The sequence below is a fragment of the Caulobacter sp. GW821-FHT10A06 genome (assembly GCF_059415805.1).
In genome coordinates this window covers 111941-338216 of record NZ_JBWKNY010000006.1, presented here as the reverse complement: position 1 = coordinate 338216, position 226276 = coordinate 111941, and the positions used below count along the sequence as shown (strand labels likewise).

Sequence of the window (226276 nt, the reverse complement as noted above, 5' to 3'; positions counted from 1 at the left end):
GCCGTGGTCCGCGTCACCCTGCGCCGCGACGGCCGCGCCTTCGTCCAGGCCCGCGCGGGCCTGGGCTGCTGCACGCCCGAGATCGGCCGCCGCGTCGACGTCAACGCCGAGCTCGCCGAACCCCAGATCGCGCCGCTGAAGGCTCTGCCCGCCAACCCGGCCTGGGGCCAGCCACGCTCGGTCATCGTCGACTATGGCGGCGGGGCGGTGTCGGCCCTGTGCGTCGACGGCGTCTCGTGGGACGTCACCCTGCTGGTCCCCGGCCAGGCTCGCCACCTGCGCCGCGCCTGCGACGATGCCGAGGTCGGCTCGATCGCCGCGATCCTGTCCGCCGCCCTGGGCGCCGCCGCAGGCCGCGACCCGCGCTTCGACGCCGTGCTGCCCCGAGGCGCGGACTTCTCACGGCAGCAGCGGGCCTATGACGACCTGATCGCAGGCGGCGGCGTGCTCAAGGCCGGGGAGTCGAACCGTGCGCAGCCGCCCGCCGTGCCGATCGCGCCGGACACGGAAGCGGAACAGCCATCGCTAGAATAGCGATGTGACACAACTCACAGCTTTATTTCGATAACTCTGTTATCGCTTCTCCCCACAACGATCCTGGGAGGGACGCCATGACAACTCGCACCGCTTACGTGTTCACGATCGCCTTGATCGCCGCCCTCGGAGCGACCACGGCCGCCCTGGCCCAGGCGACACCACAAATCGCCCTCGTGCCGGCCAATAAGCCGCCGGCCGTGCCGGAGGGTCTGAAGGTCACTTGCGGAAGGGGCGGCGGCCCCGAAACCACGACCTGTCCGGTGATCAAGTACGAAGGCTTCACCACATGGGCCTTCAGCTTCCTGGACAACCGCGAGGCCTATGGCTTCGTCACCTATGACGCTTCCGGCAAGGTGGTGAAGAACGTCACGCGCAACGGTGACCGCTACGTCTACAAGATGGAAGTCGATCGCAACGCCAAGACGGTCGGCGTATGGGGCCAATACGACAGGCGGATCGACATCGCCTGGTCCGACCTGCCGGAAACGCCGCAGCCGTGGATCGAAAGCGTGCCGGTCCACTTCGCGCCAAAGCCGCCGGAAGGCATGAAGGTCACTTGCACCAAAAGCGCTGGCGGTCCCGACAGCACGACCTGCCCGGTCATCAACTATCACGGCTACCAGACTTGGGTGTTCAGCTTCCTGGACAACCGCAACGCCTATGGCGTCGTCACCTATGACGGGAAAGCCCATGTTCTGAAGAGCACCATCCTTTCCGGCGATCGCTACGTCTACAAGATCGACGTCGACACCAAGGCCAGGACGATCGGCGTGTGGGGCCAATACAATAAGAAGCTCAACATGCCCTGGGCGGATCTGCCCTAGGCCTCAGGCCCCGGCCATCTGCTCGGGCTGTTCACGCAGGCGCGCCACGTCTCGCAACGGCGGCGCGCCGAACAGCCGGGCGTATTCGCGGCTGAACTGCGAGGGACTGTCATAGCCAACCGTATGGCCGGCGGTGGCCGCATCCAGGCGCTGGATCAGGATCAGCCGCCGCGCCTCCTGCAGGCGGATCTGCTTCTGATACTGCAGCGGCGACAGCGAGGTCACCGCCTTGAAGTGCTGGTGCAGGGCCGAGGCGCTCATCCGGGCCTCGTCGGCCACGGCGTCGATGCTGAACGGCTGGTCGAAGTTGCGCTTGATCCAGCCGATGGCGCGATTGACCTGACGCAGGCGGCCGTCGCGGCGGGCGATCTGGGCCAGGCGCGGGCCCTGCGGGCCGGTCAGCAGGCGATAGAGGATCTCGCGCTCGATCAGCGGGGCCATGATCGCCACGTCGTCGGGCGTGTCCAGCAGGCGCACCATCCGGCAGACGGCGTCGAACAGCTGCGGCGTCATCGCCCCCGCCGACATGCCGCCGACCAGCGGCGCGGCGGCGTCCAGCCGTGCGGCCAGGCCCGCCTCCATGATCATCTCGCTGATCAGGTTGGCGTCCAGCACGATGCGGAAGCTGAGATAGGGCTGCTCTGGCGAGGCCTCGATCACCCGGCCGGTCACCGGTACGTCGATCGACGACAGGAAGAAGTTCCGCTCGTCATATTCGTGGGCGACATCGCCGACCAACACCTGCTTGCGGCCCTGGGCCAGCACGCAGAAGGACGGGTCATGCAGGGCGTGCGACGGCTCGCTGGGCGCGTGCAGCCGGTACAGGTTGACCCTGGGGCAGCAGGTTTCGACCGGGCCTTCTTCCGGCGCGAATCGTTCAATCAGGGCGGCCAGCGCCTCGCGCGTGCTCATGGCTTTTCTCTTGTTGGAACGAGGCTATTTGTACGCCTTGCACGATCCTCCGTCACGCGACGCCGTTCGCTTCCGGAGAAATGTGCAATCATGCCGGAGCATCGATCTACCGGCTGGACGACCCGGCGCCCCATAGTGGCCTCGTTCCGCTTCCCGATGCGGCCAACCCCAAAATCAGAGCTCTGCGATGAGACGCTACACGCCCCGACGCGGCGTGACGGCTCCGCGCTGGTTCGTCGCCGCCCTACTGGGCGGGACGGCAGCGCTGACGGCCGCCACCGCCGCGCTCCCCACTGCTACGCCCGCCCCTGCCGCCACCGCCTGGAGGATCGCCCCATGACAATGATGTCCGCCATCGTTCCCCACATCCCGGTCGCCGGCGTCTGGACCTCGCCCGACGGCCACATCTCGCTGGAGCTGCGCGCCGACGGCCGCTTCATCGAGACCCGCGACGACTTCGCCGACGTCTTCACCGGGGTCTATGTCCTGGTCGGCGAGACCTTGAAACTGTTCGAGGATCGCGGCGCCGTCATCAGCGGCACGCTGGTGGATGGCCGCCTAAGCCTGGGGACAGCTTAGGCCGCGCCCTTCCCTTGGGGGGACGAACCCCCTATATTGGAACTGTCCGACCTCGGTCGGACTATGGGGATAAACGCGCACGTAATAAGCGGACTGGACCCGGGTGCGATTCCCGGCGGCTCCACCAATCTCTCCCAAGTTATCATGGGACTGCATGGGGCCGATCAGCATCGACAGACGTGTAAAGGTGTATGCTTTCTCTCGGCTTGATCCACCGTTCCGGGTCATTTTTCTAAATGCGAACGATAACTTCGCTGAAGAGTTCGCCGTCGCCGCGTAATGCGGTGCAGGTGAATTCGCCTCTTAAGTCCTAGGGGTTCAGATCCCTAGGCGGGGCCCGGAGGGAGCCTGCCAACAGAATCCCTCCACTTCACTGCATTGCCGAGGCTCCCTCCTCTTTCTTCAAGAGGGGATGCGGGAGCCTGCCAACAGAATCCCTCCACTTTCCTCACATCGCTGTGAATGACATCGATTGCGCTCCGCCGGAATCGATAGCCACCCGCTTTGCGCGAGGCCGCTGACAGGTTACGTTCGGAATCTCGTTTCCAGTTCGAAGTACCCACCCAGCGCATGTCCCAGACCGAACCGCCCGAAGACCTCATGCAGTACGAGGCCATGGCCCAGGACGCCCTGCGCGGCGTGGTCAAGGCGGCCCTGAAGAAGGCCGCCGCGCCCGGTGGCCTGCCCGAGCCGCACCACCTGTACATCACCTTCAAGACCAAGGCGGCCGGCGTCTCGGGTCCTCAGGACCTGCTGGGCAAGTACCCGGACGAGATGACCATCGTCCTGCAGCACCAATATTGGGACCTGGCGCCGGGCGAGACCTTCTTCTCGGTCACGCTGAAGTTCGGCGGCCAGCCCAAGCGCCTGTCGGTGCCTTATGCGGCCCTGACGCGCTTCTATGACCCGTCGGTGCAGTTCGCCCTGCAGTTCACCGCCCCCGACGTCATTGAGGACGAGCCCGAGCCGGAACCCGAGGCCGAAGCGCCCGTCCCGACCGGCGAAGAGGGCCCCAAGATCGTCTCCCTGGACCAGTTCCGGAAGAAGTGAGCGCCCGTAAGCCATGAGCGATGTCGCCTCGGACGCTCCGCAGACCCTGACGGACGAGGCGATCCTCGCGCGCTTCCGCGCATCCAAGAGCCAGCCGACCGGATCCCAGACCCTGGGCTTCGAACTGCTGGCCGTGCGCCAGGCCGATCGTGAGGTCGAGGTCGGTTTCACGGCGCGCGCCGAGCTTCTGTGCAACCCGATGGGGCAGATCCAGGGCGGTTTCGTCTGCGCCATGCTGGACGAGTGCATGTCTGTCGCTGGCATGATCACCTCGGGCATGACCCACGTTGTGCCCACGCTCGAGATGAAGACCAGCTTCCTGCGCCCGGCCATGCCCGGCGCCCTGCGCGGCGTCGGCCGGGTGGTGAAGTGGGGCCGTACGGTCTGCTTCATGGAGGGCGAGCTCTACGACGGCGAAGGCCGGCTGTTGGCCAAGTCGACCGGCACGGCGATCCCGACGCCCTTCGCCAACTTCAAGAAGAAGTAAGGGGGCGGGCTCATGCGGAGAGCGGCGGCGGTCATCGGACTTCTGGCTTTGCTCTTCGCGCCGATGCAGCCCGCCCGCGCCGCCGGCCCGTTCTCGAACTGGACGGCCGTGGTGGTGGCCGGCGATTTCCACGCCCATTCCGGCGGCCCGACCGAGGCGTTCGACAACGCCCGCCGCGATGTCTCCAAGGCGCTGGTCGAGCTGGGTTTCGAGAAGGACGCCGTCCAGCAGTTCTCGGTACGCCCACAACGTTACCCCACCGACTCGCCGGGCAAGTCGGACGCGCGGACGATCTACGACGCCCTGCGGTTCAAGGCCGAGACCGCCAAGGCCGGGTGCCTGTTCTACATCAGCACGCACGGCAGTCCCGAGGGCGTGATTCTGGGCGAGCAGATGCTGCGCCCGCATCTGCTGGCGGCCATGCTGGACGACGCCTGCCCCGGACGCCCCAGCGTGGTGGTGATCTCCGCCTGTTTTTCGGGCGTGTTCATCCCGCCGCTGCAGAAGGGCGATCGGCTGATCCTGACCGCCGCCCGCCCCGACCGGGCCTCGTTCGGCTGCGGCGAGGACGACAAGTACCCGTATTTCGACGACTGCTTCCTCGCCAGCGCCCCCGGCGCCCGCGACTTCGCGGCCCTGGGCGCGGGCGTGCAGGCCTGCGTCGCCCGCCGCGAGAAGGAGACCGGGGCCGAGCCCGCCTCCGAGCCTCAGATGTGGATCGGTCCCGCCCTGCGCCCGATGCTGCCGCTCTACGCCTTCAACCGAAGCAAATCGAAGACACCGTGACCGGTGATCGGGTTTGACCCCAGCGATCAGCGCGTTACACCAAGTCTTGGAAGTTTCTGCTTCGACCTAGGGGACATCGTTGACGTCGCGCGTTTCGCTCGCGGCCGCCTTTTCGGCGGCCTTCATTGCCCTTTGGTCCTTGTCCGGATCGGAGGCGCTGGCGCAGGACGCTTCGCCGCCGCCTGCCGCGCCGTCCGAACCCGTCCTGAATGCTGCGCCGCGCCCCTATAACAGCCTGCGTCCGCGCCGCGTGCGCCCGCGTCCCGTGGCGGCCGCGGCTGCCACCGCCGCTGCTGTCACCGCCGCGCGTCCCGCCGCTGCTCCGGCAGCGCCGGCGGCTACGCCGGCCGCCGTCCCGCCGCCGGTCCAGACCGCTCACGCCCCTCTGCCCGGCCCCGAGTTGGAAGCCTTCGTCGACGGCGTCGTCCGTCGCGCCATGAGTCGCGACCACATCGCTGGCGCGACCATCTCGGTGGTCCAGAACGGCCAGGTGGTGCTGAAGAAGGGCTACGGCTTCGCCAACCTCGGCCAGCGCCGCCCGGTCGATCCGGACAAGACCCTGTTCCGCGTCGCCTCGATCTCGAAGACGTTCACCTGGATCGCCCTGATGAACGAGATCGAGGCCGGCCGCATGCGCCTGGACGGCCCGGTCAATGTCTACCTGCCCCAACCGCTGCAGGTGAAGGACCAGGGCAAGAAGACGCCCGTGCGCCTGAAGGACCTGATGACCCACACGGCGGGCTTCGAGGACCGCTCGCTGGGCCAGCTGTTCGAGCGTGACCCCAACCGCGTGCGCCCGCTGAACGACTATCTGCGTCAGGAGCGCCCGAACCGGGTGCGCGAGCCCGGCCTGCTGCCCAGCTATTCCAACTATGGCGCGGCCCTGGCCGGCGCCGCCCTGGTCAATGTGACGGGCAAGCCCTTCGAGCAGTTGGTCAGTGAAGAGATCATCCTGCCGGCCGGCATGAGCCACACGACCTTCCGCGAGGCCCGCCCGTGGAACGACCGCCTGCCCGCCCCGATGAACGAGGCCCTGGCGGCCGAGCTGTCGGACGGCTTCTCGTGGACCCAGATGGGCTGGAAGACCCAGCCGCGCGAGTTCATGGGCCAGGTCGCCCCGGCCGCCTCGGCGTCCAGCACGGCTGGCGATATGGCGCGCTACATGACCCTGCTGCTGAACGGCGGGACGATCGACGGCAAGACCGTGTTCTCGCCCAAGACCGCCCTGGCCTTCCGCACGCCGATGTACCGCCCCGCCCCGGAAGCAGCCGGCTGGAACGCCGGCTTCCAGGACATGGCTCTGCCAGGCAATCGTCGCGGCTACGGCCACGCTGGCGCGACGCTGTATTTCCACTCGAACCTGGTGATCGTGCCCGACCTGGGCCTGGGCATCTTCGTCTCGGTCAACACCGACAGCGGCGTGAACCTGCCCGCCAGCCTGCCCTCGACGATCATCGAGCACTTCTACGCTCCTGCCCCGGCCGTGCCGGCGGACAGCGCCATCAGCTACGACCAGGCCCGCGCCTATGAGGGTGACTATCTGACCACCCGCCGCGCCTATGGCGGGCTGGAGGGCTTCACCAACCGTATCGTCGGCCGCGCCAGTGTCCGCGCCACGCCCGAAGGCCGCCTGGCCATCACCGACGGCGGCGTCAGCACCCTGTTCAACGGCACCGACAAGCCCGGCGTGTTCAAGGCCGTCGACAGCGCCCTGACCCTGGTGTTCGACGCCAATGGCGACCGTCCCTCGCGCTTCTACGCCGCCCGCGGCTGGTCGACCTATGAGCGGGTCGGCTTCTTTCGCTCGGCCGGCCTGCTGGGCTGGACCGCTGTGATCGCCGGCTTCGCCTCTATCGCAACAATCCTGGGCGTGACGTTCCGCAACCGCCGCGAGGCTCGCCAGACCCCGGTCCAGGCGCGCGCCAGCCAGATGCAGACCATGCAGGCGGTGCTGTGGCTGATCTCGGCCGGCTGCATGGGCGTGTTCTCGGTCAAGGCCGCCGACCAGACCAATGTCTTCTTCGGCTGGCCCTCGGGCTGGCTGCTCAGCGGCTCGGCCTGCGCCCTGGTGGCCTCGGTGCTCAGCCTGCTGACCCTGGGCGTCCTGCCAATGGTCTGGCGCGGCGGCCGTCGCGTCGACAGCTGGAGCAGCGGCCGCAAGGTGGCCTTCACCTTCACCGCCCTGCTGTTCGTGCTGCTGGGCGTGCTGCTGGGCGCCTGGGGCTATCTGGTGCCCTGGGGCCGCTAAGAGACGCGTCCCGTCACGATCCATCGCTAGGCTCCGTTCGCGGCGCCCGCCTTGCAGAACTCTGTTCTGGGAGACGAGCGAGGGAGACGCGACGTGTCAAAACTGGACGGTTTGGCGTTTGGGGGAACGGGACTGGCGGCCTGGTCGGCGGCCACCCTGTTTTACGCCGCTTTCGGAGGGGGCCTCCTGGAGAGCGCCTTCTGGTTTTACGCACTCAACGCGTTCGCGGCCGCTGCAACGGTCACGTTCGCCTTCCAGGCGGTGGCGCGGCTGACGCACACGCCGCGCCGCCGCCGGTTGTTCCCGATGCTGTTGTTCTCGACGCCCGGCCTGGTCGCCGGCGCGCTGCTGATCGCGCGCTACGCCGAGATCATGCCCACCAGCGATCCAGCCAGCATCGGCCGCTACGGCGCGTTCCTGGCGGTGACCTACGTGGCCGTCGCCGCCTCACTCTTCGAGCGTGCGCCGCATAAGGTTTGAGGTCAGCTTCCGCACCTGGATGACGATCCGCTCGCGCTCGCCCGGCCGTCGCTCGACCAGCAGCCGGGCGACCTGGGCGTCGTCGTGGAAGGCATAGCCCTTGATGGCGTCCAGCAGGGCCTTGGCCAGGTTGTCCAGGTCCATCCACGGCGGCTCGCCGACATATTCCATGCCGATCTCGACGCTGAACTCGCCCCAGGCCGGGCGCGAGCCGCGCCAGGATTTGCGGAAGAACTCGTAGATCAGCGGCTTGTAGTACTTGCCCTGGGTGGTCAGGCCGTCGACCACGATGGTCAGCTCGCCCCCGGCCTCGCGGGCGCGGACCTTGCCGTGATGGGTCCAGTCGTCTTCGAGCAAATCAGAGCCTCAGGTGGATCCCGCGCTTGTGCAGGGGGATCAGGATCGCGGTGATGAAGGCAAGAACCAGAACCGCGCAGGCAAGGGAAGCCTGATAAGGGTCGGGCAGCACGCTCAGGGCCAGGGCGTTGCCGAAGCCCTGCGGCGAGGGGTTGGCCCCTGGCACGATCTTCAGGTCGCTGAAGATACCCAGCAGCTGGCACAGGATGAAGGCCAGGATCGCGTTCCCGCCCAGCACCTTCAGCACGTAGTCGAAGCCCAGGCGGCTCCGCGACCGCGCCACCATCTCGAAGCCGGCCAGGATCACGGTTGAGAGGCCGCTGGTGAAGATCGCGAAGCTGGGCGTCCAGATCTTCTTGTTGATCGGCATGACGGGGTTCAGCGCCAGGCCGATGACGACCAGAGCGACGCCCAGGATCAGCACCGGCATGAGGCCGCGCTGGCCCTGCGCCAAGCCGCGCATCATCACCCGCGCCGCCACAGCGCCCATCAGCACGTTGACGACAGCCGGCAGGGTCGAGAGCAGGCCTTCGGGGTCATAGGTGACGCCCAGCCCCTCAGTCGTCGCGCCCCGCCACAGGTGCGGGATCGTGAACACGACCCGATCCAGGAAGGCCGGCAGAGACTTGTAGGAATCCAGGTGTCCGGCGCCGAAGCCAGGAACCGGCACAAACGCCACCAGCAGCCAGTAGATCGCCAGCAGGACCACGGCCGCGCCAAACGTGGCGGCCATGTTGAAGACCAACTTGCCGCCCTCCCCGCGCCTAGCCGCCAGCACGCAAATCGCGGTGCCCAGCGCGTAGCAGACACCGATCCGTTGCAGGATGCCCGGCAGGCGCAGGTTCGGCAGGTCGAAATGGCCGCCCAGCAGGTTGATCACCAGGCCCAGCAGGATCAGCAGCCCGGTCCGCTTGGCGACCTTCAGCCAGAAGGCCGAACCGGCGCGGTCCTCGACCGTCATGCGCGGGACCATCAGCCCCACCGCCATGCCGGCGCAGAACAGGAAGGTCGGGAACACCAGGTCCGCGGCCGTAAAGCCGTGCCAGGCGGCGTGCTCCAGTGGCGGATAGACCTTGGACCACGAGCCGGGGCTGTCGACCAGGATCATGCCGGCGACGGCCAGGCCGCGCAGCAGATCCAGCGACACGATGCGCTGGCCGCCCGTGGACTTAGTGTTCGACATCGTTCCTCCCCCGAGGGTCCTCAGGCTTCCAGCATCTCGGCAAGCTTCAGCACGGTGTTCCAGTTGCGCGTGGTGCCGACCGGATTGCGCTCGGTCTTCTTCCAGTCTCGATCCAACAGCGAGTCGGCCATGCTGATCGGGAAATCCAGATAGAGCTCGCGCTCCGCGACCACGAAGCGCTCCGGCCCGGTGTTGGCCGCCCGCAGGATCTCTTCGTCGCCGTCCGGCAGCGGGGCCTTCAGGAAGTTGACGATCACGTGGCTGGGATGGTCCTGCGCTTCAGCCTTGAACGGATTGCCGTCGACGATCCGCCGCAGGTCCGCTGGCGAACGGACCATGAAGTCGGTGCGCAGGCCCATGCGCTTTTCGAGCGCGTCCTCGAGCTGCGCCTCCAGCGCCTCGCCGCCCTTGTGGTCGCCCCACAGCAGCAGGTTGCCGCTGGCCAGATAGGTCTTGGCGGTCTTGAAACGCAGATCTTCGGCGATGCCCAGCAGGTCCTCTTTCAGCACCTTGCGCTTGCCGGTGTTGATCGAGCGCGGCAGCGCGACGAACGCCGCCACCTACTCCGCCTCGACCCGTACGGCGGTCCCATAGGCCAGCACCTCGGTGATGCCCTCCATGATCTCGTTGGCGTCGTAGCGCATGGCCAGGATGGCGTTGGCGCCGACCTCCTGGGCGTGCTGCACCAAGAGGTCATAGGCCTCCTGCCGGGCCGTCTCGGCCAGCTTGGTGTAGATCGTGATGTTGCCGCCGAAGATCGACTGCACCGCGCCGCCGATATTGCCGATCACGCTGCGCGAGCGGACCGTGACGCCGCGCACCATCCCCAGGTGCTGGACGATGCGATAGCCGGTCAGGTCGTTGGTTGTCGTCACGATCATGGGGCGTCTCCTGAGCGTCTTCGCGCTTGCGAACATTGCCCTTCGCGCCCCCAAGGTCTAGACCGCGCTCGACCGTTTTTCCGGAGACCGCCGCATGACCGCCACGCGTACCGAGACCGATACCTTCGGCCCCATCGAAGTCGCCGCCGACCGCTACTGGGGCGCGCAAGCCCAACGCAGCCTGGGCAACTTCAAGATCGGCTGGGAGAAGCAGCCCCTGCCGGTCGTCCGCGCCCTGGGCATCGTCAAACGCGCCGCCGCCGAGACCAACTTCAAGCTGGGCAAGCTGGACGCGGGCCTGAAGGACGCCATCGTCCAGGCCGCCAATGAAGTCATCGACGGCAAGCTGAATGAGCACTTCCCGCTGGTGGTCTGGCAGACCGGTTCGGGCACCCAGTCGAACATGAACGCCAACGAGGTGATCTCGAACCGCGCGATCGAGATCCTGGGCGGCGAGATGGGCACCAAGAAGCCCGTCCACCCGAACGACCACGTCAACATGTCCCAGTCGTCGAACGACACCTATCCGACGGCCATGCACGTGGCTTGCGCGGAACAGATCGTCCACGACCTGCTACCGGCCCTGAAGCACCTGCACGCCGCCCTGGAAGCCAAGACGGCGGCCTGGGCCGACATCATCAAGATCGGCCGCACGCACACCCAGGACGCCACGCCCCTGACCCTGGGCCAAGAGTTCGGCGGCTACACCCAGCAAGTGGCCAACGGCATCGAGCGCATCGAGAGCACCCTGCCCAAGCTGATGCAGCTGGCCCAGGGCGGCACCGCCGTCGGCACCGGCCTGAACGCCCCGATCGGCTTCGCCGAAGGCGTGGCCGAGGCCATCGCCGCGATCACCGGCCTGGAGTTCACCACGGCTCCGAACAAGTTCGAGGCCCTGGCCGCCCACGACGCCATGGTGTTCTCGCACGGCGCCATCAACACGGTCGCCGCGTCCTTGTTCAAGATCGCCAACGACATCCGCTTCCTGGGCTCGGGCCCGCGCGCCGGCCTGGGCGAACTGGCCCTGCCGGAGAACGAGCCGGGCTCGTCGATCATGCCGGGCAAGGTCAACCCGACCCAGTGCGAGGCCCTGACCCAGGTCTGCGTCCAGGTGTTCGGCAACCACGCCGCCCTGACCTTCGCCGGGTCGCAAGGCCACTTCGAGCTGAACGTCTTCAACCCGGTGATGGCCTATAACTTCCTGCAGTCGGTCCGCCTGCTGGCCGATGCGGCGATCAGCTTCACCGACAACTGCGTGGTCGGCATCGAGCCGCGCATCGACAACATCCGTAAGGGCGTCGAGAACAGCCTGATGCTGGTCACCGCGCTGAACGGCCGCCTGGGCTACGACATCTGCGCCAAGATCGCCAAGACGGCCCACAAGAACGGCACCACGCTGCGCGAGGAAACCGTCGGCGGCGGCTATCTGACCAACGAAGAGTTCGACCAGTACGTCCGCCCGGAAAAGATGGTCTCGCCGGGCTGATGCTCCAACTGGTTCGTCTGTTCGACGAACTGCCGGACGGCTTCGACGACCTGGTCGCCGAGGCCTCCGGCGAAGGCGTGCGCAACATGGCTTTGCTCGCCGAGGGCTGGGCGAAGGGCGCACGCTTCCAGGGCGAGGGCGAGGCGATCCTCGCCGCGTTCCTGGTCGGAGAGTTGGCGGGAGTCGGCGCTATGAGCGCTGAACCCGCCGCGTCCGAGCCCGCGCGCCGCCTGCGCCGCTTCTACATCCGCCACGCCATGCGCCGCCGAGGCGTCGCCACTGCGCTGGCCTCCGCCCTGATCCACGAGGGCTTCGACAGCGTGGGCCTGCTGACGGTCAACGCGCAGGCCTCAGAGGCCGCCGGGCCGTTCTGGGAGGCGCAGGGGTTCGTGGCGGATACCAGCGGTCCGTGGACCCATGTGATGCGCCGGAACGTTGGCTCCGGCGATGCCGAACCCTCGTAGTCTCGCCCGTTTGCTGCTTGCCGCGATTTACGCGCCGTTTGGCGTGGTGCACGTGGCGGCGCCGCACGGCTTCCTGGCGATCATGCCGCCGGGCGTGCCGTTCCCGCGCGAGGTGGTGATCTTCACCGGGCTCTGCGAGATCGCCGGCGCGATCGGATTGCTGATCCCACAAACCCGTCGGCTGGCCGGGATCATGCTGGCGCTCTACGCCGTCTGTGTCTGGCCCGCGAACATCTGGCATGCCTTCAGCGGCGTCGCCGTGCCGCCGCTGCCCAGTTCGTGGTGGTACCACGGCCCACGTCTGCTGCTCCTGCAGCCGCTGTTCATCTGGGCGCCGCTGTGGGCAGCGGGGGTGATCGACTGGCCTTTATCGCGAAGAGCGACCTAGTCGACCCGGCGCACATCCCGGCCGATCGGGGCCAGGGCGATCTGGGCGAGTTGCAGGTCCTTGATCGCGAACGGGATGCCGATGATGCTGATGGCTTCACCGACGGCGACGATCAGGTGGCCAAGGGCCAGCCACCAGCCGGCCAGGATGAACCAGATCACGTTCAGCACCGCGCCCAGCGGGCCCGAGGCCAGGCCGGTCTCGCGGCGGACGATCTCCTTGCCGAACGGCCAGAGCGCGAAGCCGGCGATGCGCCAGGCCGCGCCCGTATAGGGCAGGCCGACGACGGTGATCGCCAGCAGCAGGCCCGCGATGAACCAGCCGATGGCCAGAGGCAGGCCGCCGCAGATGAACCACAGAACGTTCAGGATAAAGCGGATCATATGTTCCCAAGCCCCAAGAGTATCAGGCCCTAGACGTGGCCCCGCCCTCCCCTTCTGTGAAGGACGTTACGTCGAATTCACCGATCTACTTGATCAGCTGCCACCGCTTGGCCCAGCGGCTCTTGCCGATCGGCGCCAGGGCCAGGAGATAGATGCCGGCATAGATCACCGTGCCCACGCCGATCAGGGTCCAGGACCAGGGTCCCGGCATGTGCAGGGCCGGCGCCGTGGTGATCCAGTCGTGGCGCGGCGAGGTGAATTCCAGCCACAGGCCGCCGACCCAGATCAGGGCGAACAGGGCCACCACGGGATACCGCAGGATCGGGCTGCGCTGGACCAGCAGCACGGTCTGGACGAAGGCCGCCGCGCCCGTCGCGGCGAAACCGACCAGCCAGGTCCACCAGGGTCCGGGCACGAAGCGCGCGGCCCGCAGGCCGGCCCACAAGGGCGCCCACAGGATCGGTCCCAGCATGAGGATGACCAGCAGCCCGCCGACCAGGACGCCCACGCCGCCGCCGATCACCTTGCCGGCGGCCTCACCGGCTTCATGCGGGCGGATATTGGGGTCGCCGCCGGGGTTCTCCGGCGAGGTGGCGATGATCGTCTGCAGCCGCGGCAGGCGCTCGCCCGGCGCGACGGGGGGAAGCCCCTTGGGAGAAGACTTCCGCTTGAACATCTAGGCCCTGCGGCTGACGGCGAAGTCGGCCAGGTCTTCCAGCGCCTCGCGCCAGTCGCCCGCCGGGAAGATGCTCAGCGCCGTCTTGGCCTTGTCGGCATAGTCGGCGGCCAGATCGAGCGTGGCGTCCAGGGCGCCCGAGCCGACGATCAGCTCGCGGGCCCGGCGGAAGTCGGCCTCGGTCTGTTCGCGGCGACCGATCGCGCGCTCCCAGAACTCGGCTTCGCGCGGACCCGAACGGGCGATGGCCAGCAGCAGCGGCAAGGTGGCCTTGCCTTCGCGGAAGTCGTCGCCGGCGTTCTTGCCCAGGGCCTCGGTCGTGCCGCCATAGTCCAGGGCGTCGTCGACCAGCTGGAAGGCCAGGCCCAGGTTCAGGCCATAGGCCTTGAGCGCTTCGGTCTTGTCGGCGTCGACGCCGGCCGAGACCGCGCCGGCCTCCGAGGCCGCGGCGAACAGCTCGGCGGTCTTGGCCTGGATGATCTCCAGATAGACGGCCTGCGACAGGTTCAGGTCGTGGCTGCGCATCAGCTGCAGCACCTCGCCCTCGGCGATGACGCGGCTGGCGCGGGCCAGGATCTCCAGCGCCTTCATCGAGTTGGTCTCGACCATCAGCTCGAAGGCGCGGGCGAACAGGAAGTCGCCCACGAGCACGCTTTGCGCGGCGCCCCAGATCAGGTGCGCGGCGACCTTGCCGCGGCGCAGCTGGCTGCCGTCGACCACGTCGTCATGCAGCAGGGTGGCGGTGTGGATGAACTCGACCGCCGAGGCCAGCTTCAGGCAGTGGTCGTTGTCGGAACCGGCCAGGCGGGCGGCGGCCACGGTCAGCAGCGGACGCAGGCGCTTGCCGCCGGCGGCGATCAGGTGCTCGGCCAGGGCCGGGATGATCGGCACGTCGCTTTGCATGCGGTCGGTGATCAGGGCGTTGACGCCCTTCATGTCGGCCTCGGCGAGGCGCACGAGACGATCCACCGAGCCCGACTTCCGGGGGAGGGTCGCTGTCGCTGCGTCCAAAACCTTCTTCTCCTTCGGCCGGCCCCCCACGAACCATTGCGAGGGACAATGGTGGCGGGATAGGTCACGGTCAAGGCGAGCACAAGGCCTAGAAAGCATTGGACGATACGGGCGTTACCGAGGATCGGGTTCTGGGAGGTCGTGTACGGCTGCGCCAGAGGCTGGACGGCTACCGGGCCGGCATGGACGCGGCCCTGCTGGCGGCGGCCTGCGACGCCCTGCCCGGCCAGCGTGTGATCGAGGCCGGCTGCGGCGTCGGCGGCGCCCTGCTAGCCGCCGCGACTCGCCGGCCGGGGGCGATCTTCCAGGGCGTGGAGCGTGATTCCGTTGCCGCGAGCCTGGCCGCCGAGAACGCCACGCTGAACGGGCTCCAGGACCGAGTCGCCATCGTGGAGGGCGATATCGAGGCCGGTTTCCGGGCTTTGGGCCTACCAGTGTTCGACGCGGTAATGAGCAATCCTCCGTTCTTCGACGATCCACAGGCCCTGCGCGCGCCCACCCCGGCCAAGAGCGGCGCCTGGATGGCCGACGGGGGCCTGGCCGCCTGGACCGGCTTCTGCCTGAAGGCCGTGCGCGAGGGCGGGACGATCACCATCATCCACCGCGCCGACCGACTGGCCGACATCCTCGACGCCCTGGGGCCCAAGGCCGGCTCGTTCCGCATCCGCCCCGTGGCGCCATTCGCCGACGCCCCGGCCAAGCGGGTGATTGTGCGGGCCATCAAGACCGGCAAGGCGCCGCTCGTCCTGCTGCCGCCGCTGGTCCTGCACGATCGCGAGGGCGGCAAGCACTCGGCGGAGGCCGAAGCGATTCTGCGCGGGGAAGCGGCGCTGGACTGGTAATGCACGCCGGACATGTGGGCGCTGCTTCATGCGGCGTGGCCGCTGAAGGTGTGAAAGGGACTGCGGAGCGCCGGGCGTCGCCCGGAGTGTGAGTTTGTAAGTACCGTTTCGGCGAGGGCCGTACGCTCCGCGCAGCCGTTATCCGGTGAGCCCGCGAGGCGCGGGGTTTTAACCCGCTCCCACGAGAGGCCCCCGACGGGCGGAGGGATTGGCTCCCCTCCGGAATGCAAAGGCGATTTCAGCCCCTGCCTGTTGCGTTCGCCAAGCCTTCGCCGCCAGGGCTTCGTCCCGATGTTTCAGGGAGCCTGCCGCTGGATCCGCCGCGAAGACGCCTTCCCGAAAGAAGACCGGCAAGCGCTACCCGCTCGACCACACCCGACAGCCGTCACGATCGCCGGCCGGACGTCCCTTCCGCGCTATCGGGTGAGGAAGAGTATGGGGCGGGGCTGAACGCGGATCATTCAGGGGCGCGTAAAATCGACAAGCGATTGATTTTGCTGTCTTCAATCTTACGAACGCCGAGGATAGAGCACGTCGTATCCCCCTTCTCCCCTTGCGGGAGAAGGTGTCGGCGAAGCCGACGGATGAGGGGTTGAAAGGCCTGTCCGGATAGCGGACGCAACCCCTCACCCGACCGCCTTCGGCGGCCACCCTCTCCCGCAAGGGGAGAGGGAAAACCCTACTCCGCGTACAGCGCCAGGGCCTGCAAACACAGCTCCAGCCCGGTCAAATCCCGCAGCGGGTCCTCGGTGACGATCACGAACAGCCGCCGGGCCTCGCCCCACAGCATGACCGTCTCGGGCAGGCCGTAGTCCTCGATCACGCAGCCGTCGCCGTCGCGCCAGATGTGGTTCTCGTCCAGGGTCGCGCCCAGGATGGCGTCGACGCGGGCCACGTACTCGACCTGCAGCTCGCTGGTGATGTTCACATAGGCGAAGGTCGGCTTGCCCAGCCCGGCCAGCACCCCGGCCTCGAACACCGCGCCGGTGTCGGCGCTGGGGCCGCGGAAGGGCGTCAGATTGATCACCGCCGCGTCGGCCTGGCGCAATTGCGCCATGCGGCCGGCGTAGAACTGCCGGGCTTCCAGCTCGTCGCTGCCCTCGCCCGGCGCCATGCGAGTCTGGATCAGGGGCTCGAGGCCGGCGTCCAGGCACAGGGCCCGCTGACGCGCCGCCTGGGCTTCGGAATCGGGGAGCCAGACCTCGGGGCCGGCCAGCCATAGGGAACGGACAGGGCGCATGCGTCTTAGGTCTGGTTCCTGACGGCGACTGTCAATGACTTGTCGGAGAGCGAATGAGGCCTATCGCGCGAAGAACTTTCTGGGCTGGTGGCCTTTTCCTCGCCGCGACGCCGGTTCTGGCCGCCCCGCCGCAGCCCTGGATGGCCTATGAGCGCCGTCTGCGCGGCCTGCTGGACGATCCGCCCAGCGGCGACTTCGATCCCGACTTCGAAGAGACCCTGCTGGACCTCAACAACCTGTTTCGCCGCCGCGAAGGCCCCGCCCCGCTGGCCTTCGACGCCGGCCTGACCCGCGCCGCCCGCGCCCATGCCGCCGACATGGCCGTCACCGGCGTCTTCGACCACGTCACGCGAGAGGGCTATTCCGCCGCCGGCCGCGTCGGCCTGCTGGCCCGCGACCTGGTCGGCGCGCCGGGCGAAAACATCGCCATGCGCCTCAACGCCGCCGGCGCGGTGCGGCCCGACCAGATCATGAACCAGTGGCGCACCAGCCCCGGCCACCGCGCCAACCTGCTGCAGCCGGGCTTCACCCATGTCGGCTACGGCGTGCTGCGCCAGGGGCCGCGCGTCATCGCCGTCGGGGCCTATGCCGAGGTCGCCGCCCGCCTGCCCGGCCCCGCCCCGCTGCGCATCCGATCCGCCGACGAGATCGCCCGCGCCCTGACCAACGCCGCTCCGACCATCCGCCAGTTCTCGGTCTCCGAGCCCGGCGGCGAGGTGCTGACCACGACCTATGTCGAAGGCCGCCCGCCCAGCGTGCTGCCGCCCGGCGCCTGGCAGCTGCGCCCGCACCTGTCGTCAGGGGAGCACCGCTACCAGGTGGCCTGGGGGCCGGTGTTTGTGTTGGGGTGATCCAAAGCTGTCATCCCGGGCGTAGCGCAGCGAAGACCCGGGACCGCAGCAAACTCAGAGCTTCCGGCGGTCCCGGCTCGGCGCGCTTCGCGCTTGGCCGGGATGACAGTTTTTATTGTGCGACCGCCAGGGTCTCGATGCGGATGTTGACCGCGTCGCCGATCACCCCGGCCGCGCCGGCGCTGCCGAAGGCCTTGCGGCTGATCTGGCCAGTGATGGTGAAGCCGGCCTGTTTCTTCTGGTTGTTGGGCGCCGTGCCGATCTTGTTCAGCTTGACGTCCAGCACGGCCGGCTGGGTCACGCCCATGATGGTCAGGTCGCCGGTGACCTTGGCGGTCGTGTCGCCGGTCTTTTCGACCTTGGTCGACTTGAAGGTCATGGTCGGGCTTTTGGCGGCGTTCAGCCAGCGCTCGCCCTTGATGTGCTCGTCGCGGGTCGGGTTGGCGGTCAGCAGGCTGTCGACGGTCACCGTGGCCTCGACGCGCGACTTCTCGGGCGCGGCCTCGTCCAGCCAGATCGTGCCTTCCGACTTGGCGAAGATGCCGATGATCGAGGTGAAGCCGAAGCGGTCGATCGTGAAGGTGGTCTCGGTGTGGGCCGGGTCCAGGCCGTAGGCGACCTCGGCGGCGAAGGCTGGCGCGGCGGCGGTCGAGACGGCGGCGGTGGCGATCAGGGCGGCGAGCAGGCGTTTCATGGAGGTCTCCCCTGTCCCCAAGCGGGACCGGCGCGAACCTTTCCGCGAGCGGCCAGTCCGCGCAAGCCGGAAACGAAGCCCTCGGCAGCGACCGAGGGCTTCGCGTCCCTTAGGCGGCCAGTTCAGGCAGCAGCGCGTCCAGCTGCTCGAACTGTTCGGGCAGGCCGGCGGCCGAGCCGGTGATGGCCTCGTCGCAGGCTTCCCGGGTGGGATAGAGCTCGCTGAAGGTCAGCAGGGTCTGGCCGCCCTGGTCGGCGAAGGTGACCGTGGTCACGGTGATCTCGCCGGCCTCTTCGTTGGTCCAGACGATCTTCGAGGGCGGCGTCACCTCGATATATTTGCCGAAGAAGGCCATGGAATTGGCCGCGTCGTGGCCGAACTCCAGGCGATAGCCGCCGCCGGTGCGGACATCCATCTCGCAGGCCCGCAGCGGCACGCCGATCGATTTCGGCACCCACCAGCGCTGGAACAGCTCCGGCTGGCTCCAGGCCTCGAACACGATGCGCGCCGGGCCGTCGAAGACGCGGGTCACGACCAGCTCCAGGTCGGACTTGCGCTCGACCACCGTCTTATTCTTTGCCGACATTCTGAGCTTCCCTCTGTTTCAATTCCTCGACGATCTCGTCCAGCGCGTCGAAACGCAGGTCCCAGCGGCGGCGGTAGCGTTCGATCCACGCCGCCTCGTCCTCCAGGCCGCCCATGCCGAGCCGGCAGGTGCGCACGCGCCCGACCTTTTCGGTCACCACCAGGCCGGCCTGTTCCAGCACGCTGACGTGCTTCTTCATGCCCGTGAGGGTCATCTGGAACCGCTCGGCCAGGTCGGTGATCGAGGCCTCGCGACGTCCCAGCTGCTCCAGGACGCCACGACGGGTGGCGTCCGACAGGGCGGCGAAGGAGGCGTCGAGGCGGGCGGCCGATTGCTGAACCATGTGGTTCAGTATGCATTCGTACCGAGGCCGCGCAAGGCCCAAAACGAAAAGCCCCCGGCCTTTGGGGGCCGGGGGCTCAGCGGGATTACTCTGGTACTGAAGCTTAGTTCTTGGCTTGGTCGACCAGCTTGTTCTTGGCGATCCAGGGCATCATGTCGCGCAGGCGACCGCCGACTTCCTCGATCTGGTGCTCGGCCGCGCGGCGACGCGTGGCCTTGAACGAGGGCTGGCCCACTTGGTTTTCCAGCATGAAGTCACGGACGAACTTGCCCGACTGGATGTCTTCCAGAACGCGCTTCATCTCGGCCTTGGTTTCCGGCGTGATGATGCGCGGACCGGTGACGTACTCGCCGTACTCGGCCGTGTTGCTGATCGAGTAGTTCATGTTGGCGATGCCGCCTTCGTACATGAGGTCGACGATCAGCTTCAGCTCGTGCAGGCACTCAAAGTAAGCCATTTCCGGCGCGTAGCCGGCTTCCACCAGCACTTCGAAGCCGGCGCGGACCAGCTCGACGGTGCCGCCGCACAGGACGGCCTGTTCGCCGAACAGGTCGGTCTCGCACTCTTCGCGGAAGTTGGTCTCGATGATGCCCGAGCGACCGCCGCCGATGGCGCTGGCGTAGGCCAGGCCGAGGTCGAGGGCGTTGCCGGTGGCGTTGTGGTGCACCGCGATCAGGCAGGGCACGCCGCCGCCCTTCTGGTACTCGCCGCGCACGGTGTGACCCGGGCCCTTCGGCGCGACCATCAGGACGTCGATGGTGTCCTTCGGCTCGATCAGGCCGAAGTGGACGTTCAGGCCGTGGGCGAACAGCAGGGCCGCGCCGTCACGGATGTTGGGGGCGATGTCGTTCTTGTAGATCGCGGCCTGATGCTCGTCCGGCGCCAGGATCATGATCAGGTCGGCCCAGGCGGCGGCTTCGGCCACCGTCATGACCTGCAGGCCTTCGCCTTGCGCCTTCTTGGCGGTCGGCGAACCGGCGCGCAGCGCCACGGCTACGTTCTTGATGCCCGAGTCCCGAAGGTTGAGAGCGTGCGCATGACCTTGCGAACCATAGCCTACGATCGCGATCTTCTTGTCCAAGATGCGGGCGATGTCGGCGTCGCGGTCGTAGTAGACGCGCATGTTTTTTCTCCAGGACTGGTCAATCAGGGCCGCTCGACGCAACGGTAGAGCGACAAAGGCCGGGCGTTTGAGCGTTTTTTTGCCGTTTCGTCAAGGCGAAGCCGAAAGAACGTCGAAATGCCAGGAGCCTTCCGGCCACGTTTTAGGCGCTCGTGCGTTCGTACGCCATGCCGACACCCGAAAAGGACGGCCACGAGCCGCCCAAAGCCGCCATTCGCCCGACCGAACACCGCCCGCTGAGGGTGCTGTTGATCGCCGGTTCGCAGCGCCGCCACAACAGCTGCCCGGGCCTGGATTCCAAGGCCCGCGCCCTGATGCTGCGCATGGCCGCGCGCATGCCGCCGGGCTGGCAGGTCGACACCGAGGACCTGGGCAACCAGCACGGCAAGCCCAAGATCCAGGCCTGCAACGCCTGCGTCAGCTCGTCGATGGCGCTGTGTGTCTATCCCTGCAACTGCTACGGCCCGCGCTCGACCAACCAGCCGGACCTGATGTGGGACCTGGACCTCTATGGACGCCTGGCCCGCGCCGACGCCTGGGCGCTGATCGGGCCCACCAACTGGTACGGGCCGACGACCAACTTCAAGCTGATGTTCGACCGCCTGGTCTGCGCGGCCGGCGGCAATCCCCGCCCCGACCTGATCGACAAGAAGGACACCCTGAAGGCCCAGGCGCTTGAGCGCTCGCCCGAGTGGCAGCAGCTGACCAGGAACCACCTGGAGGGCCGCTCGGCCGGCTTCTTCACCTATTGCGACGGCGGGGCCAACGAACTGGGCAAGGACGGCCGGCCCACCCTGGTGCGGGACAAGGAGTGGTTCGATCCGGCCGAGGAGCCCTATGCGGACGAGCGCCTGGCCTATCAGGGCCTGGTCTGGCAGTGCCGCTACAGCGGGATCGAGGTCCCCGACGAGCTGTGGGTGGCGGGCGTCTTCGGCGAGGGCGTGCCCTATGCCGACGACCAGATCGAGGACGCCATGGCCGACGCCAAGGCGCTGAAACCCTTCGACGCCTGGGCCAGCGCCTTCATCCGGCATGTCGAGAAGAAGGGCGTGGTGGCGACCAAGGACGACGAGCGGGCGGCGCTGTCGACGACGAACGTCTAACCGCGCAGCTCCAACCCGTTGCCGTCGGGGTCCTTCAGATAGATCGACACCGACAGGCCCGAGGCGCCGTGGCGTTCACCCTCGTCGCCCAGTTCGACGCCCTTGGCGACCAGCTCGGCCTTGACCGTCTCCAGGTCGAAGCCTTCGATGGCGATGCAGAAGTGGTCCAGGTTGCGGCCTTCCACGCCCGGCGCGGCCCCGCCTTGCTGGCCCAGGACGCCGTCGATCTCGACCAGGTCGATCAGCGACGACCCGGCCCGCAGCTGCGTCATGCCGATCCTGTCCTGCCGACGCTCCAGCGCGCAGCCGATGACGTCCATATAGAACGTCTCGGCGACGGCGCGGTCGCGCACTCTCAGCACCACGTGGTCGATCCCGGCCGGCTTCATGCGTTGCTCCCTCGTTCGCGTCGATATAGGCGCGGTCAGGCGCGGCGGAAGGGAAACTGAGCCCGCAGGGCCGGGTCGCGCAGCCACAGGCCGCCCCACATGAACAGGCCCAGATAGAGCGAGAACAGCTCGTGGCTGAACAGCGGGTTTTCGACCCGCACCTGGGTGGCCATGGCCCCGCCCAGCAGGCCCGTCATGAGCACCGCGCCCAGCAGTGACGTGCGCGGGAAGAGATAGAGCGCCAGGAAGGCCAGCTCCATCAGGCCGATCATCAGGACGTAGTCGGCCTTCCAGCCCAGGGCGACCATGGTCTGCGCCGCCACGGGCATGCCCAGCAGCTTGGGCGCGATCGACGCGCCCAGCATGAAGAGGGCGAAAAGGCCGGTCAGCACGCGGCCGGTCCACACCATGGGGGAAGCTTTCATCGGATCTCTCTCCATCCGGCGGCACATCCGCCTTTGGACCGAGGACGGCGCAGCTGCGCCGGAGCCGACATCGCGATGAAAGAAAAACGGGCGGGCCTCGAAAGAGACCCGCCCGCCGCGCTTACCAGAAGAGGTCGTAGTAGACGCTCAGGACCTGGCCGCTCCAGACGTCGACCAGGATGGCGTCGTCGCCGACCCGCACCCACTCGCAGCCGATCGGCGGCAGCGGCAGGCCGTACGCGCCCCAGTTCAGATAGTACGAGCTGCCGTACCAGCCGCCCGGCAGATAGTCGCCGAACGACCAGCTGCGCACGTACCAGCCGCGCGGATAACGATAGGCCGGAGCGCGGTAGCGTTGGCTCGAGCGGAAGCTCGGGCGGTAGTGGTTGCGGTCGTACTGCGGACGACCCCGGTCGCGATCGCGGTACTGGCCTTGGCCCGGACGACGGTCGTTCCGGTCCCAACCGCCGCGATTGTCGTTGCGGTCGTTGCGATCCCAGCCACCGGGACGGTTGTCGTTCCGGTCGTTGCGGTCCCAGCCGCCGGGACGGTTGTCGTTGCCGCGATCCGGACGGTTGTCGTTGCCGCGACCGGGACCACGATCGTCGCCACGGTTCCAGCCGCCCGGGCGGTTGTCGTTGCGATTCCAGCCGCTGCCGCCGTTGTTCTGCGGCTGGGTCGGCTGAGTCTGGGGCTGCTGCGGTTGCGGCTGTTGCTGCGGACGCTCGCCGCGGTTCCAGTCCGGACGGCCGCCGCGATCGCCGCGGTTGTCGCCCCGATCACCTCGGTTCTCGCCGCGGTTCCAGCCGCCGCCGTTGTTCTGCTGCTGTTGAGGCTGAGGCTGGGCCTGGACCTGCGGACGTTCGCCGCCGCCCCGGTTCCAACCGCCGCCGCCGCGATCACCGCCACGGTCGCCACCGCCGCGATCACCGCGTTCAACCCGGCCGCCGCCGTCCCCGCGATCGCCGCGCGGGCCGCCGTCGCGCTGTTCGCGCTGCGCCAGCTGTTGTTGAGCGACCACCGCCCCGGCGGCGCCGGCCTCCGCCGCCGCACCGCCCAGCAAGGAAAGCAGCATGGCGGTCGTGATCAGACGTTTCATTTCGTGCTCCGAAGGGCCTTGAAGCAAAGCCCGGGCTTGTCCCTTGATAGCACTCTCGGACTCGCCCGATGAACCGGGCTTGAACAGACAGAACGCGTGAGGGCCTTCGATGAGCGCGCACTACAACGATGTCGTCGCTTTCTGGCGTGGAGCGGGGCCCAAGAAGTGGTTCGCCAAGGACTCCGCCTTCGACCAGGCCATCATCCTGAAGTTCGAACAGACCCACTACCGCGCCACCATGCGCCGCTACGACAGCTGGGCGCAGACGGCGCTGGGCTCGCTGGCCTTGCTGATCCTGCTGGACCAGTTCCCGCGCAACATGTTCCGCAACACCCCGCACGCCTTCGCCAGCGACCCGCTGGCGCGGATGTTCGCCCGCGAGGCCATCGCCGCCGGCCACGACACCGACCCGGCCATCGAGGCGGACCTGCGGCCGTTCTTCTACCTGCCGTTCGAGCACTCGGAGTCGCTGATCGATCAGGAGTTCAGTGTCGAGCTGTTCGCCGCCCTCCAGGCCGACACCGGCGACGAGGAGTCGATGAAGTACGCCATCATCCACCGCGACATCATCGCCCGGTTTGGTCGCTTCCCCCATCGGAATCCGGGTCTTGGTCGCATAACCACCGACGCCGAGCGCGAATTCCTCGACGAAGGCGGCTTCGCTGGATAGCCGCCCTCCCTGCAAAATTCGCAGGGAAAAGATCCATGAAAACGCTCAACCGGGTGCTGGCGACCAGCATCGCGCTCGTCGTCCTGACGCCCCACGCCGCCTTCGCCCAGGCCAAGCCCAGCAAGGCGCAGAAGATGCAGGTCCAGGCCTCGTCGGAAGTGCCGCATTGCACGCGCAAGATGGGCACGCTGTCGATCGTCGACGGCGATGATCCGCGCGGCTGGACCCAGTACAGCCTGGCCTCGCCGCAGAAGGTGCTGCGGGCCATCGTCCAGCGCTCGGGCTGCTTCAACCTGGTCGACCGGGGCGCGGGGCTCGGCGCGGCCGAGAAGGAGCGCGCGATCGGCGGCAACCTTGGCCTGCAACGCGGCTCCAATGTCGGCCAGGGCCAGGTCAAGGCCGCCGACTACGTGCTGGTGGCCGAGGTCCAGGGCGGCGACTCCAACAGCAGCGGCGCGGCGGCCGGCATCGCCGGGGCTCTGATCGGCGGCCGGGCCGGCGCGCTGATCGGCGGCATCAAGACCAAGAAGGTCGAGGCCAACACCCAGCTGTCGCTGACCAATGTCCGCACCACCGAGACCATGTCGGTGCAGGAAGGCTACGCCGTGAAGAACGACGTCAGCTGGGGCGCGGGCGGCGGAAGCCTGGGCTGGGGCGGCGTCGTGGGCGGCGGCTACGAGGACACCGACATCGGCCGCATCGTCACCCTGGCCTTCATCAACGCCTATTCGAAGATGGTCACGGACCTGGGCGTCCTGGGCGACGCGCCGGCGGCCGCCGCTGCGCCGCAGAAGACCTTCACGACCCTGCGCGAAACCAACCTGCGCGCCGCCCCCGCCGCCAACGGCAAGCTGGTCCGCACGCTGGATCCGGGCATGAACGTCTATCCGACCGGGAACAAGCAGGACGCCTGGTGGGAAGTGGCCGACGAGAACGACAATGTCGGCTGGGTGCTGAACACGGCGCTGGCGCCGAGCAAGTGAAATGCCCAGACCCTCCCCCTAGCGGGGGAGGTGTCGGCGCGTAGCGACGACGGAGGGGGAAGAGGCAAGGCGTCAAGCACTTCCCCCTCCGGCCCTTCGGGCCGCCTCCCCCGCTAGGGGGAGGATAAGTGAGCGCCCGCCTGTGGACGCTTCCCCGCGCCGCAGTGTTCAACGCCGCGATTCGCGCCCAAACTGCCCACCATGACCACCGCCGTCCTCGCCCCCGCCAAAGCCGCCGCCGATCATCCCGAGCGGCAGTACCTGGCCCTGCTCGCCGACATCCTCGAGAACGGCGTGCAGCGTGGCGACCGCACGGGCACAGGCACCCTCGGCGTATTCGGCCGGCAGATCCGCTTTGATCTGGCCAAGGGTTTCCCGGTCCTGACGACCAAGAAGCTGCACCTGCGCTCGATCTTCATCGAGCTGCTGTGGTTCCTGAAGGGCGACACCAACATCGCCTATCTCAAGGACAACGGCGTGCGCATCTGGGACGAGTGGGCCGACGAGAACGGCGACCTGGGTCCCGTCTACGGCAAGCAATGGCGCTCGTGGGCCACGCCCGACGGCCGCGTGATCGACCAGATCAGCAATCTCGTCGAGAACCTGAAGACCAATCCCAACAGCCGCCGCCACATCGTCACGGCCTGGAACCCGGCCGATGTCGACGACATGGCCCTGCCGCCCTGCCACTGCCTGTTCCAGTTCTTCGTGGCCGACGGGAAACTGTCCTGCCAGCTCTACCAGCGCAGCGCCGACGTCTTCCTGGGCGTGCCGTTCAACATCGCGTCCTACGCCCTGCTGACCCTGATGGTCGCCAAGGTCGTGGGCCTGGAGCCGGGCGAGTTCGTCCACACCTTCGGCGACGCGCACCTCTATCTGAACCACCTGGACCAGGCCCGCGAGCAGCTGACCCGCGAGCCCTTCGACTTCCCGACGCTGAAGATCGCTGACAAGCGCGACCTGTTCGCCTTCGACTACGAGGACTTCACGCTGGAAGGCTACCAGGCCCACCCGCACATCAAGGCCGAGGTCTCGGTTTGATCGGTCTCTCGATCGTCGTCGCCCGCGCGGCCAACGGCGTGATCGGTCGTGACGGCGACCTGCCGTGGCGGCTGAAGTCGGACCTGGCGCTGTTCAAGGCCAACACCCTGGGCAAGCCCATCATCATGGGCCGCAAGACCTGGGACAGCCTGCCCCGCAAGCCCCTGCCCGGCCGGACCAATATCGTGCTGTCGCGCGACCAGAGCTTCGAGCCCCAGAACGCGGTGGCCTGCGAGACCTGGATGGAAGCCGTCGAGATCGCCAAGGAGCAGGCCTCCGACGACGGGGCCGACGAGGTCTGCGTGATCGGCGGCCGGGCGCTGTTCGAGCTGGCCCTGCCCAAGGCCAAGCGGCTGTACCTGACCGAGGTCGCCGCGCAGGTCGACGGCGACGTCCACTTCCCCGACTTCGACGAGAGCGCCTGGACCGAGGTCCGGCGCGAGGAACACCCGGCCGGCGAAGGCGACGACCACGCCTTCACCTTCCGGGTTCTGGAGCGACGCTGAGGCGTCAGCTCTGCCTGGTTACGACTTCCAGGGCCACTTGATCCCACGCTTGCGTGGGGCCGGGCGCTCCTGAGGCGCCGGAGCGGCTTCGGGCGCCGAGACCTGAGGATTCTTCTCCAGATTGGCCAGCTTGCGGGTCTTCAGGGGCTTGCCCGTGCAGGCCTGGAAGACGACCTCGACCTCACCACCCTTGCCGACCTGCGGCATGGCGTATTTGGCCGGGCCGATCCGCTGGGCGGTGACCGTGGTGTCGCCCTTATCGGTCTTGCCCCAGGCGATCCGCACATGGCTGGCGGTGTCGCCAAAGCGCTTCTGAAGGTCACGGTCGAAGGTCTTGTGGACCGCCGCGTCGACGACCGGCTGCCACTGCTCGGTCTTCATCGCCGGGCAGCTGGGACGCGTCGGCATCGCCGCGGTCTTGGACCACGGCATGGCGGGCACGGCCGCGCAGCCCGTCAGCATCAAACCCGCCGCCGCGACCGCCATCACAGATACCCGCATACTCAAGAATCCCTTGTCCGTATTTCGCCCCACGCTCACCGCGAAATCGTGGCGGGCGCAAGGCCTGACGCGCGCTGACCCGCGCCAATTTGACGCTGCCGCGATTAACCGACGGCAGTCGCCTGCGCGCGCATTCTGGCCTTCCCAGTGTGGGTGGCCCAATACGGGTGAACAGACGTGAAGCGTAGCACCGAGCCTCTTCTACAGGACGGCCAGACCCTGAGGATCGCGGGCCTGCTCGCGGCCTTCGTGGGGTCGATGGCCTACAGCCTGTTCCTGGCCGGCGCGACCAAGAACCTGCCGTCGATCTGGACCGCCAACGCCGTGCTGATCGCCGGCCTGCTGACCCTGACGGGCCGGGCGCGCTGGATCCTGCTGATCCTGGCCGCCTTGGCCGACGTCGCCGTCGAGCTGGTCGCCGGAGTCGACGTATCGTTCATCCTGGTCGTCGCGCCGCAGGATATCCTGCAGGTGGCGATCACGGCCTGGGGCCTGCACCGCCTGCGGCTGACCAACCACATGCGCAGCCCATGGGGCCTGGCGCGGATCACCGGCGTGGCCACGGTGTTCATCGTCGCCCTGTCGATGATCACCACCGCGACCCTGGCCGTCTCGCAAGGCCGCCCGGCCCTGGACGGCTGGGCCGACTGGATCATGCCCAACGTGCTGGGCCTGATCCTGGCCATGCCGACCACGATCATCCTGATGGACCGCCGCCACAAGCCGCTGTTCGCGGCCTCGGCCTGGCAACTGACGGTGCTGACCCTGCTGGTGGCCCTGACCGCCGTGGCGATCTTCACCTGGGAGCCGGCGCTGCAGGCCTTGCTGTTCGCCCCCGCCATGCTGGCCGTGTTCCGGGGCGGACCGCGCGCGGCGGCCATCGTCGTCATCGCCTCGCTGGCCGCCTCGATCCCGGCCGTGCTGCACCGGACGGGCGTGGACCCCGCCGTGGCGCTGTCGCCGCTGCGCCACGTGCTGATCTTCCACGCCATGCTGTTCGCCGTCTGCCTGATGGCCGCGATGATCCTGGAACGGCAGAAGCGCCTGCAGGCCCTGATGGCCCGCGGCCGCGACATCGCCCGCGCCGCCCAGGCCAGCGCCCAGGCCGCCAACAAGGCCAAGTCCGAGTTCCTGGCCACCATCAGCCACGAGATCCGCACCCCGCTGAACAGCATCCTGGGCTTCGCCGACCTGGTCGCCGACGATCCGGGCCTGTCGCCCGACAGCCGTCGCCGCGTCGACCTGATCGGCCGCTCGGGCCGCTCGCTGGTCGAGATCATCAACGACCTGCTGGACTTCTCGAAGCTGGAAGCCGGCCGGATGGAGCTGTCCCCCGAGCCGTTGTCGCCGGCCCTGGTGCTGCGCGACGCCATGGCCATCGCCGCCCCGGCGGCCGAGGCCAAGAGTCTGGACCTGCGGGTCGAGGTGGTGGGCGACGAAAGCGCCCTCTTCAGCCTGGACGAGACCCGCCTGCGCCAGGTGCTGCTGAACCTGGTTTCCAACGCCATCAAGTTCACCCGCGACGGCGCGGTCACCGCTCGCCTGGACCTGGCCGCCACGCCGGGCCGCGCGCGGTTCGAGGTCACCGACACCGGCATCGGCATCGCGCCCGAGGTGCAGGCGCGCCTGTTCCAGCGCTTCACCCAGGCCGACAGCTCGATCAGCCGGGGCTTTGGCGGCACGGGCCTGGGCCTGGCCATCAGCAAGGCGCTGGTCACCCGCATGGGCGGCGAGATCGGCGTCGAGAGCGCGCCGGGCCGCGGCTCATGCTTCTGGGTCGACCTGCCCGTCGAAACCGCGCAAGCCGCGCCCGTCGCCGATATCCCCCTGCCCGAGGCCAGCAACGCACGCGGCGCGCGGGTGCTGCTGGTCGACGACCATCCGGTCAATCGTGAGCTGGGCCATGCCCTGCTGGTCCTGGGCGGCCACGAGGTGGTCACCGCCGAGGGCGGGGCCGAGGCCGTCGCCCTGGCGCGCGACGAGGCCTTCGACCTGATCCTGATGGACGTCCACATGCCCGACATGGACGGCCTGGCCGCCACCCGCGCCATCCGCGCCATGGGCGGTCCCGCCAGCGAGACGTCGATCCTGGCGCTCAGCGCCGACGCCATGCCCGAGCAAGTCGCCCGCTGCCTGGCGGCCGGCATGGACGGCCACGTGGCCAAGCCGATCGTCCGGGACGCCCTGCTGGCGGCGGTGGCTCGCTTCACCGCCCAGCCGGTCGAAACCGTCCGGGCGGCTCAGCCGTCGGTGAAGTAGTCGGCGATCGCCGCGTCGACGGTTTCTAGCTCGAACTTCGGCGAGGCGGCGCGCTCCAGGGCCCGGCGGATCTGCCAGGCGCTGCGGCCCACATGCACGCCCATGCCGCGCAGCTCGGCGACGATGGCTTCGCGGGTAGCCTCGTCGACCGACTTGTTGTTCTCCAGCCGCGCCTGGTCCAGCCGCCAGCCGAAGAAGGCGTCGGGCGTCAGCTCGACCACCGCCCCCGGCGCGGGCAGCCACTCATAGATCGCGCTCTGCTGGTCGACGGCGTGGTCGACATAGTTGGCCAGGCAGTTGCGGTACCGACGGGCGGCGTCACGGATCGCGGCCACCGTCTCCAGCGGCCGCAGCTTCTCCGTGCCCGGATGGGGCGGCGGCGGCAGTTCGCGGCGGAAGTCCTCGGCGACCAGGGCAAACAGCGCCTTGGGCGTGGGCACGTGGCCCCAGGCCGCGATCCGCTGAGCCAGCAGGTCCGGCGTCAGGCGCTTGGTCAGCACCGCGTGGGCTTCGGCCAACAGCGCGGCCTGAGCCGGGGTGACGCGCAGGGCGACGCCACCAATCTCACGCAGGTCCTTGGGCAAGGCCGTCAGCGCGCGGACCAGGTCCGGCGTGATGGCTTCCGCGTGGCGCAGGGTCTTGGCCGGCGCGGGGTCGACCAGCAGATGGACCAGCGCGCGATAGTCCTCGGGCGCCCAGGCGATCTCGCCCAGGTGCTCCAGGGCCCGGCGCAGGCCCTCGGGGGCGACGTCCTCCAGCGCCAGGCGGATGGCCTTGCGCATCGGCAGGTCCATCAGGCGGGTGACGTCGATCGGAGGGCCACCGAGGGGTTCGGCGGCCAGCATCAGGCAGATCAGGTGTCGTCGCGCCGCCGTCGCGGTGACGAACGGCGCGTGGGGCGCAGGCCACAGGGCGGCCAACACCTCGGCATAGGGCGGCGCGATCAGGCGCAGCAGGGGCGAGGCGACCAGGGTCGAACTCGCGAGAGACTGGACGGTCATCTAAGAGCTCCGGCGGCGGCCGGAGCGGCCGCGGCTAGCGGTAGGTGCGCAGGGGGCGGGAAGCGGATCGGCGGCGGCGCGAATTCGACGGCGCGCGCCAACCCGCCTTCGGCGGTGCGTTGGTCTGTGCGGCGGCGAGTTTCATGCGGCGGATCGGCTCCCTGGAGCTGTGATGAGGGCGTGCTGATCCCACGATCGCCGACTCGGGGCAAGTCCCGCGAACACCGTTCTCGCACACGCGGCGCGGCTGTGGCCCGCGCGACACGGTTGGCCGAACGGAACCCTCGCCAGGTTCAAACAGGCGTTTATAGTCGTCTCCAGCGCCCAGCAGAGGCGCCAGGGAGAGACGCGATGGACATCCAGCTGGTCGCCGACGGCCTGCAATTCCCCGAAGGCCCCGTGGCCATGGCCGACGGCTCGGTGATCCTCACCGAGATCCAGGGCCAGCGCCTGACGCGGGTCTGGTCCGACGGCCGCAAGGAGACGGTCGCCGACACCGGCGGCGGCCCCAACGGCGCGGCGATCGGCCCGGACGGCGCGATCTATGTCACCAACAACGGCGGCAGCTTCGCCTTCTTCGAGGCCAATGGCCTGAACATCCCCGGCCCGACTCCGCCGAGCCATGAGGGCGGCTACATCCAGCGGGTGGACCTCAAGTCCGGCGCGATCACGACCCTCTACACCGAGTGCGACGGCAAGAAGCTCGTCGGCCCCAACGATCTCGTCTTCGACAAGCAGGGCGGGTTCTGGTTCACCGACCACGGCTGCTCGACGCCGGACGGCAAGAAGTACGGCGCGCTGTACTACGCCCTGCCCGATGGCTCGAAGATCGTCCGCTGGCGCGACCACTTCGTCTCGCCCAACGGCGTGGGCCTCTCGCCCGACGAAAAGACCGTCTACATGGCCGACACCGTGCTGGGACGGCTGTGGTCGTTCGAGGTCACGGCGCCGGGCGTGCTGGCCGATCCGCATCCGCTCATGCCGGGCAATGTGGTCTGCAACCTGCCGGGCTACCAGCTCCTGGACAGCCTGGCGGTCGAGGCCGGCGGCAAGGTCTGCGTGGCGACCATCATCAATGGCGGCATCACCGCTTTCGACCCGGACGGCACGACCGAGCACTACGCCTTCCCGGACGTGATCGTCACCAACATCTGCTTTGGCGGCGACGACATGCGCGACGCCTGGATCACGGCCTCGGGCACCGGCAAGCTCTACAAGGCCCGCTGGCCGCGTCCGGGCTTGAAGCTGAACTTCAACGCCTGAAATGATGACCTGAATTCACAAGTCCTGGTCCCCGCCACGGCATAGTCTGCCGCCGCGGCGGGCCCATCTGTGGCTGCGTCAAACAACGGAGCCCAGCGATGGACCTGAAACTGAACGACAAGACCGCGCTGGTGACCGGCGCGACCGGCGGCATCGGCCTGGCGATCGCCACGGCCCTGGCCAATGAAGGCGCCACGGTGTTCGTCACCGGCCGCACGCAAGAAAAGCTCGACCAGGCCGTGAAGGCCATCGGCGGCAAGGCTAAGGGCGTGCTGGCCGACGCGGCCACGGCCGACGGCGCCGCCGCGATCCTGAAGGCGGTCCCGGCCGTCGACATCCTGGTCAACAACATCGGCATCTACGAGATGAAGGCCTTCGCCGACATCCCCGACGAGGACTGGCTGAAGCTGTTCGACGTCAACGTCATGAGCGGCGTGCGCCTGTCGCGCGGCTACTTCCCCGGCATGATCGAGCGCAACTGGGGCCGGGTGATCTTCATCTCGTCGGAGTCGGGTCTCGCGACGCCTGGCGAGATGGTCCACTACGGCATGACCAAGAGCGCCCAACTGGCCGTCGCCCGCGGCATGGCCCAGGCCACCAAGGGCACCGGCGTCACGGTCAATTCCGTCCTGCCCGGCCCGACCCGCGCCGAAGCCATCGCCGACTTCCTCAAGAGCGTCTCGACCAATCCGGACGGCACCACCGCCGAGCATGAAGCCGAATTCTTCGAGAAGCACCGCTCGGCGTCGCTGCTGCAGCGGATGATCGAGCCGGAAGAGATCGGCAGCCTGGTGGCCTATGTCGCCAGCCCGCTGTCGTCGGCCACCAACGGCGCGTCGCTGAAGGTCGAAGGCGGCCTGGTCACCACCATCGCCTAACCGTCTTCCCGCAGGAACGTCCCGGCGATCAGCAGGGCCATGGCCAGAAGCGCCAGCAGGCCCGCCACGTACGGCATCCAGGTCATCGTCGCCTCCCTCTGAAGTTCGGGGCGACGATGGTCCGGGGCCGTCGTTTCCGACAGCCCCAGAACCGGGGGTGTCTAGTACAGCGTGCCGAGCGCCGCGCGTTCGAAGTTCTGTAGCTCGTCCTGGCGACCGTCGCGGATCTTCACGACCCACTCCGGATCCTGCAGCAGCGCACGACCCACGCCGACGAGGTCGAACTCGCCGCGCTCCAGGCGCTCCAGCAGGCCGTCGATCGAGGCGGGCTGGCTGCCCTCCCCGCCGAACGCGGCGATGAACTCGCCCGACAGGCCCACCGAGCCCACCGTGATGGTCGGGGCGCCGGTCAGCTTCTTGGCCCAGCCGGCGAAGTTCAGGTCGCTGCCCTCGAACTCCGGCTCCCAGAACCGGCGCTGCGAGCAGTGGAAGATGTCGGCCCCGGCATCGGCCAGCGGCTGCAGCCAGGCTTCCAGCAGTTGCGGCGTTTCAGCGTTCTTGACCGCATAGTCCTGCTGCTTCCACTGCGACAGGCGGATGATCACCGGATAGTCGGGACCCACGGCGGCGCGGACGGCCTTGAGGATCTCGGCGGCGAACTTGCTGCGCTCGGCGATCGACGGGCCGCCGAAGTGGTCGTCGCGCACATTGGTGCCGTTCCAGAAGAACTGGTCGATCAGGTAGCCGTGGGCGCCGTGCAGCTCGATCGCGTCGAAGCCCAGGCGCTTGGCGTCGGCGGCGGCCGTGGCGAAGGCGGCAATCGTGTCGGCGACGTCCTCATCGGTCATCGGCTCGGTGAACTGGCCACCGCCGGCCTTGGAGATGCCCGACGGGCTGTCGACCTTGCCCAGGTTCGCCGTGCCCTTGGCCGAACCCACATGCCACAGCTGCGGCGCGATCAGACCGCCGGCGGCGTGGACTTCCTCGACCACCTTCTTCCAGGCGGCCAGCTCGGCGTCACCGTGGAAGCGCGGCACGTTGGCGTCGTTCAGCGAGGCGGGACGAGCCACGCCCGTGCCCTCGGTGACGATCAGGCCCACCTGCCCTTCGGCCCGACGGCGGTAGTAGGCGGCGACGTCGTCGGTGGCCACGCCGCCCGGCGAGAACGACCGCGTCATCGGCGCCATCACCGTCCGGTTGGGCAGCTTCAGCGACTTGAATTCGAACGGCTTGAACAGGGCGTCGAGCGACATGGGGAATTTCCGAAACAGGATGTGTTGCGCGCGATCCAAACACTTGTTCGGGGGTGTGGCTAGTTAGAAATACTGGGGCGGCTGAGCGCCCCCTCCGTCACGCTGCGTATCCGCAGCGCGCCACCTCCCCCGTTTCACGAGGGAGGAGGAAGCTGAACCTTCCTGCCCCGCTTGCGGGGGAGGTGGATCGGCGCGGATACGCGACGAGACGAAGGGGGCGTTAGGGCCTCAAAGCCCCAGCACCATCTTCGCCATGATGTTCCGCTGGATCTCGTTCGACCCCGCGTAGATCGACGCCTTGCGATAGTTGAAATAGGCCGGCGCCGCCGGGGCCGCGTAGTCCGGTCCCGCCCGCAGTTCGTTGCTCTTGGACCAGGGATCCTCGACGAACGGCGCGGCATAGGTCCCGACCGCCTCAAGCGTCAGTTCGGTGATCGCCTGCTGGTGCTCGGACCCCACGCATTTCAGCATCGACGACGCCGGGCCGATCGCCTTGCCGGCGGTGCGGGACGAGAAGATCCGCAGCTCGGTGGCGTTCAGGGCCGCGACCTGGATCTCAAGATTGGCGATCTTCTCGCGGAAGTCCCGGTCGTCGATCAGCCGCCCGCCGTCATCGGCCAACTCCAGCGCGGCGATGCGCTTGACCTTCTTCAGCGCGTTCATCAGGCCCGGCGCATAGGCGTTGCCGCGTTCGAACTCGAGCAGGTACTTGGCGTAGGTCCAGCCCTTGTTCTCCTCGCCGATGCGATTGGCGACCGGCACCCGGACATTGTCGAAGAAGACCTGGTTGATCTCCTGCTCGCCGTCGGGCGGACCGTCCAGGGTGACCAGCGGCTTGATCTGGATGCCAGGCGTATCCATTCGAAGGAGGAGGAACGAGATCCCCTCCTGCGGCTTGCCCTCGGACGAGGTGCGCACCAGGCAGAACATCCAGTCGGCCCACTGGGCGTGGGTGGTCCAGATCTTCGAGCCGTTCAGGACGTAGTCGTCCCCGTCCCGCTCGGCCTTCATCTGCAACGAAGCGAGATCGGACCCGGAGCCCGGCTCCGAATAACCCTGGCACCACCAGATGTCGGACTTCAGGATCGGCGGCAGGTGCTGGGCTTTCTGGGCGTCCGAGCCGAACGCCATGATCACCGGCGCGACCATCTTCAGCCCCATCGGCGAAGACGTCGGCACCCCGGCCAGGCTCATCTCCATGTTGAAGATGTAGCGCTGCGAGGGGCTGAACCCCGCCCCGCCCAGCTCGACCGGCCAGTCGGGCGCGGCCCAGCCGTGGTCGGCCAGCTTCTTCTGCCAGGCCACCTGGCCGGCCTTGTCCAGATAGCCGTTCTTGGACTGGCTGAGCTGCTTTTTCAGGCCGTCGTCATAGGCGGTCGCGATCCAGTCGCGGACCTCCTGCTGGAACGCCAGGTCCTCGGGCGAGAAGGCCAGGTCCATCGCCGCCTACTCCACGGCGTCCAGATATTCGATCTCGGGACGACCGGCCATGAACGGGCCCATCGCCGCGCCGGCGGCCTTGAAATAGTCGGTGCCGCCGTGGTGCTTCAACGCGTCCTCGGAGGCGTAGAGCTCCAGCACCTTGTAGATGCCCGCCTCGGTCTTGGACTTGGTCAGCTGGTAGACCAAGCAGCCCGGCTCGTTGGCCTTCACCTTGTTCTGCAGGTCCAGGAACACCGCCTCGAAGTCCGCCGACTTGTCCGGCTGGACCTTCAGAACCGCAACGACACCGATCATGCTAACCTCCCAACGTTTGTTTGAAAGCGAGCATGGGACGGTTGGCGGCGCGGGGCAAGCGCGACGTTCGGGAAGGCCGGATCACCAGGCCTGGCAGGCCGCCTCCGACACCGACGGATCGCGCACCCAGGCGTAGCCCTGCACGGTCTTGCCGCCCGGCGCGTCATAGGTGCGGGCCCCTCGCTTCAGGCATGGACCGAAGGCGTTGTCGCTGGCCTGCAAGGTCTCACCGCCCAGGATCACGGCCTTGAATTCCTGCTCGGCCTCGGGGCCGAGCTCCTTGGTCACCAGCGCGATCCAGGCGTCGTGGTCAAAGCGCTCGCCCTTCTGACGGCGGGCGAACAGCGGCAGCAGCACGTCATCCAGCTTGCGCTGGCCGCCCGACTTGGCGCGGATGCGGGCGTCCAGGTCGGCGAAATAGTAGGCCCCGCGCGCATAAGGCATCTCGCGCGCCCGGTTGTCGGTGAAGCCGATCTTGGTGATCGCCTCGGCGCTCATGTTGAGGGCCGGGCTGGCGTAGTAGGCCTTCATCACCGCGTTGACGTCGCGGGCGTACTCGTCGGCGGTGATGTAGCCGGCCCGCAGCGACAGCAGGCGCGTGTAGTAGCTGGTCAGGCCCTCGCTGAACCAGCTGGAGACGCCCTGCGGCGCATCGATGCCGCCGACCCACATGTGGATCATCTCGTGCATGAAGGTGCTGCGCGAGGAGGTCGTCTTGGCGCTGGGCCGGGGCGAGGTCATGAACGAGGCGCCCAGCGCGGTGCCGCCCGCATTCGGCGGCGGTACGGCCCGGATGAAGACCCGATAGCGCGGCGGCGGATTCAGATAGCCGAAGAACTTGCCCAGCCACGTATAGGCCTTGCCCGCCCACGCCATCTCGGCGGCCGCGTCATAGGGCGGCTTTCCCAGCCAGGTCGCGCTAAAGCCGTGGTCGTCGCCGCCGGCGGCAGGATAGCGCCCGGCCGGGCCGGCCAGGTACCAGCCCTGCATCAGCGCTTGCGGCGGCCCTTTCAGTTCGAAAGCCTTGCCGTCGCCGAAGGTGGCGCTGGCGATCGAGGTGACCGGCAGGTCACCGAGGTCCCACGTCACCTTGCTGACGGTGGTCCTCACGCCCTCGGGCAGGACCAGGAAACCCGCGCCGCTGCCGCTGACGCCGCCGGCGCTCTGGCGGATGCTGAACGGCGGTCCGGGCGGGCCGCCGTCGGGCGTGACCTTGGCGCGATAACTGATCGTGGCGGGGAAGCTCACCGCTCGCTGGGCGCGCCAGTGGCGGAAGTACGGAAAGCCGCCGGGATTGGCCGGGTCGTCCTGCACCGTCAGCGGCACTACGCCCTCGCGGTCGCGCAGCACCAGGCCCTCGACCCGATCGGCGATGCCGGGATTGCCGGCGTAGTTCACCGGCGCGGTCAGGCTGAACGCATCGGCGTTCGCGACGCCACGGACCTCGGACTTGACCTCGATGGCCGTCACCAGCGGACCTCCGTCACGCACGGGCTTCAGCTGGACGAGAAATTCAGGCTTGGCGGTCTGACCGATGGCGTCGCCGCAAAGCACGAAGGCCAGCGCCGCCCCGATGATGATGGAACCTCTCGCCCGCATAGGCCGCGCCTCCCCCAGCAATCTGGAGGACTAGGCTAGTCCGCGTACGGTGCGGTTTCTTTGCAAAGTGATCGGCCGATCCGGCCTATGGCGCATACGCCATGCAGGCGCAGATTACGGCCGCTCGTTCCAGCCGTACGCCACCCACGAGTGGCCGCCGACATTGCGGGCTTCGATCAGGCCGTCCTCGGCCTTGGGCTTGGCCTTGCGGCCGCGCAGGGCGAAGGCGGCGATGCCGAACAGCGCGCTGCCGATGAAACCCACGACCACCACGGTCGCCGCGAAGACCACCGCCAGGACCGCTCCGACCACCACCGCGACCGACGTCGCCAGGGCGCCGGCGATCCAGGCCAGGTTCCGCAGGGGCGAAGCATCGACGGTGCTCATCGGGATCCTTTCGTACGCACGCTCATGGTCAACGAAGTTGGTTCACAAGCGCTGAATAGCAACTGAACACCCGCCGGGCTCGGATGAAAAGCCTTTTCCCGTCCTTAGGGTGACGGTCCGGCGAGACAGATTGTCTCGTCAACCCGCCGCGGCCAGCCCCAGTTCCCGGCGCTCGCGCATCACGGTCGTGAAGGCGGCGTTGATGGCGGCGGCCTTGCTCTCGGCCAGCGCGATGAAGTCGGCCGGCAGGCCCCGGGCGCGGGCGCGATCGGGGTGGGCGTTCGAGAGGGCGATCTTCCAGGCCTTGCGCACCGTGGCGTCGTCGGCGTCGGCCGGCACTTCCAGGATGGCGTAGGGATCGTCCTTGCCGACGCCCAGGTGGGTGGCGCGCAGGCGGCGGAACGACAGCGGCGACATGCCGAACAGGTCCGAGACCCGCTCCAGATAGTCCAGCTCGTCCTGGGTCACCACGCCGTCCGACTTGGCGATGTGGAACAGGCCGTCGACCACGTCTTCCAGCAGCTGCGGGCAGCTGGAATAGCGCTTGGCCAGGCGCTTGGCGTAGCTCTCGAAGCCGTGGGTGGTCTGGCGGGCCAGGTCATACAGCCGGTGGATGTTGGGCTCCGACGCCGGGTCGGGCTGGAACACCTCGGTGAAGGCCTGGAACTCGCTGCCGTCGGCGCGGCCGTCGACCTTGGCCAGCTTGGCCCCCAGCGCGGTGACCGCGGTCGAGAACGCCGGGTCCTCGCCCGGCAGACCGCCCGGACATTCGGTGCAGTCGGCCAGGTCCAGGCGACGGGCGGCGATGCTCGCGATATTGCGCCAGAAGCTCATGAAGCGCCTCGAATCCAGCGGCGGATGGAAGAAATACGCGTGAAAGGGCGAACCGGATCACCTCGTCACGATGCTTCTAGCACAATGAGAATGATCGTTCACATGACTTTCCCGCAATGCGGCGAAACGTCTGAGCCCTTAAGGTGACCCTGAAGGCGGAGCCATTGGCGGACTCGCTCGTTATGGCTCCGCTTGGCGGGAAACGGCCACGCTACGGTCCCATTCGGGTCCGAAATGCTCTAGTCACTACGCTTCGTATTTCAAAAAGGACCTCCGCCCGCATGGCGAACGCCCTCTTTCTTGCTCTCGCGCTCCTGGCCCAGGACGGCCAAACGGCCCAGGGCCCCAATGCTCCGCCGACCGACGAATATGGCTATGTGGCCTGGTGCTACGGCGCCCTGGGCGGCTACGCCAATCTCTACGACCGCGTGATGCCGGAGGTGACGCGCATCGAGAAGGCGTTCCCGGGTCCCGACGGCGTGGCCGCCTCGCTGAAGACCTATCCGGAGATGCGCACCCAGGCGCAGAAGGACCTCAAGACCTTCTCGTCGGCGATCACGGCGGCCGAGAAGGCCAGCCCGCGCCCGATCTCGGAATATGGCGGCGCGCAGGTGAAGCGCGGCGCGGCGATCTGGCAGGGCTCCGACACTGTCGACAAGGCCCGCCTGGCCCAGATGTGGATGAGCTGGAGCCCGCCCGGCGACTGCGAAAAGCGCGCCAAGACCCTGGAGATGAAGTCCAGCATCCTGGGCAAGGCCCTGAACTACAACGCCGGCTCGGCTGCGCCCCAGGCGCCGCAGCCCGCGCCGGAAGCCCCTGCGCCGGTCGCCGAAGCGGCTCCGCCCGCGCCCGCGCCTGCGCCCGTCGCGCCGCCCAAGCCGGAACCCGCCAAGGCCGTCGCGCCCGCCAAGCCGGCGGCGGCGAAGCCCGCTCCGGCCAAGACCGTGAAGGCCGAGACCAAGCCCGCCCCCGCGCCGGCCGCCAAGAAGCTGGCCCCGATCGGCGGCAACGAGATCATCGTCGACCCGGTCAATCCCGTCCCTTGCGCCGGCAGCCTGCTCCCCGCCAAACGCGGCGGTCGCGACGTGCTGATCTGCAAGAAGGACTAAGGCTCAGCTGGCCGGCAGCAATCCGCTGGCGGCCAGCTTCGAATACCATTGGCAGGACGCCTTGGGCGTCCTGACCCCGGTCTTGCGGTCCATCGCCACCAGGCCGAACTTCGAGGTGTAGCCCAGGTCCCACTCGAAGTTGTCGATCAGGGTCCATTCGAAATAGCCGCGCACGTCGCAGCCAGCCTCGCGGGCGGCCAGCACCGCTTCCAGGTGGCGGCGCAGATAGGCGATGCGGAAGTCGTCCTTCAGGATCGCCGGCCCGCTCCCGAACGGGTCCGAGCAGCCGTTCTCGGTCACCAGCATCTTGGGCGCGCCATACTCGCGGCGCACGCGGTCCAGCACCTCGAACAGGCCCGACGGGTCGATATGGCGGCCGAAGGCATCCAGCTCCGCGCCCTTGGGCGGGTTGGCCGGCGCGATCTTGCTGGGCGAATTGAGGTCCAGCCGCACATAGGCCGGCGCGTAGTAGTTCACGCCCAGGAAGTCGATCGGCTGCCGGACCGTCTTCAGGTCGCCGTCCCGCACGACGCCCTTCAGGAAGTCGTCCATCTCCTTGGGGTAGGTCCCGCGAAACAGCGGATCCAACCAGGCCTTGTTCCACAGGGCGTCCAGGCCATCCGAGGCCAGGCGGTTCCACACCGCCAGCGGTCCGCCCGCCGGCCGGCAGGGTTGCAGCGCCATGGTCGTGCCGACGTTCAGCCCGCTCGCCCCGGCCCTCAGGGCCTGCATCGCCAGGCCCTGCCCCAGGTTCATGTGGTGAACCACCTTGCCCAGCAGGTTGATGTCCTTGAGCCCCGGCGCGTGCTCGCCCAGCACATGGCCGAAGACGGCGTGCACGGCGGCCTCGTTGAGGATGATGTAGTTCTTCAGCCGATCGCCCAGCTTCTCCACCAGGGCGTGGGCGTAGTCGGCGAAGCGCAGGGCGGTGTCACGATTGGCCCAACCGCCCTTGGCCTGCAGCCCTTGCGGCAAGTCCCAGTGGAACAGCGTCGCATAGGGCGCGACACCCTTCTCCAGCAGGGCGTCGACCAGCTTCGAATAGTGGTCGAGGCCGGCCGGGTTCACCGCCCCCTCCCCGCTGGGCAGGATCCGCGACCAGCTGATCGAGAACCGTGACGCGTTGAGCGACATCGAGGCCATCGTGTCGACGTCCTCCTGGAAGCGGCGATAGCTGTCGGTGGCGACCGTGGCGTCCGAGCCGTCCTTCACATGACCGGGGATCTTCTCGAACACGTCCCAGACGCTGGGTCCGCGCCCGTCGACGGCCTGCGCGCCTTCGGTCTGGAAGGCCGCGGTGGCCACGCCCCAGACGAAGTCCTTGGGGAACTGTCGGCTCTTGGGTTTCAGGTCGGTCTCGTGAGCGCCCTCACACCCCGAAAGCCCCATGGCGGCGCCACCAAGTGCAAGCGCACCCAGAGCCCGTCGGCTGACGCACGACCGTTCCATCGTCCCCTCCCTTATGTCGTTGGGAGGGAGGATGCGTCCGGGTTGCAGCCTTGGCTAGTTCACGTTGCGGAAGTTAGCGCACCGTCTCGCGCACGCCGGCGATCGCGTCGGCCGGCATCGGGCGGCCCAGCAGGAAGCCCTGGAACTCGGTGACGCCGAGCTTGATCAGGGCCTCGAACTGGCCCTCGGTCTCGACGCCCTCGGCGGTGGTCTTCAGGCCCAGCGACTTGGCCAGGCTGACGATTGCGCTGGCGACAGCCATGCTCTCGCTGTTGCCCGGTAGGCTGGAGACGAACGAGCGGTCGATCTTCAGCTTGTCGATCGGATGGCGGCGCAGATAGGCCAGCGAGGCATAGCCGGTGCCGAAATCGTCCAGGGCCAGGCGGAAGCCCAGGCGCTTGAGGCGGCGCAGGGCCTCGTGGACGCCGTCGCTGTCCTTGAGCAGGGCCGTCTCGGTGATTTCCAGCATGAAGACGTCGGCGCGAGCGCCGGTCTCGGCCAGGGTGGCGACCATCTCGTCGACGAAGCCGGGGCTGGACAGCTGCAGGGCCGAGACGTTGACCGACACCTCCAGGCCCGACCAGCGCAGGCTGTCGTAGCAGGCGCGGCGGAACACGGCCGCGCCGATCTGGCCGATCAGGCCGCAGGCCTCGGCCAGGGGGATGAAGATGGCGGGCGAGATGTCGCCGCGCTCGGGATGGTGCCAGCGGGCCAGGGCCTCGACCCCGACCATGCCGCCGCGCGCGTCGGTCAGGGGCTGGTAGGCCACGGTCAGGGCCTCGCTTTCGATGGCCGTGCGCAGGTCGCGCTCCAGGCCCTTTCGCAGCCGCAGGGCCGAGTCCATCTCGGGCTCGAAGAAGCAGAAGCGGCCACGGCCGCCTTCCTTGGCGCGATAGAGGGCCACGTCGGCCTGGCGCAGCAGTTCGGCCTGGCCCTGGTCGCCGTCGGAGACGACCGCCACGCCCACCGAGCACGACAGCTCGGCGCGGCCGATGGTCAGGTCGACCTCGCCCGACAGGCCCTCGACCACGCGCTGGGCCAGGGTGGCCACACCGGCCGGATTGGTGTCGGGCTGGATGATGGCGAACTCGTCGCCGCCCAGGCGGCAGATGGTGTCGGTCTCGCGGCAGATCTGCTTCAGGCGACGAGCGACCTCGCGGATCAGCTGGTCGCCGGCGTCGTGACCGTAGTTGTCGTTGACCTCCTTGAACCGATCGAGGTCGATGCACAGCACGGCCAGGTGGCCGGGCTTGCGGCGCAGCAGGGCGTGGGCGTGGACCAGGCGGTCGGTGAACAGGGTGCGGTTGGCCAGGCCCGTCAGCGGATCGTGCAGCGACAGGTGCTTGGCCTCGGCCTCGCTGAGCAGCAGTTTCTTGGCGGCGCGGCGGGTGATGCGGAACAGCAGCAGCGAGCCGATCACGGCGGCCAGGATGGCGGTGACCAGCATCGGCGTGGCCGACTTCAACAGCTCCTCGCCCGGCTGGCGCGGTGTCCAGCGCAGGGTGATGCGGCGACCGTCGGCGGACTTGCCCAGGATGGCCTGGGCGGCGCTGGTATGGACCTTGTCGGCCGCGACTACCTCGATATGGGCGTCGTGCAGCAGGAAGCGATCCGAGAAGGTCTTGATCACGCTGTTGGCCACCGGGATGCCGGTCACCAGCAGCGGCGCCCGGGCGCCGCGGGTCTTGGCCTTCAGGTCGGGACGGACCAGCGAGACGGTGATCAGCACCGGCTCGTTGCCGATCAGCTCCACGCGGCTTTTGTGCACGGCGCGCAGCTGCGCGACCTTCTTGGGATCGGTCTCGATCTTGCGGATGGCGGCGACCAGCGGTGCGGTCGGCGCCGCATAGCGGGCGTAGGTGTCGGGCGCGACGTCCTTGCCGTTGACGTGGCCGTACAGCGGCCGCCCGTCGGCGTCGAGCACGTAGACGACCTTGTAGCCCAGCGCCCCGCCCAGCGAGGCGCCGATGTTCTGGCTGGCCCAGGCCTGGTCGAACTGGTTGTCCAGCTTGATGATCGCCTCGTCCCAGATGACGTAGGGATTGAGGGCGGTCTGGATCTCCTTGCCGCGCTGGCGCAGGCCATTGCCGACCAGGGTCTGCTCGTACTGGCGCTCGCGGACGTCGGCGTGGCGGGTGGCGACGGTCAGGGCGACACCGGCAAGCAGGATCATGCCCGCCGCCATGCCGGCGATCAGGCCAAAGATCTTCAGCTCGATGTTCCTGCGGTCCATCCCACTCCCCTGGAGGAAGCGGCATCGTCCCTTCGAACGGTTGCGGAAGTCCTTACCCGGACGGGCCTGTGGACAAATTATCGCACGGCGTTACGCGATTTGGGTTTTGGCGCGTCGGCTGCTCGACACACCCGGTCCAGAACGGCCCAATCGCGGTCGGACATGGACGGTTGGCCGGGCCGGATCGCCCGCTTGGCCTTGTCGGCGCGACCGGCCGTGTCGGGGTGGGTCTGGAACCACTCGGCGGCCTGGCGCAGGCGCGGATCGTCGCCGCGATTGGCCAGGCGATCGAAGAAATCGGCCATGCCTCGGGTCGAGATGTGCTCGGCGTGCAGGATCTGGATGGCCCGATCGTCGGCCTCGGCCTCCAGCGTGCGGCTGAAGCGGTGATCGGCGAAACCGCCGGCCAGGACGACCAGTTGCTGCCCTGCTCCGCTGCCGCCGCCGACCACGGCGTCCAGCAACAGGCCCGCGCCCATCGAGCGCCAGGCGGCCTGCATGACGTGGCGGCGCTCGACATGGGCGATCTCGTGGGCCAGCACGGCGGCCAGCTCGTCGGGGCCCCTCGCCTCCTCGATCAGCCGGCCGGTGACCAGGATCGTACCGCCCGGCAGGGCGAAGGCGTTGACGAACGGCGCGCGGATGGCCCGCACGCGGATCGGGAACGGCGCGTCGGCCGCCTTGCCCAGGCGCAGGCCCAGATCGTCGAGCAGCGCCGCGGCTTCCGTGTCGGTCTTGCAGGGCCGGAACGGCACGGTCAGCTGCTTTTCCATGCTGACGCCGAAGCGGGCTTCCAGCTCGGGCGGGGTGTGCCGAGCCAGGGGTCCGGCCGCCATCGGCACGCCGATGAAGACCACCGCCGCCACGGCCAGGCCGGCGCCCACCAGGCCGCCGACCAGGGCCCATTCCCGGCCTCGCCCGCGCCGCTTGATCTCGCCGTGCGAGCGACCGGCCAGGGCGCGCCAGCCTTCCGCCTCGACGATCAGCCGGGCGTCCTCGTCGCCGCGCGACAGGCTGTAGCGGCCGTCGGAACGCAGGGTCTCGCGCACCTGCGCCAACGGCCAGTCGAGGCCTACGGACGGGTCCTCGACCGCTCGCGCGACGACGCGGCCATTCTCGACCCCGATCGTGACCGACCAGGGTCGCGCCGTGCGGCCGTCGAAGAGCTGCCCCTCCACGTCCCGCCTCAGAAGGGCGAGACGTCGAAGGCGTCGGCCAGGCCCTCGCCGGTCTTGGGTCCGCGCGGCGCCTGGCGGGCGTCCGCCAGCGGGGCCAGGCCCGCGCTGGTCAGACGCTGGATCAGGAACTTGGCCGAGCGCGCCATGGCCACGGGCTGCAGGAAGCCCAGGGTGAACACCAGGATCAGCAGGTTGGTCAGGGTCAGACCCAGCAGCGCGCCGGCCTTCACGTCCAGGGCCAGTCGCGCGTCACCGATACGGATCGAGTCCGCGATCTCGCGCAGCACGGCGGCGTGATAGGCGGCCGAGGCGATCACCACGGCCAGCGCGTAGACGAAGGCCATGGCGTAGATCTGCAGGATAAAGGTGATGCTGGACGGCCCTCCGGGCGTCTGCATGCGCGTCGAGACCATCGCGATGATCACGCCGATCATGGCGAAATAGCCGATCATGCCGACGACCCAGGCGATGGCGAACGGGCCGTACAGGTTCTGGCTGTTGGCGCGCTTCCAGGTGATCGGCTGGTCGCCGTAGCTCATGCCGCCCCAGATGCGCTCGGACAGTCGCATGGTCATGGCCGGGGCGAACCACCCGAACGTGACGCCGGTGAGCAGCGCATAACCCAGATAGGTCCAGCCGTAGCTGCCGGCCTTGCCCCTCAGGTGGAAGCGCACGCCGCGCCAGGTCGTGCGGCTGGCCATGTAGCGATAGGTCATGAAGATCGCCATGCCGATCAGCACGAAGGCGGCGATGTAGACCGGGATCAGCAGCAGGGTGAACAGCGGGCTGACGAACTGGATCGCCAGCACCAGCGCCAGGTACGGCACGCCGATGAACAGCGTGGCCAGCAGGAAGCCAAAGAACAGCTCCTTGCCCTTGCCGGTATATTCGAAGGGCTCGCCGTTCAGGCTGACGTGCGACCACACCCGGCGGCGCACCTCGGTCTTGCCCCAGAAGCGGTACAGCGTCAGCGTGACGATGTTGAGCAGGCCGTTCTTCAGCGAAAGACCGATGAAGGCCTTGGGCTCGATCGTCTGGCCGAAGGTCAGCGTCTCGCCGGCAGCCGGCGTCGACACGGGCGTAGCGGTCCCGTCCATGAAACTCCTCGAAGAGCGCCCCGTCCGCGCAGGATGCGAACGGGGCGAGCCTCGTGGGATTTTACGACAGGGTCAACCTTAGATGGCGAGCGTGGTTAAGCCGCCGCGTCGCGCGCCCTCGCCGCCGGGTCGTAGTTGAGGATCGGCGACAGCCACTTCTCGGCATAGGCCATGTCCCAGCCCTTGCGGCGGGCATAGTCCTCGACCTGGTCGGCGTCGACCTTGCCGACCCCGAAATAGTGCGACTGCGGATGGCTGAAATAGAGGCCCGAGACCGCCGCGCCGGGGGTCATGGCGTAGCTCTCGGTCAACTTCAGGCCCGTAGCGGCCTCGGCGTCCAACAGCTGGAACAGCGTGCCCTTCTCGGTGTGGTCGGGCTGGGCGGGATAGCCGGGCGCGGGGCGGATGCCCTGGTACTTCTCAGCGATCATCACGTCGGTGTCGGCCGCCTCTTCGGGGGCATAGCCCCACAGCTCGACACGGGCCTTGTAGTGCAGCCACTCGGCGAAGGCTTCGGCCAGGCGGTCGGCCAGGGCCGAGGCCATGATGGCGCTGTAGTCGTCGCCGGCGTCCTTGAACTTCTTGACGATCTCGTCCTCGCCATGGCCGGCGGTGACGGCGAAGCCGCCGACATAGTCGCCGCCCTGACCGATCGGCGCGACGAAGTCCGACAGCGCGACGTTCTGCTTGCCGGCGCCCTTGTCCATCTGCTGGCGCAGGGTGAACAGGCGCGACAGCTCGGTCGTGCGGGTTTCGTCGGTGTAGAGTACGATGTCGTCGCCGTCGGCCTGGGCCGGCCAGAAGCCGATCACGCCCTTGGCCCCGAACCACTTCTCGGCCAGCACCTTGTCCAGCATCTCGCGGGCTTCGCGATAAAGGTCGGTGGCGGCCTGGCCGACCACGTCGTCCTCCAGGATCTGCGGGAAGCGGCCGATCAGCTCCCAGCTGGCGAAGAACGGCGACCAGTCGATGAACGGCACCAGTTCGTCCAGGCTGGGCTCGAAGGTGCGCGCGCCGATGAAGGCGGGCTTGGGCGGGACATAGCCATCCCAGTCGATGGCGAACTTCTTTTTGCGCGCGTCGACGATGCTGGTGCGCGCCTTGGCCGTCTGGCCGCGGGCGTACTGCTCGCGGATGCGGACATATTCGGTGCGCGTCTCGGCCTGCAGGCGGTCACGCTCGGTCGGCGACAAGAGACCCGAGACCACGCCCACCGCCCGGCTGGCGTCCAGCACATAGGTGGTCGAGCCCTTGTGATAGGCCGGCTCGATCTTGACCGCCGTGTGGGTGCGGCTGGTGGTGGCGCCGCCGATCAGCAGCGGGATGGTGAAGCCCTGGCGCTCCATCTCGGCGGCCACGAACACCATCTCGTCCAGCGACGGCGTGATCAGGCCCGACAGGCCGATCATGTCGACGTTGTGCTTCTTGGCCTCGTCGAGGATGCGGTCGGCCGGGACCATGACGCCCAGGTCGATGACCTCGTAGTTGTTACACTGCAGCACGACGCCGACGATGTTCTTGCCGATGTCGTGGACGTCGCCCTTCACCGTGGCCATCAGGATGCGGCCGGCCTGCTCGCGCGGCTTGCCGGCCTTCTCAGCCTCCATGAACGGCTCCAGCCAGGCCACGGCCTGCTTCATGACGCGGGCCGACTTGACGACCTGCGGCAGGAACATCTTGCCCGAGCCGAACAGGTCGCCGACCACGTTCATGCCATCCATCAGGTGGCCTTCGATGACGTGCAGCGGCCGCTCGACCGACAGGCGCGCCTCTTCGGTGTCCTCGTTGATGAACTCGGTGATGCCGTGGACCAGGGCGTGGGTGATGCGCTCGTTCACCGTGCCTTCGCGCCAGGCCAGGTTGGCGGTCTGGACCTGGCCCTTCTCGCCCTTGTAGCGCGGGGCCATGTCGACCAGGCGCTCGGTGTTGGAGACGTTGGTCCGCTGCGGGCGGTTGAGGATCACGTCCTCGACGGCCTCGCGCAGCTCGGCGTCCAGGGCGTCATAGACCGGCAGGTCGCCGGCGTTGACGATGCCCATGTCCATGCCCGCCTCGATGGCGTGGTACAGGAACACCGAGTGGATCGCCCGGCGCACCGGCTCGTTGCCGCGGAAGCTGAACGACACGTTCGACACCCCGCCCGAGATGCGGGCGTAGGGGCAGCGCTTCTTGATCTCGCGCGTGCCCTCGATGAAGTCGACGGCGTAGTTGTCGTGCTCCTCGATCCCCGTCGCCACGGCGAAGATGTTGGGGTCGAAGATGATGTCTTCCGGCGGGAAGCCCACCTTGTCGACCAGGATGTTGTAGGCCTTCTCGCAAATCTCGATCTTGCGGGCGGCGGTGTCGGCCTGGCCGACCTCGTCGAAGGCCATCACCACCACGGCCGCGCCGTAGCGCAGGCACAGCTTGGCCTGCTCGATGAACTTGTCCTCGCCTTCCTTCATCGAGATCGAATTGACGATCGCCTTGCCCTGGACGCACTTCAGGCCCGCCTCGATCACCTCCCATTTGGAGCTGTCGATCATCACCGGCACGCGGGCGATGTCCGGCTCGGCGGCCATCAGGTTCAGGTAGGTGATCATCGCCTGCTTGGAGTCGAGCAGGCCCTCGTCCATGTTGACGTCGATGACCTGGGCGCCGGCCTCGACCTGCTGGCGCGCGACCGACAGCGCCTCGGGATAGTTCCCCTCGACGATCAGCTTCTTGAACTTGGCCGAGCCGGTGACGTTGGTGCGCTCACCGATGTTGACGAAGACGGGTCTCATGGTCGGTCCAAACAATTCGCCCCTCCCCTCGATGGGGAGGGGTTGGGGTGGGGTGACGCGGCGGTCAGTCCAACCACGGCGTTCTATTCTGAAGCGCTGTCACCCCATCCCCTACCCCTTCCCCATCAAAGGGGAAGGGAGATGGCGGAAGCGCCGATGACTTACGCCAACTCGAACGGCTCGAGCCCCGCCAGGCGCATGGCCTTCGGACGCTCAGGGATCACGCGCGGCTGAACACCCCGAACCTCGTCCGCGACGTGACGGATGTGGTCGGGCGTGGTGCCGCAGCAGCCGCCCAGGATGTTGACGAGGCCGTCCTTGGCCCATTCGTGCAGGGCGTGGCCGGTCTCGTGCGGCTCCTCGTCGTACTGGCCCATGGCGTTGGGCAGGCCGGCATTGGGATAGGCCGCGACCAGGGTGTCGGCGATGCGGGCCATCTCGGCGATGTGCGGGCGCATCAGGTCAGCGCCCAGGGCGCAGTTGAAGCCCACCGCGAACGGCTTGCAGTGCTTGACGCTGTTCCAGAACGCCTCGGCCGTCTGGCCCGACAGGGTGCGGCCCGAGCGGTCGGTGATGGTGCCGCTGATCCAGATCGGCAGTTCTTCATGGCCCTCGTCGCGCAGGTCGAGGATGGCCTTGATGGCGGCCTTGCAGTTCAGGGTGTCGGTGATGGTCTCGATCAGGAAGAGGTCGACGCCGCCCTTGTACAGCGCGTCCACCTGCTGGCGGTACGCTTCGTACACCTGGTCGAAGGTCACCTTGCGCGCGCCCGGATCGTTCACGTCCGACGACATCGACAGCATGACGTTCAGCGGCCCGATCGAGCCGGCGATGAACTTGGGCGACGCGGGGTTCTCGGCGTTCCAGCGGTCGGCGACCGAGCGGCCGATCTTCGCGCCTTCGAAATTGATGTCCCAGACGTCCTGCTCGGCCAGGTGATAGTCGGCCTGGGCGATGGTGGTGCCCGAGAAGGTGTTGGTCTCGGAGATGTCGGCGCCGGCGGCGAAATACGCATCATGAAGCTCGGCCACGAGATCCGGCCGCGTCAGGCACAGGATGTCGTTGTTGCCCTTCATCTGGCCGTTGTAGTCGGCGAAACGATCGGCCCGGTAGTCGACCTCCGACAGGCCCTTCTTCTGGAACATCACGCCCCAGGAGCCGTCCAGGATCAGGATTTTCTGCTTGGCGGCGGCCTTGAGGGCGGCGACGCGGTTCGCACGAATGGTGAGGTCGGTCATCGCTTGGCTCCCGGATTGGCGGCCTGCTGGCGCGCCAGTTCCTGGTTGAACCGGGTCTCGTAGCCGTCGACGAAACGGGAGAGTTCGGTGGGGTCGATAAAGGCGTTCGGGTCACCGCGCAGCAGCTTCTGGCGCTTGGCCAGCAGCTCGCCCTGCTCCTCGTGGCTGGGCAGCACGACGTCGGTCGGGATAGCGCGCATGGCCGCGAAGCTCGCCCGGTAGTCGGCGACGATGTTGCGGTGGGTCTTGTTGCCGACCAGGTGATTGCCGGCCACCGACAGCGAGCATGGGAAGGTCACGTTCAGCGGCCGGCCCTTCTCGGTCACCGCCATGGTCCAGGTGGTGCAGCCGATCGTGTGGCCGGGCGTCAGGTGGGCGACCAAGGTGGTCTCGCCGACCTTCAGCTTCTGGCCATCGCCGAAACCCTTGTCGACCTTGACCGCCGGGAAAGGCGTCAGGCCGTTGTCGTTGTCGCCGAAGTGCTGGCCCTTCTCCAGGGCCGGCTCGTCCAGGCGCGAGGCCCAGACCTTGGCCGTCGGGATGTCGGCCTTCAGCTGGGCGATGCCGCCGGCGTGGTCGAAGTGGGCATGGCTGTTGATCAGCACCTTCACGTCGGCCAGCTGGAAGCCCAGCTGCTGGATGCTGCGCTCGATCAGCTTGCCGCCCTCGGCCGAGAGGCCGCCGTCCAGCAGGATGTGGCCTTCCGACGAGGTGATCAGCCAGGCCGACAGGCCTTCAGAGCCGACATAGTAGATGTTGCCGACCACGCGGTACGGCTTGATCGGCTTGACCCAGTTGCTGTTGTCGTCAGCGTGAGCCGCAGGAGCCATCGCCGCCAGGGCGAAGGCCAGGGAGATCAGGACGCGCTTCATGCCGCAGCCTCCGCGGGAGCCGGAGCGGTCTCGCGCACGCCCAGCACACGGCAGATGGCGTAGACCAGATCGGCCCGGTTCAGGGTGTAGAAGTGGAAGTCCTCGAAGCCCTGCTCCTGCAGCTTGGCGCACATCTCGGCGGCGACCGAGCAGGCGATCAGGCGGCGGGTCTCGGCGTCGTCGTCCAGGCCTTCGAACAGGTTGGCCAGCCAGCCCGGGATCGCCGTGCCGCAGGCGGCCGACATCTTCTTCAGGCCGTTGAAATTGGTCACCGGCATGATGCCCGGCAGGATCGGGATGGTGATCCCGGCGGCGCGGACCTTGTCGACGTAACGCAGGAAGGCGTCCAGATCGAAGAAGAACTGGCTGATGCCCAGCGTCGCGCCGGCGTCGACCTTCTGCTTCAGCACGTCGATGTCGTGCTCCAGCGACGGGCTTTCCGGATGCTTTTCCGGATAGACCCCGACCAGCACCTCAAACGGCGAGATACCGCGGATGGCCTTGGTCAGCTCGGTGGCGTTGGCGTAGCCGTCGGCGCGCGGCACATAGACCCCGCCGATGCCGCCCTCGGTCGGCGGCGGATCGCCGCGCAGCGAGACGATGTGGCGGACACCGGTTTCCCAGTATTCGCGGATGACCTCGTCCACTTCCTCGCGGCTGGCGCCGACGCAGGTCAGGTGGGCGGCGGGCTTAAGGCTCGTTTCATCCAGGATGCGCTTGACCGTGCGGTGGGTGCGCTCGCGGGTCGAGCCGCCAGCGCCGTAGGTCACCGAGACGAAGGCCGGATCCAGCGGCGCCAGGCGGGTGATCGCCTGCCACAGGTTCTCTTCCATCTGCGGCGTCTTGGGCGGGAAGAACTCGAACGACACGCGCGGACGGCCGGTGCGTTCACCGGCGCGAGCGACGGGACCGATCACGCGGCGGGTGGGCGGAAGGGTCATGCGGCGTTCCTCGAAGCGGCGGCCAGACCGGGACGGCGCGCCGTCCAGATCTTCACGGTCAGGCCCTCGTCCGTAGCCGGCGGCAGGGCGATATTGCTTTCCAGCTGCAGACCGGCGGCCTGCAGCCAGGTGACGATCTCGACGTCGTCGAAGCCCAGGCGGCGGTGCTGGTGCACCTCGCGCAGGAACTCGTGGTCGTGCGGGGCGAAGTCGGCGATCAGCAGCAGGCCGCCGGGTGTCACCAGTCGCGCGGCCTCGGTCACGGCGTTGGCGGGATCCGACAGGTAGTGCAGCACCTGGTGCACGGTCACCAGGTCGGCGCAGCCGCCGGGCAGGCCGGTGCGGAAAATGTCGCCGTGACGCAGCTCGCAGCTGACCAGGCCCGCCTTGGTGACCTCGTCGCGGGCGATGTTCAGCATCTGCTGCGACAGATCCAGGCCCAGGGCGTTGGCGGCGCGCTTGCCCAGCAGGGTCAGCATGCGGCCCGCGCCGGCGCCCAGGTCGACCAGCTCGTCGAACGGACCTTCACCGGTCGCGCGCAGGATGGCGGCCTCGACCTCGGCCTCGTCGACGTAGAGCGAGCGGATCTCGTTCCAGCGCGCGGCGTTGCGGGCGAAATAGGCCTGGGCGTCGGTCGAGCGCTCGGCGCGGACGGCGGCCAGCTTGTCGGCATCCAGGCGCACGACGGGATCGGTGTCGTCGATCAGGTCCAGGGCCTGCTCGACCAGGAAGCGGCCGGCCGACTTGGCGGCCAGGCGGTAGAACACCCAGGCCCCGTCGGGGAAGCGTTCGACTAGGCCCGCCTCGGCCAGCAGCTTCAGGTGTCGCGACACGCGCGGCTGGCTCTGGTCGAGGATGCGGCACAGCTCCAGCACCGACAGCTCCTCGGCCGCCAGCAGGGCCAGGAGCCGCAGTCGCGTGGACTCGCCGGCGGCGCGCAGCACCTCGACGACCTGTTCGGCGGTTAGCTTCATGGGGACATAAAGATATCTTTATGTCCGATTTGGCAAGAGGATATCCTAGCGCACCCGCGAAAGTGTGAGCGGTTTCGCGACGAGGTGCGCGAAAGATTATGCCTCAGGTGAAGCCTTCGCGGGCTCCCAGAGCTCAATCTTGACCCCTGCGGGATCCAGAAGCCAGGCGAAACGGCCCATGCCGCCCTCGTCCTGCTGACCCAGCGACTCGACGCCCTCGGCGGCGGCCTTGGCCAGCACGCCGTCGATATCATTGACTATGAAATTGATCATGAACGGCGCGGCCGATGGCGCGAAATATTGGGTGTCGGCGGCGAAGGGCGACCAGTTGGTGGTGGTCTTGGGCTGCTTGAAGATCGCCCCGCCCCACGAATGGATGTCGAAGCCCAGCACGCGGGCGTACCAGTCGCGTAACGCGGCCGGATCCTCGGCCTTGAAGAAAACCCCGCCCAAACCCAGCACCTTGGCCATCGCCTGCTCCCGCATGTCTCCGGAGCACCTTAGCAGAGGCCGTCGCGGCGCGAAGCCCGCCCCTCGACAATAAGTCTACATATGTCGATTGACTCGTAACTCTACATATATAGGGTAAGCACATGACCCGGACCCGAGCCGCCTCCCCGCAGACCCGCGCCGTGCTGGAAGCCTTGATGGCCCAGCCGCAGACCTGGCGTTATGGCTACGACCTGTCCAAGGAGACAGGCCTGAAGTCCGGCACGCTCTATCCGCTGCTGATGCGCCTGTCCGACCAGGGCCTGCTGGAGGCCGAGTGGCGCGAGCCGCAGCAGCCCGGCCGCCCGCCGCGCCACGCTTATCGCCTGACCGCCCAGGGCCTGGCCGCCGCCAGCGCCCTGCCCCGCCCCGATCCGTCCGGCCTGGAGGTCCAGCCCGCATGAGCCCGCTCGCCACCCGCCTGCTCGACCACGCCCTGAAGGTCATGCCGCCGGCGCGGCGCGACTGGATCCGCGCCATGCAGGCCGAGCTGGCCTATATCCCTGATCCGCCGGTCGCCATCCTGTTCGCCCTGGGCGGCGTCTGGGCCAGCTACGGCCAGCGGGCGCTCGAGACCCTGACCCTGGCCCGCCTCACCCGCTGGACCCTGGCCGCCGCCGCCCTGATCTGGGCCGGCAGTTATGGGGTCGCCACGGCGCTGATGGTCGCGGTCAAGGCCACGCCGGGGATCACCCCGCAGGACCTGGGCTCCGGACCTGGCACGGCCGCGAACCTGCGGTTCTTCCAGACCTATCCGACGACGCAGCTGGCCGTACTGCCCGTGGTCGCCCTGCTGTTGACGGCCGGCGCGGTGCTGCTGGTCCGACGCAGGCCGGACGCCCTGCCGCTGCTGGCGATGGCCCTCACCGGCGGCCTGATCGTCGCCCTCGCCGACCTCGGCAGGGACTGGCCGCTGGCCTGGTCTAGCGGCTGGCTGGTTCCCCTGGTCTGCCTCGCGCCGGTCTGGTGGCTCAGTCGCCGCGCGCCTGACCTGCGCCTGACCTAACCACACTCACCAACCTCGCTCATCCAGCCGGGAGACCCTTCGTCTCCCGCCGATGACGCGCGCCCATGCTTCGGAGATCACCCATGTCCTTCGACCGTCGCCAACTGATGCTGGGCGGCGCGGCCTTGGCCGCCACGCCAGCCCTCGCCGCTGAGAACAAGACCGCCGACGCCATCGCCCAGCAGCTGCTGGCGGCCAATTCGGCCCCGGCCCTGTCCTTGGCGGTCGCTCGCCCCGGCGGCGTGGTCTGGGCCAAGGCCTACGGCAAGGCCGACCTGCAACTGGATGTCGCCACCACCCCCGCCCATCGCTTCGGCCTGGGCTCGGTCAGCAAGGTCGTCACCGCCACAGCCGCCGCTCGCCTGGTCTCGCGCGGCGTCCTCGACCTGGACGCGCCGATCACGCGCTGGCTGCCCGACCTGCCCGCCCAGCACCGCCAGACCACGCTGCGCCAGCTGTTCACCCACCGCGCCGGCATCCGCCACTACGACCTCCAGCGCGACCTGGGCGCCAAGGCGCCCGGCGGTCCGATCGGCCAGCGCGCCTATCCGTCCAATCGCGAGATTCTGGACATCTTCATCAACGACCCGCTGATCGCGCCGGTCGGGACCAAGGTCGCTTATTCCTCGTACGGCTACACCCTGGCCTCGATCGTCATGGAGACCGCCGCCAAGCAGCCCTTCGTCACGCTGCTGAAGGCCGAGGTCGGCGCGCCCTTCGGCCTCGCCAGCCTGGACGGCGACGACAGCTTCGCCATCAAGCCCGGCCGGGTCAGCGGCTATACCGACGCCAAGCTCTACAAGAGCTTGGGTTATCCGCTCGCCCAGGAGGGCCTGGCCAATTCGCGGCGCGACAATCCGGCCTACAAGTGGGCGGCCGGCGGGCTGATCATGACGCCCTCGGACATCGCCCGCTTCGGCGCGGCGCACCTGGACAGCAAGATCACCAAGGCCGAGCGCGCCCTGCTGTTCACCCCGATGACCGAGAAGACCGGCGCCATGCCGCCGCTGGGCCTGGGCTGGCGGATCGACGCAGACGAGAAAGGCCGTCCGCGCTGGCACCACGCCGGCTCCGACGAAGGCTCTCGCGCCAGCCTGGTGATCTATCCGGAGCTGGGCCTGTCGATCGCCTTCGCCACCAACCTGTTCGCCTCGCCGGGCAATGTGCTGAAGCCCTCGTCGGAGCTAGCCGACGCCTTCGCCTAGGTCGCTGGCCCAAACCTCGGACCAGGCCATCAGCGGCCAGAGGGCGGCGATCAGCTCGGTTCCACGCGGGCTCAGGCGATAACCGCCCTCGGCCGCGACGATGTCGGCGGCGCGCAGTTCCGACAGGCGCGTATTCAGCGTACCGGGCGGCAGTTCGGCCGCCGCCTGCAGGGCGCGGAAGGTCAGCACCCGCCCCTCGCGCAGCTCCCAGACGATACGCAGCGCCCCGCGCCGACCCAGCAGATCCAGCGCCGCCATGATCGGCTTGCCGGTGTCCGAGCCCCGAACGGCGCGCCCGGGTAGAGGCGCTTCATTTTTTGTAGCGTCGTCGGAATTTTCCATGTTACAAATTTTGTAGCACGGAGGATCGCTGATGTCGTCGAGGATCGAACCCGCTAAGGCCCCCTACCCGCCCAGCGTCGCCCGTACGCTGGAACAGTTGAAGACGCCCGGCGACCAGCCGCTGTCGCTGTTCCGCACCCTGGCCCGCGACGAGCGCCTGTTCGCCCGCTTCACCGGCGGCGGCCTGCTGGACCCCGGCCATCTGACCCTGCGCGAGCGCGAGATCGTCATCCACCGCACCTGCGCCCTCAACGGTTGCGGCTACGAGTGGGGCGTGCACGCGACGATCTTCGCGGGCGCCGCCGGCCTTGACGCCGAGCAGCTGGCGGCCACCGTCGCGCCAGGGATCGCGGCCTGTTGGGGACCGCATGAGGCGCTGCTGATCAGCTTCTGCGACGCCGTCCACACTCGCGCCGACATCGACGACGCGCTCTGGGCGCGCCTGGCCGAAGCCTTCAGCGAGGAGGCCCGGATCGAGCTGATGATGCTGGCCGGCTTCTATCGGACCGTCAGCCTGCTGGCGAACGGGCTGCGGCTGGCGCCGGAAGGGTTCGCGACGCCGTTTCCGGCCTAGCCGCAGGTCTCCGAGACCTTGGTCCAGATCTCGCGACTCTCGATCACCGTCTCGTTGCCGGGAACCGCGCCGCCGCCCAGGCTGGCCTTCAGGGCGGCCAACTGCTGCTTGGCGGCCTCGCGTTCTTCCGGCGGACCGGAGCGGATGGCTTCTTCGATCTGGGCGATGACCGGGGCCATGGCTGCGCTCGTCTGGGCGGGAACCGGCGCGCCGCCTGTTGGCGCCTGGCGGGTCTGGAACGTCCGCTCCCAGCGCCCGTCCGCCAGCTTGCGGAAGTTGTCCGAGATCAGCTGCCCGCCCGAACAGGCCGTCTGGTAGGTCGAGCCGCCGCCGGGTAAGGCGTTGAAGGCCTGGGTCGTGCAGTTCGACGGTGCGGGCGGCGCGCCGGGTCCCTTCACGCACCAGTGGTGGCGGCCCTGCCCCGGATAGGACTGGGTCGTCACCACCCCGTCGGGACCGGTCTGCTCCAAGGTCGCCGCGCCGGTCGCGCCGTCCAGGCGCTGGACGGTCTTCATGACCATCGGTCCCGACCGCACGGTCGTGGTCGTCTCAGAGTCGATGCGATAGTCGCCCGGCGGCGGCGCAACCTGGCCGGCCGCCAGCACAGCCGCGACCGACACGAAGGCGACCACGCCGCCGAGAACTAGAGCCCTCATAACCTCAGGCCGCAACCGGCGTGGCCAGAGGTTCGCCGTGGAAGTAACGACGCAGGTTCTCCAGGGTCAGGCTGACCATCGCCGGGATGCTGTCCAGCGTCGCGCCGGCCGTGTGCGGGGTCAGCACGGTGTGGGGCACGCCCACCCAGCGCGCGGCCGGGGTCGGCTCCTCCGCGTAGACGTCCAGCGCCGCCATGCCCAGCGTACCGGCCTTCAGGGCCTCGATCAGGGCGTCCTCGTCGATCAGCGCGCCGCGCGCGACATTGACGATCAGGCCCTGCGGTCCGACCGCCTCGATGACGGCCTTGTTGATCAGGTGATGGTTCGAGGCGTCCGAGCGCGAGCAGACCACCAGCACGTCGTTGTCGCGGGCCAGGGCCAGCAGGCTGTCGGCGCGGGGATAGTCGGTGTCCTTGGGGCGTGGCCCCCACCAGGCGATCTTCATCTCGAAGGCCCGCAGGCGCGTCGCCACCGCCTCGCCGATATAGCCCAGGCCGACGATGCCGACCTTGCGGCCACGCAGGCCGTGGCGCGGCGCCATGCGCTCGGCCTGGGTCCAGTGGCCCGAGCGCAGGCGATGGTCGCCCTCGACGATGCCGCGCCAGGCGGCCAGGACCAGGCCCACCGCGTGATCGGCGACGTCGGCGGCGTTGAGGCCCGTCGAGTGGGTCACGGCGATGCCGTGCGCCTTGCACCACGGCACGTCGACGCCGTCATAACCGACGCTGACGCAGGCGATCAGGCCCAGCTGCGACATCTCCGAGAGCATGTCGCGGCTCAGCGCGAACTCGCCGGCGTGGACAATGGCCCGCACCCGTCGCCCCGGACCGTCCAGGAAGGCCATCCTGTCGGGATAGTCCCACAGCCGATGCACCGTGTAGGCGCCCTCCAGCAGCGGCTGCAGGGGCAGCAGCATCTCGTGCGAGAGCAGGATGTGGGGCTTGTCGCCAATGGTCTTACTAGGGGCCGTTTGCGGCATGCATGTCTCCTTGGCGGGACAGTCGTCTTGCGGACTTGAGGCTACTCTTCTGGGAGCGCTTATCCAGAGCTAAGCAGGGCATGGGCGGATCGCCAGCCCCCTCCCGACGATGTGAAACATCCCGCCAAGAACCCGGCCAAAGCGTGGCGGTTCCCCCTGGCCACGGCAGAGCTGTGAACAACCGGCGTTCCAGCGGGTTTTGCTAGCGGCGCCACAACGGCGCTTCCAGGTCTGGAGAAACCCCGATGTTGACCAAGACGCTCGCCGCGGCCGCGGCGCTTTCGCTGCTGGTCGCCGGCGGCGAGGCCCTCGCCGCCCAGAAGGCCTCGACCACCATGGCCGGCCCCAAGCAGCCGATCCCCTATGACCAACTGAGCGCCTATACCAAGGCCTCCGCCAAGACACGCGCCAGCAAGGACTGGTGGGCGGGCCAGGCCTCGACCGGCATGTCGGCGGATACGTCCGCGACCGCTCCGGCCACGGCCAGCGATCCGGCGACGACGCCGATGCCCGACACCGCCGTGAACCCGACGCCCAGCGCCGCGCCGCCCAGCCTGCCGGTGACCCCGCCGATCAACGCCACGCCGCAGACGGGCGATCCGACCCTGCCGAACCAGCCGGTTCCGGGCGCGCCCGGCGTGCCGCCGACCGAACCGAAGTAGCCTTGATGACCCGGGACGGCCTGGCCGTCCCGGCGGTCACCCGCCGCCGAAGATGAAGTCGGCCTTGTAGTAGCCCTTGGCGGGATCGAGGATGTCGATCGTGAACGGGGCCGAGCCGTCGGCCAAGTCCGCCAGCCAGGCGTCGTTGGAGCGCACCATGACGCCCAGGTCGGCCTTCTGCGCCTCGGCCAGCAGCCAGCCGACCATCGCCGCCTTGGTCCCGATGCCCTCGCGCCCGTCGCCGCCATAGGTCGCGAAGTAGTCGACGCGCGTGTCGATCATCGCATGGATCTGGGTGTCCGAAGGCGCGGCGCCGAAGATGGTCTTGTAGGCCTCGCGCGTGGCGTCGACGAAGCTCAGCGATCCGTACTTGGCCAGGAAGGCGTCCTTGCCCTCGCCGTTCTTGCCCAGGTTCACCGCGAAGTTGATGTAGCGGTTCTCCAGATTGAAGCTCTGGTAGTAGGCGCTGTTGAGATTGTTGGCGTTCGGACCGGTGGGCGAGACCAGGTAGTCGATCCCGGCGCTGCCCGGGATCTTCCCGGTGAAGAACTCGTAGGCCAGAGTCGCCACCGAGGTCGTGGCGCCGGCCGCCTTGATGATCTCGGTCACGGCGGCGGCCTGGGTCAGGGCGCCGCTGTCGAGCCGCGCCGACAGGTCGCTCGCCAGCACGCCGCTCGCGCCTCCGGTGTTGCGCAGGATATTGCCGACGAAGAACATCATGCCATCGCCGAGCGCGACGGTCTTGTCGCTGTAGCTGATGTATTCGACGTTCCGCACCGTATCGACGCCCTCGTAGTTTTGAGGTGACGACGGCGGCGCGTAAGGGCGACGATCGGCGATCTTCCAGCCGTCGCCCGTCCAGGTGACCGTAAAGTCGGTGCTCGCCCCGCGCATCACCACCGTATCGACGCCCTTGCCGCCGTCGATGACGTCGTCGCCTTCCCAGCCGGTGATGACATTGTTGCCAGCATCGCCGGTCAGGCGGTCCGAGGCTGTCGAACCGGTCAGGTTCTCGACGTTCTTGAGCGTTACCCAGGCGCCCTCGGCGATCATTTGCCGATCGGTCCGGCCCAGGTCGATGACGACGCCACCGTCGAAGAACGGGGCCATGACGGTGTCGAAGCCGGCGCCGCCATCGACGGTGTCGCTTCCCGCGCCGACACCCGTCGTCTCGGGCGACAGAACAATGGCGTCGTCGCCATCGTCGCCGAAGAGCTGATCGTCCCCGGATCCGCCAGACACGATGTCGTTGCCGGCCCCGCCGCGCAGCACATCGTTGCCGGCGCCGCCGCTGAGGTTGTCGTCGCCCCCGCGACCTTCGATCAGGTCGTCGCCGTTCTCGCCGTTGAGCTGGTTGTAGCCGTCCGTGCCGCGGAAAACGTCGTTGAACCGGCTGCCGATGATGCTCTCGATACTGATGAAGGTGTCGCGACCTTCGCCTGTCTCCTGGGGCGTCGAGACGGCCAGATCGACGGTGATCCCGCGCGAGGCGTTGTTGAAGCCCAGGAGGTCGTTGCCCTCGCCGCCATCATAGGTGTCGTCGCCCGCGCTGCTGGCGATGGAGTCGTTGCCGGCGCCGGCCTTGAAGATGTCGTTCCCCGGCGTTCCCAGCAGCGCATCGTCACCCGCGCTGCCCGAGATGACGCCCGCCGGGTCCTTGAGGTTGATCGTCCGGTCCTGGAACTTCAGCGCTTCGACATTGAAAAGCGTGTCGCGGCCCGATTGGAACAGGCCGCTCTGGTCGGTGACAACCCACGAGCCATCCGCCGACTGGGTCATGGAATAGTTGGTCGAGGCCCCGCTAAATTCGACGGTGTCGTAGCCGTCGCCGCCATCGACCGTATCGTCGCCGTTGTCGGCGTAGATCACGTCGTCGCCGGCGCCGCCCTTGAGGATGTCGGCGCCGCGAGAACCGTACAGCTTGTCGGCATAGGCGCTGCCGATGACCCCTTCGATGGAGATCAGCTTGTCCAGGCCCGCGCCGGTATTCTGCTGGCCCGACAAGAGGAGCTGGATGAACACCGGCCCCAGCGCGCCGGCATAGCTGACGATGTCCGTGCCATCGCCGCCGTCCAGGACGTCGTCGCCGAGGCCGCCAGTCAGGACATCATCGCCGCCAAGGCCATTCAGCACGTCGTCATAGGCGCCACCCGTCAGTTGGTCCGCGCCCGCCGTGCCGGTCAGGGTCACGCCGGCCTGGGAGGCCAGGGTGATCGACTTGTCCGAGAAGCGCAGCACCTCGATGCCGCGCAGCGTATCGACGCCGCTATAGGCATAGGCGTAGGTGGCGGGATCGCGCAGGTCCCGCACGGTCAGCGACCCGTCGCTATTGAGGGTCCAGCTGTAGTCCGAGGCGTTGCCGTCGAAGACGGCGGTGTCGTTGCCGGCGCCGCCATCCAGGAAGTCATTGCCGATGGAACCGCTCAGGACGTCATCGCCCGCGCCGCCCGACAGCTGGTCCGCGCCGTCGGCGCCGTTGATCGTATCGGCGACCCCGGTGCCCACCACGACGTCGTCGCCGGAGCCGGCATAGATCTCGATCCCATTGAGCGTGTACTTGTCGCCGATGACGATACGGTCGCTGTAGTCGCTGCCGTAGCCGCCGTAGAACCGCTCGATATTGGTGATCTTGGATCCGGCGGTTCCCTCCCAATTGCCGGTCATGTCCAGGTCCAGCGCTTCGCCGGATCGGGAGTACCAATCGCCGATCACGAGGGTGTCGATCCCCGCCCCGCCGTCGACGGTGTCCTTGCCGTCGAAGACGATGGTGTCGTCGCCCGCGCCGCCGCTGATCTTGTCCGCGCCCAGGCCGCCGTAGATCTTGTCGGCGCCGCCCGAGCCGACGATCGTGTCGTCGCCGGCGTAGCCCCGCAGGATCAGGCCGTTATAGGCCTCGCGGCCCATGATCTCGCCGTAGTAGTAGGTGATCTGGGTGACCAGCCCATCGCCGACGATGATCGTGTCGGCGTCGTTGGAGCCGGAGATGTCGTAGGTATCCTCGACATTGGCGATCGTGCCGCCATTGACCGTGCCGACCCCGCCGCTCCACAGGCCTCGCAGATCGATATTCCAGGCCGACGCGCCGCTGAAGCCCCGCAGGACGTCGCGCCCCGCGCCGCCGTCGATGGTGTCGTTGTAACTGACATAGAAGGTGTCGTCGCCGTTGCCGCCGTACAGCCAGTCAAGGCCCTCGCCGCCCGAAAGGAAGTCGCCGCCATCGCCGCCATAGAGCGTGTCGTTACCGGCGTCGCCATTCAGGTTGTCGCCGAGCACGCCGCCGACGGCGTAGTCGTCTCCGGCGCCCAGGCTCACGCTGAGCCAGTTCGAGGCGTCGGCGGCCCCTGCCCCCCAGATCACCCGATCGGCCATCTGGCTGCCGTTGAACGCCTCGATCTTCTCGACGCCCCGGATCTCGGCGCCGTTGATCAGGCCGGCGCCGCCCGTCCACAGGTTGGTCAGGTCGATGTTCAGGGCCTGCGCGCCGTAGTTGTTCGTTCCCCATTCGAACGACAGGCTGTCCACGCCCGCGCCGCCGTCGATCGCGCGATCGCTGGCGTCGATGATCAGGACGTCGTCGCCCGCGCCGCCGTTCAGCGTGTCGGCGCCGGCCCCGCCCGTAATGTAGTCGCGTCCGCCGCCCCCGGTCAGGACGTCGTCGCCATCGCCGCCATTGATGGTGTCGCTGCCGCCTCCGCCCGTAAGACGATCAGCGCCGCCGCCGCCGTTCAGCGTCGTCGCGTTGATGTAGGCTTCACCGACGACGACCGTGTCATTCATCGCGCCGCCGGTGACCAGGCCCAGCACTTCGACCTCGGTGATGCTGAGCCCGGCTGAAGCATACTGGCCAGTCGTCCAGAGCGTGGTCAGGTCGATGTTCAGAGCCGTGGCGTCCGCCACGAAGTTGATCGTGTCACGGCCCGCGCCGCCGATGACCTTGTCGGCCCCGGCGCCCAGATAGAACTGGTCGTCGCCGTCGCCGCCATCCAGCGTATCGTCGCCAGCCCCGCTATAGAGGCTGTCGTGGCCCATGCCGCCGACCAGCGTTACGCCCGTGGCGCCCGCCTTCATCGTGTCGGATCCCAGGCCGCCGACGATCCGTTCGATGCCGCTCAGGGTGTCGCGCCCCGACGAGATGATGAAGACCGTGCTTTGCGATAGGTCGACGCTCAGATTGTAGTAGATTTGGCTGTAGTCGGCGGTGTCGAAGCCATCCCCGCCGTCGAGGATGTTGTCGCCATTGCCGCCGTCCAGGGTGTCGTCCCCCGCGCCGCCTCGCAGCGTGTCATTGCCATTGCCGCCGAACAGCTTGTTGGCGCCGTCATCGCCGGTCAGGACGTCGGCGAAGCCGGAGCCCAGCAGGCCTTCGATACCGCTGAGAGTGTCCTGCCCCGACCCGCCGGTGCTCTGGGGGCCCGTCACGGCCAGGCTGACCGTCACCGCCGACGTGGCGTCGTTATAGTCGGCATAGTCATAGCCCGCGCCGCCATCGAGCACGTCATCCCCCGCGCCGCCGCGCAGGGTGTCGTCACCACCGCCGCCCAGCAGCGTGTCGTTGCCGCCGCCGCCGCTCAGCAGATTGGCGCCGCCGTCGCCTGTCAGCTTGTCGTTGAAGGCCGAGCCGGTGAGGTTCTCGATATTGAGCAGCGTGTCCGAACCGGCCCCGCCCGTGGCCTGAGGGCCTGAGATCGTCAGGTCCACGGTCACGCCGGCCGTCGCGTTGCCGTAGTAGGCGGTGTCGACGCCCCCGGCGCCGTCCAGGACATCATCACCCGCGGTGCTGACCAGGGTGTCGTTGAACGCCGTACCCGTCAGATTCGCCATGTGTGACCCCGAGCTTGGATCGCGGCGCAGGCTCAAAAGTCACTAACGCCACCTAAAATTGAGCCCAGCTGTGCCCTAAAATTCGAGGTTTCGTCAATCATACTGACGCCGGAACGCAAAAGGGCGACGGCCTGCGCCGTCGCCCTTCATTCGAAGCTCGAAAGTTCGGCGCCTTAGCGCGCGAACTTCTGGAACTTGATGCGCTTGGGGATGAGGCTGTCGGCGCCCAGGCGGCGCTTCTTGTCCTCTTCGTACATTTCGAAATTGCCCTCGAACCATTCGACGTGGCTGTCGCCTTCGAAGGCCAGGATGTGGGTCGCCAGGCGGTCCAGGAACCAGCGATCGTGGCTGATGACCACGGCGCAGCCGGCGAACTCTTCCAGCGCCTCTTCCAGGGCCTGCAGGGTTTCGATGTCCAGGTCGTTGGTCGGTTCGTCGAGCAGCAGCAGGTTGCCGCCGGTGGCCAGGGTCTTGGCCAGGTGGACGCGGTTGCGCTCACCGCCCGACAGCAGGCCGACCTTCTTCTGCTGGTCGCCGCCCTTGAAGTTGAACGAGCCCACGTAAGCGCGGCTGTTGATCTCGCGCTTGCCGACGATCATCACGTCGGTGCCGCCGCTGATCTCTTCCCAGATGGTCTTGTTCGGATCCAGGGCGTCACGCGACTGGTCGACATACGAGAGCTTGACGGTCTCGCCGACCTTGACCGTGCCCTGGTCGGGCTGCTCGCGGCCGGTGATCAGCTTGAACAGGGTCGACTTGCCGGCGCCGTTCGGGCCGATGACGCCGACGATGCCGTTCGGCGGCAGGCGGAACGACAGGTCCTTGAACAGCACCTTGTCGCCGTACTCCTTCTCGAGACCGTTGACCTCGAGCACCAGGCTGCCCAGGCGCGGGCCGGGCGGGATCTGGATGTGGGCCTGGGTCTGGGCGGCGCGGGCGTTTTCCTGCGCGGCGACCATTTCGTCGTACGACGCCAGACGGGCCTTCGACTTGGACTGACGGGCCTTGGGCGAGCTGCGGACCCATTCCAGTTCGCGGGTGAGCGCGCGCTGGCGGGCTTCCGATTCCGACTGCTCCTGGACGACGCGCTTCTGCTTCTGCTCCAGCCAGCCCGAGTAGTTGCCCTCGTAGGGCACGCCCTTGCCGCGGTCGAGTTCCAGGGTCCACTTGGTGACCTGATCCAGGAAGTAACGATCGTGGGTCACCAGGATGACGCAGCCCGGGAACTCTTCCAGGTGATGCTGCAGCCAGGCCACCGACTCGGCGTCCAGGTGGTTGGTCGGTTCGTCGAGCAGCAGCATGTCCGGCTTGCTGAGCAGCAGGCGGGCCAGGGCGATGCGGCGCTTCTCACCGCCCGACAGGTCGGCGATGCTGGCGTCGTTGGGCGGGCAACGCAGGGCGTTGATGGCCATCTCGACCTTGGAATCGATGTCCCACAGGTCCTTGGCGTCGATGACCTCCTGAAGCTTGGTCATCTCCTCCATCAGCTCGTCGGTGTATTCCTCACCCAGCTGAGCCGCGAGCGCGTTGTAGCGGTCGAAGATCTGCTTCTCTTCGCAGTCGGCGATGACGTTGCCCCAGACGTCCAGGGTCGGATCCAGCACCGGCTCCTGCGGGAGGTAGCCGCGCTTGATGCCGTCGGCGGCCTTGGCCTCGCCCGAGAATTCCTTGTCCAGGCCGGCCATGACCTTCAGCAGGGTCGACTTACCCGAGCCGTTGACGCCGACCACGCCGATCTTGGCGTCGGAATAGAAGGACAGCCAGATGTTCTCGAAGACCTTCTTGCCGCCGGGATAGGCCTTGGTCAGGCCCTGCATCTGGAAAATGTATTGCTGAGCCATAGGGCGCGCGTGCTCGCTGGAACGGAGTTTCGGGGATTGGGCGCTGAAATAGCGGTCCAGGCCGCTTCGCGCAATCGTGGCGGGGTCGGATCGTCCTATCCGCGATAGCGCTACCGTCATGGTTTAGTCGCGTGACTGTCGGACAGCCGACACGCTCCCGTCGCCGCGCCGTCGTGGACCGCTGTTAGCCGAGCTTCCCAGGTCGACGTCTCTCCGCGTCGGCAAGGGGAAAAGAAGCTTATGAAAAACCACCTGATGCTGGGCGCCGCCATCAGCGCCCTCTTGTTCGCCGGCCACGCCTTCGCCGCCGAAACCGCCGCCGACGCCGCCCCGGCCGCCGCGCCCGCCGAGGCTTCCGAAGTCGACGCCGTCATCGTCATCGGCCAGGGCCAGAGCCGCCAGGTCCAGACGCTGAAGGACGACGCCATCGGCCTGGAAGCCGCCGGCACCAGCGCGCTGAAGGCCGTCGACAAGCTGCCGGGCGTCACCTTCCAGTCGGCCGACGCCTTCGGGGCTTACGAGTGGTCGACCCGCATCTCGATCCGTGGCTTCAACCAGAACCAGCTGGGCTTCACCCTGGACGGCGTGCCGCTGGGCGACATGACCTACGGCAACCACAACGGCCTGCACATCAGCCGCGCCACCGCCACCGAGAACATCGGCCGCGTCGAGCTGGCCCAGGGCGCGGGCGCCCTCGGCACCGCCTCGACCTCGAACCTGGGCGGCACGCTGCAGTTCTTCTCGCGCGATCCGTCGGAAAAGATGGGCGGCGAGATCGACCTGACCGGCGGCTCGGACAGCATGCACCGCGTGTTCGGCCGTTTCGAAACCGGCGCCATCGAGCAGCTGGGCGGCCTGCGCGGCTACCTGTCGATCGCCGACCAGGGGGCCGACAAGTGGAAGGGCGGCGGCGAGCAGAAGCAGCGCCAGTACGACCTGAAGGTCGTGATGCCGCTGGGCGAGCGCGGCGACCTGACCGGCTTCTACCACCGCTCGGAACGTCGTGAGCAGGACTACCAGGACCTGTCGTTCGACATGATCCGCCGCCTGGGCCGCAACTGGGACAACACCCAGCCGAACTGGGCCCTGGCCATCGCCGCCGCCCGCGCCTACCAGACCAACACCGCCCTGCCCGCGCCGTTCGCCACCGTGGACGACGCCTACTACGCCGGCGCCGGCATCCGTGACGACGATCTGTTCGGCGCCAAGCTGAACCTGGACATCACCGACCACGTCAAGCTGGACGTCACCGCCTACGAGCACAAGAACGAGGGCCAGGGCCTGTGGTACACGCCCTACACGGCCACGCCGGGCTTCGGCACGGCCGGCTCTGACGCCGCCCCGCTGTCGATCCGCACCACCGAGTACGACATCAGCCGCGGCGGCATCACCGGCGGCCTGACGATCGACATCGGCGCCCACCGCATCGGCGTCGGCGGCTGGCACGAGATCAACCACTTCAACCAGGCCCGCCGCTTCTACGGCGAGACGATCTCCAAGCCCTCGCGCGACGCGCTGGACTTCCAGGAGAACCCGTTCTTCACCCAGTGGCAGTACCGCTTCGAGACCAAGACCACCGTCGCCCACCTGGAAGACGAGTGGACCATCAGCGACGCCTTCAAGATCAATTTCGGCTTCAAGTCGATCAAGGTGACCAACGCGGTGACCACCGTCGTCGGCAACCCGCTGTCGGGCGAGATCCAGAGCAAGGACAACTTCCTGCCGCAGGCCGGCTTCGTCTGGAAGGCCACGCCTGACTTCGAAATCTTCGGCGGCTACACCGAGAACATGGGCGCCTACGTCTCGGCGGCCACCTCGGGTCCGTTCAGCTCGCTGAACCAGGACAACGTCAACTACGTCGCCACCAAGCTGAAGCCGGAAAGCTCCAAGACCTTCGAAGCCGGCGCGCGCTATCGCACCGACCGCTTCCAGGGCGTGGCCGCCGTCTATCACGTGGCCTTCGACAACCGCATCCTGGCGGTGCAGCAGGGTTCGTCGATCCAGGGCAACGCCCCGGTGCTGTCGAACGTCGGCTCGGTCGAGACCAAGGGCGTCGAACTGGCCGGCACCTATCGCCTCACCGACGCCTGGAGCCTGTACGGCGCCTACACCTACAACGACTCCAAGTACGACAACGACGTCGTCTCGCTGGACGGCAAGCTGCAAGCCCGCACCAAGGGCAAGACCGTGGTCAACACGCCCAAGAACATCTTCAAGGGCGAGATCGCATTCGACCAGGCCGGCTTCTTCGGCAAGCTGGGCGTGGCCTATACCGACAAGCGCTACTACACCTACGAGAACATCGGCGGTGAAGTCCCCTCGACCACGGTCGCCGACCTGACGGTGGGCTATCGCTTCGCCGAGGACAGCTGGGGCAAGGGCTTCGAGGTCGAGGCCAATGTCACCAACCTGACCGACAAGGACTACATCTCGACGATCGGTTCGGGCGGTTTCGTCAACAGCGACACCAAGGGTGAAGCCATGACGGTCCTGCCGGCCGCGCCGCGTCAGTTCTACGTGTCGATCAAGAAGACGTTCTAAGATCGACTGAGATCGAAACGACGAAGGCCGGGAGGGTGACTTCCCGGCCTTTTTCGTTGCTGGGAGTCTTAGCGCCCCCTCCGTCACGATGCGTATCCGCATCGCGCCACCTCCCCCGTTTCACGGGTGAGGAGGAAGCTGCATCCTCCTGCCCCGCTTGCGGGGGAGGTGGCGCGGCGCCGATAGGCGACGTGACGGAGGGGGCGTTGAAACGGCTAGGCCGCCTGGGCGACAGCCGGCTTGGCCTTGACCTTCGGCCTCTTGCGCTTGGGCACGCCCGTCGGATTGCCCCAGAAGGTCACCACCGCCAGCGTGCCCAGCAAGGTCAGCGTCAGGCCCGAGACCGTCATCACCAGGCGATAAGGCAGACCGCCGACCTTGGCCGCGTGCAGCGGGAAGTCGAGATTGGCGATGCGCGAGCCCAGCGGCATCGCTTGCGCGTCACGGCTGGCGACCATCTTGCCGGTGGCCGGATCGAACCAGGCCATGCTGCGGCCGTTGGGGAGCCACTCGGCCTGCTGGCGCAGGCGGATGCCGATCAGCCCACCCGCCTTGGCCGGCAGACCGATGGTCCGCACCTCGGCGCCGGGGAAGCGCGCCTGGGCCTGGCCGATGACCTGGGTCCAGTCCAGGTCCTTGGCCAGCTTGCCGCCCTTGATCTTCGGCGCGGCCGAGGCCTTCTCCATCACCGCCGCCGACGAGAACGGCGCGCGCAGGGCTTGCGAGAACCACTTCAGATTCATCGCCGCGCCAGTGGTCAGCGACAGGATCAGCAGCGGCGCGATCAGCACGCCCAGGTCGCGGTGATGATGCACGATCGCCGCCCGCTTCATCATCCGGGGCCACAGACGGATGTGGAACATCCGCCGCGTCGGCCACCACAGGATCAGACCGGTGATCACGAAACCCAGACCCGCCAGGCCGGCGATCCCGCCGACGATCTCGCCCGCATCGCCGTTGAAGAGGTGGTGGTGAAAGTCGAAGATCCAGACCTCGGGCCGGGCCCAGTTGGAGGTCCAGGCCTGGACGATGTTCCCGTCCTGGTCGGCGAAGGCCGCCTGCTGTTCCTTCTTGTAGGACAGCTTGTGCAGGCCCATCCGCTCGGTCGCCAGCACGATCGAGCGCGGGCGGTCCTTGGCGGCGAAGACCCTGGTCGCCATCGCGCCCAGGGTCGTCGCGTCCTGCCGCTGCGCGTCGGCGGCGTGGGGCACGGTGGCGCGCAGGAAGGCGTCCTCGTGCACCAGCAACGCGCCGGTGAAGCCCAAAAGCGCCAGCAGCAATCCGATCAGACCGCCGGTCCAGCGGTGCAGAAGGCGCAGAGTCTTCATCAGAAACGGGCTTCCCAGCCGAGGGTCACGGTGCGGCCGCGACCGGCGTAGATCTTGTCCTTGGTCGGCAGGCTCGTGTCCGAATAGTAGGTCAGGTACTGCTTGTCGAAGAGGTTCTGCACGCCCAGCGACACCGCCCCGACCGGCAGCTCGTAACGCACGAAGGCGTCGGCGACCGTGTAGCCCTCGAAGTCGTCCTTCACGAGCGCGGTCTGCATGTTGCGCGAGATGTACTTCTGCACCTGGGCGCGCACGGCCCACTTGCCGGTGCGGTAGTCTGCGGCCAGGTTCAGGCGGTCGGGCGAGATGTTCGCGCCGTCCAGATAGGTGTCCAGCGTCCCATCCGCGTTGGTGTCGGTCTTGCCGCGCAGGCGGGCATAGCCGGTCGAGACCTCCAGGCCCGGGACCGGGGTCTTGGCCTTGACGTTCACTTCCAGGCCCTCGATGGCGACCTTCTGGCGCTGGACGTCGAAGATGCCGCCGGCGTTCTTGACCAGCAGCTGGCCCAGGTCCGACGAGGACCAGAAATAGGCGACGCTGGCGTCGAACGGGCCGCGCTTGTACTCGGCGCCCAGTTCGCGGTTGTTCGACACGATCGGCTCGACGGCCAGGTAGGTGTCGACATCGACATTGGCGACATTGATGGCGCGCAGGATGCGGCCGACGTCCGGCACGGTGTAGCCCTCGGCATAGCTGCCGTAGAAGCGGATGCCCTGGGCCGGCTCGAACACCACGCCGCCATTGGCCAGGGTCGCCTTGAAGTCGGGATTGCCGCCGCCGACCTTGCGAGCGCCGTAGAAGGCTAGGGTCGTGAAGTCGTCGACCTTCAGCTGGACGTTCTCGAAGCGCAGGCCGCCGGCCAGGCGCAGCTTGCCGTCGAACAGGGCGTAGTTGCCTTGTACGAACGGGGCGACGCTCTCGAACTTGGTCGGCGGCACCCAGGCGCGGCCGGTGGCGACCAGCAGCTGGGCGGTGGTGTCGGTCAGGGCGTCGACGCCGACGGTGGCCGTCAGGTCCTTGATGCCCGGCACGGTGCGCTCGTAGTTCACGCGCGCGCCCAGCTTGCGCGAGCGGTTCGAGGACTGGTCGAACAGCGTGCCGTTCGGGGCGATGCTGACGTCCTGGAAGGTGGCGTTCTTGTCGCCGCCGAAGGTGTCGCGCGAGCGGTTGAAGAACAGCTGGGCGGTGAAGTTGCCGCCATAGAGGTCGCTGGTCAGCTGGGCCGAGACGGTCTCGACGCGGTTGGCGGCCGGGATGCCGGGCACCACGCCGCGATAGGCAGTGCTGGGCAGGCGCGTGGCGCGATTGCCGTCGGTAAGAGCTGCGGCCGTGCCGGTGACGGTCACATAGTCGCCGTCGCCCTTCAGCTCGAAACGGTTGGCGACCAGGTCCAGGCGGGTGTTCTCGGCGATCTGCCAGCCGAAGCGGCCGAACACCGACAGGGTCTTGGAGTCCTGGACGTCGCCCTGGGTGTTGTCCATGCCGATGCGGCGGCCGTTAGCGTCGTAGAAGGCGCCGCGCGCGTCATAGGCGACGCCGACCGTGGCGTCGAAATCCCCCTCCCGCCAGCCGACCAGGCCGGCCAGCTTGCCGCCCATCGCGTCGCCCAGCTTGTGAGCCAGGGTGGTCTGGGCCAAGACCTTACCCGAGACGCCGTCGCGCAGCGGCGGGCCGACCGTCACCTGGTTCACGACGCCGCCGGTCGCGCCGATGCCTTGCAGGGCGTTGGAGCCGTAGATCAGCTCGACGCGGTCGATGAAGAACGGGTCGATGGTGTAGCCGTCACGCGAGCCGTCGCGGATCGGGGTCGACTGCGGGATGCCGTTGATGGCGTACAGCGGCGAGCGGCCGCGCAGGCTCTCGCCCGAGCCCGACAGCTTCTGGCGCGTGGGCGAGAACGACGGCGACAGGGTCGAGATGGCGTCGACGATCGAGCCGCCGATGGCGACCTGCTGGCCCAGGGTCTCGTTGTTGATCACGTCCACCGTCAGCGGCAGGGCGCTGGCCGGCAGGCTGGTGCGCGCGGCGGTGATCACCACCTGGTCGACATCGGTCGTGCTCGCGCCGGACTGGGCATGGGCGGCGGTGGCGCAGGCCAAGGCCAGCAGAGAGGCGGTGGCGAGACGGGCGGCTTGAGACGACATGGGCGGATCCGGACAACGAAGGTCCGGCGGCGGGTATAACTTTTGCGATTGATTTGCAATATCGGACGTCGAAACAGCGACGCTTCGGCGTCATGACCTCCGGGGTCATTTCGCGTTCGCGCGGCCCGCGCTACCCCAGTTCACAGATGTAACTCGGGGAGAGACGGATGACCTTCGGACGCAGAACCTTCCTGGCCGGCGCGGGCGCCCTGGTCGCTTCAACAGCCCTCGCCGCCCCGGCCAAGCCGCGCCGGATCATCGATGTGCACATGCACGCCTATCCGGCGACGACGGTCTTTGACGACCCGATCGTCAATCCGATCACCGGCAAGAAAAGCCCGATCCGCACCGGCGCCGACCACATGGAGGCCTGCATCGCCGAGATGAAGCGCCGCAACGTGGTCATGGGCGTGGTCAGCGGCGGCGATGGCGACCGGCTTAAGGCGGCCACCGACTGGCACGACCGCGACCCGGCCCGCTTCATCGCCGGCGCGGGTGTCCGGGGTTCAGACGACACGCCGCTGCCGCCCCTGGACGTGCTGCGCAAGGCCTTCGCCGACGGCAGCATCAAGGTGCTGGGCGAGGTCACCGCGCAATATGCCGGCCTGCCGTTGGGCGATCCCAAGTACGAGCCTTACCTGGCGCTGGCCGAGGAGTTCGACATCCCGGTGGCCCTGCACACCGGCTCGATGCCGGGCGGCACGACCTTCGACGCCTGCTGCCGCACGGCGCGGGCCCGACTGGGCAATCCGGAATATGTCGAGGAGGCGCTGAACCGGCATCCCAAGCTGCGCCTGAACCTGATGCACGGCGGCTGGCCCTATCTGGGAGAAACCATCGCCATCCTGATGCTGTATCCGAACGTCAATCTGGACACCGGCGCGCTGGCCTGGCTGCTGCCGCGTCCGGCCTTCCACGGCATCCTGCGCCAGCTGGTCGAGGCGGGTCACAGCAAGCGGATCATGTTCGGCTCGGACAACATGTTCTGGCCCGACGCCATCGGCCTGTCGATCGACGCGGTCGAGGCCGCGACCTTCCTCACCGAGGACCAGAAGCAGGACATCTTCTTCAACAACGCGGCCAAGTTCTACAAACTACCGGCCGCCTGATTTCACCCCGTGCCAGCGGTGACACGCAAAAGAAAAGCCCGGCCAAAACGACCGGGCTGAAAGTTTATAGGGAGGAAACGCCCAGGAAGGGCAGAGGCGCTCGGCGCCTCACGGGATCCTGATAGCGCTACCATCGGTGTAGATGCAAGCGATTCCTGGCCGGCGCGGCGACCTGCCGCACTTTGATCGCTCGCGACGCTTTACGGCGCGGCCTGGAGGTCATACCAATGTTACCGCTACCGACAGCAAGTCGGGGCGGGAGAAAACGCTGATGAAGATGTTCGCGCGGCCTGCGTTGATCGCCGCTGGTCTGGCATTTGCCCTCGCCCTGCCCGCCTATGCCGAGACCCCCAAGAGCCTTAAGTGGGTCGGCAGCTGGGCCAGCGCCCAGATGGCGCCGGACGCCAAGAACAGCCTCGCTCCCGAAGACTATCCCGACGCCACCCTGCGCCAGGTCGTGCGGCTGTCGATCGGCGGCGACAAGATCCGCGTGCGGCTGTCGAACGCCTTCGGGACCCAGCCCCTGACCATCAAGGCCGCCCGCGTGGCGGTCTCGGCGGCCCTGAACAGCGCCCGCATCGATCCCGCCACCGACCGCGCCCTCACCTTCTCGGGCCGGAGCGAGGTGACCATTCCCGCCGGCGCCGACTACTGGTCCGATCCGGTCAGCTTGAAAGTCACGCCGCTGACCAGCCTGGCCATCAGCCTGCACTATCCCGCCGCGCCCAGCGTCCAGACCGGCCACCCCGGCTCGCGGGCGACCTCCTACGTCCTGGCCGGCGACCACACCGCCGACGCCGATCTGCCGGGGGCCAAGACCGCCGACCGCTGGTTCCAGATCTCCAGCGTCGACGTGGTCTCGCCGAAAGCCGGCGCGATCGTCGCGTTCGGCGACAGCATCACCGACGGTTACGGCGTGCAGCCCAACACCAACCTGCGCTGGACCGACGGCCTGCTGGAGCGCCTCAAGGGCAAGAACCTGGGGATCCTGAACCTGGGCATCGGCGGCAACCGCGTGCTGCTGGACGGCCTGGGTCCCAACGCCCTGGCGCGGTTCGAGCGTGACGTCCTCAGCCAGGCCGGCGTCACCCACGTGATCCTGCTGGAAGGCGTCAACGACCTGGGCGTCCTGACCCGCGACGCGCCCGCCACGCCCGAGGCGCACAAGGCCCTCGTGGAGCAAGTCACCGCCGCCTACCGCCAGATGATCGACCGCGCCCACGCTCGCGGCATCAAGGTCATCGGCGCGACCATACTGCCCTACTCCGGCTCGGCCTATTACCACCCCGGTCCGGAGAACGAGGCCGACCGCCAGGCGATCAACGCCTTCATCCGCGCGCCCGGCAACTTCGACGGCGTCATCGACTGGGACAAGGCCCTGCGCGACCCGGCCCGCCCGACCTACCTGCTGAAGGCCTATGACAATGACGGCCTTCACCCCAATCTGGCCGGCTACAAAGCCATGGCGGATGCTATTCCGTTGAGCCTGTTCGAGAGCAAATAAGCCATGCGCATCGTCCTCGCCGCCGCCCTCGCCCTGGTCGCCACGACGGCCCCCCTCTCGCAAACTTGGGCCGCCGACAAACCCGTCATCGCCTTCACCTGGGATGACCTGCCCGCCCACGCGGCCCTGCCGCCGGGCGCGACCCGCACCCAGATCGCGACCGACCTGCTGAAGGCTTCGGCCGAGGCTAAGGCCCCGGCGTTCGGCTTCATCAACGGCGTCCAGACCGAGCGCGAACCCGGCTCCGACGCGGCCCTGAAGCTGTGGCGCGAAGCTGGCCAGCCGCTGGGCAACCACGGCTGGTCGCACCAGAACCTGGCCAGCCTGACGCCCGAGCAATTCGCGGACGAGGCCGCCAAGAACGAGCCGATGCTCAAAGAGTTGATGGCCGGCCAGGACTGGCGCTGGCTGCGCTTCCCGTTCCTGTCGGAAGGCGACACGCCGGAGAAGCGCCTGGCGGTCCGCGTCTGGCTGGCGACCAACCACTACAAGATCGCCAGCGTGACGATGAGCTTCGGCGACTGGGCCTTCAGCGACCCGTACGCCCGCTGCGTGGCCAAGAACGATCAGGCCTCGATCGCCCAGCTGGAAAAGATCTATCTGGACGGCGCGGCCGCCGTCGCCGATCGCTCGCGGGCCATGGCCAAGACCCTGTACGGCAAGGACATCCCCTACGTCCTGCTGATGCACGGCGGCGCCTTCGAGGCCCGCATGGCCACGCGCCTGTTCAAGCTCTACCAGGACAAGGGCTACGGCTTCACCACGCTGGAAAAGGCCGAGAGCCACCCGTTCTACAAGACCGACGTGGACCCCAGCCTGCCGCCGGAACCCACCACGCTGGAGGACGCGCTGAAGGCCAAAGGCCTGCCGGTCCCGGCCCAGCCGATCGACCTAGCGGCGGTTCAGGGCATGTGTCGCTAAGCGCCCCCTCCGTCACGTCGCCTATCGGCGCCGCGCCACCTCCCCCGTTTCACGGGGCAGGAAAGAGCAGCTTCCTCCTGCCCCGCTTGCGGGGGAGGTGGATCGCTGCGGATACGCAGCGAGACGGAGGGGGCGCTTTCCGCGTTTCAATCCCGCAACAACTTCCCTGCTGACAACGGCGACGCTCGCGCATAGCGTCCCGCGCCATGATCAAGCCCTCGCTCACGGCGCTCGCGGCCGTCCTCGCCCTGTCCACGCCGGCTTTGGCGGAAAAACTCACCCCGGAACGGGTTTTCGCCGATCCCAGCCTGTCGGGTCCCACCGCCAAGGGCGTGGCCCTGTCGCCGGACGGCAAACGCGTCACCTATCTGAAGGGCAAGCCGGAAGCGGCCAACGTCCAGGACCTGTGGGCCGCAGACGTCAAGGGCGGCGAGCCCTATCGCCTGATCGACAGCGCCGCGCTGTCGTCGGGCGCCAAGGAGCTGTCGGAAGCCGAGAAGGCCCGCCGCGAACGCGCCCGCGTCTCGGCCCGCGGCATCGTCGAATACAGCTGGGACAAGCAGGGCCGCTTCATCCTGGTGCCGCTGGACGGCGACCTCTATCTGGACAGCGTCGCCGACGGCAAGGTCACCCGCCTGACCGAAACGCCGGGCGATGAGGTCGACGCCAAGGTCTCGCCCAAGGGCGGCTTCGTCAGCTACGTCCGCGACCAGAACCTCTACATCAAGCCGCTGGCAGGCGGGGCCGAAACGGCCCTGACCACCGAGGGCAAGGACACCCTGTCGTTCGGCGTCGCAGAGTTCGTGGTGCAGGAGGAGCTGGACCGCTTCACCGGCTACTGGTGGAGCCCGGACGAGAGCCGCATCGTCTACACCCGCGTCGACGAGAGCACCGTCGACGTCGTGCCGCGCGCCGACATCGGTCCGGGCGGCGCTACCGTGGTCAACCAGCGCTATCCGCGCGCCGGCCGCCCCAACGCCGTGGTCGAGCTGTTCGTTCGCGACCTGGCCTCGGGCCAGGTGCGCAAGCTGGACCTGGGCGCCAACAAGGACATCTACCTGGCCCGCGTCGACTGGTCGGCCGACGGCAAGACCGTCTACGCCCAGCGCCTGTCGCGCGACCAGAAGACCATCGACCTGATCGCCTTCGACGCCGCCACCGGCGCGGCCAAGACGCTCGTCACCGACACCGACGCCCACTGGGTCGAGGCGCGCGACGACTTCTACCCGCTGAAGGACGGCACCTTCCTGTGGTCGTCGGAGAAGGACGGCAATACCCACCTCTATCGCTACGCCGCCGACGGCAAGCAGATCGCCCAGATCACCAAGGGCGACTGGCCGATGGCCGGGCTGGAGGGCGTCGACGAGGACCGCAAGGTGGCGATCTTCATCGCCTCGATCGACACGCCGATCGAGCGCCGCCTGTACGAGGTGTCCTACGCTAAGCCCGGCAAGCCCAAGGCCCTGACCTCGGCCGGCGGCTGGTGGTCGGCCAAGGTGGCCGCCAGCGGCGGCGCCTTCGCCGGCACCTACGAAGATCCCAAGACCCCTCCGCAGACCGCGCTGTACGACAACACCGGCAAGCGCGTGCGCTGGATCGAGGAAAACAAGCTGGCCGAGGGTCACCCCTACTGGCCCTATGCCTCGACCCTGCCGGTTCCGGAGTACGGCTCGCTGAAGGCCGCCGACGGCGAGACCCTCTATTACGAGATCCTCAAGCCGCAGAACTTCGACGCCAGCAAGAAGTACCCGGCCCTGCTGGCGGTCTATGGCGGCCCGCACGCCCAGCAGGTCAAGCGCACCTGGCAGAGCGTGTCCGAGCGCACCTATCTGGAAGCCGGCTACGTCGTCTTCCGGATCGACAACCGCGGCAGCGGCAGCCGCTCGGCCAAGTTCATGCGCGCTTTGGATCGCAACCTGGGCACGGTCGAGGTCGAGGATCAGCTGCTGGGGGCCAAGTTCCTGGCCGGTCTTCCTTACGTCGACCCGGACAAGCTGGGCGTGATGGGCTGGTCGTACGGCGGCTTCATGACCCTGATGCTGCTGACCGCCGACAACACCCCGTTCAAGGCTGGCGCGGCCGGCGCCCCGCCGACCGAGTGGGGCCTGTACGACACGGCCTATACCGAGCGCTACATGGGCAAGCCGGACGAGAACAAGGCCGGCTACGCCTATTCGGATCTCAACACCCGGATCGGCAAGCTGGCGCCCGGCAGCCTGCTGCTGCTGCACGGCATGGCCGACGACAACGTCATCTTCGAGAACAGCACCCGGCTGATGTCGGCCCTGCAGGCCAAGGCCATCCCGTTCGAGATGGCGCTCTACCCCGGCGAGCGTCACAGCGCGCCGCGCAGCAAGACCAAGGGCCTCAGTGTGCTGACGAAGCACCTGGAGTTCTTCGACCGCAAGCTCAAGGGCCAATAGGCCGCGCGCGCCGTCCGCGTCCTTCCGGGCGCGGACGGCCTGCGACACCCTGCCCGCCCCCATTGACCTTATGTCGCAGGGTGCTCGGGCTGGGTACAGCTTATGGTTATCGGCGCTGGTTCAGGAAAAACGCGCCAATGACCAAGACCACCGAAGCCGCCGTCGAATGGCTGATCGAGACCGTCAAGGTCGCGCTCGAGGAAGGGCGCGCCACCGAGACCGAGCTCGAGGAGTGGCTGCTGGCCGCCATCCTGTTGGAAGAAATGGCCATCGAAGAACAGCAGGACGACCAGGAAGCCCGCACGTTCGGCGCCTGGTTCGCCCAGGCTAGCGGGACGGTTCACTAGCCTTCCACGTCTCGGCGTCCAGGCTCAGATAGACGCTGTCGCACCATTCTTCCCCGACCAGCCAGGTCTTTTCCTTCCGTCCCGTCTCGACAAAACCCAGGCGCGTCAGCAGCTTGAGGCTGGCCGCATTGCGCGGGTCGACGTCCGCGACCGCCGCCGACACGAACTCGAAGCCTCGGTCCAGCACCGCGCTTAGAGCTTCATGGGCGAAGCCTCTGCCCCAGTAGTCGGGGTGGAAGATGAAGCCGATCTCCGGATACTCGTAGAAACCGGCCTTGCCGATCACGGCGCCGTTCAGCTCGACGACAAAATCCTCGCCGTCGGCGGGATCGATCGCGATCATGCCGCGCAGCCAGCTGAGCGAGCGTTCCAGCGTGGCATGCGGCGGCGTCGACCAGAACCGCGTCGCGCGCGGATCGCTCAGGATCGCGTGGATCGCCAGGAGGTCATCCTCCCGAGCCTTGCGCAGCAACAGCCGTTCGGTGCGGAGCGTGGTCATGAACTCGAGCTAGCACGACAGCCGCTTGACTTCCGTAGCGAAAGAAAACGAACCTTCGCGACATGACCAGCTACACCGATCTCGTCGCCGCCATCACCGCCACCGACAGCGGCTTCTCGGCCCATGTCTCCGACGACTGGAAGCAGGGCCGCACCACCTATGGCGGCCTGTCCGCCGCCCTGTGCGTTGAGGCGGCCCAGCGGGCGTTTCCGGACGCCCCGCCCCTGCGCTCGGCCCAGTTCGCCTTCGTCGGTCCGGCGGCCGGTGAGCTGTCGATGCAGGTCAGGACGCTGCGTCAGGGCAAGTCGACCTTGTTCGCCAGCGTCGACCTAATCGGCGAGCAGGGCGTGGCCACCCACGGAACCCTGACCTTCGGCGCGGGCCGCGAGTCGCACATTCCCGCCTATGCCGATGTCGCCTGTCCCGCCGTCGCACCGCCCGACCAGTGCGAGCCGTTCCACAAGGGCGACACCAGCCAGGCCCCCAGCTTCATCCGCCAGTTCGACTTCCGCGTCGCCGGCGGCGGACGGCCGGGCACGGGCGAGCCGCCGGAATATCTGCTGTGGATCCGTCACCGCGATGCGGCCGCCACCTCGCTCTCGGCCCTGATCGCCCTGGGCGACGCCCCGCCGCCGCCGGCCATGACGCTGTTCCAGAAGTTCGGCCCGATCTCGACCATGACCTGGGCGCTGGATGTCGTGGGCCTGCCTGGTGAGGACGACGACGGCTGGCGCCTGCTGCGCAGCAAGTCCGAGACCATCGCTGAGGGTTACTCGACGCAAGAGATGCATCTGTGGGACAGCCGTGGCCGCCCGCTGATCCTGGCGCGGCAGAACGTGGCGATCTTCGTCTAGCGACGGTGGGGCCGAAACCTCGTCCTTCGACAGGCTCAGGATGAGGTTTCTACTGCACTCGGCGCCAAAATAGTCCTCACCCTGAGCCTGTCGAAGGGCGAGGACGGCCCCTCGGTGCTTGTCGCCTCGAAACTTTTGACCTCATGCTCGCCCCCGTTCGGTCGCCCCCAGAGTCGCGGCCGCGTTCGGGGAAACGCTCATGACCAAGATCGCCTGCCTGGCTGGCGCGGCCGCACTCGCGCTGCTCGCGGGAGCCGCTCACGCCCAGTCTTCGGAAGACGCCACCAAGGGCTATCTGGCGGTCATCAAGGACAAGAACCCCGTCCTGAACGCCGTCATCGCCACCAACCCCAGCGCCTTGGCCGACGCCAAGGCGCTGGACGCCGAGCGCAAGGCTGGCAAGGTCCGCTCGCCCCTGCACGGCGTTCCGATCCTGTTGAAAGACAATGTCGAGAGCGCCGATCCCCTGGCCACCACCGCCGGCTCGCTGGCGCTGAAGGACAATGTCACCGGCCGCGACGCGCCCATCGCCAAGCGCCTGCGCGACGCGGGCCTGGTCATGCTGGGCAAGGCCAACCTGTCGGAATGGGCCAATATCCGCTCGTCCAAGTCGATCAGTGGCTGGAGCGCGGTGGGCGGCACGGTGCGCAACCCCTATGTCCTGGACCGCAGCGCCTGCGGCTCGTCCAGCGGCTCGGGCGCGGCGGTGGCGGCGGGCCTGGCGCCCCTGGCCATCGGCACCGAGACCGACGGCTCGATCACCTGCCCCGCCGCGATCAACGGCCTGGTGGGCCTGAAGCCGACCCTGGGCCTGGTCTCGCGCACCCACATCGTGCCGATCAGCCACAGCCAGGACACCGCCGGCCCGATGACCACCACGGTCGAGGACGCCGCCAAGGTGCTGACCGTCATCGCCGGCAGCGACCCGGCCGACCCGGCCACCAAGGACGCCGACGCCCGCAAGACCGACTACGCTGCCGGCCTGTCGAAGGACGCGCTGAAGGGCGTCAAGCTGGCGGTCGCCCGGTTCTACACCGGCTACTCGCCCAAGCTGGATCTGGTGTTCGAGAACGCCCTGAAGGAGCTGCAGGCCCAGGGCGCGATCCTGGTCGACGTCAAGGAGTTCGACGAAGGCCCGATCGGCAAGGCCGAGGGGACGGTGCTCTACACCGAGCTGAAGGCCGACATGGCCGCCTACCTGGCCTCGACCGACCCGAAGAAGGTGCCCAGCCGCACGCTGGCCGACCTGATCGCCTTCAACAAGGCCACGCCCAAGGAGTTTGAGTGGTTCGGCCAGGAGAGCTTTGAGCGGGCCGAGAAGACCAAGGGCCTGACCGATCCCGACTATCTGAAGGCCCTGGCCGACTCCAAGCGGCTGGCCGGTCCGGAAGGCATCGACAAGATCCTCAAGGACACCGGCGCGGTGGCCATCATCGCCCCGACCACCGGCCCGGCCTGGACCATCGATCCGCTGAACGGCGACAACTATGGCGGCTCGTCGACCACCCTGCCCGCCGTGGCCGGCTATCCGCACCTGACCGTGCCGATGGGCGCCGTCACCGGCCTGCCGGTGGGCTTGTCCTTCATCGGTCCGGCCTGGAGCGAGAAGCTGCTGCTGAACCTGGGCTACGCCTATGAGCAGGCGACGCAGCACAGGAAGCCGCCGCAGTTCTTGAAGACGATCGCCCCGTAGACCGGCGGGGCCATCACCCCTAGGTTGATCTTCCTAACGCCCAGCTTTTGTCATATTACGATTGTAAATGACAAGGCATAACAGGTCAGGGAGATCGGCCATGGTTCGTCGCAGTCTTCGTTTCGCGGGCGTCAGTATCCTGTCCCTGGCCGTGGTCGGCGCGTCGCCGGCCTCGGCCCTTCCTGCTCCCGGCGATGGCGCGGTGACGCCCGAGGCCTGCGCGGCCCTGGGCTTCGCGGCGCCCTCGAGCCGTGACGATGTCGTCGTGTCGGGAGTCCGCAAGCGCGTGTCCGGCGTCACCGGCCGAGCTCCCGTGGCGGAGTATTCGGCCCGGGTCGGCGCGCCGCCGCCCCCTCCGCCACCGCCACCGCCACCTCCCCCGCCGCCGTCAGCGGCGAACATGACGCCTCCGCCGCCGCTGCCGCTCCCGCCGGTCCAGTCGCGCTTCACGGCGCCGGCGATCATCAGCGGATCGCCGCACGTGCCCACGGCGATGGACACCGAGCGATATCCCGGCGCGGCCGCCAATCCGGTCAAGCGCGTGGCCGAGGAGCCGGTCTCGACCTTCTCGATCGACGTCGACACGGCCGCCTACGCCAATACCCGCCGCTTCCTCAACGACGGCAGCGCCCCGCCCCGCGACGCCATCCGGGTCGAGGAGCTGGTGAACTATTTCGACTACGGCTACGCCCGCCCGGCCAGCACCGAGACTCCGTTCCGCGCCACGGTGGCGGTCGCCCCCTCGCCGTGGTCGAAGGAGCGCCAGATCCTGCACATCGGCCTGCAGGGCTATGCGACGCCGCGCACCGACGCGCCGCCGCTGAACCTGGTCTTCCTGGTCGACACCTCGGGCTCGATGATGGGGGCCGACCGCCTGCCGCTGGCCCAGAAGGCGCTGAACGTGCTGATCGACCAGCTGCGGCCGCAGGATCGGGTCTCGATGGTCGCCTATGCCGGCTCGGCCGGCGCGGTGCTGTCGCCCACCGATGGCCGCTCGAAGCTGAAGATGCGCTGCGCTCTGGGAGCACTACAGGCAGGCGGCTCCACGGCCGGCGGCCAGGGGCTGGAACTGGCCTATGCCCTCGCCAAGCAGAACTTCACCAAGGGGTCGGTCAATCGGGTGATCCTGGTCACCGACGGCGACTTCAATGTCGGCATCTCGGACCCGACCCGGCTGAAGGACTTCGTCGCCGACCAACGCAAGAGCGGCGTCTATCTGTCGGTCTACGGCTTCGGGCGCGGCAACTACAACGACACGATGATGCAGGCCCTGGCCCAGAACGGCAACGGCGTGGCCGCCTATGTCGACACCCTGAACGAGGCCCGCAAGCTGCTGCGCGACGACTTCCAGGCCAGCCTGTTCCCGATCGCCGACGACGTGAAGATCCAGGTCGAGTTCAATCCCGCGCGGGTCGCTGAGTATCGCCTGATCGGCTACGAGACGCGCCTGCTGAACCGCGAGGACTTCAACAACGACCAGGTCGACGCCGGCGAGGTCGGCTCGGGCGCGTCGGTGACGGCGCTGTACGAGATCACTCCGGTCGGCGCGCGGCCCTCGTCGGATCCGTTGCGGTATGGCGAGCAGAAGCCCGCGCCGGTCGCCAGCGGCGAGCTGGCCTTCCTCAAGGTGCGCTACAAGCCGCCGGGCGGGACCGTTTCGAAGCTGATCGAACGCCCGATCGGCAAGGCGGACAGCTACGCCAGCCTGTCGGCGGCGCCGGAGTCCACACGGTTCGCGTTGGCGGTCGCTGCCTACGGCCAGAAGCTGCGCGGCGACCCGTGGGTGGACGAGGGCTTCGACTGGCCGGCCGTCACTGCCCTGGCGCAAAGCGCGCGCGGCGAAGACCCCGACGGCCTGCGCGCGGAGTTCGTGCAGCTGACCAAGGCCGCGCGGGACGTGAAGGCGCGGTAGCCCCTCATCCGCTCATCCCCGCGAAAGCGGGGACCCAAGTCGAGCCAACCTATTTCGCCTTCCTAGGCCTTGTGCCTAGGACCCATGGGTCGGCTTGGTTTGGGCGTTCCGTGTGAACTCCGCCAGCGCGGGCGATCACCTGATCGGCTCAGCGGTCACGGAGCGATGGGTCCTAGGCACAAGGCCTAGGAAAGCAGGATGGGGTGGACAGGCCGCTTGGGTCCCCGCTTTCGCGGGGATGCACGGTGATTGAGCCTACGGAATCCGCGGCCGGATCGTGTCGATCGGCGGCGGGGGCGGCGTCACCTTGTGGGGGTTCGGGGCCGAGGGCGGCGGCGGGCCGATCGGGCCGGGATACGGCGGATAGGGCTGGGCGCAGGCCGCCAGGGCGACGGCGGCCAGGCTCAGGACCAGCAGCGGCCTCAGCATCGCGGATCGCGACCCGACGGGCCGCCCAGGCCCAGGCCCGAACGGAAGCAGCGGTTCTCGTAGCGCGGATCCCACACCTCGGTGCGGCCGTCGCTGCGGGTGAACTGCCAGCGCTCGCCGCGATCATCGCGGCCCGAGATGCTGACCTGGCCTGGACGGTCCGAGGTCACGCCGTACGACTCGCGGGTGACGCCATCGACCGCGCAGGACGACACCAGGCCCGGACGGCTCAGATCGCCGGTCAGGCCCGCGGCCGAACCGGTCTGGGCGTTGTAGGCGGCCACATCGGTGCCGCCGCCACGCCCGCCGCCGACGAACACCTGGGTGCCCGTGGTGCTGTCATAGGTCATGATGTCGGGCGCCTGGCCCACGATCGGCGCGCCGCAGATGTCGCGACGCTTGGGACCGCCCTGCCCCGGCTGGGCCGAGGCCTGGGCCGCGACCAGGGTCGAGGCGAGGATGACGGCGGCGGTCAGGCCGCGAACCAGCTTGCTCATTTGGGGGCTCCCCCTTGCTGAAGCGTCCGGTATGGGCGCGGGCCGCCGGCCAGGCCCGACGCAGCGGCGTCGTCAGCCAGTTCCGGCGGCGGGTTGGACGCGGCCATCGGCGGCGCGGCGGCGATCGAGTCCGCCGGCCAATAGGTGTCGTAGTCCAGGCGAGCGCGATCACGCTGGGTGCGATAGAGCTCCGGCGCCTCGAACCACGGACGGCAGGTCAGTTCACCGTCGAAGAAGCCGCTGACCAGGGCCTTGCAGCCTTCGGGACGGGCATAGATGCGGTTGTCCACGGCGCGGATCTGGCCGCCGGCGTCGGCATAGATGCCCGAGCGCATGACGCCGACGATCTTGTTGTGGCTGGCATAGGCGATGCCCGAGGCGACGTAGAGGCCGACATCGACTGCCTCCAGCTCGCCGTCATTGAGGCGCAGGTTGGCGTTCTCGACCGTCACGGCCCAGTCGCTGTCGCGGACCACGGGGCGCAGCAGGGTCGTCTCATCGCCGCCGCCGATATAGACGCCGCGCGAGAAGCCATCGACGTACAGGCCGTCGATGGTCACCAGCTGTTGGCGGTTCATGCCGCTGATCACGAAGCCGGCCGAGTTGCGGGTGCGCGACGAGCCGGTCCAGTCGCCCAGGCGGACGATGCGGATGTCACGCAGGCGGCTGTCGCCCGCCGTCTCGAAAGCGCCGCCGATGGCGGTGGCGGCGATCTCGACGTTCGAGGCCATGATCGTGCCGGTGGCCTTGACCACGGCCGAGCGGGTGCGGCCGATGAAGACGGCGTTGGACAGCTCGATGCGGCTGTCGCCGATGTCGAAGGCCGAGGCGTCGCCGTCGTAGCGGACGGTGACGTCCTTCAGGGCGATCTCGGTGGCGCGGCCGACGATACACGAGGCCGAACCGCCGCGACGCGACTCGATGCCCAGGCCCTCGAGCACGACGAACTGCACGCCCGGCGCGATCTTGATGCAGGGCTGGTCGGCCGGGGCCACCAGGATCGGACGGCCCGGACCCGGCGTGTAGTTGCGGACCACGATCGTCACCGACTGGGTGATGTTCAGCGACTCGACGCAGGCCCCGCCCTCGCTGGAGGTCAGGGTGATGGTGTCGCCGTCATAGAGGCGCGCCAGGGTGTCGGACACCTGGCCCGGATAGGCGTAGTCGCAATTGATCTCGCGCGAGACGTACCCGCCGCCGCCAGGACCATAGCCGCCACCGTTGCTGATCGCGCACCGGCCGCTGCGCGTGCGGTAGTAGCCGCGCGGGCAAGGCCTGGGCTTGGCGTAGCGGACCTTGCAGCCGTGCGAGAGGTTGGGCTGGATCAGCAGGCCGAAACACGGGCGGATCTGCTGGTCGATCTTGGCGTCGGGCGAGGCGAAGGCGACCTCGGGGGCGGCGGCCGCCACGCCCAGGATCAGGGCGGCCCAAAGCGCCATCAGGCGGCTGAGGCGCAGCATCAGTAGTCCCTTTCGCTATACGGACGACCGCGATCGGCCGCGGGCCGGGGCGGACGCGAAACCTGGGCCAGCAGCTGTTGCAGGCGATAGGCCGACGGCTTGAAGCCCGAGAGAGCCCCGTCCAGCTGGTAGACCACCGCCTTGGCGCGGTCCTGGTCGGCCACGCCCTGCAGGCCCAGGGAGAAGAAGGTCGACATGGCGTACTTGGCCTCGGCCGAACCCTGGCGCTCGGCTTCCGAGTACCAGTGATAGGCGCGGGCGTAGTCGCGCGGCACGCCCACGCCTTCGGAGTACATCACCGCCAGCACCAGCTGGGCCTTGGACGAGCCGTTGACCGCCGCGTACTGGATGGCCCGCACCTTCTCGATCGCCGCCAGGCGACCGGTGGCGGGACGGCCCAGCATGCTCTGCAGCGTCTGGGCGTCGTTCACGGTCAGCAGCTTCTCGTCGAGCATCGGCGCCGGGATGACCCGCAGATAGGTCAGGGCCTCGGCCACGTGGACGAAGGGCAGCTCGTTGATCCGGCTGAGCGCGGCCTCGCGGGCCTCGCCCGACAGGTCCGACTCGTCCGAATGCGGCACGCCCGAGTCGGGCGATTCCGGCGGATAGAACTCGTAGGTCGGGATCCAGCGCTTGGCCTTGGTCTCGACGAACGAGCCGTACGACGCGCGCTGCGGCGAGGACCGCTCGAAGTCCTTCAGCATCACATAGGCCGACACGTCGCCGGTCTGCACCGCCAGGTAGTTGTACAGATAGGCGTCGACGTCGTTGCGGCGGAACAGGTCCAGGGCGGCCGGCGCGCCGGGCGTGCTGGGCTTGCCGTAGGCCTCGATGGCCTGGAGGTTGTCCGAAGGCTCGCCGTACGGGCCGAAATAGCCGTCGTGGATGCGCGCCAGGGTGCGGAAGCCGTCCGCGCCCTGCGCCGACAGCACGTAGATCACGCGGTTGCGGACCTTCTCGCGCTCTTCAGTCGACATGCGCGACAGCAGGCGGTCGAGGGCTCCATAGGCGCTGCGGCGTTCGAAGGCGCGGCAGTCGTCGAAGCGCGAGACGGCGCGTGATTCCTTGCCGCGACGCTCATAGGCCGCGATCGGCGCGTAGCCGCCGGAGTTGGACAGGGCCATGGCGTACCAGACGGCCGCCTCGACCGGGTCTTCCAGGTTCTTGTCGACCGCGCGCTGGCCTTCATACCGGCGCGCCAGCTCCAGCTGGGCGAAGAAATCGCCGCGGAAGCCGCCCTGGCGCAGGGCGCGAATTTCTTGCTGCTGCTGATTGAACTGGCCCGAAACGCCCTGCGCCGCCTGGGGGCGCGGGCAAGCGCTGGCGCGCTTGTGGAACCAGAAGCTTGGGCCTGTGTCGCAACCAACGAGGGGAATCACCACCGCCGCCACGATCGCGCCCACCGGGGCGCGACGCAGCCAGACGGAACGACCGGCGAAAGCACGCCCGGCCGCTTCGCGGAGCATCGCAAGGCGCGCAAAAGCGTCGCCGGCCTGCCGCATGAATCCCCCTTCAGCCCAGCCCGTTAACCATAAAACAACGATCTCTCATGTGCCCGGCAGCGAGCACTGTCAAGGTCAGCTCAACCCAACCGGGGATGAAGTCTTTGTCACCACAGTCGAGGTTCGCTCGTGAGGCGAATTTCCGGGATTTCCCGGCATTTCGCAGACGTCGGAACATCTGGGAGAAGCGTCGAGAAGCCGACGGCAGTCTTAAACCGCCGCCGACTCTCTCATAGCGGAGCTAGACGAAGATTCGACGAAATCAGCGACCGGTCGGCATGTCCTTGAACGGCACGTCCTTGTCGACGCGCACATCGCCGGGCAGTCCGAGGACCCGTTCGGCGATGATGTTCTTGAGGATTTCGTCCGTGCCGCCGGCGATGCGCAGGCCCGGCGCCCACATCAGGCTCTGCTGGAACGCCGCCTCGGCCGGGGCCTGGTCGGGATCGGAGAGGATGCCGTACTGGTCCTCCATCTCGACGGCGGTGTTGGCCAGTTCCTGCAGCTGGTTGGCCGAGATGATCTTGCCGATCGAGCTTTCCGGCCCCGGCGTCTGGCCGCGCGACAGGGCGGTCATGGTGCGGAAGCGGGTGAACTTCAGCCCCTCGGACTGGACGTACCAGTCGGCCAGCTTCTCGCGGAACGCCTGGTCCTTCAGCGCCGGGCCGGCAGCGCCAGCCAGGTCGCGGGCCAGCTTCATGATCTCGCGGTAGTTCGGGCCGGCCGAGCCGCCCACGGCCAGGCGCTCGTTCATCAGGGTGACCAGGGCCACCTTCCAGCCCTCGCCGACCTCGCCCAGGCGCTGGCTGTCCTTGACCCGCAGGTCGGTGAAATAGACCTCGTTGAACTCGCGGCCGCCCGACATCTGGTGGATCGGCCGGCACTCGACGGCGGCGTCGCGCATGTCGATCCAGAACATGGTCAGGCCCTTGTGCTTGGGCACATCGGGATCGGTCCGCGTCAACAGGATGCCGTAGTCGCAATAGTGGGCGCCGGTGGTCCAGACCTTCTGGCCGTTGATCACCCACTCGTCGCCGTCCTTCACGGCGCGCGTCCGCAGGGCGGCGACGTCAGAGCCGCCGGCCGGTTCGGAGAACAGCTGGCACCAGATCTCCTCGCCCTTCACGGCGGGCGAGACGAAGCGCTTCTTGGTGTCGCCGTCGGCGAAGGCCATGACCGTCGGCACGCACATGCCCAGGCCGATCGTGAAGTAGCCGTAGCCCAGGCCGGCCTTGCCCTCTTCCTGGCCGAAGATCACCGACTGGATCGGCGTGCCGCCGCCCCCGCCGATGGCCGCGGGCCAGGTAATGCAGGCATAGCCGGCCCCAGCCTTGGTCGCCTGCCAGTCCTTGGCGGCGGCCATGTGCTCGGGGGTGTTCGGCTTCAGCTCGCCAAACTTGGCGCGGTGCGCGGCGGCGTTCTCGGAAAGCCAGGCGCGAGCCTTTTCGCGGTAGGCGGCTTCTTCGGGGGAGTCGTTGAAATCCATGGTCCTCGCGCTCCCTTAAGCCGCGTTCTTCTGTTCGAGCTGGCTGACCAGCCGCTCTTTCCAGACCTTGGGCGCGCCGGCGACCAGGCTGAGCTGCCGCGAACGGCGGTAGTAGAGGTGGCAGTCGACGTCCCAGGTGAAGCCCATGCCGCCGTGCACCTGGATGCTTTCCTTGCTGGCGAACCAGAAGGCTTCCGACGCCGCGATCCGCGCCGCCGAGGCCGCGATCGGCAGCTCCGGCGCGTCGTCGTTCAAGGCCCAGGCCCCGTAGTAGGCGTTGGAGCGGGCGACCTCGTTCTTGACGTACATGTCGGCCAGCTTGTGCTTGATCGCCTGATAGCCGGCGATGACGCGGCCGAAGGCGTAGCGGCCCAGGGCGTAGTCCTTGGCCATCTCCAGGCAGCGGTCGGCGCCGCCCAGCTGTTCGAAGGCCAGCAGCACGGCGGCGCGGTCCAGAATGGCCTGGACGATGTCGAAGCCGGCGCCGGCCTCCCCCACCCGCTCGGCGACCGCGCCGTCGAAGGTGAGCTTGGCCACGCCGCGCGTGGGATCCAGGCTCTTCAGCGTCTCACGCTTCACGCCGGCCTGCTTCAGGTCGACCAGGAACAGGCCCGGACGGCCGCCTTCGCTGGCCAGCACCAAGGCGACATCGGCGACGTCGCCGTCGGTCACGGGGATCTTGGTTCCGGTGAGCTTGCCGCCCTCGACCCGGCTTTGCAGCGTATTGGGGCCAACGACACCAGGACCTTCCGAGGTCGCCAGGGCGCCGATCAGCTCGCCGGCGGCGATGCGTGGCAGGATCGCGGCCTTTTGACCATCGGTCCCGAAGGCCATGATCCCTTCGGCCAGACAATAGACGGTGGAGGCGAACGGGATCGGCGCGACGACGCGGCCCAGCTCCTCGGCGATGGCGCACAGCTCGACGCGGCCCAGGCCGAGGCCGCCGTGTTCCTCGGGGATCGACGCGCCCAGCCAGCCCTGCTCGGCCACGCCCTTCCAGAGCTTATGGTCGAACGAGCGGTCGGCATTGTCCAAGACACCCCGCACGACGGCGACGTCGCAATGGGCGGCGAGGAACTTGCGCGCCTCGTCCTTCAGGAACTTCTGGTCGTCGGAATAGTCGAAATCCACGGGCGTTCTCCCTGGACCACACTCTGCGGCGGGTCTCGAGACGCACACTGAACGACGTTCACGCGAAGGGAAAGATTGACCCGGCGTCAAGAATTTCAGGTTCTTATGGCCGCCTTTCATATGCGTTCGGACGTTACCTCACGGCATGGCCAAGACCGTCTTCCAGAAGAACCAGAGGGTGTGGGTCGAGAGCGTCGGCTGCTGGGCGACGGTCGACAAGATCGTGCCCATCTGGGCCAAGGGCTTCGACGAGCCCGTGCGCGTCACCTACGACGTCGGTCTGAACCGCGAGTTCCTGGCCCACGAGCTGAAGGCCGAGGACAAGGTCGATCCGCAGGAAGGCGGCCTGACCTCCAACTGGCGCGTGCTGCGGGCCCGCAACAAGTGGCAGCAGGAGGGCGACTGCGCCCATCACCCCTACCCCGGAACCTATCCGGTGGTGGTCACCGACGCCCAGGACTGGGGCGGCTGGCGCACGCCGGGGGCCGAGTACGACCGCGACCCGCACAAGATGGAGTATCAGGCCCGCCTGATCGCCAGCGCCCCGCGCCTGCACGCCATCGCTCGCGAGCTCTTCACCCTGGTCGCCGACAATCCCGAGGACGCCCCGCCGGCCCTGGCCGAGCTGGCCCAGAAGATCGCGGCGATCGAGCGTTACCTACAGGAAGCGCCGGCGGCGGGACCGGTCTCGGAGTAGGCCGAGAAGTTCGTTACTCTGCTCGCGCCCGGCGGTCCCGCCGGACGAGCAAAGGGACGATCACGATGGTGAAAAAGCATACGGCGCGTTGCGCTTGCGACGCCGTCCAGTTCGAGTTCGACGCCGACCCCGACTTCATCGCCATGTGCCACTGCCTGGATTGCAAGAAGGCGTCGGGCGGCGAGGCGGCCGTGTTCTTCGGCGTGCCCGCCGACGACTTCACCGTGACCCGCGGCGAGGTCCGGGCCTTCCACTACATCGCCGACTCCGGCGGCCACCTGGACCGCAATGTCTGCAAGGCCTGCGGCGCGCGGCTGTTCACCAGCAATCTCGACACCTTCCCCGGCGCGGTGTTCGTCCAGTTGGGCGCGCTGGACGACCCGACGGGCTTCGGGCCCAAGCTGGAGATGTTCACCAAGCGCCGCCTTCCCTGGGTGAAGGCGCTGGACCTTCCCCAGTTCGAGGCGATGCCGGGGTAGACCTAGAACCGTCGCCCAAAGCCCACCGACGCCACCAGCGGGTCCAGCTTGACCTTGGACTTCAGCGCGCCGCCGTTGATGCTGGCGTCGGTGTCGAACCACACCTTCTTGACGTCGATGTTGAGGCTGTAGGCGGCGTTGATCGGGATGTCGGCGCCGGCCTGCAGGGCGTAGCCGAAGCCGTTGCCCAGATCGACGGTGAAGCCGTTCTTGTCCTTGCCGCCGTAGAACAGCATGTAGTTCAGCCCGGCCCCGACATAGGGGCTGAAGCGCGCGCCCGGCAGCGGGTGGTATTGCAGCGAGACGACCGGCGGCAGGACCCAGGTCTTGTGCGCCGCCACGTCCGTCCCCGCCCCCACGGCCTTCACCGTATGCCGGGTCGTGCCGGCGATCACCTCGACGGCCAGCTTGTCGGTGAGGAAATAGCTGAGGCCGATGGTCGGCTTGATGTCGTCCTTGACGTCGGCCTTCAGGCCGGTGGCCGCGCCGGCGGCGGTGACGATCGGATCGCCGGCCTTCGGCGCGACGTCGGTGAGGCGGACGTTCAGGACGATGTCGCCCTTGGCTTTGGGCGAGATCTGTTGCGCCAGGACGGGCGTCGCGCCCAGGCCGGCCGCCACCGTCAGGGCCAGGAAAAGCTTGGTGGTCATCGGTATCCCCTTTCGACCTTTGCTGTCGAAAGGGGTTTGCGCCCGCGGTCAGGCAGGCTCGTTGACCCGCCTCAAAAGACCACAATAATTTTGTGACTATTGCGCCGCCACGTCCGGCTTGGCCTTGAAGTTTCCCTTCTTCCAGGCCCACCACAGCACCACCGCCGCCGTCAGGGTCCCCACTACCATGGCCGGCAGCGAGGCCTCGGGACCAAAGGCGCCGCCGCTCAGGAACTCGGGCGCGCCGGGCTTGGGTTTGCTGACCAGCCAGCTCTCGACCACCGGGATGCCCGACACCGAGGCGCCCCAGACCCAGCCTTGGGTGAAGTTCCAGGCCGCGTGGACGCCGATCGACATCCACAGGCGCCCGGTCAGCAGGTAGAAGCCGGCCAACATCAGGCCCGCCTCGATGGCGATGGCCGCGGCGGCGACAGGGCTGGCATTGGGATTGGCCAGGTGCAGCGCCCCAAACAGCGCCGCCTGCAACACCAGGGCCGGCCAGATCCCGAAGGCGCGCATCAGCAGGCGCAGGACGATGGCCCGCATCATCAGCTCCTCCATCACCCCGGACTCGACGGCCATGGCGATCGTGCCCCAGGCCGAGGCCGGGCGCGGACCGCTGATCTCGTAGACGCCCAGGGCGTAGAGCCCCGCCACCGCCGCGCTCAGCATGGCCGCGCCGACCGCGAGGCCGATGGCCAGCTCGGCCGGCGCCTCGCGCAGGTTCAGCTCCTGCGGCCAGCGCCCCTCGGCCAGCCAGACGATGACGCCGTAGAGACCCAGGCCCGCCAAGCAGATCGCCGTGACTTCCAGCACTTCCAAGAGGTGGCCACCGTTCGTGAACAGTGGATTGCCGACAGCCTGCGCGCCCGCATAGACGAGGCTGAAGACGATGAAGAGCAGCACCATCCAGCCGGTCGCCCGGAGCCAGCGTAGCGGCCCGGGATGCAGGAACCGCCTGCGCCCGACTTCCAGTCCGCTCTTCGCCATATCGCTGCTCCCCCGGCCGATCCGAGCCGCAACCAGCCAATAATTCGACCTTGGCTGCAAGGTCCTCTCGCGGTGGCCCGCTCGGGGGATTAAGTAGGATGGATGCGCACAGACACGCCCCAGCCGATCCGCCTGGCCGACTATCGTCCGTTCCCGTTCGCCATCGAGACCACCCGCCTGATCTTCGACCTGCACCCGTCGCAGACGCGCGTGAAGGCCGAACTGGCGGTGCGCCGCACTGGCGACAAGCACGAGCCCCTGGTGCTGGACGGCGAGCGGCTGAAGCTGCTGTCGATCGCCATTGACGGCCAGGCTCTCAGCGCCAACCAGTACACGATCGATCCCGAGCGCCTGACTCTGCCGGAGGTCCCCGACCAGTTCGTCCTGACCACCGAGGTCGAGATCGATCCGTCGGCCAACAAGGCCCTGATGGGCCTCTACATGTCGGGCGGCCGCTTCTGCACCCAGTGCGAGGCCGAGGGCTTCCGCACCATCACCTTCTTCCCCGACCGGCCGGACGTGCTGAGCCGCTACAGCGTGCGCATCGAGGCCGACCGCCGGTTCACGCACCTGCTGAGCAACGGCAACCTGGTCGGCAACGGCGTCGTAAGCGGCAACCGCTTCTTCGCCGAGTGGGAGGACCCCTTCCCCAAGCCCTGCTACCTGTTCGCCCTGGTGGCCGGCGACCTGGACGTGCTGCCCGACAAGTTCATCACCATGAGCGGCCGCGAAGTGTCCCTGCGGATCTTCGTCGACCCCGGCCAGGCCTCGCGCGCGGCCTACGCCCTGGACAGCCTGAAGCGGGCCATGAAGTGGGACGAGGAGGTGTTCGGCCGCGAATACGACCTCGACCTGTTCATGATCGTGGCGGTGCGCGACTTCAATTTCGGGGCCATGGAGAACAAGGGGCTGAACATCTTCAACAGCTCCCTGCTGCTGGCCGACCCGCAGACCGCCACCGACCTGGACTATGAGCGCATCGAGGCGGTCGTGGCCCACGAGTACTTCCACAACTGGACCGGCAACCGCATCACCTGCCGCGACTGGTTCCAGCTGTGCCTGAAGGAAGGTTTCACGGTCTTCCGCGACCAGACCTTCAGCGCCGACATGCGCGGCGAAGCGGTCCAGCGGATCAAGGAAGTGCGGGCCCTGCGCGCGCGCCAGTTCGCCGAGGACGCCGGCCCCCTGGCCCACCCGGTGCGTCCCTCCAGCTATCTGAAGATCGACAACTTCTACACCGCGACGATCTACGAGAAGGGCTCGGAGATCATCCGCATGCTCAAGACGATCGTCGGCGCGGCGGCGTTCCGGGCCGGCAGCGATCTCTATTTCCAGCGTCACGACGGCCAGGCGACCACGGTCGAGGCCTTTATCGCCTGTTTCGCCGAGGCCTCGGGCCGCGACCTCACCAATTTCTTCGCCTGGTACGAACAGGCCGGCACCCCGTCGGTCACGGTCGACACCGTCTATGACGAGGCCGCCCGGGCCGTCACCCTGACCTTGACCCAGTCCACCGCCCCCACCCCGGGCCAGCCGACCAAGAAGGCGCTGCCGATCCCGGTCGCCATCGGCCTGCTGTCCGCCGACGGCGCGGTGCTGCGCGACACCGAGGTGGTGCTGCTGGACAAGAACACCCTGACGGTCCGCTGGGACGGCGTGGAAAGCACGCCGGTGTTGTCGGCCCTGCGCGGCTTCTCGGCCCCGGTGAAGCTGACCACCAACGCCCGCCCGTCGGATCGCTATGTGCTGTTCGGCTCGGATCCGGATCTTTTCAACCGCTGGGAAGCCGGCCAGACCCTGGCCCTGGACCTGATCCTGGCGCGCGCGGCCGGCCAGCCTGACGAGGTCGGCGAAGAGCGCTACGCCGAAGCCCTGGGCAAGGCCCTGGTCGACGACGCGGCCGAGCCGACCTTCAAGGCCCTGCTGCTGGCCCTGCCGTCGGAACCGGGCCTGGCCCTGGCGCTGGACGCGGCCGATCCCGCCGCCATCCACGAGGCGCGCGGCCAACTGCGGGCCCGCATCGCCGTGCATCTGGGCGATCTGCTGCGGGGCCTGCATGGCCAGATGCAGAGCGCCGGGGAGTTCTCGGAAAGCGCCGAGGCCGCCGGTCGCCGCGCCTTGCGCAACGCCTGCGCCGAGATGCTGTCCGCCGACCCGCATGCCGAGAATCTCGAGCGGCTGGTGGGCCACTACATCTCGTCGGGCAACATGACCGACAACGTCGGCAGCCTGTACGCCCTGATGCTCAGCGGCGACCCGCAGCGCGACATCGCCCTGGCCAACTTCCATGGCGCGTGGCGCAAGGAGCCGCTGGTCCTGGACAAGTGGTTCTCGGTGCAGGCCTACGATCCATCCGAGGCGGCTCTGGACCGGGTGATCGCCCTGACCAAGCATCCCGATTTCGAGCCCACCAATCCCAACCGCCTGCGGGCCCTGGTCTCGACCTTCGCCAACTTCAACCCGGCGCGATTCCATGATCCCAGCGGCGCGGGTTACCGCTTCCTGGCCGACCAGATCCTGGCGGTGGACAGCTTCAACCCGATGACCGCCGCGCGCCTGATCGAGCCCCTGGGCAGCTGGCGGCGCTACCGTCCAGAGCTGGGTCAGCTGATGCGCGAGCAGCTGGAGCGCGTCGCGGCCCATCCGGACCTGTCCAAGAACGTTTTGGAGCTGGCGACCAAGGCCTTGGCCTGAAAGAGGATTTCATGAGTCGCCGCCCCTTGGGGTTGCGACCAATGGGCTCACAAGCACGGAATCCGCCTTTCCGGCGGTGACGCGGTCGCAGCGCGTACGGTAGATTCACCATCTTGGCGAAGTGACTCGCCGCGTGAATCCGGGAGCCGGGCGTTTTGGACAGGGGCATGGCGAGACACGGGGGGCCGGCGGCTGCCGGACCGGCCGCGCCCGTTGCCGTGCGCGCCAAGTCCGTCCAGGCGCCGTCACAGGCCTTCGTTCGTATCGCCATCCTGGCGGCCCTGCTGCTGCTGGCCGTCTACACCGCCTTCGGCGTCAAGCGCCTGCAGGACGAGGCTACGGCCCAGCCAGGCGGCGCGCCACTGTCAGCGAAAGCGGGCCTGATCGCCGGGCGCGTCGAGACCGGCCTGGCCGCCCAGCGCGCCGGCCTCTCGGCCGCCGCCGACCTGCTCAAGCGTGATCCCGGCGCGACCATGGACGCCGCCGAGACCGCCCTGCGCGCCGCCGGCGGCGAGGCCGCGGCCGTCGCCGTGGTCAGCCCCAGCGGCGTGGTCGCCGTCTCGGGCCGCGACGACGGCGCCGACTGGAAATCCGCCGCCCAGGCCGCCGCCGCCTCGGGTCGCACCACCTGGACCGGCTCGGTCGGCGACAGCGGTCGGCTCTACGTCGCCACCGCCGCCACCTTGGACAAGACCCGCGCCTTCGTGATCGCCAGCGGCGACGCTGCGCGCCTGATCGAGGATCCGGAAAAGGGCGACAGCGGCGCCCTGGCCCTGCCCGGCGGCAAGCTGATCGCCGCCCGCGGCCGTGGCGCCCAGGGCGCTACGACCCTGCGCGAGGCCTTCGCCCTGGCGGTCGAGGACCTGGGCGACGGCCCCGTCGCCGTGCGCGGCCAAGCCGTCGACGGCGCCGCCCTGGATCTGGCCGTCCGCCCCGTGGCCGAAGGCGCCCTGCTGGTCCTGGCCGCCTCGCCCACCCGCTCGGTCGCCAACCTGGACCGCCAGGTGATGGAAGGCGCCTTCACCCTGCTGGCCCCGCTGGCCGTCGGCATCGCCCTGGCGCTGCTGCTGATGGTCCAGAGCCGCAAGGCCGAGCGCGCCCACCGCGAATTCATCGACAGCGAGCAGCGCTTCCGCCTGGCCGTCGAAGCCGCCCGCTGCGGCATCTGGGAATGGGACCTGAACGCCGACCAGGTGTTCCTGTCCGATGTCACCGGCGCGATGTTCGGCTGGGGCGGCGGCGGCGTCGTCTCGGGCCAGGACCTCCTGGAGCGCATCTCGATCGACCATCGCGAGCGCGTACGCCAGGCGCTGGCCAATGCCGCCATGTACGGCGCCTTCGACGTCTCGTTCCGCGTTCCAGCCGCCGAACAGGGCGGCCGCTCGTTGTGGATCGACGCCCGTGGCCAGGGCTTCGGCAAGCCCGGCGCCGACGGCTATGTGCGCATCATCGGCGTGGCCCTGGACGTCACCGAGGAGCGCATCGCCCAGGCCCGCGCCCAGGCCGCCGAGAACCGCCTGCGCGACGCCATCGAAAGCGTGTCGGAAGCCTTCGTCCTGTGGGACCGCCAGGGCCGGCTGCTGATGTGCAACCGCAACTACCGCAGCGTCTTCTCGCTGGAGCCCAAGCTGCTCAAGCCCGGCGCCGCCCGCGCCGAGGTCAACCGCTTCGCCGCCCTGGCCATCAAGCAGGACCACCCTGCGCCCGACGGCGCCAAGGGCGTGCGCGAGGCCGAGCTGATGGACGGCCGCTGGATCCAGATCAGCGAGCGCCGCACGGCCGAAGGCGGCCTGGTCATGACCGCCGCCGACATCACGGCCATCAAGACCCAGGAAGAAGCCCGCCGCCTCAACGAGGAACAGCTGCAGGGCGCCATCAACGGCCTGGAGCGCAGCCAGGAGCAGCTGGCCGAGCTGGCCCGCAAGTACGAGACCGAAAAGGTCAAGGCCGAGAGCGCCAACAAGGCCAAGAGCGAGTTCCTGGCCAACATGTCCCACGAGCTGCGCACGCCGCTGAACGCCATCAACGGCTTCTCCGAGATCATGATGAACGAGATGTTCGGCGAGCTCGGCGACAAGCGCTACAAGGGCTACAGCCAGGACATCCACTCGTCGGGCCAGCACCTCTTGGCGCTGATCAACGACATCCTCGACATGTCGAAGATCGAGGCCGGCAAGATGAACCTCAAGTTCGAGCCGATGCACCTGGAGGACGTGGCCGAGGACGCCGTCCGCCTGATCCGCAACCGCGCCGAGGCCGCCGGCCTGAAACTCAACATCGAGTTCCCGCACCTGCCCGAGATCGAGGCCGACTACCGCGCGGTCAAGCAAGTGCTGCTGAACCTTCTGTCGAACGCCATCAAGTTCACGCCGCGCGCCGGCAGCGTCACCGTCCGCGCCGAGGTCCGCCGCGACCCGTTCGGCGACATGGTCAAGGTGTCGGTCACCGACACCGGCATCGGCATCGCCAAGGAAGACCTGGCGCGCCTGGCCAAGCCCTTCGAGCAGGTCGAGAGCCAGTTCTCCAAGACCACGCAAGGCACGGGCCTGGGCCTGGCCCTGACCAAGTCGCTGATCACCATGCACGACGGCGCGCTGGAGATGCACAGCCAGCCTGGCGAAGGCACCACGGTCAGCTTCACGCTGCCGGTGCGCCAGAGCGACCACAAGGCGACGCGGGACTTCGTGGCGGCCTAAGGGGAACTGCCAACGCCCTCAGGAGCTAAGCCTCCGCTTTGAGGGAAGTCTTGATGACCGGCGCCACGATCAAACGCGACCTGCGGACCGGTCGGTCGCTTTGGGCCGACAGCCCTGGACTGGGCGTGCCGGTGCGTCCGCTCACCAGCGCGATCAGCGTCGACGTCGCCATTGTCGGCGCGGGGATCAGCGGCGCCTTCATGGCCCATGAGCTGTCGAAGGACCACTCGGTCGCGGTGCTGGACCGCCGCCCGCCCCTGATGGGATCGACCGTTGCGTCGACCGCCCTGCTGCAGTGGGAGATCGACCTTCCCCTCACCGCGCTCGCCAAGAAGATCGGCGCGGCCAAGGCCAGGCGGGCCTATCTCAGGTCCCGTCAGGCGGTGGACGCCCTCAAACAGATCGTGGCCGAAGAGCGCATTGTCTGCGGCCTGAAGGGCAAGTCGTCGCTCTACCTGGCCGGCGACGCCTACGGCCATCGCGCGCTGGAGGCCGAGGCGCTGGCCCGGGCCGAGATCGGCCTCGACAGCCAGTATCTCAGCGCCGCCACGTTGCGCGAGCGGTTCGGCGTGGAGCGAACCGGGGCCATCCTCTCAAGCGGTTCGGCCAGCGGCGACCCGGCCCGGCTGGCGGCCGCGCTGCTGAGGCGGGCCCACACGCGCGGCGCCCGCACCTGGTCGCCGGTCGAGGTGCTGCAGGCGGTCAGCGATCCCGATGGCGTGACCCTGTTGACCGATACCGGTCACGCGGTCCGGGCGAAGTCGGTGGTGTTCTGCTGCGGATACGAATTCCCCAAGGGTGTTCCAACGCCAGGGGCCGAGATCATCTCGACCTGGGCGATCGCCTCCAAGCCGCGTCAGCGCTGCCCCGCCTGGCTGAGGGACATGCTGGTCTGGGAGGCGTCCGATCCCTACCTCTATCTGCGCATGGGCGGCGACGGCCGGCTGATCGTCGGCGGCGAGGACGAAGCCTCGATGACAGCGCATCAGGACAAGGCGAAGCTGAAGCGCAAGGGCCAGGTCATCGCCGCCAAGCTGCAGAGACTGCTGCCCTACGCAGCGTTCGAGCCCGACTACGGCTGGGCGGGCGCCTTTGGCGAAAGCACGACGGGCCTGCCCAATATCGGCCCGGTGGAGAGCATGGACCACACCTGGGCGGTCATGGGCTTCGGCGGCAACGGCATCACCTATTCGGTCATCGCGTCCCAGATCGTCGCGGCCGAGGTGCGGGGCGAACGCGATCCGGACGCGGATCTCTACAGGGCCTGACCTGAGCGATAACGTCGCCCCACCAATTCTAAATTTTCTGAAATATTACTTGCGTTTCATAGACTTAATTCGAAGTCATGAAGCACTCGTAACGGGTATTCGGCGCTGCCTGAGACTACACCCTCATTCAACGGATCGCCGCCGCAGGCGACCACAACAAAGACTAGAGGGACATTAGTCATGAACAAGATCGTCAGCCGCATCGCCGCCGTCGCCGCCCTGGCCCTGGCCGCCACTCCGATCATCGGCCTGACCGCCGCTCACGCCGCGGAGCCGGCCCAGCCGGTCGCGCGCATCCTGGTCGGCGACCTGACCCTGTCGAGCCCGGCCGACGCCCGCGAGTTCGAGCGCCGCGCCACCCTGGCTGGGGCCCGCGTCTGCGCCGGCAAGGGCCTGCGTGGTCTGACGGCTCGGGGCTGCCGCATGGACTTCGCCATCGACGTGAAGGACGCGATGACCGAGCAGCAGATCGCAGACCTGAAGGTCGCCCAGCGCGCCGGCGCCCACACCGCCTTCGCCTTGAACTAAGCTAGCCCCGACGCATCCATGCCGCGACCGCCCAGGCATGGGCGTCGTGGCGGAGGGCCACCACCGCGTCACGCGGGTCCAGCCACACCAGCTGGTGGTCGTCCTCGATCTTCAGGCCCGGCTTCTCGCCGGTGACCTTCACGACATAGATACCGCCGAAGTTCCGGACAGGCTCACCGTCGGACTTCAGGAAATGCTGCGACACCGTCTCGATCAGGGACCCGGCCTGGACCACCAGGCCGGTCTCCTCGCCGAACTCACGGGCGACAGCTTCCGCTTCGGTCTCATCGCCATCCACCGCCCCGCCGGGCAGGTCGAAGTACGGCGCCTTGCCGGGCTTGGTGACCTGGGCCAGGGCGATCTTGCCCTGCCCGTTCTCGGCCACCCCGAAGGCGGCGCGGCGATCGCGATAGGTCAGCCCTTCTCCGGGCGTCCCGAAAGCCAGCATTCCCGCCTCAGTCCTTGCCGTAGAGGTCGAACCACGGATCGGCCTTGCCGGCCGCGACGTCGGCGACGCTGATCTCGGGGCGGTAGCCGATCTTGCCGTTGGCGCTTTCACGCCAGGCGTCGGTCACCAGGTCGCGCAGGGCCGTGGCGCCGGCCGCGATGCGGGTGCGGACAAAGCTCTTGGCGCGGTCGTCGGTGGCGACCATGCCGCCGGCCTTTTCCAGCTGGTACAGCGGCTCGGTCTGCTTCCAGGTGTCGGTCAGATAGCCGACGACGCGGGTCTCGATCGAGCAGTCGCAGGCCTTGTAGGCCGGCACCAGCGCCTTGACCGACGCTTCGTCACCCACGGCCGCGGCCAGCGGGCCTTCGAACGAACCGTGCGTCTGGCGCGAGTTGGTGTAGCCGTTCGGGTTCGGATAATCGCCCCAGCCGTTGTAGTGCACCGACAGGTGCAGCGGCTGGCTGGCGTCGCCGACATAGTGGGCCCAGACGCCCAGGTCGCGCAGCAGCAGTTGCTCGCGACGCTTCAGGTCGGCCTTGTAATAGAGCAGCCGGGTCTTGTTCTTCTCGATCTTCACGGCGGCCGTCAGGATGCGCCAGTAGGTGAAGTCCTTCACCAGCTGTTGGTAGCCGTCGATGATCGAGTACGGCAGGTAGCCGGCCTTCCAGCTATCCTGTCCGGCGGCCCGCAGCGCGGTCTCATAGTCGGCGCGCGTGGGCGGCAGGGTCGCCACCGTGAACATCGGCCCGCCGTACATCCGGCCCTGATCGTCGAGGTCCAGGAAGTGGGCGCTGTCGCGGTCGGTGTCGTGGATCTTGCCCGAGCCCTTCCAGCGGTCCGGCTCGCGGGCGTATTCGCCGATCGCGGCAATGCCTTCCGGCGTGCGCAGGAAGGCCGGCACGTCCGCCGGCAGGCTCTTGGCGCCGACGACGCCCACCACGCGGTGGCCCGAGGCGCCCCAGGCGAAGGCCGAAGCGGCCGGCGCCGACAGGGCGGCGGCAAGGACGAGGACTTTCAGGCTGGTCGACAGACGCAAGGGGGAGGCTCCCAGAGATCAGATAATGCCGAGCGCGGTCTCCATCCGCCCCACCCAGGCCTTCACGGCCGGATACTGCGAAAGGTCGAACCCGCCCTCGTGCGCCACGCGGGTGTAAGCCACCAGGGCGATGTCCGCCAGGGTGAGACGCTCGCCGACCAGAAAGGGCGTTTGTTTCAGCTGTGTTTCCAGTCGCGCCAGGGCCGCGTCGCCGCGCTCGATCAGCCGGGGTTCCAGGCTGTCGCGGCTCTTGCCCAGATAGGCCATCTGGAAGCGGGCCACCGCCACATAGGGCTCGTGGCTGTACTGCTCCCAGAACAGCCACTCGAACATCTTGGCGCGGTCATAGGCGTCGGCCGGGATCAGCACCGAGCCCTCGGCCAGGTGCAGCATGATGGCGTTCGACTGCGACAGCGGCCGGCCGTCCTCCAGGATCACCATCGGGACCTGGCCGGCGGGGTTCAGGGCCAGGAACTCCGGCGTGCGGCTCTGGGCCTTCAGGATGTCGGTCTCGATCCAGTCGAACGGCAGATGCAGCCGTTCGGCCGTCCACTTCACCTTCAGGCAATTGCCGGAAATCGAGTCGCCGTAGATGCGCAGAGTCATGCGGGTTCCTCCTGTGAAGCTCTTCAAACCGAAAAAAGTGAGTCTTTACAGCGCAGTTTCAAGCCTCTGAATCCTTGCCGCTTTTTCGCGCACTGAGCGAGCTTGGCCGCCGGTGCGACGCCTGCCGGGGTTGTCACGCCTCCGTGATCGGGCTACCCAGACGCCGCCCGACAGACACGCCGATAAGAGGACCCCCTCGATGCGACGCAAGCTCGCCGGAATTTTGGCCACCGCGGTCATCTCCGCACTCGCCATTCCCGCTCTCGCTCATGCCGCCGATGAAGCGCCCGCCGCCACTGCGCGTCCGGACCCGCTGGGCGACCTGATCAGCACCGCCCTGGGCGGCGGCCTGCCGGGCTCGGTCGAGTTCAAGATGCGGGCGACGATGTATCACGCGGGCGCCAAGGGCATCCGCGCGCTCGACTCGCTGGGCTGCAAGGTCGCGGCCATGCGCACCGTCGCGGTCGATCCCAAGGTGATCCCGCGCCGCACCGTGATCTTCATCAAGGAAACCGTCGGCCTGCCGATGCCCGACGGCGGCACGCACGACGGCTACTGGTACGCCTCCGACATCGGCGGCGCGATCAAGGGGCTGAAGCTGGACCTCTTCAGCGGCGTCGGCGCCGCCTCGATGAAGGCGCTGGGCGGCCTGGACCTGTCCAGCCTGTCGGTCAGCACGGTCGGCCAGTTCAAGGGCTGCCCGCCGCAGTAGCAGTTGCGTCCGCCGAATACGCGCGGACTGGCATTGATCTCCAAACTCGGCTTGGATCCCCTCCTTCGTGAGGTTGGGGGTTCGTATGCGTCGTCTTTCGGTCAGCATTCTGGCTTTGGCCGCCGTCCTGTGCACGGCGCCCGCCCATGCCGACGACCTCCCCCGCCTGAAGGCCCGCGCGGCCGTCGTCTCGATCACCCGCGACGACTGGGGCATCGCTCACATCCACGGCAAGACCGACGCCGACGCGGTGTTCGGCATGGCTTACGCCCAGGCCGAAGACGACTTCAACCGGGTCGAGACCAACTTCATGACCTCGCTAGGCCGCACGGCCGAGGCGGAGGGCGAGAAGGCGATTTGGGCCGACCTGCGCCAGAAGCTGTTCATCGATCCGGCCGTGCTGAAGGCCGACTACGCCAAGAGCCCGGCCTGGCTGAAGGCGCTGATGAACGGCTGGGCGGACGGGCTGAACTTCTACCTGGCCACGCATCCGGACGTGAAGCCGCGCGTCATCAGCAAGTTCGAGCCCTGGATGGCGCTCAGCTTCTCGGAAGGCAGCATCGGCGGCGACATCGAGCGCGTCGCCCTGACCCAGCTGGAGGCCTTCTACGGCCAACGCCAGCTGGCCATGACCGCCGACGAACGGGGCCTGCTGTTCAAGGAGCCCAAGGGCTCGAACGGCATGGCCATCGCGCCCAAGCTGACGCTGGAGGGCCACGCCCTCTTGCTGATCAACCCGCACACCAGCTTCTTCTTCCGGTCCGAGATGCAGGTCAGCAGCGACCAGGGCCTGAACGCCTATGGCGCCACGACCTGGGGCCAGTTCTTCATCTACCAGGGCTTCAACGCTCACGCGGGATGGATGCATACCTCCAGCGGCGTCGACGTGGTCGACGAGTTCGCCGAGACGATCGTCGAAAAGGACGGCCAGCGGTTCTACAAGTACGGCAAGGACCTGCGTCCGCTGAAGAGCGAGGTGATCGCCGTCCCCTACCGCGCCGCCGACGGATCGATGGCCACGAGGCGCTTCACCGTCTTCAAAACCCACCACGGCCCGATCGTGCGCGAGGCCGATGGCAAGTGGATCAGCATCGCCCTGATGAACAAGCCGGTCGCGGCGCTGGAGCAGTCGTTCCTGCGCACCAAGGCCACGGACCTCGCCAGCTTCATGAAGGTGGCCGAGCTCAAGGCCAACTCGTCGAACAACACCCTGTTCGCCGATAGCAAGGGCGAGATCGCCTATCTGCACCCGCAGTTCATTCCGGTGCGCGACGACCGCTTCGACTACACCAAGCCGGTCGATGGCTCGGACCCGGCCACCGACTGGAAGGGCCTGCACGCCCTGAAGGATGCGCCGCACGTGGTGAACCCGCCCAACGGCTGGACCTTCAACACCAACAACTGGCCCTACACGGCCGCTGGTCCCTACAGCCCGAAGAAGGCCGACTACCCGAAGTACATGGACACCTTCGGCGAGAACCCGCGCGGCCTCCATGCCGAGCTGGTGCTGAAGGACGCCAAGAACCTGACCCTGGGCGGCCTGATCGACAAGGCCTACGACCCGTACCTGACCGCCTTCGCCCGCCTGATCCCGACGCTGGTCGCGGCCTATGACGCCGCCCCCGATCCCAAGCTTGCCGAGCAGGTCGCGGCGCTCAGCGCCTGGGACAAGAGGTGGTCGGCCCGCTCGACCGAAACCTCGCTGGCCGTGTTCTGGGGGGAAGCCATGTGGGCCAAGGCCGCGCCAGCCGCCAAGGCTCAAGGGCTCAACACCTACGACTACATGGCCGACAAGCTGACGCCGGCCGAGAAACTGGCGGCCCTGGCGGAGGCCTCGGACCGCCTGACCGCCGACTTCGGGTCGTGGAAGACGCCGTGGGGCGACATCAACCGCTTCCAGCGCAACGACGCCGCCATCGTCCAGACGTTCGATGACGCCAAGCCCAGCATCCCCGTGGCCTTCACCTCGGCCCAGTGGGGCTCACTGGCCTCGTTCGGGGCCAAGCGCTGGCCGGGGACCAAGAAGTACTACGGCACGCTGGGCAACAGCTTCGTGGCGGTCGTGCAGTTCGGCGACAAGGTCCGGGCCCGCGCCGTCTCGGCCGGCGGCGAAAGCGGCGATCCCGCCTCCCCGCACTTCAACGACCAGGCCCTGCGCTACAGCCTGGGCAATCTGCGCGACGTGTACTTCTATCGCGAAGACCTGAAGCCGCACGCCGTGAAGACGTATCGTCCCGGGCAATAGGCATGGACCTGATCAGCCTTCCCGTATCGCCCTTCGCGGCGCGGGTCCGCATCGCGATCTATGCCAAGGGATTGCCGATCGACCTGATCCCGCCCCCCGCGAACTGGCGCGACAGCCCTCACTTTCGTGATCTGAGCCCGACCGGTCGCATCCCGGTGCTGCTGGACGAACGCGGCCCCATCTGGGAGTCGGCGGTCCTGCTGGAATATCTGGAGGAGCGGTTTCCGGACGCGCCGTCCCTGATGCCCGTCGACGCCTTCGATCGGGCGATGGCCCGACTGATCGTGCGCCACGTCGATCTCTACCTGATGCCGCCGATGGTTCTCCTGGCCCAGCCGCGCACTGACGCGGCCAGCGCCCGTCGCGCGGTCGAGGAGCTGCTCAACGGCGTCACGATGCTGGACGACCTGGTGAAGGGACCGCGATACGCCCTGGGCGACCGGCTCACGATCGCCGACTGCGCCCTGGCCCCCGCCCTCTTCGCCGCCCGCGTGACGGCCGAGCGCCTCGAGATGGATCTGATCGCGCCGGGTTCGATCATCGATACCTATGCCCGGCTTTCGTCCGAAGATCCGTCCGTCGGACGCGTGATCGACGAGATGGAGCAAGGCCTGCGCCATCTGGTTCAGGTCAGCTAGAAGAGGCGTCATCCCGCGAGGGGGCTGAAGGGCGGGATGACGCCACGCGCCCTCTAGAACCGGATCACGGCCCCGAGGCTCAGGCGCGTCTCGCTGCCGTCCAGCTTGACCTTGTCGCCGGTCGAAAAGTTGGCGGTCTTGTCGTCGTACTTCACCCGCAGAAGCTCGCCGCGCATGGCCAGGTTGGCGGTCAGCTGCTGCTCGTAGCCGATGCCGTAGACCAGGCCCTTCTCGGTGAGCTTCTTCTTGGCCCCCAGGATCGAGGCCTCGACCTTGCGGCGCTCCAGCCCGACCTTGGCGTACAGCAGGGCGTCATCGGCCACGACGAAGCCGGCGCGAGCGGCCACGCCGTAGCGCAGACCCGGATCGATGGTGACCTTGTTACCCGCCAGGCTGCGCGAAGCCTTGCCGCCGCCCGCGCCCAGGCTGGCCTCGCCGCCCAGATAGAGGCCCTCGCCGACCACGGCGCCGTAGCCCAGGAAGCCGCCATATTCGAAGCCGGTCTTGTTGGCCTTGCCCGAGGCGGGCGTCCCGGTCTTGGGCGTGAAGTCCAGTCGGGTCTTGGGCTTGCCGTAGCCGACCTCGGCGCCGCCGTAGAAGCCGGTCAGGGTGTTCACGGGCTGCTCCTGGGCCAGGGCCGGTGCGGCGACGCCCAGCAGGGCCGCGGCGATGATCGTGGTTTTCAGCATGGGAGAGACTCCACCTTCGTTGATGTCGCCGGTCGGGAGGCCGGCTTGAGGTGGAGCCTTGGTGGCGGCGGGCCATGGAGGGTCCGCGCGCGAAGTGTGGAGACCGTGTGGGCGCGACCTTAAGAGTAATTCATTTGCCAGAACGGCGGTCCGCGGGCCTTGGCTAGGCTGGCCGGATGTTCGCGAGGCCTCCACGGAACCTCGACAGTCGCGCGCCAGGATCGCCCGCTCACGCTGCAGGACGGAAGAATGGAAAACGCGCTGATCTGCGTGGTCGAGGACGACCCCGACATCGCTCGCATCCTGCAGACCTATCTGGAGCGCGAACGCCTGCGGGTGATCTGCGCCGCCGACGGCGAGACCGCCTTGCAACAGCATCGCAGCCTGAACCCGGACCTGCTGCTGCTGGACGTCAACGTGCCCAAGAAGGACGGCTATGCCGTGCTGGCCGAGGTGCGGCGGCGGGGCGACACGCCGGTGATCTTCGCCACCGCCATGGCCGAGGACATCGACCGCCTGACCGGCCTGCGGATGGGCGCCGACGACTATGTGGTCAAGCCGTTCAACCCCGCCGAGGTGGTGGCCCGTGTGAAAGCGGTGCTGCGCCGAACCGCCGGCGGCGGCCGGGCCGAGCTGCTGCGCCACGGCCCGATCGAGGCGGATCTGTCGGCTCACCTCGCCCGCGTGGTCGATCCCGGCGCCGGCGCGACGGCGCTGAACCTGACGCTCAGCGAATTCCGCATCCTGGTGCAGTTCCTGAACGCCCCGATGCGCGTGCTGACCCGCAGCGAGATCCTCGACGCCTGCCTGCCCGACAGCGACGCCCTGGAGCGCACGGTCGACAGCCACGTCAGCAACCTGCGCCGCAAGCTGGAGGCGGCCGGCGCGGTCGGTTTTGTCGCCGTCGTGCGGGGTGTCGGCTACCGCTTGGCGGCCGGCGCGTGAAGGCCGCCCCGACCCTGGCCGGCCGCCTGGGCACGGCCATCGCCTGGATGCTGGCCTGCGCGGTCGTGTTCATCGCCACCGCCTCGGCCGGCCTCGACAAGTTGATCGAGCTGGAGATCAAGAGCCGCCAGACGCCGCGCCTGCTGCACGCCATCGAGGTGCTCGACAAGAACCAGGTCCCGTCGAACGCGGACATGCTACTGCTGATCCAGACCATGGCGGTCGAGCAGCCGCGCGCCATGATCCTCAGCTATGCTGGCGTCGCCCTGCTCTCGTTGGCGGTCATCGCCGTCTATGTCTGGATCGCCCGACGCATCGCCAACCGCTTCGCCGCGCCGGTTCTGGCGGTGGCCGAGGGGGCCAAGAAGATCGGCGCCGGCGACTTCAGTCACCGCATCGCGCCGCCGCCCAAGCTGACCCGCGAGCTGCAAGGCCTGGTCGACGGCTTCAACGCCCAGGCCGAGGCGCTGGAGGGTTCGGAGCGGCGCATGCGCTTCCAGACCGCCGCCGTCGCCCACGAGCTGCGCACGCCGCTGACCGTGCTGAACGGCTACATCCAGGGCGCGCTGGACGGCGTCTTCCCGCGCGACGACGCCCACATGCGGATCCTGCTGACCCAGGTCAGCGACCTGTCGCGGATCATCGACGACCTGCGCACCGTCAGCCTGGCCTCGACCGGCGCCCTGGGCCTGGAGGTCGCCGACTGCGACCTGGCCGAGGAGACGCGGTCGGTGCTGCACGCCCTGGCTCCGCAGTTCGTGGCGGCGGAAATGGCGGTGGATACGGCGCTAGCCCCTGCCCTGGTCCGGGCTGATCCCGCCCGTATCCGCCAGATGCTGCGCGCGGTGCTGGAGAACGCCCGCCGCTACGCCGCCGAGGGCGGCTGCCTGAGCGTCAGCACCTTCGTCCAAGACGCCGAGTGCGTGCTGCGGATCGACGATCGTGGTCCCGGCTTCCCGGCGGACCATCGCGCGTTCGAGGGCTTCTGGCGCGCGGACCTGTCGCGCACGCGGGCCACCGGCGGCTCGGGCCTGGGGCTGTCCGTAGTCAAGGCGCTGGCCGACGCGCACGGCGGCGAGGTGACGATCACCAATCGCCGCAATGGCGGAGCACGGGTCGAATTGCGGTTCCTGGCGCGCGAAGAGGCCGTGCGGCTGGCGTTGCCGCGCCTGGCGACAGCCTAGATATCGCCGCCCACGTTCGAGACCACGCCGGGGGCGCGGGCGACGTGGATGCCGCACTCGGTCTTTTCCTGGCCCTGCCAGCGACCCGAGCGACCGTCTTCCGACGGCTTGGTGCAGGGCCAGCAGCCGATCGAGGCATAGCCCTGCTCCACCAGCGGGTGGGACGGCAGGTTGTGCTCGGCGACATAGGCGTCCAGCTCGGCCTTCGACCAGTTGGCCAGCGGGTTGAACTTCAGCTTGCCCTCGGCCTCCTCGACCACGGGCAGGCTCAGGCGGTCGCCGCCGTGAAAGCGCTTGCGGCCGGTGATCCAGGCGTCGAAGCCGCCCAGCGCGCGGTCCAGCGGCAACACCTTGCGAATGTGGCAGCAGCCGTCGACGCTGGTGCGCCACAGGTCCGAATTCGGGTCCTGGGTCGCCAGGTCCGTAAAGGCCGGACGCAGGTCGCGCACGTCGGTCAGGCCAAAGCGCGTAGCCAGGTTCTTGCGGTAGTCCAGCGTCTGGCCAAACAGCATGCCGGTGTCGAGGAACAGCACCGGAATGGCCGGCGACACTTGCGAGACCAGGTGCAGCAGCACGGCCGACTCCGCCCCGAAGGACGAGACCAGGGTCAGGCGGTCGCCGAAGTGGTCATAGGCCGCCCGCAGGACGGTCAGCGGATGGGCGTCGCGCAGCTCGGCGCCCAGCCGGGCCGCGAGGCCTGCCGCGGTCCCGCCGATCTGGTCGTACGCCATCAGCCCGCCCTCTCCTCGAAGGCCACCTGTCGATCATCGGCGGCGCGTTGATAGACGTGGCGGAAGCGGCTGGCGGCCTTGGTCCAGGCCTCGGGCGTGGCCCCGTCGTTCGGTTCGAAGGCGTCGAAGCCACAGCGGACCATGAAGCCGGCCTGCTCCTGCAGCACGTCGCCAACGGCGCGGATCTGGCCCTCGTACTTGAAGCGCTCGCGCAGCAGGCGGGCCGAGGTGTAGGCGCGGCCGTCGCGGTACTTCGGGAAGGCCAGGGCCACCACCGCGATGCGCGGCAGGTCATAGGCCAGCACCTCGACCTCCTGGTCGGACTCGACGCGCACGCCAACGCGGCGGCTGTTGGACGACAACAGGGCGTCGCCCTCGGCCTCGAAGCGGGCCAAGGATAGGATCACGTCGCCCGTTTCCGGGATGACGTCCTCGTCGGTGACGTTGACGAAGGCGTTCTCGGCCCATTGGGCCTGACCGTTAGCCAGCTCAATCAGCTTGGGCATAGACAGCCTCCTTGAAGGGCTCGAGGCCGACGCGGCGATAGGTGTCGAGGAAGCGCTCGCCGTCGGTGCGGACGGTGAGATAGGCGCCGACCAGCTGGTCGACGGCCGTCGCTACTTTGTCCGCAGGGAGAGCCGGGCCCAGGATCTTGCCGATCGAGGCGTCTTCCGCGCCCGAACCGCCCAGCGACAGCTGGTAGAATTCCTCGCCCTTCTTATCGACGCCCAGCACGCCGATATGGGCCACGTGGTGGTGGCCGCAAGCGTTGATGCAGCCGCTGATCTTGATCTTCAGCTCGCCCACGTTCTCCGCGCGATCGGGATCGGCGAACTGGCGGGCGATGTCCTGGGCGATCGGGATGGCGCGCGCATTCGCAAGAGCGCAGTAGTCCAGGCCCGGGCAGGCGATGATGTCGCTGATCAGGTCGATGTTCGCCGTCGCCAGGCCCTTGGCCTGCAAGGCCGCGAACACGGTCGGCAGGTCGTCCAGCTTGATGTGCGGCAGGACGAGGTTCTGGGCGTGGGTCACCCGCACGTCGTTGAAGCCGTAACGCTCGGCGAGGTCCGCGACGACGTTCAGCTGCTCGGTCGTGGCGTCGCCCGGCGTCTGCTCCTGGGCCTTCAGCGAGATCTCGACGATCGCATAGCCCGGCTGCTTGTGGGCGCGGACGTTGTTGCGGACGAAGCGAGCGAAGGCGCTGTCCTTGGCCTTGGCCAATTCGAAAGCTTCCGACGTGGCCGGCAGGGTTTCGAACGGGGTCTGGGCGAACGAGGCGCGGATGCGATCCAGCTCGGCGGCGGGCAGGTCGGCGCGGTCGGCGTCGATCTTCTCCCACTCTTCCTGGACCTGGCGGGCGAACTCCTCGGCGCCCAGGGCGGCGACCAGGATCTTGATGCGGGCCTTGTAGATATTGTCGCGGCGGCCGTGGCGGTTGTAGACGCGCAGGATCGCTTCCAGGTAGCTCAGCAGCCGGTCGGTCGGCAGGAACTCCTTGATGGTCGGGCCGACATAGGGCGTGCGCCCCTGCCCGCCGCCGACGATCACCTCGAAGCCCAGCGCGCCGTCGCGGCCCTGGCGCATCAAGAGGCCGATGTCGTGCACCTTGGCCGCCGTGCGGTCCTTGGCCGAGGCGGTGATGGCGATCTTGAACTTGCGCGGCAGGAACGAGAATTCCGGGTGCAGCGTCGACCACTGGCGGATCACCTCCGACCAGACGCGCGGATCATCGACCTCTTCCGACGTCGCGCCGGCATAGGGGTCCGAGGTGGTGTTGCGGATGCAGTTGCCGCTGGTCTGGATGGCGTGCAGGTCCACCTCGGCCAGCTTGTCCAGGATGTCGGGCGCATCCTTCAGCTTGATCCAGTTGAACTGGATGTTCTGGCGCGTGGTGAAGTGGCCATAGCCCTTGTCGTAGTCGCGGGCGATCTCGGCCAGGCGGCGCACCTGGGCCGGGTTCAGCGAGCCGTACGGCACCGCGACCCGCAGCATGTAGGCGTGCAACTGCAGATAAAGGCCGTTCATCAGACGCAGCGGCTTGAACTGGTCCTCGGTCAGCTCGCCGGCCAGACGGCGGGCGACCTGGCCGCGGAACTCGTTCGAGCGGTCCTGCAGGAACTCTTTGTCGATGATGTCGTACTGGTACATCGCTCTACTTCCTGCGGATCAGGTCGACACGGCCGGTCGAGCGCGCCGCGCCCGAGGCGTGACGCAGGGCTTCGACGACGTCGCCGCCTTCAGCCTGCTTGCCATGCTTGAGTTCGTTGGTGGGGCCCAGCGCGCGGATACGTTCGCGGTAGCTGACCGGCGCCCAATGACCTTCCGACGGGGTCAGGTCGATCGGATAGACGTCGACGACCACGGTCGGCTGGCTCTTGCCCGTGGCGACTGCAGCTTCGAGTTCGGCTTCGCCGGCCTCGTCGAACAGCTGCGCGTCTCCGAAGCGCTCGACCCACTGGCCGGCCTTCCAGAACACGACGTCACCGTCGAGCAGGCGGTTGGCGGTGATAGCTTTCATGAACGCGAGCTCCGCTCGAACAGGGCGGTTTGGGAAATCGGATCGATCACCGACACGGTGTCGGCCATGGCCATCGACTCGCCGACCATCAACAGCGCCGGGCCCTTAACGCCCTGCGCCGCTTCGGCCAAGCCCGACAGGGTGGTGAGGATGCGGCGCTCGTCGGCGCGGCTGGCGTTCTCGACGATCAGGGCCGGGGTCGAACCCGCGCGCCCGGCGGATGTCAGGCGCTCGGCGATCAGGCCGGCGGTCGAGACGCCCATATAGACGACGACGGTCTGGTTCGGACGGGCCAGCGAGGCCCAGTCCAGGTCCGGCTCGCCATGCGCGGCGTGGCCAGTGACGAAGGTCACGGCCTGGGCCGCACCGCGATGGGTCAGGGGCGCGCCGGCGCCGGCGCTGGCGGCCAGGGCGGCGGTGACGCCGGGCACCACGTGGCACTCGACGCCGGCTTCGCGGCAGGCCAGCAGCTCCTCGCCGCCACGGCCGAACAGGAACGGGTCGCCGCCCTTCAGGCGCACCACGTTCAAGCCGTCCAGGGCCAGGGCCACGATCAGCTGGTTGATGTCGTCCTGCGGCAGGGTGTGGCGCGACTTGCGCTTGGCCACGTTGATGCGGCGCGCGCGGCTGGGCGCCAGGTCCAGAATCTCGTCGGAGACCAGACCGTCATGCACCACCACATCGGCGGCGCGCAGGGCGTTGAAGGCGCGGAAGGTCAGGAGGTCCGGATCGCCGGGACCAGCGCCCACGAGCCACACCGCGCCGAGCGCACGATTGGCCCGCGTCCCGCCAACGACGACGAGACCGGGCTTGCTGCGACGGGCCGGCTGGCGGGCCATGGGCTTTAAGAACCTCTATCAAGGCGCTTGGAATAAAACGGTAGAACGCAACGCGGGGTCGCCCTTAACAGACGACCCCGCAAGCGCCCACTGACGAAAAGGGCCAATCCGTCAGCGAACGCTTGCAAAGTCGTCGCGAAGGGCTCAATTCGCAAACAAGGACTTCTGCCGGGGCGTTCAGTAAAACTCATGGAAAGACCCAACGAGCGCCGTCGCCTGCCGCCGCTGAACGCGCTGCGCGCCTTCGAGGCCGCCGCTCGCCATCTGAACTTCAGCCGCGCCGCCGACGAGCTGTCGGTGACGCCCGGCGCCGTCAGCCAGCAGATCCAGAATCTGGAGGACTATGTCGGCGCAGCGCTGTTCAAGCGCACGCCCAAGGGCCTGTTGCTGACCGACGCCGCCCAGACCGCCCTGCCCGCCCTGCGCGAGGCCTTCGACCGCCTGGCCGAGGCCGCCAGCCTGCTGACCGCCGCCGTCGACGGCCGTCGCCTGACCCTGACCGCCGCCCCCTCGTTCGCCGCCAAGTGGCTGGTGCCGCGCCTGGGCAAGTTCGAGCAGGCCCACCCGCAGGTCGACGTCTGGCTGTCAGCCGGCATGGAGGTCGTGGACTTCGCCACCGGCGAGGTCGACATGGCCATCCGCTACGGCTCGGGTCGTTATCCCGGCCTGGAAGTCATCCGACTGATGCACGAGACCGTCGTGCCGGTCGCCAGCCCCGAGCTGCTGGAAGCCAACGCCCTGGAACGTCCCGAGGACCTGGCCCATCACATCCTGCTGCACGACGGCTCGCCCGACGCCGACGACAGCTGCCCCGACTGGGCGATGTGGCTGGCGGCGCGCGGCATCAAGGGCGTCGACGGCGCGCGCGGTCCGCGCTTCAACCAGTCCAGCCTGGTCATCGAAGCCGCCGCCAACGGCCGCGGCATCGCCCTGGCCAAGCGCACCCTGGCCCAGGCCGACCTTGATTCCGGCCGCCTGGTGATCCCGTTCGAGGCCTCCACGGCGGTCGACTTCGCCTATTACGTCGTCCACCCCAAGGCCAAGGGCCGCCTGCCGCAGGTGAAGGCCTTCGTGACCTGGCTGCGCAGCGAGGCCGAGGCGCACGAGGCCGCCCTGCTGACCATGGACAACGGTTCGGGGATTTAAGCCCTTACGGTACTGGTTTCCGGCGTCGGAACCGGCTTAAAGGAGCCCATGAAAATCACGACTCTCACAGTCGACGAGCACCTCGCTCCCGCCGACTGCCAGACCATGGCCGATGTGCGCCAGGGCGTGGACGCCCTGGACCGGGCCCTGGTCCAGCTCCTGACCGAGCGTCAGGGCTTCATGGACGCCGCCGCCCGCATCAAGGCCGACCGCTCCAAGGTGTTCGACCGCGCGCGGATCGAGGACGTGGTCGAGAAGGTGAAAGCCGCCGCCCGCGACTCCGGCCTGTCGGAAGCCATCGCCGAGCCCGTCTGGCGCACGCTGATCGACCGCTGCATCGCCTACGAATACGACAGCTGGGACAAGACCAAGGGCTAGCCCAACTTGTCATCCCGGCCGTAGCGAAGCGGAGAGCCGGGACCGCGACAAGCTCAGAGCTTCCGGCGGTCCCGGATCGGCGCGCTACGCGCTTGTCCGGGATGACAGCTTTTGCGGCCTAGTTCCCGTCGATCATCCGACCCAGGCCGCCCAGGATCGAGCCCTCGCCCTGGTTGCCGCCCTGGCCTTGCGCGGCCTGCATCATGCGGCCCGCCAGGCGCGCGAACGGCAGCGACTGGATCCAGACCTTCCCCGGACCGCGCAGGCGAGCGAAGAACAGGCCTTCGCCGCCGAACAGCACGCTTTTGACGCCGCCAGCCATGACCAGGTCGAAGTCGACGCCCGGCGTATAGGCGGCCAGGCAGCCCGTATCGACGTGCAGCTCCTCGCCCGCGGCCAGTTCGCGCTCGACCAGCGTGCCGCCCATCTGGACGAACACCCAGCCGTCGCCTTCCAGGCGCTGCATGATGAAGCCCTCGCCGCCGAACAGGCCGGTCATCATCCGCTTCTGGAAGTGGATGCCGATCGACACGCCGCGCGCGGCGGCCAGGAAGCTGTCCTTCTGGCAGATCAGCGTCCCGCCTAGCTGACCCAGGTTCAGCGGCAGGATGGTGCCCGGCGTCGGCGAGGCGAAGGCCACGCGCGCCTTGCCCTGACCCGTGTGGGTGAAGACGGTGGTGAACAGGCTCTCGCCGGTCACCAGGCGCTTGCCCGCGCCCAAGAGCTTGCCCATGAAACCGCCGCCCTGGTCGGCCGAGCCGTCGCCGAAGACGGTGGTCATCTGGACGCTGGCGTCCTTCCACACGAAGGCGCCGGCCTCGGCCACGGCGCTCTCGCCGGGATCCAGCTCGATCTCGACGAACTGCAGGTCCTCGCCCTTGATCTCGAAGTCGATGTCGTCGGCGACGCTGGCGCTGCGGGTGTGGCTCCAGGGACTGGTCGGCATGGGGGAGAGCTCCTCGTGTCTAGAACACCGTTCTTAGCGAGCCCGCGTCCGCACCGCCAATTACGCTTCCTTTAAATGCGCCTTCCCCTAGGGCGGTCATGCCAGCCGGCCAATCTGGTCATACCATTGGTCCGACAAATGGCGCCGCTCCGTCCTGCACCCGAAATGCGTACGGACGACCAAACTTTCCCTCGAAATTAGGCGCATCAACTCACTTGACCACTGGGCGCGCTTCCAATGCGAGCGCGGCCTATCCGCACCCATGGGTTTGGCCTGACCAAGTGGTCGCCCCATTCTCGCAAGTGGCATTACCAATTCTTGACAACGTCACGAACTGGTCGGATAAGTCCTCTCAAGGGCGCCATCTCAGTGCGCCGGGGGAGGCACTCTCATGATCCATGCACGCAATTCCTTTGCTCTTCGCGCGGCCCTGCTGGCCTCGTGCGCGGCCCTGGCCGTCGGCTCGGCCGCCCAGGCGCGCCAAGCCGCGCCGGCTTCGAATGCGCAACAGCCGGAAACGGAAACCGTCGACGCTGTTGTGGTAACCGGTTTCCGCCAAGCCTACGCCAACGCCATCGCGACCAAGCGCGAGACCCTGGAAATCTCGGACGGCATCTCGTCGGACGGCCTGGGCCGCTTCCCAGACCTGAACGTCGGTGAAGCCATCCAGCGCATCCCGGGCGTCCAGATCAATCGCGAAGCCGGCAGCCGTAACGCCACGATCAGCCTGCGCGGCCTGCCGGGCAGCTTTGCCCGCACCACGCTGAACGGCGGCGCGTTCGCCGACCCGATCCTGAACGGCTCGACCCCGCTGGGCGCCTTCAACTCCGACATTTTCACGGCGATCAACGTCATCAAGTCGCCGTCCGCCTCGAACCTGGCCGGCGGCCTGTCGGGCAATGTCGACCTGCGCATCAACCCGGCCCTGGCCCGCAAGGACGGCGGCTTCGCCAAGCTGTCCTACGAGTACAATGACCTGGGCAACCTGGGCAGCCCGCTGGCCTCGCTGGGCTACAACAAGCACCTGACCGACGACTTCGCCGTGTTCGGCGTCGTGGCCTGGAAGGACGAGAAGTTCCGCCGCGACTCGATCACCGTGAACTCGTGGGGCAACCGCATCGGCGGCATCCAGCTGGGCAACCAGGCCGCGGTCGTGAACGCCCAGGGCGCTTACGTCCCGGGCGCCAACCCGGCCTATGACGCCATGCAGGCCGCCCTGCCCGACAGCTACAAGGCGCAGTTCGCGCCCGGCCTGGCCCCCGTCTACTATCCCAGCCAGACCCGCCAGCTGGTGAAGTTCAACCGCGGTTCGACCCTGTCGGCCGCGACCGGCTTCGAATGGCGCATCAATGAAGAGTGGAAGTTCGGCGCCAACGGCTTCATCACCAAGCGCAAGCTGGATGAGGCCACCAACAACCTGCTCTATATCGACGCGGGTCCGGGCAACAACACCTTCACCGGCCTGACCGCCACCTCGGCCGTCGCCAAGATCAGCAACCTGGGCGCGCCCTACATCGTCCAGACGCCGAACGGTCCGCGCGCCTACATCAACAGCTTCAAGGCCGAGAACATCAACACGTTCGACTCGGTCCGCTCCGAGCCGGCCGAGAACCAGACCTGGGCCATCAACCCCACCGTCGAATTCAAGAACGACGAGTGGAAGGCCAACGCCAACCTGACCGTCTCGCGCGCCAAGGCCTACGCCAACCAGATCGAGTTCGACGTCGTCCAGAACCCCTACCGCAACCTGGGCACGGCAGGCCTGAACGGCATCGTGGCCACGGTGTTCACGGGCGGGGCGAACCTGGGCGACTACACGGCGACCCTGATCACGCCGCACGCCACCCACCTGCCGACCGGCGGCTTCCTGATCCCGGCGACCAACACCGCCCCGACCCAGGCCGGCGCCCAGATGCCGGGCCAGAGCGCCACGACCGCCGCCGACCGCTTCGGCGTCACCGGCACCAACGGCCAGGCCGACAACGTGCTGGACTCGTTCCAGGTCGACTTCGAGCGCTCGTTGGACGGCTTCGTGAACGCGTTCCAGTTCGGCGGTCGCGCCGAGCACAACAAGTTCACCTCGATCGGCTCGCGCAACACCGCCCTGGGCGCCCAGACCCAGAACATCACGCCGGACATGGCTTACCAGCTGTCGTACGCCAACGACTTCTTCGGCGGTAAGGCCGGCGGCGCCACGTCCAACTGGATGAACGTCGACGTCAACCGGATCCTGAAGGCGATCACGCCGGTCAACACCAACCTGCGCACGACGCTGAACCCGAACGGCCTGCCCGACCAGTTCCTGCTGGGCTCGCCCGGCGTGTTCCTGACCCCGTACGGCGTGGTGAACAACTACACGGACGGCAACTACTGGAACAACAACTTCAGCAATCAGAACGACGTGTTCTCGGCCTACATGGCGGCGAAGTTCAAGGGCGAGCTGTTCAACATCCCGGTCCGCGGCACCGTCGGCACGCGCTACGAATATACCGAGCAGAAGATCGTCGCGCTGAACTGTAAGAACTGCACCACGGCGCTGTCGAACCAGGCCGGCGCGATCAACCACTCGCTGTCGACCACCACCACCAAGAACACCTTCGACTACTGGCTGCCGTCGGCGATCATCATGGCCGACCTGCGCGACGACCTGGTGTTCCGCGCTGCCGCCTACCGCACCTATGTGCGTCCGCAACCGCGCGACAACGTGCCGACCACCTTCGTGCAGGTGCCGGTCGACGTGAACCCGCCGGTCGACCCGGTCTATACGGTCACCCTGGGCGCCACGGACATCAAGCCGTACACCTCGGACTCCTACGACATGTCGCTGGAGTGGTATAACCGTCCGGGCGGCCTGATCTCGCTGGCGGCCTACCGCAAGGAAGTGAAGGGCTATATCGGCCCGATCACCGACCAGTCGATCCTGTGCCCGGCCAACGGCAAGATCCCCGGCATCGACGTCGACCTGGGCACCCTGCGCATCGACAACTCGGCCGGCACCCCGCGCTGCGTCAGCTCGAACAAGTTCGTCGGCGCGGCCGGCGCGACGGCTCCGCTGGTCGAGGCCCGCGTCAATGTCACCGGCAAGACCAACCAGTCGCCGATGACCGTCACCGGCCTCGAGTTCAACATCCAACAGAACCTGGATTTCCTGCCGGGCTTCTGGAAGAACTTCGGCGGCGCGTTCAACTACTCGTATACGAAGATCGACGGCAAGGACACGGCGGGCAACAAGATCACCCTGCCCAGCGTCTCCAAGAACAACATCAACGTCATCGGTTACTACGAAGCCAAGTGGGGCGGCCTGCGCCTGGTCTACAACTGGCGTGACAAGTACGACCTGGCCGCCGGCAACTCGTTCGTCGGCGACGCCCGCACCGTCAAGGCCCGCAGCCAGCTGGACGCCTCGGCCTCGTTCAACGTCACCGAAGACCTGACGGTCTCGGTCGACGCGTTCAACCTGACCGACGCCCAGCGCGCCGAGTACGAGAACGACCCGAACCTGCCGCGCTTCATCGACTACGACGGCCGCACCTACCAGGTGACCATCCGCGCGAAGTTCTAGGACCCGCGCACTACAATCTCACTCCTCCTGCGGGGGCCGAAGTTCGCTTCGGCCCCTTTCTTTATGCTCAGCCTCTCAGCGAGCGCAGGGCCTGTTCGTGGACATAGGCGGCGATATCAAGCAGCGCGACGTCCAGGGCCGTCTTGACCGCTTCCAGGCTCTCCTCGCCCGCCTCGCAGCGTTCACAGACCTCGCCCAGCTGGACCGCCCCTACCCCGCGCGCCGCGCCCTTCACCGTGTGGACTGCATCCCTCCAGCCCGGGTGGGTGGAATCCAGCATCGGGGTCCACAGCGCGGCCTGTTCGCGGAACAGCGCCAACACCTCTTCGACCACCCCGGAATCCCCCGCCGCGAACCCTTCCAGGTAAGCGAAATCCACAGCTCCGCTAATATCTCGTCTGGCCATGAAAAAAGCGCTTGCGCTCCCAAAATCATTGCGTATGTTCCGCGCCTCGCCGCCGGGGCTCGCAAGTGCTTCGGACCGTCGAATGGGTGTATAGCTCAGTTGGTAGAGCAGCTGACTCTTAATCAGCGGGTCGTAGGTTCGAATCCTACTACACCCACCATTCTCTCGAAAATTCAGTAGTTTACCGGGGGCCGCGCAAGCGGCCGAGAGCCCCGGCGCGTCCGCGCGAACGCTCCGTATTCCGCGAGAAAAGACGGCTTTCCGACATCCAAGCGGAGCCATATCGCGGCGAGATCATTTCAGCTCTGAAAACCGGCGCACACGTTCGGCCTCTAGGGGTTCTAGACCGTCAGCTTTCTTGACGGTCTCCCCGAGGCGGCTCGTTGCGCCGCCTGCTCATGCCGCGCTGGTCGCGGCCGGCTCGAAGGCTGACGATGACTGACCTCCACGCCCCGCGTACGCCTCCGCGCCGTCGGACGCTGATCCTCGGCGGACTGATCGCCGTGCTCGCCCTGGTCGGCGTCGTCTGGCTGGCCTGGACCCTGCTGCACAGCGACAAGGGCGAAGGCGGCGGCCAAGGGGGTGGCGGCTTTGGCGGTGGCGGCGGTCGGCGCGGTCCGGCCAGCACCGTGGCGGTGGCCACGGCCAGCACTACGGACTTGCCGATCATCATCGAGGCCCTGGGCACGGTGAAACCCGCCGCGACGGTCACCGTGCGCCCGCAGGTGGGCGGCACGATCACCCAGGTAATGTTCCGTGAAGGCCAGACCGTCTCGCGCGGCCAGGCTCTGGTCCAGATCGATCCCCGCCCCTACCAGATGTCGCTGCTGCAGGCGCAGGGCAACCAGACCCGCGACGAGGCCCAGCTGGCCGCCGCGCGCCTGACCCTGACCCGCTACCAGACCCTGCTCGCCCAGGACTCGATCGCCCGTCAGGAGGTCGACAACCAAGCCGCCACGGTCAAGCAGCTGGAAGGCACCGTGATGGCCGACCGCGCCGCCGTCGGCACCGCGCGCCTGAACCTGGGTTTTGCCCGCATCACCGCGCCGGTCAGCGGCCGCGTGGGCCTGCGCGTCGTGGATGTCGGCAACTATATCGGCGCCGGCGACGCGACCGGCGTGGCGGTGATCACCACCGTCTCGCCGATCGATGTCGAGTTCACCGTCCCGCAGGACGACGTGCCGCGCATCGCCGCCCGCCAGGGCCGCGCCAATGTGCCGGTCACGGCGCTGGATCGCACCCGCAGCCAGACCCTGGACCGCGGGACCTTCTCGACCCTGGACAACCTGGTCGACACCGGCACGGGCACCGTGAAGGCCAAGGCCCGCTTCGCCAACAGCGGCGGGACGCTGTTCCCCAGCCAGTTCGTCAATGTCCGCATGGAGCTGGACACCATCAAGGGCGCGATCGTCGTACCGGTCACGGCCGTGCGCCAGAGCAGCGACGGCTCGTTCGTGTGGCTGCTGAACAGCGACCGCACCGTCAAGAAGACCCCGGTGAAGACCGGCCAGGCCACCGGCGTCCAGGTGCAGATCACCGAAGGCCTCAAGGCCGGCGACAAGGTCATCACCGAAGGCGGCGACCGCCTGCGCGACGGCGGCAAGGTCCAGCTGCCCGGCGCCCGTCCGCAAGGCCAGGGCAAGGGCGAAGGCCAGCGCGGCGAGCGTCGCAAACGTGAAGGCGGTCAAGGTGGCGGCGAAGGTCGTCGTCAGCGTCCGGAATAGTCCCGACGATGAACCCCTCGCGTCCCTTCATCCAGCGGCCGGTCGCCACGGCCCTGTTCATGGCGGCCATCGTCCTGGCTGGCCTGGTCGGCTTCCGGCTGCTGCCGCTGTCGGCCCTGCCCCAGGTCGATTACCCCACCATCCAGGTCCAGACCCTGTATCCCGGGGCCAGCCCCGAGGTGATGAGCCAGACCGTCACCGCTCCCCTCGAACGGCAACTGGGCGAGATGTCGGGCCTGGCCCGGATGAGCTCGGTCAGCACGGCCGGCGCCTCGATCGTCACCCTGCAGTTCAATCTGGGCGAGACCCTGGACGTCGCCGAGCAGGAGGTGCAGGCCGCCATCAACGCCAGCGGCTCGCTGCTGCCCGCCGACCTGCCCGCCCCGCCGGTCTACGCCAAGGTCAATCCGGCCGACGCGCCGGTGCTGACCCTGGCCATCACGTCGGACACCCTGCCGCTGACCGAGGTGCAGAACCTGGTCAATACCCGCCTGGCCCAGAAGATCAGCCAGGTCTCGGGCGTCGGCCTCGTGTCGCTGTCCGGCGGCCAGCGGCCCGCCATGCGCATCCAGGCCGACACCCAGGCCATGGCCAGCTACGGCCTGACCCTGTCTGACGTGCAGACCGCGATCAGCGCCAGCAACGCCAACAGCGCCAAGGGCAGCTTCGACGGTCCAACCCGCAGCTACACGATCAACGCCAACGACCAGCTGCTGTCCGTCGACGACTACAAGAACCTGATCGTCAGCTACAAGGACGGCGCGCCGATCCGCCTGAGCGACATCGCCCAGGTCGTCGAGAGCGCCGAGAACACCCGCCTGGGCGCCTGGGCCGACAAGACCCCGGCCATCATCGTCAACGTCCAGCGCCAGCCCGGCGCCAACGTCATCAAGACCGTCGACGCCATCAAGGCCAAGCTGCCGGAGCTGCAAGCCGGCCTGCCCGCCACCCTGGACGTTCGCGTCCTGGCCGATCGCACCACCGGCATCCGCGCCTCGGTGCACCATGTCGAGATGGAGCTGCTGCTGGCCGTGGCGCTGGTGGTGCTGGTGATCTTCTTCTTCCTGCACAGCCTGCGCGCGACGGTGATCGCCAGTCTGGCCGTGCCGATCTCGCTGATCGGCTCGTGCGGGGTGATGTACCTGATGGGCTTCTCGCTGAACAATCTCAGCCTGATGGCCCTGACCATCGCCACCGGCTTCGTCGTCGACGACGCCATCGTGATGATCGAGAACATCACCCGCCACCTTGAGAAGGGCGAAAAGCCCATGGCGGCGGCGCTGAAGGGCGCGCGCGAGATCGGCTTCACGATCATCTCGCTGACCATCTCGCTGATCGCGGTGCTGATCCCGCTGCTGTTCATGGGCGATGTCGTCGGCCGCCTGTTCCGCGAGTTCGCCATCAGCCTGGCCATCACCATCCTGATCTCGGCCGTGGTCTCCCTGACCCTGACGCCGATGCTGTCGGCTCGCTGGCTCAAGCCCCACGAGGGCGAGGACGCCAAGGGCCTCAGCAAGAAGGCCCAAGACCTCTTCGAGCGTGTCGAGGCCCGCTACGAGAAGGCCCTGGCCTGGGTGCTGCTGCGCCAGAAGGCCACCCTGGTGGTCGCCGTGCTGACCCTGGTGCTGACCGGTCTGCTCTACATGGTCATTCCCAAGGGCCTGTTCCCGACCCAGGACACCGGCCAGCTGCAAGCCCGCACCGAGATGTCCCAGTCGGTCTCGTACGATCGCATGGCGGCCCTGCAACAGCAGGCGGCCGAGGCGATCATGGACGATCCTGCGGTCGAGAACGTCGCCTCGTTCATCGGGGTCGATGGCGCCAACAACGCCATGCTCCACACCGGCCAGATGCAGATCAACCTCAGGTCCGACCGCTCGGGCTCGCAGGAGAAGATCATGCAGCGGCTGCGCCAGCGCGTGGCCGAGGTGCCGGGCGTGACCCTGTACCTGCAGCCCACCCAGGACCTGACCATCGACGCCGAGACGGGCCCCACCCAGTTCCGCCTGTCGCTGGAAGGCGCCGACACCGCCACCATCAAGGAATGGGCCGGCAAGCTGACCGCCGAGCTGGCGCATGTGAAGGCCGTGCGGAACGTCTACAGCGACGCCTCGGCCACCGGCCAGGCGGCCTATGTCGACATCGACCGCGACACCGCCGCGCGGCTGTCGATTACCGCCTCTGATGTCGATGACGCCCTCTACAGCGCCTTCGGCCAACGGATCGTCTCGACCATCTTCACCGAGACCAACCAGTACCGGGTGATCCTGGAAGCCAAGCCCGGCGTCCTGACCGACCCGACCACGCTCGGAAACCTGAACCTAAAGACCGGCGGCGGCGCCCCTGCTCCGCTATCGGCGTTCTCGACGATCAAGACGCAAGCCTCGCCGCTGCAAGTGACCCACGTCGCCCAGTTCCCGGCCACCACGATCGGCTTCGACACCGCGCCGGGCGTCTCGCTGGGCCACGCGGTCGACGAGATCCGCAAGGCCATGACCCGGATAGAGATGCCGACCGCCGTCACCCACACCTTCCTGGGCGCGGCGGGGGCCTATCAGAACTCGCTGTCCAACCAGCTGTGGCTGATCCTGGCGGCCGTGGTCTGCGTCTACATCGTGCTGGGCGTGCTCTATGAGAGCTACATCCACCCGCTGACCATCCTGTCGACCCTGCCCTCGGCCGGCGTCGGCGCGCTGCTGGCCCTGTGGATCACCGGCAACGACCTGGGCGTGATCGGGATCATCGGCATCATCCTGCTGATCGGCATCGTCAAGAAGAACGCGATCATGATGATCGACTTCGCCATCGACGCCGAACGCACCGAGGGCAAGAGCCCGCACGACGCCATCTTCCAGGCCGCCGTGCTGCGCTTCCGCCCGATCCTGATGACCACCCTGGCGGCCCTGTTCGCGGCCGTGCCGCTGATGCTGGGCTTTGGCGAGGGCGCCGAGCTGCGGCGACCGCTGGGCATCGCCATCTTCGGCGGCCTGCTGCTGAGCCAGCTGCTGACCATCTTCACGACGCCGGTCGTGTACCTCGCCTTCGACCGCCTGGCGCCCGCCGGCAAGCACAAGGCCCATGACGACGGGCCGCATCCCGACCGCATCGATCCGGACCCGATCCCGGGGGCGCCGTCGTGAACCTGTCCGGACCCTTCATCCGACGGCCGGTCGCGACGATCCTGCTGACCATCGGCGTGGCGCTGGCGGGCATCTTCGCCTTCTTCGTGCTGCCGGTCTCGCCGCTGCCGCAGGTGGATTTCCCGACCATCTCGGTGTCAGCCAACCTGTCCGGCGCCAGCCCCGAGACCATGGCCTCCAGCGTCGCCACGCCGCTGGAACGCCGACTGGGCACGATCTCCGGCGTCAATGAGATGACCTCGCAGAGCTCGACCGGCTCTTCCCGGGTCACTCTGCAGTTCGACCTGAACCGCAAGATCGACGGCGCCGCGCGCGAGGTGCAGGCCGCGATCAACGCCGCCCGCGCCGACCTGCCGGCCACGCTGCGCAGCAACCCGACCTATCGCAAGATGAACCCGTCCGACGCGCCGGTGATCATCCTGGCCCTGACCTCGAACACCAAGACGCCGGGCCAGATCTACGACGCCGTCTCCAACATCGTCGCCCAGCGCATCGCCCAGGTGACCGGGGTCGGCGATGTCGAGATCGGCGGCGGCTCGCTGCCGGCCGTGCGCATCTCGGCCAATCCGTTCCTGCTGAACCAGTACGGCGTGGCCATGGAGGACGTCCGCGCGGCGATCCAGTCGGCCAACGCCAACCGCCCCAAGGGCGCGCTGGAAGGCAACGGCCAGCGCTACCAGATCTACACCACCGGCGCGGGCCGCAAGGCCGCCGACTATGCCGGCCTGGTCGTCGCCTGGCGCGGCGGCGCGGCCATCCGCCTGTCCGACGTGGCGACCGTCACCGACAGCGTCGCCGACACCCGCACCCTGGGCCTGTTCAACGGCAAGCCGGCCATCATCGTCCTGATCACCGCCCAGCCGGGCGCCAACATCATCCAGACGGTCGACAGCGTCCGCGCCGCCCTGCCCGAACTGCGCGCCCAGCTGCCTAGCGACATCACCGTCGACGTGGCCAGCGACCGAACCAACTCGATCCGCGCCTCGCTGCACGAGATCGAGGTCACCCTGCTGATCTCGATCGTGCTGGTCATCGTGGTGGTCAGCGTCTTCCTGCGCAGCGCGCGCGCGACCTTCATCCCGGCGGCGGCGACCATCGTCTCGCTGCTGGGGACATTCGGGGTGATGTACCTGCTGGGCTTCAGCCTGAACAATCTCAGCCTGATGGCCATCACGGTGGCGACCGGCTTCGTGGTCGACGACGCCATCGTCGTGCTTGAGAACACCGCCCGTCACATCGAGAAAGGCATGGACCGCTTCTCGGCCGCCCTGTTGGGCGCGCGGGAGGTGGGCTTCACGGTGCTGTCGATCAGCATCTCGCTGGTCGCCGTCTTCATCCCCCTGCTGTTCATGGGCGGCCAGGTCGGGCGGTTGTTCCGCGAATTCGCCGTCACCCTGTCGGCGGCGGTGCTGATCTCGCTGGTCATCAGCCTGACCACCACGCCGATGATGTGCGCCTACCTGCTGCGTCCCGAGAAGAAAGAGAAGGAAGGCCGCTTGGCTCGCTTCTTCGAGGCCGCGTTCAACCGCGTGCACAAGATGTACGAGCACAGCCTGGACTGGGCCCTGGCCGCCAAGCCGCTGGTCATCGTGATCCTGGTCGCCGTCATCGCCATGACCGCCTGGCTCTACATCGCCGTACCCAAGGGCTTCTTCCCGCAGCAGGACAGCGGCCAGCTGAACGCCGGCATCCGCGCCGACCAGTCGGTCTCGTCCCAGGCCATGCAGAAGAAGCTGCGCCAGGTGGTGAACATCATCCACAAGGACCCCGCCGTCGACACCGTCGTCGGCTTCACCGGCGGCGGCCGGGCGGGCGGCGGCTTCCTGTTCGTGAATCTCAAGCCGATCGGCGAGCGCAAGGAGAAGGGCTCCGACGTCATCGCGCGCCTGCGGCCGCAGCTGCAGAAGGTGACCGGCCTCAACGTCTTCCTGAACCCGGTGCAGGACCTGCGCATGGGCGGCCGGCAGAGCAACTCGACCTACCAGTACACCCTGACCAGCGACTCGAGCGCCGCCCTCAAGGAATGGGCCGGCAAGCTGGCCGAGGCGATGAAGGCCCACGACGACGTGCTGACCGACGTCGATTCCGACCAGCAGGAGAACGGCGTCGAGACCCTGGTGACCATCGATCGCGACAGCGCCTCGCGCCTGGGGATCACGCCCCGCGCCGTCGACAACGCGCTCTACAACGCCTTTGGCCAGCGCCAGGTCGCGACGATTTACGAGGACGTCAACCAGTACGCTGTGATCCTGGAGTGGCAGCAGAAGTTCGCCCAGGGCCCCGAGGCGCTGAACGACGTCCATGTGCCGACCCGCCCCTCGGGGACGGCGACGGCGACCGGTCCCAGTGTCAATCCGGCCCTGCGCGACCAGTCGACCGGCTCGGCCCTGAACACTGCCGCCACGGCCATGACGCCGCTGCCGGCCATCGCCAGCGTCTCGCAAAACGCCACCCCGACCTCGGTCAATCACCAGAATGGCGAGCTGGCCACGACGGTCTCGTTCAACCTGGCCGAGGGCAAGTCGCTGAGCGACGCCCAGGCCGCCGTCGCGGCAGCTGAGGCCGAGATCGGCATGCCGACCAGCGTGCGCGGCAGCTTCCAGGGCCAGGCCCGCCAGGCCAACGACCAGATGAAGCAGCAGCCCCTGCTGATCCTGGCCGCGATCGTGGCGATCTACATCGTGCTGGGCATTCTCTACGAGAGCTACGTCCACCCGATCACGGTGCTGAGCACCCTGCCCGCCGCCGGCGTCGGGGCCGTTATCGCCCTGCTGATCTTCAAGATGGAATTCTCGATCATCGCCCTGATCGGGGTCTTCCTGCTGCTGGGCATCGTCAAGAAGAACGCCATCCTGATCATCGACTTCGCCCTGGACGCTCAGCGCAGCCGAGGGCTCACGGCTCAAGAGGCCGCGCGCGAGGCCAGCCTGCTGCGCTTCCGCCCGATCCTGATGACCACCCTGGCCGCGGCCCTGGGCGCCCTGCCCCTGGCGATCGGCTTTGGCGAAGGCGCCGAGCTGCGCCGGCCGCTGGGCGTGGCCATCATCGGCGGCCTGATCGCCAGCCAGCTCCTGACCCTGATCACCACCCCCGTGGTCTATGTCTATCTCGACCGTCTGCGCGGCAAGGCGCGCGACAAGGACGAGCGGCATCTGACCCACCACGCGCCGGAACCCGCATGATGCATCGTCTTTCACACCTCATCGGCGCCGTCTCGCTGCTCGCCCTGGGCGCCTGCTCGCTGACGCCGGCCTACGAGACCCCCGCCCTGAAGTCCGCCCCGCCAGCCCAGTTCAAGGCCATGGAAGGCTGGAAGACCGCCACGCCATCCGACCATCTGGATCGCGGCGACTGGTGGACCCTGCTGGGCGATCCGCAGCTCAATGCGCTGGCCGAGCGGGTGAAGGTGGACAACCAGACCATCGCCGCCGCCGAGGCCGCCTATCGCCAGGCCCGCGCTCTGGTGCGTGAGCAGCGCGCCGGTCTGTTCCCCAGCATCGACCTGTCGGGCTCGGCCACCAAGTCGGGCGGCGGCGGCACCAAGACCACGACCTCCGCTGGCGGCGCCACCAGCGCCGGCGACACCCAGCGCTACCAGGTCGGCATCGGCGCCAGCTGGGAGCCCGACGTCTGGGGCCGCATCCGCGCCGGCATCAGCGGCGCTAAGGCGAGCGCGGAAGCCAGCGAGGCCGACCTCGCCGCCGCCCGCCTTTCGGCGCAGGGCGAGCTGGCCACCAGCTATCTTGGCCTGCGCCGCGCCGACGCCGAGATCGCCATGGTCCAGGCCACGGTCGAGGGCTACCAGCGCGCTCTCCAGATCACCACCAACCGCTACAACGCCGCCATCGCGCCCAAGTCCGACGTGCTGCAAGCCCAGAGCCAGCTGGCCAACGCCCAGTCGACCCTGGAGGGCCTGGTCCAGGACCGCACGGCCTTCGAGAACGCCATCGCCGTGCTGGTGGGTGAGCCGGCCAGCAACTTCCGCCTGGCGGCCGACGCCAGCTGGAAGCCGGTCGTGCCGGAAATCCCGGTCGGCGTGCCCTCGACCCTGCTGGAGCGCCGTCCCGACGTCGCGGCCGCCGAGCGCCGCGTGGCCGCCGCCAACGCCGACATCGGCGTGGCCCGCGCCGCCTTCTTCCCGACCTTCAACCTCAGCGCCGACGGCCGCTCGACCGCCAGCAAGCTGGGCGACCTGTTTGCCACCTCGGCCAACACCTGGTCGCTGGGCCTGACCGCCGCCCAGACCCTGTTCGACGCCGGCGCCCGCCGCGCCCAGGTGGCCCAGAGCCGCGCCGCCTACGACCAGACGGCCGCCAACTACCGCCAGACGGCCCTGCAGGCCTTCGAGGACGTCGAGAACCAGCTGACCGCCGCCCGCACCCTGGAGCGGCAGTACGCCCTGCAACTGACCGCCTCCCAAGCCGCCGACCAGACCGAGCAGATGCTGCTGAACCAGTACAAGGCCGGCCAGGTCGCCTACACCGACGTGGTCGCGGCCCAGGCCTCGGCCCTGTCGGCGCGGCGCACGCTGGTCACGACGGCGGTGTCGCGCCAGACGACAGCGGTGGCGCTGGTCCAGGCCTTGGGCGGCGGCTGGCGCTGAAAACTTGTTGAGGCTCCGCCCGCGCGACTCTAACACTTGTTTGAGCGCACGATCGGAGCCTGAGCATGACGACCGCCTATCTCTGTGACGGGATCCGCACCCCGATCGGGCGCTATGGCGGCGCGTTGTCCAAGGTGCGGGCCGATGACCTGGCCGCCATCCCATTGAAGGCCCTGGCCGCGCGCAATGCCGGCCTCGACCTGGAAGCCATCGACGAGGTGGTGCTGGGCTGCGCCAACCAGGCCGGCGAGGACAATCGCAACGTCGCGCGCATGGCGCTGCTGCTGGCGGGCTATCCGGTCTCCGTGCCGGGGGTGACCGTCAACCGCCTCTGCGCCTCGGGCCTGGAAGCCATCGGCTACGCCGCCCGCGCCATCCTGTCGGGCCACAACGACCTGGTCATCGCCGGCGGTGTCGAGAGCATGAGCCGCGCCCCGTTCGTGATGGGCAAGGCCGACAGCGCCTTCGCTCGCAATGCCGAGATCTTCGACACCACCATCGGCTGGCGGTTCATCAATCCGGCCATGCGGAAGCTGTACGGCGTCGACTCCATGCCCGAGACCGCCGAGAACGTCGCCGCCGACTACGGCGTCAGCCGCGCGGACCAGGACGCCTTCGCCCTGCGCAGCCAGCAACGAGCAGCGGCCGCTCAAGCCAACGGCTTCCTGGCCGGCGAGATCACGCCCGTCGAGATCGCCGGCAAGACCGGCCCGACCATCGTCGATGGCGACGAACACCCGCGCGAGACCACGATCGAGGCCCTGGCCAAGCTGAAGCCCGTCGTCCGCGAGGGCGGCACGGTCACGGCCGGCAACGCCTCGGGCGTCAACGACGGCGCGGTGGCCCTGATCGTCGCCTCAGAGGAAGCCGTGAAGCGTCATGGCCTGACGCCTCGCGCCCGGATCACCGGCTACGCCACCGCCGGCGTACCGCCGCGCGTCATGGGCATCGGGCCCGTCCCCGCCGTCCAGAAGCTGCTGGCCAAGACCGGCCTCGCCATCGGCGACTTCGACACCGTGGAGCTGAACGAGGCCTTCGCCGCCCAAGGCCTGGCCGTCCTGCGCCAACTGGGCCTGCCCGATGACGGCGCCCACGTGAACGCCAACGGCGGCGCCATCGCCCTGGGTCACCCGCTCGGCGCGTCCGGCGCGCGGCTGGTGCTGACGGCCCTGCGCCAGCTGGAAGCCACCGGTAACAAGCGCGGCCTCGCCACGCTGTGCATCGGCGTCGGCCAGGGCGCGGCGTTGTCGTTCGAGCGCGTCTAGTGGACGCCGAACTGATCGAGGCCCTGCGCCAGACGGTGCGGGCCCTGTGCCGCGACTTCCCGCCGCCCTACTGGCGCGCCCTGGACCGCGAGAAGGCCTATCCGACCGAGTTCGTGGCCGCCATGACCAAGGCCGGCCTGCTGGGCGTGCTGATCCCCGAGGAATACGGCGGCGGCGGTCTGGGCCTGACGGCGGCAGCGGCGATCCTGGAGGAAGTCCACGCCAGCGGCGGCAATGCGGCCGCGCTGCACGCCCAGATGTACACCATGGGCACCGTCCTGCGGCATGGCTCGACGGCGCAGAAGGAGACCTGGCTGCCGAGGATCGCCGACGGCTCGATCCGCCTGCAGGCCTTCGGCGTCACCGAGCCGACGGCTGGCACCGACACCACCTCGATCTCGACCTTCGCCCGCCGCGAGGGCGACACCTATGTGATCAACGGCCAGAAGGTGTGGACCAGCCGGGCCGAGCATTCGGACCTGATGGTCCTCTTGGCCCGCACCACGCCCAAGGACCAGGTCGCCCGCAAGAGCGAGGGCCTGTCCGTCTTCCTGGTCGACATGCGCGAGGCCAAAGGCCGTGGACTGACGATCAAGCCGATCGCCACCATGCTGAACCACGCCACCACCGAGGTCTTCTTCGACAACCTGGTGATCCCCGCCGACAGCCTGATCGGCGAGGAAGGCAAGGGCTTCCGCTACATCCTGGACGGCATGAACGCCGAGCGCATCCTGATCGGGGCCGAGTGCCTGGGCGACGCCGCCTGGTTGATCGGCAAGGCGCGGGACTACGCCAACAGCCGCGTCGTGTTCGGCCGGCCGATCGGCCAGAACCAGGGCGTGCAGTTCCCGATCGCCCGCGCCTACGCCCAGGCCCACGCCGCGCGCCTGACCATCTACGATGCGGCCGCCCGCTATGACGCCGGGCTTCCCTGTGGCGAGCAAGCGAACATCGGCAAGATGCTGGCCTCCGAGGCCTCCTGGGCCGCCGCCGACATGTGCCTGCAGACCCACGGCGGCTTCGGCTTCGCCGAGGAGTACGACATCGAGCGCAAGTTCCGCGAGACGCGCCTCTACCAGGTGGCCCCGATCTCGACGAACCTGATCCTGGCCTATGTCGCCGAGCACGTGCTCGGCCTGCCCCGGTCGTACTGATGATCCTGGCGGCTTCGGATCTGGCGCGGCTGGCGGCGTTGCTCGACCGCCCCAAGGCGCCGACGGAGGTCCCACCGGCCTGGCACTGGGCGTGCTTGGCCAAGCCGGTCCGGCGCTCCGACCTTGGCCCTGACGGTCATCCTCGGCGTGATCCGTCGCTGCCGCCTCGGCGGATGTTCGCGGCGGCGGACATGGCCTTCGCCGGCCCACTGCTGCCGGGCGCGGAAACCGAACTCGTCGAGACCATAGCCGCCGTCGAGCAGAAGGCCGGCGCGAGTGGCCCGCTGACCTTCGTCACGGTCGATCGCGCCTTCAGCCAGGCCGGCGCGGTCCGCGTTCACGAGCGGCAGACCATCGTCTACACCGCCGCCCCGCCCGCGCCCCGGACGCCCGACTCCGAGCTCCCGCCCGCCGAGTGGAGTCGCGAGACGCCGACCGATCCGGTGCTGCTGTTCGCCTTCTCGACGGCGACCTCGAACAGCCATCGCATTCACTACGACCTGTCCTACACGACACAGGTCGAGGGTTATCCCGACCTCGTCGTCCACGGTCCGCTGATCGCCCTGCTGCTGCTGGAGGCCATGCCCGCGCGGCCGATCTCACGCTTTGCGTTCCGAGCGCTCAAGACTGCCTTCGTCGGCGAGACGATCACCGCCCACGGGCGCCTGGTCGATGACGGCGCGGAGCTGTGGGCGACCACCAACGGTGCGGTGCTGATGAAGGCCAAGGCGACCTTCTAGGCCGCCCTACTCCTCCAGCGTCGACGTATCGAAGCCGTGATACAGCGACAGGAAGCGGAACGGGTGGCCCGCCACATATTCCTTGAACATCACGTTGTTGATGTCGCTGTTGGTGTCGAAGGCGCCGACCTTGGCGCCCGGGACCTGCACCGCCAGGTGGGCGCGGGCCAGGTTCAGGGCGACCTGGTCGATCCAGCGGGTGACGACCGCGCGCGACAGCCTGTCGTCGAGATAGGCCCGCAGCCAGCGCAGCAGCACCGACGTCGCCTCGGTCGGACGCGCCAACACCAGGTTAGCGGTGATGCGCGAGCCGGCCTGCATGTTGCGCTCGTTCTCGTTGATCACGAGGTCGGCGTCGGCCCACTGCTCGAGCAGATCGGCCACGCCCCGTTGCAGCAACAGATCGATGTCGGACACGAACACCGGCCGCTGCAGCAGGTCCAGCAGCGCGCCCAGGCGCTGGAACCGCACCGACTGATAGTGCGCGACCGGGATCTCGATCAGGCCCTTGGGCGGGGCCTCGTAGCACTTGATCGTCACGCTGGAGGCGTCGAAGGCGTCACCCGTGAAGACGATGCGCGGATCGTCGATCCGCACCGTCGCGGCGGCCTGCGCCAGGCGCTCGGCCCCGCCGATCACGTGGATCACCACCAGGAACGGCACGTCGCCGTGCTTGATCACCGACAGGGCCAGCCAGCGGGCATAGAGCTCGACGTACTTCTCGTCGGCGGCGGCGAAGAACACCACCTGGGCGCCCAGGGCGTCGGCGTGGGCCTTGAGCCCTTCGCCATCCAGCGTCTTGCCGTCGCCGGTCAGGAAGGTCTGTGGCGCATCCTGCGGCGCGGGCGGCGTCGGGCCATCCAGGTTCGCGCCGGTCAGAGCGTCGATCACGGCGCTGTAGTGGTGGATCCAGTCGACCCACTCCTCGCCCGGCGAGTCGACGTCCATGGCCCCCGCCTCGGCCAGGATCAGCTCGAACAGCTCCAGCCGTTCGCGGGTCGGGTGCTCGCACAGGATCAGGCTGGCGGCGTCGTGATAGTACTTCATCCGGCCCAGCGGATGCAGCTTGGTGTGCTCGCGCGCCTGGGCCAAAGCCTGGACCAGCTGGCCTTCGATATCGACCTTGGACGACGCCGGCGCGAGCTGGGGCGCGGCGCTGGCCTCGACGCCCTCGAAGAAGCGGCCCAGCAGGGTCTGCATCGGGACGCGCGGCAGCAAGGCCTCCTCCCCGCCCAGGATCTCGAAGCGCAGGCCTCCGCGCCAGCCGACCTGCAGCTCGAAACGATCGGTCGCCTGCTCCCAGACGGCCTCGCCCGGGAACACCAGGTGCTCAATCTGCGAGGTCTTGGGAGCCAGGGCCAGGATGCCGTCGATATGGTCGACGCCCCAGCGGTGATGGGCGAAGCCGCGGTGCTGCCCCTCGACCTTCAGCACCTCCAGATAGCGCGACGGCGTGGTGATCCAGCCGGCCTCGGCCAGCAGCGGCAGGCGCTCCAGCAGGACCGAGGGTCGCGCCATCATCTGCACCACGTGCAGGGCGACGACATAGTCGAAGCGGCCCTCGCGAGCCACGCGGGCCAGGATGGCGCGATAGGTCTCCGGGTCGGACAGGTCGCCGGCGAACTCGGCGCCGGTCCCGCCCAAGACGACGTCGCACAGCTCGGCGGGCCAGCCGGGCGGGCCGCCGCCGATCAGCAGGATCCGAAAGCCCGGATCCTGAGCCTTGCGACGCCGCAGATAGTCCATCAGACCATTCAGGGCGTTCAGGACCGTCAGGCGGCTAAGCTGCGCGGGACGGGCCGAAGTCGGGGCGAACAGCGCCCCCATCTCCGGCGCGACGTCGACCGGAACCTGCGTCACGCCGCGCCGCCGTCCCAGAGGCGGCCATCGGCGGGAATGGCCTTGACGCTGTGGCGGCGGGCCAGCTCGGCGCGGTACAGCGCGTGCAGGTCGGCCTCGGACTGCATCTCGCGCTCATCGCGGTCCAGCGCCAGGCCGATCTCGAGATAGGTCTTGAGATTGGCGAGGTTCGGCTGCGGCCGCTGGCCAGCCTGGTGCTCGGCGATCATCTCGCCGTAGAGCTCCTCCAGCTTGCCTGCCAGCAGGTTCATGTCGAACAGCACGCAGGTGTCGCGATTGGCGTCCAGCTGGGCGCGCAGGGCGCGGGCCTTGTCGGGATTGGCGCCCAGCTCGACGGCCTTCTCGACATAGGCCTGGGAACTATCGACGACCAGCTCGGGCAGACCGGCGCTGCGCACCAGGCTGCCGCAGACGCGCGAGGCGAAGCTCTTGCCCGACCAGGTCAGGACCGGCACGGCCATCCACAGCGCGTCCGAGGCCGTGGTGTGTGCGCCATAAGGGGTGGTGTCCAGGAACAGGTCCGCCAGGCGATAGCGCGCCAGGTGGAAGGCGTTCTGGAGCTTCTGGGCGAAGACCAGGCGGGTGCGGTCCACGCCTCGCGCCTGGGCCGCGTCGCGCAGCCGGCCGTTGGTCTCGGGATTGTTGTCCAGCAGCCAGAGCACGCTGCCGGGCGTGCGCTTGAGGATCTCCATCCAGCGGTCAAAGACGAAGGGCGTGATCTTCTGCGTGCCGTTGAAGCAGCAGAAGACGAAGGCGTCCTCGGGCAGGCCGACCTCGGTTCGCGTCGGCGTGGCGTCGTTGACCTTCCGGCGGCGGTCGTTGGGCTGGTAGCAGGGGATCCGGCGGACGGCCTCGGAGTAGTAGAGCTCCATCTCCGGCGGGATGATCCACGGGTCGGCGACGATGTAGTGGTGGTAGTCGCTGCCCATCGTCCCCGGATAGCCCAGCCAGTTGACCAGGATCGGGGCCGGACGGCGGGCGAAGACGGCTGTCCGGGCGTCGCGGGTGTGGCCGTTGACGTCGACCAGGATGTCGATGCCGTCGTCGGCGATGCGCTGAGCGGCCTCTTCGTCCGACATCGGACGGATGTCGGTGAAGTGCTCGACAGAGGCGCGGATGCGGGTGTTCAGGCCGTCGCTGGACTCGGGGCCGCAGTAGTAGGCGAAGACCTCGACGTTGGCCTTGTCGTGCATCTCGAACAGTTCGGCCATCAGGTAGCCGACGGCGTGGTCGCGCAGGTCCGACGAGATGTAGCCGATGCGAGGGCGGCGGCCCTGGATGTCGATCGGGGCGTCGCGGCGGTCGTTGCGGATCTGCTCGGGCGTCACCTTCACTTCACGCTCGATGAAGTGGTTGCCGGCGCTGAGCAGCAGCAACGGGTCGTCGGTATAGGCCGAGGTCGACAGCGGATTGACGCCGCGCAGCAGGGTCTCGCGGCTCAGGCGCTCGGTCGGCTGCAGGGCCGGCCATTTGCACTGGGCCAGGCGAGTGGCGACCAGCTGGCCGATCACCTCCTCGGCGGTGGGATCCAGGTCGGCGGCCCGCATCAGCGCCAGTTCGGCGCGCGCGGGCTGCGAGATCTCGCCCAGCAGGCGGGCGATCTGCTTCAGGCAGGTGAAGGCGTAGCTGACGCCCATGCCACTGGGCACGACACTGCGGTTGGCGCCGGTCTCCCAGGTGGCGATGGCCATTTCGTGCAGGCCGGCCCGCTCCTGCAGGCCACCCAGATTGACATAGGCCGGCATGAAGTCGGCGTTCAGCGCGATCGCCTGCTCCAGCGAGCCCGCCGCGCCTGAATTGTCGCCCAGGGCCGATTGCAGGATCGCCCGGTTGAACAGCGCCACGCACAGCTGCGGGTGTTCGGCGTTAAACTTGATCCAGACCTTGTAGGCCTGGTCGGCGAGGGCCGGCTGCCCCCCTGCCCCCAACTGCGCGGCGACGGTGATCACCTCGCCGAGCGGGCAACCCTCTGCGGTAAGCTTGCTGAGCAGATCCAGCGTATCGACGTCGGCCATTGTCTTCCTGGTACCGATAAGCGGCGTGGGACAGGCGCGCGCAAAGGCGACGCGCGAGTCGGCGCAGCGCGATCATGGCATGGGGCTGGGGGCTCGACCAATGGCCGAGAGACGATCCGCCGCCCGCGCCCAAGGGCGCAGGCGGCAGCCGTTATCAGGTCGCGTTCAGGTACGAGACGATCTGGGCGTCGCTCAGGCTCTGCACCTGGCTTTGCGTCAGAGAGTTCGCCTGGGTCGGCGTCATCGCTTCGATGTTCGTCGTCGACAGGAAGTCCAGCTGGGTCGAGGTCAGACCCGGTATTTGGCTCGTTTCCAGCTGGCCGATCTGGGTGGTGCTGAGCGACGCGATCACGTCGGTCGACAGCTGGGCCAGTTGGGTGGTGGCCAGCGAGGCCAGCTGCGTGCCGGCCAGGTCGGCCACGTCCGTCGCCGTCAGGCCCTTCAGCTGCGAGGCCGTCAGAGCCTTGACCTGGGACGTGGTCAGCGACGCGCTCTGGGTGGCGTCGAGAGCCGAGAGGTTGGCCGACGAGATCGACTGCAGTTGCTGGGTGGTCAGCGCGCCGATCTGGGTGCCGACGAACTGGCCCACGTCGGTGGTGTTCATCGCACTGAGCTGGGTCGTGGTGATGGCCTTGACCTGCGTCTCGTTCAGAGCGGCCACCTGGGTGTCGCTCAGGCTCGAGAACGTCGTCGCGGTCATCGCCGCGACCTGGGTCGTGGCCAGGGCGCCGATCTGGGTCACCGACAGCTCGCCCGCCTGGGTCGCGTTGAGCAGAACCACCTGGGCGGTGTTCAGCGCGCCGATCTGGGCCGTGGTCAGTTCGCCGATATCGGTCGCCGACAGACCCTTCACCTGGTCGCCCGTGAGCGCCTTGATGTGGGTGGTGGCCAGCGAGCCCATCTGGGTCGCATCCATCGCCGACAGGTTGGTCACGGACAGGGCGACCAGCTGGCTGGTGGCCAGAGACTGGATCATCCCGGTCGTCAGCTCGCTGATGTCGGTCGTCGTCAGGTTCTTCATCTGATCGACGGTGATGCCCTTGATCTGCGTGGCGTTCAGCCCCGCCATCTGGGTGGCGTCCATGGCCGAGAAGGCCGAGGTCGTCAGCGCGCCGATCTGAGCCGCCGACAGCGCCTGGATCTGGGTGTCCGCCAGCTCGCCGATGTCGGTGGTCGTCAGGCCCTTCATGTGGGCGGTCGTCAGGCCCTTCAGCTGCGTCGCGGTCAGGACCGCCACTTGCGTGCTGTTCAGGCTCGAGAAGCCGCCAGAGGTCATGCCGGCCAGCTGGGTCGAGGTCAGCGCCTGGACCTGGGTGTCGGCCATGGCCCCGATGCTGGTCGCATTCAGACCGGCCATCTGGCTGGTCGTCAGGCCCTTGACCTGGTCGGTGCTCAGGGCGCCGATCTGGGTGTCGCTCAGCAGGTTGATGTTCGTCGACGAGATCGCCGAGATCTGGCTGGAGGTCAGACCGCTGATCTGGGTCGTCGACAGCTCTTGCAGCTGGGTCGAGGCCAGGGCCCCGACCTGCAGGTTCGAGAGCGCGCCGATCTGGGTCGACGACAGCTCATCGATGTCGGTGACCGACAGACCCTTCAGCTGCGAGGCCGAGAGCGCCTGGATCTGGGTGTTGGCCAGGACCGCGACCTGGGTGTCGGCCAGGGCCGAGACGCTGGCCGCCGACAGGTTCTTGATCTGGTCGACGGTCAGGGCCGCGATCTGGGTCGTCGTGAACTCGCCCACATCCGTCGCGTTCAGGGCCGCGATCTGGCTGGTGGCGATGCTCTTGATCTGAGTGACCGTGAGCGCCGCGACCTGCGTGGCGTCCAGCGCCGAGAAGCTGCCCGTGGTCATGGCCGACAGCTGCGTGCCAGTCAGCGCCTTGACCTGGGTGTCGGCCAGCTCGGCGATGTCGGTCGTCGTCAGGTTCTTAACCTGCAGGGTGGTGAGACCCTTGATCTGCGACTCGTTGAGCGCCGCCATCTGCGTGCCGTCCAGGGCCGAGAAGGCCGTGGTCGTCAGCGCCGACAGTTGGGTGGCGCTCAGCGCGGCGATCTGGGTGTTGGCCAGTTCGGCGACATCCGCGGCGCGCAGCGCGCCGGCCTGCTGGGTCGTCAGACCCTTCAACTGGTTGGCGGTCAGCGACCCCATCTGGGTGGCGTCCAGGGCCTGGAGGGCCGAGGTCGTCAGACCCGCGATCTGGGTCGAGCCCAGGGAGCCGATCTGGGTCGTCGACAGCTGCGCGGCCTGGGTCGTGGCCAGGGCGGTAACCTGAGCCGTGCTCAGGGCCGCGATCTGGGTGTCGACCAGCTCGCCGATGTCGGTCGTGTTCAGACCTTGGATCTGCGCGTTCGACAGACCCTTGATCTGGGTGACCGTCAGCGAAGCCATCTGGGTCGCATCGAGCGCCGACAGGTTGCTGGTCGTCAGCGCGGCCAGCTGGCTGGAGCTCAGGGCCTGGATCTGCGTGGTCGCCAGCTCACCGATGTCGGTGGTGGTCATGTTCTTCAGCTGGTCGACCGTGATGCCCTTGACCTGGGTGGCGGTCAGCGAGCCGAACTGAGTGGCGTCCAGGGCCTGGAAGGCCGTGGTCGTCAGGGCGGCGATCTGAGAGGTCGACAGCGCCTGGAGCTGAGTGGTCGCCAGATCGCCGACGTCCGTCGTCGTCATGTTCTTCAGCTGGGTCGCCGTGATGCCCTTGACCTGATCGGCCGAGAGCGCGGCGACCTGGGTCCCGTTCAGGGCCGAGAAGCTGGTCGTCGTCAGGGCGCCAATCTGCGCGGTCGACAGCGCCTGCACCTGGGTGTCCGCCAGGGCGGCGACGTTGGTGCTGGTCAGCGCGGCCGCCTGCTGGGCGGTCAGGCCCTTGAGCTGAGCCGTCGTCAGCGCGCCGATCTGGGTGTCGTTCAGCAGCTGGACGTTGGTGGTCGAAATCGCACCCAGCTGGGTGGACGTCAGGCCGCCGATCTGGGTCGTCGACAGTTCCTGCACCTGGGTGCCGGCCAGCGAACCGATCTGCAGGGCCGACAGCGCGCCGACTTGAGCCGAGCTCAGTTCGTCGATGTCGGTGACCGACAGACCCTTCAGCTGGGTCGCCGAGAGCGCCTGGATCTGGGTGTTGGCCAGGGCCGCGACCTGGGTGTCGGCCAGGGCCGAGACGCTGGCCGCCGACAGGCTCTTGATCTGGTCGGCGCTCAGGGCGGCGACCTGGGTCGTCGCCAGTTCACCGATGTCGGTCGCCGACAGGTTCTTGAGCTGCGTCGCCGTGACCGCCTTCATCTGGGTCACGCTCAGCGACGCGACCTGGGTGGCGTCCAGGGCCGAGAAGGCCGTGTCGGTCAGGGCCGCGATCTGCGAGGTGGTCAGCTGCGAGACCTGGGTCGTCGTCAGCTCGCCGATGTCGGTCGTGGTCAGCGCCTTGAGCTGGCTGGCCGTGATCCCCTTGATCTGGGTCTCGTTCAGCGTCGCCATCTGGGTGGCGCTGAGCGCCGAGAAGCTGCCGGTCGACAGGGCCGCCAGCTGCGTCGCCGCCAGGGCGGCCACCTGGGTGTCGGCCAGTTCGCCGACGTCCGTCGCGCTCAGCGCGGCCAGTTGACTGGTCGTCAGACCCTTCATCTGGGTCGTCGCCAGCGCGCCCACCTGGGTGGCGTCCCAGGCCGCGAACTTGGTCGCGCCCAGCGCGCCGATCAGCGTGGTGCTGAGGCCCTGGATCTGGGTCGTGGTCAGGTCATTGACGTTCAGCGCAGCGATCTGGACGGCCGACAGCGCGCCGACCTGGGTATCGGCCAGTTCGCTGATGTCGGTGGTCGACAGGCCGCTCAGCTGGCTGGTCGTCAGGCCCTTCATCTGGGTGACCGTCAGGGCCGCGGACTGGGTCGCGTCTAGCGCCGACAGGTTCGTGGGGGTCAGGCTCTTGACCTGGTCGACGCTCAGGGCGCCGATCTGGGTCGTGGTCAGTTCGGCGACGTCGGTCGTGCTCAGGTTCTTCACCTGATCCAGCGTCACGCCCTTCAGCTGGGCGGTCGTCAGCGCGCTGAACTGGGTGGCGTCCAGAGCCGAGAAGCTGGTCGTCGTCAGCGCGGCGATCTGCGAGGTGGTCAACTGGCCGACCTGCGTCGTCGTCAGCTCACCCATGTCGGTGGCGTTCAGCGCCTTGATCTGGCTGGCGGTGATCGCCTTGACCTGGGTCTCGTTCAGGGCCGCCACCTGGGTGGCGTTCAGGGACGAGAAGGCGCCGGTCGACAGAGCGGCCAGCTGCGTCGCCGCCAGGGCGCCGACCTGGGTGTCGGCCAGAGCGCTGACATTGGTGGTCGTCAGGGCGGCCGCCTGCTGCGCGGTCAGGCCCTTGAGCTGCCCCGCCGTCAGCGCGCCCAGCTGGGTCGAGTCCATCAGCGTCAGGTTGGTCGAGGTGATCGCGCCAAGCTGCGTCGAGGTCAGGCCGCCGATCTGGGTGGTCGACAGTTCCTGCACCTGGGTCGAGGCCAGGCCGGTGATCTGGGCGGCCGTCAGCGCGCCGATCTGGGCCGACGACAGCTCGTCGATATCGGTGGTCGTCAGGCTCTTCAGCTGGGTGGCGTTCAGCGCCTGCAGCTGGGTGTTGACCAGCGCCGACACCTGGGTGGAGTCCATCGCCGAGATGTTGGCGGCCGACAGGCTCTTGATCTGGTCGACGGTCAGCGAACCGATCTGGGTCGAGGTGAACTCGCCGATGTCGGTGGTCGACAGGTTCTTCAGCTGGGTGGCCGTCAGGGCCTTGATCTGCGTCGTTTCCAGCGCCGCGACCTGCGTCGCGTTCAGCGCCGAGAAGCCGGTGTCGGTCAGTTGCGACACCTGACCGGTCGTCAGCGCCTTCACCTGCGTATCGGCGAGCTCGCCGATATCCGTCGCCGACATGGCGCGCAGCTGGCTGGTCGTGAGACTCTTCATTTGAGTCTCGGTCAGCGCCGCCACCTGGGTGCCGTCCAGGGCCGTGAAGGCCGTGGTGGTCAGCGCCGCCAGCTGGGTCGTGACCAGAGCCGCGACCTGGGTCGTGGCCAGTTCGGCGACGTCGGCCGCGTTCAGACCCTTAACCTGGTCGACGGTCAGGCCCTTGATCTGGGCCGCGGTCAGGGCGCCGACCTGGGTGGCGTCCATCGCGGAGAAGTTGCTGGCCGAGAACGCGCCCACCTGGCTCGCGCTCAGAGCGCCGATCTGGGTGACCGACAGGCTCTTCACCGCGGTCTGGTTCAGCGCCGCCAGCTGGGCGTTCGACATCGCCTGGACTTGGGTGTCGGCCAGTTCGCCGATGTCCGTCCCGCTCAGCGCGCCGAGCTGGGCAGTCGTCAGACCCTTGATCTGGGTGCTCGTCAGGACCGCGACCTGGGTGTCGGCCAGGGCCGAGATGTTGCTCGTGGAGAGCGTCTTGATCTGGTCGGCGGTCAGGGCGCCGATCTGGGTCGTCGTCAGCTCACCGATGTCGGTGGTCGACAGGCCCTGCAGCTGGCTGGTCGTCAGACCCTTGATCTGAGACGTCGTCAGGGCCGCCATCTGGGTGGCGTCCATCGCCGACAGGCTGCCGGTCGTCATCGCGCTGAGCTGCGCGGTCGACAGCGACGAGATCTGGGTCGTCGACAGCTCACCGACGTCGGTGGCGTTCAGGCCCTTGATCTGGCTGGCGGTCAGGCCCTTCAGCTGGTCGGTCGTGATGGCCGCCATCTGGGTGCCGTTCAGCGCCGAGAAGCTGGTCGAGGTGATCGCGCCCAGCTGGGCGGCGGACAGCGCGCCGACCTGGGTGTCGGCCAGATTGCTGACATTGGTGGTCGTCAGGGCGCCCAGCTGCTGGGTCGTCATGCCCTTCAGCTGCAGCGCGCTCAGCGAACCCATCTGGGTGGAGTCCATCACGACGAGGTTGCTCGTCGTGATCGCGCCAACCTGGGCCGAGGTCAGGCCGCCGATCTGGGTCGACGACAGCGCATTGACCTGCGTCGAGGCCAGGACCGCGATCTGCGAGGTCGTCATGGCGCCCACCTGGGCCGCCGACAGCTCGCCGATATCCGTGGCGTTCAGCGCCTTGACCTGATTGACCGTCAGGGCCGCCATCTGGGTGGTGGCCAGCTGGGCGACCTGAGTGGAGCTCAGGGCCGAGACGTTGCCGGTCGTCAGGTTCTTGATCTGGTCGACCGTCAGGGCGGCGACCTGGGTGTCGGCCAGCTCGCCGATGTCGGTCGCGCTCAGCGCCGCCACCTGCTGGGTGGTCAGGCCCTTGATCTGGGTCGTGGCCAGCGCGGCGACCTGCGTCTCGTTCAGCGCCGAGATATTACCGGTCGTGATACTGGTCAGCTGGGTGGTGTTCAGCGCGGCGACTTGGGTGGCCGTCAGTTCACCGATGTCGGTGGTCGTCAGCGCCTTCAGCTGGCTGACGGTGATGCCCTTGACCTGGTCGGTCGACAGGGCGGCCACCTGGGTGAGGTCCAGGCCCGAGAAGGCGCTGGTGGTGAGCGCGCCCAGTTGGGTGGCGCTCAGCGCGCCCACCTGGGTGTTGGCCAGCTCGCTGACATTGGTCGCGTCGAGCGCGGCGAGCTGTTGGGTGGTCACCGCCTTGATCTGGGTCTCGGTCAGCGAACCGACCTGGGTGACGTCCAGCGCCTTGAAGGCCGAGGTCGACAGGGCCGCGACCTGGGTCGTCGCCAGGGCCGCGACCTGGGTCGTCGCCAGGGCGGAGGCCTGGGTGGTCGCCAGCAGCGCGACCTGCGCGGTGGTCAGCGAGCCGATCTGGCCCGTGGTGAACTCACCGATGTCGGTGGCGTTCAGCGCCTTGACCTGGTCGGCGGTGACGGCCTTGATCTGGTTGGCCGACAGGCCAGCCACCTGGGTGGCGTCCAGGGCCGAGAAGCTGGCGGGCTTCAGCGAGGCGATCTGCTGGGTCGTCAGGGCGCCGACCTGGGCGGCCGAGAGCTCGCCGACGTCGGTGGCGTTCAGCCCGTTGATCTGGCTGGTCGTCAGCGATGCGATCTGGTTGGTGCTGAGGACCGAGATCTGGGTCCCGTCCATCGCCGAGATGTTGGTGGCCGTCAGCGCGGTCAGGCGGTCGGTCGACAGATAGCTGATCTGGGTGCCCGACATCTCGCCGATGTCGGTGGTCGAGAGCGCCTTCACCTGCGCGACGGTCAGACCCTTGACCTGGCTCTCATTGAGCTGGCCGACCTGGGTGCCGTCCAGCCCCGAGAAGTTGGTGGTCGACAAAGCGCCGATCTGGGTCGAGCTGAGGACCGCGATGTGCGAGGTGTCCAGCGCCGCCAGCTGGGTCGAGGTGAGCGCGGAAACCTGGTTGGTCGAAAGCTGGGTCAGCTGGGTGACGTCGAAGGTCACCGAAGTGGCGAACTTCGGGATCTGCGTCGTGGTGAGCGCTTTTACCTGGGTCGCGCTGAGCGCGGCGACCTGGGTGTCGGCGAGCGCGCCGATGCCCGTCGCGCTGATCGCGGCGATCTGGGATCCGTTGAGGGACTGAATGTCCGTGGTCGACAGACCTTGGATGGCCGTGACCGACAGAGCGGTAATCTGCCCGACCGAGAGACTCGAGATCGCCATACATTCATCCTTGCTGATGAACGCGCCCCAGCGCGCGCTCGAAGCAATTTGAAGACGCCCCCCACAACGCAAGCGCCTCAATCAAGCCACACTACGGCCCGACGGGCGTAACCTTATTTCCTTTCCAAGTCCTTTCAACGAGACATGCGGCCGCAGACGACGTTTGTGCGTTCGCACACCTCTAGACGCGGAAACTTCGGACGCATGAAGTCCGAAAAATCCTTACAAGACAAGGGCGATCAGCAAAGCTCGCGAAAACCACGCCTATGCCTGCCCCCACAAGATTCTCCTAACGGGCGACTAATGCAGTGGGGTTTTGGAGGCTTTTTGAGCCCGAAACGGCTCCTCGCGGCCGTTTACGGTTGGGCACGCGATTCGCGAGACACCCTCTACCCAACCGGGAGAAGCTCGAAACTGGCGACCAATCCGTCGACCGAGGAGCTGGAAATCCAAACGTCGAATACTCCGGGTTCGGCGATCCAGTACTCGTTGTCGCCGACGAACATCAGGTGCTGTCGCTTCAGCTCGAACCGCACCTCCCGCTCAGCGCCCGGCGCCAGGGAGACCCGCTGGAAGCCCTTCAGCTCGCGCACCGGCCGGGTGCGGCTGGCGACACGGTCCCGGATGTACAGCTGGACGACGTGGTCGCCGTGCAGGTTGCCGCTGTTCTTGACCTTGGCGGTCACGTGCAGCGTGTCGTTCCAGGCCAGGCGCGGCGTCGACAGCTTCATGTCGGTAACGTCGAAGCGCGTGTAGCTGAGACCAAAGCCGAACGGATACAGCGCGTCGTTGCGGATCGAGCGCCAGCGGGCCTTGTACTCCTGGCCGTTCGGGTCGGAAGGCGCCGGGCGGCCGGTGGTGCGGCCGTTGTAGAAGAACGGCTCCTGACCACTGTCGATCGGGAAGCTGACCGGCAGCTTGCCCGAGGGGTTCACGGCGCCGAACACCACATCAGCCACGGCGTTGCCCATCTCGCTGCCCAGGAACCAGGTGGCCAGGATCGCCGGCGCGTCGCGGACCACACCCTCCAGCTGGATGGCGCGGCCATGGCGCAGCAGGACGATCACCGGCTTGCCCGTGGCGGCAATGGCCTCGGCCAGGCGCATCTGGACGGGCGGGATGCGGATGTCGGTGCGCGACTTGGCCTCGCCCGTCATGTCCTGGCTCTCGCCGATCGCCAGCAGCACGATGTCGGCGGCCTGGGCGGCGGCCACGGCGCGCTCGAAGCCGCCGGCGATGGTCGTCTCGACCTCGCAGCCGCGCTCGACGATCAGGCTGCCGGGATCAGCCAGCTGGGCGCGCAGGCCGGTGGCCAGGTCGACGTTCAGTCGGCGGTCGGCGAAGAAGCCGCCCCAGGCGCCCAGCACGTTGTCGCGGTCGTCCGCGAACGGGCCGATCAGGGCCAGGCGCTTGCCCGCACGCGGCAGCGGCAGCAAGGCGCGGTCGTTCTTTAGCAGCACGATCGAGCGCGCGCCGGACTCGCGGCTCAGGGCGCGCATGGCCGGCGTGGCGGTGTGCTGGGCTTCCGCCTGCGGGTCCAGCGAGCGGTAGGGATTGTCGAAGAGGCCGATTGCCTCCTTCAGCGCCAGCACCCGGCGCACCGAGGCGTCGACCACCGCCATCGGCACCGCGCCCGAGGCGACCAACTCCGGCAGGTAGCGCATGTAGAGGCCGCTCTGCATGCTCATGTCGACCCCGGCCAGGATGGCCAGGCGGGCGGCGTCGCGGTCGTCGGCGGCAAAGCCGTGGGCCACCAGCTCCTGGTCGGCCGTGTAGTCCGAGATCACGACACCCTTGAAGCCCCACTCCCCGCGCAGGATGTCGGTCAGCAGCATCTTGTTGGCCGTGGCCGGGATCCCGTTGACGTCGTTGAAGGCCGACATGGTCGTCAGGGCGCCAGCCGCGAAGGCGGCCTGGAACGGCGGCAGGTGCACCTCGCGCAGGGTGGCGTCCGACAGCTCGACCGAGTTGTACTCCAGCCCCGCCGTCACCGCGCCATAGGCGGCGAAGTGCTTGGGCGTGGCCAGCATGCTGTCGTCGGCCTTCAGGTCCTTGCCCTGGAAACCACGCACGCGGGCGGCGGCCAGCACCTCGCCCAGGAACACGTCCTCGCCCGAGCCTTCGGCCACCCGGCCCCAGCGCTGGTCGCGGGCCACGTCGACCATCGGCGCGAAGGTCCAGTGCAGACCGGCGGCCGTGGCCTCGACCGCCGTGGCGCGGGCGGTGCGCTCGGCCAGGTGCGGATCGAAGCTGGCGGCCTCGGCCAGCGGAATCGGGAACACAGTGCGGAAGCCGTGGATCACGTCGGCGGCGAACAGCAGCGGGATCTTCAGGCGCGAACCTTCGATCGCGGCCTTCTGGGTGTCCCGCGCGGCCTGGGCGCCGACGCCGTTGAACAGCGCGCCGATCCGGCCGGCCTTGACCTCGGCGGTCAGGGTCTGGGCGTTGCGGATATTGACCAGCGGGTTCATGTCGCCGATCGGCGGGCGGATCATGTCGGCGAAGACCGACAGCTGGCCGGCCTTCTCCTCGATCGTCATCTGCGCCAGCAGGCGCTCGACACGATCGGAGGCACGCGCGAAGGCCTTGGGAGCGCTCACGGCCAGGCCCGCCAGGGCGGCCGCGCCGGACAGGAAGGCGCGTCGGTTCGGCCCGGCAGGGCCGCCGTTCGTCGTCTTCAAGATCATGGAATCCCCCGGGGACGCTTCAACAGGCCGGCAAAATTGCCGCTAACGTCGCCCGGCGCAACCGCGCTCGCCTATTCGGCGGGGTGCAACTCAGCTTCGGCCGGAACGCGAGCGGCGTTGTAGGTTTCCAGGTCCAGGATCCCTTCCCGCTTGGCGACGATGGTCGGGACCAGGGCCTGGCCGGCGACGTTCACGGCGGTGCGGCCCATGTCCAGGATCGGGTCGATGGCTAGCAGCAGGCCCACGCCTTCCAGCGGCAGGCCCAGGGTCGACAGGGTCAAGGTCAGCATCACCGTCGCACCGGTCAGGCCCGCCGTGGCGGCCGAGCCGATCACCGAGACGAAGACGATCAGGAAGTAGTCTGACCAGGCCAGGTGCACGCCGAAGAACTGAGCCACGAAGATCGCCGAGATCGCCGGATAGATGGCCGCACAGCCGTCCATCTTGGTGGTCGCGCCGAACGGCACGGCGAAGGCGGCGTAGGCGCGCGGCACGCCCAGGCTGGTCTCGGTGACGGCCTCGGTCACGGGCAGGGTACCGACCGACGAGCGCGAGACGAAGCCCAGCTGGATCGCCGGCCAGGCGCCCTGGAAGAACTTCACGGGGTTCAGGCCGTTCAGCGCCAGGATCGTCGGGTAGACGACCAGCAGCACCAAAGCCAGGCCGATATAGATCGCGCCGGTGAAGGCGCCGAGCTGCCCCAGCGTGGTCCAGCCGTATTGCGCGACGGCGTTGCCGAACAGGCCGATGGTGCCGATCGGCGTCAGGCGGATCACCCACCACAGCACCTTGCGCACGATCGCCAGGGCCGAGGCGTTGAACTTCAGGAAGGCCTCACCCGCCTCGCCGACCTTCAGGGCCGCGACGCCGGTGACCAGCGAGATGACCACGATCTGCAGGACGTTGAACGACAGGCCCGTCGTCGCCGCGCCGTCGGTGATCTTGGTCGAGGCGGCCAGGCCCAGGATGTTGCTGGGCACCAGACCCGTCAGGAAGTCCAGCCACGAGCCGTGGGTCTTGGGCGCCTTGGCGGCGGCGGCCTCGACCGTGGTGTGCAGGCCGGGCTGCAGGATCAGGCCTAGGGCGATGCCGATCAGCACCGCGATCAGGGCGGTGACCGCGAACCAGAACAGGGTGCGCCAGACCAGGCGGGCGGCGTTCTGCAGCTGGGCGATGTTGGCGATCGAGGCGACGATGGCCGTGAACACCAGCGGCGGCACCAGCACACGCAGCAGCTGGACGAAGATCGCGCCGACCTGATGCAGGGTCTCGGCCAGGGCGTAACCCGCCTGCCCTTCGGCCGGTCCCAGGTTACGCGCCAGCAGGCCCAGCCCCAGGCCAATGGCCATGGCGGCCAGAACCTGGAACCCGAACCCGCTGATGAAGCGGCTGCTCTTGGCTGCGGCCATGGTCGATCCTCGACGAAACTAACTCGGCCATAAATGTCGTGCGCCACAGTGGGAATTACGAGCGCGGTTTTTCGGAAGGCCCTGCGAGGAAAACTGATCTGCCTAAAGACGCGGCAGCAACTTCTCGTGATGCTCGCCTCGTCCCCTCGACAGGACTCAGCCGGAAGTCGCAACTGCGGGCGCGGCAGGCGGGGGCGAACATGCGGGTGGCGGACTATGCGAGCGCGGCGACGGTCGAGACGCCCGCGATCAAGTCCACACGCGCGGTCGGGCCGGACCTGCTGCGCGCCCTGGCCGTCTTGATGGTGATGCTGTGGCACCTGCCCCGGCCCGCGCGGGTCGGCGTGCTGCCCGACGTTTGGCCCTGGGGCTGGCTGGGCGTCGACGTGTTCTTCGTGCTGTCGGGCTACCTGATCGGCGGCCAGCTGATGGCGCGGATCGCCAAGGGCCAGGGCGTCGATTTCGCCGACTTCTACCTGCGCCGCGCCTTCCGGATCCTGCCGGCGTTCCTCGTGATCCTGGCGCTGTATCTGCTGGTCCCGACCATGCGCGAGGGCAAGGTCATGCTGCCCGCCTGGCGGTTCCTGACCTTCAGCATGAACTGGAACCTCGACGCCAAGGCGACCGGCACCTTCAGCTCGGCGTGGTCGCTGTGCGTGGAGGAGTACTTCTACCTGCTGGCGCCGCTGGTGCTGCTGGCGCTGCGCGGCCGCGCCCGGTGGATCGGCCTGGCCGTGGCCGGCGTGATCCTGGTCGGCGGCATGGCGCCGCGGGCCGGGCTGTACCCGTCCGTGGCCGATGCGCCGTGGAACGTCTTCATGGCCAAGCTCTACTATCCGACCTGGGTGCGGCTGGACGGTCTGTTGTTGGGCGTGCTGCTGGCGGCGGGACGGACATTCCGACCTCAGCAGATGGCTCGCTGGCTGCCGGCCAGGGCGGCGCTGCTCGGAGGTCTTGCGGTCCTGGCCGGCGCGCTGCTCGCTATCAAAGACCAAGGCCCCGCGCTGGATTTCGCCGGCTCGACCTTCGGCTATCCGCTGTTCTCGCTGGCCTGCGCCCTGCTGCTGTCGGCCTCGCTGGACGCCGAGCCGTGGCTAGCGAAGATCCCCCTGCCCGGCGTCGCGACCTTGGCGGCGCTGTCTTACAGCCTCTACCTGGTCCACAAGCCGGTCTACACGCTGGACAAGGCCTGGCTGGGATCGGAGGCGCTGGCCGGCTGGCCGGCCTTCGCGCTCTACGGCTGCACGGTGCTGGTCGCCGCCCTCGCCCTGCATCACGCGGTCGAGCGGCCCTTCCTCAGGCTGCGCGACCGGGTCCTGGCCCGGCGCTAGCCCTTCAGCCGCACCTTCACCGTCGTCGACAGGCCCGGCCGCAGACGCGCAACCTCGGCCTGGCCCGGATCGATGCGGATCCGCACCGGCACGCGCTGGACGATCTTGGTGAAGTTGCCCGTGCCCGGCTCGAACGGCAGCAGCGAGAACTGCGAGCCCGAGCCCGGCGCGAAGCTGTCGACATGGCCCTTCAGCGTCTTGCCGCCCAAGGCGTCGACCTTGATCGTCGCTTCCTGGCCCGGCAGCATCCGGTCGACCTGGGTCTCCTTGAAGTTGGCGACGACGTACAGCGCCCGCGTCGGCACGATGGTCATCAGCCGCGTGCCGGGCTGGACATAGTCGCCGGGCTCGGCCTGGCGGTCGCCGACCACGCCGTCGATCGGCGAGACGATCACCGTATGGGTCTGGTCCTGGCGGGCCAGGATCAGGGCGGCCTGGGCGCGGGCCACGGCGGCCTCGGCCTGGGCCAGGTTGGCCGACAGCGTGGCGCGCTTGGCGGCGGTGACGGCCGCCTGGTCCTGGCTGACCGAGAGCTGGGCGCGGCTGCGGTCGGCGGCCGATTGGGCCCCTACGGCGGCGGCGCGGAAGCGTTCGACGTCGCGCCGGGCTACCGCGCCGCTGTCGGCGAGATCCTCGTAGCGCTTGCGGTCAGCCTGGGCGCGGACGTTCTCGGCGTCGGCGGCGGCGATCGCGGTCTGGGCGGCGCGGATGTTGGAGCCCGCCAGGCGCTGTTCGGCGTCCAGCGAGATCAGGGCGGCGCGGGCGCTGGCGGCGACGGCTTCGGCATTGGCGATGTCGGCCTGGGCCGAAACCACCCGGGCGTCGAACTCTTCCGGATCGATGCGGACCAAAGGCTCGCCGCGCTTGACCGTCTGGTTGTGGGCGACCAGTACCTGAGACACCAGCCCTCGCACGCGCGGCGCGACGCTGGAGCTGTCGGCCTGTAGATAGGACGCGTCGGTAGAGACCGAGCCCTTGGGCATGGCGATCAAGGCCGCGCCGCCGGCGGCCACGACGATCGCCCCGCCCACGGCCAACACGGTCTTGCGCGAGAACGGCGCCTTCTTGGCCTTGGCGGCGGGGGCCTCGACGAGGCCTTCCTTGCCAAACCCTTCCTTGAACGTGGCGTCGGTCATTGGGCGGCCTCCAGGCCGAGGCGGCGCTTCAGGTGCGTCCGCGAGCGTTCGAGAATGGCGTCGGAGCGATCGGCGTCGGGCTCGGCGCGCGCCAGGGTCAGCGCGCCGACAAGCTCGGCCAGGGTCGAGCTGGCCTCGTCCTCGGCATGGTCGCGGCCCAGGGCCGCCAGGTGCGTGGCGATGATCCCGGTCAGGTGGGCCACGCCCTTGGCGTAGCGCTCGCGGGAGGCTTCCGAGAGGCGCGGCGCATCCACCGCCAGGTACGGCAGCGGGCAACCGCCCGAGCGCGAGTCCCGATGCCGAGCCGACAGGTAGAAGTCGATATAGCCGGTCAGGGCCTCGCGCGGCGGCGCGCCCTTGACCTTCTCCAGCATCACCGTCGGACCGCCCTCGAACATGTGGGCGATGGCGTCGGCGACGAAGGCCTCCTTGGACGGGAAGTGGGCGTAGAAGCCGCCATGCGTCAGGCCCGCGCGGGCCATGACCCCGGCAACGCCAAGGCGGTGCGGCCCCTCCTCGCGGATGGCCTTGGCGGCCTCGTCCAGCACCTTCTGGCGGGTGCGCGCCTTGTGTTCGGTGTCGTAGCGCATCTTGCGGCCTCAATTACATGACGCATATAATATTATGACCATCATACTTTCAAGGGGCGCCCCATGGCGAGCCGACCACCGATCGACCCAGGCGCCCTGCCCGACCGGACCAAGTTCCTGATCTTCGGCGTGATGGCGTTCGGCCAGTTCATGGCGCTGATCGACATCCAGATCGTGGCGGCCTCGCTGAACGACGTGCAGGCGGGCCTGTCGGCCGGCCCCGACGAGATCAGCTGGGTGCAGACCGGCTACCTGATGGCCGAGCTGGTGATGATCCCGTTCGCGGCCTTCCTGGCCCAGGCGCTGTCGACGCGGTGGCTGTTCGCCCTGTCAGCCGGCCTTTTCACACTCTCGTCGGCCCTGTGCGGTATGGCCTGGGACATCGACTCGATGATCCTGTTTCGCATCCTGCAGGGCTTCACCGGCGGGGCCATGGTGCCGACCGTCTTCGCCACGGGTTTCGCCATGTTCTCCGGACCGCAGCGGGCGATGATCCCGGCGATCCTGGGCATGGTCTCGGTGCTGGCCCCGACATTGGGCCCCACGGTCGGCGGCTGGCTGACCGACGCCATCGGCTGGCGCTCGATCTTCTACATCAACATCGTGCCGGGAGCCCTGGTCACCCTGCTGGCGATCAACCTCATCAAGGTCGACCGCCCCAACCTCTCGATGCTCAAGAAGATCGACTACTCGCACCTGGCGGCGATGGCGATCTTCCTGGGCGGGCTGGAATATGTGCTGGAGGAAGGTCCGCGGAAGCAGTGGTTCGAGGACACCGGCATCGCTATCGCCGCCTGGGTGACGGTCGTGGCCTTCGCCCTGTTCATCGAGCGTTCGTTCCGGTCGGGCGGGCCGGTCGTGAAGCTGTCGCCGTTCCGCAAGCCGACCTTCGCCTTCGCCTGCCTGTTCAACCTGGTGATCGGCTTCGGGCTCTATTCGTCGACCTATCTGATCCCGGTCTTCCTGGGCCGGGTGCGCGGCTATGACAGCCTGGAGATCGGCACGACCGTCTTCGTCACCGGCATCGCCCAGATCCTGTCCACCGTGATCGCCGCGCGCCTGTCGACCAAGGTCGATCCGCGCATCACCGTTAGCGTCGGCCTGACCCTGTTCGCCGCCGCCCTGTGGCTGACCTCGCACATGACCAGCGAGTGGGGTTTCATGGCCCTGCTGGCCCCGCAGGCGCTGCGCGGCTTCGCGATCATGCTGTGCATCGTGCCCAGCGTGACCCTGGCCCTGGGCGGCTTCGAGATGGCCGAGCTGCGCTACGCCTCGGGCCTGTTCAACCTGATGCGCAATCTGGGCGGCGCGATCGGCATCGCCGTCGTCAACACCTGGCTGGGCGACAACGCCCGCACCCATGTGGCCCGCTTTGGAGAGGCCCTGGGCCAAGCCGGCCGCTCGGGGACCGACGCCCTGTCGACCCTGGCCGCCCGCATCGCCGAGCGCACGCCCGACGCCGCCCAGGCCGCGCTGATCCTGCAAGGCGAGCTAGCCAAGGTGGTCGGCCGCGAGGCCCTGACCCTGGCCTTCAACGACGTCTTCCGGGTGATGGCGGTGCTGTTCCTGGCGGCCCTGGTCATGGCCCCGTTCTGCAAGCCCCCGCCCCTGGCCGGCGCCAAGCCGCCGCCGGATGCTCACTGACAAAAAAATCCCCCGGGAAGACGTGCTTCCCGGGGGTGCTTGCAGGTAGTTCTTTGAGGTCCTTCGAGAGGCTTAGTGGCCGCCGGCCACGCCTTCCTCGATCTCGTGGGTCGGGGCCTTCTTGGCCACGATCGCGAACCACAGGACGTAGAGGTAACAAACCAGCGGGGCGATGAAGCCCATCGAGATCGAGCCGGTCAGCTCCTCGATCTTGGCGAAGGCCAGCGGCAGGAAGGCGCCGCCGACGATGGCCATGCACAGCAGGCCCGAGGTCGCCGAGGTCGGGGCCGACGAACGCTGCAGGGTCAGGGTGAAGATGGTCGGGAACATGATCGAGTTGAACAGGCCGATCAGCAGCGCCGCGAAGGCCGGGATCAGGCCGCTGGTCAGCGGGGCCGAGGCCAGCAGCAGGTTCACGGTGCCGGCGTGGGCGGTCGGGGTCATGTCCTTGGTCACGATGACGACCAGGCACAGGGCGATGGCGCCCACGGCCACGGCGGTCAGCAGGGCGTAGTCCTTGATCTTGCGCAGCAGGGCCGAGCCGGCGAAACGGCCGATCATGGCGAAGACCATGTAGAAGGTGGTCAGCTTGCCGGCCTGCTCGGACGGGATGTCCAAGATGCGCGACTGCTCCAGGAACAGCAGCAGGTGCAGCGAGATCGCCACTTCGGCGCCGACGTACAGGAAGATGCCGATCGCGCCCAGGTTCGCCCACTTCGAGGTCAGGGCGGTGAACGGATTGACCAGGTGGCCAGTCTTGGGCGCGGCGTCGGTGATCTTCTGGCGGACCAGGAAGATCAGCAGGATGAACAGCGCCAGACCCACGCCGATGGCGAGGTAGACGTTCGAGACGAAGCCCAACGCCTGCTCACGCATGGCCTGAGTGATCACCACGTCCTTGGTGAAGATCTCGCCCTTGAGCAGGAAGTTGGCGCCGAACCACAAGCCGCAGGCCGCGCCCAGCGAGTTGAACGCTTGCGACAGGTTCAGGCGGAACGACGACTCTTCGGGCTTGCCCATCGAGGCGATCAGCGGGTTGGCGGCCACCTGCAGCAGGGTCACGCCCGAGGCCATGACGAACAGGCCGACCAGGAAGATCCCGAAGGTGTGCAGCTTGGCCGCGGCGATGGCGATGAAGCAGCCGGCGACGATGCCGCCCAGGCCGACCATCACCGAGCGGGCGTAGCCCAGCTTGGACAGGAACGCCGCCGACGGCAGCGACATGATCCCGTAAGCGATGAAGAAGGCGAAGCCCGTCAGGCTGGCCTCGACGGGGCTCAGGGTAAAGACGGTCTTGAAGGTCTTCAGCAGCGGGTCGAGCAGGTTGGTGACCAGCGCCCAGATGAAGAACAGGCAGGTCACATAGACGACGGCCAGCTTGACGCCATTGCCCTTGGTCGTGGATTTCGCGATCGCGGCGTCGGTCATCGGACGGCGCCCTCGAGGCTGTATTTTACCGCAATCACTCCACCACTCCCTAAGCGACGATGTTGTTGAGTCCGTCTTTTCGCGGACGCGCCATTCACCGGAAGCGTGACAACGTTGTCAACCATACTCGTGGTTTTTCCACGATTGTTAGCGGTACCACTGGAACCTGTTTGCCTCGTCCTCGCTGTTCTCAGCGGGATAGGAGCAAAACATGTCCGTCATCGTGATCCTGTTTATGACCAGCCTGTTCGTGCTGGCGGCCATGGTCGGCCTGGCCGACGCGCTGGTGCACTTCGTGTGCTGGAGCTTCGGCCGCCTGACCGAGCCGAAGGCCCACGCCGAGACGGCTCAGCCGCCCGCGCAGGGAATCACGGCGTAGCGATCGGCCGTCCGCCAGGCGCTGCCCGAGCCGTCGGTGAGCTCCAGGACGTAGGGCGCCTTCGGCGCCCAGTCGCGCGCCTTCAGGGCCGGATCCAGCGGCCCTTCATCGTTCCAAAGCGGACGGACGATCCAGGCCGGCGCGTCCGAAGCGGCGCAGAAGGCGCGGACGGTCTCCGGCTTCGGCTGCGGCATGCGTTGCGCCGCGACGGTCTGGGTGCGCATCCAGTCGTGACCGACCAGCCCCTCCGCCTGCAGCCGCTTCGCGCGCGCCGCCAGTTCCATCGCCAACGGACGAGAAAAGACCACGCCGGCGCTCTGCTCCTTGCTGGACCAGGTCGGCCGGCCCATCAGCTGCCACGGCTCGACATCGCCCGACACCCACAGCACCGCGCCGGGCCTTGAAGCGGTCAGGGCGACCAGGGCGGCGTCCCTGCCCTCGTCGCGATGCCGGACATAGGCGGAGCGATCGTCCCACAGCGCGACGGCCAGCAGGCCGATCGCGGCGACGGCGGCGATGCGGACGGCCGTCGTCGGCGCCTTCCATCCTCGCGCCAGCCACAACCCGACGACCAGGACGATGGCGAGGCCCGGCAGATCGCTGCTCCAGACATAACCCTGACTGAACGGCCAGGCCGGCGGCAGGCGCTCCAGCGCATGGGCCAGAGCCACGCTGCGCAGGCCGCCATAAAACAGCGCCGACACGACCAGCAGGCAGACAGCCGCCGCCGCATACAGGCTGGGTCGGCTGTAGCGCATCTTGTCGCCGACCAGCACGAACAACAGGCCGACCAGCGCCAGGCTCGTTCCCAGGCCTCCAACTTCGCGGAACATCCAGGCCGAACCCAGGAAGGCCAGGCCCAGCAGACCCGACGGCCCGCGCCGGGGCAGCTGCGCGCACAGCAGGGCCAGCGACACGGCCGCCAGCACCGCCATCGGCTCCAGCATCCGCCAGGCCTGGACCTGCAGGAACAGCAGCAGCGACAGGCGATCACCCAGCAGCGCGGTGACGGCGACGCCGACCAGGCCGGCGATCAGAGCGCCCAGGGCCAGGCGACGCGGCGCGCCGCTCAGCAGGAAAGCGCCGGCCGCCAGGGTGCAGGCCTGAACCGCCATGCGGCTCCAGGTCTCGATCGGCCACAACGAGGGAAACAGGATCGGGCTGCGCGCCGCGACCACCGCCCTCCAGTCGGGATCCATGACGGTGACGATGCGCTCGGCGACCGGCAGATGCAGCAGGCCCGCGACGGTGACCACCGCGATCCCCGCCAGCCCCGCCCACAGCCAGCGGCGATCCTCGAAACACAGGGCCAGGCCGATGGCCGCCGCCGCGCACAGGCCCATGATCGGATGGAACAGCATGCCCAGCACGCAGAGGCCCAAGCCCACGACCCGGCGGCCGGACAGATAGCTCGCCATGCCCAGAAAGCCCGCCGCCTCGGCCAAGGCGCGGGGCGTGGCGTAGGGCTCGCCGAAGCCGATGACGTCCAGCGGGCCGTAAAGCGCCGGCAAGGCGACGGCGAACAGCAAGGCGGCCCAGCGCAGGCCCGGCGAACGGTCCGCCAACAGCTTTCCGACCAGCAAGGCCAGAGCCGCGAACCACGCCGCCATGGTGACGACGACGATCGCCATCGCCCCGCCCGACAGGCCCAGAACCGCGATCAGCTTGGCCAGCAGCGGCGTGTACAGGCTGAACCCGAACTGCCCGTCGTGGACAAACATCAGGTCCTTGCCGACCCCGGCGGGATCCAGCTTGGCCAGGGCGTCGGCGACATACAGGCGACCGTCATGGCGCACGCCCTGGTACGGGCGGCTCAGCAGGAAAACGCCGAACGCGGCCAGCAGGCCCAGGACTTTGTCGCGCCGGCTCACGGCTGAGCGGGAGTGGTGCGCGGAGCCTTGAATAGCAGCGCCCGGCGGACGGTGAAGTTGAAGAGGAAGACGATCCCCGCGGTCGGGAGCTTGGCCAGGCCCGGGGTCATGCGCAGGACCTCGACCCACAGCGCCATCAAGCCCTGGGTCAGGATCAGGCCGGCCAGGCCCACGCCGATGAAGCCGACGAACTCGCGGCGCCGATCGGCGACCGGACGGTGGCGGAACACCACTGAGATCGACAGCAGATAAGTGACGGCGATGCCGCTGGTGAAGCCGGTCCCCGAGGCGACCAGGTAGTTGACGCCCATCGACGTCAGGAGAAGCAGCACGCCATAGTCCAGGCCCAGCGCCAGGGCGCTGGCCAGGCCGTACAGCGCCAGCTCACGCAGCCCCTCGGGCACCTGCCTCCAGAGCCGGATCATGATCAGGCGGCGACCTTCTTGGGCACCAGGCGCTCGCTGCGCAGGGCCTCGCGGGCGCCGGAGACGCCGGCCTCGCTGTATTCGGCGTCCTCGTTGACCTCCCACACGTCGTGCAGGGTCTCGCCGGCGATGATGTTCTCGGCGGTCAGGACGCCGGTCATCATGGCGTGGTCCTGGTTGTTGTACTTGTGCATGCCGTTGCGGCCGACCAGGTGCAGACCCGGGAAGTGCATCTTCAGATCCAGGCGGATCATCTTGATGTGCTCGGCATAGGCGTCGTCATAGACCGGATAGGCCTTGTGCTGGCGCACCACGCAGGCGTCGTAGACGTCGGCGGGATCCATCAGGCCGATCTTGGCGATCTCGCGCTTGGCCTGGGCGACCAGGTCCTCGTCCGAGGTGGTCCAGAGGCCGTCGCCCTCGAAGCAGAAATACTCAAGGCCCAGACACGTCGAGACGCCGTCCGGGATCATCTCCGGCGACCACGAGCGGAAGTTCTGCACGCGGCCGACCTTCACCGACGGGTCGTGGATATAGATCCAGTTGTCCGGCAGTTCCTTCTGCGGCTTGCCGATCAGCACCACGGTCAGGAAGTCGCGGTACATCAGTTCGCCGGCGTGGAAGACGCTGATCGGGGTGGGCGAAACCGCCTGCATCAGCTCGCGGATCGGGGCCGAGGAGACGACGTCGTTGGCCGTGTAGATCTCTTTCTTGCCGTCCGCGCTGGTCACCGAGACGGTCCAGATCTTGGCCAGCTTGTCGTAGTGCAGCCCGTCGACCTTGCGGCCCATGCGGACCACGCCGCCCAGGGCGGTGATCTTTTCGGCGCAGGCTTCCCACATCATGCCGGGGCCCTTGCGGGGGTAGCGGAAGCTCTCGATCAGGGTCTTGGGCGCCCCTTCGACGCCGGCCTTGGCCTTCACGCCCAGCGAGCGCTTGACGCCGTCGATGATGGCGGCGGCCAGGTCCAGGCCCTTGATGCGCTGGCTGGCCCAGTCGGCCGAGATCTCGTCGCAGCTCATGCCCCACACCTTCTCGGTGTAGGTCTTGAAGAAGATCGAGAACAGCTTCTCGCCGAACTGGTTGCGGACCCATTCGTGGAACGTGGTCGGCTTGGCGATCGGGTTCAGCTTGGCCCAGCCGAACGAGGCCATGCACTTGGTCGCCGTCCAGACGCCCAGATTGGCCAGGGCCTCGAAGGCCTTCAGCGGATAGGCGTAGAACTTCTCGCGGTAGTAGATGCGCGACAAGCGGGGGCGATCGATGAAGTCGTCGGGCAGGATCTCGTTCCAGAGGTCGACGATCTCCTTGCTCTTCGAGAAGAAGCGGTGACCGCCGATGTCGAACTTGAAGCCCTTGTAGTCGACCGTGCGGCTGATGCCGCCGACATAGGTCGGATCCATCTCCAGCACGGTCACGCCGCGGCCGGCCTTGGCCAGGGTGTAGGCGGTCGTCAGGCCGGCCGGTCCGGCGCCGATCACCAAGGTTTCCACGTGCTGGGCCATCCGCCCCTCCGATCCCATTTCAATACAGAATGGGGCGGGATGGTTAAGGCCAGGTCCTCACGCGTGGTGAATCCAGGTTAATCGTGAATCCGAGACGATCGGTCGCGGCTCAGGTTGCGAGCGCCGCCGCCCACTTGGCGAAGGCCAACCACAGCGGGTTTTGCCAGACGAACAGGATGCCCACGGTCGCCCCCAGAACGACCACCCCGCCCGCCAAGGTCGAGCGATGCACCCGGCGGTCGGTAACCACGTCCCAGACCACAAGCGCGACCGTGTAGATGTTTGGCAGGAAGAACGCCCCGATCAGGAACGGAATGAACGGCATCCGGGCGAAGGCGGCGCCGATCATGGCGGCCATGCCCAGGATCATCAGCCGCTTGTGCGCCGCCGGACTGCGCCGCAGGGCCAGGGCCGTCAGGAACAGGCCCGAGCAGCCGACCATGGAGAGCAGCGGCAGCGCCATCATCATGAACGGATCGAACGGCATCCCCGCCAGGCGCTTGGAGAGGTTCAGCCCGGTCAGCGTTCCGACCACGATCATGGCCAACACGGTGGGCAAGCCGACCAGGCCCAGCTTGATGTGCAGGTCCCTTCGCCCCGCCGCCACGAAGCCGACCTGGACCATGAAGAGGACGATCCAGGCGCTGAACAGCATGGCGTGAACATGCACCAGGGCCGACGGCGGCAGGACCATCGGCTGCGGCGGCAACAGGGCGCGGAAATAGTAGGTGCGGCCAAAGCCGATCAACACGGCCAGCAGCATGCTGGCGGCCAGGGCGGTGAAGAAGACCCGCTCGCCGGAAAGCTTCCGGGCGGAAGCCCTGCCCGAGGAAATGGGGATGTCGATAGGCATGTCGTCTGGTCTCCTGGCCGCTTGGTGTCAGCGGCCGGGATCGCAGCGAGGTCGCCTGATGGACAGGACGGCGAACCGATGATTGCCTGATGAAACGCCGACCAAGACGCGGTAAGGCGAAGCTCGACGATGTGCTCGGGGAACGCGCGTTGGGAGACGACCAAAAGCCGATCGATCTGGCGCGCGCGGCCGACTTCGCGATCGGCGGCCTTTCGGTGCGCCCGTCCCTGCGCCAGGTCATCGAGGCCGACGGTCGCGAGACCGTGCTCGAACCGCGCGTCATGCAGGTGCTGGTCGCTTTGGCCGACGCGAACGGCGCCATCGTCAGCCGCGACGACCTGACCGTTCGCTGTTGGTCCGGTCGCATCGTCGGCGAGGACGCCATCAACCGGGTGATCTCGCGCCTGCGCCGCCTGGCCGACGAGACTGGCGCCTTCCGCATCGAGACCATCACCAAAGTCGGCTACCGGCTGTTGGTCGAGGGCCAGGCTGAAACCTCGGCGCAGGCCCCTGCCCGCCTCGACCGTCGCCTGCTGATCGCCAGCGGCGCGGCGGGCGTCGTCGCGATCGGCGCGGGCGCGCTGCTGGGCCGCCGCTGGCTCAAGCCCGCCAAGCCCAACGTCATGCCGCTGATCGTCCAGGCCACCACCGCCCTGGAGCAGGGCACGGCCGAGAGCAACGACCAGGCGATCGGCCTGCTCAAGCGCGCTGTCGAGCTCAGCCCCAACGACGAGATCGCCTGGGGCGTTCTGGCCTTCTGCTACGCCGCCGCCGTCCAGCGCCGCTCACCCCAGATGCAGGCCGACCTGATCGCCAGGGCCCGCGAGGCGGCGCGCCGCGCCGACGCGCTCCATCCCGGCGATCCGAACGCGCGGGCGGCGATCATCCTGCTGGAGCCGGGCCTGCGCCACTGGGCCGTGTCCGAGCGCGCCCTGCGCGACCTGATCAAGGACCACCCCGAGAACCTGCCCGCCCGCATGATGCTGGCCGAGGTGCTGGGATCGGTCGGTCGCTGGCGCGAATGCGCGGCCCTGTACGACACGGTCGACACCGCCAACAACCCGACGCCCGGCCGCGTGCAGCGCCAGGTCCAGGCCCTGTGGTCGGCGGGACGGCTGCAGGAGGCCGACCGGGCGATCGCGCGCGCCGTGTCGATGTACCCCACCCACTTCGCGGTGTGGTTCACCCACTTCCACCTGCTGCTCTACACAGGCCGCGCCAGAGAAGCCCTGGCCAAGGTCGATAACCTGGAAGGCCGCCCCGAGACCGTCGAAGAGAGCAACTTCCAGCTCATCCGTCAGGTCGCCAAGGGCATGGTCACCCGCGTCCCGGCCGACATCGACGCCGCCGTCGAGCGCATCCAAGCCTCGGCCCGCGAAGGCGCCGGCCATGCCGAGAATGCGATTCAGTTCGCCTCCGCCTTAGGACGAACCGACGTGGCCTTCGAGATCAGCCAGGCCTACTTCTTCGGGCGTGGCTTCGTGGTGCCGGATATCCGGTTCGAGATGCGCCAGAAGGCCTTCACGCCGCTGGCCGACCGCCGGACCAACTTCCTGTTCTTCCCATCCGCGGCGGGGATGCGCGGCGACCCACGCTTCGCCCAACTGACGCAGGCCCTTGGCCTGGCCGCCTACTGGCGCGAGATGAAGACCCGGCCCGACTACCAAGTCGTCTAGTCGACAGGTCTGCATCCTTCCGGCGGTGAGCCGCGTTGTGAAGCCCGAGGGACCTTCACTGGCGAGGATCACATGCCACGTCTTATCGTTATCGGCCTGGCCGTCGGCGCCATGGCTCTTCCCGCCATGATGGCGCCGACCGACGCGAACGCCGCGTCGTGCCGCAGCCGCAAGGCCACCGGCACCGTGATCGGCGGCCTGGGCGGCGCCCTGGTCGGCAACGCCATCTCCAAGGGCGGCGGCGGTCTGCTGATCGGCGGCGTCGGCGGCGCTCTGGTCGGCCGCGAGATCGGCAAGAGCGGCTGCCATCGCACCCGCACGGCCTATTACAGCTCCGGCTCCAGTTCGCGTGGCTACGCGCCGTCGCCCCAGGCCCAGCCTGTTCGTCAGGTCTATTACGACCACATGGGCAATCCGGTCGCCAGCGGCACGGTCCAGAACGGGACCTTCCAGCAGGTGTCCAGCACCGCCCCGTCCGGCGGATCGTGCCGTGACGCGACGATCTCCTACTACGACGACCGCGGCCGCCTCAGCTCGCGCGCCGTCCAGATCTGCCCCCGCTGACGCTCACACGCACGGAAGACCCAAAGATGATCCGCAAGCCCGTGATGGCCGCCCTGGCCCTCGCTACCCTCGGCCTCGCCGCGTGCGAGAACGGCCATGACAGCATGGCCAATCCGAAGATCTGCGCCGACTTCAAGACCGCGCCCGGCGCCACCGCCGCGGCCGATCCGTCGATGCCGGTCGAGGAGTGCACGCGCCGCTGGGCCTACAGCCTGGCCGGTTCGAAGGACAGCGCCGAGGTCGTCGCCGACGCCGTGGTCGCCGCCTGCGCCGCCCAGCTCAGCAAGTGGAACCAGGCCTCGCTGGGCCAGTCCGCGGCCGGCAGCGGCGAGCAGGCCCTCAGCCTGACCACCGGCCAGCCCACCAACCCGCTGGCCGAACACAGCGCCTTCGCTCAAGGCCGCGCCCTGCTCTACGTGGTCCAGGCCCGCGCCGGCCGCTGCAAGGCTCCGCCGATCGAGAACGGCGCGCCGACGGGGCTCTAGGGCGGGTCTCTAGTCCTCAAGGTCTCCCTGTGGCAGATGTGGCGGCGGACACCGCTCCACATCGGGCACGCGCACCGCCGCCCCTGCCCCTTCCCTCAGGGAGACCGCGAGCGATGACCTCATCGACCTCGAACATCACGTTCGGACGCCTGGCCGCGTCCGCCTTCACGCGTGACATCCAGGCCGCCCATGCCTTCTACCGGGACGTCCTGGGCTTCTCGAAAACCTTCGAGAACGGCCAGCCGGTCGGCTTCATGATCCTGGAAAAAGACGGCGCCGAGCTGCATCTGAGCCAGGTCAAGGACCACAAGCCCTCGACCACCAACATCGCCCACCTGATCGTCGACGATGTCGATGCGCTGCACGACCACCTGGTCTCGGCCGGCGTGCGGATCATCAAGTCATTGGCCGACAAGGACTACGGCCTGAGGGCCTTCGTCTTCGCCGACCTGGACGGCAACCGCATCGACGTCGGCCAGCCGATCGGCGAAGAGCAACCCGACGCGCCCTGCTTCGAGCACAAGAACCTGTCAGGCGTCAGCTTCGTCGACTGCCGCCTGGCCGGCGCACGGTTCGACAACGTCAACCTGGCGGACGCGACCTTCACCGACATCAACTTCAGCGGCGCGCGCCTGACCAACGTCAACCTCAAGGGCGTCGCCATCGACGACGCCAATATCGAGGGGCTGACGATCTACGGCATCGACATCCACGCCCTGGTGCAGGCCGAGTTGGCCAAGCGCCGCTAGGCTTGGGCGGCGCGCTCCCATTCCAGGAATTCCGGGGTCTGCAGCAGCCGGTCGGCATAGGCCTGGGCCGGGCCGGCGTCGCCGTAGTCCGCCAGCTTGATCTCATAGGTGCGGAAGCGCGTCGCCACCGGCGTCCAGAAGGCGTCGGCGATCGACCAATCGCCCAGCAGGAACGGACCGCCCGAGCGCGCCAGCAGCTGGTTCCAGCGCTCGACGATCTTGCGCACGTCCTTCTGGGTGGCTTCCGAGATCTCCAGCTTGTGCGGCGCGACATCCAGCGCCATCGCGCACTCGCCGCGCAGCGCCTGGAAGCCCGAGTGCATCTCCGACGTCGTCGAGCGGGCCAGGGCGCGCAGGGCCGGATCGGCCGGCCACAGCTTGGCCTCCGGGAACTTCTCGGCCAGGTACTCGCAGATCGCCAGCGAGTCCCAGACCACCAGGTCGCCGTCCTTCAGGGCCGGGGCCAGCTTGCTAGGCGAGATCTTGCCGATCTCTGCGGTCGTAACCTCGCCCTGGCGCAGCGCGACCTCGACCTCCTCGAACGCCGCGCCAGTGCGCTTGAGCGCCAGCCACGGGCGCAGAGACCAGCTGGACCAGGCCTTGGTGCCGATGACGAGTTCCATGGCGCGCGCTCCCCTACTGCAAATGCCGGATGGCGTTCCGCCTTACCTTGCGTCTAAGGTGGCCTCAACGATTAGAACAAATGTTTGAGGGAGAGAGTCCATGGCGGAACCCGCCACGCCGTCGCCCGTGATCGCGCCTGTATCCACGGGCTACCGACGATACGCCCTCTGGGTGCTGCTGATCATCTACACCCTGAACTTCCTGGACCGGCAGGTGGTCAACATCCTGGCCGAGCCGATCAAGCGCGACCTCGGTTTGGCCGACTGGCAGCTGGGCATGATGACCGGCCTGGCCTTCGCCATCTTCTACACCGTGCTGGGCATCCCGATCGCCCGCATCGCCGAGACCAAGAACCGCCCCTACATCATCGGCGCCTCGGTGGCCGCCTGGAGCGCCTTCACGGTGCTGTGCGGCTTCACCCAGAACTTCTGGCAGCTGATCCTGGCCCGCATCGGTGTGGGCGTCGGCGAGGCTGGCTGCACGCCGCCGGCCCACTCGCTGATCACCGACTATGTGCCCAAGGAGAAGCGGGCCAGCGCCATCGCCTTCTATTCGATCGGCACCCCGTTGGGCACCCTGGCGGGCATGGCCATGGGCGGACTGATCGCCGACGCCTATGGCTGGCGCGCGGCCTTCATGGTCGCCGGCGCGCCGGGTGTCCTGTTCGCCCTGGTCGCGGCCTTCACCCTGATCGAGCCGCGCAAGCAGTTGGCCGCCGAGATGGCCGCCCGGGCCAGCTCGCAGATCAGCTTCGCCGCCGCCCTGGCGGTGCTGGCCACCAAAAAGACCTTCTGGCTGGTGGCCCTGGCCGCCTCGATCAAGGCCTTCATCGGCTATGGCCACGCGCCGTTCACCGCCTCGTTCTTCTTCCGCAACCACGGGCCGGAGCTGGCTCAGCTGGCCGCGAACGTCGGCCTGAAGCCGGCGGGGTTCTTAGGCCTGGCTCTGGGCCTGATCGGCGGCACGGCGGGCGTCATCGGCGCCTGGCTGGGCGGGGTCTTCGCCGACCGCCTGGGGGCCAAGGATTTGCGGGCCTATGTCACCGTGCCGGCGATCGCCTCGCTGATCACCATCCCGATCTACATCACCGCCGTCAGCCTGGACGCGCCGATGACCGCTATCGGCCTGCTGGCCATCAACGCCCTGCTGGGCACGCTGTGGTACGGCCCAGTCTACGCCACCGCCCAGAGCATCGTCGATCCGGCCCTGCGCGCCACGGCTTCGGCCGTGCTGCTGCTGATCATCAACCTGATCGGCTTGGGCCTCGGGCCTGTCGCCGTGGGCCTGCTCAGCGACGTGCTGGCCGTTCATGGCGGTCTCGGTGAAGCCCAGGGCGTACGCTGGGCGCTGATCGTCTCGGCCACCCTGGGCTTTGCCGCATTTGGCCTGTTCTGGGCGGCGCGGAACAGCATCCGGGAAGAGATGGTGGCCTAGGAATCCAGAGCGCCGGAGGCCCGAAATTTAGCCTCTGGCGCTTTGCCTTCCGCTCCGTCACAGTCCCCTCAAGCAATTAGAACAAATGTTTGAAGGGAGAGAGTCAGTATGGCCGACGCGCGTGCGTCCGGCGGCGATCGGCCGCTTTATTCCAATAGCTACAAGGCCGCGGTGCTGGGCCTTTTGCTCGCCACCTACACCTTCAACTTCATCGACCGGACGATCATCGCCACCATCGGTCAGGCCATCAAGGTCGACCTGAAGCTGACCGACACCCAGCTGGGTCTGCTGGGCGGCCTCTACTTCGCCCTGCTCTACACGATCCTGGGCATCCCGATCGCCCGCCTGGCCGAGCGCTGGAACCGCGTGACCATCATCTCGGTGTCGCTGGTCGTCTGGTCGGGCTTCACCGCTCTGTGCGGCGCGGCCACCAGCTTCGCGCAGCTCGCTTTGTTCCGCTTCGGGGTCGGGGTCGGCGAGGCCGGCTGCTCGCCGCCCAGCCACTCGCTGATCAGCGACTATTACGAGCCCAAGAAGCGCGCCTCGGCCCTGTCGATCTATTCGTTCGGCATCCCGCTGGGCACCATGTTCGGCGCCGTGGCCGGCGGCTGGCTGGCCCAGGAGTTCAGCTGGCGCGTGGCCTTCGTCATCGTCGGCCTGCCCGGCATCATCCTGGCCCTGATCGTCAAGCTGGTGGTCAAGGAACCGCCGCGCGGCCACTCCGAGATCGTCGAGCGTCCCCTCGAAGCCGAGAACGTCGTGGTCGAGCCCGCGCCCAAGCCGGCCTTCTCGCTGGCCACCGAGTTCGCCGAGCTGTGGGCGGTCTTCAAGATCCTGTTCTTCAAGTGGCCGGTCCTGAACATGGTGCTGGGCGTGACCATCGCCTCGTTCGGCTCGTACGGCTCGGGCGCTTTCGTGCCGTCCTACTTCGTGCGCGCGTTCGGACTGGGCCTGGCGCAGGTCGGCCTGATCACCGGTCTGATCGGCGGCTTTTCGGCCGGCGTCGGCACCCTGGTCGGCGGTTTCCTCAGCGACTGGGCCGGCAAGCGCAGCGTCAAGTGGTACGCCTGGGTTCCCGCCATCGGCCTGATCATCTGTACGCCGATCTACATCCTCGCCTACCTCCAGACCGACTGGAAGGCGACGGCGATGATCCTGCTGGTCCCCGGCATCTTCCACTACGTGTACCTGGCCCCGACCTTCGCCGTGGTCCAGAACTCGGTGGAGCCGCGCCGACGGGCCACCGCCACGGCCTTGCTGTTCTTCTTCCTGAACCTGATCGCCCTGGGCGGCGGGCCGGTCTTCACTGGCTGGCTGATCGACCACCTGGCGCAGTATCACTTCAACACCCCGGACGCCGCCGGCGTGATCCACAGCGTGCTGGCCTCATTCGGCGTCGAAGGCGGCCAGAACTTCGCGGCCACCTGCCCCGGCGGCATCGCCCCTAAGGGCTCGGCGCCCGAGCTGGCGGCGCAGTGCCGCTCGACCCTGGCCCTGTCCAGCCAGCAGGGGATCATCGTCTCGCTGTGCTTCTACGCCTGGGCCGGCGTCCACTACGCCCTGGCCGCGATCGGCATGGTCAAGCACATGAAGTCGCGTGAAGCGGCGTAAGCCGTAAACCCTCCCCCAAACGGGGGAGGTGTCGGCTCGAAGAGGCGACGGAGGGGGAAGAGGCAAGGCATCAAGTCCTTCCCCCTCCGGCCCTTCGGGCCACCTCCCCCGCTAGGGGGAGGATCTCCAACCTCGTAAGTAATAAGCCTCTTCCCTTGACTCCGGGGGCGGTCGGGCCGAAACGGCCGCCCCATGATCAGCCGCTACGCCCGCCCCGAAGCCGCCGCCATCTGGTCCAGCCAGACCAAGTACAAGATCTGGTTCGAGATCGAGGCCCACGCCGCCGACGCCATGGCCGAGATCGGGACCATCCCGAAGCTCGCCGCCGAGACGATCTGGGAAAAGGGCCGCGACGCGGTCTGGGACAGCGATCGCATCGACGAGATCGAGCGCGTCACCAAGCATGACGTCATCGCCTTCCTGACCCACGTGTCGGAAATCGTCGGTCCGGAAGCCCGCTTCCTGCACCAGGGCATGACCTCGTCGGACGTACTGGACACTTGCTTCGCCGTGCAGCTCAGCAAGGCCACTGACCTGCTGCTGGAAGACGTCGACCTGGTCCTGGCCGCCCTGAAGCGCCGCGCGCTCGAGCACAAGATGACCGTCTGCGTCGGTCGCAGCCATGGCATCCACGCCGAGCCCCTGACCTTCGGCCTGAAGCTGGCCGGCTACTACGCCGAATTCCAGCGCGCCAAGGAGCGCCTGGCGATGGCCAAGTTCGAGATCGCCACCTGCGCGATCTCGGGGGCCGTCGGCACCTTCGCCAATGTCGATCCGCGCGTCGAACAACACGTGGCCGACAAGATGGGCCTGGCCGTCGAGCCGGTCTCGACCCAGGTGATCCCGCGTGACCGCCACGCCGCCTATTTCGCCGCCCTGGGCGTCGTGGCCTCGTCGGTCGAGCGCCTGGCCACCGAGATCCGCCACCTGCAGCGCACCGAGGTGCTGGAGGCCGAAGAGCCGTTCGATCCGGGCCAGAAGGGCTCGTCGGCCATGCCGCACAAGCGCAACCCGATCCTGACCGAGAACCTGACCGGCCTGGCCCGTCTGGTCCGCTCGGCCGTGATCCCGGCCATGGAAAACGTCGCCCTCTGGCACGAGCGCGACATCAGCCACTCGTCGGTCGAGCGCGGCATCGGCCCCGACGCCACCATCCACCTCGACTTCGCCCTGCGCCGCCTGGCCGGCGTCATCGAGCGCTTCAACATCTATCCCGACAACATGGCCAAGAACCTGGACAAGCTGGGTGGCCTGGTCTTCTCGCAGCGCGTCATGCTGGCGCTGACGCAGGAAGGCGTGTCGCGCGAGGACGCCTATGCCGCCGTGCAGGGCAACTCGATGAAGGTGTGGCGCGGCGAAGGCCGGTTCATCGACTTCCTCAAGGCCGACCCCGTGGTCTCCAAGGCCCTGTCGGACGAGGTGCTCGAGGAGCTGTTCGACTTCGGCTACCACACCAAGAACGTCGACGTGATCTTCAAGCGCGTCTTCGGCGAGCAAGCCTAATTCGCAAGGCAGGCTTCCCACCGGTCGTCGACGCGCACACCCGCGTCCTGATCCTGGGCAGCCTGCCGGGCGAGGCCTCGCTGGCGGTTTCGCAGTACTACGGCAATCCGAGGAACGCCTTCTGGCGGTTGATGGAGGGCGTGCTCGATACGCCCTTCGTCCCGCTGGACTATGAGGACCGCCTGGCCGCTCTGCTGTCGCGTGGCGTCGGCCTGTGGGACGTCATCGCCGAGGCCGAACGGCCGGGCAGTCTCGACGCGGCGATCCGCGATCCGGCGGCGAACGATCTTCTCCAGCTCATCGAGACGCTGCCCGCGCTACGGGCGGTGGCCTTCAACGGCGGCACGGCGGCCAAACTGGGCGGTCGGCTGATTGGCGAGCGGATCAAGACCATCGCCCTCCCCTCGTCCTCGCCGGCCCATGCGGCGATGACGTTCGAGCAGAAGGCGCAGGCGTGGGTCGCGCTCAAAACCCCTCTCTCTTAGAGAGAGGGGTTCTTAGTGCGTCTTGTCGGTCTTGAAGTTGATCACGTGATAGACCGCGTCCGTGGTCCCCACGTTCTTCAGCGCGTGCGGGCTGTTTGACGCGTTGAACACCACCCCGCCCGGCCCGACCTTCTTCCAGACGCCGCCGGACAGCACCTCGACCTCGCCTTCGCGGATGATCACCAGTTCCTCATTCGGATGGGTGTGGGGCGCGTGGGAGCTGAGGCCGGGCTTGAGCGTGGTGACGTGCATCTCTAGCTCGTCAAGCGTCGCCGTCGGGCCGCGCGTGATCTGGGCGTAGGCGCCGACATCGGTGGGGTGGGACTTGATCTCGTCCCAGCGCCAGACGGAAGGGCCCAGCAGCGCCGGCTTGGGGGCCTGGGCGACGGCGACGCCGGCCAGGGTCAGGGCCACGGCGCCGACGGCGATGGCGAGGTCTCGTTTGGTGATCATCGCCATCTCCCTAGAACGTGTACGGCTTGCGCTGCGGGCGGCTGAGCATGGCGTTGGCGGCGTCGTCGCCGATGAAGCGCTCGGCTCTCGGGTCCCACTTCAGGCGGCGGCCAGTCTTCATGGCCGTGTGGTGCAGCAGGCAGGTGGTGCAGGCGCGGTGACCGACCTCGGCCGGGGCCGACGGGGGCTTGCGGGTCTTGATCGAGTCCAGCCAGTCGCCGTGTTGCTCCTCGGACTTGCGCAGGTGGATCTCGTTGGGCCCGATCACGCTGTCCAGGATCTTCGGGTTGCTGGCGGCGAGGGCCGGCGTCGGCTTGCCGCCGAAGCTGGGATCGCTGGAGGTCACGGCCGCGTCTCGGGCGACGAAGATCCAGCCTTCCGTGCCGATGAACTTCACCCCGTTCGGGAAGTCGCCCGAGATGTCCATGGTCACGCCGTTGGCGTAGCGGGCGTGGGTCAGGAACTTGCCGTGCACGTTCCACAGGCCGCTGGTCGGGAACTCGGCCGAGCCCCAGATCTCGACGGGGCCGGAGTGCTCCATGTCCATGCCCCAGTGGGCGGTGTCGACGTGGTGGGCGCCCCAGCCGGTGATCATGCCCGCGCCGAACTGCTCGCAGCGCAGCCAGCCCGGCCGGCCGAAGTCGGCCTGCGGATGGACCCGCATCTCGGTGTAGTAGGCCTCCGGCGTCGAGCCCAGCCAGGCGTCGTAGTTCAGGTTGGCCGGGATCGGCTGCTGCGGGGCCTCCGGACCGGACGGGTCGCCCGGCAGGCCGACCTCGACATGCTTCAGCTGGCCGATGCGGCCGTTGCGGACCAGCTCGCAGGCGCGGCGGAACTGCGGCCAGGGTTTGTCGGAACGCTGCTGCGAGCCGATCTGCAGGATGCGGCCGGTGGCGGCCACCGCGTCGGCCATGGTCCGCCCCTCGGCGATGGTCAGCGAGGCCGGCTTCTGCAGATAGACGTCCTTGCCGGCCTTGACCGCGTGCACGGCCAGGATGGCGTGCTGGTGGTCGGGCGTGGCGATGATGACCGCGTCGATGTCCTTGGCGGCCAGCACCTCGTGATAGTCGGCATAGGTGCGAGCGCTGTCCCAGGGGCGGCCGTACTTCTTGCTGTAGGTCTCGTCGACCAGCTGCTTGCCCAGGGCCAGGCGCTTGGAGTCGAGGTCGCAGACCGCCAGGATCTGGGCGTGGTCGTACTTGAAGGTCTCGGCCATGTCGTGGCCGCGGGCGATGCGGCCCACGCCGATGACGCCGATGTTGATGCGGTTCGACGGCGCGTTCTGGCCGAAGACCGTGGCCGGCACGATGGTCGGGAAGGCGATGCCGGCGGCCAGAACGCCGCGACGGGTGAGGTTGCTCATCGTCATCTCCTTCAACCCAGAACCGGCTTGGTGGCGTTCTTCTGCGCCGTCAGCACCAGTTCGGCGGCCAACAGGGCTTGGTCCTGATCCTGGGCGACAGAGGTGCGCTCGACGATGTCGGTGACGAACTGCGGGCCGAAGGGCAGTTGGACCTGGCTGCAGTCGATGTAGCGGGCCTGTTTCTTGTCGACGATCAGCAGGTGGTTGGCGCCCGGCCGGCCCGTCGGGTCGATGTACTTGCGCAGCTCGATATAGCCCTCAGTGCCGAGGATGAAGAGCCGCCCGTCGCCCCAGACGCCCAGGCCGTCGGGCGTGTACCAGTCGACCCGCACATACCCCGTGCCGCCGTCGCCCACGGCGGTCAGGTCGCCGAAGTCCTCGAACTTGGGATGGTCGGTGTTGGCGATGTTGCCGGTCTGGCTGGCCACGACCTTGGCGGTCTTGCTGCCGGTGTAGAACAGGAACTGGTCGGCCTGGTGCGAGCCGATGTCCGTGAGGATGCCGCCATAGCGGGCCTTGTCCCAGAACCAGTCCGGACGGCCCTGGCCGATGCGGTGCGGGGCCAGGTTGACGGTCTGGACGACCTTGCCGATCGCGCCGGCCTGGACCAGCTCGCCGGCCTTGATCGCCGAGGGCACCTCCAGCCGTTCGGAGTACATGATCGCGTACTTGCGGCCGGTCTTCTTCACCGCCGCGCGCACCTGGGCTAGCTGCTCCAGGGTGATGATGCCGGGCTTGTCGGCCAGGTAGTCCTTGCCGGCGGCCATCACCTTCAGGCCCAGCGGCGTGCGCTGGTCGGGGATGGGCGCGGCGGCGACCAGCTGGACCGACTTGTCATTGAGGATCTGGTCGATGCTGGCGGCGACCGGCACGTCGCCGTGCTGCTTCTTGAAGTCGGCCAGCTGCTTGGCGTCGTTGTTGTAGGCGTAGACCCACACGCACTCGCCGCCGCCCCGCTTCACGGCCGCGGCCATGCCCATGATGTGGTAGTGATCCAGGCCGATCACCGCGAACTTGATCTTGTGCTTGGCCGTCAGGGCCGGGCCCGGCGCGGCGACCTCCTGAGCGATGGCCGCGCCGCTGGCAAGAGCCGCGCCGCCCAGACCCGCCGCCATCAGCACAGCTCGGCGACTTGCGAGATCGTTCATCGGTTTCCTCCACGCGTCAGCTTGCCTGACCACTCATTGGCAGTGATCAGACCACCAAAACGTCAGGTCGAAAATCCCCTTTTAGGTCGTAGCCGCTCAACTCCTGGCTTCGTCTCACATTACGGGAAATTCATCTGCACGCGGCCCGCGTATGGGGCAGCATCGGCTCACTTTGAGGGGCATTGGGATCCAACACATGCGCATCTTCCTGCTGGCCGCTGTTTCGGCGGTGGCGATCTCCGGCTCGGCCTTCGCCGCCGAAAAGCCGATGTACGGCGCCTGGGGCGTCGACCTGACGGCTCGCGACACCGCTGTGAAGCCGGGCGACGACTTCAACAAGTACGCCAATGGCGGCTGGGAGAAGAAGACGACCATCCCGGCCGACCAGCCCTCGGCCGGCGTCGGCTATGACGTCTTCAACCGCTCGCAGGACCAGCTGCGCACCCTGATCGAGACGGCCGACGCCTCGACCCAGATCGGCGGGCTGTACAAGAGCTTCTTCGACGAGGCCAAGGTCGAGCAGGTCGACGACGCGGCGCTGAAGGTCGACCTTGCCGCCATCGCCGCCGTCTCGTCCAAGGCCGAGATGGCCAAGGCGATGGGCCAGGCCCACGGCGGTTTCGGGCCGGACCTGTTCTCGCTGGATATCTATCCGGACGCCAAGAACCCCGAGCTCAACACCCTGTATATCGGTCAGTCGGGCCTGGGCTTGCCCGACCGCGACTACTATCTGACCGACGGCTTCAAGCCGCAGCTGGCGGCCTACACGGCCTTCGCCGAGCGGGCGCTGAAAATGGCCGGCTATGCCGACCCGGCCAAGGCCGCCGCCGACGTCGTGGCCTTCGAGACCGCCATCGCCAAGGTCAGCTGGCCGGTCGCCGAGCGCCGCGACATCGACAAGGTCTACAACCCGGTCAGCCTGGACGAGCTGAAGGCCTATGCCCCCGAGGTTCCGTGGACGGACTACCTGGCCGCCGCCGGAATCACCGGGCGCAACCAGCTGGTGCTGGGCGAGAAGACCGCCGTCCGCGACATCGCCAAGCTGTTCGCCAGCACCCCGCTGGACACCCTGAAGGCCTGGCGCGCGGTGCAGGGCGTGCAGGAAATGTCGCCGTACCTGCCCAAGCGCTTCGTCGACAGCCGCTTCGAGTACATCAAGGTGCTGAGCGGCCAGTCCCAGATCCGCCCCCGCTGGCGGCGCGGCGTCACCCTGGTGGACGGCAGCCTGGGCGAGCTGGTCGGCCAGGCCTATGTCGCCAAGTACTTCCCGCCCTCGTCCAAGGCCCAGATGCAGGAGCTGATCGCCAATCTGAAGGTGGCGATGGCCGAGCGCATCCAGAAGGCGCCGTGGATGGCCCCGGCCACCAAGCAAGCGGCCCTGACCAAGCTGTCGAAAATGTCGGTGATGGTCGGCTATCCCGACAAGTGGCGCGACTATTCGGGCCTGAAGATCGACGCCAATGACCTGTACGGCAATGTCCGTCGCAGCGGCCAGTTCGAGTGGGCCTACACCCTGAAGGACCTGGGCCAGCCGGTCGATCACGGCAAGTGGGCCATGAACCCGCAGACCGTGAACGCCTATAACGGCGGGCTGGAGAACAAGATCGTGTTCCCGGCCGGCATCCTGCAGGCCCCCTATTTCGACCCGGCGGCCGATCCGGCGGTGAACTATGGCGCGATCGGCGCGGTGATCGGTCACGAGATCAGCCACGGCTTCGATGATCAGGGCCGCAAGATCGACGACACTGGCAAGCTGCGCGACTGGTGGACCGCCGAGGACGCCAAGCGCTTCGAGGAACAGGCCGCGGTGCTGGGCGGCCAGTACGGGACCTATGAGCCGGTGCCGGGCATGAAGATCAACCCGGCCCTGACCATGGGCGAGAACATCGCCGACCTGGCCGGCCTGCAGGTGGCCTATGACGCCTATCACGCCGCGCTGAAGGGCAAGCCCGCCCCGACGATCGACGGCATGACCGGCGACCAGCGCTTCTTCCTGGCCTTCGCCCAGGCCTGGCAGGACAAGTCGCGCGACGATTCTCTGAAGCAGCAGATGGCGTCCGACCCGCATTCGCCGTCGAACTTCCGGGTGATCGGCCCGACGCGCAATGTCGACGCCTGGTACGCGGCCTTCGGCGTCAAGCCGGGCGACAAGTTCTACCTGCCGCCGGAAAAGCGCTCGCGCATCTGGTAGGGACCAAAGAAAAGGGCCGCTCTTTCGAGCGGCCCTTGTTCGTTCGGCTTAGGACGAGACCTTACTCGCCGGCCTTGAGCTGCTCGCGGGCGACGGCCAGCAGTTCCTGCATCTTCATGCGGACTTCGCCTTCCGACGCGGCGACGCCCGAGCCCGACAGGTCTTGGAAGACCTTGCGCAGCACGTCCTCGTCGCCCGGCTGTTCGAAGTCGGACTTGACCACGGCGCGCGCATATTCATCGACCGTCGCCAGGCCCATCAGGCCGGCCGCCCATTCGCCCAGCAGGCGGTTGCGACGGGCGGTCGCCTTGAATTCCAGTTCCTGGTCGTGCGCGAACTTGCGTTCGAAACCCTGTTCGCGTTCGTCGAAGGTGGTCATGAAGGCCCCAAAGTCGTCTAAGCGGGCTGCATATCCTTTGCCGCTCTCCGCCGCAATCGGCGGATAAGCCGCAGGCGACGTTTCCGGCTCCAGCATAGACCAAAACCACCCAGTTTGTTTGCGCGGCCGCGCTCATTCGGGTAGGTTCCATAAGATATTTTTTAGTGAGCGGCCTTGAGTCGAATGCCGTGCGCAGCTATCCGCCGCGCGCGCTTTTCGTTTTCTTCGGTGGGGCGCACGCTTTCCAGAAGGGCCTCGACGAGAGCCATGACGACCCGTCGCAAGAAGATCTACGAAGGCAAGGCCAAGATCTTGTACGAGGGGCCCGAGCCCGGCACCCTGATCCAGTACTTCAAGGACGACGCCACGGCCTTCAACGCCCAGAAGAAGGCGATCCTGGAAGGCAAGGGCGTCATCAACAACCGGATCAGCGAGTACATCATGACTCGCCTGAACGGGATCGGCGTCCAGAACCACTTCATCCGCCGCCTGAACCTGCGCGAGCAACTGATCAAGGAAGTCGAGATCGTCCCGCTCGAGGTCGTGGTGCGCAACATCGCCGCCGGCTCGATCGCCACGCGCCTGGGCCTGACCGAGGGGCAGCCCCTGCCCCGCTCGATCATCGAGTTCTACTACAAGGACGACAAGCTGGGCGACCCGATGGTCTCCGAGGAGCACATCACCGCGTTCAACTGGGCCGCGACCCAGGAGATCGACGACATGATGGCCATGGCCCTGCGGGTGAACGACTATCTGTCGGGCCTGTTCAGCGCCGTCAGCATCACCCTGGTGGACTTCAAGGTCGAGTTCGGCCGCATCTACGAAGGCGACTTCTCGCGGATCATCCTGGCCGACGAGATCAGCCCCGACAGCTGCCGCCTGTGGGACTCGACGACCAACGAGAAGCTGGACAAGGACCGCTTCCGTCGCGACCTGGGCAATGTCATCGAAAGCTATACCGAGGTGGCCCGCCGCCTGGGGATCATGAAGGAAATGCCGACCGTCATCCAAGGCGGCGTGCACTAAACCCTTCGATCGCAGTAGACGTCGCGACGCTCGATGTCGCGCGGGGAGAATTTGTCAGTGAAAGCCACCGTCCACGTGTTCCTGAAGCCCGGCGTGCTCGACGTCCAGGGCAAGGCTGTCGAGAACGCCCTGCATGGCCTGGGCTGGCCGTCGGTCAAGGAGGCCCGCGTGGGCCGCGTGATCGAATTCGATCTGGACGCCACGGACACCGAGGCCGCCAAGGCCGAGGTCAAGACCATGTGCGAGAAGCTGCTGGCCAACACGGTCATCGAAAGCTACCGCATCGACATCGCCTAAACGGCAAAACATGGGGCGGATTTAATCCGCCCCGCCCCTTTCGATCGCAGCTTCGCCACACAATGTTCGGCGAGCACTGACGAAAGGGAGCCGTCGATGAGCGCGAAGTTTCACCTTGCCGAGGTCAATGTCGGACGCCTGAGAGCGCCCATCGACCATCCGATGATCAAGGACTTCGCCGACAATCTCGACCGCATCAATGCTCTCGCCGAATCCTCGCCCGGCTTCGTCTGGCGACTGAAGGGCGACGGCAACAACGCCACCGATCTGGCGATCAACGGCGATCCCCTGTTCATTCCGAACCTGTCGGTCTGGGAGGACATCCCCTCCCTGGGCGCCTACGTCTATCGCAGCGGCCACGTCGAGATCATGCGCCGCCGCAAGGAATTCTTCGAACCCATGGACCACGCCATGGCGCTGTGGTGGATCCCTGTGGGTCATGTGCCGACGGTCGAAGAGGCGCTGGAAAAGCTGGCCCTGCTCAAGGCCCACGGCCCGACCCCGGCGGCCTTCACCTTCAAGAGCCCCTTCCCGGCTCCGACCGGCGAGCCGGTCGAGCCCGAACTGGACGAATGCGCGTAGTTTCCGTCCGCGCCGGGACTGACATCCCGTTCGAACGGTGCTACAGGCCCGCGCCATGAAAGCCGCCGTCGTCGTATTCCCCGGTTCGAACTGCGATCGTGACTGCAAGGTCGCCATCGAGCGCTCCGCTGGAGCCCGTGTCGAAATGGTCTGGCACCAGGAGACGGCGCTGCCGGACGACCTGGACCTGATCGTCCTGCCCGGCGGCTTCTCGTACGGCGACTACCTGCGCTGCGGCGCCATGGCGGCCCAGAGCCCGGTCATGAAGGAAGTCGTCTCGGCCGCCGAAAAGGGCGTCGCCGTCGTCGGCATCTGCAACGGCTTCCAGGTCCTGACCGAGGTCGGCCTGCTGCCCGGCGCCCTGCTGCGCAACGCCGGCCTCAAGTACGTCTGCAAGCCCGTCGGCCTGGACATCGTCAACGGCCAGACCCGCTTCACCGCCGGTTATGGCGAGCAGCGCCAGGCGGTCATGACCGTCGGCAACGGCGAGGGCAACTACTTCGCCGACGAGGACACCCTCGACCGGATCGAAGGCGAAGGCCAGGTGGTGTTCCGCTATCAGGAAAACCCCAACGGCTCGGCCCGCGCCATCGCCGGCATCGTCAACAAGGGCGGCAACGTCCTGGGCCTGATGCCCCACCCTGACCGCGCCTTCGACGCCGATCTCGGCTCGGAAGACGGCGCGGTGCTGTTCCGCAGCATCTTCCAGAGCGCCTGACGCTCTAGGCGGGCTGGACCAGCTTCCAGCCCTTCCCGTCCCGTACGATACGCACGGCCTTCCAGTCGGAGGGCTTGGTCGCGGGTGTCCCGGCGACACCGCGCGCGGCCTCCGACAGGATCTTCACTTCCAGCGTGTCGTTGTCGATCCAGCGCGGGTCGCATGCGGCGAAGGCTTGGACCTCGACATGGTTGAACGCGCCGTCCGCATAGGTCGCGATCTCCACGCCGTTCAGGCTCTCGCCCTCGACGTCGTCGCCCGAGGCCGCGAACGACCGCCCATCCGGCGAGGCCACGGGCGGACCGCCCAGACCAACCTGCGCGCCCTTGGGGTCGACCACGTACCAGGTCATCCACTCCCAATGCGTGCCATGCACGACGTCGAACCGTGCGTTCGGCAGACGGCCCGCATAGGCGTAGGTGACCGAGGCGTCGCCCTCTTCGGCGTTGTCGGCGAACCGCGCGCCGGAGACAGTCAGCAGGTTGCCGTCGCGCCGCGCCCTGCCTTGCGTGGAGGTCAGGACCGTCGGCTCCAGCGCGCGCCGCGTGGGCTCCGGGCTTGCCGACGCGCGCCGGGCCCAATCCTCGGCCGTTCGATGGCACAGCGCGTCCGCATAGTCGGCCAGGAAAACCTCGCCGACGAAGGGCGACATCGCCGGCGCCGGGCGGGGTTGAGCGGCTTTCGCCTGGGGCGCGGGGTCACGCTGGCAACCGGACACGGCGCCCAGCAGGACGAGGACGAGCAGCAGACGCAAGACAACCTCCGATCGTTGTCCCGATAGATCATGCCGCCTGCCAGCGCTCAAGCGCCCGGTCGCTGCCTCCTCTCCGCCCGCGGATCAAAAAGTGGGCTGATGACTGCTGTTATAGTGTAGCAGCTGGAAAATCTCGGGCCTAAGGTGCCTCCACTTCAGGAGGGCCAATCCATGAATCTCGCTTCTACCCTGCGCGCTGGCCTGCTGGCCGCCGCAGCCCTGTCCGTCGTTTCGACCGTCGCCCACGCGCAGGTCACGTCGATGACGCCGGACATCGACGGCAAGTACGTCCAGACCAAGATCAATTACGACTACGAAAAGCGCGTCGTGATGATCCCGATGCGCGACGGGACCAAGCTGTACACCGTCATTGTGGTCCCCAAGGGCGGCAAGAACCTGCCCATCATGCTGACCCGCACGCCCTACAACGCCGCCAAGCGCGCCGCCCGCGCCGACAGCCCGCGCATGGTCTCGGCCATGCCGCAGGGCGACGAGCCGTTCGTGGCCGACGGCGGCTATATTCGCGTCTTCCAGGACATCCGCGGCAAGTACGGCTCGGAGGGCGAGTACGTGATGACGCGGCCGCTGAAGGGCCCTCTGAACAGCTCGGAAGTCGACCATTCCACCGACGCCTACGACACCATCGACTGGCTGGTGAAGAACGTGCCCGAGACCAACGGCAAGGTCGGCATGCTGGGTAGCTCGTACGAGGGCTTCACGGTCGTGATGGCGCTGGTCAATCCGCACCCCGCCCTGAAGGTCGCCGCGCCGATGAGCCCGATGGTCGACGGCTGGATGGGCGACGACTGGTTCCAGCACGGAGCCTTCCGCCAGAACAACTTCGACTACTTCGCCGGTCAGACCAGCGTGCGCGGCGCGGGCGAGAGCGTCCAGCGCCAAGGCTATGACGACTACGCCAACTTCCTGCGCGAAGGTTCGGCCGGCGACTACGCCAAGAACCACGGCCTGGACAAGCTGCCCTGGGCCCAGAAGCTGTTCGCCCACACGGCCTATGACAGCTTCTGGAGCGAGCAGGCCCTCGACAAGACCATGGAGAAGACGCCGCTCAAGGTGCCGACCATGTGGATCCAGGGCCTGTGGGACCAGGAAGACATCTGGGGCGCGGTGCACTCGTATCCGGCGCTGGAGTCCAAGGACACGAACAACGACAAGAACTACCTGGTGCTGGGTCCCTGGCGGCACAGCCAGGTCAATTACGACGGCTACAACCTGGGCCCGTTCAAGTGGGACGGCGACACCGCCCTGCAGTTCCGCCGCGACGTGATGAAGCCCTTCTTCGACCAGTACCTGAAGGACGGCCCCAAGGCCGACACCCCGCCGGTGCTGATCTATGACCCCGGCCAGAACAAGTGGAACCGCTATGCCAGCTGGCCCCAAGGCGGCGCCCAAGGCGCCGGCGCGGGCAAGGCGACCAAGAACCTCTATCTGAGCGCCAATGGCGGCCTGGGCTTCCAAGCCCCGGCGGCGGCCAAGGGCGCGGCGGCCTATGACGAGTATGTCTCCGACCCGGCCAAGCCCGTGCCCTACATCCCGCGCCCGATGCAGTTCGCCGACCGCAGCCGCTGGACGCCGTGGCTGGTCACCGACCAGCGCAGCGTCGACGGCCGCCCGGACGTCCTGACCTATGTCAGCGAACCGCTGACCGAGCCGATGAAGATCGCCGGCGTGCCCAAGGTCAATCTGACCGCCTCGACCAGCGGCAGCGACAGCGACTGGGTCGTCAAGCTGATCGACGTCTATCCCGACGAAGTCCCCAGCCAGCCCGAACTGGGCGGCTATGAGCTGCCGGTGGGCATGACCATCTTCCGCGGTCGTTATCGCGAGAGCTTCAGCGAGCCCAAGGCCCTGACGCCGAACAAGCCGCTGAAGTACCAGTTCATCCTGCCGACCGCGAACTACACCTTCCAGCCGGGCCACCGGGTGATGGTGCAGGTCCAGTCCAGCTGGTTCCCGCTGTATGACCGCAACCCGCAGACCTTCGTGCCGAACATCTTCTTCGCCAAGCCGGCCGACTATGTGAAAGCGACGCAGCGGGTGTTCCACGCGGGGCCTGAGGCCAGCTTCATCGAGCTGCCGGTGGTGGACGCGAAGTAGGCGGGAGCCAGCAAGATCCTCCCCCTAGCGGGGGAGGTGTCGGCGCGCAGCGACGACGGAGGGGGAAGAGGCCGGCTCAGCAAGCACTTCCCCCTCCGGCCTTCGGCCGCCTCCCCCGCTGGGGGGAGGATCTCCACACAACACGAAAAGGGCCGGCGGTGACCATCCGCCGGCCCTTCCCATCTACGGAGAGGTAACTCAGTCAGGTCAGCGGTCGCCGCGCCTGACGTTCTCGTCCTGCTGGTTGGCTTGGCCGCCGGGATTGCGGCCCTGCTCGTTCGGGTTCTGCCTGGGCTGGCCCTGCTGCTGCTGCTGGTCCGGCGCTCGACGCTGCTGGTCGTTTTGCTGCTGCTGCGGGTTGCGATTGTTGTCAGCCATCGGGCTTACTCCTGTTTCACTCCGCACGCTCTCGGCGCACGAGGACAGAACGGGTCCCGACTCGCGATGTTCCTACGGCGGAGTCGCCTTAATTCCGGCTAAGCTCAAGAATCTTCACGGGTTTCCCGATCATTTGGCCCTTCATGTAGGGATCGTCGGCCCGTGTTTCCGTCGCCGCTTCGTGGATGGCGCGGACCACGTCCATGCCCTCGACCACCTTGCCGAAGGCGGCGAAGCCCTGGCCGTCCTTGTTGCGCGCGCCGCCATAGTCCAGCGACGGGTTGTCGCCCAGGCAGATGAAGAACTCCGAGGTCGCCGAGCCCGGCGTGTCGCGGGCCATCGAGATCACCCCGTCCGTATGGCGGATGCCGGTGCGCTTGGTCGGCTCCAGCGGGATCGGCGCCAGGCGCTCGCCCGCGTCACCCAGCCCGCCCTGGATCACGCTGATGGTGGCCGGGTTGTTGTCGTTCTTGGGTGAGACGGTCCGGTAGAAGCTCCCGCCCTTCATCAGCCTCTTGTCAGCATAGGCCAGGAAGTTGGCCACGGTGATCGGGGTGTGGTCGGGATAGAGCGCCAGGACGATCGTCCCCTGCTCGGTGACCATGCGCACCCGCACCTCGCGGTCGCGGCTGGCGCCCATCATCGGAACAGCGGCTAAGACTGCGAGCAGGGTGCGACGGCGCATACGGTGTCTCCCGGAACGATCCGCCCACCATGGCGCCGTTCGCGGGAGAAAGCTTCGCCTTAGGCAAGAGAATTAAGGTTAAGCCGCACCGCCTGGGCGAGATCGGTGGAATCCTCGTTTCGGGTCGAGCAACGTTACTTTCAAGGGAAAACACGAAGGCATCGGCGGAGCCTTCGCAGACGCGAAGAGTTAACACCACCATGGCCGACCCCGAAGTTCGGTTCCCCGAGACCTATGTGAGCGGTGTCCCCGTGTGGGCCAAGCGCCGCAAGCGCTCGAGCATCAATCCGCTGCTCAACACCATCATTGTCGTGCTGGCCCTGTTCGGCGCCATCGTGATCGGCGTTTCGCTGCGCATGGGCTCCATCGAGAAGGGCGGCGCGGTCATCGACCAGTGGATCGCGCTGGGGATGAAGCACCTGGAGACCGCCATCAAGGCGATGTAGCGCCTACGCGGCTGTAGCGGAATCTGAGCGACCGGGTTAGAAGGCGCGCCCATGAGCACGCCCCAAAAGCCCATGGCCGAATTGGCCGCCGAGTTCGGCCTGAAACCTGCCGAATATGACGTTGTCCTGGCCCGATTGGGCCGAGAGCCCAACGTGGTTGAGCTAGGCGTCTTCTCGGTGATGTGGTCCGAGCACTGCTCGTACAAGTCCTCGAAGAACCAGCTGAAGAAGTTCCCGATCGACGGGCCGCGCGTGATCTGCGGTCCGGGCGAGAACGCCGGCGTCATCGACATCGGCGACGGCGACGCGATCATCTTCAAGATGGAGAGCCACAACCACCCGTCCTACATCGAGCCCTATCAGGGCGCGGCGACGGGCGTGGGCGGCATCATGCGCGACGTCTTCACGATGGGCGCGCGGCCGATCGCTCTCCTGAACGCCCTGCGCTTCGGCGATCCGGAGCACCCCAAGACCAAGCGCCTGGTGGACGGCGTGGTCGCCGGCATCGCCGGCTACGGCAACTGCGTGGGCGTGCCCACGGTCGCCGGCGAGACCAATTTCCACAAGGGCTACAACGGTAACATCCTGGTCAACGCCATGTGCGTGGGCCTGGCCAAGGCCGACAGCATCTTCTACTCGGCCGCCCCCGGCCCGGGCCTGGCGGTCGTCTATTTCGGCTCCAAGACCGGCCGCGACGGCATCCATGGCGCGACCATGTCCTCGACCGAGTTCACCGCGGACTCGGAAGAGAAGCGCCCGACCGTCCAAGTCGGCGACCCCTTCGCCGAGAAGCTGCTGATCGAGGCCACGCTGGAACTGATGGCCACCGGCGCGGTCGCCGCCATTCAGGACATGGGCGCGGCGGGCCTGACCTCGTCGTCGGTCGAGATGGCCGGCAAGGGCGGCGTCGGCATCGAGCTGAACATGGACATGGTCCCGCAGCGCGAGACCGGCATGTCGGCCTACGAAATGATGCTGTCGGAAAGCCAGGAGCGCATGCTGGCGGTCCTGAAGCCCGGCCGCGAGCAGGATGGCCACGCCATCTTCGAGAAGTGGGGCCTGGACGCCGCCGTCATCGGCTACACCACCGACACCGGCCGCCTGGTGCTGAAGCATCATGGCGAGACGGTCTGCGACGTGCCGCTGGCTCCGCTGTTCGACGACGCGCCGCTGTATGACCGTCCGTGGGTGCAGCCCAAGCTGGACGCCCGCCTCGACCCGGCCAAGATCCCCGCCCCGATCGACTGGAACGAAGCGGTCCTGAAGATCGTCGGCTGCCCCGACATGGCCTCCAAGCGCTGGCTGTGGGAGCAGTACGACCGCCACGTCATGGCCGACACCCTGGAAGACAGCGCCACCGGCTGCGACGCCGGCATCGTGCGCATCCACGGCTCGGGCAAGGCCATCGCCGTGACCAGCGACTGCACCCCGCGCTACGTCCAGGCCGACCCCTATGAGGGCGGCAAGCAGGCCGTGGCCGAGGCTTGGCGCAACCTGACGGCCGCCGGCGCCCTGCCGATCGCCATCACCGACAACCTCAACTTCGGCAGCCCCGAAAAACCCGAGACCATGGGCCAGATCGTCCGCGCCACCGACGGCATGGCCGAGGCCTGCCGCGCGCTCGACTTCCCGGTCGTGTCGGGCAACGTCAGCCTCTACAACGAGACCAACGGCGTCGCCATTCCGCCGACCCCGACCGTCGGCGCCGTGGGCCTGTTGGAAGACTACGACCTGCGCACCGGCTTCGGCGGCGTCACCGAGGGCGATACCCTGGTGCTGATCGGCGAGACGCACGGCGAACTGGGCGCCTCGATCTATCTGCGCGAGATTCTGGGCCGCGAGGACGGCGCCCCGCCGCCGGTCGACCTGGCCGTCGAGCGTAAGAACGGCGATTTCGTGCGCGGGCTGATCTCGTCGGGCCTGCTGGCCGGCGTCCACGATCTTTCGGACGGCGGCCTGCTGATCGCCGCGGCCGACATCGCCCTGGCCAGCAAGGTCGGCGTCACCCTGAACGCCACCAGCGCCGCCCACGCCCACCCCTACCTGCTGGGCGAGGACCAGGCCCGCTACCTGATCGCCACCCCGGATCCGGACGCGGTGCTGGAAGCGGCCAAGGAAGCCGGCGTCCACGCCAATGTGGCCGGCGTCGCGGGCGGTGACACGTTCGCGTCAAAGGACCTGTTTAGCGTCTCGCTGGACGCCCTGCGCTCGGCCCACGAAGCCTGGCTGCCGGGCTACATGAACGCCCCCAAGGCGTAAGAGAAAGCACCAGCACCATGCGTATCCTCGCCCTGACCGCCGTCGCAGCTGTCCTGCTGAGCGCTTGCGCGCCCACCGCCCAGCCCGCCGCCCCGTCGGCGGACAACCTGGTCGCCCAGTGCTCGGCCAAGGGCGGCAGCGTCCAGCCCGTCGGCAAGGCCCAGATCCCGACCTGCGTCATCCCCTATGCCGACGCCGGCAAGGTCTGCACCGACAAGGCTCAGTGCGAGGGCGCCTGCATCCTGGAAGGCAACATCGAGACCACGGGCGCCGTCGCCGGGACCTGCCAGAAAACCAACCGCCAGTTCGGCTGCTACGCCAAGGTCGTCAACGGCAAGTCCACCGGCGCGATCTGCGTCGACTAGGGCGGTAGCGCGGAACCTTCCGGCCTCCGCGTCTCTATCCCAACGCAAGGGATGGAGACGATGATGAAGGTTCGCGGCTTCACGATCGCCGACGCGCCGATGGAGCGCTCGCCGGGCCAGGACGCCGACGTGTTCGCCGGCAATCTGGTCGACGAGCGCGATGGCGGGGCGATCACCGTTGGCTACGGACGCTACGGGCCCCACCAAAGCCTCAGCGAGACGCTGGCCGTCGACGACGTGATGATCGTCCTGGAAGGCCGCATCTCGGTCTCGACCGAGGCGGGCGTCGTCACCGCCGGTCCCGGCGAAATCATCTACATGCCCAAGGACGAGGCGGTGATCATCCGCTCGCATGAAGACGGTGCGGTGACCGCCTATGTCACCTATCCGCATTGGCGAGCGGCGCGCGACTAGGCCGCGTGCACCCTTCCCGACCACCGCGCCACCGTCTCCAGCAGCTTGGTCGGGTTGATCGGCTTGCCCAGGTGATCATCCATCCCCGCCGCCAGGCAGGTGGCGATCTGTTCGGGCAGGACATTGGCGGTCATGGCCACGATCGGGGTGGCCGCGCCGCGGGCGCCTTCCATGGCGCGGATCTCGCGGGTGGCGGTCAGGCCGTCCATCACCGGCATCTGCACGTCCATCAGGACGAGGTCGTAGTGGCCCTGGCGCATGGCCTCGATGCCGGCGACGCCGTCATTGGCCGTCTCCACGCCGATGCCAAACGGCTCCAGCATGGTGCGGATCAGCTCGCGGTTCACGGCGTTGTCCTCGACGAGCAGCAGACGCACGCCGGCGTCGGGATCCAGCGGCGAGACCTCTTCGGCCTCCGGCGCCGGCAGTTCGGCCAGCGGGCCGCGCACCTCGAACCAGAAGGTCGAGCCCTGCCCTTCGACGCTGTCGACGCCGATCTGGCCGTCCATGCGCTCGATGATCCGGCGCGAGATGGCCAGGCCCAGGCCCGTGCCGCCAAACCGGCGCGAGACGGCCGCGTCGGCCTGCGAGAAACGGTCGAAGATCGCCTCGCGGTTCTCGGGCGCGATGCCGATGCCGGTGTCGATCACCTCGCCGCGCAGCACGGCCTCTTCGCCGTCGATCGTCTGGGTCAGGGCCACGGTGATCGCGCCGTGGGCGGTGAACTTCACGGCGTTGGACAGGAAGTTCAGCAGCACCTGCGACAGGCGTGGACCGTCCAGGTTCATCGGCGCGACATTGCTGGCCGCGCGGACCTGAACCTTCAGCCCCTTGGCGACGGCGCGCTCCTCGACCAGGGCGGCGCAGGACGAGGCCATGGCCGCCGGATCGAACGGACCCGGATCCAGCTCCAGCCCACCGGCCTCCAGCCGCGAGAAGTCCAGCACGTCGTTGACGACGCTGAGCAGGGTGTTGCTGGCGTCCAGGATGTGGCCGACCTGGCGGGCGGCGGTCTTGTTCAGGTTGCGCGAGCGGCGCAGCACCTCGGCGAAGCCGATGATGGCGGTGAGCGGCGTGCGCAGCTCGTGGGTCATGTTGGCCAGGAAGTCGGACTTGGCCGCCGAGGCCGCCTCGGCCAACTCCAGCGCCTTGGCGATGCCGATCTCCAGGCGCTTGCGCTCGGTGATGTCGCGCGAGGTGACCAGCAGGATGTCGGAGCCGTCGCCCAGGCGCGAATAGGCGCTTTCCAGCCAGATCTCGGTCCCGTCCTTGCGGGCGGACTGATAGTCGGCGTGGAGCGGCGCGCCGCCGGGGATCAGGCCGCGGATCAGGCCCTGCACGCGCTTGAAGTCGGCGTCGCTGACCATGGCCTGCGGCGGCAGGGCCATGAACTCCTCGTGCGTATAGCCGGTGATGCGTTCGATGCTGGGCGAGCTGTAGATGCGCTCGCCCTTCGGCGACCACAGGGCCACATGGTCGGTCAGGTTGTCGCCCAGCAGGCGGTAGAGACGATCGGCCTCTTGGTACTGCTCGATGGCGCGCTGCTGGGCTTCGACGCTGGCCGACAGGTCGTCACGCAGCTGTTCCAGCTTCATCCGCTGGCTGGTCAGCCAGTAGGCCAGCGGCGTGGCGACGACGGTGGCGATGATCAGGGTCGTGAAGGGCGTGAAGGCCTGCGGATTGTCCATGACCAGCACGTTGATCAGATAGTCGGCGATCAGCGCGGCGGCCACGATGAGGCCCACCGTTGGCGCGGTTTTGAAGATCCGGTCTTTCACGGCGGCCGGCTTGATCGCGGCGCTCCTTCAGCTTGGCTGAATCAGGTTTGACCCCGCCACATTAAGGAGAGATGAGGCTGCTGCGCCAGCCGCGGTGACAATTCGTCGCGCCGTGAAATCCAATAAAACTAGGGGTTTAGCGACCTGACGCCTTGGCGACGTCGTCCAGGTCTCGCTCCAGCGCCTGGCTGGCCAGGACCACGGTGGCCACCGAGCGCTTGAAGAAGTCCTGCGGCACGGTCGCGAAGTCGTCCGTAGGCTTATGATATTCGGGATGGTCCTCGACCCCGAAATAGACCCACGGCACGCCCTTCTCGCCAAAGGCGTAGTGGTCGGACTGGTTGGTCCAGTTGTTCTCCTTGCCGCCCTCGTCGGTGTCGTGGCCCAGCTTCAGGGTCACCGGCGCGGTCGTCGCCAGCTTGACCAGGATCGGCTTCAGGTACGAGAACGGCGCGGTCCCGGCGGCGTAGAGCTCGTTCTTCGGGTTCTTGGCCAGCATGTCGAAATTGATGTTCAGAGCGATCGTCGACAGAGGCACCGGCGGGTTGGCCGCGAAGGCCTTGGCGCCACGCAGGCCGCCCTCTTCGGCGTCGACCACCGCCAGGATCACGTCGTGCTTGGGCGGCTTGGCCTTGAAGGTCTCGGCCACGGCCAGCAGGCCCGCCACGCCCGAGGCGTTGTCGTCGGCGCCGTTGTAGATCTGGCCGTCACGGACGCCCAGGTGGTCGTAATGGGCCGAAACGACCAGAGCCTTGCCGCCTTCCGTCCCCTTGATGCGGGCCACCAGGTTCGTGCCCGTGACCTTGGTCCCGTCGCGCTTGGCGAACTCGAAGGTCTGCTCGAACTTGTCGCCCAGCGGCGAGAGGCCGATCTGCGCGAAACGCGACAGGATGTAGGCCCGCGCCTTCTCCGAGCCGGGCGTGCCGACCAGGCGGCCCTGCATGTCGTCGGCCGACAGGATGCGGACGTCGTCCAGAGCGTTGTCGCCCGGATCGGCGAAGGCCGGAGCGGCGGTGAAAACAGCGGCGCACAGCGCCAGGGCGCGGGAAAGGCGGATCATTCCGCCTACATGCCGTGCGCGGCGCGACGAATTCAATTAAATCTCCGACAGATCGCCGTGGCCGGGAATGACAAACGCTGTCAGCGTGCGTCCATCCTTAGGGAATCGCGGCCAGATAGACGTTCCAGGAGTCCTTCCCCGTGCCTATGTCCCATGCCGAACTCGAGGCCCGCCTCACGCAGGCCTTCCCCGATTCCGAGATCGTGCTGACCGACCTGGCCGGCGACAACGACCACTGGAAGGCCCGCATCGTTTCGCCCGCCTTCAAGGGCCTGCCGCGCGTGCGCCAGCATCAGCTGGTCAACAAGGCGCTGGCCGACGTGCTGGGCGGGACGCTGCACGCTCTGGCCCTCGAAACCGCCGCCCCGGCCGAATAGGAGCAGCCCTTGCGCTACCGCCCGTTCGGCGCGTCTGGCATGGCGATCTCGGCGCTGACCCTGCGCCTGGCCGACAGCGCGCGCCTGCGGGCCAATGACTGGCGGGCCCTGGTCTTCACGGCCCTGGAGAACGGCGTCAACAGCTTCCAGGTCGAGGGCGACTCCCCCGAGCTGCTGAAGGGCGCGGGCGAGGCCTTCGCGTCCGTCGAGCGCCACCTGCTGTTCCTGACCTGGCGGGTGCGCGGCGACGCCGCCATGCTGGGTCAGCAGGCCGTCGACAGCCTGCTGGGCTCGGCCTTCGAAGGCTTGGGCCTGTCCTATCTGGACCTTGTCCTGATCAACGACCCGCTGGCCCCCGCCCTGCCCTCGGCCTTCGACGCCGGCCTGCGTTTCCTGCATGAGAGCCGGGCGGTGCGGGGCTTAGGGATCGCCAGCCGCGGCGACATCGATCCGCGCCTGCTGAAGAGCGGCCTGGTCACGGCCATCTCCTCGCCGTTCAACCTGTCGTCCGGCTGGGCCGAGCGCCATCGCATCCGCCATGCGTCGCAGCACAACTTCGCGGTGATCGGCGAGGACTTCTGGCCCCAAGCCCTGCGCGAGAACGCTGGCGTCAGCGCCACGCCCAAGCCGTCGCTGTGGCGTCGTCGCACCGATCCGCTGGCCGACTTCGGCGGTTATGATTTCCTGCACACCACCCCCAGCTGGAACGCCGAGGATATCTGCCTGGGCTACGCCCTGACCGAACCCTCGCTGGCCACGGTGCGCGTCACCGCCGACAGCCGCGCCGAGGTCGAGCGCCTGGCCGCCGTGGTCGAGCGCGACCTGCCCACCGGCGTCTGCGCCCAGATCGAAATGGCCCGCTTCTCGGCCCAGGAGCGCGAGAAGGCAGCGGGTCGCACTTGACCCTGAGCCCTATGGCGCCTAGCTGAAAGGCTTACGCTCCAGGACTATTCCCATGACCGACGTCGCTTCCTCCCCCGCCATCGACTTCATCGCCAAGACCGTGGCCGAGCATCCGGTGGTGCTGTTCATGAAGGGCGTGCCGGATCAGCCGCGCTGCGGCTTCTCGTCGGTGGCCGTGCAGATCCTCGACCACCTGGGCGTCGAGTTCATCGGCGTCGACGTCCTGCAGGACGACGACCTGCGCCAGGGCATCAAGACCTTCACCGACTGGCCGACCATCCCGCAGCTCTATGTGAAGGGCGAATTCCTGGGCGGCAGCGACATCGTCCGCGAGATGTTCCAGTCGGGCGAGCTGAAGACCCTCTTCGTCGAGCAGGGTCTGATCTCGGCTTGAGCCGGCTCTTCGTTCCGCCCTCGGACGCCTATTCCCTAGCCTTCGAGCCCAAGGCGTCGGACATCGACGCCAACGGCCACGTCAACAACGTGGTCTACCTGGCCTGGGCCCAGGACCTGGCCATCGCCCACTGGGAAGCCTGGGCGAGCGAAGAGCAGCGCGCGCCCTGGAGCTGGATCGCGCGCCGCCACGAGATCGACTACCGCCGCGAACTGCTGCCCGGCGAGATCGCTACCGGCTACACCTGGGTCGGCGAGCTGAAGGGCCCGCGCTTCGAGCGTTACGTCCGCATCGACGGCCCCGATGGCGAGATGTGCGCCCAGAGCCGCACCGACTGGGTCTTGATCGACATCGCCGCCAAACGGCCTGCGCGGGTGCTGCCCTGGATGGTCGAGCGGTTTACGCCGAAGGGCTGAGCACGGGATTGGCGATGGCGACGCGCTCGCCGGGCGTCAGGCCCAGTTCCGCATAGCTGAACCGCAGCTCGGCCCAGCCCGCCGGCCCCTTGCACGTCTCCAGCCGTCGCCGGGCGAAGGCGACCACCGCGTGGCCGGCCTTGCGATCGATGCGGAAGACGAAGTCGGCCTTAGCCGTACAGCCCTTCGACGTCACGCGGATGGTGAGGGTATCGGCGGCGGCATTGGCGGCGAGCAACGGCTCGAGTTCGGGAAAGGTCTCGCCGACCTCTGGAGCCAGCAAGGCAGGCGTGGTCGCGCAACCGGACAGCGCCAGGGCCGCTCCAGTGATCACAAAACCTCTGCGCGACTGAACGAAGTTCATCGACCCCTGTACGAACAGCTCGAACTGCGGTGAAGATCGCCCACCGCTGGCGACATAGCCAGCCTTCGGGGAGTTCATCGTGCGTCTTCGTAGTGCTTTGTTGGCCGCGTCGCTGGCCACCGTCCTCGCTGCGCCCGCCCACGCGGCTTCCGACTACAAGAAACTCGACGCCGAGATCGATCGCCTGATCGTCGCCGGCAAGATCCCCGGCCTGGCCGTGGCCGTGATCGACAACGGCAAGGTCACCCACGTCGTCGCCAAGGGCGTGCGTAACGAAAAGGGCGATCCGCTGACGACCGATACGATCATGTACGCGGCGTCGCTGACCAAGATGACCTTCGCCTACTACGTCCTGATGCTGGTCGATGACGGCAAGATCGACCTGGACAAGTCGATCGCCGACTATCTGCCCAAGCCCCTGCCCGCCTATCCGAAATATGCCGACCTGGGCGTCGATGAGCGCTGGAAGACCATCACCCTCCGCCGCCTGCTGACCCATAGCTCGGGCCTGGCCGACCAGCGGTTCTATGATCCGGAGAACAAGTTCCGCTTCAATCTCGAGCCAGGCAGCCGCTATGCCTATTCGAACGAGGGCATCAACCTGGCCCAGGTCGTCATCGAGGAGAGCCTGGGCGTCAAGGTCGGCGACGAGATGAACCGCCGCCTGTTCCAGCCGCTGGGCATGACCCGCTCCAGCATGATCTGGCGCGACGACTTCAAGGGCAACCTGGCCGATGGCGTGCACGAGGACGGCAAGTGGGAGGCCCACGATGACCGCTCCAGCGTCAAGGCCGCTGGCTCGCTGGACACGACGATCGCGGACATGAGCAAGCTGGCGGCGGCCATGGTCTCGGGCTGGGGTCTGTCGGCCAAAGCCCGCGCCGAACTGGACAAGGCCAGCTTCCCGATCGTCAGCGAGGCGCAGTTCCCACCGTTCCTGATCAAGGATAACCCCGACAACGCCAAGATCGGCCTGGCCGCCGGCATCGGCGTGGTCGTCTATGACGGACCGCAGGGCCACGCCTTCTTCAAGGGCGGCCACAACGACATCACCGACAACCACGTCGGCTGCGTCGAGAAGGGCAAGCGCTGCGTCGTCCTGCTCAGCAACAGCGGCCTGGGCCAGCGCCTCTATCCGACGCTGGTCAAGTCCGTGCTGGGCGAGCTCGGCACGCCCTGGGCCTGGGAATATCCCCGCAAGCTGCCGGTGGCCGCGCCCTAGCCCCAGGGGCCCGGATTGCTCGGCGGAACGACCGAAGCCGTGACCGGCACGGCTGGACGCCGCGCGCCTTGCCCAACGCCCAGCCGCATCAGCGCCTCGACGCGGTTCTGGGTCGAGGGGTGGGTCGAGAACAGATTATCCGCGCCCTTCCCGGCCAACGGATTGATGATGAACATGTGGGCCGTGGCCGGATTGCGCTCGGCGTCGTGATTGACGTAGCCGCCACGCGCATAGGCTTCGATCTTCTCCAGCGCGCGAGCCAGGGCGGCCGGGTCGCCGCCGATCTGGGCGCCGATGCGGTCGGCTTCGTATTCGCGAGCCCGGCTGATGGCCATCTGCACCAGCATGGCCGCGATCGGAGCCAGGATGGCGATGGCGATCGCGCCGATCATCCCGCCGATGCCGCCGCCATTGCCCTCCTCGTCGCGCGAACCGCCGAAGAAGAACGCGAAATTGGCCAGGGCCGAGATCGCGCCGGCGATGGTCGCCGTCACGGTCATGACCAGGGTGTCGCGGTTCTTCACGTGCGCCAGCTCGTGGGCCATCACGCCGCGGATCTCGTCGCGGGTCAGCAGCTGCAGCAGGCCCGTGGTCGCCGCGACGGCGGCGTGGGCCGGGTCACGGCCGGTGGCGAAGGCGTTGGGCTGGGCGTTGTCGATGACCGTCACGCGCGGACGCGGCAGGCCGGCCTTCTGGGCCATCTCCACGACGTCGACCACATAGTTGCGGATCAGCGGCTCGGGATGGCTCTCGTCCACCTCCTGCGCGCCATAGGTCCGCAGCACGATCTTGTCGGCGTTCCAGTACGAGAAGGCGTTCAGGGCCAGGGCGAACGCCAGGGCGATCAGCATGCCGGTCGGCCCGCCGATCAGGTAGCCCGCGCCCATGAACAGAGCCGTCAGGCCCGCCAGCAGCATGTAGGTCTTGAAGTGGTTCATCGTGCTTGTCGTCAGTCGAAGATGTCGAAGAGGTCGAAACGCTTCTTCTTGTGCTGGCCGTACGCGCCGTGGCGACGGTGATCGTCGTCATCGTGGTCGGGGCGCTTGTGGTCGGCATAGTGGTCGGGGCGCTTGTAGGGCCTGGGCTCGGCATAGGCGGCCTGGACCTCCTCGCGCTCGATCACCATCAGCTTTTCCAGCTCGCCACGGTCCAGCCAGACGCCACGGCAGCGCGGGCACATGTCGAACTCGACGCCGGCGCGCTGCACGGCCTGCATGGAGCCGTCGCAGTTGGGGCACATCAGAAGGGGCATACAAAACCTCCGGTCCAAAGAGATGGATCGGGTGTCCTCGTGTCGGAGGCGGCGCCTTCAGGGAGGGGGGGGCTTAGGCGGCCGGACCCAGTGACATCGAGAACACCCGATGCGGTCCGACATCACGAGTGCTTGCATCACTCGCCAGAGGGGCCCGGTCCCGCCCTATAAAGCTGGGGTAGCCTCTGGAGCCTTTCAAGGGGGCTCCGTCCCTTAAGGGGCGCAACAAAAAAGGCCCCGGATCGCTCCGGGGCCTTTTCCGTTGGTTCGGATCCGACGCTTACGAAGCGTAGAATTCGACGACCAGGTTCGGTTCCATCTTCACCGGATACGGAACTTCCGACAGTTCCGGAGCGCGGACGAAGGTGGCCGACAGGCTCTTGGCGTCGACCGAGACGTACTCGGCGAAGTCACGCTCGTTCGAGGCGACGGCTTCGAGGACCAGAGCCATGTTGCGCGACTTTTCGCGGACCTGGATCACGTCGCCGGCCTTGCAGCGGTACGACGGGATGTTCACGCGCTTGCCGTTCACGGTCACGTGGCCGTGGTTCACGAACTGGCGGGCGGCGAACACGGTCGGCACGAACTTGGCGCGATAGACGATGGCGTCCAGGCGCGACTCGAGCAGAGCGATCAGGTTCTCCGAGGTGTTGCCCTTGCGGCGAGCAGCTTCCTCGTAGGTGCGCGAGAATTGCTTCTCGGTCAGGTTACCGTAGTAGCCCTTCAGCTTTTGCTTGGCGCGCAGCTGCAGACCGAAGTCCGAAACCTTGCTCTTGCGGCGCTGGCCGTGCTGGCCGGGACCGTACGAGCGTTGGTTGACCGGGGACTTCGGACGGCCCCACAGGTTTTCACCCATGCGGCGGTCGATCTTGTACTTGGCGCTATGGCGCTTGGACATAAGTCACTCTTTTTTCGATCCGGGCCGGCTCCCCCAAAGGAGGTGCGATCTCAACGGCGGCTTCGGGTCAATCCGTCATGCGGTTTTCGCGCCGTCCGGCGAGCCGGCGGCGTGAAGGGGTCGCTTATGAGGGAGAGAGGCTGGGGAGTCAATGTTGGCGGACTATAGCTGAGCCGCATGCCGGATACGGACGACACGCACGATCCCGTCACCGAAATAGTAGCGGATCACATAGGGCGGCACGACGACCAGTTCCCTCAGCGTGGCGGTCGCTCCGCGGCCACGCTCTGGATGATCCGCCAAGCTCTCGACGCCCCCCCTCAAGCGCACGGCCATGCGTTGCGCGGCCAATGGGCTGAACTGTCCGATATATTCGCGAATGGCCATCAGGTCGGCCAGCGCGCGTTTTGTCCAGACTACTTGCGCCACTTGGCTGGCGCGGGTTGCTCGTCTGGCGTTCCCCAGGTGTCGAGCCAGGCCGCCACCTCTTCGTGCGGCACCACACGGCCGGCGGCGATGTCAGCCATGCCTTCCGCATCGGCGGCCGCTTCGGCTTCCTCGTCGATCTCGAAGATGGAGGGTTCGGGAACCATGAGGGCAGCATAGCAGATCGCCATGCGCCCTCAACGGTCAGAAGCCAGAAACTACAATCTTTGAGCGTGCCACTCCAAGTGCTCGCCGATGAAGGTCGTGATGAATAAGTAGCTGTGGTCATAACCGTCCTGGCGGCGGACGGTGACCTTGCGGCCGGCCTTTTCGGCGGCGGCTTCGATCAGTTCGGGCTTCAGCTGGTTTTCCAGGAAGCTGTCGGCCAGGCCCTGGTCGATCAGGATCTCATCGAACGCCTCGCCCGCCCCGTCCTCGATCAGCGCGCAGGCGTCATGCGCGCGCCACGCAGCGCGGTCGGGGCCGAGATAGGCGGTCATCGCCTTGTCGCCCCACGGGCAGTTCAGCGGCGAGACGATCGGCGAAAACGCGCTGACCGACTTGAAGAGGTCCGGATTGCGCAGCGCCAGGGTCAGCGCCCCGTGACCGCCCATCGAGTGGCCGAAGATTCCGCGCCGCGCAGGATCCAGCGGGAAGGCGCCGTCGACGGCCTCCAGCAGGTCCTTGGTGACGTACGAATACATCTGGAAGTGCGGCGCCCAAGGGGCCTGGGTGGCGTCGACATAGAAGCCGGCGCCCTGCCCCAGGTCGTAGGCCGGATCGTCCGCCACGCCCTCGCCGCGCGGGCTGGTGTCCGGCGCGACGATCGCCACGCCGTGCTGGGCGGCATAGGCGTAGACCCCCGACTTCACCGTGAAATTGTCCTCGGTGCAGGTCAGGCCTGACAGCCAGACGAGATAGGGGAAAGGCCCCTCCCCGTCTGGGGTCCACACCGTGAACTTCATCGGCGTGCCGGTGCTGGCGCTGGCGTGCCGGCAATAGCGCAGCGCGCCGCCGTGGACGCGATGGGTGTTGAGGATTTCCAGGGTCATGTCGCCATCCGTTCGATGGTTAGCTTTCGCCGCGTCGCAGCCAGAAGGCGCCGGCGTGCTTGGCCGCGCCCTTGAACGCGCTGCGGCGATAGAGCGGCAGGAGGGTCGGCCTGAACACCTTGGCGTCCGAGGCGTAGATGCCCGGAAACTCGATCTGGTCCCCGCCGGCGCCGCCCAGCAGGTAGGCCGCCAGCAGGTACTGCTCGCTGTAGAACCGGTCCATCCAGGCCTGCGGATAGTCGTTCGGCAGGAACACGTCGTGCAGGCCGTACATCACCCCGGCGGGCAAGGCCGGCAGGGTCTCGGTGAAGAACACCGTGACGTCCGAATTGGGCAGGCTGCGGTGGCTGTTGTCGATGAAGACGATGTCGTTGGCTTGCAGCAGATCGCCGTACAGGCGGTCCGGCACCTTCTCGAACGGGCGGCGAATGACCTTGTCGCAGATCCGGTCGACCTCGGCCCGCGGATAGGGGTCGATCGAGATGATCTTGGTGGACAGGCCCCCGTCGCGGATGGCGCGTCGCGCGAACTTGGTCGAGTTGCCGGACCCGACCTCCAGATAGGTCGCCGGCTTCAGCGTGCGGACCATGGCGTACAGCACCATGCCGTCCAGGGTCGGGAACATGCCGTTGATCCAGCCGGGCTCGTCACCCTCGGGGATCTTGGGGATGCGTTTCAGGTCGGGCAGGTAGTGCTGGATCTGATCCAGCCAGAAGTTGATGCGCGGATGGGACGCGACCAGCTGGTCGACGATCTTCCGCCCGCCGACCGACTTGGCGTAAGGCCGCTGCCGCATCTCATAAGGATAGTCGGAGACGAACAGTCGCCCCTCGTCCCGCGCCGCCAGCAGCCCGCGCGCCTCTTCCACGGCGGGATCGATCGGCGACGGCTGCGGAACCTCGGCGACGGGCTCGGGCTCCGGCGTCACAGCCTCGACCACCGCCGGCTCGAGCACGGGTGGCTCAAGCGCGGGCGGCAAGGTCTCGGCGCGTTTCTGGAACCTCTTGAGGAACGACATAAGCACCCGTGGCGTGTGATCGAAACCTGCGGGAGACGCGCCCGCCAACGCGTCTCTCGACTGCGGCGATTCCCGTTCGGGGCCTAGAACGTCACCACGGTCCGGATGCTCTCGCCGGCGTGCATCAGGTCGAAGGCCTTGTTGATGTCTTCCAGCGGCAGGACGTGGGTGATCATCGGGTCGATCTGGATCTTACCGTCCATGTACCAGTCGACGATCTTGGGCGTGTCGGTCCGGCCCCGCGCGCCGCCGAAGGCCGTGCCCTTCCAGACGCGGCCGGTGACCAGCTGGAACGGACGGGTGGAGATCTCCTTGCCCGCCTCGGCCACGCCGATGATGATGCTTTCGCCCCAGCCGCGGTGGCAGGCTTCCAGCGCCGTGCGCATGACGCCGGTGTTGCCGGTGGCGTCGAAGGTGTAGTCGGCGCCGCCGTCGGTCAGGGCCACCAGGTGGGCGACCAGATCGCCTTGCACGTCCGTCGGATTGACGAAGTGGGTCATGCCGAACTTACGGCCCCATTCTTCGCGCGCGGGATTGAGATCAACGCCGATGATCATGTTGGCGCCGACTAGCTTCAGGCCCTGGATGACGTTCAGGCCGATGCCGCCCAGGCCGAAGACGATGGCGTTGGCGCCCGGCTCGACCTTGGCGGTGTTGGTGACGGCGCCCACGCCGGTGGTCACGCCGCAGCCGCAGTAGCAGGCGGTCTTGAACGGCGCGTCCTTGCGGATCTTGGCCACCGCGATCTCGGGCAGCACCGTGTAGTTCGAGAAGGTCGAGCAGCCCATGTAGTGGGCGATCGCCTGGCCCTTGTACGAGAAGCGGCTGGTGCCGTCCGGCATCAGGCCCTTGCCCTGGGTGGCGCGGATGGCCGTGCAGAGATTGGTCTTGCCCGACAGGCAGCTTTTGCACTGGCGGCACTCGGGCGTGTAGAGCGGGATCACGTGGTCGCCGACCGCCACGCTGGTGACGCCGGCCCCGACCTCGACCACCACGCCCGCGCCTTCGTGGCCCAGGATCGAGGGGAAGATGCCTTCGCTGTCCAGGCCGTCCAGGGTGTAGGCGTCGGTGTGGCAGACGCCGGTGGCCTTGATCTCGACCATCACCTCGCCGGCCTTGGGACCTTCCAGGTCGACCTCGACGATTTCCAGCGGCTTCTTGGCTTCGAAAGCGACGGCGGCGCGGGTCTTCATCTTAAGTCTCCTGGAGAGCGAACGCGCGCAATCTGCCGTCGAAGCGACGCTGGGTCGAGCCTTGATCCGCACCCATTTTTTGCCCGCCGTCGTGACCACGGTTCATCGAACAACTAGGGTCCCGAACCTTCGCCGTAGGAGCTGCCCATGACCAAGACTCTCAACGTCGCCCTGCTGGGCTACGGCATGGCGGGCAAGGTGTTCCACGCGCCGCTGATCGCCGCCACACCGGGCCTGACGCTGAAGACCGTGGTCACCTCGCGGACGGACCAAGTGGCGGCGGACCATCCGGGCGCGGCCGTTATTCCCGACGTCGCCACGGCCCTGGCCGACCCCGCCATCGATCTGGTCGTGGTCGCCACGCCCGACGCCGTCCACGCCCAGCACGGCCGCGCGGCCCTGGCGGCGGGCAAGGCGGTGCTGATCGACAAGCCGTTCGCCACCACCCTGGCCGACGCCCAGGCCCTGGCCGAGCAGGCCCAGCACGAAGGCAAGCTGCTCAGCGTGTTCCACAACCGCCGCTGGGACAGCGACTTTCTGACGATCAAGCAGCTGATCGCCGACGGCGCCCTGGGCGAGGTCACGCACTTCGAGTCCCGCTACGACCGCTTCCGCCCCGTGGTCGTCGACCAGTGGAAGGAGAAGGCCGGCGCTGGGACCTGGTATGGCCTGGGTCCGCACCTCGTTGACCAGGCGCTGCAGCTGTTCGGCATGCCGGTCGGCGTCTATGCCGACTTCGCCGTGCAGAAGGACGGCGGCCAGGCCGTCGACTACTGCCACGTGCTGCTGCGATATCCGCGCCTGCGGGTCGTGCTGCACGCCTGCCAGCTGGCGCCGACCAACGACCTGCGCTTCGTGGTGCACGGGACCGGCGGCAGCTTCGTCAAGCACGGCCTGGACCCGCAGGAAGCCGCCCTGGCCGCCGGCGCCAAACCCGGCGGCGAAGGCTGGGGCGTCGATCCGCGTCCGGGCGCCCTGCTCCGCGTCGGGGACGACAGCGCGTTCACCAGCCTGCCCGGCGACTACCTGGCCTTCTACGCCGCCCTGCGCGACGCCCTGAATGGCGCGGGTCCGAACCCATCCAACCCCGCCGACGCCCTGGCGACCATGACCGTCATGGACCTGGCCATGCGCAGCGCCCAGGAGCGCCGCGAGCTCCTCACTTCGTAGCCTTCACCTCCGCGATGAGCTCGCGGATCGCGGCCAGGACAGGCTCGGGCTGGTTGGCCTGCATGTAGTGGTTGGAGTTCGGCACGGTGATGTTCCGGCCCCGGCTGGACCGCGCCGCCAGCGCCGCGTGCCCGCGCTTCACCACAGCCTCGACGGACTGGTTGAAAAAATCCGTCGCGCCGGGCGTGGGCGGGAACTGGGTCCGTGTCAGCACCAGCAGCGGCAGCGCGCCCCAGTCCTTTTTCGGTCCCGTGTCCTCGTCGATATGGCTGTATTCCGACGCGATCGTCTCCCACCGCTCGGGCCGCTGATAGACGGGCAGCATCCGCGCCGCCTCGTCGCGCGTGTAGTACGGCAGCTTGGCCCCGAAGCAGCCCTGCGGGGCCTCCAGCGTCATCTCGTGACTGCGGGCCTTAGCGGCGCAGTTCGACCACTTCTCCAGCGCCTTCACGCGCAGCCCGTCGAAGAACGTCTGCTCGCTGGGCGACAGGCCCAGGTCGTCCTGGCCGTAGAAGCCCGGATCGACCAACACCATGCCTGCGACGTCCTTGGGGAAGCGCTCGTAATAGTAGGGCGCGTAACGCCCGCCGATCGAGTGCCCGATCAGCACGAACGGCTTACGCACCCCGGCCTTGCGCAGCAGGGCGTGCAGGTCGTCAGTGACGTTTTGGGGCGTGCGGGGCTGGTCCGAGGCCGGGCTCTGGCCATAGCCGGCGCGGTCGTAGAAGCAGGTGCGGTTGGTCTTGCTGAGCTCGACCTGGATGTGCTGCCAGTCCAGGATCGTGCCGCCCAAAGCCTGTTCGAAGACCAGCGTCGGTGAACCCTTACCGATGCAGACCATGTTCAGCCGCCGGCCTCCGCCGATATCGACCAGGCGCTTGTCCAGCATCTCCGGACTGCCCGCCGTCATGGCCGGAACCACCGCCTGGGCCGACGACAAGGCCGGCCACAGGCACACCAACAGACCGATCACAAACCCACGCATCATCCCTCCGCTTGAAGCTCAACCAGAGCTTCAGCGGCGAACGGGACGATTCCATGGCGCCGCTTGGGCGTTCGCTAGGCCTTGACCACCGCCGGGAAGCGGAAGGTGCCACCGAGCAGCTCGGCCTTGGGCAGATAGGCGCGCAGATAGAGGGCGAACGGACCCGACTTCGGCGCGGGCAGCCAGTTGGCGCTGCGGTCGCCGCCGGGGTCGGTGCGGCCGATCCAGATGTCCAGCGCGCCGTCGGCGTTGCGCTTCAGGCCCGGCGTGCGGTCGCCGATCGTGTAGCGCTTGATCGGGTTGTCGGTGAAGAAGAACTGCCCGTCGGGCATGGCCTCGTACATCGACAGCGACCAGAAGCCGTCCAGCGGGATCTGGGCCGGCAGGCTCAGGCGATAGAGGCCGTCGCCCGTGAAGTTCCCCGCCCCGTCATCGCCGGCGGCCTTCATGTACATCGCCTCGGCTGGCGGCAGCGCGCCCAGGCCCTGCAGAGCGACGATGCCGCGATAGAGATAGTCCTGGCCGTAGTCGCCCAGGTTCGGGCGCGGATACGACCAGCCGCCGACGAAGGCCTGCCGCCCCTTGGCGAAGATGGTGATCATCCGGGCCTGCTCGACGCCAGCCGCTGCGGCGGCCTCGTCATAGGGTCCCGCGCCCAGGAAAGCGCCGGTGCGGGCCAAGATCTTCAGGTCGGTCGGCGGGGCCGGGTCGCTGGCCAGCAGGCCGCGAGCCGTCGCGAAATAGTCGGCCGGCTTGGCGTCGCGATTGGCATAGGCGGCGACCGGACCACCGGCGGGTCCCTTCACGACGAAGCCGTCCTGGGCCTTGTGGGCGGCGTCTAGATCGGCCTCGCCATTGACCAGCGTGCGGACCAGCAGCCAGGCGTGCGGCGTGGCGATGCGCGTCGGGTTCGGCCCGCTGGACGCTTGGCCCGGTCCGACCAGGGTGAACGTCCCGCCCTTGCCGCCGATCGTGCGCGTGCCCAGCACCACGTTGTTGTTGGTGAACATGTCCATGACCGCGACCGAGTAGTAGCGCTCGCCCAGGGCCGGGATGGTCAGGGTCACCGGCCCCTTGGTCAGGTCCAGGAAGGCCGACGAGTACAGCGTGTCGTTGTTGGGTGTCGTCACCCAGCGGGCGTTGTGGTCCGACAGGGTGCGGGTGTGGGAGATCCTGTTGATCGCCGCGCCGGGCGCCTTCAACAAGCGCGCCCGCGTCGTAGCCATCTCGATCAGCGGCAGGGCGTAGAGCCAGGCGTCGCGCGCGGCGGTCGAATCACTCTGGGCCCGCGCCAGGGACGGGACCAGCCCCAGCGCGCCGGCCATGGCCAGCCATTCCCGACGGTTCATCTCAGGCCTCCCCAACATTTGTTTGAAGGGAGTTGACCGCGAGAAGCGCCACAGTTCAAGCGGGGCCGAAGCATCGGCCTCTCAGGGCATGGCAATGGCCAGAGCGAAGGAGACGCCCATGCCCAAGACCGCCCTGCTCGCCGCCATCCTCGCCCTGGCGATCACGCCCGCCGCATTGGCCGCCGAGCGCCAGCATGTTCTGCCGGAGAGCCCCCGCCTGCTGGTGCGTGAGCAGCCGCCCGCTTCCGGCGACCGCAGTCAGCCGGTGCTCTATGTGCATGGCGCGAGCTTCCCCTCGGCCCTGTCGGTGATGTTCCGTTTCGGTGGACGATCCTGGGCCGACGCGCTGAACGACGCTGGCTACGACGCCTTCGGCCTGGACTTCGCGGGCTACGGCGGATCGGAGCGCTATCCGGCGATGAACGGCCCGCAGGCAGGCGCTCCGCTGGGCCGCACCGAGGACGCCGTCCGGCAGATCGAGCGTGCTGTCGCCCTGATCCGCGGAGAGACCGGCGCGAAGCGCGTCGCGATCATCGCCCACTCGTGGGGGACCATGCCGGCGACGCGCTTTGCCGAGCTACATCCCGAGCAGGTCAGTCGCCTGGTGCTCTTTGGCCCGATCCTGCGCCGCGACGGTCCCGGTGGAACCGAGCCTACCGCCTGGAGCCTGGTCACCAACGACCAGCAACACCGTCGTTTCATCAAGGACGTGCCGGCCGGCCATGCGCCAGTGCTGGAGGAGGCCGATTTCCCGGCCTGGGCAGCGGCCTATCTGGCGTCGGACCCTGGCGCGACCGAACGCTCACCGCCGGCGGTCAAGGTTCCGTCAGGTCCGTCGGCCGACGTGCTGGACGCCTGGTCGGGCAAGCTGCCCTATGACCCAGCAAGGCTGAAGGTCCCGGTGATGGTGGTGCGCGGCGCCTGGGACAGCTCCTCGACGGCCAGCGACGCCGAACGCTTCCTGGCCGAGTTGCCGCCAGGCCTGGAGCGCCGCTTCGTCGAGATCCCCGAGGGCACGCACCTGCTGCACCTGGAGACGGGCCGCCACGCGTTGTACGCGGCGGTCAACGCCTTCCTGGCCGGGCGCTAGACCTCGCCGCTCTCGGCCGCCTTTTTCGCCGCCAGCTTGGCCAGCACGCGACCCCGGCCCTTGCTGAGCGCGGTGATCACGCCTCGGAGGGTGCGGACCTCCTGGTCGGTCAGGCGGGCGCGCGCCAAGGGGACGCGCAGGTTGCGGACCATTGAGGGGCGCTTTTCCGGCGGATGGTAGAAGCCGGCCTTGTCCAGCTCGCCCTCGAGGTGCTCGTACAGGCCCAGCAGCGTGGCCTGGTCGGCGGGCTCCTCGACATTGTGCTCGAACTTCTTCCAGGGCCGATCGTCCTGGGTCATCTTCCATTCGTAGGCGTTGATCGACACCGCCTGGGCCAGGTTCAGCGAGCGGAAACGCTCGTCGATCGGGATCGAGACGATGGCCTGGCACAGGGCGATGTCGTGGGTCTCGAGACCCGCGCGCTCGCCCCCGAACAGCAGGCCGACCTTGCGGCCGTTGGCGACTTCGTCGGCCAGGTGGCCGGCGCTTTCCCGCGGCGTGTAGACCGGCAGGCGCGTCTCGCGCGGACGGGCCGTGGTGGCGTAGACCAGCTTCAGGTCGGCGATCGCCGCTTCTAGGGTGTCGAACACCTTGGCGTCGTCGAGCGGCCAGCTGGCGCCCGAGGCGCTGGCCCAGGCCCGTTCCTGCGGCCAGCCGTCGCGCGGCCGCACCAGGCGCAGCTCGTACAGCCCGAAATTGGCCATCACCCGGGCCACCGAGCCGATGTTCTCGGCCAGCTGGGGCTCGTTCAGGATCACGCATGGGGGCGTGACTTTGGGCGGGACAGGCTTGAAGTCTTCGGTCATCCGCACCCTTTGCCGCCGACTGAGCGCCCGATGCAAGAGGCTGGCAGCCGAAACCGCCACGGCCGCGTTTACCCGGCATGTCCCGCCGCGCCGTCCTGACCGCCCTCCTCGCCCTGCCCCTGCTGCATGCCTGCGGCGAGAAACAGCCGATGCTGGGCCAGGAAGAACCGATCATGAAGCCCAAGCGGCTGCAGAAGCGGATCGAGGCGATCGCCGCCCGCGCCCAACCGGCCGTGCTGGGCGTGGCGGTCGAGGACCTGACCACCCGGCAGATGTGGGTCTTCAACGGCGACCACGCCTTTCCGCTGGGCCCGGCGGCGCGGGTTCCGATCCTGGCGGCGACGATGGCCGAGACGGCGGCCGGCCGCCTGTCGCCCGAGACGACCATTCCCGTCCGCGACGTCGACCTGTCGCCGCCGCCCAGCGCCGTGGCCGACGCCTGGCCCGAACGCCAGGTCTGGAGCGTCGTCGACCTGGAGGTGCTGGCCGAACACGGCGACGCCACCGCGCTGGACCTGCTGACCAAGAAGATCGGCGGACCGGGCGCCGTCGGCGGCTGGCTGGACGTCAAGCGCATCGAAGGCGTCCGCGTCGACCGCTACCAGCGCCAGGTCCGCACAGAGGCCGTGGGCCTGGCCTCGTTCCGCGCCGACTGGAAGGGCGAAGCGGCCTGGACCAAGGCGATCGCCAGCGTGCCGCCCGCGCAACGCGCCCTCGCCGCCCGCGAACTGCAGACCGACCACCGCGACACCGCCACGCCCGTCGGCATGCTGCGGCTGCTGGAGGCCTTCATGCAGCGCGAGCTGGGCGTATCGCCCGACGCCGATCGCCTGCTGGGCCACGATCCCGGCCATCTGGCCCTGGCCTTGCCCAGGGGCGCTCGGCTGGCCCAGGCGGCCGGCTCGGCGCGCGCCGACCAGGGCTTCACGCCGTCCAGCCACGCCCTGGCCGTGGTCGAGCTGAAGGGCGGCCGGCGCGTGGCCTTCGTGGTGTTCCTGACCGGCTCCACGGCCGACGCGGCGACCCGCGAACGGATCATCACCGACATCGGCAAGGCCGTGCTGGAAGAGTTCTAGCGCCGGCGAACCCGCGCCAGGGCCTCCAGCAGCTGGGCCGGATGCAGCGGCTTGGCCAGGTGCAGATTGGCGCCAGCCGAGTGGGCGGCGGCGACGTGCTCTTCCATGGCGTTGGCGGTCAGCATGACGACCAGCACCGGCGGCGCGTTCGAGGACGCTTCACGCGCACGGATGGCGCGGGTGGCGGTCAGGCCGTCCATCACCGGCATCTGCATGTCCATCAGCACCGCGTCGAAGCTGGCGGCCTCCAGCGCGTCCAGCGCCGCCTGGCCGTCCTCGACCATGGTCAGGTCCACGCCGAACGGCTCCAGCACGATCTCGACGACCTTGCGGTTGGTCGGATGGTCCTCGGCGACCAGCACCCGCAGGCCTTCCAGCGAGATCTCGCGGTCCTCCTCGACGGCCTTTTCGGCCAAATCGGCGCAGCGGATCAGCGGCAGCACCACCTCGAAGCGCGCGCCCTGGCCCGGCGTGGCGTCGGCGTCGATCGTCCCGCCCATCATTTCGGCCAAGGCGGCGCAGATCGACAGGCCCAGACCCGTGCCGCCGAACTGGCGGGTGATCGACTGGTCGGCCTGGACGAAGCGCTTGAACAGGCGGTCACGCACGGCCCCGTCGAAGCCGACGCCGGTGTCGCGCACCACGAACCGCACCGCCTCGCCCACACGGTCGACCTCCAACGAGACCTCGCCTTCGGCCGTGAACTTCACGGCATTGGCCAACAGGTTGGAGAGGATCTGGCTGATCCGCCCGGCGTCGCCGTCATAGGTTCCCTCGGCGTCGGGCGTGACCGACCAGCGGAACACCAGGTGCTTGGCCTCGGCCGCCGCCGCGTGCAGCTCGGCCATGCCGCGCACCAGCTGGGTCAGGTCGAAGGCGCCGATGGTCAGCTGGAACTCGCCGGCCTCGATCTTGGAGACGTCCAGGATGTCGCCCAGCACCTGCTCCAGCAGGCGCCCCGAGGACGAGACCAGGGCGGCCAGCTCGCGGCGAGCCTCGGGATCTTCCTCGTTGGCCAGGCGGTCGCCGATAGCGATGACGCCGTTCAGCGGCGTGCGCAGCTCGTGGGACATGTTGGCCAGGAACACCGACTTGGCCTGGTTGGCGCGCTCCAGCTCGGCGGTGCGCTCGGCCACGCGGTCTTCCAGCGAGCGGCGCAGTTCCTCGTTGCGGTCGCGCTGGCGGCGCAGCGCGCGGGCTAGCGAGCCGATTTCGTCCGCCCGCGCCTCGATCGGGCGAGCCGCGGCGGGATCGCCCTGCTGCTGGGCGTCGGCCAGCTTTTCGAGCGGTTCGGTGACCATCCGGTTGGTCAGGCGATAGAGCAGCGGCGCCTGCAGGGCTACGCCGATGAAGCCGAACAGCAGCACCCACGAGGCCGTCTTCAGCGACGACCAGACGATGTCGCTGGACGGGAAGGCCATGATGAACCACCAGCCCGGCTCGACCAGGCGGCCATAGGCCACCAGCTTGTCGCCCTTGGGCGAGAGCACGGTGCCGACCTCGCGCTTCTGGGCGCCGATGTGGTCGACCAGGCGCTTGAGGTCATTGTCGGTCTCGAACTTGCGCAGGATGCCGACATCGACGACGCCGTTGCGGGCCAGGCCTTGCGCGGCCACCAGCTCGCCGTCGTCGGCCACGATCAGGTTGCGCCCGCCCGGCAGGGCGTCGGCCACGGCACGCAGCAGGTAGCTGTCCAGCGACAGGCTGGTGCCGAACGCCCCCTTGAACTGGCCCTTGTAGTAGAAAGGCGTCATGCAGGCCGCGTTCAGGCCGCGGCCGCTGGGGTCGGAGATCAGCCGCCGCAGCTTGGTGCACTTCATGACCCGGCTCGGATTGTTCTCCGGCAGGGTCAGCTGGGTCATTTCCTCGTGGGCGATGTTCAGGGTCGGCGGCGCGGTCTGGCGGTAGAACATCAGCTTGTCGGGCCGGTTGGGGCCGAACATCACCAGACGCGTGCGGGGCGTGAAGAAGTAGAAGTTGTCGTAGTGACGGATCTCGGTCTCGCCGGTCGCGGCCACGACATCGGTCGCGCCGACGAACAGCTCCTGCTCGGGCAGGCTCATCGTGTCGGCCTGCGGCAGGTAGGCGCCGACGCCATAGACGTAGCGGTTGCCGATCCGCGCCCCGTCGAACAGGCCGGGGATCGAGCGCCGGGTGCCGTCGCCCTTTTCCGGGAACAACCGCTCGAACTGGGCGTGGATCTCGGGGTCGTCGCTCATGGCCAGGCGCCGGGTCAGGGCCTCGCCCGCCGCGTCGTGCACCTTGACCAGGTCGGAGAACAGCCGGTCCTCGGTCTTGACCCGCTCGCCGACATATTCGGCCAGGTGCCGGGTCTGAGTGTCGGCCGCGCTTTTGCGCACGAAGACGAAGGCCGCCGCCGTCGCGACGCCCGTCACGGCGATCGACAGGATCGCCACCATGGTCAGCAGCCGCCGCGCCAAAGGCGCGGTCACCCCCGCTATAGCCTCGTTCAAGAAAGCTCCCTGGCCCGCGCCCCCGGGCCGTTATCCCCAAATCGCTACGCTTGAACGCTGAACTCACTAGCAAGGTGGAACCGACTGGCTTTTCCCCTGCGACGCAACAGTCTATAGCCTCCCGGTCCGCGCCGCTTCCTGGCCCTGTGCGCCAGATCGCCACAGGCGCGCCACCGCCAGAGGAACCTCCCCGCAATGGCCAAGATTAAAGTCGCCAACCCCGTCGTCGACATGGACGGCGATGAAATGACCCGGATCATCTGGAAGCTCATCAAGGATAAGCTGATCTTCCCGTACCTGGATCTGGAACTGGACTACTACGACCTGTCGGTCGAGAACCGCGACGCCACCAACGACCAGGTGACGATCGACGCCGCCGAGGCCACCAAGAAGCACGGCGTCGCCGTGAAGTGCGCCACCATCACGCCGGACGAGCAACGCGTCACGGAATTTAACCTCAAGAAGATGTGGAAGTCGCCGAACGGCACGATCCGCAACATCCTGGGCGGCGTGATCTTCCGCGAACCGATCATCTGCCAGAACGTGCCGCGCCTGGTGCCGGGCTGGACCCAGCCGATCATCGTCGGCCGTCACGCCTTCGGCGACCAGTACAAGGCCACCGACTTCCTGTTCCCGGGCAAGGGCACGCTGTCGATCAAGTTCGTCGGCGAAGACGGCGAAACCATCGAGCACGAAGTGTTCAAGAGCCCGTCGGCCGGCGTGGCCATGGGCATGTACAACCTCGACGACTCGATCCGCGACTTCGCCCGCGCCTCGTTCGCCTACGGCCTGGGCCGCGGCTATCCGGTCTATCTCTCCACGAAGAACACGATCCTGAAAGCCTATGACGGCCGCTTCAAGGACATCTTCCAGGAGATCTTCGACGCCGAATACGCCGACCAGTTCAAGGCCAAGGGCATCCACTACGAGCACCGCCTGATCGACGACATGGTCGCCTCGGCGCTGAAGTGGTCGGGCGGCTACGTCTGGGCCTGCAAGAACTACGACGGCGACGTGCAGTCGGACATCGTCGCCCAGGGCTTCGGCTCGCTGGGCCTGATGACCTCGGTGCTGATGACGCCGGACGGCAAGACGGTGGAAGCCGAAGCCGCCCACGGCACCGTCACCCGCCACTACCGCCAGCACCAGAAGGGCGAGAGCACCTCGACCAACTCGATCGCCTCGATCTTCGCCTGGACCCGTGGCCTGGCCCACCGCGCCAAGCTGGACAACAACCAGGAACTGGCCGACTTCGCCCTGACCCTGGAAAAGGTCTGCGTCGACACCGTCGAGAGCGGCTACATGACCAAGGACCTGGCCCTGCTGGTCGGCGACAAGCAAGGCTGGCTGACCACCGAAGGTTTCCTCGACAAGATCGACGAGAACCTGAAGAAGGCCATGGCCTAAGACTCCAGGCTCTTAAGCCCAGAGACAAGAGCGCCCCGGAGGATCACCTCCGGGGCGTTTTCTTATTCCCCCTTGCCGCGCTCCATCAGCGTCTTGTTCGAAGATCGCTCACAACAATCCTTGGGCGACAATTGACAAATACAACTTATAAGACTTCACTTGCGTGCAAGTCGTCCTGTTGGGCGCCTTCCCCGATCCGTAGTCGAGAGTTTCCTCCCCGACCGGATCCGCCTCAAGCGCCGCTTCCGCCCCCGGGAGCGGCGCTTTTTTCTGTCCCTCCCCATAGCGAGCGCGCCTGACGCGCGAGCGCCCTTGCGGCGAACGGCGATAGCTGGTCTATCCGCGTTAACCTTTGAGGTGGGCAAAGCGGCATGACTCTGCAGAAGCGGATCTGGGACCTGATCGTCTTGGCGATCTTCGTCTTCGCCGCCGCCTTCGCTACGGCGCCCTGGTTCGCATTCCGGGCCCTGAAAGCCGCCGCCCAGTACGAAGACGTCCAGGCCATCGGCGAGCTGGTCGACTTCCCGGCCGTGCGCCGCAGCCTGACCGGCCAGCTCCTGGCCGACACGCCAGCCGCCCAGCCCGAGAACCCGTCGATCTGGCGCGACCCGCTCAGCGTCTTCAAGAAGGCCATCGAACCCCTGGCCCCGCCCGAGCCCAAGGTCGACCGCTACCTGACCGTGGCCGGCGTCTCGGCCCTGACCCGTGGCTATGCGCCCGGCAAGGCTCCGCCGGCCTCGGCCCGCGACGGCTCGCTGGGCGGTCAGATCAAGGACGTGGTGCGCGGCCCCTATCCCGGCATCGCCTATTGGGATCCCAACCGCGTGCGCATCTCGATCAAGCGCCCGGACGCCAGCGGCAAGGTCACGATCTTCACCTTCGAGCGCAAGGCGCTGTTCACCTGGAAGCTGGTGCACATCCGCCTGCCGGGCGACGAACGCCAGGGCTGACGCTTAACCCGTGCTGCCTCTCGTTCTCGACGTCGTCTCACGGGTCTGGCCGTTCTTCCTGCTGGTCGGCGCCGGCCTGACGCTGAGCCGTCTGCGCCTGCTCGACGCCAAGATGACCCAGGGCCTCTCGGCCTATGTCTATTGGGTCGGCTTCCCCGCCCTGCTGCTGCACTCGCTGTCGCGCCTGGGACGCCCGGGGCATGACCTGCTGCTAGGCTTGGCGGCCTATGCCGGCGCCGGCCTGCTGGTCATGGCCGCCGTCGTCACCACCGGGCGCGTGCTGGGCTGGAGCAAGGCCGAGCGCGGCGGCGCGGGGATGGCGTCGGGCGTGGGCAACAGCGCCTTCCTGGCCCTGCCGATCACCGCCGCCGTCATGGGCGCCGAGACCGCCCGCCTGGTCGCCGGCGTCGTGGCCATCGACTTCGTGGTCATGGCCGCCACGGGCGTGGGCCTGCTGGGCTGGGCGGCGGGCCGTTCGGTCTGGCGCTCGACCGTCCAGGCGTTCCGCAACCCCGTGGTGGCCGCCGCCCTGGCCGGCGTCGCCCTGGCCCTGCTGGACCTGGCCCTACCCGAGCCCCTGGACCGCGCCGTCGGCATGGCCGCCGCCTCGGGCAGTCCGGTTGGCCTGGTCGCCCTGGGCGCGGCCCTGGGCTTGCGCGAGACCGAGGGCCAGGCAGCGCCCTCGTGGGGGCCGGTCACCCTGGCCGCCATCGGCAAGCTGGTCGCCTTCCCGCTGCTGGCCTGGTTCGCGATCGGCCTGACCCCGGCCCCACCCGCCTTCCGCGCCGGCGCGACCCTGCTCGCCGCCGCCCCGACGGCCGTGAACGTCTTCATCCAGACCCGCGCCTATGGCGTCTTCGCCCGAGGCGCGGCCCGCACAGTGGCCCTGACCACGGCCCTCTCGATGGTCACCCTGGCCCTGGCCGCCCTGCTGCTGAAATAGATCCCGGAATCGAGCCGGCCGACCTTGCGGGTGTTTGACACCGCCGCCCCCGGCCGATAGACGCATTTGCGAGTAATTATCGATTGCATGGAAATCGCACAGTCATGGCGCTGGCGTCTTTCCGCGCCTCGTCGCCGCTTTCCAGGATCCGAGTATATGGACGCCCGCACCCCGCCCGCTGTCGCCAAAGCCGCTGGCAGCGTGAGCCTGCCCAAGCTGGCCCTGCGCCCGCTGCTGGGTTTCTTCCACCGCTGGGTCGGGCTGTTCATCGCCGGCTTCCTGTTCATCTCGGGTGTCACCGGCGCGGTCATCTCGTGGGACCACGAGCTGGACGACCTGCTAAATCCGCACCTGATGCACGCCCGCGCCGAGGGCCTCCCCAAGGCGCCGCTGGAGGTGGCCAAGCTGATCGAGGCCCGCGACCCGCGTGTGCAGGTTACCTTCGTCCCGCTGGCCCCCGAGAAGGGCGAGGCCTACGCCTTTGGCGTCTATCCCAAGCAGAACCCGGCCACCGGCAAGCTGTTCGTCCCCGGCTACAACCAGGTCTTCATCGACCCGGCGACCGGCGCCGAGCTGGGCCGGCGCGACTGGGGCGCGGCCTGGCCGATCACCAGCGAGACCCTCGTCTCGTTCCTGTATGTGCTGCACTACACCCTGCACATCCCGGCCATGTGGGGCATCGACCGCTGGGGCGTCTGGCTGATGGGCGTGATCGCCGTGCTGTGGACGATCGACTGCTTCGTCGGCTTCTACCTCACGCTGCCCGCCAAGACGGGCAAGGGCTGGTGGAGCCGCTGGAAGCCGGCCTGGCAGATCAAGACCAAGGCCAGCGCCTACCGGATCAATTTCGACATCCACCGGGCCTTTGGCCTGTGGCTGTGGGGCGTGCTGTTCACCGTGGCCTTCACGGCCTTTTCGCTGAACCTCTACACCGAGGTCTTCTATCCGGTGCTGTCCAAGGTCTCGAAGACCACGCCCGGCCCGTTCGAACTGCGCACGCCCGCGCCGCTGGACCAGCCCATCATCGCCAAGAAGACCTACGCCCAGGTCATCGAGACGGCTCAGGCGGAAGCCAAGAAGCGCGGCTGGACCGACCCTGTCGGCGGCGCCTTCTACGCCCCCGGCTACGGCGTCTATGGCGTGACCTTCCACCAGCCGGGCGGCGACCACGGCGCGGCCGGCGTCGGCACGCCCTACCTCTACTACGACGCCCAGACAGGCCTGCCGGCGGGCGAGCGCCTGCCGTGGGTCGGCACCGCCGCCGACATCTTCGTCCAGGCCCAGTTCCCGCTGCACTCGGGCCGGATCCTGGGCCTGCCCGGGCGAATCCTGATCTCGTTCATGGGCGTCGTCGTCGCGGCGCTCAGCGTCACCGGCGTGGTAATCTGGCTGAAGAAGCGCAAGGCGCGAGTGGCCCGCCGGGCCAAGGCCTGACTGCTGACAATCTCTGTCAGCGGCGCGACCTAGATTGGCGTCAGGAGGAGACGCCATGATCAGCTACATCACCATCGGCGCCAGCGACATCGACCGCGCCGGCGACTTCTACGACGCCGTGCTGGGCGCCCTGGGCAACCAGCGGCTTTGGCGGCAGGGCGACTGGATCGGCTACGGCCCCGATCCCGAGCACGCCACCGTCATGATCTGCGCGCCCGAGAACGGCCTGCCCGCCAAGGCCGGCAACGGCATCATGGTGGGGCTGAAGGCCGAGACCTCGGAGCAGGTCGACGCCTTCTACGCCGCCGCCATGGCCAAGGGCGGCGTCTGCGCCGGCCCGCCCGGTCCGCGTCCGGCCTATGGCGAGGGCTACTACCTGGCCTATGTGCGCGATCCGGACGGCAACAAGCTGTCGGCGTTCTTGAAGAGCTAGCCCGGCCCCTGCCCGCTCAGCACATTGGAGGTCGGCGCGCTGCCGGGCGGTCCCTGGTCGCCGGCCTTCCAGCCCGTCGGACACGGACCGATCCGCTGATAGCGACGGGCCTGGACCACCTTGCCTCCAGCGGACTGCAGCGGTTGCAGCGCGAAGCGGACCGTGAAGTCGTCGACCTTGTAGCGCGTCGTCGTGACATAGAGGCCGTAGCGCGTATCGCCGACCTGGCAGCGCTTGATGTGCTCGTCGGCGGTGTCCTTGGCGACTTGGCCATAGAGCTGGCAGGGCGCGCCGTTGATGTTCGGCTCGACCCGCGAGAACGAGCTGACCACCTCGGGATTGGCGCAGACCAGGACCACGCCGCCCTGGCCGCCGGAGTCCTCGACCACCTCGATCCGCCACAGGGCGGGCGGCGCGAAATGCTTCGGGGTGTCGACCGACTTCTGCTCGCAGCCGGCCAGGGCCAGCAGACCGACGACCATCAGGGCCTTCCGAGACATACGACCATCCAGATTTGAACTACGTTTGTAATTCTATTGAACTGGCGTGCGCGCTGCCGTCAAGTCGCAACCTCAGTCGACCGAGGGAGAGCTGCGGTGAAGACAATGGCGAAAACGTTCACGATCTGCGCGACGTCGTTGCTGCTGACCGTCTCGGCCGGCGTGGCGACCGCCTCCGCCGCCGAACCTTCTGGTTTCGCCAGCAGCGCGGATGTCCAGGCCCAGCTCCGCGACATGCTCGCCGCCATGAAGCCCGACCAAGGGTTCATGTGGCGCCCCCTGGTCCGCGACGGCGCCACCGTGGCGGCGATCGAAATCTGGAAGAAGCCCGGCCGCCCCGCCGTCCACCCCGCCGAAGCCGAATACGCCATCGTGCTGGAAGGCGCGGGCACGCTGGTCTCCGGCGGAACCATGACGGATGCCAAGCCCAAGAACGCTAACCTGATCGAAGGCGGCCAGATCGAAGGCGGCGCGACGCGGACACTCGGCCCGGGCGACGTCATCCTCGTTCCCGCGGGCGTGCCGCACTGGTTCGGGATCACCGGAGAGCGGCTGGTGCTGCTGGGAATTAAGCTGCCGGGCGCGAAGTAGCGGGCCGGTCAGGCGCCAGGACGTCTGTCCACGCTTAGCCCGTTCGGCCAAGCGTGAACGCACGCCAGCAATCAGACGGTCGGCACCGTGCCGCCGTCGATGACAAACTCCGCGCCGTGGATCGCGGCGGCGCGATCCGAGGCCAGGTAGGCGATGACGTCGGCGACCTCATGGGGATCGGCCGGACGCCCGATCGGGATCCCGCCCAGGCTGTCCAGGACGAGTTGCCGCGCCTCCTCGATCGTGCCGCCATTGGCGGCCTGCAGGCGCTTCAGCAAGTCGACGGACGACTCGGTCATGATCCAGCCGGGGGAGACGGCGTTGACCCGCACACCCTTGGGACCCAATTCCTTGGAGATCGACTTGCTGTAGGTCCTGAGCGCGGCCTTGGCGGCGGCATAGGCCGTGGTCGCCTCGGGCAGAGGCAGAACCGACTGGATGGAGGTGACGTGCACCACAGCGCCGGCGCCGCGCTCGATCATCTGCGGAACCAGCAGGCGATCCAGGCGGACCGTGGCCAGAAGGTTCAGGTTCAGTTCGGAGAGCCAGTGATCGTCGGTCAGGGCGACAAAGCCGCCGCCCGGCGAGGACGATCCGCCGATCACGTGGGCGAGGATGTCGACGCCGCCCAGGCGCTCGAGCGCCGCCTTGGCCAGGCTTTCCCCGCCCTGCGCCGTCATCAGGTCTGCCTGGATGAACTCGACGCCGTCGATAGGCTCCAGGCTGCCGCGAGCGGCGGTGATCACCCGGGCGCCGCCGGCCAGGAAGCGGTCCACGGTGGCGCGGCCCAGGCCCTTGGAGCCGCCGCTGATGAGCACGCGCTTTCCCGCGAACTCGGTCGGATCAGCCTTGAGGGTCATGCCGTGATCTCCAGAGCTTTGATGGCGTCGTTTTCGAGCGTGAAGCGGTAGGTGAAGCGGATCGGGCTGCCCTTGAAGTCGCCGTGGGCGGGGCCTTCGACGACGACCTGGCCGTCCTCGTGGCGGGCGGCGTCTGGCGTGAAGATCGCCTTCACGGGGATCACGGCCTCTTCAAACAAGGCGCTGATTTCGGCGTGGCCCCGCAAAACGGCCCCGTTGTCGCGGACGACAGCGTCGGCCGCGAAGGGCTCGAGCATGCCGGCGGCGTCCAGGCGGGCATTCGCGGCCACATACGCGGCGATCGGGGATGGAAGGTCGAGCGACATTTGTTTCTGTCCTGCTTGCTGCACTTCCGGCCGGGGCGGCTGAAAGTGCGATGTCAGCAAGGTAGCGATGGACAGATCGCGCGATAATCAGGACAGTCTGGGACGCTTCATCACGGAAACCGGGACAATGGCGCTGAGCAGCCTGACGGAATTGGACGCCGTCCTCATGGTCGCCCGCCTGGGCAAGTTCCGCACGGCCGCGCTTGAGCTCGGGGTTTCAACGACCGCGCTTAGCAATGCGGTCGGAAAGCTGGAGCGCACGCTTGGCTTACGGCTTTTCAATCGGACGACGCGAAGCGTCTCCCTGACAGAGGCCGGCCAGCAATTCGTCGCGCAAGTCGCGCCCGCCGTGCGCGACATTCATGAGGCCATGGAGGTTGCGCGCGCTCAACAGGCTACGCCTTCGGGCACGCTGCGCATCAACGCCTTTCCGACCGCCGCGCGGGAGATTTTCTCCTGGCTCGTCCTGCCGTTCCTGCGCGCGCACCCTCAGGTCCATATCGATATCGTCACTGAGGGACGTCTGGTGGACATTGTCGCGGGCGGCTTCGACCTGGGCGTCCGGAGCGCGGACCTTGTGCCGGCCGACATGATAGCCCTTCCGCTGGGGCGCGCGCGGCGCAATGTCGTGGTGGGCTCACCAGCCTATTTGAAAGCGCACGGGACGCCCAAGATCCCCCAGGACCTCGCCCAGCATTCTTGTTTCCGCGTCCGGCTTCCCAATGGCGCGATCTACCGCTGGCCGTTCGAGAAGGATGGGCAATCGGTCCATGTCGACGTCGAGGGCGCCATCACCCTCGACGAAGCGAGCCTCGCACGCGCCGCCGCCCTCGCTTCCGTCGGTCTGACCTTGGCGATGGAGTCCGACGTGCGAGACGACATCGAGGCGGGCCGCCTTGTCCGCGTGCTTGAAGATTGGACGCCCACGCTGGCGCCCTTGAGCCTCTACTATCCGAGCCGGCGCAATCCGACCGCCGCGTTCAAGGCGTTCATCGACTTCGCGCGGCGGCATAGTGGAGCCGGCGATCGCTTCCAGTCTCTTCGGACATGAAAAAGGGGACGCCTTTCGACGTCCCCTCATCTCGTTTCAGGCTGGTGGCCTGATCAGCCGGCCAGCGCCGCCTTGACCGCCGCGAGGCCTTCGCTCGCCTTGCTGTCGTCGGGCGCGCCGCCCTGGGCAAAGTCGGCCTTGCCGCCCGCGCCCTGGCCGCCCATGGCGATCACGGCGGCCTTGGCGAGGTCGGCGGCGCTGAACTTACCGGTCAGGTCGGCGGTGACGGCCACGGTGACGGCGGCCTTGCCGTCGCTGGTGCCGACCAGGGCGACGACGCCGCCATTGGTCAGTTGCTTCTTGAACTCCTCGGCGACGCCGCGCAGCTCCTTGCCGCCGACGCCGTCCAGGACGCGGGCGATCAGGGCCGTGCCATTGATGTCTTCCGGACCGGCCGCCGCGCCACCGCCGCCGCCCAGGGCCAGCTGCTTCTTGGCGTCGGCCAGTTCCTTCTCGAGACGCTTGCGGTCGGCGATCAGGGCGTCGACGCGGGCGCCGACTTCCAGGACCGGGGTCTTGAACTGGTCGGCCAGCGACTTGGCCACGCCCGCCTGGTCCAGCAGGAAGCGGCGGGCCGCCTCGCCGGTCAGGGCCTCGATGCGGCGCACGCCGGCGGCGACGCCCTGCTCCGAGACGATCTTGAACAGGGCGATGTCGCCGGTGCGAGCCACGTGGGTGCCGCCGCACAGTTCGACCGAATAGGCCTTGGCCTCGTCGGCCAGCGACTTGCCCAGGGTCAGCACGCGGACGCTGTCGCCGTACTTTTCGCCGAACAAGGCCACGGCGCCGGCCTCGATGGCCTCCTGCGGGGCCATTTCCTTGGTCTCGGCCGGGACGTTCTGGCGGATGACCTCGTTGACCTCGGCCTCGATGCGGTCGAGCTCCTCGGCCGTCAGCGGGCCGCCGTGGCTGAAGTCGAAGCGCATGCGCTCGCCGTCGACCATCTGGCCCTTTTGGGCGACGTGCGGACCCAGCACATGGTGCAGGGCGGCGTGCACCAGGTGGGCGGCCGAGTGGTTGGAGCGGGTGGTGTGGCGGCGCTCGGCGTCGACCGAGGCCACGACCTGGTCGCCGACCTTCAGGTCGCCCGACAGCTCGACGCGGTGAACGAACAGCTCGCCGGCCTGCTTCTGGGTGTCGATGACCTTGTTCTCGCGGCCATTGGCTTCCAGCACGCCGGTGTCGCCGGCCTGGCCGCCGCTCTCGGCGTAGAAGCTGGTGCGGTCCAGCAGCACCTCGACCGTCGTCCCGCCGGTGGCGCTCTCGACCTCGACGCCGTCGACCAGCAGCGCCTTCACGACGCCCGTGGTCTCGGTGTTCTCATAGCCGACGAAGTCGGTCGCGCCGGCCTTTTCCTTGATCGCGAACCAGGCGGCCGCGCCGGCCTGCTGGCCCGAGCCGGCCCAGTTGGCGCGCGCCATCTGGCGCTGCTTTTCCATGGCCGCATCGAAGGCGTCGGTATCGACGGTCAGGCCCTTGGCGCGCACGGCGTCCTGGGTCAGGTCCAGCGGGAAGCCGTAGGTGTCGTACAGCTTGAAGGCGGTGTCGCCGTCCAGCACGCCGCCGCTGGTCAGATTGGCGGTGGCCTCGTCCAGCAGGCCCATGCCGCGACCCAGGGTGACGCGGAAGCGCTCTTCTTCCTGGCGCAGGGTCTCGACGATCGAGGCCTCGGCGCGGCGCAGTTCCGGATAGGCCTGGCCCATCTCGGCCACCAGGGTCGGGGCCAGCCGGTGCATCAGGGGCTCGTTGGCGCCCAGCAGATAGGCGTGGCGCATGGCGCGGCGCATGATCCGGCGCAGGACATAGCCACGGCCTTCGTTCGACGGCGTCACGCCATCGGCCAGCAGGAACGACGACGAGCGCAGGTGGTCGGCGATGACGCGGTGCGAAGGGGCCTGGTCGCCCTCGGCCTTGACGCCGGTCAGCTCGACCGACGCGGCGATCAGGCTCTTGAACAGGTCGACGTCGTAGTTGTTGTGCACGCCCTGCAGGACGGCCGCGACGCGTTCCAGGCCCATGCCGGTGTCGATCGAGGGCTTGGGCAGCGAGACGCGCTCGCCGCCGGCCAGCTGCTCGAACTGCATGAAGACGAGATTCCAGATCTCGATGAAGCGATCGCCGTCTTCATCCGGGCTGCCCGGAGGGCCGCCGGGGATGCCTTCGCCGTGGTCGAAGAAGATTTCCGAGCACGGGCCGCACGGGCCGGTGTCGCCCATGGACCAGAAGTTGTCGCTGGTCGGGATGCGGATGATGCGATCGTCCGACAGGCCGGCGATCTTCTTCCACAGGTCGGCCGCCTCGTCGTCGGTGTGGTAGACCGTGACCAGCAGCTTTTCCTTCGGCAGGGCGAAGTCGCGGGTCAGCAGGGTCCAGGCGTGGTGGATCGCCTGTTCCTTGAAGTAGTCGCCGAACGAGAAGTTGCCCAGCATCTCGAAGAAGGTGTGGTGGCGAGCCGTGTAGCCGACATTGTCCAGGTCGTTGTGCTTGCCGCCGGCGCGGACGCACTTCTGCGAGCTGGCCGCGCGCGGATGGGCCGGCGTCTCGGCGCCAGTGAACACGTTCTTGAACGGCACCATGCCCGCATTGACGAACAGCAGGGTCGGATCATTCTGCGGCACCAGCGGCGCCGACGGCGTCACCGCGTGATCGGCCTTGCCGAAGTAGTCGAGGAAGGTGCTGCGGATCTCGTTCAAGCTGGGCATGAGCGTCTCAAGTGTGGGCGTCCGGCGAGCGGCCGGGAGTCGCGCGCTGCATAGCGCGGTTTTTGGCGGAGGGGAAACCGATCCACAGATGGTGACCCGGGTTGAGGTGGAAAAGGGCGGGTTCGGAGGCTGGATCCCGGCTTCCCCTGCCCCTCAGCCGTCATCCCGCGACTTGTTCGCGGGACCCATTTGTCCGCCGCAGGTGCGGAGCGGAATTGGTCTCTCACACGGAAGCTGAACCATGGGTCCCGCGCATAAAGCGCGGGATGACGGGTCTTGCTTGAACTCTCGCCTCTTCCCCCTCCGGCGCTTCGCGCCACCTCCCCCGCTAGGGGGAGGATCTGCCGCCCAGCCCCGGCCCCTCCCATCAACGAAATAGGCCGCCTGGCATGGGGTCCAGGCGGCCTGTAATCGCGGCCCTCGCGGCGGTCCGGCCGCGGGCGTGTTGAAGGCGGGGACGCCCGGGGTCGGGCGAGGGCCGCGAAACCTTGCGAGGACTATTCTTCCTCGCCGTCCTCCGGGCCGCCGACCAGGAGCTCTTCCTCGATCTTCTGCGACGACTTGCGGACGGCCGCTTCGATCGAGGCGGCGACGTCGGGATTGGTCTTCAGGAACTCGCGGACATTGTCGCGGCCCTGGCCGATGCGCTGGCTGCCGTACGAGAACCACGAGCCGGCCTTGTCGATGATCCCGGCCTTGACGCCCAGGTCGATGACTTCGCCCAGCTTGGAGATGCCCTCGCCGTACATGATGTCGAACTCGACCTCGCGGAACGGCGGGGCGACCTTGTTCTTGACCACCTTAACGCGGACGTTGTTGCCGATGATCTCGTCACGGACCTTCACCGAACCGGTGCGGCGGATGTCCAGGCGCACCGAGGCGTAGAACTTCAGCGCGTTGCCGCCCGTGGTCGTTTCCGGGCTGCCGTACATCACCCCGATCTTGTGACGGATCTGGTTGATGAAGATGACGATGGTGTTGGCCTTGTTGATCGAGGCGGTCAGCTTGCGCAGCGCCTGGCTCATCAGGCGGGCTTGCAGGCCCGGCAGGCTGTCGCCCATCTCGCCTTCGATTTCCGCCTTCGGCGTCAGGGCCGCGACCGAGTCGATCACGACGATGTCGACGGCGCCCGAGCGCACCAGGGTGTCGGTGATCTCCAGGGCCTGTTCGCCGTTGTCGGGCTGCGAGACCAGCAGGCTGTCGAGATTGACGCCCAGCTTGTGCGCATACGACGGGTCCAGCGCGTGCTCGGCGTCGACGAAGGCGGCGGTGCCGCCAGCCTTCTGGACTTCAGCCACCACGTGCAGGGCCAGGGTGGTCTTACCCGAGCTTTCCGGACCGTAGACCTCGATGATCCGCCCCTTGGGCAGACCGCCGATGCCCAGGGCGATATCCAGGCCGAGCGAGCCGGTGGAGACGGACTCCATCTCGACCTTGCCCTTTTCGCCCAGCTTCATCACCGAGCCCTTGCCGAACGCGCGGTCGATCTGGGCGAGAGCCGCCTCTAGCGCGCGTTGCTTGTCGCCTTCTTCCTTGCCCACGAGTTTCAAAGCCGCCTGACTTGTCATTGTTGATCCGCCCTCTATCCCATGATTCCGGTCGCCCGATCGGCGCTTCCAGCGCCGCGTCCCAACGACCTGTGGAACACAGTTAAAGGCGTACATGCTTTGTTCCATGTTCGCAAGATGTTCTCACGGCCAGAAACGTCCGTTTCTGACGTAGGCCAGAATGCCGCACCCTGCCGGGCTGGAAATTCCGTGACACCCGCCGCGCCGAAACCGGTCCTTAAGTCCCGCTGTGCCAGCTTCACTGCTTCTTATGGTCCAGTCTTTTGGGGGGACTGCAGACTTGTCCATCGATCCGCGCCGCCTTCTGGGCCTGGCCTTCGCCAGCGCCGATCTTCTCGTCGAGCTGCAGAGCGGCCGCGTGCGCCTGGCGCTGGGCGCCGCGCAGAAGGTCATGGGCAAGAGCGAGGCCGGCCTGATGGGCCAGGCCTGGTCCGACCTGTTCCATCCCGACGACCGCCCGCTGATGGAGGCCATGCTCAGCTGCGCCGACGACGGCATCCGCCGGGGTCCGGTGGTGCTGCGCCTGGCCGGGGCCGAGGATCGCTGCGTGCGGGTCATCCTGCGCGCCCTGCCCGAGAACGACGGCCGCGTCTCGTGCGCCGCCACCGCCGCCCAGTCGGCCGGCCCGCCCCTGACCGCCGACAGCCTGCAGCCTCGCGAGTCGTTCGACGACATCGCCCAGGGCCTGTTCGAGGCCGCCCGCGTCACCGGCCTGGAGCTGGAACTGGCCATGGTCGAGTTCGCGGGCCTGGGGGCCATGCGCGAAGGCCTGACGCCCAGCGAGGCCCAGGCCTTGGACGTCCGCGTCGCCAGCGCCGTCCGCGCCGAGTCGCACGGCGGTTCGGCCGCCACTCGCCTGTCGCCCGACCGCTTCGCCCTGCTGCGCCAGCGCGACGACCGGCCCGAGAACATGGTCAAGCGCCTGACCAAGATGGTCAGCGCCGAGGCCGACGCCCACGTGGTGCCGCTGGAGTCCGGCGGCGGCTCGTCCCGCGCCCTTCGCGCCCTGCGCTACGCCCTCGACGACTTCCTGCGCGAGGGTCTGAAGGACATGCCGCCGATGACCCTGTCGGAGGCGATGAACCGGTCCGTGAAGCGGACCCTGGCCCGCGCCGGCGCCCTGGGCGTGGCGGTCAGCCAGCGGCGCTTCACTTTGGCCTACCAGCCGGTGGTCTCGCTGGCCACGGGCCTGGCCCATCACCACGAGGCCCTGGTGCGGTTCGAGGACGGCGGCAGCCCGTTCGCCCTGATCCGCATGGCCGAGGAATTCGACCTGATCGAGGAGCTGGACCACGCCATCGTCGAGCAGGCCGTCAAGAAGCTGGCCAATGACCAGGAGCGCAAGCTGCGCCTGGCGGTCAACGTCTCGGGCCAGACGATCGGCAACGAGAGCTTCGTCGACCATGTCAGCCGCCTGCTGGCCAAGTACGACGAGGCCAAGGGCCGGCTGATCTTCGAGATCACCGAGACCCGCGCCATCGACAACCTGACCGTGGCCAACCAGCACATCCAGAGCCTGCGCGGCATGGGCTCGCTGGTCTGCCTGGACGACTTCGGGGCCGGTTCGTCCTCGTTCGCCTACCTGCAGCAGCTGCAGCTGGACATCGTCAAGATCGACGGCCGCTACGTCCGCGAACTGGCCGACAACGGCCGCGACGGCGCCCTGGTGCGCCGCCTGGTCGAGCTGTGCCGTGACCTGAAGATCCGCACCGTCGCCGAGATGGTCGAGACCGTCGAGGTCGAGGAGATCGTCCGTGCCGCCGGCGTCGATTTCGCCCAGGGCTGGCTCTACGGCAAACCGGTCGACAAGCCCGCCCCCGCCCTGCGACCCAGCGCGCCGGTCAAAGCCGTTGCGCGCCGGGCCGGGGCTTCCGACAGCTGGGGCTAGGCCTTAAGCCTTGCCGCCCTTAGCGACGATGTAGTCGTCGATCACGCGTTCCAGGGTGGTCAGCGGGGTCATGCCCGAGAGCAGGCCCGCGTCGTGGAATTCGCGGATGTCGAACTTCTTGCCCAGGGCCTTTTGAGCCTTGGCGCGGACGCGCAGCCAGACGATCTTGCCGATCATGTAGCTGCAGGCCTGGCCCGGCCACACGACGTAGCGCTCGATCTCGGTGATCGAGCCGCTTTCCTCGTCGCCCATGGTCTCGGCCATGTACTTCACGGCCTGCTCGCGGCTCCACTTCTTGTGGTGCATGCCGGTGTCGACCACCAGGCGCACGGCGCGGAACAGGGCGTCGTGCAGCATGCCGATGTGGCCGCGCGGATCGGTCTTGTAGATACCCATCTCGACGGCCAGCTGCTCGGAATAGAGCGCCCAGCCCTCGGTGTAGCCCGAGAAGCCGATGATCTTGCGGATCATGGGCAGGCCCTTGGCCTCGTTCGAGATCGACAGCTGCAGGTGGTGACCCGGGACGCCCTCGTGCACCGTCAGGGTGGTCAGGGTGTACTTGGCCTGCTCCTTGGTGTCGCGCAGGTTGATCCAGTAGATCCCGGGGCGCTTACCGTCGAGCGAGGGCGAGTTGTAGTAGCCGCCCGGGGCGCCGGCCTCGATGGCCTTGGGCACGCGGCGGATCTCCAGCGGGGCCTTGGGCAGGGCGCCGAAATAGGCCGGCAGCTGCTTCTGGATCCAGGCGGCCTTCTCGTTCAGGTCCTTGATCAGCTGCTCCTTGGACGCGTCCGTGTTCGGATAGAAGTCCTCGCCCAGCTTGGCCATGCGCTCGCCGACCGTGCCGGTCTTCATGCCGATGCTCTTGAACAGCTTGTCGGCCTCGGCCGAGATCGACTTGACCAGGTCCAGGCCCAGCTGGTGGATCTCGTCCGGCTTCAGGTCCGAGGTCGTGTAGTTCTTCAGCGACGTGGCGTAGTAGGCCCCGCCGTCCTTCAGGCGCCAGCAGCCGGCGTCGTGCACGGCCTTGGGACGGGCCCATTCCATCAGCGCGATCTGGCGCTTCAGGGCCGGCAGCACCGAGCCTTCATAGATCTTGGAGGCTTCACCGGCCCAGTCGCCGGCGATGTTCTTTTCCTTGGTGCGGCGGGCGATCGACTTGACCAGCGGCGCGTCGGCCGTCGGGGTGTCGGCGAAGGCCTTCATCTGGATCAAAGTCTTGTCGATGATGAAGTCCGGCGGGATCACGCCGTCGGCCATGTCCTGCTTGGCGATGGCGGTTTCCTGATCCATCAGGCGGGCGAAGCCCTCCATCCGCGCCAGATAGGCGTCGGCGTCGGCCTTTGTCTCGATGCTGTGCTGGGTGTCCAGGAAGTCGGGCATCTGCTGGTACGAACCGGTCAGCTGCGACAGCACGTAGGGCGCGCCCGAACCGCCGCCGCCGTAGCTGAACTGCTTGTTGCCCTCGTCCTGGACGGCCAGCACGAACTCGACGGTGTCGTAGTTGGCCGCGTCCATGCCCTTGATGGCCTTGCGGTCGATGGCGCGCAGGTCGGCCAGCTGCTTGGCGGTCTGGACCTTGCCGGCCTCGATGGCGGCGGGCGAGCGGTCGCTCAGCAGGTCCTTGGTCCAGGCCAGGTCGCCGCTGTCGAGGCCCAGGCTGGTGGCCGTCTCGGGCGACTGGCGCAGCTGCTTGGCCATGATGTCGTCGAACAGGGCGTTCAGCTTGGCGACTTCACCCTCGCGGGCCAGGGCCAGGGTCGGCAGACCACCGGTGGCGGCGAACCCCGCGGCAGCGGTGGCGAACATCATATGGCGACGATTGAGCAAGGCTTTCCCTCCCAGGAGCCGAATTGGAGGCGAAGGGGTAAGCCCCTTGCGCGAGTTTGGCGAAATTAATTCCGAGTCATCCGGCGAAATCCAGCGATGATTGCGGTCACACCGATCATGCGAGCGTCACGTAGAGCTCGTTCTCGATCACCCACTGGCCGGTGACCTTCTTCCAGGTGGCCAGATAGGTCCCCGACTGCTCGGCCGCGTCCTTCCAGGAGCCGACCCAGCGGCCGCGCTCGGCGGCGCGATTGCCCTCGGCGTCCAGGTCGATCTGCTCGGTCGTGCGGACATAGGCGATGAAGCCCCGATCGGCGAACTGGCTGGCGAAGGCGGCCAACACGTCCTCGGCCCCCAGCAGCAGCGAGCCGTCGCCGGCGATCAGGGTCATGCGCGGATCGAAGAACGGCCGCAGGCGCGCGGCGTCCTTGGCGGCGATCAGCTTGTTGGTCAGCTTGCGGCGGGCGGCGATGGCGTCGGCGGGGGCGGTCATGGGCTCTTTCCAGGTCGTGGAGCCGGTGTAGCTTGCGGGGCGTCCGCCGCAAACGCCGAGTCTGTATGCCCGTCCCGACCCTGACCACCGCCCGCCTCACGCTCAGCGCGCCGCAGCTGTCGGACTTCGAGGACAGCAAGGCCATGTGGGCCGACCCGGTCGTGGTCCGCCACGTCGGCGGCCGCGCCTTCACCGAGGAGGAAAGCTGGACCCGCCTGATGCGCGCCCGCGGCCTGTGGGAGGTGCTGGGTTTCGGCTACTGGGCGGTGCGCGAAACCTCGACGGGGCGTTATGTCGGCGAGGTCGGTTTCGCGGACCTGCGCCGCGACCTGACGCCCAGCCTGTACGACCTGCCGGAGATGGGCTGGGTGCTGGCGGCCTGGTCGCACGGCCATGGCTTCGGCACCGAAGCGGTGCGGGCGGGCCTAGACTGGATCGACCAGGCCCTGGCGCCGGAGATCGTGCCCTGCATCATCGACGCCGACAACGCCGCCTCGCTGGCCCTGGCGGCCAAGATGGGATTCAGGATCAAGGCGCATACGACTTACAAAGGGTCGCCGATCGTGATGATGGAGCGGCGGCGCTAACCCCTCCACCGGCTTCGCCGGTCCCCCTCCCCTAACAGGGAGGAGAGGAAGAAAGGCTCAGCTCCCTCCGCCCCGCTTGGGGGCGGACAGACCTGCGTGAGCAGGTCAGGTGGGGGCCTGTGCTGAGTCCCTCTACTCCTCCCGCAGCTCCAGCGCCGTGAACGGCGCCTGACCGCGTTCGATGCGGATCAGGTCCAGCACGCTGACGATCTGGCGTGAGCGCCAATGGCTCATCAGGTACATCAGCGGCCCCATGGTCGCGGTGCTGGCGCTGACGATGACCATGTTCAGATTGCCCCGGACGAAGCTCATCACGCTGTCGCCGGCCAGCTCGGCCAGCAGCGCCACGATCGATAGCGGCACGGTCAGGTAGCCGATAATCACCACCCGCAAGATCTGGTCCTGCCGGCGCACGTTCAGATTGGCCAGGGCCGACAGCGCGTCGAACGTGGGCTCATCGACGCCCTCCAGCAGCGCGAAGGACCGGATCGTCGAGGGATTCCGGCGAAAGCCGCTGAGGAAGTCGACGCCGACATAACCCCAGGCGCCGGGCGTCCAGATGGAAGACGGCAGCAGCGACCAAACGGGAAAATGGCTCTTCAGGCGCTTCCACAGCGCCCACAGCTCAGTGTTGTCAGTCATGCTCAGGCGTAACCCAGCAGCGCCCGCAGGCCCGGCACATGGAAGTCGACGACCTGCTTGTGGACGTCGGACAGCACCTTGGGCACCTCGGCCGTCACCTGCAGGTTCTCGCGAGCGGTGCGGCTCTCGCGCGGATCGGCGCCGGCCTCGACGCGGTCGCGCCAGTCGGTCGGCAGGTCGAGACCGCAGTCGGCCAAGAGTTGGCGGAAGAAGGCCTCCGCGCGCTTGGAGCCCAGGTCCTTGAGGCTGTCGACAATGTCCTCGTAGCGGACGATCACGGCGCTGGAGCCCATCCAGGCCACGGCGTTCATGCTGAAGATGTCGCGCAGGTCCGGCACGCGGCCGTGGGCGCCCAGGATCATCATCATGATGACGTCCTCGACCGCCGCGCCGCCGTCCTTGATGTGGTTCAGGTTCCCCTGGAACTCGTCCGACAGGTAGAAACGCGCCCGCGCCAGCACCCAGTCATAAGGGTCGCGCACCAGCACGATGTGGCGCACGTCGCGCAGGGCCACGGCGGACTCGTCCGAGAACAGCATGTGGCCCCAGCTGATCATTGGCGCTTTCGGATCGAAGGCGTCGCGGCTGCGGGCCAGCAGGGCGTGCTGGATATATTCGCGCGGCCAGTGCTGCTCGGGCGCGACGAACATCCGCAGGATGTTGCGGATCAGGTGCGTGCCGGCCTTGGGCACGCTGTTCAGATAGACCGGCTGGGTCAGACGGGCGCGGTCGAAGCGCTGGCCGATCTCGTCCAGATTGTCGGGCTTGCCCCGGATGATGGCGTTCACGACGGAGGCTTCCCGCGACTCGAAAACAAAGGGCGGCGGATCGCTCCGCCGCCCGAAAGACTAGACCGTGAAGACGGGACGCGAAACTCGCATCCCGTCTCCGATGCTTAGAACTTCGCTTGGAAGCTCACGAACATGCGGCGGCCGATATAGTCGTACTGCGAGGCCAGCACCGAACGGCCGACCGTGTTGTAGTTACCCTGGGACAGAGTGACCTGGGGCGGGGCTTCATTGAAGATGTTGGCCACGCCGCCCAGCAGGGTGAAGTCCTCGAACTTCTTCTGCAGCGACAGGCTGTGATAGGCCGTGAACTCGGTGTGGACCTTGTAGAACGTGGTCCCGGCCGTGTTCTTGTCGGCATAGTCCTCGGCGTCCGAGGCCTTGCCGATCATGTCGATGCCCCACAGCGCGGCCCAGTCGCCCTTGGTGAAGCGGAAGTTCAGCTGGCCGGTCCAGTCCGGATCGCCCACGAAGCCGTTGCTGTCGACGACGGTGTCGGCGAACAGCGCCGTGGTGTCCTTGAACTGCCAGGTCGACTGCAGCTCGGTATCCAGACGGATGTCCCAGGGCAGATCCTGGCCGTAGTTCACGGTCAGGTCCAGGCCTTTGTTCACCTGCTTGGCGATGTTCAGGTAGTTGTCGGTGACGTCCGTGATCAGGTTGGACGGGCCACGCTTGAACAACGAGCAAAGCCCATCGTTCGGGAAGTTCAGCGACTTGTAGCAGCCGCTGACGATCCGGGCCGCGCCCACCTGAGTGATCTCGTCGTTCACCTGGATGTCGAAATAGTCGACCGCCACCTTCAGGTCGGCGAACTTCGGCGTCCAGATAATGCCGTAGGTCGTGGCCTTCGAGGTTTCAGCGTCCAGAGCGCCGGCGCCACCGCCCGAAGTGACCGTCGCTTGCGCGCCCGCGCCGGTATAGGCGGGCGGAATGCCGGCGGCCTTGCAGTTGTCGGCGACGCGTTGCGTGATGTTGCCGGCGGTCAGGTTCGACTGCCAGCGGATGCAGGGATCGATCGAGCGCTGATCGGCAAAGCCAGTCTCTGCGTTCTTGTACAGTTCAAACAGCGCCGGGGCCCGGAACGAGGTGCCGCGCGTGGCGCGCAGGCGAACCGACGGGATGATCTGCCAGTTCAGGCCGATCTTGTAGGTCTGGTCGCTGCCGTAGCTGTTGACGTCGGTGTAGCGGCCCGACAGCGACAGGTCCAAGGACTGGATGAACGGCACGTTCTTCACGAGCGGAACGCCCAGTTCGCCGTAGATTTCCTTGGTCGTGTCCTTGCCGGCGGTGATGCCCGAGGTCGACGAGCCCCAGATATTGCCGGCGCGGGTGATGGCGCCGGGGGTGTCGTTGATCTCGTCCTTGCGATAGGCGACGCCGAAGGCGGCGCCGACCGTGCCGGCCGGGAGCTTGAACAGGTCGCCCGAGACCGAGCCTTCGATCGCCAGCTGCTTGTAGAGCGTCTTGCCGGTTTCGGTGTCGAACAGGAACGCCTCTTCTTCCGGCGTGTACTTGCCGGCCAGGAAATCGGGCGACATCCAGTTCACGTCGACGCACTTACGCTTGCTGATCGGCGTGGTGTAGCCGACGCACGAGGCGGTCGGGCGCGGGATCGGGTTGGGCTTGCCCAGACCCGTCGTTCCGAAATCGGTGCGGCCGTCGGCGCTGTTGACGGCGTCGGCCAGCAGCACGTCCTGCGAGTACAGGCCCTTGTTGTGGCTGTACTGGGCGAAGATGTCCCAGTCCCAGCCCTTCAGGAAGGTGTCGCCGAAGTCGCCGCGCAGACCGCCGACATAGCGCTGATAGTCGACCTTCTGGCCGTCGCGAGCGCGCGGCGTGACGATGGTCGGGCTGAGGACGAAGTCACCGGTGAAGCCGGCGCTGAAGGGGTCGCCGTAGTCCTCGGTGTAGAGGTAGGTCCAGAACTGGCGGTAGCCATTGGTCTTGGTGGCGCGGCGGTTCAGCAGCACCTCGGCATAGGCTTCGACATGGTCGTTCACGTCGAACGAGGCCTGGGCGAAGACCGTGTTGCGCTCGGTGCGCGGGGTCACCGACGTGGCCAGGTTGTAGGGGCTGTTGTAGTCCAGCACGCCCATGTCGGGATTGGCCGGATCGTTGCTGTCGCCGACCACGAAGAAGCCCGGCGGCATGCCCGGATAGTCGCCCGCCTTACCGGCCGGGTACTGCGGAATGTATTTGCCCAGGTTGTTGTTGTAGTCGAACTGCAGCTTGCCGTCGCGACCTTCGAAGTCCGGCAGGGTGTACAGCCAGACTTGATCGTACAGCAGGTCGCGGCACTGGGTCTGGCCCGTGCGCGGGTCGATCGTGTCCTTGCGCTTGCCGTTGGCGTCGAAGATGTACGACTGGCCGCAGTTGGTCCAGGCGCGCTGGCCGCGCGTCTGCTCGGTCTTCTTGGCGTAGTCGTAGGTGATGTTGAAGAAGCCGCGCGAGAACGTCTTGCCGAAGCCTACGCTGGTGCGGAACTCCTGGCCGCCGTGCTTTTCGGGCTGGCTGGCGAAGGCGTCGATGCTGAAGCCGTCCTGGCCGCGCTTGGTGATGATGTTGACGACCCCGGCCACGGCGTCCGAGCCGTAGACCGACGAGGCGCCGTCCTTCAGGATTTCGACGCGGTCGATGGCGGACACTGGCAGCACATTCAGGTCGAAGGCCGAGACGCCGCCGCGCGTGCCGGCCGGACCGGCGCGACGGCCGTTCAGCAGCACCAGCGTGCGATTGGCGCCAAGGCCGCGCAGCGAGACGGTTTCCGACCCCGGACCGCCGTCGGTGACGAAGGCGCTGGAGACGGCGGCCGTGATCTGCGGCGAACCCGAGGCGATGGTCGAGGACTGCAGCAACTGAGCCGTGTTGCCGATGCCCTTCAGCCGCCCCTGGTCGGCCGTGATGACCTGAACCGGGTCAGGGCTGTTGAACTCGTTGCGCTTGATGCGCGAGCCGGTGACGACGACGGCCTCGACCTCGGAATTATCCGAAGCCTTACTGTCGGTGGTCTGCAGCGGAGCGGCCGTTTGAGCCATGGCCGGCAACGCAACGCTGACCGCCAGCCCGGCGATGAACGTCGAGGCCAGAAGATGTCTGCGATGGGTGAGCATTGGAGGATTTTCGCCTTTATTACGGAACTCGCGGCACGCCTCCCCACCAAGCCCCCTTGGCGCGACAAGTACCGCTAAGGCCTACCCAATCTGCTTCATTAAATTCGTGCAATCTCACCGTCGCCGTTTTGTCGCATTTTGGACGAACTGTGGCATCTCGCACGCACCATCGGTGTTCGACGGGGCATTTCGCAGCCTTTTGAGCAGCTTACGCGCACGGAAAGTGCAGCAACTTCAGGCACGAAAAAGGCCGCCGGGGCGAGCCGGCGGCCTAGTAATATTCGAGGCTTGAAGGTTTCAGTTCACCGCGGGAAGCAACCGCTTGGCCTGGGCGATCCAGGCGTCGCGCTCGGCGCGGCCCTTCAGATTCAGCAGCGCGTCGAACGAGGCCAGCTCGTCGGGCGTCCAGGCGGCGATCTGGCTGAACTTGGTCACGCCCAGCTCGCCCAGCGAGGCGGCCAGCTTGGGACCGATGCCGACCAGCTGGGTCAGGTCGTCCGTCAGGGCCTCGGCGGTCTTCGCGACGTCCTCGACCACCGGCGCGGCGGCTTCGACGACCTCGACCGGCGCTTCAGCGACGACCTCCTCGACCACGGGCTCGGCCGCGACGACGGGTTCGACCACCGCTTCGGCGATGTCTTCATTGGCGGCGACGATGGCCTCGACCACCGGCTCGGCCGCGGTTTCGACGATCTCTTGCGTGGCGTCGAGCACGGTCTCGATCGTTTCGGCGACCAGGGTCACGGCCTCGATGACCGGCTCGGCAACCGGCAGAGGCGCAGCGTCCAGAACCGCCACGCTCTCGACGGGCGGAGCGACCGGTTCGGGCGCCAAGGCCATCAGGGCCTCGACATTGACCGCCTCGCGCCAGCGATTGGCCCACCACCAGTAGGAAGCGCCCGCCATCGCGGCGCCGCCGAACATCAGCCACAGCGGCGAGGCCGCGCCGATCGCCACGTGCGGGACGGTCTCGGGCTCGACCTTGTCGGCCTTGTATTCAGGAAGGAAAGAGAAGATCGAAACCATGGGGAGGTGCTCCAGCGCCGGCGATCTATTGCGGTGCAGCATAACACGGAAAACGCGTTCGCAACCGCAAAAATGCTCACCTTACGTCAAGCAACTCCGACGACCTTCAGGAGGATCCCCGCAACCACCGTCACGGCGATCATGGCCAGCATCGGCAGGCGGGTGGCGAACACCAGCATCAGGGCCAGCACCGTCACGCCCACCGCGGCGTAGTCCAGGCTGGCCAGGTCCGGCAG

Annotated in this window: 199 protein-coding genes, 1 tRNA gene, 1 other RNA gene and 9 pseudogenes (2 of these 210 cut by a window edge); 100 read left to right on the top strand and 110 right to left on the bottom strand. The window is 67.9% G+C overall.

Annotated features, from left to right (window positions below; genetic code table 11):
* Positions 1–534, top strand: partial view of a hypothetical protein gene (locus tag AC07NF_RS19695; protein WP_494630158.1) — the 3' portion only. Its footprint begins 306 nt before the window's first position; the window shows 534 of its 840 coding nt (coding positions 307–840); its start codon lies off the left edge, out of view; its stop codon occupies positions 532–534.
* A 77-nt stretch (positions 535–611) separates the two neighbouring features.
* Positions 612–1361: a hypothetical protein gene (locus AC07NF_RS19690; protein ID WP_492817192.1), complete on the top strand. Its 750-nt coding sequence runs from the start codon at positions 612–614 to the stop codon at positions 1359–1361.
* Between the two features lie 3 nt (positions 1362–1364).
* Here the strand turns inward: AC07NF_RS19690 and AC07NF_RS19685 are convergent, their stop codons facing one another.
* Positions 1365–2273: an AraC family transcriptional regulator gene (locus AC07NF_RS19685; protein ID WP_494630153.1), complete on the bottom strand. Its 909-nt coding sequence runs from the start codon at positions 2271–2273 to the stop codon at positions 1365–1367.
* A gap of 187 nt (positions 2274–2460) precedes the next feature.
* On the opposite strand from AC07NF_RS19685, the gene AC07NF_RS19680 reads away from it, so the two are divergent.
* The 8 genes from AC07NF_RS19680 (at position 2461) to AC07NF_RS19645 (ending at position 7903) form a co-directional block, all read left to right on the top strand.
* Positions 2461–2613, top strand: coding sequence for a hypothetical protein (locus AC07NF_RS19680; RefSeq protein WP_492817188.1), 153 nt, complete (start codon positions 2461–2463; stop codon positions 2611–2613).
* Entirely contained in the window at positions 2610–2852 is a 243-nt protein-coding gene (locus AC07NF_RS19675) for an Atu4866 domain-containing protein (protein WP_492817186.1), read from the top strand. The genes AC07NF_RS19680 and AC07NF_RS19675 overlap by 4 nt, the downstream gene beginning before the upstream one ends.
* Positions 2853–2857: 5 nt before the next feature.
* Positions 2858–3222: a transfer-messenger RNA gene (gene ssrA / locus AC07NF_RS19670) on the top strand.
* Positions 3223–3422: 200 nt separating this feature from the next.
* Entirely contained in the window at positions 3423–3902 is a 480-nt protein-coding gene (locus tag AC07NF_RS19665) for an SspB family protein (protein WP_494630147.1), read from the top strand.
* Positions 3903–3915: 13 nt separating this feature from the next.
* Positions 3916–4389: a PaaI family thioesterase gene (locus AC07NF_RS19660; RefSeq protein WP_494630144.1), complete on the top strand. Its 474-nt coding sequence runs from the start codon at positions 3916–3918 to the stop codon at positions 4387–4389.
* A gap of 12 nt (positions 4390–4401) precedes the next feature.
* Positions 4402–5175, top strand: coding sequence for a C13 family peptidase (locus tag AC07NF_RS19655; protein WP_494630141.1), 774 nt, complete (start codon positions 4402–4404; stop codon positions 5173–5175).
* A 79-nt stretch (positions 5176–5254) separates the two neighbouring features.
* Positions 5255–7423 carry a serine hydrolase domain-containing protein gene (locus AC07NF_RS19650; RefSeq protein WP_494630138.1) on the top strand — a complete coding sequence of 723 codons (2169 nt, stop codon included), beginning with the start codon at positions 5255–5257 and terminating at the stop codon, positions 7421–7423.
* Positions 7424–7516: 93 nt separating this feature from the next.
* The gene (locus AC07NF_RS19645) at positions 7517–7903 is read left to right on the top strand and encodes a hypothetical protein (RefSeq protein WP_291870179.1); all 387 of its coding nucleotides are present in this window, start codon (positions 7517–7519) and stop codon (positions 7901–7903) included.
* On the opposite strand, the gene AC07NF_RS19640 is transcribed toward AC07NF_RS19645, so the two are convergent.
* Genes AC07NF_RS19640 through AC07NF_RS19625 form a run of 4 tightly spaced genes read right to left on the bottom strand, consistent with a single transcriptional unit; the run spans position 7871 to position 10324 of the window.
* Positions 7871–8260 (bottom strand): RusA family crossover junction endodeoxyribonuclease, encoded by a 390-nt coding sequence (locus tag AC07NF_RS19640; RefSeq protein ID WP_494630132.1) that lies wholly within the window; start codon positions 8258–8260, stop codon positions 7871–7873. The two genes, AC07NF_RS19645 and AC07NF_RS19640, sit on opposite strands and share 33 nt — an antisense overlap.
* Before the next feature lies 1 nt (position 8261).
* Complete coding sequence (locus AC07NF_RS19635; RefSeq protein WP_494630127.1) at positions 8262–9443, bottom strand: acyltransferase family protein; 1182 nt, start codon at positions 9441–9443, stop codon at positions 8262–8264.
* A 20-nt stretch (positions 9444–9463) separates the two neighbouring features.
* Entirely contained in the window at positions 9464–10003 is a 540-nt protein-coding gene (locus AC07NF_RS19630; protein ID WP_494630124.1) for a DUF1697 domain-containing protein, read from the bottom strand.
* Complete coding sequence (locus tag AC07NF_RS19625; RefSeq protein WP_494630122.1) at positions 10004–10324, bottom strand: YbjQ family protein; 321 nt, start codon at positions 10322–10324, stop codon at positions 10004–10006.
* Positions 10325–10418: 94 nt separating this feature from the next.
* Between AC07NF_RS19625 and fumC the strand changes: the two genes are divergently transcribed.
* The 3 genes from fumC to AC07NF_RS19610 are packed head-to-tail and all read left to right on the top strand — an operon-like array spanning position 10419 to position 12662.
* Positions 10419–11810 carry a class II fumarate hydratase gene (fumC, locus tag AC07NF_RS19620; RefSeq protein ID WP_492817168.1) on the top strand — a complete coding sequence of 464 codons (1392 nt, stop codon included), beginning with the start codon at positions 10419–10421 and terminating at the stop codon, positions 11808–11810.
* The gene (locus AC07NF_RS19615; RefSeq protein ID WP_494630120.1) at positions 11810–12274 is read left to right on the top strand and encodes a GNAT family N-acetyltransferase; all 465 of its coding nucleotides are present in this window, start codon (positions 11810–11812) and stop codon (positions 12272–12274) included. The genes fumC and AC07NF_RS19615 overlap by 1 nt, the downstream gene beginning before the upstream one ends.
* Positions 12258–12662, top strand: a complete 405-nt coding sequence (locus tag AC07NF_RS19610) for a DoxX family protein (protein WP_494630116.1) — start codon at positions 12258–12260, stop codon at positions 12660–12662. The genes AC07NF_RS19615 and AC07NF_RS19610 overlap by 17 nt, the downstream gene beginning before the upstream one ends.
* Here the strand turns inward: AC07NF_RS19610 and AC07NF_RS19605 are convergent.
* The 3 genes from AC07NF_RS19605 to AC07NF_RS19595 all read right to left on the bottom strand — a co-directional run bounded on the left by AC07NF_RS19605 (position 12659) and on the right by AC07NF_RS19595 (position 14732).
* Positions 12659–13045, bottom strand: a complete 387-nt coding sequence (locus AC07NF_RS19605; protein ID WP_492817162.1) for a YccF domain-containing protein — start codon at positions 13043–13045, stop codon at positions 12659–12661. The two genes, AC07NF_RS19610 and AC07NF_RS19605, sit on opposite strands and share 4 nt — an antisense overlap.
* A gap of 85 nt (positions 13046–13130) precedes the next feature.
* Positions 13131–13721: a hypothetical protein gene (locus tag AC07NF_RS19600; RefSeq protein WP_494630113.1), complete on the bottom strand. Its 591-nt coding sequence runs from the start codon at positions 13719–13721 to the stop codon at positions 13131–13133.
* A complete protein-coding gene (locus AC07NF_RS19595; RefSeq protein ID WP_494630111.1) occupies positions 13722–14732 on the bottom strand; it encodes a polyprenyl synthetase family protein in 1011 nt (336 codons plus the stop codon).
* Positions 14733–14830: 98 nt separating this feature from the next.
* Between AC07NF_RS19595 and AC07NF_RS19590 the strand changes: the two genes are divergently transcribed.
* Positions 14831–15574, top strand: coding sequence for a tRNA1(Val) (adenine(37)-N6)-methyltransferase (locus AC07NF_RS19590; RefSeq protein WP_494630109.1), 744 nt, complete (start codon positions 14831–14833; stop codon positions 15572–15574).
* A 679-nt stretch (positions 15575–16253) separates the two neighbouring features.
* Here AC07NF_RS19590 and AC07NF_RS19585 read toward each other — a convergent pair.
* Positions 16254–16814, bottom strand: coding sequence for a nucleoside 2-deoxyribosyltransferase (locus AC07NF_RS19585; protein WP_492816618.1), 561 nt, complete (start codon positions 16812–16814; stop codon positions 16254–16256).
* A gap of 53 nt (positions 16815–16867) precedes the next feature.
* On the opposite strand from AC07NF_RS19585, the gene AC07NF_RS19580 reads away from it, so the two are divergent.
* Positions 16868–17665 carry a CAP domain-containing protein gene (locus tag AC07NF_RS19580; protein WP_494630106.1) on the top strand — a complete coding sequence of 266 codons (798 nt, stop codon included), beginning with the start codon at positions 16868–16870 and terminating at the stop codon, positions 17663–17665.
* Between the two features lie 112 nt (positions 17666–17777).
* On the opposite strand, the gene AC07NF_RS19575 is transcribed toward AC07NF_RS19580, so the two are convergent.
* From AC07NF_RS19575 to ilvC, 4 genes are all read right to left on the bottom strand, one after another.
* The gene (locus tag AC07NF_RS19575) at positions 17778–18359 is read right to left on the bottom strand and encodes a YceI family protein (RefSeq protein WP_494630103.1); all 582 of its coding nucleotides are present in this window, start codon (positions 18357–18359) and stop codon (positions 17778–17780) included.
* Positions 18360–18468: 109 nt separating this feature from the next.
* Positions 18469–18945 (bottom strand): SRPBCC family protein, encoded by a 477-nt coding sequence (locus AC07NF_RS19570; protein WP_494630102.1) that lies wholly within the window; start codon positions 18943–18945, stop codon positions 18469–18471.
* Positions 18929–19288: an ArsR/SmtB family transcription factor gene (locus AC07NF_RS19565; protein WP_494630098.1), complete on the bottom strand. Its 360-nt coding sequence runs from the start codon at positions 19286–19288 to the stop codon at positions 18929–18931. Before AC07NF_RS19565 ends, AC07NF_RS19570 begins: the two co-directional genes overlap by 17 nt.
* Positions 19289–19391: 103 nt before the next feature.
* The gene (ilvC, locus tag AC07NF_RS19560) at positions 19392–20453 is read right to left on the bottom strand and encodes a ketol-acid reductoisomerase (protein ID WP_492816626.1); all 1062 of its coding nucleotides are present in this window, start codon (positions 20451–20453) and stop codon (positions 19392–19394) included.
* A 125-nt stretch (positions 20454–20578) separates the two neighbouring features.
* Here ilvC and AC07NF_RS19555 point away from each other — a divergent pair, with 125 nt between their 5' ends.
* Entirely contained in the window at positions 20579–21514 is a 936-nt protein-coding gene (locus tag AC07NF_RS19555) for an NADPH-dependent FMN reductase family protein (protein WP_492816628.1), read from the top strand.
* On the opposite strand, the gene AC07NF_RS19550 is transcribed toward AC07NF_RS19555, so the two are convergent.
* The 3 genes from AC07NF_RS19550 to AC07NF_RS19540 form a co-directional block, all read right to left on the bottom strand.
* The gene (locus AC07NF_RS19550; RefSeq protein WP_494630094.1) at positions 21511–21903 is read right to left on the bottom strand and encodes a VOC family protein; all 393 of its coding nucleotides are present in this window, start codon (positions 21901–21903) and stop codon (positions 21511–21513) included. The genes AC07NF_RS19555 and AC07NF_RS19550 overlap by 4 nt on opposite strands.
* Positions 21904–21938: 35 nt before the next feature.
* Positions 21939–22328: a DoxX family protein gene (locus AC07NF_RS19545; protein WP_494630092.1), complete on the bottom strand. Its 390-nt coding sequence runs from the start codon at positions 22326–22328 to the stop codon at positions 21939–21941.
* Positions 22329–22449: 121 nt separating this feature from the next.
* On the bottom strand, positions 22450–23427 hold the full coding sequence (locus AC07NF_RS19540; RefSeq protein WP_494630089.1) for an RcnB family protein: 978 nt from the start codon (positions 23425–23427) through the stop codon (positions 22450–22452).
* 109 nt (positions 23428–23536) lie between these two features.
* On the opposite strand from AC07NF_RS19540, the gene AC07NF_RS19535 reads away from it, so the two are divergent.
* The 4 genes from AC07NF_RS19535 (at position 23537) to AC07NF_RS19520 (ending at position 26627) form a co-directional block, all read left to right on the top strand.
* Positions 23537–24097 (top strand): DUF924 family protein, encoded by a 561-nt coding sequence (locus tag AC07NF_RS19535; RefSeq protein WP_494630087.1) that lies wholly within the window; start codon positions 23537–23539, stop codon positions 24095–24097.
* A 35-nt stretch (positions 24098–24132) separates the two neighbouring features.
* Entirely contained in the window at positions 24133–25080 is a 948-nt protein-coding gene (locus AC07NF_RS19530; RefSeq protein WP_494630085.1) for a CsgG/HfaB family protein, read from the top strand.
* 201 nt (positions 25081–25281) lie between these two features.
* Positions 25282–26121 carry a thymidylate synthase gene (locus tag AC07NF_RS19525; RefSeq protein ID WP_494630082.1) on the top strand — a complete coding sequence of 280 codons (840 nt, stop codon included), beginning with the start codon at positions 25282–25284 and terminating at the stop codon, positions 26119–26121.
* Positions 26118–26627 carry a dihydrofolate reductase gene (locus AC07NF_RS19520; protein WP_494630080.1) on the top strand — a complete coding sequence of 170 codons (510 nt, stop codon included), beginning with the start codon at positions 26118–26120 and terminating at the stop codon, positions 26625–26627. The genes AC07NF_RS19525 and AC07NF_RS19520 overlap by 4 nt, the downstream gene beginning before the upstream one ends.
* An 18-nt stretch (positions 26628–26645) precedes the next feature.
* On the opposite strand, the gene AC07NF_RS19515 is transcribed toward AC07NF_RS19520, so the two are convergent.
* Positions 26646–27128 carry a hypothetical protein gene (locus tag AC07NF_RS19515; protein WP_494630078.1) on the bottom strand — a complete coding sequence of 161 codons (483 nt, stop codon included), beginning with the start codon at positions 27126–27128 and terminating at the stop codon, positions 26646–26648.
* A 177-nt stretch (positions 27129–27305) separates the two neighbouring features.
* Between AC07NF_RS19515 and AC07NF_RS19510 the strand changes: the two genes are divergently transcribed.
* Positions 27306–29387 (top strand): hybrid sensor histidine kinase/response regulator, encoded by a 2082-nt coding sequence (locus AC07NF_RS19510; RefSeq protein WP_494630076.1) that lies wholly within the window; start codon positions 27306–27308, stop codon positions 29385–29387.
* Here AC07NF_RS19510 and AC07NF_RS19505 read toward each other — a convergent pair.
* Positions 29369–30388, bottom strand: a complete 1020-nt coding sequence (locus AC07NF_RS19505) for a hypothetical protein (protein ID WP_494630072.1) — start codon at positions 30386–30388, stop codon at positions 29369–29371. The genes AC07NF_RS19510 and AC07NF_RS19505 overlap by 19 nt on opposite strands.
* Before the next feature lie 351 nt (positions 30389–30739).
* Here AC07NF_RS19505 and AC07NF_RS19500 point away from each other — a divergent pair, with 351 nt between their 5' ends.
* The gene (locus AC07NF_RS19500; RefSeq protein WP_494630071.1) at positions 30740–31651 is read left to right on the top strand and encodes an SMP-30/gluconolactonase/LRE family protein; all 912 of its coding nucleotides are present in this window, start codon (positions 30740–30742) and stop codon (positions 31649–31651) included.
* 98 nt (positions 31652–31749) lie between these two features.
* Complete coding sequence (locus tag AC07NF_RS19495) at positions 31750–32529, top strand: SDR family NAD(P)-dependent oxidoreductase (protein WP_494630068.1); 780 nt, start codon at positions 31750–31752, stop codon at positions 32527–32529.
* Positions 32530–32690: 161 nt separating this feature from the next.
* Here the strand turns inward: AC07NF_RS19495 and AC07NF_RS19490 are convergent, their stop codons facing one another.
* The 6 genes from AC07NF_RS19490 to AC07NF_RS19465 form a co-directional block, all read right to left on the bottom strand.
* Positions 32691–33782 (bottom strand): NADH:flavin oxidoreductase, encoded by a 1092-nt coding sequence (locus AC07NF_RS19490; protein WP_492816654.1) that lies wholly within the window; start codon positions 33780–33782, stop codon positions 32691–32693.
* 228 nt (positions 33783–34010) lie between these two features.
* Complete coding sequence (locus AC07NF_RS19485; RefSeq protein WP_494630066.1) at positions 34011–35222, bottom strand: acyl-CoA dehydrogenase family protein; 1212 nt, start codon at positions 35220–35222, stop codon at positions 34011–34013.
* A gap of 6 nt (positions 35223–35228) precedes the next feature.
* Complete coding sequence (locus AC07NF_RS19480) at positions 35229–35519, bottom strand: putative quinol monooxygenase (protein ID WP_494630063.1); 291 nt, start codon at positions 35517–35519, stop codon at positions 35229–35231.
* 81 nt (positions 35520–35600) lie between these two features.
* On the bottom strand, positions 35601–37118 hold the full coding sequence (locus AC07NF_RS19475; protein WP_494630061.1) for a M61 family metallopeptidase: 1518 nt from the start codon (positions 37116–37118) through the stop codon (positions 35601–35603).
* A 114-nt stretch (positions 37119–37232) separates the two neighbouring features.
* Positions 37233–37505 (bottom strand): hypothetical protein, encoded by a 273-nt coding sequence (locus AC07NF_RS19470; RefSeq protein WP_492816662.1) that lies wholly within the window; start codon positions 37503–37505, stop codon positions 37233–37235.
* 138 nt (positions 37506–37643) lie between these two features.
* Positions 37644–38339 (bottom strand): TerB family tellurite resistance protein, encoded by a 696-nt coding sequence (locus AC07NF_RS19465; protein ID WP_492816664.1) that lies wholly within the window; start codon positions 38337–38339, stop codon positions 37644–37646.
* Positions 38340–38620: 281 nt separating this feature from the next.
* Between AC07NF_RS19465 and AC07NF_RS19460 the strand changes: the two genes are divergently transcribed.
* Complete coding sequence (locus AC07NF_RS19460; protein ID WP_494630058.1) at positions 38621–39448, top strand: hypothetical protein; 828 nt, start codon at positions 38621–38623, stop codon at positions 39446–39448.
* Between the two features lie 3 nt (positions 39449–39451).
* On the opposite strand, the gene AC07NF_RS19455 is transcribed toward AC07NF_RS19460, so the two are convergent.
* From AC07NF_RS19455 to AC07NF_RS19410, 10 genes are all read right to left on the bottom strand, one after another.
* Positions 39452–40897, bottom strand: coding sequence for a GH1 family beta-glucosidase (locus AC07NF_RS19455; RefSeq protein WP_494630056.1), 1446 nt, complete (start codon positions 40895–40897; stop codon positions 39452–39454).
* A gap of 73 nt (positions 40898–40970) precedes the next feature.
* The gene (locus AC07NF_RS19450) at positions 40971–43130 is read right to left on the bottom strand and encodes a bifunctional diguanylate cyclase/phosphodiesterase (protein WP_494630054.1); all 2160 of its coding nucleotides are present in this window, start codon (positions 43128–43130) and stop codon (positions 40971–40973) included.
* A gap of 77 nt (positions 43131–43207) precedes the next feature.
* Complete coding sequence (locus tag AC07NF_RS19445) at positions 43208–44308, bottom strand: M48 family metallopeptidase (RefSeq protein ID WP_494630052.1); 1101 nt, start codon at positions 44306–44308, stop codon at positions 43208–43210.
* 8 nt (positions 44309–44316) lie between these two features.
* Entirely contained in the window at positions 44317–45405 is a 1089-nt protein-coding gene (locus AC07NF_RS19440; protein WP_494630048.1) for a YjgN family protein, read from the bottom strand.
* Positions 45406–45500: 95 nt separating this feature from the next.
* Positions 45501–48170 carry a methionine synthase gene (gene metH / locus AC07NF_RS19435; protein WP_494630043.1) on the bottom strand — a complete coding sequence of 890 codons (2670 nt, stop codon included), beginning with the start codon at positions 48168–48170 and terminating at the stop codon, positions 45501–45503.
* 161 nt (positions 48171–48331) lie between these two features.
* Positions 48332–49408, bottom strand: coding sequence for a homocysteine S-methyltransferase family protein (locus AC07NF_RS19430; protein WP_494630039.1), 1077 nt, complete (start codon positions 49406–49408; stop codon positions 48332–48334).
* Positions 49405–50280 (bottom strand): CAU/MBL1b family subclass B3 metallo-beta-lactamase, encoded by an 876-nt coding sequence (gene blaCAU, locus AC07NF_RS19425; RefSeq protein WP_494630035.1) that lies wholly within the window; start codon positions 50278–50280, stop codon positions 49405–49407. The genes AC07NF_RS19430 and blaCAU overlap by 4 nt, the downstream gene beginning before the upstream one ends.
* Positions 50277–51221, bottom strand: coding sequence for a methylenetetrahydrofolate reductase [NAD(P)H] (metF, locus tag AC07NF_RS19420; RefSeq protein ID WP_494630031.1), 945 nt, complete (start codon positions 51219–51221; stop codon positions 50277–50279). Before metF ends, blaCAU begins: the two co-directional genes overlap by 4 nt.
* A complete protein-coding gene (locus tag AC07NF_RS19415) occupies positions 51218–52195 on the bottom strand; it encodes an ArsR/SmtB family transcription factor (protein WP_494630029.1) in 978 nt (325 codons plus the stop codon). Before AC07NF_RS19415 ends, metF begins: the two co-directional genes overlap by 4 nt.
* Positions 52196–52291: 96 nt before the next feature.
* Positions 52292–52666: a VOC family protein gene (locus AC07NF_RS19410; protein WP_494630676.1), complete on the bottom strand. Its 375-nt coding sequence runs from the start codon at positions 52664–52666 to the stop codon at positions 52292–52294.
* Positions 52667–52788: 122 nt separating this feature from the next.
* On the opposite strand from AC07NF_RS19410, the gene AC07NF_RS19405 reads away from it, so the two are divergent.
* From AC07NF_RS19405 to AC07NF_RS19395, 3 genes are all read left to right on the top strand, one after another.
* Complete coding sequence (locus tag AC07NF_RS19405; RefSeq protein WP_494630025.1) at positions 52789–53088, top strand: PadR family transcriptional regulator; 300 nt, start codon at positions 52789–52791, stop codon at positions 53086–53088.
* On the top strand, positions 53085–53690 hold the full coding sequence (locus AC07NF_RS19400; protein ID WP_494630023.1) for a hypothetical protein: 606 nt from the start codon (positions 53085–53087) through the stop codon (positions 53688–53690). Before AC07NF_RS19405 ends, AC07NF_RS19400 begins: the two co-directional genes overlap by 4 nt.
* An 83-nt stretch (positions 53691–53773) precedes the next feature.
* Positions 53774–54895 carry a serine hydrolase domain-containing protein gene (locus AC07NF_RS19395; protein ID WP_494630021.1) on the top strand — a complete coding sequence of 374 codons (1122 nt, stop codon included), beginning with the start codon at positions 53774–53776 and terminating at the stop codon, positions 54893–54895.
* On the opposite strand, the gene AC07NF_RS19390 is transcribed toward AC07NF_RS19395, so the two are convergent.
* Positions 54875–55237, bottom strand: coding sequence for a winged helix-turn-helix transcriptional regulator (locus AC07NF_RS19390; protein WP_494630019.1), 363 nt, complete (start codon positions 55235–55237; stop codon positions 54875–54877). The two genes, AC07NF_RS19395 and AC07NF_RS19390, sit on opposite strands and share 21 nt — an antisense overlap.
* Positions 55238–55268: 31 nt before the next feature.
* On the opposite strand from AC07NF_RS19390, the pseudogene AC07NF_RS19385 reads away from it, so the two are divergent.
* Together AC07NF_RS19385 and AC07NF_RS19380 are read left to right on the top strand one after the other, a co-directional pair.
* Positions 55269–55550, top strand: a pseudogene (locus AC07NF_RS19385) (carboxymuconolactone decarboxylase family protein); the annotation flags it as partial.
* Positions 55546–55811: pseudogene (locus AC07NF_RS19380) on the top strand (carboxymuconolactone decarboxylase family protein). The pseudogenes AC07NF_RS19385 and AC07NF_RS19380, both read left to right, overlap by 5 nt.
* Here AC07NF_RS19380 and AC07NF_RS19375 read toward each other — a convergent pair.
* Both AC07NF_RS19375 and AC07NF_RS19370 read right to left on the bottom strand, forming a co-directional pair.
* Positions 55808–56467: a hypothetical protein gene (locus AC07NF_RS19375; protein ID WP_494630018.1), complete on the bottom strand. Its 660-nt coding sequence runs from the start codon at positions 56465–56467 to the stop codon at positions 55808–55810. The pseudogene AC07NF_RS19380 and the gene AC07NF_RS19375 sit on opposite strands and share 4 nt — an antisense overlap.
* 4 nt (positions 56468–56471) lie before the next feature.
* The gene (locus AC07NF_RS19370; RefSeq protein WP_494630016.1) at positions 56472–57446 is read right to left on the bottom strand and encodes a 2-hydroxyacid dehydrogenase; all 975 of its coding nucleotides are present in this window, start codon (positions 57444–57446) and stop codon (positions 56472–56474) included.
* 245 nt (positions 57447–57691) lie between these two features.
* Here AC07NF_RS19370 and AC07NF_RS19365 point away from each other — a divergent pair, with 245 nt between their 5' ends.
* Positions 57692–58108: a hypothetical protein gene (locus AC07NF_RS19365; protein WP_494630013.1), complete on the top strand. Its 417-nt coding sequence runs from the start codon at positions 57692–57694 to the stop codon at positions 58106–58108.
* Positions 58109–58144: 36 nt separating this feature from the next.
* Here the strand turns inward: AC07NF_RS19365 and AC07NF_RS19360 are convergent, their stop codons facing one another.
* Both AC07NF_RS19360 and ettA read right to left on the bottom strand, forming a co-directional pair.
* Positions 58145–62929, bottom strand: coding sequence for a hypothetical protein (locus AC07NF_RS19360; protein ID WP_494630011.1), 4785 nt, complete (start codon positions 62927–62929; stop codon positions 58145–58147).
* A gap of 173 nt (positions 62930–63102) precedes the next feature.
* Positions 63103–64770, bottom strand: coding sequence for an energy-dependent translational throttle protein EttA (gene ettA / locus AC07NF_RS19355; protein ID WP_492816708.1), 1668 nt, complete (start codon positions 64768–64770; stop codon positions 63103–63105).
* Between the two features lie 240 nt (positions 64771–65010).
* Between ettA and AC07NF_RS19350 the strand changes: the two genes are divergently transcribed.
* Together AC07NF_RS19350 and AC07NF_RS19345 are read left to right on the top strand one after the other, a co-directional pair.
* Positions 65011–67311 (top strand): TonB-dependent receptor, encoded by a 2301-nt coding sequence (locus tag AC07NF_RS19350; RefSeq protein ID WP_494630008.1) that lies wholly within the window; start codon positions 65011–65013, stop codon positions 67309–67311.
* A 72-nt stretch (positions 67312–67383) separates the two neighbouring features.
* Positions 67384–67497 (top strand): annotated as a pseudogene (locus AC07NF_RS19345) (hypothetical protein); the annotation flags it as partial.
* Between the two features lie 29 nt (positions 67498–67526).
* On the opposite strand, the gene AC07NF_RS19340 reads toward AC07NF_RS19345, so the two are convergent.
* Positions 67527–68639 (bottom strand): PepSY-associated TM helix domain-containing protein, encoded by a 1113-nt coding sequence (locus tag AC07NF_RS19340; protein WP_494630004.1) that lies wholly within the window; start codon positions 68637–68639, stop codon positions 67527–67529.
* Positions 68639–70783 (bottom strand): TonB-dependent receptor, encoded by a 2145-nt coding sequence (locus AC07NF_RS19335; protein ID WP_494629999.1) that lies wholly within the window; start codon positions 70781–70783, stop codon positions 68639–68641. The genes AC07NF_RS19340 and AC07NF_RS19335 overlap by 1 nt, the downstream gene beginning before the upstream one ends.
* A 167-nt stretch (positions 70784–70950) precedes the next feature.
* Between AC07NF_RS19335 and AC07NF_RS19330 the strand changes: the two genes are divergently transcribed.
* The 3 genes from AC07NF_RS19330 (at position 70951) to AC07NF_RS19320 (ending at position 74317) form a co-directional block, all read left to right on the top strand.
* Positions 70951–71892, top strand: coding sequence for an amidohydrolase family protein (locus AC07NF_RS19330; protein WP_494629995.1), 942 nt, complete (start codon positions 70951–70953; stop codon positions 71890–71892).
* A gap of 271 nt (positions 71893–72163) precedes the next feature.
* Complete coding sequence (locus AC07NF_RS19325; protein ID WP_494629992.1) at positions 72164–73396, top strand: SGNH/GDSL hydrolase family protein; 1233 nt, start codon at positions 72164–72166, stop codon at positions 73394–73396.
* A 3-nt stretch (positions 73397–73399) separates the two neighbouring features.
* Positions 73400–74317 carry a polysaccharide deacetylase family protein gene (locus tag AC07NF_RS19320; RefSeq protein WP_494629989.1) on the top strand — a complete coding sequence of 306 codons (918 nt, stop codon included), beginning with the start codon at positions 73400–73402 and terminating at the stop codon, positions 74315–74317.
* Between the two features lie 21 nt (positions 74318–74338).
* On the opposite strand, the pseudogene AC07NF_RS19315 reads toward AC07NF_RS19320, so the two are convergent.
* Positions 74339–74451: pseudogene (locus tag AC07NF_RS19315) on the bottom strand (hypothetical protein); the annotation flags it as partial.
* A 72-nt stretch (positions 74452–74523) separates the two neighbouring features.
* On the opposite strand from AC07NF_RS19315, the gene AC07NF_RS19310 reads away from it, so the two are divergent.
* Together AC07NF_RS19310 and AC07NF_RS19305 are read left to right on the top strand one after the other, a co-directional pair.
* On the top strand, positions 74524–76740 hold the full coding sequence (locus tag AC07NF_RS19310) for a S9 family peptidase (protein ID WP_494629987.1): 2217 nt from the start codon (positions 74524–74526) through the stop codon (positions 76738–76740).
* 137 nt (positions 76741–76877) lie between these two features.
* Complete coding sequence (locus tag AC07NF_RS19305) at positions 76878–77087, top strand: hypothetical protein (protein WP_494629985.1); 210 nt, start codon at positions 76878–76880, stop codon at positions 77085–77087.
* Here the strand turns inward: AC07NF_RS19305 and AC07NF_RS19300 are convergent.
* Positions 77068–77586 carry a GNAT family N-acetyltransferase gene (locus AC07NF_RS19300; protein ID WP_494629983.1) on the bottom strand — a complete coding sequence of 173 codons (519 nt, stop codon included), beginning with the start codon at positions 77584–77586 and terminating at the stop codon, positions 77068–77070. The genes AC07NF_RS19305 and AC07NF_RS19300 overlap by 20 nt on opposite strands.
* A gap of 62 nt (positions 77587–77648) precedes the next feature.
* Here AC07NF_RS19300 and AC07NF_RS19295 point away from each other — a divergent pair, with 62 nt between their 5' ends.
* From AC07NF_RS19295 to AC07NF_RS19285, 3 genes and pseudogenes are all read left to right on the top strand, one after another.
* Positions 77649–78440 carry a thioesterase family protein gene (locus AC07NF_RS19295; protein WP_494629981.1) on the top strand — a complete coding sequence of 264 codons (792 nt, stop codon included), beginning with the start codon at positions 77649–77651 and terminating at the stop codon, positions 78438–78440.
* 143 nt (positions 78441–78583) lie between these two features.
* A pseudogene (locus tag AC07NF_RS19290) lies at positions 78584–80133 on the top strand (amidase).
* Between the two features lie 100 nt (positions 80134–80233).
* Positions 80234–82045, top strand: a complete 1812-nt coding sequence (locus tag AC07NF_RS19285) for a vWA domain-containing protein (protein ID WP_494629979.1) — start codon at positions 80234–80236, stop codon at positions 82043–82045.
* 255 nt (positions 82046–82300) lie between these two features.
* On the opposite strand, the gene AC07NF_RS19280 is transcribed toward AC07NF_RS19285, so the two are convergent.
* The 6 genes and pseudogenes from AC07NF_RS19280 to AC07NF_RS19255 form a co-directional block, all read right to left on the bottom strand.
* Positions 82301–82474 carry a hypothetical protein gene (locus AC07NF_RS19280; protein ID WP_494629977.1) on the bottom strand — a complete coding sequence of 58 codons (174 nt, stop codon included), beginning with the start codon at positions 82472–82474 and terminating at the stop codon, positions 82301–82303.
* Positions 82468–82971, bottom strand: coding sequence for a hypothetical protein (locus tag AC07NF_RS19275; RefSeq protein WP_494629974.1), 504 nt, complete (start codon positions 82969–82971; stop codon positions 82468–82470). Before AC07NF_RS19275 ends, AC07NF_RS19280 begins: the two co-directional genes overlap by 7 nt.
* Positions 82968–84431 (bottom strand): right-handed parallel beta-helix repeat-containing protein, encoded by a 1464-nt coding sequence (locus AC07NF_RS19270; protein WP_494629972.1) that lies wholly within the window; start codon positions 84429–84431, stop codon positions 82968–82970. Before AC07NF_RS19270 ends, AC07NF_RS19275 begins: the two co-directional genes overlap by 4 nt.
* Positions 84370–85933 (bottom strand): annotated as a pseudogene (locus AC07NF_RS19265) (tetratricopeptide repeat protein); the annotation flags it as partial. The gene AC07NF_RS19270 and the pseudogene AC07NF_RS19265, both read right to left, overlap by 62 nt.
* A gap of 262 nt (positions 85934–86195) precedes the next feature.
* Entirely contained in the window at positions 86196–87419 is a 1224-nt protein-coding gene (locus tag AC07NF_RS19260) for an acyl-CoA dehydrogenase family protein (protein ID WP_494629970.1), read from the bottom strand.
* 15 nt (positions 87420–87434) lie between these two features.
* Entirely contained in the window at positions 87435–88550 is a 1116-nt protein-coding gene (locus AC07NF_RS19255; RefSeq protein WP_494629968.1) for an acyl-CoA dehydrogenase family protein, read from the bottom strand.
* A gap of 145 nt (positions 88551–88695) precedes the next feature.
* On the opposite strand from AC07NF_RS19255, the gene AC07NF_RS19250 reads away from it, so the two are divergent.
* The gene (locus AC07NF_RS19250; protein ID WP_494629966.1) at positions 88696–89247 is read left to right on the top strand and encodes a hypothetical protein; all 552 of its coding nucleotides are present in this window, start codon (positions 88696–88698) and stop codon (positions 89245–89247) included.
* A gap of 65 nt (positions 89248–89312) precedes the next feature.
* Positions 89313–89726 carry a GFA family protein gene (locus AC07NF_RS19245; protein WP_494629964.1) on the top strand — a complete coding sequence of 138 codons (414 nt, stop codon included), beginning with the start codon at positions 89313–89315 and terminating at the stop codon, positions 89724–89726.
* A 2-nt stretch (positions 89727–89728) separates the two neighbouring features.
* On the opposite strand, the gene AC07NF_RS19240 is transcribed toward AC07NF_RS19245, so the two are convergent.
* Both AC07NF_RS19240 and AC07NF_RS19235 read right to left on the bottom strand, forming a co-directional pair.
* Positions 89729–90376, bottom strand: a complete 648-nt coding sequence (locus tag AC07NF_RS19240; protein WP_494629961.1) for an OmpW/AlkL family protein — start codon at positions 90374–90376, stop codon at positions 89729–89731.
* 96 nt (positions 90377–90472) lie between these two features.
* Entirely contained in the window at positions 90473–91366 is an 894-nt protein-coding gene (locus AC07NF_RS19235; RefSeq protein ID WP_494629957.1) for a CPBP family intramembrane glutamic endopeptidase, read from the bottom strand.
* Between the two features lie 102 nt (positions 91367–91468).
* Here AC07NF_RS19235 and pepN point away from each other — a divergent pair, with 102 nt between their 5' ends.
* From pepN to AC07NF_RS19215, 4 genes are all read left to right on the top strand, one after another.
* Positions 91469–94060, top strand: a complete 2592-nt coding sequence (gene pepN, locus AC07NF_RS19230) for an aminopeptidase N (protein WP_494629955.1) — start codon at positions 91469–91471, stop codon at positions 94058–94060.
* A 167-nt stretch (positions 94061–94227) separates the two neighbouring features.
* The gene (gene pleC / locus AC07NF_RS19225) at positions 94228–96756 is read left to right on the top strand and encodes a cell cycle histidine kinase PleC (protein ID WP_494629952.1); all 2529 of its coding nucleotides are present in this window, start codon (positions 94228–94230) and stop codon (positions 96754–96756) included.
* A gap of 53 nt (positions 96757–96809) precedes the next feature.
* On the top strand, positions 96810–98024 hold the full coding sequence (locus AC07NF_RS19220; RefSeq protein WP_494629948.1) for an NAD(P)/FAD-dependent oxidoreductase: 1215 nt from the start codon (positions 96810–96812) through the stop codon (positions 98022–98024).
* 180 nt (positions 98025–98204) lie between these two features.
* Entirely contained in the window at positions 98205–98552 is a 348-nt protein-coding gene (locus tag AC07NF_RS19215; RefSeq protein ID WP_492816758.1) for a UrcA family protein, read from the top strand.
* Between the two features lies 1 nt (position 98553).
* Here the strand turns inward: AC07NF_RS19215 and AC07NF_RS19210 are convergent, their stop codons facing one another.
* From AC07NF_RS19210 to AC07NF_RS19200, 3 genes are read right to left on the bottom strand one after another with little or no spacing between them, the layout of a single operon-like run.
* On the bottom strand, positions 98554–99000 hold the full coding sequence (locus AC07NF_RS19210) for an NUDIX domain-containing protein (protein WP_494629946.1): 447 nt from the start codon (positions 98998–99000) through the stop codon (positions 98554–98556).
* 7 nt (positions 99001–99007) lie between these two features.
* The gene (locus tag AC07NF_RS19205; RefSeq protein WP_492816762.1) at positions 99008–100036 is read right to left on the bottom strand and encodes a phospholipase C/P1 nuclease family protein; all 1029 of its coding nucleotides are present in this window, start codon (positions 100034–100036) and stop codon (positions 99008–99010) included.
* Positions 100037–100054: 18 nt separating this feature from the next.
* Positions 100055–100642, bottom strand: a complete 588-nt coding sequence (locus AC07NF_RS19200; RefSeq protein WP_494629943.1) for a glutathione S-transferase family protein — start codon at positions 100640–100642, stop codon at positions 100055–100057.
* A 199-nt stretch (positions 100643–100841) separates the two neighbouring features.
* On the opposite strand from AC07NF_RS19200, the gene AC07NF_RS19195 reads away from it, so the two are divergent.
* The 3 genes from AC07NF_RS19195 to AC07NF_RS19185 all read left to right on the top strand — a co-directional run bounded on the left by AC07NF_RS19195 (position 100842) and on the right by AC07NF_RS19185 (position 104237).
* The gene (locus AC07NF_RS19195) at positions 100842–101354 is read left to right on the top strand and encodes a 3D domain-containing protein (RefSeq protein WP_494629941.1); all 513 of its coding nucleotides are present in this window, start codon (positions 100842–100844) and stop codon (positions 101352–101354) included.
* An 85-nt stretch (positions 101355–101439) separates the two neighbouring features.
* The gene (locus AC07NF_RS19190; RefSeq protein WP_494629935.1) at positions 101440–103599 is read left to right on the top strand and encodes an acylase; all 2160 of its coding nucleotides are present in this window, start codon (positions 101440–101442) and stop codon (positions 103597–103599) included.
* A gap of 2 nt (positions 103600–103601) precedes the next feature.
* Positions 103602–104237, top strand: a complete 636-nt coding sequence (locus AC07NF_RS19185; RefSeq protein WP_494629933.1) for a glutathione S-transferase family protein — start codon at positions 103602–103604, stop codon at positions 104235–104237.
* 53 nt (positions 104238–104290) lie between these two features.
* On the opposite strand, the gene AC07NF_RS19180 is transcribed toward AC07NF_RS19185, so the two are convergent.
* Positions 104291–104926 (bottom strand): porin family protein, encoded by a 636-nt coding sequence (locus AC07NF_RS19180; RefSeq protein ID WP_494629929.1) that lies wholly within the window; start codon positions 104924–104926, stop codon positions 104291–104293.
* Positions 104927–105175: 249 nt separating this feature from the next.
* On the opposite strand from AC07NF_RS19180, the gene AC07NF_RS19175 reads away from it, so the two are divergent.
* Both AC07NF_RS19175 and AC07NF_RS19170 read left to right on the top strand, forming a co-directional pair.
* Complete coding sequence (locus AC07NF_RS19175) at positions 105176–105871, top strand: response regulator (protein WP_494629926.1); 696 nt, start codon at positions 105176–105178, stop codon at positions 105869–105871.
* Complete coding sequence (locus AC07NF_RS19170; RefSeq protein ID WP_494629924.1) at positions 105868–107055, top strand: ATP-binding protein; 1188 nt, start codon at positions 105868–105870, stop codon at positions 107053–107055. The genes AC07NF_RS19175 and AC07NF_RS19170 overlap by 4 nt, the downstream gene beginning before the upstream one ends.
* On the opposite strand, the gene AC07NF_RS19165 is transcribed toward AC07NF_RS19170, so the two are convergent.
* The 5 genes from AC07NF_RS19165 to cobA are packed head-to-tail and all read right to left on the bottom strand — an operon-like array spanning position 107052 to position 111143.
* The gene (locus AC07NF_RS19165) at positions 107052–107786 is read right to left on the bottom strand and encodes a phosphoadenylyl-sulfate reductase (protein ID WP_494629921.1); all 735 of its coding nucleotides are present in this window, start codon (positions 107784–107786) and stop codon (positions 107052–107054) included. The genes AC07NF_RS19170 and AC07NF_RS19165 overlap by 4 nt on opposite strands.
* Positions 107786–108292, bottom strand: a complete 507-nt coding sequence (locus AC07NF_RS19160) for a DUF934 domain-containing protein (RefSeq protein WP_494629919.1) — start codon at positions 108290–108292, stop codon at positions 107786–107788. Before AC07NF_RS19160 ends, AC07NF_RS19165 begins: the two co-directional genes overlap by 1 nt.
* Positions 108276–109934 (bottom strand): nitrite/sulfite reductase, encoded by a 1659-nt coding sequence (locus AC07NF_RS19155; protein ID WP_492816780.1) that lies wholly within the window; start codon positions 109932–109934, stop codon positions 108276–108278. The genes AC07NF_RS19160 and AC07NF_RS19155 overlap by 17 nt, the downstream gene beginning before the upstream one ends.
* Before the next feature lie 4 nt (positions 109935–109938).
* The gene (locus tag AC07NF_RS19150) at positions 109939–110304 is read right to left on the bottom strand and encodes a DUF2849 domain-containing protein (RefSeq protein WP_494629915.1); all 366 of its coding nucleotides are present in this window, start codon (positions 110302–110304) and stop codon (positions 109939–109941) included.
* A complete protein-coding gene (gene cobA, locus AC07NF_RS19145) occupies positions 110301–111143 on the bottom strand; it encodes a uroporphyrinogen-III C-methyltransferase (RefSeq protein ID WP_494629913.1) in 843 nt (280 codons plus the stop codon). Before cobA ends, AC07NF_RS19150 begins: the two co-directional genes overlap by 4 nt.
* Before the next feature lie 189 nt (positions 111144–111332).
* On the opposite strand from cobA, the gene gcvA reads away from it, so the two are divergent.
* Together gcvA and AC07NF_RS19135 are read left to right on the top strand one after the other, a co-directional pair.
* Complete coding sequence (gene gcvA, locus AC07NF_RS19140) at positions 111333–112289, top strand: transcriptional regulator GcvA (protein ID WP_454714894.1); 957 nt, start codon at positions 111333–111335, stop codon at positions 112287–112289.
* A 48-nt stretch (positions 112290–112337) separates the two neighbouring features.
* Positions 112338–112667, top strand: a complete 330-nt coding sequence (locus AC07NF_RS19135) for a chorismate mutase (protein WP_494629908.1) — start codon at positions 112338–112340, stop codon at positions 112665–112667.
* Between the two features lie 118 nt (positions 112668–112785).
* On the opposite strand, the gene AC07NF_RS19130 is transcribed toward AC07NF_RS19135, so the two are convergent.
* Positions 112786–113613 carry a TIGR00266 family protein gene (locus AC07NF_RS19130; RefSeq protein WP_494629903.1) on the bottom strand — a complete coding sequence of 276 codons (828 nt, stop codon included), beginning with the start codon at positions 113611–113613 and terminating at the stop codon, positions 112786–112788.
* Positions 113614–114004: 391 nt separating this feature from the next.
* Between AC07NF_RS19130 and AC07NF_RS19125 the strand changes: the two genes are divergently transcribed.
* Positions 114005–117175 (top strand): TonB-dependent receptor, encoded by a 3171-nt coding sequence (locus AC07NF_RS19125; protein WP_494629901.1) that lies wholly within the window; start codon positions 114005–114007, stop codon positions 117173–117175.
* Between the two features lie 67 nt (positions 117176–117242).
* Here AC07NF_RS19125 and AC07NF_RS19120 read toward each other — a convergent pair whose 3' ends face one another.
* The gene (locus AC07NF_RS19120; protein ID WP_494629898.1) at positions 117243–117581 is read right to left on the bottom strand and encodes an Hpt domain-containing protein; all 339 of its coding nucleotides are present in this window, start codon (positions 117579–117581) and stop codon (positions 117243–117245) included.
* Between the two features lie 84 nt (positions 117582–117665).
* Between AC07NF_RS19120 and AC07NF_RS19115 the strand changes: the two genes are divergently transcribed.
* The 8 genes from AC07NF_RS19115 to AC07NF_RS19080 all read left to right on the top strand — a co-directional run bounded on the left by AC07NF_RS19115 (position 117666) and on the right by AC07NF_RS19080 (position 130207).
* Positions 117666–117741, top strand: a tRNA-Lys gene (locus AC07NF_RS19115).
* A gap of 274 nt (positions 117742–118015) precedes the next feature.
* The gene (locus AC07NF_RS19110; protein ID WP_494629896.1) at positions 118016–119305 is read left to right on the top strand and encodes an efflux RND transporter periplasmic adaptor subunit; all 1290 of its coding nucleotides are present in this window, start codon (positions 118016–118018) and stop codon (positions 119303–119305) included.
* Positions 119306–119313: 8 nt separating this feature from the next.
* Positions 119314–122445 (top strand): multidrug efflux RND transporter permease subunit, encoded by a 3132-nt coding sequence (locus AC07NF_RS19105; protein WP_494629894.1) that lies wholly within the window; start codon positions 119314–119316, stop codon positions 122443–122445.
* Positions 122442–125627 (top strand): efflux RND transporter permease subunit, encoded by a 3186-nt coding sequence (locus tag AC07NF_RS19100; RefSeq protein WP_494629892.1) that lies wholly within the window; start codon positions 122442–122444, stop codon positions 125625–125627. Before AC07NF_RS19105 ends, AC07NF_RS19100 begins: the two co-directional genes overlap by 4 nt.
* Positions 125624–127048: an efflux transporter outer membrane subunit gene (locus tag AC07NF_RS19095; RefSeq protein WP_494629888.1), complete on the top strand. Its 1425-nt coding sequence runs from the start codon at positions 125624–125626 to the stop codon at positions 127046–127048. The genes AC07NF_RS19100 and AC07NF_RS19095 overlap by 4 nt, the downstream gene beginning before the upstream one ends.
* A gap of 65 nt (positions 127049–127113) precedes the next feature.
* Positions 127114–128313, top strand: a complete 1200-nt coding sequence (pcaF, locus tag AC07NF_RS19090; protein WP_494629886.1) for a 3-oxoadipyl-CoA thiolase — start codon at positions 127114–127116, stop codon at positions 128311–128313.
* Positions 128265–129467, top strand: a complete 1203-nt coding sequence (locus tag AC07NF_RS19085; RefSeq protein ID WP_494629884.1) for an acyl-CoA dehydrogenase family protein — start codon at positions 128265–128267, stop codon at positions 129465–129467. Before pcaF ends, AC07NF_RS19085 begins: the two co-directional genes overlap by 49 nt.
* Positions 129467–130207 carry an HTD2 family dehydratase gene (locus tag AC07NF_RS19080; RefSeq protein WP_494629880.1) on the top strand — a complete coding sequence of 247 codons (741 nt, stop codon included), beginning with the start codon at positions 129467–129469 and terminating at the stop codon, positions 130205–130207. The genes AC07NF_RS19085 and AC07NF_RS19080 overlap by 1 nt, the downstream gene beginning before the upstream one ends.
* A 6-nt stretch (positions 130208–130213) precedes the next feature.
* On the opposite strand, the pseudogene AC07NF_RS19075 reads toward AC07NF_RS19080, so the two are convergent.
* The 5 genes and pseudogenes from AC07NF_RS19075 to AC07NF_RS19055 form a co-directional block, all read right to left on the bottom strand.
* Positions 130214–132016, bottom strand: a pseudogene (locus AC07NF_RS19075) (FkbM family methyltransferase); the annotation flags it as partial.
* 47 nt (positions 132017–132063) lie between these two features.
* Positions 132064–134082: an O-linked N-acetylglucosamine transferase, SPINDLY family protein gene (locus tag AC07NF_RS19070; RefSeq protein WP_494629878.1), complete on the bottom strand. Its 2019-nt coding sequence runs from the start codon at positions 134080–134082 to the stop codon at positions 132064–132066.
* A gap of 154 nt (positions 134083–134236) precedes the next feature.
* Positions 134237–141646: a beta strand repeat-containing protein gene (locus AC07NF_RS19065; protein WP_494629874.1), complete on the bottom strand. Its 7410-nt coding sequence runs from the start codon at positions 141644–141646 to the stop codon at positions 134237–134239.
* Positions 141647–142035: 389 nt separating this feature from the next.
* A complete protein-coding gene (locus tag AC07NF_RS19060) occupies positions 142036–144333 on the bottom strand; it encodes a glycoside hydrolase family 3 N-terminal domain-containing protein (RefSeq protein WP_494629873.1) in 2298 nt (765 codons plus the stop codon).
* 71 nt (positions 144334–144404) lie between these two features.
* Positions 144405–145742 carry a dicarboxylate/amino acid:cation symporter gene (locus tag AC07NF_RS19055; RefSeq protein WP_494629870.1) on the bottom strand — a complete coding sequence of 446 codons (1338 nt, stop codon included), beginning with the start codon at positions 145740–145742 and terminating at the stop codon, positions 144405–144407.
* Between the two features lie 200 nt (positions 145743–145942).
* Between AC07NF_RS19055 and AC07NF_RS19050 the strand changes: the two genes are divergently transcribed.
* Positions 145943–147073, top strand: a complete 1131-nt coding sequence (locus tag AC07NF_RS19050; RefSeq protein ID WP_494629867.1) for an acyltransferase family protein — start codon at positions 145943–145945, stop codon at positions 147071–147073.
* On the opposite strand, the gene AC07NF_RS19045 is transcribed toward AC07NF_RS19050, so the two are convergent.
* Both AC07NF_RS19045 and AC07NF_RS19040 read right to left on the bottom strand, forming a co-directional pair.
* Complete coding sequence (locus AC07NF_RS19045; protein WP_494629864.1) at positions 147070–148209, bottom strand: HlyD family secretion protein; 1140 nt, start codon at positions 148207–148209, stop codon at positions 147070–147072. The two genes, AC07NF_RS19050 and AC07NF_RS19045, sit on opposite strands and share 4 nt — an antisense overlap.
* On the bottom strand, positions 148206–148799 hold the full coding sequence (locus AC07NF_RS19040) for a TetR/AcrR family transcriptional regulator (protein WP_454714872.1): 594 nt from the start codon (positions 148797–148799) through the stop codon (positions 148206–148208). The genes AC07NF_RS19045 and AC07NF_RS19040 overlap by 4 nt, the downstream gene beginning before the upstream one ends.
* Before the next feature lie 63 nt (positions 148800–148862).
* Between AC07NF_RS19040 and AC07NF_RS19035 the strand changes: the two genes are divergently transcribed.
* Entirely contained in the window at positions 148863–150443 is a 1581-nt protein-coding gene (locus AC07NF_RS19035) for a DHA2 family efflux MFS transporter permease subunit (protein WP_494629863.1), read from the top strand.
* Between the two features lie 72 nt (positions 150444–150515).
* On the opposite strand, the gene AC07NF_RS19030 is transcribed toward AC07NF_RS19035, so the two are convergent.
* The gene (locus AC07NF_RS19030) at positions 150516–151871 is read right to left on the bottom strand and encodes a sugar MFS transporter (RefSeq protein ID WP_494629861.1); all 1356 of its coding nucleotides are present in this window, start codon (positions 151869–151871) and stop codon (positions 150516–150518) included.
* A 211-nt stretch (positions 151872–152082) separates the two neighbouring features.
* Here AC07NF_RS19030 and AC07NF_RS19025 point away from each other — a divergent pair, with 211 nt between their 5' ends.
* On the top strand, positions 152083–152250 hold the full coding sequence (locus AC07NF_RS19025; RefSeq protein ID WP_494629858.1) for a hypothetical protein: 168 nt from the start codon (positions 152083–152085) through the stop codon (positions 152248–152250).
* On the opposite strand, the gene AC07NF_RS19020 is transcribed toward AC07NF_RS19025, so the two are convergent.
* The 4 genes from AC07NF_RS19020 to AC07NF_RS19005 form a co-directional block, all read right to left on the bottom strand.
* On the bottom strand, positions 152220–154121 hold the full coding sequence (locus tag AC07NF_RS19020) for a hypothetical protein (RefSeq protein WP_494629855.1): 1902 nt from the start codon (positions 154119–154121) through the stop codon (positions 152220–152222). The two genes, AC07NF_RS19025 and AC07NF_RS19020, sit on opposite strands and share 31 nt — an antisense overlap.
* Positions 154118–154546 (bottom strand): GtrA family protein, encoded by a 429-nt coding sequence (locus AC07NF_RS19015; RefSeq protein ID WP_494629851.1) that lies wholly within the window; start codon positions 154544–154546, stop codon positions 154118–154120. Before AC07NF_RS19015 ends, AC07NF_RS19020 begins: the two co-directional genes overlap by 4 nt.
* 2 nt (positions 154547–154548) lie before the next feature.
* Positions 154549–156051 carry an NAD(P)/FAD-dependent oxidoreductase gene (locus tag AC07NF_RS19010; RefSeq protein ID WP_494629848.1) on the bottom strand — a complete coding sequence of 501 codons (1503 nt, stop codon included), beginning with the start codon at positions 156049–156051 and terminating at the stop codon, positions 154549–154551.
* A gap of 109 nt (positions 156052–156160) precedes the next feature.
* Positions 156161–156904, bottom strand: a complete 744-nt coding sequence (locus tag AC07NF_RS19005; protein ID WP_494629843.1) for a hypothetical protein — start codon at positions 156902–156904, stop codon at positions 156161–156163.
* A 149-nt stretch (positions 156905–157053) separates the two neighbouring features.
* On the opposite strand from AC07NF_RS19005, the gene AC07NF_RS19000 reads away from it, so the two are divergent.
* The 4 genes from AC07NF_RS19000 (at position 157054) to AC07NF_RS18985 (ending at position 160378) form a co-directional block, all read left to right on the top strand.
* Positions 157054–158580 carry a winged helix-turn-helix domain-containing protein gene (locus tag AC07NF_RS19000; protein ID WP_494629839.1) on the top strand — a complete coding sequence of 509 codons (1527 nt, stop codon included), beginning with the start codon at positions 157054–157056 and terminating at the stop codon, positions 158578–158580.
* A 72-nt stretch (positions 158581–158652) separates the two neighbouring features.
* On the top strand, positions 158653–159144 hold the full coding sequence (locus tag AC07NF_RS18995) for a hypothetical protein (protein WP_494629836.1): 492 nt from the start codon (positions 158653–158655) through the stop codon (positions 159142–159144).
* A 26-nt stretch (positions 159145–159170) separates the two neighbouring features.
* Positions 159171–159629, top strand: a complete 459-nt coding sequence (locus AC07NF_RS18990; protein ID WP_494629833.1) for a hypothetical protein — start codon at positions 159171–159173, stop codon at positions 159627–159629.
* A gap of 113 nt (positions 159630–159742) precedes the next feature.
* Positions 159743–160378: a VOC family protein gene (locus AC07NF_RS18985; protein WP_494629830.1), complete on the top strand. Its 636-nt coding sequence runs from the start codon at positions 159743–159745 to the stop codon at positions 160376–160378.
* Here AC07NF_RS18985 and AC07NF_RS18980 read toward each other — a convergent pair.
* Positions 160375–161001 (bottom strand): glutathione S-transferase family protein, encoded by a 627-nt coding sequence (locus tag AC07NF_RS18980; RefSeq protein ID WP_494629827.1) that lies wholly within the window; start codon positions 160999–161001, stop codon positions 160375–160377. The genes AC07NF_RS18985 and AC07NF_RS18980 overlap by 4 nt on opposite strands.
* A 100-nt stretch (positions 161002–161101) precedes the next feature.
* On the opposite strand from AC07NF_RS18980, the gene AC07NF_RS18975 reads away from it, so the two are divergent.
* The 4 genes from AC07NF_RS18975 to AC07NF_RS18960 all read left to right on the top strand — a co-directional run bounded on the left by AC07NF_RS18975 (position 161102) and on the right by AC07NF_RS18960 (position 166035).
* Entirely contained in the window at positions 161102–162436 is a 1335-nt protein-coding gene (locus AC07NF_RS18975) for a spinster family MFS transporter (RefSeq protein ID WP_494629822.1), read from the top strand.
* 108 nt (positions 162437–162544) lie between these two features.
* Positions 162545–164047 (top strand): spinster family MFS transporter, encoded by a 1503-nt coding sequence (locus AC07NF_RS18970; RefSeq protein ID WP_494629819.1) that lies wholly within the window; start codon positions 162545–162547, stop codon positions 164045–164047.
* A 192-nt stretch (positions 164048–164239) separates the two neighbouring features.
* Positions 164240–165550 carry an adenylosuccinate lyase gene (purB, locus tag AC07NF_RS18965; RefSeq protein WP_492816851.1) on the top strand — a complete coding sequence of 437 codons (1311 nt, stop codon included), beginning with the start codon at positions 164240–164242 and terminating at the stop codon, positions 165548–165550.
* Positions 165550–166035 (top strand): DNA-deoxyinosine glycosylase, encoded by a 486-nt coding sequence (locus AC07NF_RS18960; RefSeq protein ID WP_494630672.1) that lies wholly within the window; start codon positions 165550–165552, stop codon positions 166033–166035. Before purB ends, AC07NF_RS18960 begins: the two co-directional genes overlap by 1 nt.
* Positions 166036–166047: 12 nt before the next feature.
* Here AC07NF_RS18960 and AC07NF_RS18955 read toward each other — a convergent pair whose 3' ends face one another.
* The 3 genes from AC07NF_RS18955 to AC07NF_RS18945 are packed head-to-tail and all read right to left on the bottom strand — an operon-like array spanning position 166048 to position 168999.
* Complete coding sequence (locus AC07NF_RS18955) at positions 166048–166488, bottom strand: cupin domain-containing protein (RefSeq protein ID WP_492816855.1); 441 nt, start codon at positions 166486–166488, stop codon at positions 166048–166050.
* A gap of 10 nt (positions 166489–166498) precedes the next feature.
* Positions 166499–167851 carry a Gfo/Idh/MocA family protein gene (locus AC07NF_RS18950; RefSeq protein ID WP_494629815.1) on the bottom strand — a complete coding sequence of 451 codons (1353 nt, stop codon included), beginning with the start codon at positions 167849–167851 and terminating at the stop codon, positions 166499–166501.
* An 11-nt stretch (positions 167852–167862) separates the two neighbouring features.
* Positions 167863–168999, bottom strand: a complete 1137-nt coding sequence (locus AC07NF_RS18945; RefSeq protein WP_494629811.1) for a Gfo/Idh/MocA family protein — start codon at positions 168997–168999, stop codon at positions 167863–167865.
* 196 nt (positions 169000–169195) lie between these two features.
* Here AC07NF_RS18945 and AC07NF_RS18940 point away from each other — a divergent pair, with 196 nt between their 5' ends.
* Complete coding sequence (locus AC07NF_RS18940; protein WP_494629807.1) at positions 169196–171190, top strand: M13 family metallopeptidase; 1995 nt, start codon at positions 169196–169198, stop codon at positions 171188–171190.
* Positions 171191–171251: 61 nt separating this feature from the next.
* On the opposite strand, the gene AC07NF_RS18935 is transcribed toward AC07NF_RS18940, so the two are convergent.
* Positions 171252–171569 (bottom strand): DUF1476 domain-containing protein, encoded by a 318-nt coding sequence (locus AC07NF_RS18935; RefSeq protein WP_492816863.1) that lies wholly within the window; start codon positions 171567–171569, stop codon positions 171252–171254.
* A gap of 267 nt (positions 171570–171836) precedes the next feature.
* Between AC07NF_RS18935 and purC the strand changes: the two genes are divergently transcribed.
* The 4 genes from purC (at position 171837) to purQ (ending at position 174192) form a co-directional block, all read left to right on the top strand.
* Complete coding sequence (gene purC, locus AC07NF_RS18930; RefSeq protein ID WP_494629805.1) at positions 171837–172595, top strand: phosphoribosylaminoimidazolesuccinocarboxamide synthase; 759 nt, start codon at positions 171837–171839, stop codon at positions 172593–172595.
* 57 nt (positions 172596–172652) lie between these two features.
* Entirely contained in the window at positions 172653–172892 is a 240-nt protein-coding gene (gene purS / locus AC07NF_RS18925; protein ID WP_494629803.1) for a phosphoribosylformylglycinamidine synthase subunit PurS, read from the top strand.
* A gap of 96 nt (positions 172893–172988) precedes the next feature.
* Positions 172989–173474: a DUF3291 domain-containing protein gene (locus tag AC07NF_RS18920; protein ID WP_494629801.1), complete on the top strand. Its 486-nt coding sequence runs from the start codon at positions 172989–172991 to the stop codon at positions 173472–173474.
* Between the two features lie 55 nt (positions 173475–173529).
* Positions 173530–174192 carry a phosphoribosylformylglycinamidine synthase subunit PurQ gene (gene purQ / locus AC07NF_RS18915; RefSeq protein WP_494629799.1) on the top strand — a complete coding sequence of 221 codons (663 nt, stop codon included), beginning with the start codon at positions 173530–173532 and terminating at the stop codon, positions 174190–174192.
* A gap of 4 nt (positions 174193–174196) precedes the next feature.
* Here purQ and AC07NF_RS18910 read toward each other — a convergent pair whose 3' ends face one another.
* Positions 174197–174946 carry a hypothetical protein gene (locus AC07NF_RS18910; RefSeq protein WP_494629794.1) on the bottom strand — a complete coding sequence of 250 codons (750 nt, stop codon included), beginning with the start codon at positions 174944–174946 and terminating at the stop codon, positions 174197–174199.
* Between the two features lie 171 nt (positions 174947–175117).
* Between AC07NF_RS18910 and AC07NF_RS18905 the strand changes: the two genes are divergently transcribed.
* Complete coding sequence (locus AC07NF_RS18905; protein WP_494629792.1) at positions 175118–177061, top strand: CocE/NonD family hydrolase; 1944 nt, start codon at positions 175118–175120, stop codon at positions 177059–177061.
* Between the two features lie 14 nt (positions 177062–177075).
* Here AC07NF_RS18905 and AC07NF_RS18900 read toward each other — a convergent pair.
* The 3 genes and pseudogenes from AC07NF_RS18900 to AC07NF_RS18890 all read right to left on the bottom strand — a co-directional run.
* A pseudogene (locus tag AC07NF_RS18900) lies at positions 177076–177188 on the bottom strand (hypothetical protein); the annotation flags it as partial.
* A gap of 80 nt (positions 177189–177268) precedes the next feature.
* Positions 177269–177439: a hypothetical protein gene (locus tag AC07NF_RS18895; RefSeq protein ID WP_494629790.1), complete on the bottom strand. Its 171-nt coding sequence runs from the start codon at positions 177437–177439 to the stop codon at positions 177269–177271.
* Between the two features lie 88 nt (positions 177440–177527).
* The gene (locus AC07NF_RS18890; RefSeq protein WP_494629785.1) at positions 177528–178124 is read right to left on the bottom strand and encodes a peptidylprolyl isomerase; all 597 of its coding nucleotides are present in this window, start codon (positions 178122–178124) and stop codon (positions 177528–177530) included.
* A gap of 200 nt (positions 178125–178324) precedes the next feature.
* On the opposite strand from AC07NF_RS18890, the pseudogene AC07NF_RS18885 reads away from it, so the two are divergent.
* From AC07NF_RS18885 to AC07NF_RS18870, 4 genes and pseudogenes are all read left to right on the top strand, one after another.
* A pseudogene (locus AC07NF_RS18885) lies at positions 178325–178528 on the top strand (hypothetical protein); the annotation flags it as partial.
* A gap of 93 nt (positions 178529–178621) precedes the next feature.
* Positions 178622–180829 carry a phosphoribosylformylglycinamidine synthase subunit PurL gene (gene purL, locus AC07NF_RS18880; RefSeq protein ID WP_494629782.1) on the top strand — a complete coding sequence of 736 codons (2208 nt, stop codon included), beginning with the start codon at positions 178622–178624 and terminating at the stop codon, positions 180827–180829.
* A 17-nt stretch (positions 180830–180846) separates the two neighbouring features.
* Complete coding sequence (locus AC07NF_RS18875) at positions 180847–181194, top strand: hypothetical protein (protein WP_494629778.1); 348 nt, start codon at positions 180847–180849, stop codon at positions 181192–181194.
* 60 nt (positions 181195–181254) lie between these two features.
* Positions 181255–181608 carry an ethanolamine utilization protein gene (locus AC07NF_RS18870; RefSeq protein ID WP_494629775.1) on the top strand — a complete coding sequence of 118 codons (354 nt, stop codon included), beginning with the start codon at positions 181255–181257 and terminating at the stop codon, positions 181606–181608.
* Here AC07NF_RS18870 and AC07NF_RS18865 read toward each other — a convergent pair.
* Together AC07NF_RS18865 and AC07NF_RS18860 are read right to left on the bottom strand one after the other, a co-directional pair.
* Positions 181605–183401 (bottom strand): ATP-binding protein, encoded by a 1797-nt coding sequence (locus AC07NF_RS18865; RefSeq protein WP_494630669.1) that lies wholly within the window; start codon positions 183399–183401, stop codon positions 181605–181607. The genes AC07NF_RS18870 and AC07NF_RS18865 overlap by 4 nt on opposite strands.
* A 121-nt stretch (positions 183402–183522) precedes the next feature.
* Positions 183523–184446 (bottom strand): M20/M25/M40 family metallo-hydrolase, encoded by a 924-nt coding sequence (locus AC07NF_RS18860; protein WP_494629772.1) that lies wholly within the window; start codon positions 184444–184446, stop codon positions 183523–183525.
* Between the two features lie 140 nt (positions 184447–184586).
* On the opposite strand from AC07NF_RS18860, the gene AC07NF_RS18855 reads away from it, so the two are divergent.
* Genes AC07NF_RS18855 through AC07NF_RS18840 form a run of 4 tightly spaced genes read left to right on the top strand, consistent with a single transcriptional unit; the run spans position 184587 to position 186536 of the window.
* Complete coding sequence (locus AC07NF_RS18855; RefSeq protein WP_291877303.1) at positions 184587–184823, top strand: BolA/IbaG family iron-sulfur metabolism protein; 237 nt, start codon at positions 184587–184589, stop codon at positions 184821–184823.
* A gap of 9 nt (positions 184824–184832) precedes the next feature.
* Positions 184833–185726 carry an aldo-keto reductase family protein gene (locus AC07NF_RS18850; protein ID WP_494629768.1) on the top strand — a complete coding sequence of 298 codons (894 nt, stop codon included), beginning with the start codon at positions 184833–184835 and terminating at the stop codon, positions 185724–185726.
* Positions 185727–185778: 52 nt separating this feature from the next.
* Entirely contained in the window at positions 185779–186120 is a 342-nt protein-coding gene (gene grxD, locus AC07NF_RS18845) for a Grx4 family monothiol glutaredoxin (protein WP_492816887.1), read from the top strand.
* Positions 186117–186536 carry an acyl-CoA thioesterase gene (locus AC07NF_RS18840; RefSeq protein WP_494629767.1) on the top strand — a complete coding sequence of 140 codons (420 nt, stop codon included), beginning with the start codon at positions 186117–186119 and terminating at the stop codon, positions 186534–186536. The genes grxD and AC07NF_RS18840 overlap by 4 nt, the downstream gene beginning before the upstream one ends.
* Here the strand turns inward: AC07NF_RS18840 and AC07NF_RS18835 are convergent.
* A complete protein-coding gene (locus AC07NF_RS18835; RefSeq protein ID WP_494629766.1) occupies positions 186520–186978 on the bottom strand; it encodes a hypothetical protein in 459 nt (152 codons plus the stop codon). The two genes, AC07NF_RS18840 and AC07NF_RS18835, sit on opposite strands and share 17 nt — an antisense overlap.
* A gap of 1 nt (position 186979) precedes the next feature.
* Between AC07NF_RS18835 and AC07NF_RS18830 the strand changes: the two genes are divergently transcribed.
* Positions 186980–188122, top strand: a complete 1143-nt coding sequence (locus AC07NF_RS18830) for a serine hydrolase domain-containing protein (protein WP_494629764.1) — start codon at positions 186980–186982, stop codon at positions 188120–188122.
* Here AC07NF_RS18830 and htpX read toward each other — a convergent pair.
* The 8 genes from htpX to AC07NF_RS18790 all read right to left on the bottom strand — a co-directional run bounded on the left by htpX (position 188119) and on the right by AC07NF_RS18790 (position 193961).
* A complete protein-coding gene (htpX, locus tag AC07NF_RS18825; protein WP_494629761.1) occupies positions 188119–189060 on the bottom strand; it encodes a zinc metalloprotease HtpX in 942 nt (313 codons plus the stop codon). The two genes, AC07NF_RS18830 and htpX, sit on opposite strands and share 4 nt — an antisense overlap.
* Before the next feature lie 11 nt (positions 189061–189071).
* Positions 189072–189374: a TFIIB-type zinc ribbon-containing protein gene (locus AC07NF_RS18820; RefSeq protein WP_494629757.1), complete on the bottom strand. Its 303-nt coding sequence runs from the start codon at positions 189372–189374 to the stop codon at positions 189072–189074.
* A 280-nt stretch (positions 189375–189654) separates the two neighbouring features.
* On the bottom strand, positions 189655–190272 hold the full coding sequence (gene rpsD / locus AC07NF_RS18815) for a 30S ribosomal protein S4 (protein WP_291877282.1): 618 nt from the start codon (positions 190270–190272) through the stop codon (positions 189655–189657).
* Positions 190273–190434: 162 nt separating this feature from the next.
* Positions 190435–190737, bottom strand: a complete 303-nt coding sequence (locus tag AC07NF_RS18810) for a type II toxin-antitoxin system RelE/ParE family toxin (RefSeq protein WP_494630663.1) — start codon at positions 190735–190737, stop codon at positions 190435–190437.
* Positions 190689–190865 carry an antitoxin gene (locus tag AC07NF_RS18805; RefSeq protein ID WP_492817147.1) on the bottom strand — a complete coding sequence of 59 codons (177 nt, stop codon included), beginning with the start codon at positions 190863–190865 and terminating at the stop codon, positions 190689–190691. The genes AC07NF_RS18810 and AC07NF_RS18805 overlap by 49 nt, the downstream gene beginning before the upstream one ends.
* Before the next feature lie 51 nt (positions 190866–190916).
* Complete coding sequence (gene fghA / locus AC07NF_RS18800; RefSeq protein WP_494629752.1) at positions 190917–191750, bottom strand: S-formylglutathione hydrolase; 834 nt, start codon at positions 191748–191750, stop codon at positions 190917–190919.
* 19 nt (positions 191751–191769) lie between these two features.
* A complete protein-coding gene (locus AC07NF_RS18795; protein ID WP_494629749.1) occupies positions 191770–192705 on the bottom strand; it encodes a class I SAM-dependent methyltransferase in 936 nt (311 codons plus the stop codon).
* A gap of 146 nt (positions 192706–192851) precedes the next feature.
* Positions 192852–193961, bottom strand: a complete 1110-nt coding sequence (locus AC07NF_RS18790) for an S-(hydroxymethyl)glutathione dehydrogenase/class III alcohol dehydrogenase (protein WP_494629745.1) — start codon at positions 193959–193961, stop codon at positions 192852–192854.
* 147 nt (positions 193962–194108) lie between these two features.
* On the opposite strand from AC07NF_RS18790, the gene AC07NF_RS18785 reads away from it, so the two are divergent.
* Positions 194109–195131: an oxidoreductase gene (locus AC07NF_RS18785; RefSeq protein WP_494629743.1), complete on the top strand. Its 1023-nt coding sequence runs from the start codon at positions 194109–194111 to the stop codon at positions 195129–195131.
* Here the strand turns inward: AC07NF_RS18785 and AC07NF_RS18780 are convergent.
* Positions 195121–196119 carry an alpha/beta fold hydrolase gene (locus AC07NF_RS18780; protein ID WP_494629741.1) on the bottom strand — a complete coding sequence of 333 codons (999 nt, stop codon included), beginning with the start codon at positions 196117–196119 and terminating at the stop codon, positions 195121–195123. The genes AC07NF_RS18785 and AC07NF_RS18780 overlap by 11 nt on opposite strands.
* A 71-nt stretch (positions 196120–196190) precedes the next feature.
* Complete coding sequence (locus AC07NF_RS18775) at positions 196191–197465, bottom strand: DUF1254 domain-containing protein (RefSeq protein WP_494629737.1); 1275 nt, start codon at positions 197463–197465, stop codon at positions 196191–196193.
* 118 nt (positions 197466–197583) lie between these two features.
* On the opposite strand from AC07NF_RS18775, the gene AC07NF_RS18770 reads away from it, so the two are divergent.
* A complete protein-coding gene (locus AC07NF_RS18770) occupies positions 197584–198555 on the top strand; it encodes an alpha/beta hydrolase (protein WP_494629733.1) in 972 nt (323 codons plus the stop codon).
* Here AC07NF_RS18770 and AC07NF_RS18765 read toward each other — a convergent pair.
* Positions 198552–199361, bottom strand: coding sequence for an RNA methyltransferase (locus AC07NF_RS18765; RefSeq protein ID WP_494629730.1), 810 nt, complete (start codon positions 199359–199361; stop codon positions 198552–198554). The two genes, AC07NF_RS18770 and AC07NF_RS18765, sit on opposite strands and share 4 nt — an antisense overlap.
* A 77-nt stretch (positions 199362–199438) precedes the next feature.
* Between AC07NF_RS18765 and AC07NF_RS18760 the strand changes: the two genes are divergently transcribed.
* A complete protein-coding gene (locus tag AC07NF_RS18760; protein ID WP_494629727.1) occupies positions 199439–200437 on the top strand; it encodes a serine hydrolase in 999 nt (332 codons plus the stop codon).
* On the opposite strand, the gene AC07NF_RS18755 is transcribed toward AC07NF_RS18760, so the two are convergent.
* Complete coding sequence (locus AC07NF_RS18755; RefSeq protein WP_494630653.1) at positions 200434–202857, bottom strand: ATP-binding protein; 2424 nt, start codon at positions 202855–202857, stop codon at positions 200434–200436. The genes AC07NF_RS18760 and AC07NF_RS18755 overlap by 4 nt on opposite strands.
* A 249-nt stretch (positions 202858–203106) precedes the next feature.
* Between AC07NF_RS18755 and AC07NF_RS18750 the strand changes: the two genes are divergently transcribed.
* From AC07NF_RS18750 to AC07NF_RS18730, 5 genes are all read left to right on the top strand, one after another.
* Positions 203107–204318 (top strand): NADP-dependent isocitrate dehydrogenase, encoded by a 1212-nt coding sequence (locus tag AC07NF_RS18750; RefSeq protein ID WP_454714805.1) that lies wholly within the window; start codon positions 203107–203109, stop codon positions 204316–204318.
* Positions 204319–204689: 371 nt separating this feature from the next.
* On the top strand, positions 204690–205268 hold the full coding sequence (locus AC07NF_RS18745) for a DUF2939 domain-containing protein (RefSeq protein WP_494629724.1): 579 nt from the start codon (positions 204690–204692) through the stop codon (positions 205266–205268).
* A 13-nt stretch (positions 205269–205281) separates the two neighbouring features.
* Positions 205282–206211, top strand: coding sequence for an AEC family transporter (locus tag AC07NF_RS18740; RefSeq protein ID WP_494630649.1), 930 nt, complete (start codon positions 205282–205284; stop codon positions 206209–206211).
* 156 nt (positions 206212–206367) lie between these two features.
* The gene (locus AC07NF_RS18735) at positions 206368–207645 is read left to right on the top strand and encodes a PepSY-associated TM helix domain-containing protein (RefSeq protein WP_494629719.1); all 1278 of its coding nucleotides are present in this window, start codon (positions 206368–206370) and stop codon (positions 207643–207645) included.
* Positions 207646–207700: 55 nt separating this feature from the next.
* Positions 207701–208078, top strand: a complete 378-nt coding sequence (locus AC07NF_RS18730; protein ID WP_492816923.1) for a VOC family protein — start codon at positions 207701–207703, stop codon at positions 208076–208078.
* On the opposite strand, the gene AC07NF_RS18725 is transcribed toward AC07NF_RS18730, so the two are convergent.
* Positions 208075–208578 carry a hypothetical protein gene (locus AC07NF_RS18725; protein ID WP_494629712.1) on the bottom strand — a complete coding sequence of 168 codons (504 nt, stop codon included), beginning with the start codon at positions 208576–208578 and terminating at the stop codon, positions 208075–208077. The two genes, AC07NF_RS18730 and AC07NF_RS18725, sit on opposite strands and share 4 nt — an antisense overlap.
* A gap of 105 nt (positions 208579–208683) precedes the next feature.
* On the opposite strand from AC07NF_RS18725, the gene AC07NF_RS18720 reads away from it, so the two are divergent.
* The gene (locus tag AC07NF_RS18720) at positions 208684–209169 is read left to right on the top strand and encodes a cupin domain-containing protein (protein WP_494629710.1); all 486 of its coding nucleotides are present in this window, start codon (positions 208684–208686) and stop codon (positions 209167–209169) included.
* A gap of 71 nt (positions 209170–209240) precedes the next feature.
* On the opposite strand, the gene AC07NF_RS18715 is transcribed toward AC07NF_RS18720, so the two are convergent.
* Together AC07NF_RS18715 and AC07NF_RS18710 are read right to left on the bottom strand one after the other, a co-directional pair.
* Positions 209241–210029: an SDR family oxidoreductase gene (locus AC07NF_RS18715; protein WP_494629707.1), complete on the bottom strand. Its 789-nt coding sequence runs from the start codon at positions 210027–210029 to the stop codon at positions 209241–209243.
* Positions 210026–210355 carry a nuclear transport factor 2 family protein gene (locus AC07NF_RS18710; RefSeq protein ID WP_494629705.1) on the bottom strand — a complete coding sequence of 110 codons (330 nt, stop codon included), beginning with the start codon at positions 210353–210355 and terminating at the stop codon, positions 210026–210028. Before AC07NF_RS18710 ends, AC07NF_RS18715 begins: the two co-directional genes overlap by 4 nt.
* Positions 210356–210422: 67 nt before the next feature.
* Here AC07NF_RS18710 and AC07NF_RS18705 point away from each other — a divergent pair, with 67 nt between their 5' ends.
* Positions 210423–211406: a LysR family transcriptional regulator gene (locus tag AC07NF_RS18705; protein WP_494629703.1), complete on the top strand. Its 984-nt coding sequence runs from the start codon at positions 210423–210425 to the stop codon at positions 211404–211406.
* 53 nt (positions 211407–211459) lie between these two features.
* Here AC07NF_RS18705 and alaS read toward each other — a convergent pair whose 3' ends face one another.
* Both alaS and recA read right to left on the bottom strand, forming a co-directional pair.
* Positions 211460–214108 carry an alanine--tRNA ligase gene (gene alaS / locus AC07NF_RS18700; RefSeq protein ID WP_494629701.1) on the bottom strand — a complete coding sequence of 883 codons (2649 nt, stop codon included), beginning with the start codon at positions 214106–214108 and terminating at the stop codon, positions 211460–211462.
* 497 nt (positions 214109–214605) lie between these two features.
* Entirely contained in the window at positions 214606–215676 is a 1071-nt protein-coding gene (recA, locus tag AC07NF_RS18695; protein WP_492816937.1) for a recombinase RecA, read from the bottom strand.
* A gap of 280 nt (positions 215677–215956) precedes the next feature.
* Between recA and AC07NF_RS18690 the strand changes: the two genes are divergently transcribed.
* Positions 215957–217564 (top strand): EAL domain-containing protein, encoded by a 1608-nt coding sequence (locus tag AC07NF_RS18690; RefSeq protein ID WP_492816939.1) that lies wholly within the window; start codon positions 215957–215959, stop codon positions 217562–217564.
* A 3-nt stretch (positions 217565–217567) separates the two neighbouring features.
* Here AC07NF_RS18690 and AC07NF_RS18685 read toward each other — a convergent pair whose 3' ends face one another.
* Positions 217568–219391, bottom strand: a complete 1824-nt coding sequence (locus AC07NF_RS18685) for a DUF885 domain-containing protein (RefSeq protein WP_494629697.1) — start codon at positions 219389–219391, stop codon at positions 217568–217570.
* A 115-nt stretch (positions 219392–219506) separates the two neighbouring features.
* Positions 219507–219884, bottom strand: a complete 378-nt coding sequence (locus AC07NF_RS18680) for a nuclear transport factor 2 family protein (RefSeq protein ID WP_494629695.1) — start codon at positions 219882–219884, stop codon at positions 219507–219509.
* A 65-nt stretch (positions 219885–219949) separates the two neighbouring features.
* On the opposite strand from AC07NF_RS18680, the gene AC07NF_RS18675 reads away from it, so the two are divergent.
* A complete protein-coding gene (locus AC07NF_RS18675) occupies positions 219950–220471 on the top strand; it encodes a GNAT family N-acetyltransferase (protein ID WP_494629693.1) in 522 nt (173 codons plus the stop codon).
* A 132-nt stretch (positions 220472–220603) separates the two neighbouring features.
* Here the strand turns inward: AC07NF_RS18675 and AC07NF_RS18670 are convergent, their stop codons facing one another.
* The 5 genes from AC07NF_RS18670 to chrA all read right to left on the bottom strand — a co-directional run.
* The gene (locus AC07NF_RS18670; protein ID WP_494629691.1) at positions 220604–221113 is read right to left on the bottom strand and encodes a hypothetical protein; all 510 of its coding nucleotides are present in this window, start codon (positions 221111–221113) and stop codon (positions 220604–220606) included.
* A gap of 2 nt (positions 221114–221115) precedes the next feature.
* Entirely contained in the window at positions 221116–221901 is a 786-nt protein-coding gene (locus AC07NF_RS18665) for a hypothetical protein (protein ID WP_494629689.1), read from the bottom strand.
* A gap of 107 nt (positions 221902–222008) precedes the next feature.
* The gene (locus AC07NF_RS18660; protein ID WP_494629687.1) at positions 222009–225014 is read right to left on the bottom strand and encodes a TonB-dependent receptor plug domain-containing protein; all 3006 of its coding nucleotides are present in this window, start codon (positions 225012–225014) and stop codon (positions 222009–222011) included.
* Between the two features lie 297 nt (positions 225015–225311).
* Complete coding sequence (phaH, locus tag AC07NF_RS18655; RefSeq protein ID WP_494629685.1) at positions 225312–226040, bottom strand: phasin PhaH; 729 nt, start codon at positions 226038–226040, stop codon at positions 225312–225314.
* Between the two features lie 86 nt (positions 226041–226126).
* A protein-coding gene (gene chrA / locus AC07NF_RS18650) for a chromate efflux transporter (protein ID WP_494629683.1) crosses the window boundary here: on the bottom strand, positions 226127–226276 show its final stretch. Its footprint extends 1131 nt past the window's final position; 150 of the gene's 1281 nt are visible here — the last part of the coding sequence; its start codon lies beyond the right edge, outside the window; the stop codon is at positions 226127–226129.

Coding starts and splice junctions, on each gene's coding strand:
- AC07NF_RS19690 (WP_492817192.1), top strand. CDS start 612: ATGACAACTCGCACCGCTTACGTGTTCACGATCGCCTTGATCGCCGCC.
- AC07NF_RS19685 (WP_494630153.1), bottom strand. CDS start 2,273: ATGAGCACGCGCGAGGCGCTGGCCGCCCTGATTGAACGATTCGCGCCG.
- AC07NF_RS19680 (WP_492817188.1), top strand. CDS start 2,461: ATGAGACGCTACACGCCCCGACGCGGCGTGACGGCTCCGCGCTGGTTC.
- AC07NF_RS19675 (WP_492817186.1), top strand. CDS start 2,610: ATGACAATGATGTCCGCCATCGTTCCCCACATCCCGGTCGCCGGCGTC.
- AC07NF_RS19665 (WP_494630147.1), top strand. CDS start 3,423: ATGTCCCAGACCGAACCGCCCGAAGACCTCATGCAGTACGAGGCCATG.
- AC07NF_RS19660 (WP_494630144.1), top strand. CDS start 3,916: ATGAGCGATGTCGCCTCGGACGCTCCGCAGACCCTGACGGACGAGGCG.
- AC07NF_RS19655 (WP_494630141.1), top strand. CDS start 4,402: ATGCGGAGAGCGGCGGCGGTCATCGGACTTCTGGCTTTGCTCTTCGCG.
- AC07NF_RS19635 (WP_494630127.1), bottom strand. CDS start 9,443: ATGTCGAACACTAAGTCCACGGGCGGCCAGCGCATCGTGTCGCTGGAT.
- AC07NF_RS19625 (WP_494630122.1), bottom strand. CDS start 10,324: ATGATCGTGACGACAACCAACGACCTGACCGGCTATCGCATCGTCCAG.
- fumC (WP_492817168.1), top strand. CDS start 10,419: ATGACCGCCACGCGTACCGAGACCGATACCTTCGGCCCCATCGAAGTC.
- AC07NF_RS19615 (WP_494630120.1), top strand. CDS start 11,810: ATGCTCCAACTGGTTCGTCTGTTCGACGAACTGCCGGACGGCTTCGAC.
- AC07NF_RS19610 (WP_494630116.1), top strand. CDS start 12,258: ATGCCGAACCCTCGTAGTCTCGCCCGTTTGCTGCTTGCCGCGATTTAC.
- AC07NF_RS19605 (WP_492817162.1), bottom strand. CDS start 13,045: ATGATCCGCTTTATCCTGAACGTTCTGTGGTTCATCTGCGGCGGCCTG.
- AC07NF_RS19600 (WP_494630113.1), bottom strand. CDS start 13,721: ATGTTCAAGCGGAAGTCTTCTCCCAAGGGGCTTCCCCCCGTCGCGCCG.
- AC07NF_RS19585 (WP_492816618.1), bottom strand. CDS start 16,814: ATGCGCCCTGTCCGTTCCCTATGGCTGGCCGGCCCCGAGGTCTGGCTC.
- AC07NF_RS19580 (WP_494630106.1), top strand. CDS start 16,868: ATGAGGCCTATCGCGCGAAGAACTTTCTGGGCTGGTGGCCTTTTCCTC.
- AC07NF_RS19575 (WP_494630103.1), bottom strand. CDS start 18,359: ATGAAACGCCTGCTCGCCGCCCTGATCGCCACCGCCGCCGTCTCGACC.
- AC07NF_RS19570 (WP_494630102.1), bottom strand. CDS start 18,945: ATGTCGGCAAAGAATAAGACGGTGGTCGAGCGCAAGTCCGACCTGGAG.
- AC07NF_RS19565 (WP_494630098.1), bottom strand. CDS start 19,288: ATGGTTCAGCAATCGGCCGCCCGCCTCGACGCCTCCTTCGCCGCCCTG.
- AC07NF_RS19555 (WP_492816628.1), top strand. CDS start 20,579: ATGCCGACACCCGAAAAGGACGGCCACGAGCCGCCCAAAGCCGCCATT.
- AC07NF_RS19550 (WP_494630094.1), bottom strand. CDS start 21,903: ATGAAGCCGGCCGGGATCGACCACGTGGTGCTGAGAGTGCGCGACCGC.
- AC07NF_RS19545 (WP_494630092.1), bottom strand. CDS start 22,328: ATGAAAGCTTCCCCCATGGTGTGGACCGGCCGCGTGCTGACCGGCCTT.
- AC07NF_RS19540 (WP_494630089.1), bottom strand. CDS start 23,427: ATGAAACGTCTGATCACGACCGCCATGCTGCTTTCCTTGCTGGGCGGT.
- AC07NF_RS19535 (WP_494630087.1), top strand. CDS start 23,537: ATGAGCGCGCACTACAACGATGTCGTCGCTTTCTGGCGTGGAGCGGGG.
- AC07NF_RS19530 (WP_494630085.1), top strand. CDS start 24,133: ATGAAAACGCTCAACCGGGTGCTGGCGACCAGCATCGCGCTCGTCGTC.
- AC07NF_RS19525 (WP_494630082.1), top strand. CDS start 25,282: ATGACCACCGCCGTCCTCGCCCCCGCCAAAGCCGCCGCCGATCATCCC.
- AC07NF_RS19515 (WP_494630078.1), bottom strand. CDS start 27,128: ATGCGGGTATCTGTGATGGCGGTCGCGGCGGCGGGTTTGATGCTGACG.
- AC07NF_RS19505 (WP_494630072.1), bottom strand. CDS start 30,388: ATGACCGTCCAGTCTCTCGCGAGTTCGACCCTGGTCGCCTCGCCCCTG.
- AC07NF_RS19500 (WP_494630071.1), top strand. CDS start 30,740: ATGGACATCCAGCTGGTCGCCGACGGCCTGCAATTCCCCGAAGGCCCC.
- AC07NF_RS19495 (WP_494630068.1), top strand. CDS start 31,750: ATGGACCTGAAACTGAACGACAAGACCGCGCTGGTGACCGGCGCGACC.
- AC07NF_RS19490 (WP_492816654.1), bottom strand. CDS start 33,782: ATGTCGCTCGACGCCCTGTTCAAGCCGTTCGAATTCAAGTCGCTGAAG.
- AC07NF_RS19485 (WP_494630066.1), bottom strand. CDS start 35,222: ATGGACCTGGCCTTCTCGCCCGAGGACCTGGCGTTCCAGCAGGAGGTC.
- AC07NF_RS19480 (WP_494630063.1), bottom strand. CDS start 35,519: ATGATCGGTGTCGTTGCGGTTCTGAAGGTCCAGCCGGACAAGTCGGCG.
- AC07NF_RS19475 (WP_494630061.1), bottom strand. CDS start 37,118: ATGCGGGCGAGAGGTTCCATCATCATCGGGGCGGCGCTGGCCTTCGTG.
- AC07NF_RS19470 (WP_492816662.1), bottom strand. CDS start 37,505: ATGAGCACCGTCGATGCTTCGCCCCTGCGGAACCTGGCCTGGATCGCC.
- AC07NF_RS19465 (WP_492816664.1), bottom strand. CDS start 38,339: ATGAGCTTCTGGCGCAATATCGCGAGCATCGCCGCCCGTCGCCTGGAC.
- AC07NF_RS19460 (WP_494630058.1), top strand. CDS start 38,621: ATGGCGAACGCCCTCTTTCTTGCTCTCGCGCTCCTGGCCCAGGACGGC.
- AC07NF_RS19455 (WP_494630056.1), bottom strand. CDS start 40,897: ATGGAACGGTCGTGCGTCAGCCGACGGGCTCTGGGTGCGCTTGCACTT.
- AC07NF_RS19450 (WP_494630054.1), bottom strand. CDS start 43,130: ATGGACCGCAGGAACATCGAGCTGAAGATCTTTGGCCTGATCGCCGGC.
- AC07NF_RS19440 (WP_494630048.1), bottom strand. CDS start 45,405: ATGGACGGGACCGCTACGCCCGTGTCGACGCCGGCTGCCGGCGAGACG.
- metH (WP_494630043.1), bottom strand. CDS start 48,170: ATGAGACCCGTCTTCGTCAACATCGGTGAGCGCACCAACGTCACCGGC.
- AC07NF_RS19430 (WP_494630039.1), bottom strand. CDS start 49,408: ATGACCGACCTCACCATTCGTGCGAACCGCGTCGCCGCCCTCAAGGCC.
- blaCAU (WP_494630035.1), bottom strand. CDS start 50,280: ATGAAGCGCGTCCTGATCTCCCTGGCCTTCGCCCTGGCGGCGATGGCT.
- metF (WP_494630031.1), bottom strand. CDS start 51,221: ATGACCCTTCCGCCCACCCGCCGCGTGATCGGTCCCGTCGCTCGCGCC.
- AC07NF_RS19415 (WP_494630029.1), bottom strand. CDS start 52,195: ATGAAGCTAACCGCCGAACAGGTCGTCGAGGTGCTGCGCGCCGCCGGC.
- AC07NF_RS19410 (WP_494630676.1), bottom strand. CDS start 52,666: ATGGCCAAGGTGCTGGGTTTGGGCGGGGTTTTCTTCAAGGCCGAGGAT.
- AC07NF_RS19405 (WP_494630025.1), top strand. CDS start 52,789: ATGACCCGGACCCGAGCCGCCTCCCCGCAGACCCGCGCCGTGCTGGAA.
- AC07NF_RS19400 (WP_494630023.1), top strand. CDS start 53,085: ATGAGCCCGCTCGCCACCCGCCTGCTCGACCACGCCCTGAAGGTCATG.
- AC07NF_RS19395 (WP_494630021.1), top strand. CDS start 53,774: ATGTCCTTCGACCGTCGCCAACTGATGCTGGGCGGCGCGGCCTTGGCC.
- AC07NF_RS19390 (WP_494630019.1), bottom strand. CDS start 55,237: ATGGAAAATTCCGACGACGCTACAAAAAATGAAGCGCCTCTACCCGGG.
- AC07NF_RS19375 (WP_494630018.1), bottom strand. CDS start 56,467: ATGAGGGCTCTAGTTCTCGGCGGCGTGGTCGCCTTCGTGTCGGTCGCG.
- AC07NF_RS19370 (WP_494630016.1), bottom strand. CDS start 57,446: ATGCCGCAAACGGCCCCTAGTAAGACCATTGGCGACAAGCCCCACATC.
- AC07NF_RS19365 (WP_494630013.1), top strand. CDS start 57,692: ATGTTGACCAAGACGCTCGCCGCGGCCGCGGCGCTTTCGCTGCTGGTC.
- AC07NF_RS19360 (WP_494630011.1), bottom strand. CDS start 62,929: ATGGCGAATCTGACGGGTACGGCGTTCAACGACACCCTGGTCAGCACC.
- ettA (WP_492816708.1), bottom strand. CDS start 64,770: ATGGCTCAGCAATACATTTTCCAGATGCAGGGCCTGACCAAGGCCTAT.
- AC07NF_RS19350 (WP_494630008.1), top strand. CDS start 65,011: ATGAAAAACCACCTGATGCTGGGCGCCGCCATCAGCGCCCTCTTGTTC.
- AC07NF_RS19340 (WP_494630004.1), bottom strand. CDS start 68,639: ATGAAGACTCTGCGCCTTCTGCACCGCTGGACCGGCGGTCTGATCGGA.
- AC07NF_RS19335 (WP_494629999.1), bottom strand. CDS start 70,783: ATGTCGTCTCAAGCCGCCCGTCTCGCCACCGCCTCTCTGCTGGCCTTG.
- AC07NF_RS19330 (WP_494629995.1), top strand. CDS start 70,951: ATGACCTTCGGACGCAGAACCTTCCTGGCCGGCGCGGGCGCCCTGGTC.
- AC07NF_RS19325 (WP_494629992.1), top strand. CDS start 72,164: ATGAAGATGTTCGCGCGGCCTGCGTTGATCGCCGCTGGTCTGGCATTT.
- AC07NF_RS19320 (WP_494629989.1), top strand. CDS start 73,400: ATGCGCATCGTCCTCGCCGCCGCCCTCGCCCTGGTCGCCACGACGGCC.
- AC07NF_RS19310 (WP_494629987.1), top strand. CDS start 74,524: ATGATCAAGCCCTCGCTCACGGCGCTCGCGGCCGTCCTCGCCCTGTCC.
- AC07NF_RS19305 (WP_494629985.1), top strand. CDS start 76,878: ATGACCAAGACCACCGAAGCCGCCGTCGAATGGCTGATCGAGACCGTC.
- AC07NF_RS19300 (WP_494629983.1), bottom strand. CDS start 77,586: ATGACCACGCTCCGCACCGAACGGCTGTTGCTGCGCAAGGCTCGGGAG.
- AC07NF_RS19295 (WP_494629981.1), top strand. CDS start 77,649: ATGACCAGCTACACCGATCTCGTCGCCGCCATCACCGCCACCGACAGC.
- AC07NF_RS19285 (WP_494629979.1), top strand. CDS start 80,234: ATGGTTCGTCGCAGTCTTCGTTTCGCGGGCGTCAGTATCCTGTCCCTG.
- AC07NF_RS19280 (WP_494629977.1), bottom strand. CDS start 82,474: ATGCTGAGGCCGCTGCTGGTCCTGAGCCTGGCCGCCGTCGCCCTGGCG.
- AC07NF_RS19275 (WP_494629974.1), bottom strand. CDS start 82,971: ATGAGCAAGCTGGTTCGCGGCCTGACCGCCGCCGTCATCCTCGCCTCG.
- AC07NF_RS19270 (WP_494629972.1), bottom strand. CDS start 84,431: ATGCTGCGCCTCAGCCGCCTGATGGCGCTTTGGGCCGCCCTGATCCTG.
- AC07NF_RS19260 (WP_494629970.1), bottom strand. CDS start 87,419: ATGGATTTCAACGACTCCCCCGAAGAAGCCGCCTACCGCGAAAAGGCT.
- AC07NF_RS19250 (WP_494629966.1), top strand. CDS start 88,696: ATGGCCAAGACCGTCTTCCAGAAGAACCAGAGGGTGTGGGTCGAGAGC.
- AC07NF_RS19245 (WP_494629964.1), top strand. CDS start 89,313: ATGGTGAAAAAGCATACGGCGCGTTGCGCTTGCGACGCCGTCCAGTTC.
- AC07NF_RS19240 (WP_494629961.1), bottom strand. CDS start 90,376: ATGACCACCAAGCTTTTCCTGGCCCTGACGGTGGCGGCCGGCCTGGGC.
- AC07NF_RS19235 (WP_494629957.1), bottom strand. CDS start 91,366: ATGGCGAAGAGCGGACTGGAAGTCGGGCGCAGGCGGTTCCTGCATCCC.
- pepN (WP_494629955.1), top strand. CDS start 91,469: ATGCGCACAGACACGCCCCAGCCGATCCGCCTGGCCGACTATCGTCCG.
- pleC (WP_494629952.1), top strand. CDS start 94,228: ATGGCGAGACACGGGGGGCCGGCGGCTGCCGGACCGGCCGCGCCCGTT.
- AC07NF_RS19220 (WP_494629948.1), top strand. CDS start 96,810: ATGACCGGCGCCACGATCAAACGCGACCTGCGGACCGGTCGGTCGCTT.
- AC07NF_RS19215 (WP_492816758.1), top strand. CDS start 98,205: ATGAACAAGATCGTCAGCCGCATCGCCGCCGTCGCCGCCCTGGCCCTG.
- AC07NF_RS19210 (WP_494629946.1), bottom strand. CDS start 99,000: ATGCTGGCTTTCGGGACGCCCGGAGAAGGGCTGACCTATCGCGATCGC.
- AC07NF_RS19200 (WP_494629943.1), bottom strand. CDS start 100,642: ATGACTCTGCGCATCTACGGCGACTCGATTTCCGGCAATTGCCTGAAG.
- AC07NF_RS19195 (WP_494629941.1), top strand. CDS start 100,842: ATGCGACGCAAGCTCGCCGGAATTTTGGCCACCGCGGTCATCTCCGCA.
- AC07NF_RS19190 (WP_494629935.1), top strand. CDS start 101,440: ATGCGTCGTCTTTCGGTCAGCATTCTGGCTTTGGCCGCCGTCCTGTGC.
- AC07NF_RS19185 (WP_494629933.1), top strand. CDS start 103,602: ATGGACCTGATCAGCCTTCCCGTATCGCCCTTCGCGGCGCGGGTCCGC.
- AC07NF_RS19180 (WP_494629929.1), bottom strand. CDS start 104,926: ATGCTGAAAACCACGATCATCGCCGCGGCCCTGCTGGGCGTCGCCGCA.
- AC07NF_RS19175 (WP_494629926.1), top strand. CDS start 105,176: ATGGAAAACGCGCTGATCTGCGTGGTCGAGGACGACCCCGACATCGCT.
- AC07NF_RS19165 (WP_494629921.1), bottom strand. CDS start 107,786: ATGGCGTACGACCAGATCGGCGGGACCGCGGCAGGCCTCGCGGCCCGG.
- AC07NF_RS19160 (WP_494629919.1), bottom strand. CDS start 108,292: ATGCCCAAGCTGATTGAGCTGGCTAACGGTCAGGCCCAATGGGCCGAG.
- AC07NF_RS19155 (WP_492816780.1), bottom strand. CDS start 109,934: ATGTACCAGTACGACATCATCGACAAAGAGTTCCTGCAGGACCGCTCG.
- AC07NF_RS19150 (WP_494629915.1), bottom strand. CDS start 110,304: ATGAAAGCTATCACCGCCAACCGCCTGCTCGACGGTGACGTCGTGTTC.
- cobA (WP_494629913.1), bottom strand. CDS start 111,143: ATGGCCCGCCAGCCGGCCCGTCGCAGCAAGCCCGGTCTCGTCGTCGTT.
- gcvA (WP_454714894.1), top strand. CDS start 111,333: ATGGAAAGACCCAACGAGCGCCGTCGCCTGCCGCCGCTGAACGCGCTG.
- AC07NF_RS19135 (WP_494629908.1), top strand. CDS start 112,338: ATGAAAATCACGACTCTCACAGTCGACGAGCACCTCGCTCCCGCCGAC.
- AC07NF_RS19130 (WP_494629903.1), bottom strand. CDS start 113,613: ATGCCGACCAGTCCCTGGAGCCACACCCGCAGCGCCAGCGTCGCCGAC.
- AC07NF_RS19125 (WP_494629901.1), top strand. CDS start 114,005: ATGATCCATGCACGCAATTCCTTTGCTCTTCGCGCGGCCCTGCTGGCC.
- AC07NF_RS19120 (WP_494629898.1), bottom strand. CDS start 117,581: ATGGCCAGACGAGATATTAGCGGAGCTGTGGATTTCGCTTACCTGGAA.
- AC07NF_RS19110 (WP_494629896.1), top strand. CDS start 118,016: ATGACTGACCTCCACGCCCCGCGTACGCCTCCGCGCCGTCGGACGCTG.
- AC07NF_RS19105 (WP_494629894.1), top strand. CDS start 119,314: ATGAACCCCTCGCGTCCCTTCATCCAGCGGCCGGTCGCCACGGCCCTG.
- AC07NF_RS19095 (WP_494629888.1), top strand. CDS start 125,624: ATGATGCATCGTCTTTCACACCTCATCGGCGCCGTCTCGCTGCTCGCC.
- pcaF (WP_494629886.1), top strand. CDS start 127,114: ATGACGACCGCCTATCTCTGTGACGGGATCCGCACCCCGATCGGGCGC.
- AC07NF_RS19080 (WP_494629880.1), top strand. CDS start 129,467: ATGATCCTGGCGGCTTCGGATCTGGCGCGGCTGGCGGCGTTGCTCGAC.
- AC07NF_RS19070 (WP_494629878.1), bottom strand. CDS start 134,082: ATGGCCGACGTCGATACGCTGGATCTGCTCAGCAAGCTTACCGCAGAG.
- AC07NF_RS19065 (WP_494629874.1), bottom strand. CDS start 141,646: ATGGCGATCTCGAGTCTCTCGGTCGGGCAGATTACCGCTCTGTCGGTC.
- AC07NF_RS19060 (WP_494629873.1), bottom strand. CDS start 144,333: ATGATCTTGAAGACGACGAACGGCGGCCCTGCCGGGCCGAACCGACGC.
- AC07NF_RS19055 (WP_494629870.1), bottom strand. CDS start 145,742: ATGGCCGCAGCCAAGAGCAGCCGCTTCATCAGCGGGTTCGGGTTCCAG.
- AC07NF_RS19050 (WP_494629867.1), top strand. CDS start 145,943: ATGCGGGTGGCGGACTATGCGAGCGCGGCGACGGTCGAGACGCCCGCG.
- AC07NF_RS19045 (WP_494629864.1), bottom strand. CDS start 148,209: ATGACCGACGCCACGTTCAAGGAAGGGTTTGGCAAGGAAGGCCTCGTC.
- AC07NF_RS19040 (WP_454714872.1), bottom strand. CDS start 148,799: ATGCGCTACGACACCGAACACAAGGCGCGCACCCGCCAGAAGGTGCTG.
- AC07NF_RS19035 (WP_494629863.1), top strand. CDS start 148,863: ATGGCGAGCCGACCACCGATCGACCCAGGCGCCCTGCCCGACCGGACC.
- AC07NF_RS19030 (WP_494629861.1), bottom strand. CDS start 151,871: ATGACCGACGCCGCGATCGCGAAATCCACGACCAAGGGCAATGGCGTC.
- AC07NF_RS19025 (WP_494629858.1), top strand. CDS start 152,083: ATGTCCGTCATCGTGATCCTGTTTATGACCAGCCTGTTCGTGCTGGCG.
- AC07NF_RS19015 (WP_494629851.1), bottom strand. CDS start 154,546: ATGATCCGGCTCTGGAGGCAGGTGCCCGAGGGGCTGCGTGAGCTGGCG.
- AC07NF_RS19010 (WP_494629848.1), bottom strand. CDS start 156,051: ATGGCCCAGCACGTGGAAACCTTGGTGATCGGCGCCGGACCGGCCGGC.
- AC07NF_RS19005 (WP_494629843.1), bottom strand. CDS start 156,904: ATGCCTATCGACATCCCCATTTCCTCGGGCAGGGCTTCCGCCCGGAAG.
- AC07NF_RS18995 (WP_494629836.1), top strand. CDS start 158,653: ATGCCACGTCTTATCGTTATCGGCCTGGCCGTCGGCGCCATGGCTCTT.
- AC07NF_RS18990 (WP_494629833.1), top strand. CDS start 159,171: ATGATCCGCAAGCCCGTGATGGCCGCCCTGGCCCTCGCTACCCTCGGC.
- AC07NF_RS18985 (WP_494629830.1), top strand. CDS start 159,743: ATGACCTCATCGACCTCGAACATCACGTTCGGACGCCTGGCCGCGTCC.
- AC07NF_RS18980 (WP_494629827.1), bottom strand. CDS start 161,001: ATGGAACTCGTCATCGGCACCAAGGCCTGGTCCAGCTGGTCTCTGCGC.
- AC07NF_RS18975 (WP_494629822.1), top strand. CDS start 161,102: ATGGCGGAACCCGCCACGCCGTCGCCCGTGATCGCGCCTGTATCCACG.
- AC07NF_RS18970 (WP_494629819.1), top strand. CDS start 162,545: ATGGCCGACGCGCGTGCGTCCGGCGGCGATCGGCCGCTTTATTCCAAT.
- purB (WP_492816851.1), top strand. CDS start 164,240: ATGATCAGCCGCTACGCCCGCCCCGAAGCCGCCGCCATCTGGTCCAGC.
- AC07NF_RS18955 (WP_492816855.1), bottom strand. CDS start 166,488: ATGATCACCAAACGAGACCTCGCCATCGCCGTCGGCGCCGTGGCCCTG.
- AC07NF_RS18950 (WP_494629815.1), bottom strand. CDS start 167,851: ATGAGCAACCTCACCCGTCGCGGCGTTCTGGCCGCCGGCATCGCCTTC.
- AC07NF_RS18945 (WP_494629811.1), bottom strand. CDS start 168,999: ATGAACGATCTCGCAAGTCGCCGAGCTGTGCTGATGGCGGCGGGTCTG.
- AC07NF_RS18940 (WP_494629807.1), top strand. CDS start 169,196: ATGCGCATCTTCCTGCTGGCCGCTGTTTCGGCGGTGGCGATCTCCGGC.
- AC07NF_RS18935 (WP_492816863.1), bottom strand. CDS start 171,569: ATGACCACCTTCGACGAACGCGAACAGGGTTTCGAACGCAAGTTCGCG.
- purC (WP_494629805.1), top strand. CDS start 171,837: ATGACGACCCGTCGCAAGAAGATCTACGAAGGCAAGGCCAAGATCTTG.
- AC07NF_RS18920 (WP_494629801.1), top strand. CDS start 172,989: ATGAGCGCGAAGTTTCACCTTGCCGAGGTCAATGTCGGACGCCTGAGA.
- purQ (WP_494629799.1), top strand. CDS start 173,530: ATGAAAGCCGCCGTCGTCGTATTCCCCGGTTCGAACTGCGATCGTGAC.
- AC07NF_RS18905 (WP_494629792.1), top strand. CDS start 175,118: ATGAATCTCGCTTCTACCCTGCGCGCTGGCCTGCTGGCCGCCGCAGCC.
- AC07NF_RS18895 (WP_494629790.1), bottom strand. CDS start 177,439: ATGGCTGACAACAATCGCAACCCGCAGCAGCAGCAAAACGACCAGCAG.
- AC07NF_RS18890 (WP_494629785.1), bottom strand. CDS start 178,124: ATGCGCCGTCGCACCCTGCTCGCAGTCTTAGCCGCTGTTCCGATGATG.
- purL (WP_494629782.1), top strand. CDS start 178,622: ATGAGCACGCCCCAAAAGCCCATGGCCGAATTGGCCGCCGAGTTCGGC.
- AC07NF_RS18875 (WP_494629778.1), top strand. CDS start 180,847: ATGCGTATCCTCGCCCTGACCGCCGTCGCAGCTGTCCTGCTGAGCGCT.
- AC07NF_RS18870 (WP_494629775.1), top strand. CDS start 181,255: ATGATGAAGGTTCGCGGCTTCACGATCGCCGACGCGCCGATGGAGCGC.
- AC07NF_RS18860 (WP_494629772.1), bottom strand. CDS start 184,446: ATGATCCGCCTTTCCCGCGCCCTGGCGCTGTGCGCCGCTGTTTTCACC.
- grxD (WP_492816887.1), top strand. CDS start 185,779: ATGACCGACGTCGCTTCCTCCCCCGCCATCGACTTCATCGCCAAGACC.
- AC07NF_RS18835 (WP_494629766.1), bottom strand. CDS start 186,978: ATGAACTCCCCGAAGGCTGGCTATGTCGCCAGCGGTGGGCGATCTTCA.
- htpX (WP_494629761.1), bottom strand. CDS start 189,060: ATGAACCACTTCAAGACCTACATGCTGCTGGCGGGCCTGACGGCTCTG.
- AC07NF_RS18820 (WP_494629757.1), bottom strand. CDS start 189,374: ATGCCCCTTCTGATGTGCCCCAACTGCGACGGCTCCATGCAGGCCGTG.
- rpsD (WP_291877282.1), bottom strand. CDS start 190,272: ATGTCCAAGCGCCATAGCGCCAAGTACAAGATCGACCGCCGCATGGGT.
- AC07NF_RS18805 (WP_492817147.1), bottom strand. CDS start 190,865: ATGGTTCCCGAACCCTCCATCTTCGAGATCGACGAGGAAGCCGAAGCG.
- fghA (WP_494629752.1), bottom strand. CDS start 191,750: ATGACCCTGGAAATCCTCAACACCCATCGCGTCCACGGCGGCGCGCTG.
- AC07NF_RS18790 (WP_494629745.1), bottom strand. CDS start 193,961: ATGAAGACCCGCGCCGCCGTCGCTTTCGAAGCCAAGAAGCCGCTGGAA.
- AC07NF_RS18785 (WP_494629743.1), top strand. CDS start 194,109: ATGACCAAGACTCTCAACGTCGCCCTGCTGGGCTACGGCATGGCGGGC.
- AC07NF_RS18780 (WP_494629741.1), bottom strand. CDS start 196,119: ATGATGCGTGGGTTTGTGATCGGTCTGTTGGTGTGCCTGTGGCCGGCC.
- AC07NF_RS18775 (WP_494629737.1), bottom strand. CDS start 197,465: ATGAACCGTCGGGAATGGCTGGCCATGGCCGGCGCGCTGGGGCTGGTC.
- AC07NF_RS18770 (WP_494629733.1), top strand. CDS start 197,584: ATGCCCAAGACCGCCCTGCTCGCCGCCATCCTCGCCCTGGCGATCACG.
- AC07NF_RS18765 (WP_494629730.1), bottom strand. CDS start 199,361: ATGACCGAAGACTTCAAGCCTGTCCCGCCCAAAGTCACGCCCCCATGC.
- AC07NF_RS18760 (WP_494629727.1), top strand. CDS start 199,439: ATGTCCCGCCGCGCCGTCCTGACCGCCCTCCTCGCCCTGCCCCTGCTG.
- AC07NF_RS18755 (WP_494630653.1), bottom strand. CDS start 202,857: ATGGTGGCGATCCTGTCGATCGCCGTGACGGGCGTCGCGACGGCGGCG.
- AC07NF_RS18750 (WP_454714805.1), top strand. CDS start 203,107: ATGGCCAAGATTAAAGTCGCCAACCCCGTCGTCGACATGGACGGCGAT.
- AC07NF_RS18745 (WP_494629724.1), top strand. CDS start 204,690: ATGACTCTGCAGAAGCGGATCTGGGACCTGATCGTCTTGGCGATCTTC.
- AC07NF_RS18735 (WP_494629719.1), top strand. CDS start 206,368: ATGGACGCCCGCACCCCGCCCGCTGTCGCCAAAGCCGCTGGCAGCGTG.
- AC07NF_RS18730 (WP_492816923.1), top strand. CDS start 207,701: ATGATCAGCTACATCACCATCGGCGCCAGCGACATCGACCGCGCCGGC.
- AC07NF_RS18725 (WP_494629712.1), bottom strand. CDS start 208,578: ATGTCTCGGAAGGCCCTGATGGTCGTCGGTCTGCTGGCCCTGGCCGGC.
- AC07NF_RS18720 (WP_494629710.1), top strand. CDS start 208,684: ATGGCGAAAACGTTCACGATCTGCGCGACGTCGTTGCTGCTGACCGTC.
- AC07NF_RS18715 (WP_494629707.1), bottom strand. CDS start 210,029: ATGACCCTCAAGGCTGATCCGACCGAGTTCGCGGGAAAGCGCGTGCTC.
- AC07NF_RS18710 (WP_494629705.1), bottom strand. CDS start 210,355: ATGTCGCTCGACCTTCCATCCCCGATCGCCGCGTATGTGGCCGCGAAT.
- AC07NF_RS18705 (WP_494629703.1), top strand. CDS start 210,423: ATGGACAGATCGCGCGATAATCAGGACAGTCTGGGACGCTTCATCACG.
- alaS (WP_494629701.1), bottom strand. CDS start 214,108: ATGCCCAGCTTGAACGAGATCCGCAGCACCTTCCTCGACTACTTCGGC.
- recA (WP_492816937.1), bottom strand. CDS start 215,676: ATGACAAGTCAGGCGGCTTTGAAACTCGTGGGCAAGGAAGAAGGCGAC.
- AC07NF_RS18680 (WP_494629695.1), bottom strand. CDS start 219,884: ATGACCGCCCCCGCCGACGCCATCGCCGCCCGCCGCAAGCTGACCAAC.
- AC07NF_RS18675 (WP_494629693.1), top strand. CDS start 219,950: ATGCCCGTCCCGACCCTGACCACCGCCCGCCTCACGCTCAGCGCGCCG.
- AC07NF_RS18670 (WP_494629691.1), bottom strand. CDS start 221,113: ATGACTGACAACACTGAGCTGTGGGCGCTGTGGAAGCGCCTGAAGAGC.
- AC07NF_RS18660 (WP_494629687.1), bottom strand. CDS start 225,014: ATGCTCACCCATCGCAGACATCTTCTGGCCTCGACGTTCATCGCCGGG.
- phaH (WP_494629685.1), bottom strand. CDS start 226,040: ATGGTTTCGATCTTCTCTTTCCTTCCTGAATACAAGGCCGACAAGGTC.